Source organism: Sphingomonas sp. FG14 (assembly GCF_057809675.1).
The window spans coordinates 57,672-283,369 of the sequence record NZ_JBMDKK010000004.1; the positions used below are offsets into that span (position 1 = coordinate 57,672).

At 63.9% G+C, this 225,698-nt stretch carries 221 protein-coding genes, 2 tRNA genes and 3 pseudogenes (2 of these 226 cut by a window edge); 103 read left to right on the plus strand and 123 right to left on the minus strand.

Annotation, left to right across the window (positions count from 1 at the left end):
• On the plus strand, positions 1 to 660 hold the 3' portion of the coding sequence (locus ACODTA_RS15405; RefSeq protein ID WP_489066842.1) for a DODA-type extradiol aromatic ring-opening family dioxygenase. It extends 327 nt beyond the left edge of the window; 660 of the gene's 987 nt are visible here — the last part of the coding sequence; its start codon lies off the left edge, out of view; the stop codon is at positions 658 to 660.
• A 1-nt stretch (position 661) separates the two neighbouring features.
• Positions 662 to 1,438: an alpha/beta fold hydrolase gene (locus ACODTA_RS15410; RefSeq protein WP_489066843.1), complete on the plus strand. Its 777-nt coding sequence runs from the start codon at positions 662 to 664 to the stop codon at positions 1,436 to 1,438.
• Between the two features lie 35 nt (positions 1,439 to 1,473).
• Here ACODTA_RS15410 and ACODTA_RS15415 read toward each other — a convergent pair whose 3' ends face one another.
• The gene (locus ACODTA_RS15415; RefSeq protein ID WP_489066844.1) at positions 1,474 to 2,274 is read right to left on the minus strand and encodes an aspartate dehydrogenase; all 801 of its coding nucleotides are present in this window, start codon (positions 2,272 to 2,274) and stop codon (positions 1,474 to 1,476) included.
• 115 nt (positions 2,275 to 2,389) lie between these two features.
• Here ACODTA_RS15415 and ACODTA_RS15420 point away from each other — a divergent pair, with 115 nt between their 5' ends.
• Genes ACODTA_RS15420 through ACODTA_RS15430 form a run of 3 tightly spaced genes read left to right on the plus strand, consistent with a single transcriptional unit; the run spans position 2,390 to position 5,893 of the window.
• A complete protein-coding gene (locus ACODTA_RS15420) occupies positions 2,390 to 3,910 on the plus strand; it encodes an NAD-dependent succinate-semialdehyde dehydrogenase (protein ID WP_489066845.1) in 1,521 nt (506 codons plus the stop codon).
• Between the two features lies 1 nt (position 3,911).
• A complete protein-coding gene (locus ACODTA_RS15425; RefSeq protein WP_489066846.1) occupies positions 3,912 to 5,537 on the plus strand; it encodes a thiamine pyrophosphate-binding protein in 1,626 nt (541 codons plus the stop codon).
• A 35-nt stretch (positions 5,538 to 5,572) separates the two neighbouring features.
• Positions 5,573 to 5,893, plus strand: coding sequence for a non-heme iron oxygenase ferredoxin subunit (locus ACODTA_RS15430; protein WP_489066847.1), 321 nt, complete (start codon positions 5,573 to 5,575; stop codon positions 5,891 to 5,893).
• Between the two features lie 36 nt (positions 5,894 to 5,929).
• Here ACODTA_RS15430 and ACODTA_RS15435 read toward each other — a convergent pair whose 3' ends face one another.
• The 6 genes from ACODTA_RS15435 to ACODTA_RS15460 all read right to left on the minus strand — a co-directional run bounded on the left by ACODTA_RS15435 (position 5,930) and on the right by ACODTA_RS15460 (position 14,990).
• Complete coding sequence (locus tag ACODTA_RS15435) at positions 5,930 to 6,751, minus strand: SDR family NAD(P)-dependent oxidoreductase (RefSeq protein WP_489066848.1); 822 nt, start codon at positions 6,749 to 6,751, stop codon at positions 5,930 to 5,932.
• Between the two features lie 60 nt (positions 6,752 to 6,811).
• Entirely contained in the window at positions 6,812 to 8,062 is a 1,251-nt protein-coding gene (locus ACODTA_RS15440; protein WP_489066849.1) for an MFS transporter, read from the minus strand.
• Between the two features lie 49 nt (positions 8,063 to 8,111).
• On the minus strand, positions 8,112 to 9,689 hold the full coding sequence (locus ACODTA_RS15445; RefSeq protein WP_489066850.1) for a tannase/feruloyl esterase family alpha/beta hydrolase: 1,578 nt from the start codon (positions 9,687 to 9,689) through the stop codon (positions 8,112 to 8,114).
• Positions 9,690 to 9,782: 93 nt separating this feature from the next.
• Positions 9,783 to 12,143 (minus strand): TonB-dependent receptor, encoded by a 2,361-nt coding sequence (locus ACODTA_RS15450; RefSeq protein ID WP_489066851.1) that lies wholly within the window; start codon positions 12,141 to 12,143, stop codon positions 9,783 to 9,785.
• A 383-nt stretch (positions 12,144 to 12,526) separates the two neighbouring features.
• Entirely contained in the window at positions 12,527 to 13,867 is a 1,341-nt protein-coding gene (locus tag ACODTA_RS15455; RefSeq protein ID WP_489066852.1) for an MFS transporter, read from the minus strand.
• A gap of 25 nt (positions 13,868 to 13,892) precedes the next feature.
• Positions 13,893 to 14,990, minus strand: coding sequence for a DmpA family aminopeptidase (locus ACODTA_RS15460; RefSeq protein ID WP_489067118.1), 1,098 nt, complete (start codon positions 14,988 to 14,990; stop codon positions 13,893 to 13,895).
• A 135-nt stretch (positions 14,991 to 15,125) separates the two neighbouring features.
• On the opposite strand from ACODTA_RS15460, the gene ACODTA_RS15465 reads away from it, so the two are divergent.
• The 4 genes from ACODTA_RS15465 (at position 15,126) to alkB (ending at position 17,325) form a co-directional block, all read left to right on the plus strand.
• Positions 15,126 to 15,272 (plus strand): lmo0937 family membrane protein, encoded by a 147-nt coding sequence (locus tag ACODTA_RS15465; protein ID WP_222991311.1) that lies wholly within the window; start codon positions 15,126 to 15,128, stop codon positions 15,270 to 15,272.
• 166 nt (positions 15,273 to 15,438) lie between these two features.
• Positions 15,439 to 15,966: a methylated-DNA--[protein]-cysteine S-methyltransferase gene (locus tag ACODTA_RS15470; RefSeq protein WP_489066853.1), complete on the plus strand. Its 528-nt coding sequence runs from the start codon at positions 15,439 to 15,441 to the stop codon at positions 15,964 to 15,966.
• Positions 15,967 to 15,968: 2 nt separating this feature from the next.
• Positions 15,969 to 16,673, plus strand: coding sequence for a 2OG-Fe(II) oxygenase (locus ACODTA_RS15475; RefSeq protein ID WP_489067119.1), 705 nt, complete (start codon positions 15,969 to 15,971; stop codon positions 16,671 to 16,673).
• On the plus strand, positions 16,663 to 17,325 hold the full coding sequence (gene alkB / locus ACODTA_RS15480; RefSeq protein WP_489066854.1) for a DNA oxidative demethylase AlkB: 663 nt from the start codon (positions 16,663 to 16,665) through the stop codon (positions 17,323 to 17,325). The genes ACODTA_RS15475 and alkB overlap by 11 nt, the downstream gene beginning before the upstream one ends.
• Here the strand turns inward: alkB and ACODTA_RS15485 are convergent.
• Genes ACODTA_RS15485 through phhA form a run of 3 tightly spaced genes read right to left on the minus strand, consistent with a single transcriptional unit; the run spans position 17,276 to position 19,643 of the window.
• Positions 17,276 to 17,593, minus strand: coding sequence for a 4a-hydroxytetrahydrobiopterin dehydratase (locus ACODTA_RS15485; RefSeq protein ID WP_489066855.1), 318 nt, complete (start codon positions 17,591 to 17,593; stop codon positions 17,276 to 17,278). The genes alkB and ACODTA_RS15485 overlap by 50 nt on opposite strands.
• On the minus strand, positions 17,590 to 18,777 hold the full coding sequence (locus ACODTA_RS15490) for an amino acid aminotransferase (protein WP_489066856.1): 1,188 nt from the start codon (positions 18,775 to 18,777) through the stop codon (positions 17,590 to 17,592). The genes ACODTA_RS15485 and ACODTA_RS15490 overlap by 4 nt, the downstream gene beginning before the upstream one ends.
• Positions 18,774 to 19,643, minus strand: a complete 870-nt coding sequence (gene phhA / locus ACODTA_RS15495) for a phenylalanine 4-monooxygenase (RefSeq protein ID WP_489066857.1) — start codon at positions 19,641 to 19,643, stop codon at positions 18,774 to 18,776. The genes ACODTA_RS15490 and phhA overlap by 4 nt, the downstream gene beginning before the upstream one ends.
• Before the next feature lie 93 nt (positions 19,644 to 19,736).
• On the opposite strand from phhA, the gene ACODTA_RS15500 reads away from it, so the two are divergent.
• Positions 19,737 to 20,207, plus strand: coding sequence for an Lrp/AsnC family transcriptional regulator (locus ACODTA_RS15500; protein ID WP_489066858.1), 471 nt, complete (start codon positions 19,737 to 19,739; stop codon positions 20,205 to 20,207).
• A gap of 8 nt (positions 20,208 to 20,215) precedes the next feature.
• Here the strand turns inward: ACODTA_RS15500 and ACODTA_RS15505 are convergent, their stop codons facing one another.
• Genes ACODTA_RS15505 through ACODTA_RS15515 form a run of 3 tightly spaced genes read right to left on the minus strand, consistent with a single transcriptional unit; the run spans position 20,216 to position 22,037 of the window.
• Complete coding sequence (locus tag ACODTA_RS15505; protein ID WP_489066859.1) at positions 20,216 to 21,025, minus strand: hydroxyacylglutathione hydrolase C-terminal domain-containing protein; 810 nt, start codon at positions 21,023 to 21,025, stop codon at positions 20,216 to 20,218.
• A complete protein-coding gene (locus tag ACODTA_RS15510; protein WP_489066860.1) occupies positions 21,025 to 21,471 on the minus strand; it encodes an SRPBCC family protein in 447 nt (148 codons plus the stop codon). Before ACODTA_RS15510 ends, ACODTA_RS15505 begins: the two co-directional genes overlap by 1 nt.
• Positions 21,468 to 22,037, minus strand: coding sequence for an Lrp/AsnC family transcriptional regulator (locus tag ACODTA_RS15515; protein ID WP_489066861.1), 570 nt, complete (start codon positions 22,035 to 22,037; stop codon positions 21,468 to 21,470). The genes ACODTA_RS15510 and ACODTA_RS15515 overlap by 4 nt, the downstream gene beginning before the upstream one ends.
• A gap of 192 nt (positions 22,038 to 22,229) precedes the next feature.
• On the opposite strand from ACODTA_RS15515, the gene ACODTA_RS15520 reads away from it, so the two are divergent.
• From ACODTA_RS15520 to ACODTA_RS15545, 6 genes are read left to right on the plus strand one after another with little or no spacing between them, the layout of a single operon-like run.
• Complete coding sequence (locus ACODTA_RS15520) at positions 22,230 to 23,225, plus strand: aromatic ring-hydroxylating oxygenase subunit alpha (protein ID WP_489066862.1); 996 nt, start codon at positions 22,230 to 22,232, stop codon at positions 23,223 to 23,225.
• A gap of 23 nt (positions 23,226 to 23,248) precedes the next feature.
• Positions 23,249 to 23,689, plus strand: coding sequence for a hypothetical protein (locus ACODTA_RS15525; RefSeq protein WP_489066863.1), 441 nt, complete (start codon positions 23,249 to 23,251; stop codon positions 23,687 to 23,689).
• A gap of 41 nt (positions 23,690 to 23,730) precedes the next feature.
• The gene (locus tag ACODTA_RS15530; RefSeq protein WP_489066864.1) at positions 23,731 to 25,920 is read left to right on the plus strand and encodes a TonB-dependent receptor; all 2,190 of its coding nucleotides are present in this window, start codon (positions 23,731 to 23,733) and stop codon (positions 25,918 to 25,920) included.
• Positions 25,921 to 25,934: 14 nt separating this feature from the next.
• Positions 25,935 to 26,327 carry a RidA family protein gene (locus ACODTA_RS15535; RefSeq protein ID WP_489066865.1) on the plus strand — a complete coding sequence of 131 codons (393 nt, stop codon included), beginning with the start codon at positions 25,935 to 25,937 and terminating at the stop codon, positions 26,325 to 26,327.
• 14 nt (positions 26,328 to 26,341) lie between these two features.
• Entirely contained in the window at positions 26,342 to 26,809 is a 468-nt protein-coding gene (locus ACODTA_RS15540; RefSeq protein ID WP_489066867.1) for an SRPBCC family protein, read from the plus strand.
• On the plus strand, positions 26,806 to 28,062 hold the full coding sequence (locus ACODTA_RS15545) for an NAD(P)/FAD-dependent oxidoreductase (protein WP_489066868.1): 1,257 nt from the start codon (positions 26,806 to 26,808) through the stop codon (positions 28,060 to 28,062). Before ACODTA_RS15540 ends, ACODTA_RS15545 begins: the two co-directional genes overlap by 4 nt.
• Before the next feature lie 12 nt (positions 28,063 to 28,074).
• Here the strand turns inward: ACODTA_RS15545 and ACODTA_RS15550 are convergent, their stop codons facing one another.
• From ACODTA_RS15550 to ACODTA_RS15560, 3 genes are all read right to left on the minus strand, one after another.
• Positions 28,075 to 28,710, minus strand: a complete 636-nt coding sequence (locus ACODTA_RS15550) for a hypothetical protein (protein WP_489066869.1) — start codon at positions 28,708 to 28,710, stop codon at positions 28,075 to 28,077.
• 92 nt (positions 28,711 to 28,802) lie between these two features.
• Entirely contained in the window at positions 28,803 to 29,009 is a 207-nt protein-coding gene (locus ACODTA_RS15555) for a hypothetical protein (protein WP_489066870.1), read from the minus strand.
• 124 nt (positions 29,010 to 29,133) lie between these two features.
• Entirely contained in the window at positions 29,134 to 29,550 is a 417-nt protein-coding gene (locus ACODTA_RS15560; RefSeq protein WP_489066871.1) for a hypothetical protein, read from the minus strand.
• A 284-nt stretch (positions 29,551 to 29,834) separates the two neighbouring features.
• Here ACODTA_RS15560 and ggt point away from each other — a divergent pair, with 284 nt between their 5' ends.
• From ggt to ACODTA_RS15575, 3 genes are all read left to right on the plus strand, one after another.
• On the plus strand, positions 29,835 to 31,541 hold the full coding sequence (gene ggt / locus ACODTA_RS15565; protein WP_489066872.1) for a gamma-glutamyltransferase: 1,707 nt from the start codon (positions 29,835 to 29,837) through the stop codon (positions 31,539 to 31,541).
• The gene (locus ACODTA_RS15570; protein ID WP_489066873.1) at positions 31,538 to 31,960 is read left to right on the plus strand and encodes a VOC family protein; all 423 of its coding nucleotides are present in this window, start codon (positions 31,538 to 31,540) and stop codon (positions 31,958 to 31,960) included. The genes ggt and ACODTA_RS15570 overlap by 4 nt, the downstream gene beginning before the upstream one ends.
• A gap of 306 nt (positions 31,961 to 32,266) precedes the next feature.
• Complete coding sequence (locus ACODTA_RS15575; RefSeq protein ID WP_489066874.1) at positions 32,267 to 33,268, plus strand: serine hydrolase; 1,002 nt, start codon at positions 32,267 to 32,269, stop codon at positions 33,266 to 33,268.
• Positions 33,269 to 33,444: 176 nt separating this feature from the next.
• Here ACODTA_RS15575 and ACODTA_RS15580 read toward each other — a convergent pair whose 3' ends face one another.
• The 3 genes from ACODTA_RS15580 to ACODTA_RS15590 are packed head-to-tail and all read right to left on the minus strand — an operon-like array spanning position 33,445 to position 37,288.
• A complete protein-coding gene (locus tag ACODTA_RS15580; protein WP_489066875.1) occupies positions 33,445 to 34,677 on the minus strand; it encodes a dicarboxylate/amino acid:cation symporter in 1,233 nt (410 codons plus the stop codon).
• Between the two features lie 53 nt (positions 34,678 to 34,730).
• Positions 34,731 to 35,552, minus strand: coding sequence for an energy transducer TonB (locus ACODTA_RS15585; RefSeq protein WP_489066876.1), 822 nt, complete (start codon positions 35,550 to 35,552; stop codon positions 34,731 to 34,733).
• Between the two features lie 53 nt (positions 35,553 to 35,605).
• The gene (locus ACODTA_RS15590; protein WP_489066877.1) at positions 35,606 to 37,288 is read right to left on the minus strand and encodes an N-acyl-D-amino-acid deacylase family protein; all 1,683 of its coding nucleotides are present in this window, start codon (positions 37,286 to 37,288) and stop codon (positions 35,606 to 35,608) included.
• 190 nt (positions 37,289 to 37,478) lie between these two features.
• Between ACODTA_RS15590 and uvrA the strand changes: the two genes are divergently transcribed.
• Entirely contained in the window at positions 37,479 to 40,424 is a 2,946-nt protein-coding gene (gene uvrA, locus ACODTA_RS15595) for an excinuclease ABC subunit UvrA (RefSeq protein ID WP_489066878.1), read from the plus strand.
• A gap of 118 nt (positions 40,425 to 40,542) precedes the next feature.
• Here uvrA and ACODTA_RS15600 read toward each other — a convergent pair whose 3' ends face one another.
• On the minus strand, positions 40,543 to 41,241 hold the full coding sequence (locus ACODTA_RS15600; protein WP_489066879.1) for an SRPBCC family protein: 699 nt from the start codon (positions 41,239 to 41,241) through the stop codon (positions 40,543 to 40,545).
• A 207-nt stretch (positions 41,242 to 41,448) separates the two neighbouring features.
• On the opposite strand from ACODTA_RS15600, the gene ACODTA_RS15605 reads away from it, so the two are divergent.
• The 3 genes from ACODTA_RS15605 to ACODTA_RS15615 all read left to right on the plus strand — a co-directional run bounded on the left by ACODTA_RS15605 (position 41,449) and on the right by ACODTA_RS15615 (position 42,610).
• On the plus strand, positions 41,449 to 41,727 hold the full coding sequence (locus ACODTA_RS15605; RefSeq protein ID WP_489066880.1) for a zinc ribbon domain-containing protein: 279 nt from the start codon (positions 41,449 to 41,451) through the stop codon (positions 41,725 to 41,727).
• Positions 41,728 to 41,799: 72 nt separating this feature from the next.
• Positions 41,800 to 42,252, plus strand: coding sequence for a hypothetical protein (locus ACODTA_RS15610; RefSeq protein WP_489066881.1), 453 nt, complete (start codon positions 41,800 to 41,802; stop codon positions 42,250 to 42,252).
• Positions 42,253 to 42,289: 37 nt separating this feature from the next.
• Positions 42,290 to 42,610: a hypothetical protein gene (locus ACODTA_RS15615; RefSeq protein ID WP_489066882.1), complete on the plus strand. Its 321-nt coding sequence runs from the start codon at positions 42,290 to 42,292 to the stop codon at positions 42,608 to 42,610.
• A 281-nt stretch (positions 42,611 to 42,891) separates the two neighbouring features.
• Here the strand turns inward: ACODTA_RS15615 and ACODTA_RS15620 are convergent, their stop codons facing one another.
• From ACODTA_RS15620 to ACODTA_RS15630, 3 genes are read right to left on the minus strand one after another with little or no spacing between them, the layout of a single operon-like run.
• Positions 42,892 to 43,581, minus strand: coding sequence for an adenylate/guanylate cyclase domain-containing protein (locus tag ACODTA_RS15620; RefSeq protein ID WP_489066883.1), 690 nt, complete (start codon positions 43,579 to 43,581; stop codon positions 42,892 to 42,894).
• The gene (locus ACODTA_RS15625; RefSeq protein ID WP_489066884.1) at positions 43,547 to 44,704 is read right to left on the minus strand and encodes a tetratricopeptide repeat-containing protein; all 1,158 of its coding nucleotides are present in this window, start codon (positions 44,702 to 44,704) and stop codon (positions 43,547 to 43,549) included. Before ACODTA_RS15625 ends, ACODTA_RS15620 begins: the two co-directional genes overlap by 35 nt.
• Positions 44,705 to 44,708: 4 nt before the next feature.
• Positions 44,709 to 45,737, minus strand: coding sequence for a TIR domain-containing protein (locus ACODTA_RS15630; protein WP_489066885.1), 1,029 nt, complete (start codon positions 45,735 to 45,737; stop codon positions 44,709 to 44,711).
• A 255-nt stretch (positions 45,738 to 45,992) separates the two neighbouring features.
• Between ACODTA_RS15630 and ACODTA_RS15635 the strand changes: the two genes are divergently transcribed.
• The gene (locus tag ACODTA_RS15635) at positions 45,993 to 51,761 is read left to right on the plus strand and encodes a cadherin domain-containing protein (RefSeq protein ID WP_489066886.1); all 5,769 of its coding nucleotides are present in this window, start codon (positions 45,993 to 45,995) and stop codon (positions 51,759 to 51,761) included.
• 68 nt (positions 51,762 to 51,829) lie between these two features.
• Here the strand turns inward: ACODTA_RS15635 and ACODTA_RS15640 are convergent, their stop codons facing one another.
• Both ACODTA_RS15640 and ACODTA_RS15645 read right to left on the minus strand, forming a co-directional pair.
• On the minus strand, positions 51,830 to 53,137 hold the full coding sequence (locus tag ACODTA_RS15640; protein ID WP_489066887.1) for an amidohydrolase family protein: 1,308 nt from the start codon (positions 53,135 to 53,137) through the stop codon (positions 51,830 to 51,832).
• A gap of 25 nt (positions 53,138 to 53,162) precedes the next feature.
• On the minus strand, positions 53,163 to 55,247 hold the full coding sequence (locus ACODTA_RS15645) for a TonB-dependent receptor (RefSeq protein ID WP_489066888.1): 2,085 nt from the start codon (positions 55,245 to 55,247) through the stop codon (positions 53,163 to 53,165).
• 156 nt (positions 55,248 to 55,403) lie between these two features.
• Between ACODTA_RS15645 and ACODTA_RS15650 the strand changes: the two genes are divergently transcribed.
• Complete coding sequence (locus tag ACODTA_RS15650) at positions 55,404 to 55,997, plus strand: TetR/AcrR family transcriptional regulator (protein WP_489066889.1); 594 nt, start codon at positions 55,404 to 55,406, stop codon at positions 55,995 to 55,997.
• Positions 55,998 to 56,055: 58 nt separating this feature from the next.
• Here the strand turns inward: ACODTA_RS15650 and ACODTA_RS15655 are convergent.
• From ACODTA_RS15655 to ACODTA_RS15685, 7 genes are all read right to left on the minus strand, one after another.
• Positions 56,056 to 56,131: transfer RNA gene (locus tag ACODTA_RS15655), tRNA-Phe, on the minus strand.
• A 39-nt stretch (positions 56,132 to 56,170) separates the two neighbouring features.
• A complete protein-coding gene (locus ACODTA_RS15660; RefSeq protein WP_489066890.1) occupies positions 56,171 to 56,359 on the minus strand; it encodes a DNA gyrase inhibitor YacG in 189 nt (62 codons plus the stop codon).
• A gap of 27 nt (positions 56,360 to 56,386) precedes the next feature.
• A complete protein-coding gene (locus ACODTA_RS15665; RefSeq protein WP_489066891.1) occupies positions 56,387 to 57,343 on the minus strand; it encodes a ribonuclease in 957 nt (318 codons plus the stop codon).
• On the minus strand, positions 57,336 to 57,920 hold the full coding sequence (locus ACODTA_RS15670) for a Maf family protein (RefSeq protein ID WP_489066892.1): 585 nt from the start codon (positions 57,918 to 57,920) through the stop codon (positions 57,336 to 57,338). The genes ACODTA_RS15665 and ACODTA_RS15670 overlap by 8 nt, the downstream gene beginning before the upstream one ends.
• A gap of 10 nt (positions 57,921 to 57,930) precedes the next feature.
• Entirely contained in the window at positions 57,931 to 58,149 is a 219-nt protein-coding gene (infA, locus tag ACODTA_RS15675) for a translation initiation factor IF-1 (RefSeq protein WP_003049127.1), read from the minus strand.
• Positions 58,150 to 58,257: 108 nt separating this feature from the next.
• Positions 58,258 to 59,091 (minus strand): ATP-binding protein, encoded by an 834-nt coding sequence (locus ACODTA_RS15680; RefSeq protein WP_489066893.1) that lies wholly within the window; start codon positions 59,089 to 59,091, stop codon positions 58,258 to 58,260.
• Positions 59,092 to 59,117: 26 nt separating this feature from the next.
• Entirely contained in the window at positions 59,118 to 59,615 is a 498-nt protein-coding gene (locus ACODTA_RS15685; protein WP_222991347.1) for a MarR family winged helix-turn-helix transcriptional regulator, read from the minus strand.
• Between the two features lie 72 nt (positions 59,616 to 59,687).
• Here ACODTA_RS15685 and ACODTA_RS15690 point away from each other — a divergent pair, with 72 nt between their 5' ends.
• From ACODTA_RS15690 to ACODTA_RS15700, 3 genes are all read left to right on the plus strand, one after another.
• Complete coding sequence (locus tag ACODTA_RS15690; RefSeq protein WP_489066894.1) at positions 59,688 to 60,782, plus strand: branched-chain amino acid aminotransferase; 1,095 nt, start codon at positions 59,688 to 59,690, stop codon at positions 60,780 to 60,782.
• A gap of 84 nt (positions 60,783 to 60,866) precedes the next feature.
• Positions 60,867 to 60,941, plus strand: a tRNA-Gln gene (locus tag ACODTA_RS15695).
• Between the two features lie 159 nt (positions 60,942 to 61,100).
• Positions 61,101 to 62,459, plus strand: coding sequence for a tyrosine-type recombinase/integrase (locus ACODTA_RS15700; RefSeq protein ID WP_489066896.1), 1,359 nt, complete (start codon positions 61,101 to 61,103; stop codon positions 62,457 to 62,459).
• Positions 62,460 to 62,830: 371 nt separating this feature from the next.
• Here the strand turns inward: ACODTA_RS15700 and ACODTA_RS15705 are convergent, their stop codons facing one another.
• The gene (locus ACODTA_RS15705) at positions 62,831 to 63,250 is read right to left on the minus strand and encodes a CopG family transcriptional regulator (protein WP_489066897.1); all 420 of its coding nucleotides are present in this window, start codon (positions 63,248 to 63,250) and stop codon (positions 62,831 to 62,833) included.
• Positions 63,251 to 63,330: 80 nt separating this feature from the next.
• On the minus strand, positions 63,331 to 65,280 hold the full coding sequence (rlxS, locus tag ACODTA_RS15710) for a relaxase/mobilization nuclease RlxS (protein WP_489066898.1): 1,950 nt from the start codon (positions 65,278 to 65,280) through the stop codon (positions 63,331 to 63,333).
• Positions 65,281 to 65,386: 106 nt separating this feature from the next.
• On the opposite strand from rlxS, the gene ACODTA_RS15715 reads away from it, so the two are divergent.
• Positions 65,387 to 65,959 carry a hypothetical protein gene (locus tag ACODTA_RS15715; RefSeq protein ID WP_489066899.1) on the plus strand — a complete coding sequence of 191 codons (573 nt, stop codon included), beginning with the start codon at positions 65,387 to 65,389 and terminating at the stop codon, positions 65,957 to 65,959.
• 312 nt (positions 65,960 to 66,271) lie between these two features.
• Here ACODTA_RS15715 and ACODTA_RS15720 read toward each other — a convergent pair whose 3' ends face one another.
• Positions 66,272 to 66,571, minus strand: a complete 300-nt coding sequence (locus ACODTA_RS15720; protein ID WP_489066900.1) for a DUF736 domain-containing protein — start codon at positions 66,569 to 66,571, stop codon at positions 66,272 to 66,274.
• Positions 66,572 to 66,948: 377 nt separating this feature from the next.
• Between ACODTA_RS15720 and ACODTA_RS15725 the strand changes: the two genes are divergently transcribed.
• Positions 66,949 to 67,242: a hypothetical protein gene (locus tag ACODTA_RS15725; protein ID WP_489066901.1), complete on the plus strand. Its 294-nt coding sequence runs from the start codon at positions 66,949 to 66,951 to the stop codon at positions 67,240 to 67,242.
• Between the two features lie 54 nt (positions 67,243 to 67,296).
• Positions 67,297 to 67,932 carry a hypothetical protein gene (locus ACODTA_RS15730; protein WP_489066903.1) on the plus strand — a complete coding sequence of 212 codons (636 nt, stop codon included), beginning with the start codon at positions 67,297 to 67,299 and terminating at the stop codon, positions 67,930 to 67,932.
• Between the two features lie 605 nt (positions 67,933 to 68,537).
• Here ACODTA_RS15730 and ACODTA_RS15735 read toward each other — a convergent pair.
• The 6 genes from ACODTA_RS15735 to ACODTA_RS15760 all read right to left on the minus strand — a co-directional run bounded on the left by ACODTA_RS15735 (position 68,538) and on the right by ACODTA_RS15760 (position 72,721).
• Positions 68,538 to 69,068 (minus strand): hypothetical protein, encoded by a 531-nt coding sequence (locus tag ACODTA_RS15735; RefSeq protein ID WP_489066904.1) that lies wholly within the window; start codon positions 69,066 to 69,068, stop codon positions 68,538 to 68,540.
• Positions 69,046 to 70,176 (minus strand): helix-turn-helix transcriptional regulator, encoded by a 1,131-nt coding sequence (locus ACODTA_RS15740; protein WP_489066905.1) that lies wholly within the window; start codon positions 70,174 to 70,176, stop codon positions 69,046 to 69,048. Before ACODTA_RS15740 ends, ACODTA_RS15735 begins: the two co-directional genes overlap by 23 nt.
• Positions 70,173 to 70,475 carry a hypothetical protein gene (locus ACODTA_RS15745; RefSeq protein ID WP_489066906.1) on the minus strand — a complete coding sequence of 101 codons (303 nt, stop codon included), beginning with the start codon at positions 70,473 to 70,475 and terminating at the stop codon, positions 70,173 to 70,175. The genes ACODTA_RS15740 and ACODTA_RS15745 overlap by 4 nt, the downstream gene beginning before the upstream one ends.
• Before the next feature lie 78 nt (positions 70,476 to 70,553).
• On the minus strand, positions 70,554 to 71,480 hold the full coding sequence (locus ACODTA_RS15750; RefSeq protein ID WP_489066907.1) for a nucleotidyltransferase: 927 nt from the start codon (positions 71,478 to 71,480) through the stop codon (positions 70,554 to 70,556).
• Positions 71,481 to 71,585: 105 nt separating this feature from the next.
• The gene (locus tag ACODTA_RS15755; protein WP_489066908.1) at positions 71,586 to 71,816 is read right to left on the minus strand and encodes a sigma factor-like helix-turn-helix DNA-binding protein; all 231 of its coding nucleotides are present in this window, start codon (positions 71,814 to 71,816) and stop codon (positions 71,586 to 71,588) included.
• Positions 71,813 to 72,721 (minus strand): ArdC family protein, encoded by a 909-nt coding sequence (locus tag ACODTA_RS15760; protein ID WP_489066909.1) that lies wholly within the window; start codon positions 72,719 to 72,721, stop codon positions 71,813 to 71,815. Before ACODTA_RS15760 ends, ACODTA_RS15755 begins: the two co-directional genes overlap by 4 nt.
• 806 nt (positions 72,722 to 73,527) lie before the next feature.
• Here ACODTA_RS15760 and ACODTA_RS15765 point away from each other — a divergent pair.
• Positions 73,528 to 75,018 carry a class I adenylate-forming enzyme family protein gene (locus ACODTA_RS15765; RefSeq protein WP_489066910.1) on the plus strand — a complete coding sequence of 497 codons (1,491 nt, stop codon included), beginning with the start codon at positions 73,528 to 73,530 and terminating at the stop codon, positions 75,016 to 75,018.
• Positions 75,019 to 75,035: 17 nt separating this feature from the next.
• Here the strand turns inward: ACODTA_RS15765 and ACODTA_RS15770 are convergent, their stop codons facing one another.
• The 3 genes from ACODTA_RS15770 to ACODTA_RS15780 all read right to left on the minus strand — a co-directional run bounded on the left by ACODTA_RS15770 (position 75,036) and on the right by ACODTA_RS15780 (position 79,615).
• Positions 75,036 to 75,782: an SDR family NAD(P)-dependent oxidoreductase gene (locus tag ACODTA_RS15770; RefSeq protein WP_489066911.1), complete on the minus strand. Its 747-nt coding sequence runs from the start codon at positions 75,780 to 75,782 to the stop codon at positions 75,036 to 75,038.
• A 22-nt stretch (positions 75,783 to 75,804) separates the two neighbouring features.
• Positions 75,805 to 78,147 carry a TonB-dependent receptor gene (locus ACODTA_RS15775; protein ID WP_489066912.1) on the minus strand — a complete coding sequence of 781 codons (2,343 nt, stop codon included), beginning with the start codon at positions 78,145 to 78,147 and terminating at the stop codon, positions 75,805 to 75,807.
• Positions 78,148 to 78,268: 121 nt separating this feature from the next.
• Positions 78,269 to 79,615, minus strand: a complete 1,347-nt coding sequence (locus tag ACODTA_RS15780; RefSeq protein ID WP_489066913.1) for an MFS transporter — start codon at positions 79,613 to 79,615, stop codon at positions 78,269 to 78,271.
• 180 nt (positions 79,616 to 79,795) lie between these two features.
• Here ACODTA_RS15780 and ACODTA_RS15785 point away from each other — a divergent pair, with 180 nt between their 5' ends.
• Positions 79,796 to 81,328 carry an AMP-binding protein gene (locus tag ACODTA_RS15785; RefSeq protein WP_489066914.1) on the plus strand — a complete coding sequence of 511 codons (1,533 nt, stop codon included), beginning with the start codon at positions 79,796 to 79,798 and terminating at the stop codon, positions 81,326 to 81,328.
• Positions 81,329 to 81,401: 73 nt separating this feature from the next.
• Here the strand turns inward: ACODTA_RS15785 and ACODTA_RS15790 are convergent, their stop codons facing one another.
• Positions 81,402 to 82,583 (minus strand): thiolase family protein, encoded by a 1,182-nt coding sequence (locus tag ACODTA_RS15790; RefSeq protein ID WP_489066915.1) that lies wholly within the window; start codon positions 82,581 to 82,583, stop codon positions 81,402 to 81,404.
• A 333-nt stretch (positions 82,584 to 82,916) separates the two neighbouring features.
• On the opposite strand from ACODTA_RS15790, the gene ACODTA_RS15795 reads away from it, so the two are divergent.
• The 3 genes from ACODTA_RS15795 to ACODTA_RS15805 are packed head-to-tail and all read left to right on the plus strand — an operon-like array spanning position 82,917 to position 85,767.
• Entirely contained in the window at positions 82,917 to 84,152 is a 1,236-nt protein-coding gene (locus ACODTA_RS15795) for an MFS transporter (RefSeq protein ID WP_489066916.1), read from the plus strand.
• A 2-nt stretch (positions 84,153 to 84,154) separates the two neighbouring features.
• Positions 84,155 to 84,982: an SDR family oxidoreductase gene (locus ACODTA_RS15800; RefSeq protein ID WP_489066917.1), complete on the plus strand. Its 828-nt coding sequence runs from the start codon at positions 84,155 to 84,157 to the stop codon at positions 84,980 to 84,982.
• Positions 84,979 to 85,767 carry an enoyl-CoA hydratase gene (locus ACODTA_RS15805; protein WP_489066918.1) on the plus strand — a complete coding sequence of 263 codons (789 nt, stop codon included), beginning with the start codon at positions 84,979 to 84,981 and terminating at the stop codon, positions 85,765 to 85,767. The genes ACODTA_RS15800 and ACODTA_RS15805 overlap by 4 nt, the downstream gene beginning before the upstream one ends.
• Before the next feature lie 3 nt (positions 85,768 to 85,770).
• On the opposite strand, the gene ACODTA_RS15810 is transcribed toward ACODTA_RS15805, so the two are convergent.
• Entirely contained in the window at positions 85,771 to 86,436 is a 666-nt protein-coding gene (locus tag ACODTA_RS15810) for a TetR/AcrR family transcriptional regulator (RefSeq protein ID WP_489066919.1), read from the minus strand.
• 171 nt (positions 86,437 to 86,607) lie between these two features.
• Between ACODTA_RS15810 and ACODTA_RS15815 the strand changes: the two genes are divergently transcribed.
• Together ACODTA_RS15815 and ACODTA_RS15820 are read left to right on the plus strand one after the other, a co-directional pair.
• The gene (locus tag ACODTA_RS15815) at positions 86,608 to 86,892 is read left to right on the plus strand and encodes a hypothetical protein (protein WP_489066920.1); all 285 of its coding nucleotides are present in this window, start codon (positions 86,608 to 86,610) and stop codon (positions 86,890 to 86,892) included.
• 31 nt (positions 86,893 to 86,923) lie between these two features.
• Positions 86,924 to 87,670, plus strand: coding sequence for an SDR family NAD(P)-dependent oxidoreductase (locus ACODTA_RS15820; RefSeq protein ID WP_489067120.1), 747 nt, complete (start codon positions 86,924 to 86,926; stop codon positions 87,668 to 87,670).
• Here the strand turns inward: ACODTA_RS15820 and ACODTA_RS15825 are convergent.
• Both ACODTA_RS15825 and ACODTA_RS15830 read right to left on the minus strand, forming a co-directional pair.
• A complete protein-coding gene (locus ACODTA_RS15825; protein ID WP_489066921.1) occupies positions 87,667 to 88,284 on the minus strand; it encodes a TetR/AcrR family transcriptional regulator in 618 nt (205 codons plus the stop codon). The two genes, ACODTA_RS15820 and ACODTA_RS15825, sit on opposite strands and share 4 nt — an antisense overlap.
• On the minus strand, positions 88,281 to 89,054 hold the full coding sequence (locus ACODTA_RS15830; RefSeq protein ID WP_489066922.1) for a tyrosine-protein phosphatase: 774 nt from the start codon (positions 89,052 to 89,054) through the stop codon (positions 88,281 to 88,283). The genes ACODTA_RS15825 and ACODTA_RS15830 overlap by 4 nt, the downstream gene beginning before the upstream one ends.
• A 58-nt stretch (positions 89,055 to 89,112) precedes the next feature.
• Between ACODTA_RS15830 and ACODTA_RS15835 the strand changes: the two genes are divergently transcribed.
• From ACODTA_RS15835 to ACODTA_RS15855, 5 genes are read left to right on the plus strand one after another with little or no spacing between them, the layout of a single operon-like run.
• Positions 89,113 to 90,186 (plus strand): phosphotransferase family protein, encoded by a 1,074-nt coding sequence (locus tag ACODTA_RS15835; protein WP_489066923.1) that lies wholly within the window; start codon positions 89,113 to 89,115, stop codon positions 90,184 to 90,186.
• Positions 90,183 to 91,475, plus strand: coding sequence for an acyl-CoA dehydrogenase family protein (locus ACODTA_RS15840; protein WP_489066924.1), 1,293 nt, complete (start codon positions 90,183 to 90,185; stop codon positions 91,473 to 91,475). The genes ACODTA_RS15835 and ACODTA_RS15840 overlap by 4 nt, the downstream gene beginning before the upstream one ends.
• Before the next feature lie 2 nt (positions 91,476 to 91,477).
• On the plus strand, positions 91,478 to 92,230 hold the full coding sequence (locus ACODTA_RS15845; RefSeq protein ID WP_489066925.1) for an SDR family NAD(P)-dependent oxidoreductase: 753 nt from the start codon (positions 91,478 to 91,480) through the stop codon (positions 92,228 to 92,230).
• 12 nt (positions 92,231 to 92,242) lie between these two features.
• A complete protein-coding gene (locus ACODTA_RS15850) occupies positions 92,243 to 93,010 on the plus strand; it encodes an SDR family NAD(P)-dependent oxidoreductase (protein ID WP_489066926.1) in 768 nt (255 codons plus the stop codon).
• An 8-nt stretch (positions 93,011 to 93,018) separates the two neighbouring features.
• Positions 93,019 to 93,999 carry an NADPH:quinone oxidoreductase family protein gene (locus tag ACODTA_RS15855; protein ID WP_489066927.1) on the plus strand — a complete coding sequence of 327 codons (981 nt, stop codon included), beginning with the start codon at positions 93,019 to 93,021 and terminating at the stop codon, positions 93,997 to 93,999.
• A gap of 3 nt (positions 94,000 to 94,002) precedes the next feature.
• Here ACODTA_RS15855 and ACODTA_RS15860 read toward each other — a convergent pair whose 3' ends face one another.
• Genes ACODTA_RS15860 through ACODTA_RS15870 form a run of 3 tightly spaced genes read right to left on the minus strand, consistent with a single transcriptional unit; the run spans position 94,003 to position 96,855 of the window.
• On the minus strand, positions 94,003 to 94,674 hold the full coding sequence (locus ACODTA_RS15860) for an SDR family NAD(P)-dependent oxidoreductase (RefSeq protein WP_489066929.1): 672 nt from the start codon (positions 94,672 to 94,674) through the stop codon (positions 94,003 to 94,005).
• Positions 94,671 to 95,441, minus strand: a complete 771-nt coding sequence (locus tag ACODTA_RS15865; protein WP_489066930.1) for a hypothetical protein — start codon at positions 95,439 to 95,441, stop codon at positions 94,671 to 94,673. The genes ACODTA_RS15860 and ACODTA_RS15865 overlap by 4 nt, the downstream gene beginning before the upstream one ends.
• A gap of 10 nt (positions 95,442 to 95,451) precedes the next feature.
• On the minus strand, positions 95,452 to 96,855 hold the full coding sequence (locus tag ACODTA_RS15870) for an amidohydrolase family protein (RefSeq protein WP_489066931.1): 1,404 nt from the start codon (positions 96,853 to 96,855) through the stop codon (positions 95,452 to 95,454).
• Positions 96,856 to 96,869: 14 nt separating this feature from the next.
• On the opposite strand from ACODTA_RS15870, the gene ACODTA_RS15875 reads away from it, so the two are divergent.
• Entirely contained in the window at positions 96,870 to 99,080 is a 2,211-nt protein-coding gene (locus tag ACODTA_RS15875; RefSeq protein ID WP_489066932.1) for an acyl-CoA dehydrogenase family protein, read from the plus strand.
• On the opposite strand, the gene ACODTA_RS15880 is transcribed toward ACODTA_RS15875, so the two are convergent.
• From ACODTA_RS15880 to ACODTA_RS15895, 4 genes are read right to left on the minus strand one after another with little or no spacing between them, the layout of a single operon-like run.
• Positions 99,055 to 99,957, minus strand: coding sequence for an alpha/beta fold hydrolase (locus ACODTA_RS15880; RefSeq protein ID WP_489066933.1), 903 nt, complete (start codon positions 99,955 to 99,957; stop codon positions 99,055 to 99,057). The two genes, ACODTA_RS15875 and ACODTA_RS15880, sit on opposite strands and share 26 nt — an antisense overlap.
• Positions 99,954 to 100,700, minus strand: coding sequence for an SDR family oxidoreductase (locus ACODTA_RS15885; protein WP_489066934.1), 747 nt, complete (start codon positions 100,698 to 100,700; stop codon positions 99,954 to 99,956). The genes ACODTA_RS15880 and ACODTA_RS15885 overlap by 4 nt, the downstream gene beginning before the upstream one ends.
• Before the next feature lie 56 nt (positions 100,701 to 100,756).
• Positions 100,757 to 101,329 carry an amino acid synthesis family protein gene (locus ACODTA_RS15890; RefSeq protein ID WP_489066935.1) on the minus strand — a complete coding sequence of 191 codons (573 nt, stop codon included), beginning with the start codon at positions 101,327 to 101,329 and terminating at the stop codon, positions 100,757 to 100,759.
• A 10-nt stretch (positions 101,330 to 101,339) separates the two neighbouring features.
• Positions 101,340 to 102,308 carry a fumarylacetoacetate hydrolase family protein gene (locus ACODTA_RS15895; RefSeq protein ID WP_489066936.1) on the minus strand — a complete coding sequence of 323 codons (969 nt, stop codon included), beginning with the start codon at positions 102,306 to 102,308 and terminating at the stop codon, positions 101,340 to 101,342.
• Positions 102,309 to 102,365: 57 nt separating this feature from the next.
• Between ACODTA_RS15895 and ACODTA_RS15900 the strand changes: the two genes are divergently transcribed.
• On the plus strand, positions 102,366 to 102,911 hold the full coding sequence (locus ACODTA_RS15900) for a VOC family protein (RefSeq protein WP_489066937.1): 546 nt from the start codon (positions 102,366 to 102,368) through the stop codon (positions 102,909 to 102,911).
• Here ACODTA_RS15900 and ACODTA_RS15905 read toward each other — a convergent pair.
• Positions 102,901 to 104,949: a 3-hydroxyacyl-CoA dehydrogenase NAD-binding domain-containing protein gene (locus ACODTA_RS15905; protein WP_489066938.1), complete on the minus strand. Its 2,049-nt coding sequence runs from the start codon at positions 104,947 to 104,949 to the stop codon at positions 102,901 to 102,903. The two genes, ACODTA_RS15900 and ACODTA_RS15905, sit on opposite strands and share 11 nt — an antisense overlap.
• Before the next feature lie 75 nt (positions 104,950 to 105,024).
• Positions 105,025 to 105,591 carry a VOC family protein gene (locus ACODTA_RS15910; RefSeq protein WP_489066939.1) on the minus strand — a complete coding sequence of 189 codons (567 nt, stop codon included), beginning with the start codon at positions 105,589 to 105,591 and terminating at the stop codon, positions 105,025 to 105,027.
• A 131-nt stretch (positions 105,592 to 105,722) separates the two neighbouring features.
• Between ACODTA_RS15910 and ACODTA_RS15915 the strand changes: the two genes are divergently transcribed.
• From ACODTA_RS15915 to ACODTA_RS15935, 5 genes are all read left to right on the plus strand, one after another.
• Complete coding sequence (locus ACODTA_RS15915; RefSeq protein WP_489066940.1) at positions 105,723 to 106,586, plus strand: SDR family NAD(P)-dependent oxidoreductase; 864 nt, start codon at positions 105,723 to 105,725, stop codon at positions 106,584 to 106,586.
• Complete coding sequence (locus ACODTA_RS15920) at positions 106,583 to 107,002, plus strand: nuclear transport factor 2 family protein (RefSeq protein WP_489066941.1); 420 nt, start codon at positions 106,583 to 106,585, stop codon at positions 107,000 to 107,002. The genes ACODTA_RS15915 and ACODTA_RS15920 overlap by 4 nt, the downstream gene beginning before the upstream one ends.
• 89 nt (positions 107,003 to 107,091) lie before the next feature.
• A complete protein-coding gene (locus ACODTA_RS15925) occupies positions 107,092 to 107,514 on the plus strand; it encodes a PaaI family thioesterase (protein WP_489066942.1) in 423 nt (140 codons plus the stop codon).
• A 121-nt stretch (positions 107,515 to 107,635) separates the two neighbouring features.
• Positions 107,636 to 108,466, plus strand: a complete 831-nt coding sequence (locus ACODTA_RS15930) for an alpha/beta fold hydrolase (RefSeq protein WP_489067121.1) — start codon at positions 107,636 to 107,638, stop codon at positions 108,464 to 108,466.
• 11 nt (positions 108,467 to 108,477) lie between these two features.
• Entirely contained in the window at positions 108,478 to 109,392 is a 915-nt protein-coding gene (locus tag ACODTA_RS15935) for an NAD-dependent epimerase/dehydratase family protein (protein WP_489066943.1), read from the plus strand.
• A 3-nt stretch (positions 109,393 to 109,395) separates the two neighbouring features.
• Here ACODTA_RS15935 and ACODTA_RS15940 read toward each other — a convergent pair whose 3' ends face one another.
• Positions 109,396 to 110,202 carry an SDR family NAD(P)-dependent oxidoreductase gene (locus tag ACODTA_RS15940; protein WP_489066945.1) on the minus strand — a complete coding sequence of 269 codons (807 nt, stop codon included), beginning with the start codon at positions 110,200 to 110,202 and terminating at the stop codon, positions 109,396 to 109,398.
• 132 nt (positions 110,203 to 110,334) lie between these two features.
• Here ACODTA_RS15940 and ACODTA_RS15945 point away from each other — a divergent pair, with 132 nt between their 5' ends.
• Positions 110,335 to 111,162 (plus strand): IclR family transcriptional regulator, encoded by an 828-nt coding sequence (locus tag ACODTA_RS15945; RefSeq protein ID WP_489066946.1) that lies wholly within the window; start codon positions 110,335 to 110,337, stop codon positions 111,160 to 111,162.
• Between the two features lie 37 nt (positions 111,163 to 111,199).
• On the opposite strand, the gene ACODTA_RS15950 is transcribed toward ACODTA_RS15945, so the two are convergent.
• The 3 genes from ACODTA_RS15950 to ACODTA_RS15960 form a co-directional block, all read right to left on the minus strand.
• Positions 111,200 to 111,988, minus strand: a complete 789-nt coding sequence (locus tag ACODTA_RS15950) for an SDR family NAD(P)-dependent oxidoreductase (protein ID WP_489066947.1) — start codon at positions 111,986 to 111,988, stop codon at positions 111,200 to 111,202.
• Positions 111,981 to 112,820 carry an enoyl-CoA hydratase gene (locus tag ACODTA_RS15955; RefSeq protein ID WP_489066948.1) on the minus strand — a complete coding sequence of 280 codons (840 nt, stop codon included), beginning with the start codon at positions 112,818 to 112,820 and terminating at the stop codon, positions 111,981 to 111,983. The genes ACODTA_RS15950 and ACODTA_RS15955 overlap by 8 nt, the downstream gene beginning before the upstream one ends.
• Positions 112,821 to 113,029: 209 nt before the next feature.
• A complete protein-coding gene (locus ACODTA_RS15960; protein WP_489066949.1) occupies positions 113,030 to 113,809 on the minus strand; it encodes an SDR family NAD(P)-dependent oxidoreductase in 780 nt (259 codons plus the stop codon).
• Positions 113,810 to 114,097: 288 nt separating this feature from the next.
• Between ACODTA_RS15960 and ACODTA_RS15965 the strand changes: the two genes are divergently transcribed.
• The 4 genes from ACODTA_RS15965 to ACODTA_RS15980 are packed head-to-tail and all read left to right on the plus strand — an operon-like array spanning position 114,098 to position 117,846.
• A complete protein-coding gene (locus ACODTA_RS15965) occupies positions 114,098 to 114,784 on the plus strand; it encodes an NIPSNAP family protein (protein ID WP_489066950.1) in 687 nt (228 codons plus the stop codon).
• Between the two features lie 10 nt (positions 114,785 to 114,794).
• Positions 114,795 to 115,514, plus strand: coding sequence for a CoA transferase subunit A (locus ACODTA_RS15970; protein ID WP_489066951.1), 720 nt, complete (start codon positions 114,795 to 114,797; stop codon positions 115,512 to 115,514).
• On the plus strand, positions 115,511 to 116,611 hold the full coding sequence (locus ACODTA_RS15975) for an acyl-CoA dehydrogenase family protein (protein ID WP_489066952.1): 1,101 nt from the start codon (positions 115,511 to 115,513) through the stop codon (positions 116,609 to 116,611). The genes ACODTA_RS15970 and ACODTA_RS15975 overlap by 4 nt, the downstream gene beginning before the upstream one ends.
• Entirely contained in the window at positions 116,608 to 117,846 is a 1,239-nt protein-coding gene (locus ACODTA_RS15980) for an acyl-CoA dehydrogenase family protein (RefSeq protein WP_489066953.1), read from the plus strand. Before ACODTA_RS15975 ends, ACODTA_RS15980 begins: the two co-directional genes overlap by 4 nt.
• A 272-nt stretch (positions 117,847 to 118,118) precedes the next feature.
• Here the strand turns inward: ACODTA_RS15980 and ACODTA_RS15985 are convergent, their stop codons facing one another.
• Complete coding sequence (locus tag ACODTA_RS15985; protein ID WP_489067122.1) at positions 118,119 to 120,458, minus strand: TonB-dependent receptor; 2,340 nt, start codon at positions 120,456 to 120,458, stop codon at positions 118,119 to 118,121.
• A gap of 222 nt (positions 120,459 to 120,680) precedes the next feature.
• Here ACODTA_RS15985 and ACODTA_RS15990 point away from each other — a divergent pair.
• The 3 genes and pseudogenes from ACODTA_RS15990 to ACODTA_RS16000 all read left to right on the plus strand — a co-directional run.
• A pseudogene (locus ACODTA_RS15990) lies at positions 120,681 to 120,866 on the plus strand (TetR/AcrR family transcriptional regulator); the annotation flags it as partial.
• Between the two features lie 57 nt (positions 120,867 to 120,923).
• Complete coding sequence (locus ACODTA_RS15995; RefSeq protein ID WP_489067123.1) at positions 120,924 to 121,361, plus strand: hypothetical protein; 438 nt, start codon at positions 120,924 to 120,926, stop codon at positions 121,359 to 121,361.
• Between the two features lie 58 nt (positions 121,362 to 121,419).
• Positions 121,420 to 122,142, plus strand: a complete 723-nt coding sequence (locus ACODTA_RS16000) for a GntR family transcriptional regulator (protein WP_489066954.1) — start codon at positions 121,420 to 121,422, stop codon at positions 122,140 to 122,142.
• A gap of 185 nt (positions 122,143 to 122,327) precedes the next feature.
• On the opposite strand, the gene ACODTA_RS16005 is transcribed toward ACODTA_RS16000, so the two are convergent.
• Genes ACODTA_RS16005 through ACODTA_RS16035 form a run of 7 tightly spaced genes read right to left on the minus strand, consistent with a single transcriptional unit; the run spans position 122,328 to position 129,912 of the window.
• Complete coding sequence (locus ACODTA_RS16005; protein WP_489066955.1) at positions 122,328 to 123,029, minus strand: glutathione S-transferase family protein; 702 nt, start codon at positions 123,027 to 123,029, stop codon at positions 122,328 to 122,330.
• Complete coding sequence (locus ACODTA_RS16010; RefSeq protein ID WP_489066956.1) at positions 123,026 to 124,750, minus strand: FAD-dependent oxidoreductase; 1,725 nt, start codon at positions 124,748 to 124,750, stop codon at positions 123,026 to 123,028. Before ACODTA_RS16010 ends, ACODTA_RS16005 begins: the two co-directional genes overlap by 4 nt.
• Positions 124,747 to 125,247, minus strand: coding sequence for a nuclear transport factor 2 family protein (locus ACODTA_RS16015; protein WP_489066957.1), 501 nt, complete (start codon positions 125,245 to 125,247; stop codon positions 124,747 to 124,749). The genes ACODTA_RS16010 and ACODTA_RS16015 overlap by 4 nt, the downstream gene beginning before the upstream one ends.
• The gene (locus tag ACODTA_RS16020) at positions 125,244 to 125,657 is read right to left on the minus strand and encodes a Zn-ribbon domain-containing OB-fold protein (RefSeq protein ID WP_489066958.1); all 414 of its coding nucleotides are present in this window, start codon (positions 125,655 to 125,657) and stop codon (positions 125,244 to 125,246) included. Before ACODTA_RS16020 ends, ACODTA_RS16015 begins: the two co-directional genes overlap by 4 nt.
• 58 nt (positions 125,658 to 125,715) lie before the next feature.
• On the minus strand, positions 125,716 to 127,032 hold the full coding sequence (locus tag ACODTA_RS16025; protein WP_489066959.1) for an amidohydrolase family protein: 1,317 nt from the start codon (positions 127,030 to 127,032) through the stop codon (positions 125,716 to 125,718).
• 34 nt (positions 127,033 to 127,066) lie between these two features.
• A complete protein-coding gene (locus ACODTA_RS16030; protein ID WP_489066960.1) occupies positions 127,067 to 128,695 on the minus strand; it encodes an AMP-binding protein in 1,629 nt (542 codons plus the stop codon).
• A 41-nt stretch (positions 128,696 to 128,736) separates the two neighbouring features.
• Complete coding sequence (locus ACODTA_RS16035; protein WP_489066961.1) at positions 128,737 to 129,912, minus strand: thiolase family protein; 1,176 nt, start codon at positions 129,910 to 129,912, stop codon at positions 128,737 to 128,739.
• Between the two features lie 218 nt (positions 129,913 to 130,130).
• Between ACODTA_RS16035 and ACODTA_RS16040 the strand changes: the two genes are divergently transcribed.
• A complete protein-coding gene (locus ACODTA_RS16040) occupies positions 130,131 to 132,320 on the plus strand; it encodes a CoA transferase (RefSeq protein WP_489066963.1) in 2,190 nt (729 codons plus the stop codon).
• A gap of 262 nt (positions 132,321 to 132,582) precedes the next feature.
• Here the strand turns inward: ACODTA_RS16040 and ACODTA_RS16045 are convergent, their stop codons facing one another.
• Positions 132,583 to 134,232 (minus strand): FAD-dependent monooxygenase, encoded by a 1,650-nt coding sequence (locus ACODTA_RS16045; protein ID WP_489066964.1) that lies wholly within the window; start codon positions 134,230 to 134,232, stop codon positions 132,583 to 132,585.
• Positions 134,233 to 134,487: 255 nt separating this feature from the next.
• Between ACODTA_RS16045 and ACODTA_RS16050 the strand changes: the two genes are divergently transcribed.
• Complete coding sequence (locus ACODTA_RS16050; protein WP_489066965.1) at positions 134,488 to 135,306, plus strand: SDR family NAD(P)-dependent oxidoreductase; 819 nt, start codon at positions 134,488 to 134,490, stop codon at positions 135,304 to 135,306.
• Here the strand turns inward: ACODTA_RS16050 and ACODTA_RS16055 are convergent.
• Positions 135,295 to 135,642: a hypothetical protein gene (locus ACODTA_RS16055; protein WP_489066966.1), complete on the minus strand. Its 348-nt coding sequence runs from the start codon at positions 135,640 to 135,642 to the stop codon at positions 135,295 to 135,297. The genes ACODTA_RS16050 and ACODTA_RS16055 overlap by 12 nt on opposite strands.
• Positions 135,643 to 135,880: 238 nt before the next feature.
• On the opposite strand from ACODTA_RS16055, the gene ACODTA_RS16060 reads away from it, so the two are divergent.
• Positions 135,881 to 136,555 carry a hypothetical protein gene (locus ACODTA_RS16060; protein ID WP_489066967.1) on the plus strand — a complete coding sequence of 225 codons (675 nt, stop codon included), beginning with the start codon at positions 135,881 to 135,883 and terminating at the stop codon, positions 136,553 to 136,555.
• Between the two features lie 76 nt (positions 136,556 to 136,631).
• Here ACODTA_RS16060 and ACODTA_RS16065 read toward each other — a convergent pair whose 3' ends face one another.
• The 3 genes from ACODTA_RS16065 to ACODTA_RS16075 form a co-directional block, all read right to left on the minus strand.
• Positions 136,632 to 137,528 (minus strand): 3-keto-5-aminohexanoate cleavage protein, encoded by an 897-nt coding sequence (locus ACODTA_RS16065; protein WP_489066968.1) that lies wholly within the window; start codon positions 137,526 to 137,528, stop codon positions 136,632 to 136,634.
• Between the two features lie 32 nt (positions 137,529 to 137,560).
• Positions 137,561 to 140,080 carry a TonB-dependent receptor gene (locus ACODTA_RS16070; protein WP_489066969.1) on the minus strand — a complete coding sequence of 840 codons (2,520 nt, stop codon included), beginning with the start codon at positions 140,078 to 140,080 and terminating at the stop codon, positions 137,561 to 137,563.
• Positions 140,081 to 140,268: 188 nt separating this feature from the next.
• Positions 140,269 to 141,105, minus strand: coding sequence for a helix-turn-helix domain-containing protein (locus tag ACODTA_RS16075; protein WP_489066970.1), 837 nt, complete (start codon positions 141,103 to 141,105; stop codon positions 140,269 to 140,271).
• A 224-nt stretch (positions 141,106 to 141,329) separates the two neighbouring features.
• Here ACODTA_RS16075 and ACODTA_RS16080 point away from each other — a divergent pair, with 224 nt between their 5' ends.
• A complete protein-coding gene (locus tag ACODTA_RS16080) occupies positions 141,330 to 142,595 on the plus strand; it encodes an MFS transporter (protein ID WP_489066971.1) in 1,266 nt (421 codons plus the stop codon).
• Positions 142,596 to 142,850: 255 nt separating this feature from the next.
• Here ACODTA_RS16080 and ACODTA_RS16085 read toward each other — a convergent pair whose 3' ends face one another.
• Entirely contained in the window at positions 142,851 to 143,705 is an 855-nt protein-coding gene (locus tag ACODTA_RS16085) for a helix-turn-helix transcriptional regulator (RefSeq protein ID WP_489066972.1), read from the minus strand.
• 74 nt (positions 143,706 to 143,779) lie between these two features.
• Positions 143,780 to 146,155, minus strand: coding sequence for a TonB-dependent receptor (locus ACODTA_RS16090; RefSeq protein WP_489066973.1), 2,376 nt, complete (start codon positions 146,153 to 146,155; stop codon positions 143,780 to 143,782).
• Between the two features lie 215 nt (positions 146,156 to 146,370).
• On the opposite strand from ACODTA_RS16090, the gene ACODTA_RS16095 reads away from it, so the two are divergent.
• The 3 genes and pseudogenes from ACODTA_RS16095 to ACODTA_RS16105 form a co-directional block, all read left to right on the plus strand.
• The gene (locus ACODTA_RS16095; RefSeq protein ID WP_489066974.1) at positions 146,371 to 147,282 is read left to right on the plus strand and encodes a 3-keto-5-aminohexanoate cleavage protein; all 912 of its coding nucleotides are present in this window, start codon (positions 146,371 to 146,373) and stop codon (positions 147,280 to 147,282) included.
• A gap of 34 nt (positions 147,283 to 147,316) precedes the next feature.
• Positions 147,317 to 148,663: an MFS transporter gene (locus tag ACODTA_RS16100; RefSeq protein WP_489066975.1), complete on the plus strand. Its 1,347-nt coding sequence runs from the start codon at positions 147,317 to 147,319 to the stop codon at positions 148,661 to 148,663.
• A 128-nt stretch (positions 148,664 to 148,791) separates the two neighbouring features.
• A pseudogene (locus ACODTA_RS16105) lies at positions 148,792 to 148,973 on the plus strand (IS6 family transposase); the annotation flags it as partial.
• A 411-nt stretch (positions 148,974 to 149,384) separates the two neighbouring features.
• Here ACODTA_RS16105 and ACODTA_RS16110 read toward each other — a convergent pair.
• The 6 genes and pseudogenes from ACODTA_RS16110 to ACODTA_RS16135 all read right to left on the minus strand — a co-directional run bounded on the left by ACODTA_RS16110 (position 149,385) and on the right by ACODTA_RS16135 (position 155,856).
• Positions 149,385 to 150,773, minus strand: a complete 1,389-nt coding sequence (locus ACODTA_RS16110; protein WP_489066976.1) for a M20/M25/M40 family metallo-hydrolase — start codon at positions 150,771 to 150,773, stop codon at positions 149,385 to 149,387.
• Positions 150,774 to 150,960: 187 nt separating this feature from the next.
• Positions 150,961 to 151,098 (minus strand): annotated as a pseudogene (locus tag ACODTA_RS16115) (IS5 family transposase); the annotation flags it as partial.
• Between the two features lie 203 nt (positions 151,099 to 151,301).
• Positions 151,302 to 152,333 (minus strand): DNA polymerase III subunit delta, encoded by a 1,032-nt coding sequence (holA, locus tag ACODTA_RS16120; protein WP_489066977.1) that lies wholly within the window; start codon positions 152,331 to 152,333, stop codon positions 151,302 to 151,304.
• Positions 152,330 to 152,863, minus strand: a complete 534-nt coding sequence (gene lptE / locus ACODTA_RS16125) for an LPS assembly lipoprotein LptE (protein WP_489066978.1) — start codon at positions 152,861 to 152,863, stop codon at positions 152,330 to 152,332. Before lptE ends, holA begins: the two co-directional genes overlap by 4 nt.
• Positions 152,860 to 155,358, minus strand: a complete 2,499-nt coding sequence (gene leuS / locus ACODTA_RS16130) for a leucine--tRNA ligase (protein ID WP_489066979.1) — start codon at positions 155,356 to 155,358, stop codon at positions 152,860 to 152,862. Before leuS ends, lptE begins: the two co-directional genes overlap by 4 nt.
• A gap of 9 nt (positions 155,359 to 155,367) precedes the next feature.
• Positions 155,368 to 155,856, minus strand: a complete 489-nt coding sequence (locus ACODTA_RS16135; protein ID WP_489066980.1) for a DUF3576 domain-containing protein — start codon at positions 155,854 to 155,856, stop codon at positions 155,368 to 155,370.
• Positions 155,857 to 156,187: 331 nt separating this feature from the next.
• Between ACODTA_RS16135 and ACODTA_RS16140 the strand changes: the two genes are divergently transcribed.
• Positions 156,188 to 156,811, plus strand: a complete 624-nt coding sequence (locus ACODTA_RS16140) for a porin (RefSeq protein WP_489066981.1) — start codon at positions 156,188 to 156,190, stop codon at positions 156,809 to 156,811.
• A 300-nt stretch (positions 156,812 to 157,111) separates the two neighbouring features.
• On the opposite strand, the gene ACODTA_RS16145 is transcribed toward ACODTA_RS16140, so the two are convergent.
• Together ACODTA_RS16145 and ACODTA_RS16150 are read right to left on the minus strand one after the other, a co-directional pair.
• Positions 157,112 to 157,741 carry a LolA family protein gene (locus tag ACODTA_RS16145; protein WP_489066982.1) on the minus strand — a complete coding sequence of 210 codons (630 nt, stop codon included), beginning with the start codon at positions 157,739 to 157,741 and terminating at the stop codon, positions 157,112 to 157,114.
• Positions 157,742 to 157,833: 92 nt separating this feature from the next.
• Complete coding sequence (locus ACODTA_RS16150) at positions 157,834 to 160,158, minus strand: FtsK/SpoIIIE family DNA translocase (RefSeq protein ID WP_489066983.1); 2,325 nt, start codon at positions 160,156 to 160,158, stop codon at positions 157,834 to 157,836.
• Between the two features lie 139 nt (positions 160,159 to 160,297).
• Here ACODTA_RS16150 and ACODTA_RS16155 point away from each other — a divergent pair, with 139 nt between their 5' ends.
• Positions 160,298 to 161,545: an FAD-dependent monooxygenase gene (locus tag ACODTA_RS16155; protein WP_489066985.1), complete on the plus strand. Its 1,248-nt coding sequence runs from the start codon at positions 160,298 to 160,300 to the stop codon at positions 161,543 to 161,545.
• A gap of 920 nt (positions 161,546 to 162,465) precedes the next feature.
• On the opposite strand, the gene ACODTA_RS16160 is transcribed toward ACODTA_RS16155, so the two are convergent.
• Positions 162,466 to 162,846 carry a cupredoxin domain-containing protein gene (locus ACODTA_RS16160; protein WP_489066986.1) on the minus strand — a complete coding sequence of 127 codons (381 nt, stop codon included), beginning with the start codon at positions 162,844 to 162,846 and terminating at the stop codon, positions 162,466 to 162,468.
• Between the two features lie 60 nt (positions 162,847 to 162,906).
• Positions 162,907 to 163,368: a cupin domain-containing protein gene (locus ACODTA_RS16165; RefSeq protein ID WP_489066988.1), complete on the minus strand. Its 462-nt coding sequence runs from the start codon at positions 163,366 to 163,368 to the stop codon at positions 162,907 to 162,909.
• A gap of 99 nt (positions 163,369 to 163,467) precedes the next feature.
• On the opposite strand from ACODTA_RS16165, the gene ACODTA_RS16170 reads away from it, so the two are divergent.
• A complete protein-coding gene (locus tag ACODTA_RS16170) occupies positions 163,468 to 163,773 on the plus strand; it encodes a glycine zipper 2TM domain-containing protein (protein ID WP_489066989.1) in 306 nt (101 codons plus the stop codon).
• A 144-nt stretch (positions 163,774 to 163,917) separates the two neighbouring features.
• Positions 163,918 to 164,679: a thioesterase family protein gene (locus ACODTA_RS16175; protein ID WP_489066990.1), complete on the plus strand. Its 762-nt coding sequence runs from the start codon at positions 163,918 to 163,920 to the stop codon at positions 164,677 to 164,679.
• Positions 164,680 to 164,712: 33 nt separating this feature from the next.
• Here ACODTA_RS16175 and hutC read toward each other — a convergent pair whose 3' ends face one another.
• Positions 164,713 to 165,405 carry a histidine utilization transcriptional repressor HutC gene (gene hutC / locus ACODTA_RS16180; protein WP_489066991.1) on the minus strand — a complete coding sequence of 231 codons (693 nt, stop codon included), beginning with the start codon at positions 165,403 to 165,405 and terminating at the stop codon, positions 164,713 to 164,715.
• Entirely contained in the window at positions 165,402 to 166,751 is a 1,350-nt protein-coding gene (locus ACODTA_RS16185) for a formimidoylglutamate deiminase (RefSeq protein WP_489066992.1), read from the minus strand. Before ACODTA_RS16185 ends, hutC begins: the two co-directional genes overlap by 4 nt.
• Positions 166,752 to 166,803: 52 nt before the next feature.
• On the opposite strand from ACODTA_RS16185, the gene hutI reads away from it, so the two are divergent.
• Genes hutI through hutU form a run of 4 tightly spaced genes read left to right on the plus strand, consistent with a single transcriptional unit; the run spans position 166,804 to position 171,978 of the window.
• Positions 166,804 to 168,006 (plus strand): imidazolonepropionase, encoded by a 1,203-nt coding sequence (gene hutI, locus ACODTA_RS16190; protein WP_489067124.1) that lies wholly within the window; start codon positions 166,804 to 166,806, stop codon positions 168,004 to 168,006.
• Positions 168,006 to 169,514, plus strand: coding sequence for a histidine ammonia-lyase (gene hutH / locus ACODTA_RS16195; RefSeq protein ID WP_489066993.1), 1,509 nt, complete (start codon positions 168,006 to 168,008; stop codon positions 169,512 to 169,514). The genes hutI and hutH overlap by 1 nt, the downstream gene beginning before the upstream one ends.
• A complete protein-coding gene (gene hutG / locus ACODTA_RS16200; protein WP_489066994.1) occupies positions 169,511 to 170,314 on the plus strand; it encodes an N-formylglutamate deformylase in 804 nt (267 codons plus the stop codon). Before hutH ends, hutG begins: the two co-directional genes overlap by 4 nt.
• Complete coding sequence (gene hutU, locus ACODTA_RS16205; protein WP_489066995.1) at positions 170,311 to 171,978, plus strand: urocanate hydratase; 1,668 nt, start codon at positions 170,311 to 170,313, stop codon at positions 171,976 to 171,978. Before hutG ends, hutU begins: the two co-directional genes overlap by 4 nt.
• Before the next feature lie 141 nt (positions 171,979 to 172,119).
• On the opposite strand, the gene ACODTA_RS16210 is transcribed toward hutU, so the two are convergent.
• From ACODTA_RS16210 to ACODTA_RS16220, 3 genes are all read right to left on the minus strand, one after another.
• Positions 172,120 to 173,172 (minus strand): cupin domain-containing protein, encoded by a 1,053-nt coding sequence (locus tag ACODTA_RS16210; protein ID WP_489066996.1) that lies wholly within the window; start codon positions 173,170 to 173,172, stop codon positions 172,120 to 172,122.
• Positions 173,173 to 173,250: 78 nt separating this feature from the next.
• Complete coding sequence (locus tag ACODTA_RS16215) at positions 173,251 to 173,607, minus strand: hypothetical protein (protein ID WP_489066997.1); 357 nt, start codon at positions 173,605 to 173,607, stop codon at positions 173,251 to 173,253.
• Position 173,608: 1 nt separating this feature from the next.
• A complete protein-coding gene (locus ACODTA_RS16220; RefSeq protein WP_489066998.1) occupies positions 173,609 to 173,803 on the minus strand; it encodes a hypothetical protein in 195 nt (64 codons plus the stop codon).
• A gap of 102 nt (positions 173,804 to 173,905) precedes the next feature.
• Between ACODTA_RS16220 and ACODTA_RS16225 the strand changes: the two genes are divergently transcribed.
• A complete protein-coding gene (locus ACODTA_RS16225; RefSeq protein WP_489066999.1) occupies positions 173,906 to 174,391 on the plus strand; it encodes a VOC family protein in 486 nt (161 codons plus the stop codon).
• A gap of 97 nt (positions 174,392 to 174,488) precedes the next feature.
• Here the strand turns inward: ACODTA_RS16225 and ACODTA_RS16230 are convergent, their stop codons facing one another.
• The 3 genes from ACODTA_RS16230 to ACODTA_RS16240 form a co-directional block, all read right to left on the minus strand.
• Positions 174,489 to 176,759, minus strand: a complete 2,271-nt coding sequence (locus ACODTA_RS16230; protein WP_489067000.1) for a TonB-dependent receptor — start codon at positions 176,757 to 176,759, stop codon at positions 174,489 to 174,491.
• Between the two features lie 173 nt (positions 176,760 to 176,932).
• On the minus strand, positions 176,933 to 178,846 hold the full coding sequence (locus ACODTA_RS16235) for a M61 family metallopeptidase (RefSeq protein WP_489067001.1): 1,914 nt from the start codon (positions 178,844 to 178,846) through the stop codon (positions 176,933 to 176,935).
• 136 nt (positions 178,847 to 178,982) lie between these two features.
• Positions 178,983 to 179,354 (minus strand): hypothetical protein, encoded by a 372-nt coding sequence (locus tag ACODTA_RS16240; RefSeq protein ID WP_489067002.1) that lies wholly within the window; start codon positions 179,352 to 179,354, stop codon positions 178,983 to 178,985.
• A 58-nt stretch (positions 179,355 to 179,412) separates the two neighbouring features.
• Here ACODTA_RS16240 and ACODTA_RS16245 point away from each other — a divergent pair, with 58 nt between their 5' ends.
• The gene (locus ACODTA_RS16245; RefSeq protein ID WP_489067003.1) at positions 179,413 to 179,835 is read left to right on the plus strand and encodes a nuclear transport factor 2 family protein; all 423 of its coding nucleotides are present in this window, start codon (positions 179,413 to 179,415) and stop codon (positions 179,833 to 179,835) included.
• Between the two features lie 2 nt (positions 179,836 to 179,837).
• On the opposite strand, the gene ACODTA_RS16250 is transcribed toward ACODTA_RS16245, so the two are convergent.
• Entirely contained in the window at positions 179,838 to 180,143 is a 306-nt protein-coding gene (locus tag ACODTA_RS16250; RefSeq protein ID WP_489067004.1) for an alkylphosphonate utilization protein, read from the minus strand.
• A 70-nt stretch (positions 180,144 to 180,213) separates the two neighbouring features.
• A complete protein-coding gene (locus tag ACODTA_RS16255) occupies positions 180,214 to 181,653 on the minus strand; it encodes a S41 family peptidase (RefSeq protein ID WP_489067005.1) in 1,440 nt (479 codons plus the stop codon).
• Between the two features lie 400 nt (positions 181,654 to 182,053).
• On the opposite strand from ACODTA_RS16255, the gene ACODTA_RS16260 reads away from it, so the two are divergent.
• Positions 182,054 to 182,584, plus strand: coding sequence for a 2'-5' RNA ligase family protein (locus ACODTA_RS16260; protein WP_489067006.1), 531 nt, complete (start codon positions 182,054 to 182,056; stop codon positions 182,582 to 182,584).
• Between the two features lie 6 nt (positions 182,585 to 182,590).
• Here the strand turns inward: ACODTA_RS16260 and ACODTA_RS16265 are convergent, their stop codons facing one another.
• Positions 182,591 to 183,166: an endonuclease III domain-containing protein gene (locus ACODTA_RS16265; protein ID WP_489067007.1), complete on the minus strand. Its 576-nt coding sequence runs from the start codon at positions 183,164 to 183,166 to the stop codon at positions 182,591 to 182,593.
• 201 nt (positions 183,167 to 183,367) lie between these two features.
• On the opposite strand from ACODTA_RS16265, the gene ACODTA_RS16270 reads away from it, so the two are divergent.
• The 5 genes from ACODTA_RS16270 to ACODTA_RS16290 all read left to right on the plus strand — a co-directional run bounded on the left by ACODTA_RS16270 (position 183,368) and on the right by ACODTA_RS16290 (position 185,786).
• Entirely contained in the window at positions 183,368 to 183,886 is a 519-nt protein-coding gene (locus ACODTA_RS16270) for a hypothetical protein (protein WP_489067008.1), read from the plus strand.
• A gap of 16 nt (positions 183,887 to 183,902) precedes the next feature.
• Positions 183,903 to 184,649 carry a DUF72 domain-containing protein gene (locus ACODTA_RS16275; RefSeq protein ID WP_489067009.1) on the plus strand — a complete coding sequence of 249 codons (747 nt, stop codon included), beginning with the start codon at positions 183,903 to 183,905 and terminating at the stop codon, positions 184,647 to 184,649.
• On the plus strand, positions 184,649 to 184,978 hold the full coding sequence (locus ACODTA_RS16280; protein ID WP_489067010.1) for an antibiotic biosynthesis monooxygenase family protein: 330 nt from the start codon (positions 184,649 to 184,651) through the stop codon (positions 184,976 to 184,978). Before ACODTA_RS16275 ends, ACODTA_RS16280 begins: the two co-directional genes overlap by 1 nt.
• Positions 184,975 to 185,370, plus strand: coding sequence for a gamma-glutamylcyclotransferase family protein (locus ACODTA_RS16285; RefSeq protein ID WP_489067011.1), 396 nt, complete (start codon positions 184,975 to 184,977; stop codon positions 185,368 to 185,370). Before ACODTA_RS16280 ends, ACODTA_RS16285 begins: the two co-directional genes overlap by 4 nt.
• Before the next feature lie 68 nt (positions 185,371 to 185,438).
• Positions 185,439 to 185,786 carry a GFA family protein gene (locus ACODTA_RS16290; protein WP_489067012.1) on the plus strand — a complete coding sequence of 116 codons (348 nt, stop codon included), beginning with the start codon at positions 185,439 to 185,441 and terminating at the stop codon, positions 185,784 to 185,786.
• 126 nt (positions 185,787 to 185,912) lie between these two features.
• Here the strand turns inward: ACODTA_RS16290 and ACODTA_RS16295 are convergent, their stop codons facing one another.
• Positions 185,913 to 186,452: a peroxiredoxin gene (locus tag ACODTA_RS16295; RefSeq protein ID WP_489067013.1), complete on the minus strand. Its 540-nt coding sequence runs from the start codon at positions 186,450 to 186,452 to the stop codon at positions 185,913 to 185,915.
• A gap of 134 nt (positions 186,453 to 186,586) precedes the next feature.
• Between ACODTA_RS16295 and ACODTA_RS16300 the strand changes: the two genes are divergently transcribed.
• Positions 186,587 to 188,989 (plus strand): EAL domain-containing protein, encoded by a 2,403-nt coding sequence (locus tag ACODTA_RS16300; RefSeq protein WP_489067014.1) that lies wholly within the window; start codon positions 186,587 to 186,589, stop codon positions 188,987 to 188,989.
• Positions 188,990 to 188,993: 4 nt separating this feature from the next.
• On the opposite strand, the gene ACODTA_RS16305 is transcribed toward ACODTA_RS16300, so the two are convergent.
• From ACODTA_RS16305 to ACODTA_RS16315, 3 genes are all read right to left on the minus strand, one after another.
• Positions 188,994 to 189,179, minus strand: coding sequence for a PspC domain-containing protein (locus tag ACODTA_RS16305; protein WP_489067015.1), 186 nt, complete (start codon positions 189,177 to 189,179; stop codon positions 188,994 to 188,996).
• 59 nt (positions 189,180 to 189,238) lie between these two features.
• Entirely contained in the window at positions 189,239 to 189,373 is a 135-nt protein-coding gene (locus ACODTA_RS16310; RefSeq protein WP_281423029.1) for a hypothetical protein, read from the minus strand.
• Positions 189,374 to 189,556: 183 nt separating this feature from the next.
• Positions 189,557 to 189,775, minus strand: coding sequence for a hypothetical protein (locus tag ACODTA_RS16315; protein WP_489067016.1), 219 nt, complete (start codon positions 189,773 to 189,775; stop codon positions 189,557 to 189,559).
• Positions 189,776 to 189,895: 120 nt separating this feature from the next.
• Here ACODTA_RS16315 and ACODTA_RS16320 point away from each other — a divergent pair, with 120 nt between their 5' ends.
• Positions 189,896 to 190,846 (plus strand): isopenicillin N synthase family dioxygenase, encoded by a 951-nt coding sequence (locus tag ACODTA_RS16320; RefSeq protein WP_489067017.1) that lies wholly within the window; start codon positions 189,896 to 189,898, stop codon positions 190,844 to 190,846.
• 18 nt (positions 190,847 to 190,864) lie between these two features.
• On the opposite strand, the gene ACODTA_RS16325 is transcribed toward ACODTA_RS16320, so the two are convergent.
• From ACODTA_RS16325 to ACODTA_RS16335, 3 genes are read right to left on the minus strand one after another with little or no spacing between them, the layout of a single operon-like run.
• Complete coding sequence (locus ACODTA_RS16325) at positions 190,865 to 191,614, minus strand: sulfite exporter TauE/SafE family protein (protein ID WP_489067018.1); 750 nt, start codon at positions 191,612 to 191,614, stop codon at positions 190,865 to 190,867.
• Between the two features lie 19 nt (positions 191,615 to 191,633).
• On the minus strand, positions 191,634 to 192,341 hold the full coding sequence (locus tag ACODTA_RS16330) for an HAD family hydrolase (RefSeq protein WP_489067019.1): 708 nt from the start codon (positions 192,339 to 192,341) through the stop codon (positions 191,634 to 191,636).
• Complete coding sequence (locus ACODTA_RS16335; protein ID WP_489067020.1) at positions 192,338 to 193,018, minus strand: YggS family pyridoxal phosphate-dependent enzyme; 681 nt, start codon at positions 193,016 to 193,018, stop codon at positions 192,338 to 192,340. The genes ACODTA_RS16330 and ACODTA_RS16335 overlap by 4 nt, the downstream gene beginning before the upstream one ends.
• A 79-nt stretch (positions 193,019 to 193,097) precedes the next feature.
• On the opposite strand from ACODTA_RS16335, the gene ACODTA_RS16340 reads away from it, so the two are divergent.
• The 3 genes from ACODTA_RS16340 (at position 193,098) to ribA (ending at position 195,586) form a co-directional block, all read left to right on the plus strand.
• Positions 193,098 to 193,601 (plus strand): thiamine phosphate synthase, encoded by a 504-nt coding sequence (locus tag ACODTA_RS16340; RefSeq protein WP_489067021.1) that lies wholly within the window; start codon positions 193,098 to 193,100, stop codon positions 193,599 to 193,601.
• A gap of 135 nt (positions 193,602 to 193,736) precedes the next feature.
• Positions 193,737 to 194,531: an exodeoxyribonuclease III gene (locus ACODTA_RS16345; protein ID WP_489067022.1), complete on the plus strand. Its 795-nt coding sequence runs from the start codon at positions 193,737 to 193,739 to the stop codon at positions 194,529 to 194,531.
• Positions 194,528 to 195,586: a GTP cyclohydrolase II gene (gene ribA, locus ACODTA_RS16350; RefSeq protein WP_489067023.1), complete on the plus strand. Its 1,059-nt coding sequence runs from the start codon at positions 194,528 to 194,530 to the stop codon at positions 195,584 to 195,586. The genes ACODTA_RS16345 and ribA overlap by 4 nt, the downstream gene beginning before the upstream one ends.
• Before the next feature lie 58 nt (positions 195,587 to 195,644).
• Here ribA and ACODTA_RS16355 read toward each other — a convergent pair whose 3' ends face one another.
• The 6 genes from ACODTA_RS16355 to ACODTA_RS16380 are packed head-to-tail and all read right to left on the minus strand — an operon-like array spanning position 195,645 to position 201,434.
• Complete coding sequence (locus ACODTA_RS16355) at positions 195,645 to 196,577, minus strand: ParB/RepB/Spo0J family partition protein (protein ID WP_489067024.1); 933 nt, start codon at positions 196,575 to 196,577, stop codon at positions 195,645 to 195,647.
• Positions 196,574 to 197,356 (minus strand): ParA family protein, encoded by a 783-nt coding sequence (locus ACODTA_RS16360; protein ID WP_489067025.1) that lies wholly within the window; start codon positions 197,354 to 197,356, stop codon positions 196,574 to 196,576. Before ACODTA_RS16360 ends, ACODTA_RS16355 begins: the two co-directional genes overlap by 4 nt.
• Positions 197,353 to 197,988 (minus strand): 16S rRNA (guanine(527)-N(7))-methyltransferase RsmG, encoded by a 636-nt coding sequence (gene rsmG / locus ACODTA_RS16365; RefSeq protein WP_489067026.1) that lies wholly within the window; start codon positions 197,986 to 197,988, stop codon positions 197,353 to 197,355. Before rsmG ends, ACODTA_RS16360 begins: the two co-directional genes overlap by 4 nt.
• A complete protein-coding gene (mnmG, locus tag ACODTA_RS16370; RefSeq protein ID WP_489067027.1) occupies positions 197,985 to 199,841 on the minus strand; it encodes a tRNA uridine-5-carboxymethylaminomethyl(34) synthesis enzyme MnmG in 1,857 nt (618 codons plus the stop codon). The genes rsmG and mnmG overlap by 4 nt, the downstream gene beginning before the upstream one ends.
• A 59-nt stretch (positions 199,842 to 199,900) precedes the next feature.
• On the minus strand, positions 199,901 to 201,190 hold the full coding sequence (gene mnmE / locus ACODTA_RS16375; RefSeq protein ID WP_489067028.1) for a tRNA uridine-5-carboxymethylaminomethyl(34) synthesis GTPase MnmE: 1,290 nt from the start codon (positions 201,188 to 201,190) through the stop codon (positions 199,901 to 199,903).
• Positions 201,191 to 201,194: 4 nt separating this feature from the next.
• The gene (locus tag ACODTA_RS16380) at positions 201,195 to 201,434 is read right to left on the minus strand and encodes a DUF6489 family protein (RefSeq protein WP_489067029.1); all 240 of its coding nucleotides are present in this window, start codon (positions 201,432 to 201,434) and stop codon (positions 201,195 to 201,197) included.
• 108 nt (positions 201,435 to 201,542) lie between these two features.
• On the opposite strand from ACODTA_RS16380, the gene ACODTA_RS16385 reads away from it, so the two are divergent.
• From ACODTA_RS16385 to ACODTA_RS16395, 3 genes are read left to right on the plus strand one after another with little or no spacing between them, the layout of a single operon-like run.
• A complete protein-coding gene (locus ACODTA_RS16385; RefSeq protein WP_489067030.1) occupies positions 201,543 to 201,983 on the plus strand; it encodes a methylated-DNA--[protein]-cysteine S-methyltransferase in 441 nt (146 codons plus the stop codon).
• The gene (locus tag ACODTA_RS16390; protein WP_489067031.1) at positions 201,971 to 202,669 is read left to right on the plus strand and encodes a dienelactone hydrolase family protein; all 699 of its coding nucleotides are present in this window, start codon (positions 201,971 to 201,973) and stop codon (positions 202,667 to 202,669) included. The genes ACODTA_RS16385 and ACODTA_RS16390 overlap by 13 nt, the downstream gene beginning before the upstream one ends.
• Positions 202,666 to 203,643, plus strand: a complete 978-nt coding sequence (locus ACODTA_RS16395; RefSeq protein WP_489067032.1) for a quinone oxidoreductase family protein — start codon at positions 202,666 to 202,668, stop codon at positions 203,641 to 203,643. The genes ACODTA_RS16390 and ACODTA_RS16395 overlap by 4 nt, the downstream gene beginning before the upstream one ends.
• Here ACODTA_RS16395 and ACODTA_RS16400 read toward each other — a convergent pair.
• The 6 genes from ACODTA_RS16400 to hemE all read right to left on the minus strand — a co-directional run bounded on the left by ACODTA_RS16400 (position 203,562) and on the right by hemE (position 208,894).
• A complete protein-coding gene (locus ACODTA_RS16400; protein WP_489067033.1) occupies positions 203,562 to 204,068 on the minus strand; it encodes a DUF2147 domain-containing protein in 507 nt (168 codons plus the stop codon). The genes ACODTA_RS16395 and ACODTA_RS16400 overlap by 82 nt on opposite strands.
• Positions 204,065 to 205,120, minus strand: a complete 1,056-nt coding sequence (locus ACODTA_RS16405) for an AI-2E family transporter (RefSeq protein ID WP_489067034.1) — start codon at positions 205,118 to 205,120, stop codon at positions 204,065 to 204,067. The genes ACODTA_RS16400 and ACODTA_RS16405 overlap by 4 nt, the downstream gene beginning before the upstream one ends.
• 123 nt (positions 205,121 to 205,243) lie before the next feature.
• Positions 205,244 to 205,960 (minus strand): TerC family protein, encoded by a 717-nt coding sequence (locus ACODTA_RS16410; protein ID WP_489067035.1) that lies wholly within the window; start codon positions 205,958 to 205,960, stop codon positions 205,244 to 205,246.
• A 25-nt stretch (positions 205,961 to 205,985) separates the two neighbouring features.
• Positions 205,986 to 207,242 (minus strand): transcription termination factor Rho, encoded by a 1,257-nt coding sequence (gene rho / locus ACODTA_RS16415; RefSeq protein ID WP_489067036.1) that lies wholly within the window; start codon positions 207,240 to 207,242, stop codon positions 205,986 to 205,988.
• 159 nt (positions 207,243 to 207,401) lie between these two features.
• Positions 207,402 to 207,854 (minus strand): CopD family protein, encoded by a 453-nt coding sequence (locus tag ACODTA_RS16420; RefSeq protein ID WP_489067037.1) that lies wholly within the window; start codon positions 207,852 to 207,854, stop codon positions 207,402 to 207,404.
• Entirely contained in the window at positions 207,851 to 208,894 is a 1,044-nt protein-coding gene (gene hemE / locus ACODTA_RS16425; protein WP_489067125.1) for a uroporphyrinogen decarboxylase, read from the minus strand. Before hemE ends, ACODTA_RS16420 begins: the two co-directional genes overlap by 4 nt.
• 288 nt (positions 208,895 to 209,182) lie before the next feature.
• Here hemE and ACODTA_RS16430 point away from each other — a divergent pair, with 288 nt between their 5' ends.
• The 11 genes from ACODTA_RS16430 to ACODTA_RS16480 all read left to right on the plus strand — a co-directional run bounded on the left by ACODTA_RS16430 (position 209,183) and on the right by ACODTA_RS16480 (position 216,053).
• A complete protein-coding gene (locus ACODTA_RS16430; RefSeq protein ID WP_222991793.1) occupies positions 209,183 to 210,010 on the plus strand; it encodes a pyruvate, water dikinase regulatory protein in 828 nt (275 codons plus the stop codon).
• A complete protein-coding gene (locus ACODTA_RS16435) occupies positions 210,007 to 210,603 on the plus strand; it encodes a Maf family protein (RefSeq protein ID WP_489067038.1) in 597 nt (198 codons plus the stop codon). The genes ACODTA_RS16430 and ACODTA_RS16435 overlap by 4 nt, the downstream gene beginning before the upstream one ends.
• The gene (locus ACODTA_RS16440) at positions 210,600 to 211,412 is read left to right on the plus strand and encodes a shikimate dehydrogenase family protein (RefSeq protein ID WP_489067039.1); all 813 of its coding nucleotides are present in this window, start codon (positions 210,600 to 210,602) and stop codon (positions 211,410 to 211,412) included. Before ACODTA_RS16435 ends, ACODTA_RS16440 begins: the two co-directional genes overlap by 4 nt.
• On the plus strand, positions 211,409 to 211,999 hold the full coding sequence (coaE, locus tag ACODTA_RS16445; protein WP_489067040.1) for a dephospho-CoA kinase: 591 nt from the start codon (positions 211,409 to 211,411) through the stop codon (positions 211,997 to 211,999). The genes ACODTA_RS16440 and coaE overlap by 4 nt, the downstream gene beginning before the upstream one ends.
• Before the next feature lie 8 nt (positions 212,000 to 212,007).
• Positions 212,008 to 212,715 (plus strand): DNA polymerase III subunit epsilon, encoded by a 708-nt coding sequence (gene dnaQ, locus ACODTA_RS16450; RefSeq protein ID WP_489067041.1) that lies wholly within the window; start codon positions 212,008 to 212,010, stop codon positions 212,713 to 212,715.
• A gap of 55 nt (positions 212,716 to 212,770) precedes the next feature.
• Complete coding sequence (hpf, locus tag ACODTA_RS16455; protein WP_489067042.1) at positions 212,771 to 213,364, plus strand: ribosome hibernation-promoting factor, HPF/YfiA family; 594 nt, start codon at positions 212,771 to 212,773, stop codon at positions 213,362 to 213,364.
• An 82-nt stretch (positions 213,365 to 213,446) separates the two neighbouring features.
• Complete coding sequence (gene ptsN / locus ACODTA_RS16460; protein WP_489067043.1) at positions 213,447 to 213,914, plus strand: PTS IIA-like nitrogen regulatory protein PtsN; 468 nt, start codon at positions 213,447 to 213,449, stop codon at positions 213,912 to 213,914.
• Entirely contained in the window at positions 213,904 to 214,386 is a 483-nt protein-coding gene (locus tag ACODTA_RS16465) for a PaaI family thioesterase (RefSeq protein ID WP_489067044.1), read from the plus strand. Before ptsN ends, ACODTA_RS16465 begins: the two co-directional genes overlap by 11 nt.
• Positions 214,383 to 214,724, plus strand: a complete 342-nt coding sequence (locus tag ACODTA_RS16470) for a DUF1491 family protein (RefSeq protein ID WP_489067045.1) — start codon at positions 214,383 to 214,385, stop codon at positions 214,722 to 214,724. The genes ACODTA_RS16465 and ACODTA_RS16470 overlap by 4 nt, the downstream gene beginning before the upstream one ends.
• 161 nt (positions 214,725 to 214,885) lie before the next feature.
• A complete protein-coding gene (locus ACODTA_RS16475; protein WP_489067046.1) occupies positions 214,886 to 215,497 on the plus strand; it encodes a cell wall hydrolase in 612 nt (203 codons plus the stop codon).
• Between the two features lie 61 nt (positions 215,498 to 215,558).
• Positions 215,559 to 216,053 carry an MmcB family DNA repair protein gene (locus tag ACODTA_RS16480; RefSeq protein ID WP_489067047.1) on the plus strand — a complete coding sequence of 165 codons (495 nt, stop codon included), beginning with the start codon at positions 215,559 to 215,561 and terminating at the stop codon, positions 216,051 to 216,053.
• Between the two features lie 44 nt (positions 216,054 to 216,097).
• On the opposite strand, the gene ACODTA_RS16485 is transcribed toward ACODTA_RS16480, so the two are convergent.
• The 5 genes from ACODTA_RS16485 to ACODTA_RS16505 form a co-directional block, all read right to left on the minus strand.
• Positions 216,098 to 216,280, minus strand: a complete 183-nt coding sequence (locus ACODTA_RS16485; RefSeq protein ID WP_489067048.1) for a hypothetical protein — start codon at positions 216,278 to 216,280, stop codon at positions 216,098 to 216,100.
• Between the two features lie 152 nt (positions 216,281 to 216,432).
• Positions 216,433 to 217,002, minus strand: coding sequence for a GNAT family N-acetyltransferase (locus ACODTA_RS16490; protein WP_246623724.1), 570 nt, complete (start codon positions 217,000 to 217,002; stop codon positions 216,433 to 216,435).
• 93 nt (positions 217,003 to 217,095) lie between these two features.
• Entirely contained in the window at positions 217,096 to 218,694 is a 1,599-nt protein-coding gene (locus tag ACODTA_RS16495; protein WP_489067050.1) for an alkaline phosphatase D family protein, read from the minus strand.
• A gap of 84 nt (positions 218,695 to 218,778) precedes the next feature.
• Positions 218,779 to 220,869: a RelA/SpoT family protein gene (locus ACODTA_RS16500; RefSeq protein ID WP_489067126.1), complete on the minus strand. Its 2,091-nt coding sequence runs from the start codon at positions 220,867 to 220,869 to the stop codon at positions 218,779 to 218,781.
• A gap of 148 nt (positions 220,870 to 221,017) precedes the next feature.
• Positions 221,018 to 221,299, minus strand: a complete 282-nt coding sequence (locus tag ACODTA_RS16505) for a CC_3452 family protein (protein WP_489067051.1) — start codon at positions 221,297 to 221,299, stop codon at positions 221,018 to 221,020.
• 155 nt (positions 221,300 to 221,454) lie between these two features.
• Here ACODTA_RS16505 and ACODTA_RS16510 point away from each other — a divergent pair, with 155 nt between their 5' ends.
• A complete protein-coding gene (locus tag ACODTA_RS16510; protein ID WP_222991782.1) occupies positions 221,455 to 221,955 on the plus strand; it encodes a winged helix-turn-helix transcriptional regulator in 501 nt (166 codons plus the stop codon).
• A gap of 78 nt (positions 221,956 to 222,033) precedes the next feature.
• On the opposite strand, the gene rpoZ is transcribed toward ACODTA_RS16510, so the two are convergent.
• Positions 222,034 to 222,378, minus strand: coding sequence for a DNA-directed RNA polymerase subunit omega (rpoZ, locus tag ACODTA_RS16515; protein ID WP_222991781.1), 345 nt, complete (start codon positions 222,376 to 222,378; stop codon positions 222,034 to 222,036).
• A gap of 221 nt (positions 222,379 to 222,599) precedes the next feature.
• Between rpoZ and ACODTA_RS16520 the strand changes: the two genes are divergently transcribed.
• Positions 222,600 to 223,769, plus strand: coding sequence for a phospholipase D-like domain-containing protein (locus tag ACODTA_RS16520; RefSeq protein ID WP_489067052.1), 1,170 nt, complete (start codon positions 222,600 to 222,602; stop codon positions 223,767 to 223,769).
• A gap of 3 nt (positions 223,770 to 223,772) precedes the next feature.
• Here the strand turns inward: ACODTA_RS16520 and ACODTA_RS16525 are convergent, their stop codons facing one another.
• Entirely contained in the window at positions 223,773 to 224,399 is a 627-nt protein-coding gene (locus ACODTA_RS16525) for a class I SAM-dependent methyltransferase (RefSeq protein ID WP_489067053.1), read from the minus strand.
• 129 nt (positions 224,400 to 224,528) lie between these two features.
• Here ACODTA_RS16525 and ACODTA_RS16530 point away from each other — a divergent pair, with 129 nt between their 5' ends.
• Positions 224,529 to 225,698, plus strand: partial view of an MFS transporter gene (locus tag ACODTA_RS16530; protein ID WP_489067054.1) — the 5' portion only. Its footprint extends 153 nt past the window's final position; the window shows 1,170 of its 1,323 coding nt (coding positions 1-1,170); the start codon lies at positions 224,529 to 224,531; its stop codon lies beyond the right edge, outside the window.

Below are 225,698 nucleotides of genomic sequence, written 5' to 3' on the forward strand. Positions count from 1 at the left end.
CCGGCGCTGTCGGTCTATTGGGGCGAAACCGTGCCCTATCGCCCGCAAGGCATCATGAAGTGGAAATATGATCCGACGCTGAAACAGGAATTATGGTATGGACAGGAACCGGTCGACTATCCGGTCGCGTCCGGCCTCGCCAATCGCCTGATCGGGCAATTGATGGCCGCTGGCTTCGATCCGGCACATTCCAGATATATGCGCGACGATCAGGCGATGAGCCATTCGTTCGCTTATGTCTATCGGCGGATGATGCCCGAAAAACCGTTCGCGAGCATTCCCGTGAGCATCAATACCTATTATCCGCCCAACAATCTCCACCCCTTGCGCGCCTATCGCCTGGGCGAGGCGATCCGCGCCGCGATCGAGGCCTGGCCCGAAGACCTGCGCGTCGCGGTGGTGGCGACCGGCGGGCTCAGCCATTTCGTGGTCGACGAGGCATTCGACCGGGCCTTTATCGAGATCATGCGCAACGGCACCGCCGAAGACCATGCCAATCTTCCGCTCGAAAAGCTGCAATCGGGCAATTCTGAATTCCGCTGCTGGTCCGCGCTGGCCGGCGCGGTGCAGGGCATGGAGATGGCGTTGATCGACTATGTTCCCTGCTATCGCAGCCTTGCCGGCACCGGTTGCGGCATGACCTTCGCAGCCTGGCGCTGAGATGGCCTTTGTCGATCGCGGCGCCAGCCGGCTCTATTACGAAAGCGCGGGCACGGGCCCGGCATTGGTGCTGAGCCATGGCGTCGGCGGCAATCATGCGAGCTGGTTCCCGCAGATCGCGGCGCTGGCGGGCCGATTCCGCATCATAAGCTGGGATCATCGCGGCTTCGGCCTTTCATCCGATGCCGAAGGCCTGGGCCGCGCGGGCTTCATCGACGATCTGAAGGCCGTTCTCGACGCCGCCGAGGTCGATCGCTGCGTATTGATCGGCCAGTCGATGGGCGGCGGCACCAGCCTGGGCTTCGCGTGCACCTATCCAGACCGGGTTGCCGGGCTGGTGATGGCCGACAGCCTGTCCCAGGCGATATTGCCCGCCGAAATCGCTTCCAGGATGGCCGAGAATGCGGCGCTGACCGCCGATCTTCCGCAGATCGCGCGCGTGCTGGGTGCAACGATCCAGCGCGAAGCGCCGGCTGCGGCCACGCTCTATTCGCAGATCGCCGGCTTCAACGCGACCAATCTGCGGACGCTGCGAGGCAAGATGCCGTGCTTCGCGGCGGAAACGCTTTCCGCCACCGCCATTCCGACACTCTTCATCGTCGGCGAGGAGGATATCCTGTTTCCGCCCTGGGCCGTCCGCGCCTTTCAGCAGCAGGTCGCCGGATCGCGCTATGTCGAGCTTGCCCGCACCGGCCATTCCGCCTGTTTCGAACGCCCCGACGCCTTCAATGCGACGATCGAAGCCTGGCTGGCCGATATCGGTTACGTGCCCGGCTGATCGCGACGCCGCGGCGCGCGATCAGCCATGTCCGTTCATGTGCCGACGCGCAACGGAGAGCTCAGGCTGCGGAGGGCGGCGATCACCGACAGCGCGGTGACCTTGCCCGTTGCCGGCTTTTCGGGGGTCGGTATATTCTCGATCATCATCTCGAAACGGACGCTGTCGGCATCCACCTTGATCAGATGAGTATTCCGCTCGCGCGTGGGATCCGCCCAGATCTCGAGCTGCGTGCGATCCGGACCGATGCCCGCGAGCGCCAGCGAGGCCGCGACGTTGACGTTCGCCGGAAAGCCGGCCGCGCCTTCGCGCGCCGTTCCGGCGAACACCCGAAGCGGTTCGGAGAGCGCGTCGATATCGATGCCGTTTGCGGCCAGATAGGGCGCGCCGAGCAACGAACGCGGCGGCTTGCGCGTGATCATCGTGACCGAGAAGATCTCTCCTTCCGCCGCCGCCCGAACGGCATCCAGGCCGAGCAGCGCCCCCGTTGCGAGGATGATCCGCCCGCCCGATTCGCGCGCCAGATCGACGACGCCTATATTCTCGATCAGCGCGGCTGCGCTGACCGTCACCACCTGTCGGCCGGCGGCCAGGGCGGGGGTGACGATACCGAGGAACGCCGCGGTCGGCGCGCATTCGATGATGACGTCGCAGCGGGCCGCCAGCGCTTCCGCCGAGACGACGTCCACCGGCTCCGCAAAGGCGGCGAGCGCCGCGCGCGCCTTTATCGGGTCGCCGCTCGTCACCGCTTCCAGCCTGGCCCCCTCGATCCCCTGCCCCAATGCGCGCGCAACCGACTTCCCGATCACGCCAAAGCCCGCGATTCCAACCTTCAAGCAACCCTCCATCAAAAAGACCGCATCCCGGACGCTCCGGGCTGGACATATTTAATGGATGCGGTATACATTATTTCACGAGAGACAAAAGCCAATTATTCCAGAGGAAAAACCGATGTCCGCCCCCAGGCCGATCGACGCGCCGACACTTGCCGCGCCGCGAGACGACGCGATGCGACTGTTGTGCGAGCAGGCATATTCGAACGGCAGCTGGGTGACAGCGGCGGCACGGATCGCGGTCTCCAATCCCGCGACGGGCAGAATCATCGGCAGCGTGCCCAACCTGCCTGCCGCGCAGATGGATGCCGCCATCACGGGTGCGGCGGACGCCTTGCCCGCGTGGAAGGCACTGCTGCCGCGCGAGCGCGGCGCGCTGCTTCATGACTGGGCCGACGAGATTCTGGCGTCGAGAGACGCACTGGCCGCGCTGATGACCGCCGAACAGGGCAAGCCGCTCGCCGATGCCGCATCCGAGATCGACTATGGGATCGGCTTCATTCGCTGGTTCGCGGAGGAAGCGAGCCGCGTCTATGGCGAGATGATCCCAAGCCATCTGCCGAACCGAAAGCTGCTGGTGCAGCGCGAAGCGCTGGGGGTCGTCGGCCTCGTCACCCCATGGAACTTCCCTTCGGCAATGCTGGTGCGCAAGGCATCTGCCGCGCTCGCGGCGGGCTGCACGGTCGTCGCGGTTCCGTCCGACGAAACGCCGTTTTCGGCGCTTGCGCTCGCTAGGCTGGCCGATGATGCCGGCATCCCTCCGGGCGTCTTTTCCGTCCTGACCGGCGATCCGATCAACCTTGTCGGCGCCCTGTGCGGCGACTCCCGCGTTCGCGGCCTGTCCTTCACCGGATCGACGCATGTCGGGCGGATCCTTGCGGCGCAATGCGCACCGACGCTCAAGCGGTTGTCGATGGAACTGGGCGGGCACGCACCGTTTCTGGTTTTCCAAGACGCCGATGTCGTTGCGGCGGCGGAAGCGGCGGCGGCCGCGAAATTCCAGACCAGCGGGCAGGACTGCCTCGCCGCCAACCGCATCTTCGTGCATCGCGATATCTACGACGTCTTTGTCGCAGCTTTTGCCGCCGCCGCGGAGCGGATCACCGTCGGCGACGGCGCCGATCCGGGGGTGGAACTCGGCCCCCTCATCAACCGCCGAAGTTTCGACAAGGCGGCGGACCATGTCGCGGACGCCATCCGGAAAGGCGCGCGCCTGATCACGGGCGGCGGCCCGCATGCACGCGGCGGACTCTTCTTCGCGCCAACCGTGCTCGCCGATGTGACGCCGGCGATGAGGATCATGCACGAGGAGACCTTCGGCCCCGTCGCCGCGCTGCTTCCCTTCGACGAGGAAGCGGCAGTGATCGAAGCCGCCAATGCCAGCGAATATGGCCTGGCCGCCTATGTTTTCACCAACGATCTGGCGCGGGCGCACCGCCTGGCCGATGCGCTCGAATACGGCATGATCGCGGTGAACACCGTTTCGATGACGGGTGCGCCGATCCCGTTCGGCGGCATCAAGCAATCCGGACTCGGCCGCGAAGGCTCCCGCCACGGGATCAACGAATTCACCGAACTCAAATATGTGTGCGTGGGCGTGCCGCCCGCCACATCGTCCATGTCACAAAAGGGGGGATAATATGGCCAAGGTCGCGAAGAGAGTCGTCGAGGCTCTCAAGGAAATCGGCGTCACCCATGTCTTCGGCGTGCCGAGCGGCGGCTGGGTCGATTATATGGAGGAGCTGCGCAAGGCTGACGGCATCGAGTTCGTGCTGGCGACGCACGAGGGTGGCGCCGGCATGATGGCCGATGTCTACGGTCGCCTGACGGGAAAGCCCGGTGTCTGCTTCGGCACCTTCGGCCCTGGCGCGACCAATCTCGCGACCGGCGTGGGCGAGGCGTTGCTCGACCGTTCGCCGATGATCGCGCTCACCGACGAATTCGGCGCGAAGCTACGCGGCCGCACGGTGCAGATGGGGATCGACCATCAGGCGCTGTTCGCGCCACTCACCAAGAAGACGACCCGCCTGACGGCCGACGGCGTCAAGGCGACGCTGTTCGACGCCGCCTTCATCGCGATGGAGGGGCGGCCCGGCCCGGTTCATGTCGGCCTGCCGGTCGGCATGTCCGCGGAGGAAGCGGGCGAGGAAATCCTCCGTTTCGAGACACCAGTCGCACGTGCCGCCGCCGATCCCGATACGCTGGACGAGGCGGCTCGGCTGTTCGCCGATGCGCGCAAACCCGTGCTCGCGCTCGGGCTGGGCGCGGTGGCAGCAGGTGCCGGGCCAAGGGCGCAAGCACTTGCCGAGCGCTTCGGACTGCCTGTCATATTGACGCCGATGGCCAAAGGCCTGCTTGCCGAGGATCATCCCGGCTATGCCGGCATCCTGTTCCACGCACTGAGCGACCAGGTCGGCGTAACCCATGCCGAGGCCGATCTGGTGGTCGCGATCGGCTATGATCCCATCGAGTTCAATTACGAGAGCTGGATGGCCAAGATCCCGCTCGTCAGCCTCGACATCGAGCCCGCCGACATCGACCGCGCAGCCTATCCGGACGTCATTGATGTCGTCGGCGACATCGCGTCGAGCCTCGATACGCTGCTGGCGCTGCCCGCCGCCGCCAAGGACTGGGATCTGATGGCGCTGGCGGAACGGCGCACCGCGATGTTCGCCGCGCTGGAGCCTGGCAACGGCCCCTTCGGGCCGCGCGCGGCCCTTGCGATCCTGCGCGAGCTTTTGCCGACCGACGGCATCATGACGTGCGACGTCGGCGCGCACACCCATCTGATCGGGCAGCTCTGGCGCACGCCGGCGCCGGGAACGCAGATCATGACCAATGGCTGGTCGACCATGGGCTTCGGCGTTCCGGCCGCGATCGCCGCCAAGCTGGTCCATCCCGAACGGCCCGTCTGCGCCGTGGTCGGCGATGGCGGCTTCCTGATGACCGTCGGCGAACTCGCGACCGCGGTGCGCCACAATGCCAGGATCGTGGTCGTCGTGCTCACCGACAACGATCTGGCGCTGATCCGCATCAAGCAGGAGAAGAAGGGCAACCCGATCTACGGCACGCCCGTGCGCGCGAACGGCACCATCGGCGGCGACAATCTGTTCGGCGTGCCCGTCGAGAGCACCCGCACGCCGGAGGAATTCCGCGCGGCACTGGCAAAGGCCTTCGCCGCCGATGGGCCGATGATAGTCGAGGCGATCGTCGACAGCCGCGAATATGACGCCCTCGTCCTCAAGAAGGACAAGCCCGACGCCTGAGGCGCGGCGCATCACCCGAAAACTGGAGAGTCTGGATGAGCGACCTCATCTTTCTGTGCAAGGCTGACAATGTGCCGGAAAACGGCGTGGTACAGGTCACGCCGCCGGGCTTCGACGACGGCATCGCCGTCTACAGGCTGGGCGACGAATATTTCGCGACCGACGACATGTGCACGCATGCGCTGGTGTCGCTGTCGGGTGGAGACGTCGAAGACGGCATCATCCATTGCCCGCTGCATGGCGGCGCCTTCGATATCCGGACCGGCGCTCCCACCGAATATCCCTGTACCCGTCCGCTCAAGACCTATCGCGTCACGCTGAAAGACAACGAGCTTTACGCCGACATGGCGGCCTGATCCGGGCGGGGCTTCGGCCCCGCCCTTTTTCATTGCTCACACTGCGGTCGGCGAGAGCAGATTCACGCCGGCATCCACATCGAGCAAGGCGCCGTTGATATAAGCGGATGCGTCGGACGCGAGAAAAAGCGCGGCATTGGCAATATCCCAGGGCGTTCCGGCCTGACCGCCCGGAAGACTCGCATTCCGCTTCGCCCTGCGCGCCGCAGCGTCCTGCGGATCTCCTCTTTCATACACGCTGAGCCCGACTGGCGTATCGATAAAGCCCGGCAGCACCGCGTTGCACCGTATGCCATGACGGGCATATTCCAACGCCACCGCCTGGGTGAAACCGTTCACGGCGGCCTTGGACGTGCTGTAGGTGATGGCCGGGCCCAGGAAACGTTTCGAGGCCAGCGCCGAGATATTGACGATCGCGCCGCGCCCGCGCGCGATCATGTTCGGCAGCACGGCCCGCGTCGCAACGAACATGCTGCGGACATTGACGGCCATGATGCGATCCCATGTCGCGACATCGGTATCGACAACCGATCCGAAGGTCAGAACACCAACATTGTTGTGAAGCACGTCGATTCCGCCAAAGCGCTCCAGGGCTTCACCAACGATGGCATTGATCGCAGTTTCATCCGCTGCGTCACCGACCAGACCGAGACAATCCCGGCCCATTGCCTGGATCGCGGCGACCGTGCCGCCAACGGCCTCGTGCGAAAGATCGACCGCGACGACGTTCGCGCCTGCCCCCGCATAAGTGATTGCCGCTGCCCGGCCATTGCTGAGCTCATCGGGCTTGATCGAACCGGCCCCGACGACGAGCACCACCCGCCCGTCGAGACGAAAACTCTCGGATCCCAAGGTCATTTGACTTTCATCCCATATCGAGAAGCAGGGCGCGGTGCCCGCCCGGAGGCGCGCAAAATCTCAGTCCGCCGCGACGACCACCGCCGACGGCAAGGTCTCGGATCGTTTGAAACGTGGCAGGCTCGCCAGCATGAGCGCCGATACGAGCAGGCCCGCTGCCGACCAGGCAAGCGCGGTTCCATAATTGCCCGCCGCATCGAAGGCCTCGCCAACCATATAGGGTCCGACCGCGCTGCCGATCATGAAAGCGCCGAATACCCAGCCGTAGATCTGCGCGAACGCGCGTGTCCCGAAATAGCGACTGACGAGCAGGGCGAGCAGATCCGTCTCCGCACCTGTGCCGATGGCGAGAAGGATGACCGCCAGCATGACCTGCAACGCCGATGTGCCGGGAAGCAGCAGCATGGCGGCCCCCGCCGCCGAGAGCAGGAAGCAGAGCGCGCCCACGCGCGGCGCGAAATAGCGATCGAACAAATAGCCGCATGCGATGCGCGAGATCAGCGACACCACGAACATGCCGCTCATCGTCGCGACGGCGAGCTGGGGCGAAACGCCGCGATCGGACAGCAGCGACGGAAGGTGGATCTGGATGCCGTGCAACGCGATCGCGGCGACCAGGAAGACCAGGAACATGGTCATGAAGCTGCGCGTTTTCATGGCCTGCAACAGGCTGGAATCATCCTGCTGCCGCGCGGCCACAGGATCGGGCGAGACGATGCTGCGTGCCCGGCTGCCGACCGCCAGCACCATCGGGATGCCGATCAGGACCGGCAGCACGGCAAGTCCGTAGAATCCCGCCGCCCAACCATATCGTTCGACCAGCAGGATCGCGATCATCGGCGCGACCGCCGCACCGAGCGGCATCCCGCTCATCGCGAAACCGAGCGCCAGACCGCGCGACTTGTCGAATGCGGCAGAGAGAACCTTCACATAGACGACCGAGCTCGACGCCGAACCGACCACACCGATCCAGGCGGCGGCGAGATAGAGGCCCAAAAGTCCGAACTGAGCGATCAGCCCGGGCAGCGCCAGCAACCCGGCCGCATAGGCCAGAATCGAGACCAGGGCCGGGCGCACCACACCTAGACGATCGATCAGCATGCCCGCCACCGGCATGGCCGCCGCCATCGACAGCGCCATGATCGTGATGGCGAGCGAAATCTCGCCACGCCCCCAACCGAACTCTGCGTTCAAGGGCTTCAGGAACACCGAAAGCGGGATGAGAGCGACAGCGATGAGCGACACCGCAACGCCGAACACCGTCGACAGGATCAGGCCCCAGTCGCCGCGATGCAGATCATGTTGCTTCATTCATCGCCCCTGGGCATGGTCGGCCGGAGAACACCGGCCGCGACATGGTTCAATTCGCCGGCTTCCAGATCCAGTCGATATCGTCCTGCGGCGTCGCCTTGGGACGAGCCGAGCGCCACGACGCCGCATCGTCGGGTGATCCCTTGCCCGAATAGCGGGCATATTCGGGATAGGCGAAAAGCGGCCGGGTCCTCACGACGCTGCCGTCCGCACGGCGTTGCGTGGCGACGATGGCGTTCGGCGCCTCACCCTGCTCGACCCACTTCACCATCGGCGTCAGCATGTCGAACTCGTTGGGCGCCTCTCCGCCACGACAATGCAACATGCCCGGAACCATGAAGGCACGGAACCATTGCCGCGTCTTCTCGAACCCGTCCCGCCCCCAGATCTTGGCATAATAATCGAGCGAGCCGAGCGGCGACGAGCCTTCGTCGGACCAGCTGTGATAAAGGATCAGCTTGCCGCCCCGTGCGTGGAACGCATCCAGATCGGGCCGTCCGCGCGGGGGCACGGCATCGTATATCGCCGCCGATTTCTCGAACTTCGCGGCATCGGCGTCGAAATCGACATCCCAGACACCATAGGGCACGCCCGGATTCTTCTCGAACGCGAGATACGGCAGATAGCTGTTGGCGAGATTGGCCAGAAAGGGGCCATTCCAGCCGATCTCGCTACCGAACACCAGATGGCCCGGATACAGGCGCTCGCCCCGGCTGTTGCGAGCGCCATCATAGATATTGCGCGCGGACCGCACCTGCACGTCCGACAGGCAATCGGGCCGATCCTGCCCCGCAGGGCATGCGATCGAGGAGACATCGAAACTGCACTGGCGCGGATCGGTGAGAATACCGTCCTTCAACCCGTCCAGGCCGTCGCATTGCGCCAGCACCGCACGGTGCAGCAGCTTCAGCTTGTCCTCACTGAACACGGGCACATTGTCGCGCGTCAGCAACTGGCGTGCGTCCCATGTGTTGGCGAAGGAACCGAGCCGGCCGGCGAAGGACGGATTTCCGGCGATGATGCCGTCGAAATCGGCCGGATGATTTTGAGCCGACATCAGCCCCTCCCGGCCGCCCGTCGAACAGCCGCGGAGATAGGATCGAGCCGGCCGGGCTCCATAATAGATCGTGGTGATCGCCTTGGCCGCCAACGACGCAACATGGGTCGAACGCGCGCCATAATCGACGCGCAGTTCCGCAACGCCGCCCCAGACCGCGGGCCCGCCCCCGACATGCCCCATATTCTGGGCGGCGACCGCGAATTTACCGGCAAGTTCGGTGTTGCAGGATTCGATATATTTGAGGGTGCCGCAAAGGCCGCCACAGCCTTGCTGGAGATAACGCCCATTCCACCCTGTCGCGGGCAGGCGCAGTTGCACCTGGACTTGCGGCGCGACAACGGCAAGCACCTCGCAATATTCGCCGACCGTTGCCGTCGCCGGAACGGTCCGCGCCGAAACGATGCTGGTCGGCGCATCGGCAAGGCGTGTGAAATCATGCCTCGCCAGCGCCTCGCAGGCCGTTGCCGGCCTGACATCCGCATCCAGCGCCGCAGCCGCCTGCGGCTGCGCTGTCGACGGCGCAGCCGCGATCGCGGCTGATGCGAGGACGAACAGGGCGAATTTCATCAACAACTGGGAAAAGGTCGGTTTGGCAATGCCCATCTCGATCTCCGCGATCAGGCGCCGGATCGTGGCGCAGCTCAGGTCAGTCTGGAAAGATCAGAAACGAAATTGACCGCGCACGCCGATGGTCCGGGGCGTTACGGCATAGACGCGCGTCGCGTCGGGCTTGGCACTCAGGCCCGCCCGTTCCCCGTCATTGGTCAGATTCTCGGCGAAGATTCCGAGATCCGCCGGCCCGATGCGCCAGCCGATAGCCGCGCCAATCAATGTATATGCCGGCAGCTTGTCGTTGAAGATGTTCCGGTCATTGAAGCTGTAATGGGAACTGCCCCGATAGGCGATGTTCGACTGAAGATATCCCTCGCCATGGCCGAGCGGCATCCGATATTCCATCTGCGCCGACGCGTTCCAGCGCGGGACCCGCGGCATGCGGTCGCCCTTGAAGCCGATCGTTCCGCCGGCCACGACATCGGCCGGAAGATCGTGCACGAGCTTGGCATCGGTAAAGGCGACACCGCCGCCGATCGTCAACCTGTCCGTATTGTAGTTCAGCGAGAACTCGGCACCACGGATGCGGGTCTTGCCGGCATTGACGACATAATCGAAGGAACCCGTCTGATCGGATGCCCGGATCTGCTGGTCCGACCAGTCCATTTGATAGATCGTCAGTTCGGAATAGATCTTGCGGTCGAGCAGATACGCCTTTGCGCCGAACTCATAGCTCCACAGCGAGTCCGATCCATAGGATAGCGGGACGACGATGCCCTGCTCCTCGGCAAGTTCCACGCTGCCGTTTGCGCCGCCAAGCCGGAATCCCGAGGCCGCGCGCGCATAAAAGCTTATTGCCGGCGTCATCTCGTAGAGAAGCGAGAAGGCATAGCTTGGGCTATCATCCTTCGTCCTCGTCACTTCGGGCGGTGCAGGGGTATCGATGATATTGACGATCCCCGTCACGAAGCCCTGGACCGATTGGCGGCTGCGATAGGAGTCCGCCGAATAATAGCGCATCCCTGCCGTCATCGTCAGATTGTCGAGGATCTTCCAGTCCAGCTGGCCATAGACGGCCCATTGATCGACCGCCTGCCTGCCTGCGAACGCGTAGGGAATATTTCTGCGCTGGTTGATCGCAGAACATTCCTTGAGATCATAGCATGTGACCAGTCCGTTCGCCGGATCGGCACGCGGCGCCGTCGCCAGCGAATTGTTGACGTCTCGTTCGAAATAGCCGCCGGTCACAATCTGCAGCGGCCCATCGAATTTCGAGGCGAAGCGCAATTCCCCCGTGTAGTTCTTGAAATGCTGCGTATTCACATAGGATATCAGGCCGGGATCGACGGGGCAGCGCAGGCCAGGAAAGGCCGGCTTACCGCCGGCGCAGAAGATCCGGGTCGCCACCCCGGCCAGGATTTCGCCGGTAAAGGTGCTGTCGGCAACCATCCGGCCATATTGACTGGCATAGGAGCCGATCGCGGTGATCGTACCAACGCCCGTATCATATTCTCCGGTCAAGGAATAAAGCGTGTATCGATCGCGATACGGTTCCTGCGTCCGCGTGGTCGCGAGATAGGGGCTCTCCGACAATGTCCATGCCTGCGTCCCATCGGCCTTGATCGACTGATAGGTCGCGGAGGCCAGCAGCCGGAACGCATCGGTCGGCTCGAACAAGAGCTGGACGCGACCGCCGAGCACTTCGCGATCGTTCACATTGGACAGATAGATGTCGCGGTTGCGCCCGGTCTTCTGGTCGATATAGCCGCCGCCGAACTCGCCCCAGCCCGTCGCCCGCACCGCCAATGTGCTGCTCAACGGCAGGTTGAAATAGGCATCGGCTTTCTGGAGCGCATGGCCGCCATCGATGAAGCCGACCGACAAGCCGCCGCCACCTTCGATTCCCGATGTTTTCGGCTTGTTGGCGATGATGCGCAGCGTACCGGCAAGCGAGCCGGCGCCGAACAGCGTGCCCTGCGGCCCCTTGAGCACTTCGATCCGCTCGGCATCGTGCAGCCTGAGTCCGGGCTTGCCATCCCCGCTCTCTTCAAGCGCGCCGCCACCGACAAGCGGGACCTCGTCGACATAGAAGCCCGTCGTCGCGCCGATATCGGAAAGGACGCCGCGAATGATGAACTGGTTACCCGCTGTGCCCTGATTGTTGACGACCAGTGCGGGCTGGATCCTGGTCAGATCCTGGAAAGACGAGACATTCTCGCGCGAGAGCACTTCACCGCTCGTCACGCCGACAGCGACAGGAATGTCCTTCAGCGATTGCGCCCGCCGGGTGGCGGTGACGACGATTTCGGAGGAATCGGCGCCATCGCCCTGTCCGGCAACCTCGCCCCCCGTCTGATCCTGGGCGAGTACGGCTCCGCCTGAACACGCAAGCAGAACGGCAATGCCTGCCTTCGTCATCAATGCCTGGGGCGACACCGTGGCAGCGAGAATATTCCTGAGATTCGTCATTTTTAGCCTCCCTCCGTCGCGCCGTGTCGGCGCAACCGCCAATCTTCGTTCGGCTTCGAGCTGACGGCGGATAAACTCCCGCCCGCGCTTCGCGCCGAATCTGTCCATTCCTGCATCGACGACGCCGAGCTGCGCCGACTGCCGCTTCATCATTTAATGTATACCGTATTGTGCATACATTAAATGATGTGTCAATCGAACATGTGCGGAAGGCGATCGCAACGCCACTGTATATGCCGCGCCTGTTGCATCACGGCATCGGTGGCTGTGCTCGGGGATATCGGATCGAAAGCCACCACCACCTGCTGGCGGCGACGTGCATGTACCGCCAGGATCGCCTGGCAGAGCAAGGTCAGCGACGCGACGACAGCGTCTCCACCAGATTATCCCGCGCGCGCCATCCGGTCGCGATCCTCGGCGTCGACCGCCGCCAGCGACGCGCCACGGGTTTCGCGCATGTAGAGCGCGGCGCCCAGGCTGACCGCGCCGGCGAACAGGATGTAGATCGCGATCGGCGTCCAGTCCTCATAACCGCGCAGCAGCGCGGTGCCGATCAGCGGCGCCCAGGATCCGGCGACGATCGCGGTTGCCTGATAACCCAGCGACACCCCCGAATACCGCATCCGCGTCGGGAACATCTCCGCCATCACCGCGGGCTGCGCGGCATACATCAGGCCGTGCACCGCCAGGCCCAGGATGATCGCCGCCAGGATCTGTATGGTCTCGCCCGTGCCGAACATCGGAAAGGCGACGAAGGGCCAGACCATCGTCAGCGCCGCGCCCAGCATATAGACGGGCCGCCGCCCCCAGCGATCCGCCGCCGCGCCATAAAGCGGGATCAGCACGACATGCACGATATGCGCGAAGAACAGCAATGTCAGGATGCGGGTCGTATCGACCTTGAGATGATTGAGGTAAGTGATCGAGAAGGTGACCACCATATAATAGAGGATGTTCTCGCCGAAGCGCAGGCCCATCGCGGTGAACACGCCGCGTGGATAGCGGCGGAAGACCTCGGTCAGCCCATAGCCGGCATCGGCCTGCTGCTCGATCCGCGCCTTCGCCGCTTCGAAGATCGGCGAATCCGTCACCTGGGTGCGGATATAATAGCCGATGCCGACGATGATCACCGACAGCCAGAAACCGACGCGCCACCCCCATGAGAGGAACGCCTCTTCGGACAGCGTCGCCGAGAGGATGAGCAGCACGACGGTGGCGAGCAGATTGCCGAGCGGCACCCCGGCCTGGGGAAAACTGCCCCAGAAGGCGCGGCTCTTGTTCGGGCTATGCTCGGTCACCAGCAGCACCGCGCCGCCCCATTCGCCGCCGAGCGCGAAACCCTGGACGAAGCGCAACAGCACCAGCAGCGCCGGCGCCCAATAGCCGATCGAGCTGTAGACCGGCAGGCAGCCCATCAGGAAGGTCGAGACGCCGATCAGCACCAGGCTGAACTGGAGCAGCGACTTGCGCCCGATCCGATCGCCGATATGGCCGAAGACCACGCCGCCCAGCGGCCGGGCGATGAAGCCGACGGCATAGGTGGCGAAAGCGGCGATGATCCCGTCCAGCTCGTTGCCGCTATTGGGGAAGAACAGCTTGCCGAACACCAGGGTGGCGGCGGTGCCGTAGAGGAAGAATTCGTACCACTCGACGACGGTGCCGGCCATCGAGGCACCGACCACTTTCTTGAGATAGGGCAGGTCAGCGGTTTCTTCGTGCTTCATATGCCCCAATCCCCAAGCCGTCCCTTTAGCGCCGCTTCACCATCGGCAAAACGCGATCGAGCGGCAATGCCTCGATCGTGCCGTTATGGCCCGCGACCGTCTTCGCCGTGAAGAGCGAATTGAGCACCGCCTCCTCGGTGGCTTCGGCGACGGCCTGGAACAGCGGCGACATGGCGTCGTTGGGAATGGCCTCGACCGATGCCGTCGCCGAGCGGCGCTCGGACGTGCGGCGAACGGCCGCATTGGTCGAAAAGGCGATGGCATAGTCGCCCGACCCGTTGGAGAAGCTCGATCCGGTGCGCGCGATACCGGCAAAGGCGCGTTCGGCGATGCGGCGCAGATTGCGGTCGGACACCGGCGCGTCGGTGGCGATGACGATCACCACCGATCCGTCGGCCTTGCGCTGCTCGATCTCGGTCTTGAAATCATATTTGCCCAGCCGGACGCCGACGGGAACGCCGGCCACATTGAGCACGCCGCCATAATTGGACTGTACCAGCACGCCCACCGTCCAGCCGCCCAGCGATCCGGGCAGCTTGCGCGACGATGTGCCGATGCCGCCCTTAAAGCCAAAGGCAACCGTGCCAGTGCCGGCACCGACCGCGCCTTCCTCCACCTTGCCGGTCCTGGCGGTCTCGATCGCGCGGCGAGCATCGGCCTTGGTGACATGACGGCCGCGAATGTCGTTGAGATAACCGTCATTGGTTTCACCGACCACGGCGTTGACCGAGCGCACCTGCTCGTTGCCCGGCTGGGCAAGCGTCCATTCGATCGCGCCCGCCGCCCCCTCCGCGACGTTGAGCGTGTTGGTCAGCAGGATCGGCGTCTCGACCTCGCCCAGTTCGGCCACCTGCGTCGATCCCATGAACTTGCCGAAGGCATTCTCGGCGACGAAGCCGGCAGGCACCTTGTCCTGAAAGATGTTGCCGCCATGCGGCAGGATCGCGGTGACGCCGGTATGTATCTTCGTGCCCTCGACCAGGGTCACCTGCCCGACGCGCACGCCCTCGACATCGGTGATGCCGTTGAGCGGTCCGGGTTCGAGGATGCCGACGACTACCCCCGCATCGCGGGCGCGCGGCCCCGCGAGCGCGGCACCGCCGATCGTCATGGCCAGCACCATCACCGCCGCCGCCGTCGCGAAATTCTTCTTCACCACATTCCCCTTCATTGTCGTCCGTGGAACGCTTGGCTGCAGCACCACGTTTGATCCTTGCTCGCCCCTTAGCGGACGTAATCGATCCTTCGGAGTGGAAATATGCTTTGGACCATCGCCGTCATCCTCCTGGTGCTCTGGCTGCTGGGATTCGCCTTCCATGTCGCCGGCGGGCTGATCCATATCCTGCTGGTGATCGCGGTCATCGTGGGGCTTATCCAGCTCTTCACCGGCCGTCGCGTGGTTTAGCTTTTCGGGTGAGGCCGGTGCGCGCCGGTTCTCGATCAACGCCATTCTCGCTCCGGCCTGACCCGAAAAGGCCGCAGCGAATTTCGTTTTGACCGCAAGAAGCGGAGAGCACTCGGATCGGTCGGGTGCCATTGTGTCTTCAAGAGGACATTCCTGGAGATATGCGATGCGCACCGACGATCGCCCCTTCGTGGGCGAAACAATGAGCTATGGTTTCATCGAAGCGCCGATCGGGATCGCGCTGGTCGCGGCAAGCGAGCGTGGTGTCGCCGCGATCCTGATCGGCAGCGATCGCGCACGCTTGTTGCGCGACCTGCACGCCGCGCTCGGCGGTGCCACGCTGCATGAAGATGTCGCCGCAATGGCGCCGACGCTGGATGCGGTCGCGGCATTGCTGGCCTATCCGGAAAAGGGTGCGTCCTTTGCGCTGGACCTGCGCGGTTCGCCGCTCGAGCTCGCGGTATGGAAGGCTCTCCGCATGGTGCCGGGCGGGCAGACGATCGGCTATGGCGAGCTCGCCCGCTGGCTGAGCATTCCTGCAACCGCGCAGGAAGTCGGTGCGGCCTGCGCCGCCAATCGCGTCGCGGTCGCGGTGCCGTGCCACCGTGTGGTGAAGGCCGATGGCGGAATCTCGGGCTATCGCTGGGGCGTCGAACGCAAGCGGCGGCTGATCAATATGGAGGGCGTCGCTTGAGCATCGTCGCGGACCGCGCCGATGCGGTCGACTGGAACGGAATCGGGGCGGACCTCGATGCGCAAGGCTGGGCGATGCTGCCGGGATTGCTGAGCGAAGCCGAATGCGGCGCCATGGCCGCGCTCTACGCGCCGACCGACGCCTTTCGCAGCCATGTCGTCATGGCGCGCCACGGCTTCGGAAAGGGTGAATATCGCTATTTCGCCTATCCGCTACCGCCCTTGGTGCAGGGGTTGCGGACGGCGCTCTATCCGCATCTCGCGCCCATCGCCAATCGCTGGCACCAGCGCATGGGAATGGATGCGGGCTTTCCGGCCGATCACGTCGATTTCCTGCGCCGCTGCCATGATGCCGGGCAGAAGCGCCCGACGCCGTTGCTGCTGCGTTATGGCGCGGGCGACTATAATTGCCTGCATCAGGATCTGTACGGCGCGCATGTGTTTCCACTGCAAGCGGCGATCCTGCTCTCGCGGCCCGGCACGGATTTCACGGGCGGCGAATTCATACTGACCGAACAGCGCCCGCGCATGCAGTCACGCGCGGAAGTGGTGCCGCTGGGCAAGGGCGATGCCGTGATCTTCGCGGTCAATACCCGCCCCCGCGCGGGCACGCGTGGCGATTATCGCGCGACGCTTCGCCACGGGGTAAGCACGCTGCGGTCGGGGCATCGCCATACGCTGGGGATCATCTTCCACGATGCTGCATGACCTGTTCGCGCGCGATCGCCTGGCCATCGCCCCCGGCGCGGTGCTGCTCGGCGGCTTCGCATCGCATGACGCGCAAGACATGCTCGATCATATTGCCGCCATCGCCGTGCGCGCGCCGTTCCGCCATATGGAAACGCCCGGCGGTCGCCGCATGTCGGTGGCGACGACGAGTTGCGGCGCGCTCGGCTGGACGAGCAGCGCACGCGGCTATCGTTATGCCCCGCTTGATCCGGAAAGCGGCGTCGCATGGTCCCCGATGCCCGACATCTTCGCCAACCTGGCTGCACTGGCGGCGGCCGAGGCCGGCTATCCCGGCTATGCGCCGGATGCATGCCTGATCAATCGCTATGCGCCGGGCACGCGGCTGACGCTGCATCAGGATCGCAACGAAATCGACATGGCGGCGCCGATCGTCTCGATCTCGCTCGGCCTGTCCGCGACCTTTTTATGGGGTGGCGCGGAACGCAGCGACCGGCCACGGCGCATCCCGTTGCATCATGGCGACGTGATGATCTGGGGCGGCCCGGCGCGCCTCACCTTTCACGGCATCGACACACTGCCGCGCGGCGAACATCCGGCGACCGGACCGTATCGCTACAATCTCAGCTTCCGCCAGACCGGAATCCGGCCCGATCCGCCAGCGCCGCGTTGATCATGCCGGCGAGCGCGACATCGCGTTCGGACACGCCATCGGCATCGTGGGTGGTCAGCCAGATATCGACGCGGTCGTGCACGTTGGACCATTCGGGGTGATGGTCGGCGGCATCGGCCGCGATCGCGATCTGCGCCATGAAGCCGACGGCTTCGGTGCAGCTCGGGAAACGGAGCCGACGGTACAGCGCATTACGGGCATCATCGAAGGCCCAGCCGTCCAGCCCGGCAAGCGCCGCGTCGCGCGCCTCAGTCGAAAGCGGGGTCATGCGAACACCTTCAGCAGCGGGGTCGCCGCCTCCACGAACCGCTCGATGCTCTCCTCGGTCAGCCCGGCGATGTTGATGCGGCCATTGCCCGCCATGTAGATGCCGTACATCTCGCGCAGCTCCACCACCGCCTCGGGCGAGAAAGGCAACAGCGCGAACATGCCGGTCTGCCGCGCAGCGCCGGCGAACAGCGGATGGCTCTCGGCCAGTTTCTCGCGCAGCCGCGAGATGCGGTCGCGCATCTCGTCGAGCTCGGCATGCCAGAGCGCGACCAGTTCCGGACGCTCCAGGATGACACGGACGATCGCGGCGCCATGATCGGGCGGCATCGACCAGATGCCGCGCGCCACCACCAGCATGTTGTCGCGCGCGATCTGCGTCGCATCCGCCGTCCGGCACTGCACCCAGAGCGCGCCGACACGCTCGCGATACAGGCCGAAATTCTTGTCGCAGGAATAAGCGAGCAAAGCCTCGTCGCAGGCGGCGAGCAGACGGCGCGCGAGCCCCGCATCCTCCTCCAGCCCGCGGCCCAGGCCCTGATAGGCAAGGTCGATCAGCGGCACGAGGCCACGGCGCGCGCAGAGCTCCGCCAGCGCTTCCGCCTGTCCCTCATCCAGCTCGGCGCCGGTGGGATTGTGCGACGATCCATGCACCAGCACGACATCGCCGCGCTCCGCACCCTCCAGCGCGTTCATCATCGCGCCGAATTCGATCCGCTGCGTTTCCGCGTCGAAAAAGGGATGGACGAGGATCTCGAGCCCGGCGCCCGCGAAGATCGGCGCGTGATTGGGCCAGGTGGGCGTGCCCGTCCAGATGCGGGCGCCGGGGCGCGATTGCGCAACGAGTTCAGCGGCCAATCGCAGCGCGCCGGTTCCGCCCGGTGTCTGCACGCCGCTCAGCCGCGACGATCCCGCCATCTCCGCACCGAACACGATCGGTTCGAGCAACTGCACGAAGTCGACATCGCCCTCGGCACCCAGATAGGATTTGCTCTCCTGCGTCTCGAGCAGGATGCGCTCGGCCGCCTTGACCGCTTTCAACACCGGCGTGGCGCCGTCGTCGTCGCGATAGATGCCGACGCCCAGGTCGATCTTGCCGGGACGCGGATCGTCACGATGAAGCGCGATCAGCCGCAACAGGCCGTCGGCGGGTTGGGGCGAGAGCCCCGAAAACAATGTGGTCATGCAGCGGACTCCAGACGCGAATGCGCATAGGCTTGGCTGCCATGCGTAAAGACGACGTCGTCCGCAAGCACATCGTCGGTCTTCAGGTCGGTCGCGCCGGCGAGCGACGCATAGATCGGCGCGAAATCGGTCTCCAGCGTCTGGCGCAGCAGATCTTCGAAGCTATCGATGACGAAATAGGTCTGCTGATAGTCGTCGATGCGATAGTCGGTCCGCATCACGCGCTGCAGATCGAAGCCGATCCGGTTGGGCGAGGGGTCGTCGAGCGCGAAGCGCGATTCGCCGAAGGACGAGACGATGCCGGCGCCATAGAGCTTGAGCGCATCGCCATCGCGGATCAGCCCGAACTCCACCGTATACCAGTAGAGCCGCGCGAGCTGCTTGATCATGCCGAGCTTGGCGGCGCGCAAGCCGCCCTCGCCATAGGCCTGCATGTAATCGGCGAACACCGGATGCGCGAGCAGCGGCACATGGCCGAACACGTCGTGGAAGATATCGGGTTCCTGCAGATAGTCGATCTGCTCGGGCGTGCGGATGAAGCGGCCCGCGACGAACCGCCGATTGGCGAGATGATCGAAGAACACCTCGTCGGGCACCAGCCCGGGGACGGCCACGACCTGCCAGCCGGTGGCCTTCATCAACCGGTCCGACAATTCGTCGAAATCGGGAATGCCTGGGCGCGACATGCGCAATATGTCCAACCCATCCATGAAGGCGGGCACGACCCGCGACGGCAACATCTCCGCCTGGCGCGCGAAAAGCGTGTCCCACATCGCATGTTCGTCGGGCGTGTAGGACGCCCAATCCTGCGGAACGGTCCAATCCTCGGCGGAGCCGGGGGGGCGAATGATATCTGAGCCAGCCATGATACGATTATACGCCATTCGCGCGAAATATGATTCCTGATTCGTCGCCATCCGCGTAAGGATTGAAGAAGATTCGTTGGAAATAGTGATCCTATGAAAGAAACCCATCAACTCGATGCCGTCGACCGCCGTATCCTCGCGGCGCTGCAGGAAGACGCCTCGATCAGCCATGCCGCGCTCGCCGAACGTGTCGGCGCCTCGACGGCGTCCTGCTGGCGGCGGATCAAGGCCTTGGAAACCGCCGGCGTGCTCACCCGCACCGTCCGGCTGGTCGATGCCGGCAAGGTCGGGCGCGGGGTCAATGTGCTCTGCCATATCCGCATGCGCAGCCATACCGCCGAAGGTGTCGAGGCGTTCGAGAGCTTCGTGCGGTCACGCCCCGAGATCCTCGAATGCTATTCGATGTCGGGCGACTGGGATTATCTGCTGCGCATCTCGGTGTGCGACGTCGCCGACTATGAGCATTTCCTGATGCGCACGCTGTTGCGCCACCCCTCGGTCGCGACCGGCGCTTCGCATTTCGCGCTGGGGCAGGTGAAATACACCACCGCGATTCCGGTGTGACGACCGCCTTATCCTGCCGCCTCGGCCCAGCGATCGCGATAGGCGCGCAGCGCCACGAACACCGTGAGATCGTCGGCATTCGGATCGAGCGCGGGATCGAGTTCGGCAAGGCGCGTTCGCAAAGCCCGACTTGCGCAACGCAGGAACGGATTGATCCGGCGCTCCTCGTCCAATGTGGTGAAGCGCAGCCGATCGGTCGGTAGATCCGCGACTTCGGCGAAAAGTGCCGCAACATCATCATTGCCGGGCTCGACATGCGTCGCAAAGCTCAGGTTGCGCGCGAGATAGTCATGTCCCGGATAGACTATGGTCGCCCCATCCATCGGCACGATCTTGTCGGTCAGGCTCTCGAACAAGGTCGGCGCATGGCCGCCATAGCCGCAATTGCCCGCCCCGGCGGCGAACAGCGTATCGCCGGAAATCAGGAAGGGTTTGCCACCATCCTCCCCGCTGAGCGCGATATGCGCCATGGTGTGCCCTGGCGTCGCCAGCACCTTCAGCGTCACTGTCGCGCCGATCACGATCTCGTCGCCGTCGGACAGCATGCGGTCGATGGGGAGGATCGTGCCCGCTGCCGCCAGCGGCGCCAGGATCTGCAGATCGTCCTGCGCCTTCATCGCCGCGTTGCGCCCGGCATGATCCCAATGTTCGTGCGTGTTGACGATCGCGGTCAGGTGCAGGCCGTTGGCGGCCACGGCCGCGCGCACGGCTTCGTCGTCATAGGGATCGACCGAAACCGCTTCGCGGGTTTCGCGGCAGAAGACGATATAATGGAAATGATCGAAGCGGGTGCCCGGCCGAAGCGGCAGCACCGCCATCACCAGTCGCCCGAGGCCAGCGCGTCGCGCAGATTGTCGAAGAACAAAGTATAGTTCGCCTCCGACATGGCGCGCGCCGCGTCCTCCGTCATGTCGACCGGCACGAAGGTGGAACGCGCGAGCAGCACGGATGCGTTCGGGCCGGCGGGGATCACCTTGGCGAAACCCAGATAGCCAGCAAAGGGCACGATATCGCCGGTATCGACGATCTCGAAGGTCATCTCCATCGCCTGCGGATCGAAATGGACCAGCTTTTCCTTCACGGTGCCGCTGCCCAGATGCCCCTCGGTCCGCATGGTGCGAACCATGCCGAGCCCTTCGCCCTCGAACGCGATTTCCGAGACGAAACCGAGTTCGGCGCGGCGCTGGCCGTCCTCGGTGGCGAACAGCCGCCACAGGCGGTCGGCGGATGCCTCGAAGCGCGAGGCGCGTTCGATCGTGATCATTGCCCCTTCCCCCCCTTGGCGAGCACCGCACCGCGTGCGCCCTTGTCGAGTTCCCATTGCAGCCGCATCTTGTGCACCTTGAGCACCATCGCGGTCTCCACGGCGGCGATATCCGGCTGGCCGTAGCAATGGTCGATCAGGAAGGTGCGATAATCCTCGTGCGACCGATGATAGGTCGCCAGGCCGATATCGAAGCGGCCCAACGTCATGATCAGGTAGAAGACTTCGGGCACGTCGCTCAGCCGGGCGATCAGCGCCTCGATATCGGCGCCCGGCGCCGCGTTGATGAAGGTCTGGGCATTGAACGCGTAACCGAAGGCCTCGGGCAACGCCTCCGCCTGGATGGTGATCACATTGTCGTCGATCAACTGGCGGACGCGGTTGCGCACCGTTCCTTCGGACACGCCGACCGCGGCGGCGATGTTGGAATAAGGCATGCGCCCGTCCTGCTGGAGCAGGCGGATGATGCGGCTGTTGAGCTCATGTGTATCGTCCACGCCCGATCCAGTCGCGACCGGTGAAGCCTCACCCCCGCGCCGTGCGCCGCCTCGTCCTTTTTCAGCCATATTCCAATCTCCTGGCGCCTTCGGATCCATGATCGGCAACTAGCCCATTGCGATGCTTTCCGCAACATACTCGTTTGAAATATACGTATTCCTCATCAACATCCACCATACAATGATGAATCCTTATTGACTCGCTCGAAATCGAGGCATATCCACAATCCAACCCGACAAACGGGATTTCAGGAGAATGCCTTGACCCAGGTTGCGCCCAGATTCGCGGCCCGATCGCTCGCGCCCCAGCCGGAGGGAAGCGACGGCCTGTTCAGCCAGACCTGGTTCCCGGTGTGCCGCTCGGACGAGGTCGTGAAGGACCGTGTGCAGGGTTTCGATTTCCTCGGCGGACGCGTGATCGTCATCCGCGACGCCGATGGCCAGGCGCACGTGATGAGCGCCTATTGCCCGCATATGGGCGCCGATCTGTGCACCGGCGAGATGATCGAGGGCACGGTGCGCTGCCCATTCCATTTCTGGCGATACGATGCCGAGGGGCGCTGCGTGGCGACCGGATCGGGCGATCCGACACCGCCGACCGCCCGGCTCTTCGCCTTTCCCACCGTCGAACGCTATGGCTGCATCTTCGCCTTCAACGGCGAGACGCCGCTGTTCGACATTCCGGATTTTCCCGACGCGCCGAAAAACCTGATCTGGAAAACCGGCGAATATGACCGCGAGATGCCGGCCGATCCCTGGGTGATCTGCTGCAACACGCCCGACATGCAGCATATCCAGGTCGTGCACGGCATCAGCTTCGATAACGGCATGCCGCATGATCGGGTCGAATGGTCACCGCATTCGATGGTCTATGAATTCGCGGGCACGATGCGCGACGGTTCGGCGATCAAGTTCCGCGTCGGCATCTTTGGCGCCAATATCTATTGGCAGGACGGGTATATCGACGGCCGCTGGTTCGGCTTCATCGCGCCGATGGGTCTGCCGAGACCCGGTCATTCCCGCCTTTTCTTCACCGTTGGCGTCGAGGACGATGGCAGCGACCCTGCCGAAGCCAGCGCCTTTCTCGACGCGATGTACGCGCTCGAAGTACATGTCGCGACCGAAGATTTGCCGATCATCGAGCATGCCCGCTTCAAGCCCGGCACGCTGACGCGCAGCGACCAGACGCTCGCGCGCTTCCTGCAATATCTGCGCGACTATCCGCGCGCGCATCCGTCGGCGGCATTCATCAGCTGACGCTCAACCTAGGGGAAACGATCATGAGGGGCGGCATCACCGACAGCGACCTGACCGAAATCCTGGCCTTGTGTCCGCGCCTCTACGCGGCCGTGGGCTGGAACCCGGAGCAGGCGCCCGACTGGGAGAGTTTTCGCGCCTGCTGCCATCCGCAGGCGATCCTCGCGCCGTTGAGCGCGGGTGCGGCCGCGACGATCACGATTCCCGATTTCATCGGCGCGATGACCGCCCAGCGCGCCTCCGGCGAGCTGATCGATTTCAGCGAAGTCGAGCTCGGCCGCCATGTCGAGGCGTTCGGCAATGTCGCCAGCGTCCGCAGCAGCTTCACCGCGGTCATGAACGGTGCCGAACGGCGCGGCGTCACCTTCGCGCAAATCGTCCGCCATGAGGGCCGCTGGCTCATCCTGTCGGCGATCTGGGACAATGAGGCGGAAGGCCGCCCCGTCCCCGCCGATCTCGCCTGAGGCGAAACCACAGCAACGATAAAATGAGGGAGTGAGGGGACATGGGGAAGAGGTATCGCGCCAAGGGGACGACCGCGCTGATCGCCATCGTGATCGCGGGATTCTCTGGAACCGGGACCGCGCTGGCACAGCAGACGACCGAGGCGAGTGAAGGCGGCATCGCCGACATCGTCGTCACCGCGCGCCAGCGCGAGGAGAATCTGCAGGAGATTCCGGATTCGATCACGGCCTTCTCCGCCAGCACGATCGCCGAACGCCGGCTGGACCGGATCGACGATTTCCTGGCGCTGACATCCAATGTCCGCATCAACAACGATCAGGATACCGCGACCAACAACATCTCGATCCGCGGCCTGGGATCGAACCGCAACCAGGCGGCGGCCGTCGCCTTTTCGATCGACGGCGTCGTGCTGCCCGATTCCGACGCCTTCACCATGGACCTGTCCGACGTCGAGCGCGTCGAGGTCCTGAAAGGCCCGCAGGGCGCATTGTACGGCAAGGGCGCGATCGCCGGCGCGATCAACATCACCACCAAGAAGCCGACCAACGAGGTCGAAGGCGAGGTCAAGGCCGGCTATGCCAGCGGCGACGCCTGGCGCATGTTCGGTGCATTGAGCGGGCCGATCGTCGAAGACGTCGTGCTCGCGCGCGTCTCGATATCGCACCGCGACGGCAACGGCACGATCGTCAACCGCCTCGACGGGCGCGGGCTCGACCGCAATCGCCAGACCCGCGTCACCGGCCGGATGATCGTCAATCCCAGCCCGGATTTCAGCATCGACCTGCGCGCGTCGCATACCAGGGAACGCGGCGGCGCCACCTGGTTCAGCCTGGTCAATGTGCTGGGGACCACGGGGGGTGAGATCACCAGTGCGATGGCGCGCATCCGCCCGAACCTGGACGGGGAATCGATCACGCGGCGCAAGGTGACCGACCTGTCGATGACGCTCAGCTACGACACCGCGATCGGCACGCTCAGCGCGATCAGCGCCTATGACAAGATCGACGTCTACTTCAATCAGGACCTCGACATTTCACCCTTCCCGCTGGTGCCAACTGCCGCGCAGGATCGGGTGACCAAGAGCTTCAGCCAGGAAGTGCGGCTGACATCGCCCGGCGACCAGCCGCTGCGCTACATCTTCGGCGCCTATTACCAGCATTCGAAGCGCGACATCGACACCTTCGCCGAGCTCGATTTCTGCCTGTTCGTCGGCAGTTGCTTCAGCGGTCCCGCCGGCGGTTTCGTCTCGGGCGGCGTGATTCCGGCGGTGCTTGCCGACAACCGCATCACCTTCAAGCAATATGCGCTGTTCGGGCAGGTCAACTACGACATCATGGACACGCTCGAGCTGACCGCGGCGCTGCGCTACGACACCAACAAGGCGCGGATCGACGATTATCAGGCGTCATTGGTCAATCGCGACACCTTCTCCAAGCTGCAACCCAAAGTCTCGCTCGCCTACAAGCCGTCGGACGCGCTGATGCTCTACGCGACCTATTCGCAGGGCTTCAAAAGCGGCAGCTTCAATCCCGCATCCGCCGGCCCCGCTTTTCCGCGCGTGATCGGGCAGGAAAGCTCCCGCAACTACGAGATCGGTGCAAAGACGAGCTGGCTCGACCGGCGCCTGATCCTGAACGCCGCGGCCTTCTACACCGAGCATCTCAATCCGCAGATCTTCCAGCTCGACGCGGCGACGCTGACCCAGGGTTCGCTCAATGCCCGGCGATCGGAGATCAAGGGCTTCGAGCTGGAGCTGAACGCGCGTCCGGCGCGCGGCCTCGATCTCAACGCCTCGCTCGGCTATATCGACGCGAAGATCACCGATTTCAACGGCACCGCCGCCTATGTCGGCCAGCAGCTGCCCAATGCACCCAAATTCACGCTGAACATCGGCGCGCAATATCGCCATCCGCTGAGCGACGCGATCGAGGGTCGCGTGCGCCTCGATTTCGCGGCGGTCGGGCGGCAATCCTTCCAGGATTTCCAGCTTCCCTCCAGCCCCGATGTCTATCTCTATCAAAAGAGCTACGGCACGCTCGATGCGACATTGGGGCTGGACGGTGCCAACTGGAGCGCGTCGCTGTTCGTCAAGAACCTGACCAAACGGCATTACGCCACCTCCGCCTTCTCGCGCTACATCTTCGCGGCCGGCTTCGTCCCGCTCAACGCCGACGCCGTGCAGATCGACACCGGCCGGATCGTCGGCGGCGAACTCAGCTTCAGATTCTAATCGGGAGGCACATGATGACGATCGACAGAGAAGGCTTCCATCTCGTGCCCGATGCCGAAAAGGCGTTCGGCTATGCTCAGGCGGTTCGGATCGGCGACCGGCTTCATATTGCCGGGTCACTCAGCCTCGACGAACATTTCGCGCCGATCCACGCGGGCGACATGGCCGCGCAGATCGGGCAAGCCTATGACATCATCCGCCGCACGCTTGCGGCATTCGATGCGGGCTTCGCCAACATTGTTTCCGAACGGATCTTCGTGACCGACATGGATGCCTTTCTCGCGGCAAACCACGCTCGGATCGCAGTCTATGCGGGCTGCGACCTGCCCGCGACCACCGCCGTCGAGGTGCGCCGCCTCGCCTTTCCCGAATGCCTGATCGAAGTGGAGATCATGGCAGCGATCTGAGCACGGAGATTCCGATGAACAGCGATATCGCACAACCGCCCGCCCGCTCCATCCATGTCGAACGCTCCGTGACGCTGGCGGCAGATGCCGACACGGTCTGGGCCGTGGTCGGCGATCTTGCCGACACGACGATCACCGAAGGGCTGGCGGAACGCGTCGAGGTCGAGGGCAATGGACTGGGCGCCACCCGCCGCTTTTTCCTGCCTGGCGGAAGCGGTATCGCCGAACGGATCGAGGCATTCTCACCCATCGATCGCAGCTATGCCTATCGCATCTTCGATTTTGGCCCACTGCCCTTCAGCGATTATCTGGGGTCCGCGCGGGTCGTGTCCGCCGGGCCCAACAGCGCCGTACTGTCCTGGTCGGCGGCGGCGCAACCGGTCGATGGCGCCGAGGACACCGCCCGCGCGATGATCGCGGCCAATATCGATCATGCGCTGTCCGCGCTGTCGGGGCGCTTCGGCACGGCGGCATCACGTTGACCCCGGCGGTCTGGACCGTCGGCGCCGACCGATCCGAACATGGCCCGCTCCGTGGCGAAGCGACGGCGGATGTCGTGATCATCGGTGCGGGCTATTCCGGCCTTGTGGCGGCTCTGGAAACACGCTCGGCCGGACTGTCAGTGACGGTGCTGGACGCCGGACAACCCGGCGCCGGCGCTTCCGGCGTCAATGCCGGCCATTTCGCGCCGATGATCATGCCGGGCACCAATCCGGCAAAGATCCGCGCCATGCTGGGCGAGGCGCGCGCATACCGCTGGCTGGGCATGATCGCCGGGTCCGGACGCTGGCTGACCGACTATATCGAGCGCCATGCCATCGCCTGCGACCTGACCCGCGGCTATCTCTGCCTCGCACGGTCCGATCGCAGCGTCGATCGCATGCGGTCCGGTTTCGCCGCCTGGGTGGAACATGGGGGATCATTCGAGATGCGCGACCGGCCCGCCATCGCCGACCATATCCGATCGCAGCGCTATGCCGGCGGCGCCTGGCTGCCCGAAGGCGGCACGCTCAATCCGCTCGCGCTGGTCCGGGGGCTCGCCGGTGCGGCCAAGGCCGGGGGTGTGAGCATTTTCGGGAACAGTCGAGTGCTCTCCGCCACGCGCGATGGCGGGCATTGGATCGTCTCGACCGCGCGGGGAGAAGTGCGCGCGCGCCGCATGCTGGTGGCGACAGGGGCAGCGCACCTGCCATTCGCCTCCCTGCGTGGAACCAGCTATCGCATGGCGGCAGCCGTCGTCGCGACCGAGCCGCTCGCCGATCGCGGCGCGACGATGTTCCCGCTGTGCGGCGGCATCGTCGACCTTGACGACAAGGCGGTGTTCAGTCCGACGATCGACGCGCGCGGTCGCCTTGTCGGCAGCGTATTGTGCGGCGCCGGCGCACCCGGCCTGCCACATACCGCCAAGCCGCTGTCACGCCGGCTGGAACGGACCTTTCCAGACATCGAACCGCCCGCCTTCACCCGGATGTCGTGGGGAGAGATGACGATATCGCCCAGCGGCCTGCCGCGCATCCTGCGCTTCGGCGAGGATGCTTGGGCGATCTCCGGCTGCAACGGCTTCGGCCTGACTCACGGCGTCGCCGCCGCGCGTGAAGCAGCGAAGCTGCTGACCGGCCTGCCGTCCCACGCGCTGGCGCTGCCCGTCTTTCCACCCAAACCGCTCAAGGGGCACCGCTTCGTGGCGTTCACGCTGCGATCGATGGTCGCGCCAGCGCTCAACCGCTTCGGCTGAGCAGGCTGGAATCTATAGATGGACGGTGGGGGTTTCCCCTTTGCCGACCATGCAGAGCGACGGTTTCGCGCCGCGCGTATATTGCAGCCGGCCGATACGGATGATGCTGATATAGCCCAGTCGCCGCGATCCGAGTCGGCGGTGCGACAGGATGGACGGGATATTATAGTCGGCGATGCTGCTCATCGTGCAGTCGAGTCCTTCCTGCCGCAACCACGCCTTCATCCCGCCCCACACCGCCGAAAATGCGCGGCTCATCCTCTTGTCCTCGCGCAGCCACATGCCGGTATCCCAGGCGGCATTGGCGGGCAGGACATAGCGGACATTCATGTCGCCCTCGTCATGCACCGCCTTGCCCATCCACGTGACGCCGATCAGTTCGTCATGCTGGTCGAAGATACCGAGACACTTCAGCTCACGCGCGAAACGCTCGGCCTGCGCCACGGCGTCGATATCGATCGTGTGGCCGGCAAGCTCGGCCGGATCCAGATTACGGCAGGAATAACCGCGCGGCATGTCGGGAATCCGCTCGATCGGCACCGCGATCAGCTTGTAGCGATGATAGGAGACATGCGGCAGCCGCGTGCAAAAATAGGCAAGCGCATAGGAGGCCATCCCCGTCAGGCCGAGAACCTTCAAAGCCAACATGCTCGGCATCCGATCGCCCCCGCGCGGCCAAGTGATGGCCCAGCCTTATCGCCATCGCGCCGCGCCGTCCAATCGGGTCGGTCAGGCGGCGATCACGCCAGCCGATAAGGCGCCGGATCGCCGCGTTCTTCGATCAACTGCGCGCGCGCTTCGGCACGGCAGCTATCGAGCAGCGTGTGCAAGGCAGGAAGGTGGGCAGCAGGGCAGAGCAGGGGGACCTGGCCCGGAAGCGCTTCGTCGCCATGCTGCGCGACCAATGCGATCAAGGCCGCCGCCTCGACCTCCTGCTTCCTCAGCAATGCGCCGCGCAGATCCCAGACCAGACCAAGACTCCTCCAGGCTCGCCAGCCGGCAGATGCTATCAGGATCGCATGCGGCGGACCATCGAAATGCCCTGCCGTGTTCGGACCGCTTATTGGCCGATCAGTTGCTGGCGACCTTGGTATAAGGCACGAACTTGCCGAGCCCGACAAAGCCGGACTGGAACTGTGTTCCGCGATCGAGCAGCCGAACCGTATCGAGGCTGCAAAGCTGCGAGCTATAGGTCTTGGTTACCATGATATCGTCGCGATCCAGCGAGGAGCCGCCGATATCGGGCCGGTTGACATAGAGCTTGTTTCCGCTCGTCCGATACAGGATCGCCGTCCGGTCGATGATCTCGCTGGAGCGGATATCGCGCAGATTGATGCAATCCACGGGCTTGCCGGCGACACGGCCGTCGAGCGCCTTGGCCAAGCGCGCTTCCGCCTTCACGGTCAATGCCGAAGGCGGCGCCGCCTGTGCCGGGAGTGCCGCCGCGAGCAACGCCGCGCCGATCGAGAGGATGATGGGGGTACGCATATCGTTCACCTCTGCTGAGTCTGTCCATTTCCGTATCATATCGAAACTGAACCGGTGATGAGCGCCCCCAAAAGATACGGCATTTCCATGCCGCCGCCAATCCCGTCGTTCCGAATGCGGATGCGCCGCTTCATGACTCCGGCGCTTCCAGCACAAGGACGACGCCATAGCGTGCGAACCGCATCCGGACACGCCGTCGCTGGGAACGGATGTCGGCCGATTTCGCGCTTGGCGTGCGCGACAAGCCTCGACAGGGCGGCACTGACGGACCATGACTGCCCGCCATGAAATGGCCTGTCTCCCTGCTCGCACTGCTCGCGCTCGCCGGCTGTGCGGCATCCGAACCCAATCCCCCCGCCGCATCGGCTTCCCCCGCCACGACGAAGCCAGCCAACGGCCAGATCCTGGCGGCGACCGCGCATCCGATGGCGACCGAAGCGGCGCTCGTCGTGCTCAGGCGAGGGGGCAGCGCGGTCGACGCCGCGATCGCGGCACAGGCGATGTTGTCGCTGGTCGAACCGCAGAGCTCGGGCCTCGGCGGCGGCGCCTTCATGACCTATTTCTCGGCGAAGGACGGCCGCGTCACCGTCTATAATGGACGCGAGACCGCGCCGATGGGCGCTTCGCCGCGCATGTTCCTGGGCGCGGACGGCAAGCCGATCAATCGCGGCGCCGCGATGACCGGCGGGATCGCGACGGGCGTGCCCGGCGTCGTCCGCATGCTCAAGCTGGCGCATGACGAACAGGGCAAGCTGCCCTGGAACACGCTGTTCGCCGACGCCGAGCAGGCGGCCGCGAACGGCTTCCCGGTCTCGCCGCGCCTTGGCCGCTTTGCGCAGGGCGGGCGCTATGCCCAGGCGGCGCAGCCCGATGTCGTCGCCTATTTCACCAAGCCGGACGGCAGCCGCTACCAGACCGGCGACACGCTGAAGAACCCGGCCTATGCCGATTTCCTCCGTCGCCTGGCGGCGCAAGGCCCCGATGCGCTTTATACCGGCAAGACCGCGCAGGCGATCGTCGCGAAGACCACCAGCGGTTCGCTGCCCGGCACGATGACGCTGAAGGACATCGCCAATTATCGCGCGATCAAGCGCGAGCCGCTGTGCGGGCCCTATCGCATGATCCTGGTCTGCGTGCCGCCGCCGCCGTCGAGCGGCGTCGGCCTGCTCCAGCTTCTCGCCATCCTCGAACGCACCGACATAGCCGAGCGCGGCCCCGCCGATCCACAGTCCTGGTACCTTTTCGCGGAGGCGAGCCGCGTCATGTACGCCGATCGCGACGCCTGGGTGGGCGACGTGCCTGACGTGCCGGTGAAGGGTCTGCTCGATCCGGCCTATGTCGCGAGCCGCGCGGCGCTGATCGGCCCCAGGGCCGGCCCACCGCCCGCCGCCGGCACCCCGCCCGGCGCGACGGCGCCCAAACGCGACGCCACCGTCGAACCCGGCGGCACATCGCATTTCGTGATCGTCGACAAATGGGGCAATGCCGTCTCGATGACGACGACGGTGGAATCGATCTTCGGTTCGGGCCGGATGGTCGACGGCTTCTTCCTCAACAATCAGATGACCGATTTCTCGTTCATTCCCGAAGGCCCCAATGCAGTCGGCCCGGGCAAGCGCCCGCGTTCGTCGATGACGCCGGCGATCCTGCTCGACGGCAAGGGCCATCTGGCGGGCGCGATCGGATCGCCCGGCGGCAATTCGATCCTCGCTTATGTCGGCAAGGCGACACTGGGCGCACTGGGCTGGAAACTGCCGATGGCGGACGCGATCGCGCTGCCCAACATCGTCGCGCGCGGCCCGAACTTCAACGCAGAGGCGGACAAGTTCGCACCCGGCGTGGTCGACGGCCTGTTCGCGCGCGGTATCGACGTGCGCGGGGCGAGCGGTGAGGAATCGGGGCTTCACGGCTTCCTCGTCACCCCCAATGGCTATGTCGGCGGGGCCGATCCCCGCCGCGACGGCAATTCGGTTACGGAGCCTGTGCAATGACCGTCCTTACCCCTTTCCACCTCGCCTTTCCCGTCGACGATCTCGATGCCGCGCGCCATTTCTACGGCACCGTGCTCGGCTGCGCCGAAGGGCGCAGCAGCGATCGCTGGATCGATTTCGACCTGTTCGGCCATCAGATCGTCACGCACCTGACCGACGAGCCCCGCGCCAGGCCGACGGGCAATGGCGTCGATGGCCATCATGTGCCCGTTCCCCATTTCGGCGTGGTGCTGACGCCCGAGGCCTGGGACGCGCTGGCGGAGCGGATAAAGGCGCACGACATCAGCTTCGTGATCGAGCCCTATACCCGTTTCAAGGGCGAGACCGGCGAGCAATCGACGATGTTCTTCCTCGACCCGGCGGGCAATGCGCTCGAATTCAAGGCATTCGCGGATATGGATCAGCTCTTCGCGGCCTAACCGCCCGCCGCGTTCATGGCCCGGCCGGTCGTACGCTATACCCAATGATGGATTCCCAAGCGCGCGGCGATGGTGTTGATGGACGCGGGCAAAAGGAGTTTTTGGCTCTTGTATTCGCGTATCAAGGCGTTCGTTACCAGGTCGACCGGCATTATCGCGCTATTGGCGCTCGGTGCCTGCGCTTCGGCGATCGTTCCGCCGCCACGCAATCAGGCGCCCCGCGCTGAAGCCCCACGCGCGCAACCGCCCCGTTCGCAACCGCCCCGCTCACAATCGCCGCGCACCCAGCCGCGTCCGCCGGCACCAGTGCCGCGGTCGCCAACGCCGCTGCCGCCCGCGCCCACGCCGATCCAGCGCCCCACCGCACCGCCGGCCGAGCGCCCCGTCCAGGCCTCGCGCGCGCTGGAGAACGCGATCCGGTCATTAGGCTCGAATTTCTCCGGAAGCGTCGGCATCGCGGTGCGCGACGTCCATCAGGACTGGCTGATCGAATATAATGGCCGGCGGCCGATGCCGCAGCAGAGCGTCAGCAAGCTCTGGGTCGCGACCACCCTGCTCGACGGCGTCGACAAGGGCCGGATCTCGCTGTCTGACAGCGTCACCATCCGCGCGGAAGACCTGACGCTGTTCCACCAGCCGATCCGCGCGCTTGTCGGCAAGGACGGCTTTGCCACGACGATTTCGGACCTGCTCGATCGCGCGATGACGCAGAGCGACAATACCGCGAACGATGCGTTGCTCCGCCGCGCGGGCGGGCCGGACGCGGTGCGCGCCTTCCTCGCGCGCAACGGGCTTTCCGACATCCGCTTCGGCCCCGGCGAGCGGCTGCTCCAGGCGGGCACGGCCGGGCTCACCTGGCAGCAAAGCTATTCGCGCGGCATCGCGTTCCAGGAAGCGCGCAACAAGCTGAGCCGGCCGACGCGCGAAGCCGCGCTCGACCGCTATCTCGCCAATCCGCCCGACGGCGCGACCGCCGTTGGACTGGTCAATGGCCTCGCCCGGCTGAAGCGCGGCGAGATGCTGTCGAGCCGATCGACCGACTATCTGATCCAGGTGATGACCGAGTCCAAGACCGGCCCCAGACGACTGAAGGGCGGCCTCGCCCCAGGGTGGCGCTTCGCGCACAAGACCGGCACCGGCCAGGAACTGGGCGGCCGCGCGACCGGCTATAACGACATCGCACTGCTCACCGCGCCCGATGGCCGAACCTATGCCGTCGCGGTGTTGATCGGAGAGACGACACGGCCGATTCCGGAACGGATGAGCCTGATGCAGGCGGTAACGCGGGCCATCATCGCCAATCATTGACATTCGGGTGAGGCTGGGCTGCGAACGGCACCGCCCTGCGCTTCCGGTGCTCACGTACTGATGTACGCTGCGCGCCGGTTCTCGGTCGGTACCATTCTCGCTCCATCCTGACCCGAATGTCGGCTCAGCCTTCTGCGCCGAGGCGCCCTGTGTCGGGGAGGGAATACAGCCAGGCCTCAGGCCTCCGCCTTGCCTCCCCGCCGCACCGCCGCCGTTGTCGCGGCCACGTCCATGGTGACATTGCCGACGGTGCGGACCAGATCGGGGATCATCTCCACCGCCACCAGCAGCGCCAGCGGTTCCAGCGGCACGCCCATCGCGGCGGCGATGGGGGCGATCGAGGTGAAGAAGCTGATCTGCCCGGGCAGGCTGACCGATCCCATCGTCGTGACGGCCGCGACGACCAGGCCGGTGGCCAGCACGCTCGGCGTCAGCGGAATGCCGAACCAGTGCGCGATATAGATGGCGACGGCCAGGTTCATCGCCGGCCCGGTCGCACGGAAGATCGCAACCGCGATCGGCAGCGGCACACCCGCGGTCTCGGCCGGGATGCCCAGTTTCTCGCAGCTCTTGAGCATCGCGGGCAATGAGGCGAGCGAACTCTGGGTCGAGATCGCGACCGCCTGCGCCGGCGCCACCGCGCGAATGAAATCGCCCAGCCGCACCTTGCCGCCGAAGATGGCGAGCGGATAGGCCATGCCCCAGACCACGATGCCGGCCAGGCTGACGACGATGACGTAATGCGCCAGCGCGCCGATCGCGGAGGTGCCGGCGTTGACGCCGACGACAAAGGCGAGCGCGATCACGCCAATCGGCGCGATCAGCAGCACCCAGCCGACGATGACCAGCATCGCCTGCTCGATCGCGGAGAAAAAGCCGACCAGCCGCTCGCGCGCCTCGGCGCCCAGCCGCGTGACCGCGATCGCGAAGACGGTGACGAACAGGATCAGCGGCAGCATCGAATCGCTCGATGCAGCGGCGGCGATCGGATTGGTCGGCACGATCGTGCGCAGGAAATCGAGAACGCTCGGCGCCTGGCCGACAGCCTCGGTGCGCGAGCCCAGCGCCGCGCTCAGCGCCTTCGCGGATTCGCCGGGGATCGGCCAGAGCTGAAGCACCGCCGGCACCAGCAGCGCCGCGACCGTCGCGGAGATCCAGAGAACGATCGCGAAGAGGATGACCGATCGGAACGCCAACCGCCCGCCCCGCGCGCTGTCCGCGGTCCGGGCGATGCCGGTGATCATCAGCGCGACCACCAGCGGCACGATCGTCATGCGCAGGCCATCGAGCCACAATGTCCCGATCGGTTCGGCGACCTTGGCCAATTCGCCCCACCCCGTCTGCCCTGCGATGATGCCGAGCGTGAGGCCGGCGACAAGGGCGATCAGGATGCGCGTGGTATTCGACATGACTTCGGTTTAGCGCGAAGCCGCATCGCGGCAAGCGGGAACGGTCATGCAAGTCACGGAACCACCCACCTCACGATATGGCTGACCCAGGCGGCGGTCGGCACGCCATCGCCGTTGAGAGCGGGAAGATAGCGGCCACGCTTCGTCACGGCATCACACGCGGTCTGATCCAGAATGATATCCCCCGAACTCTGAACGGTCCTGCATTCGCCGATCCGGCCGTGTTGATCGACCTTCCACAGGATCGTCGTGTTGCCCCGCAGCCGCCGCCTGATCGCCAAGCTCGGATAGTCCTCGTTTCTCATCCATATGCCGCCTACATCCCGTGGAATCAGGGTGCGTACGGCGGGATCGACGCCCCAGCGCTTCAGCAGATCGATTTCACACAGATCGTTGGCCTTGAGCGCTGCCTCCATGGCATCCGCCTGCAGGATGGTCGGCGCCTGTCGCTCAAGATCGATTGAGATCGCCTTGGCCGACGCCACTGCCTTCAGCGCATCTGGACGTACGGCGAAGCGTACCACGCGCCTTCCCGTTCCGCCGGCACTGAGCGCGCTGTGATACTCGGACTCGATCACCCGCCCCCCGGGGGGCAGCACCAACTTCACCTTGCCCTCGTATATCGCGCCCTTCTCTCGATCCGGCATGAGCAGAGCCAGCCCCACCCTTTGCGCCAGCGGCAGGAAACGGATCGCGAAGGTGATCCGATCCTCGCCTTCGCCATAATCCCGGGAAAGAACGCATTGGCTGTCGGCATATTCGACAACCCATTTGCCCGAGGGCAAGCGGGGCGGCCCCACCGGTTGGGCCGCCGCACCGGACGGAAGCGCTATGCACGCCGCCCATCCCAGGCCGATCGAGGCAAGCTTTCTCATCAGGTGCAACTAGGCGCGATGGCAAGTCGGGACAATCCCGGCCGGATAGTCTCTCAGCCCTTGCACTGGCCATAGCCCGGCCCGCGCACCGCGCGGCCGGGGGTGGCGCCGGTATGCTCGCCGTCCCTCAGCACCTGCACGCCGTTGACGAAGACATGGCGCATGCCGGTGGCATAAACCTGTGGTTTCTCGAAGGTCGCGTGATCGGTGATCGTCGCCGGATCGAAGATCGCGATATCGGCGAACATGCCGGGCTTCAGCGAGCCGCGATCCTTGATGCCCAGGTTCGACGCCGGGAAAGCGCTCATCCGCCGGATCGCGTCGGGCAGCGTGATCACCTTCTCGTCGCGGACATATTTGCCGAGCAGCCGCGCGAAATTGCCATAGGCGCGCGGGTGCGTGCTCGATTTCAGGAACACACCCTCGGGCGCCTGCGACGAGGCGTCCGATCCGAAGCTCATGAAGGGCAGCGCGACCTGCTTTCGGACATTGTCCTCCGTCATCATGAAATAGGTGGTGTCGACGCGGCTGCCGTCCTCGATCACCAGGTCCATCGCCACTTCCTCGGGCGGCTTGCCACGCTCTGCCGCCACTTCCGCCAGCGACTTGCCGATATATTTGCGCAACTCCGGGTTCTTGAAGCCGGTGAACTTCATGTTCGCCGGGCCGACGCCGTAGAAATAATTCTCCCAGGTCGTTGCGGGCTTCTTCATCTCCTCGGCCATGCGCGCGCGCGTCGCCGGATCCTTCATCCGCCCGATCCACGCCTCCAGCCCGCCATCCTGCGCCCAGGTTGGCATCGCCGCGTCGAGCCCGGTGGCCCCCGCCGGATAGGTGTACATGTCCGTCGTGATGCGCAGTCCCTCGGCGCGCGCGGCTTCGATCTTCGCGATCGCCTGATCGTATTTCGCCCAGTTGGTGCGACCCGCCATCTTGAGGTGATAGACCTCTGCGGGCGTGTTCGACTTTCGCGAGATCTCGATCAGCTCGTCGATCGATTCGAGCAGCCGGTCCCCTTCGGACCGCATATGGCTGATATACATGCCGCCGCATTTGCCGGCCTCGGCGGTGATCGCGATCAGCTCGGGCGTCTCGGCATAAGTGCCGGGCGCGTAGATCAGCGAGCTACCGACCCCCATCGCGCCCTCGTCCATCGCCTGGCGGACGAGCGCGCGCATCCGGTCGAGCTGTTCGGGGGTAGGATCGACATCCTTCTCGCCCAGTTCGTGGACGCGCACCGTCTCCGCGCCGACGAAGCTGCCGAAATTGGTCGAGACGCCCTTTTTCTCGAGGAAGTCGAAATAGCCGCCCAGGGTGGTCCAGCTCACCGGGAATTTCACATCGCCCTGGCGGCGTTCGGCATCGGCCTTCATTTCCGGGCTCACCGGGCCCATCGAGGTGCCCTCGCCCATCACTTCCAGCGTCACGCCCTGGCGGATATCGCTCTGCGACTTGCCATCGACGATCAGCGAGACATTGGCCCAGCTCAGCATGTTGATGAAGCCCGGCGAGACCGCCAGGCCGCGCGCGTCGACCTCCGCCTTGCCCTTGCCCTCGACACGCGGCGCGACCGCGACGATCCTGTCGCCCTTCACCGCGACATCGCCGCGATAGCCCTCTCCGCCCGACCCGTCATAGATGGTGCCGCCGCGGATCACGACGTCATAGGCCGGCGGCGCGGCGAGCGCGGCGGTGGTGGAACACAGGGCGAGGAGGAGGAGCGTGGCGCGTTTCATGACCGCAGCCTAGCCGGGTTTTCAGGATTGGCAATTATCGAGCGCTAAACGGCCGATAATTTTCCATTCGGGCAATCATCCAGATCGGCGGAAGCGTCGATCTCCGTCTTGTCGCCAGTCGATCCACGCCCCATCTACCGCGTCTCGCGCCGGCTTGCGCGACCGGAACAAATCTGGAACAATTCACCCCATGCTGACTCATATTTCGGTGCGCGGCGCGCGCGAGCACAATCTCAAGGGCGTGGACGTCGAGATCCCGCGCGACACGCTGACGGTGATCACCGGCCTGTCGGGATCGGGCAAGTCGAGCCTCGCCTTCGACACCATCTATGCCGAGGGTCAGCGCCGCTACGTCGAATCGCTGTCGGCCTATGCGCGGCAATTCTTGGAACTGATGCAGAAGCCCGATGTCGATCATATCGAGGGGCTGAGCCCGGCGATCTCGATCGAGCAGAAGACCACCAGCCGCAATCCCCGCTCGACCGTCGCGACCGTCACCGAGATCTACGATTATATGCGCCTGCTCTGGGCGCGCGTCGGCATTCCCTACAGCCCGGCGACGGGGCTGCCGATCGCGGCGCAGACGGTCAGCCAGATGGTCGACCGGGTGATGCAGTTGCCGGAGGGCACGCGCTTCTACCTGCTCGCCCCCGTCGTGCGCGGCCGCAAGGGCGAGTATCGCAAGGAACTGGCCGAATGGCAGAAAGCGGGCTTCACCCGCGTGCGCATCGACGGCGAGTTCCACGACATCGAAAGCGCGCCCGCACTCGACAAGAAATACAAGCACGACATCGAGGTGGTGGTCGATCGCATCGCGGTACGCGAGGGGATCGAGACACGGCTGGCCGACAGTTTCGAAACCGCGCTGAAGCTGGCCGAGGGCCTCGCCTATGCCGACATGGCCGACGGCCCGGTGCCGGGGCGCGAGACGACGGGCGCCGATGGCGGCGCGATGAAGGGCGCGGGCGTGCCCGAGAACCGCATCGTCTTTTCCGAGAAATTCGCCTGCCCGGTTTCCGGCTTCACCATCGCCGAGATCGAGCCGCGCCTGTTCAGTTTCAACGCGCCGCAAGGCGCCTGCCCGGCGTGCGACGGGCTGGGCGAGAAATTGCTCTTCGACGAGGATCTCGTCGTCCCCAATCACGCGCTGAGCCTGAAAAAGGGCGCGATCGTGCCCTGGGCGAAATCCAACCCACCTTCGCCTTATTATATGCAGGTGCTCGACAGCCTGGCGCGAGAGTTCGGTTTCGCGCTGGACACGCCTTGGCAGGACCTGCCGGGCGAAGTGCGGCTGATCATCCTGCACGGCACCGGCGGAAAACCCGTCACACTGCGTTTCCAGGACGGGCGCAAATCCTATGAGGTGAAGAAGGCGTTCGAGGGCGTGATCGGCAATCTCAATCGCCGCATGCTTCAGACCGAGAGCGCCTGGATGCGCGAGGAGCTGGGCAAATACCAGTCAGCGGCGGCGTGCGAGGTGTGTGAGGGCGCGCGGCTGAAACCCGAGGCGCTGGCGGTGAAGGTCGCCATGGCCGATATCAGCAGCATCACGCGCATGTCGGTGGTCGATGCGCTGCCCTGGTTCACCGACCTGCCCAATCACCTGAGCGACCAGCAGCGCGCGATCGCCGAACGCATCCTGAAGGAGATCGTCGAGCGCATCGGCTTCCTCAACAATGTCGGGCTCGACTATCTCAATCTCGATCGCACCAGCGGCACGCTCTCGGGCGGTGAATCGCAGCGCATCCGCCTGGCCAGCCAGATCGGCAGCGGGCTTTCGGGCGTGCTCTACGTGCTCGACGAGCCGTCGATCGGCCTGCATCAGCGCGACAACGACATGCTGCTGGCGACGCTGCGCCGCCTGCGCGACCTGGGCAATACCGTGCTCGTCGTCGAACATGACGAGGATGCGATCCGCACCGCCGACCATGTCATCGACATGGGGCCGGGCGCGGGCGTGCATGGCGGCGAGATCGTCGCGCAGGGCAAGCTGGGGGATATCCTCGCCAACGAAAACAGCCTGACCGGCGATTATCTCGCCGGCCGCCGCGAAGTGCCGGTGCCGGCGAAGCGCCGCAAGGGCACGGGCAAGAAGCTGACGGTGCACAATGCCACCGCCAACAATCTGCGCGGCGTGACCGCGTCGATCCCGCTCGGCACCTTCACCTGCATCACCGGCGTGTCGGGATCGGGCAAGTCGAGCTTCACCGTCGACACGCTGTATGCGGCCTCGGCGCGCGCGCTCAACGGTGCGCGGGTGATCGCAGGCAAGCATGAGAAGATCACCGGGCTCGACCATCTCGACAAGGTGATCGACATCGATCAGTCGCCGATCGGCCGCACCCCGCGATCGAACCCGGCCACCTATACCGGCGCCTTCACCAATATCCGCGACTGGTTCGCCGGGCTGCCCGAGGCGGAAGCGCGCGGCTACAAGCCCGGCCGTTTCAGCTTCAACGTCAAGGGCGGCCGCTGCGAGGCCTGCACCGGCGACGGGCTGATCAAGATCGAGATGCACTTCCTGCCCGACGTCTATGTCACCTGCGATGTCTGCCACGGCGCGCGCTACAATCGCGAGACGCTGGAGGTGAAGTTCAAGGGCAAGTCGATCGCCGACGTGCTCGACATGACCGTCGAGGATGCGGTGGAGTTCTTCAAGGCGGTGCCGCCGATCCGCGACAAGATGGCGATGCTCGCCGAAGTCGGCCTGGGTTACGTCAAGGTCGGCCAGCAGGCGACGACGCTGTCGGGCGGCGAGGCGCAACGCGTGAAGCTCGCCAAGGAACTGAGCCGCCGGGCGACGGGCAACACGCTCTACATCCTCGACGAGCCGACCACCGGCCTGCATTTCGAGGATGTCCGCAAGCTGCTCGAAGTGCTCCATGCGCTGGTCGAGCAGGGCAACAGCGTGGTCGTGATCGAGCATAATCTCGACGTCATCAAGACCGCCGACTGGATCATCGATCTTGGCCCCGAGGGCGGCGTGAAGGGCGGCGAGATCGTCGCCGAAGGCACGCCCGAAAAGGTCGCTGAGAATCCGCGCAGCTTCACCGGCAGCTATCTGAAGCCGCTGCTCGTGCGGGGGAAGAAGGCACCGGCGAAGGAACTGGCGCTGGAGGGCGAAGCGGCGGAGTGAAGCCCTTGCCGCAAGACGGGTGACGGAAATCCTGATGCCCGCATGAAGGAGCCAGGATGGAATAGCGGCGACAGCCAAGCGATACACGTCGCGCCCCTGACCAAGGGACGCAGTGCCGTCAGGGCGTGTAGCGCATCCTCTCCCGGTCGGGGTCGACCTGTGGATAAGCACGGTCTCCGCGAACATTGACCATCGGCTTCGCGGCGTCGCGCATCGCCTGTTCGCGTTCTCGCCGCTGGATCTCCACGCCTCTGGACGGAGCATGCGGCGTGACGCCGCGTTGTTCGGCTTCGGCGCGCTCCATCATCCCCTTTATGCGGGGCAGGTCGAACTGAACGAAGCGCTTGATGTCGCCATGCTCCATCTCCTTCGCCATGGCATCCATCATCTGGCCGGATGCCAACTCCAGAAAGGCGAAATTGGGCTTCATCCCGACCGGTCCGCCATCAAGATCGAAGGTCGCGCCAAGCTTTGTCTTGCCATCGGCGGTTGGCTCCACGGTGAAGTCGATATCGGCGATCTCCTCGCCATCCGCCAACACTTCGATCGAGACCGACTTGTCTTCGCGCTTCTCGGTCTCGAAGGTGAGCGCCTTGCCCTTTCCGGCAAGGCCGTCCGGCCCGGCCACTGGCGCCTGCATGCCGGGCTGGAAGTCTTCGATACGCTGCGCTTCGACCAGGTCGGCGCTCGCTGCGAGCAATTCATATACCGTTTCCGGCGATTGATTCACGATTCGCTCGTGATGCACGCCGCCATCGCTTGTCGCATAGACGCCCGCCGCCGCGACACCCACCATGCCGATGATCGCACTTCGCATATGGCCCCACTCCCCCGGCCAGCGGGACAATGGAGGTGAGCGGTTAACGATCGATCTCCGTATCGCGCAATCTGATCCAATACGGATATAATTCCACCTTCGAGACCGTGCTTCAAAGAGCCGTAGATGCGAAGTACGGCGAACGCGCTCGACAGTCTTATCCGGCCGCATTAGCGGAAATCATGTTTTGGAGGGGGGACTATAACCATGGAAGTCTTGCTGATCCTCTGGCTCCTGTGTGGCGTGGCCGCGATGCTTGTCATGCAGAACAAGGGGCGGAGCGGATGCGGCGGATTCGCGCTTGGCTTCCTGGTGGGGCCGATCGGGTTGGTCATCGCGCTGATTCTTTCGTCGGATCATCGCGAACTTGAAAAGAAGGCGCTCAACGACGGTGCGATGCGCAAATGTCCGCAATGCGCCGAACTCGTGCGCGCGGAGGCCCGCAAATGCCGCTTCTGCGGCACCGACCTTCCCTCGATAGACTGACCGCGCGAGTTCGGGAACATCGCGACGCACCGGGTCGTTCTTCGGATATCAGGAACGATCAGGACACGGCCGATGAAACCGATTTTCCTCGCCGCGCCGGCGCTTCTTCTGTGCGCGGCGCACGTCAGCGCACAGACTCCACCGGCGACTGACCCAGGCCATCCGCGTACACCTCTGGAGCAGGATCGCGGTTACGACAAGCCGAGCGCCCGCACCGATGCGATCAACGCCCCCAATCAGGCCGAACGCGCCGCCGCCAATGCCGAAGTGGCGGCACGTCCGCCGAGCCGGACGGAGATGAGCCCCGAAGCGCAAGCGCAATATGACGCGGATCTGGCGGCCTATCTCTCCGCGCTGCGCACGCGTCGACAGATCGCCGCCGCGGACGAGCGGCTGTATGTACGCCAGCAGACGGCCTATGCAGATGCGATGTATGTCTGGCGCCTGCAGGTGGCCGACTGCCGCGCCGGCCGCAAGGAAGCGTGCAAGGCCCCCGCGCCCGATCCGGCCGATTTCTTTAAATAGGGCGAAAGACGCCACCTCACATACAAGGAGACGCCGCATGATCGTCGACAATAGCGAAATCGAAGAGGCCTTTGCCGAGGCACAGCGGCAAAGGGGGCAATCGGGCAGTCCCGGCGACGATGGCCGGATCGGTGCGGGGCCAGAGGATGATTTCGCCGACGAAGGCTATGACGACAGCCAGCGCGCCGAGATACTCGAAGCGGAAAGCCAGGGCCCGCGCGGTGCGCGTGGCGTCCTGCAGACTGACATCACCCCAGATCTGGGCGGCGGCGATGCCGATGATGACGAAATCGAGGACGATGCGGATCGCATCGACCGGATCGAAGACACGGACGAACCTTTCACGCGCGGCGATTGAAGCAGGAGCGTCCGGTCGGCGCCCATTCCATCACAGGCGGGCCGACGACCTCAGCCACCCCGGAAAACGCGGTTTGGCAGCGTCGCGCGCGGTTGCTGCGGCGGGATACAAGTGGCCAGCATGTCAGCGCGCACGATGGGCTGGGCGATATCCGACGCGGTGGGACGAAGCACACTCGATTTTTGTGTCGGCATCGTCATCACGCGTCCTCCATCCTGTGTTGGTGAAGGGCAAAATCGTGACCGGCCTTGTTGGTTCAAATCGCTGCGGCGCAGCAGAGATTATCCCTTGCACCCGGCATCTGAACGGATGAGCCGATACATCGGATAGGTTCCATAGCGTTTGGCGAGCGCGATCCGGCCAACATAGCGGCAGCGGTACGTATCCGGCGCCTCCAGCGCCAGGATCGCGGCGAAAGGTTCGGTGACGAAGACCGCGCCGGGCGGCGTCACCGGTTCGATCCGCGCGGCGCGCGACACTTCGGTGCCATAGAAATTGATGCGCCCGGTGATCCGATCGAGCGTCCGATAAGCGGGGCCGTAATGCGCGCCGATCCTCATGCCGCCGCCATGCGCCAGGCCGAGCGATCCATAATCGAAATCGGCCAGCCGGTACTGGAGCGCCAGCGCGATCTCGGCGGCGGCGGTCGCGCTCGACGCGACCGCATAAAGCGCGTCGCCCCAGCTGTTGCGGCACAGCACCTCGTCGCCGCGCTCGTCGAGCACATCGGCGACATGACGCATCACGCCATTCCAGAAGCTCGGCAACACGGTTTCGGCAAGCCCCGAGAAACCGGGAAAATCGGTGAACAGGATCGCAGCCAGCGCGCGATCGCTCTGGGCCTCAGCTTCGGCCGGCGGGCGCACCAATGCCCGGTCGATCCTTCCGGGATCGACGATATCGGTTTCGCCGCCACGCTCGCGCCAGACGGCGACGTCAGCGCCGGTGCCCGCCGATCCCGATACCGCCAACCCATCCCATATCGCGAACTGGCGCGGCGAAGTGCCAAGGTGGTGGGGGCGCCGCCCCCCCCCCCCCGCCCGCCCCCCCCCCCCCCCCCCCCCCCCCCCCCGCCAGCCCCATCGCGACACGGCTGCCATAGGCGAACTGATCGGGGTCGCCGACATAGGCCATCTCGCTGGCGAAGGTCCGGCTGGTCGCCGCCGCCAGGCAGCGTTCGAAACGCGGCACCCAGGCGTCACCGGCGGGGCGGATCGACTGGGCGATGAAATCCTCATGCGCGAAGGGCAAAACCACATGCAGCTCACCGCCACGCGCTAGCATCGCCTCCGCGATCAGGATGTCGGCGCCCGCCGCCAGCGCGCCATAGGCGAAGCCGACATCGTCCGCCGCCAGACGGGATGCGATCTCGGCCGCGAGCATGGCCTCGGCATCAGCGTCGGAAGCGAACATATGCCCGCAATAATGGATCACGCGCGGCGGCCGGATCGGCGCGAGCAACCGTTCGGTCGCGCCCTCCGTCAGCCCCATATGCGCGGCCAGCGCAACGAATTGCCGGCACGTGGTCGATCGCGCGCCATGATCGGCGCCGTCGAGCGTCACCGCGCGGCGCAGCATCGCCTCGCTCTCGGTGGCGTGCCCCAGGATCAACATGGCCTCGGCGCCGGTCGCCGCCGTATAATAATCGCGCGGATCATCGATCGCGGGATGGCGCAGGATCGCCTCCGCGATTTGCCGCGCATCTTCGCTCCGCCCGCACAAAGCCGCGAGGCTGGCGGCGTTGATGCCGGGATAGGGATCGCCGCTGCCGTCGAACAGCGCATCATATGCATCCGACGCGGCCGCCAGCGCATCCAGCCGGTGATCGCCCGGCGGCATCGCGAGCGCGCGATCCTTGAGCAGCCGCGCGCCGATCGCACGGTGGTGCGGATCACTGGATCGATCGAGGCCATATTCGCCGAACAGTTCCGCCGCGCGATCAACATCGCCCATCCGCGCCAGCGCCAGCACAAGCTGATGCCGGATCGCGGCGGATTCATCACCCTCGCCGACCGCCGACACCGCCTCGTCATAAGCCGCGATCAGGTCGCCGCGCGCGATCGCCCGGCGCGCGCGATCGAGCGCTTCGGTCATCGATTCAATCTGCCGCCTCGCCGATGGCTTCCGCGTCTTGGGCGGCTTCGCGCGCCACCGCAGCGCGCCGGCGCAGCAGTTTCGCGGTGACGATGATCGCCGGCACGAACAATGCGACGATGCCGAAGACCAGCGCGAAGATGTCACCCGGGCCGGCATAGCTGTCCAGCAGCTTCTTGAGCGGCGTCCAGCAGAACCAGACGGCGACGATCCAGAGCAATGCGCCGATATACAGCGCCAGCCGGTTCTCCAGCACGATGCCCAGCCCGGAAAGGCCGCCGTCCGACCTGCCGGCCTTGGCGCCGGAGGCAGCGCGGAAACGGGCGAGCTCCATCTCCGCCTGTTGCTGCCCCGTGCGCGCCTCTTCCAGTTCGCGACGCATCCGCACCATTTCGCGCGCGCCGGTCGCGACTTCGCCCGATTGCGCCTTGGCCGCATCCACCTGTTCGGCAAGCTCGGCCTCCAACGCCGCGCGCTTGGCGCGCTCGCCGGCGAGCTGCTGGCGCATGTCGGGCATGGCGCGTTCGACGATGGTGTCGATCACGTCGGACGCCAGCGGATCGGCCGCATTGCGCGCCAGCCAGCGCTTCCAGTCGTCGATGCTGCCGGTGCGGCTCAGCCGCGCATATTCCGCCAGGCCCGGACGGTCGAGCAATTCGCCGATCCGCGCGACGATGCCGATCCATACCGGATTGTCGCTGCCTTCCGCCCCCACCGGCAGTATCTCCGCCTGGACCGATCGGAATTCGAGCGGCAACTGGCACGGTTCAAGCTGGACCGCGATCAGCCCGCTGCGTTCCTTGCCGGTGCGCGCCTCGTTGCGGACCCAGTCGGATTCGGCGGAGGTCTGCGACCAGAGCACGAGCAGCGCCTTGGCCGCCTCGATCTCGCGTTCGATCTCCCGATCGAACGACGCGCCCGCGCCGATCCCGGCATCGAACCACACGCCGATCTTGAGCGCGGCGAGCGCGTCGCGGATCGCGATGCAGCGATCGCGATCGTTCCGGGAATAGCTGATGAAGATATCGGCCATGGCTGTTTCCTGCCCGTCCGGTTGGCGATGACAGGACTATAGACCAGGCTGGTGGAGCGGCAAGTGATCGCCGGCACAGCATGCGCGTCCTCGCAAGATTCGCTGTGAGTGGAAGGTCATGGCTCTGTCATGATCGCCGACTAGCGTTCGCCATCGGCATCCGCCGAGCAGAATATTCGAGCGCGGGCGGATCGCAGCGCGGGCTTCGAGCCCCGCAAGGACGCCGCCGGCGCGTCGTGTGAAAGGGACAGCACGATGACGGCCGACTATTTCTCTCTCGCAGGCGGCAAGTTCGAACAGAACTGGACCAATACCGGCCTGATCACCACCGATGACAACTGGTCCGCCGTCCCGAGCATCATCGGTTATCGCGGCGACGACATCACCACGGTCACCGCGACCGATCCACAGACCCTGCTGGGCAATGATACACCGGGCGTGGTCGACGTCATCGCCAATCAGACCAACCCCAATACGCAGGCCACGGGCGGCGTCGCCGAATTCGCGATCACCGATCCGACGATCGCACTACAGGGATCGGGCACCGCCGACGCGCCCTATATCGTGATCCATCTCGATTCGACCGGCCGCCAGAATATCCAGTTCAGCTTCAATGCCCGCGACATCGACGGATCTGCGGACAATTCCGTCCAGCAGATCGCAGTCCAATACCGGACCAGCCCAACGGGTAGCTGGACCAACCTGCCTGCCGGCTACATCGCCGATGCAAGCACCGGCCCCAACCTCGCGACCCTGGTCACGCCGGTTTCGGTGACGCTGCCCGCCGGCGCCAATAACCAGGCGACGCTCCAGATCCGCGTGATGACGACCAATGCGATCGGCAATGACGAATGGATCGGCATCGACGATATCGTCGTGACCAGCAGCGCGATCGCGCCGTCTGCTCCGGCCGTCTCGATCAACGATGTCAGCATGCTCGAAGGCGATACCGGCACCACCCAGTTCGTCTTCACGCTGACGCGCACCGAAGCCGGGCAGGCCGCATCGGGCAGCTTCACCGTCGCGCCCGGTGCCACCAATCCCGCCTCAGCCGGCGATTTCGCTGGCAACGCTTTTCCCAGCGGCACCTTCAGCTTCGCCGTCAACGACCTGACGACGACAGTCACGATCACCGTGGCGGGCGACAGCGGTTTCGAACTGGACGAGAGTTTCGCGGTCACGCTGGGCGATCTCGTCAATCTCTCGGCCGGCGACACCACCGGGCTGGGCACGATTCAGAACGACGATATCGCACCCAATAACGGCGTGCTGTCGGTGGGCGACGTCTCGGTCGCCGAAGGCAATAGCGGCACCACCCAGTTGATCTTCACCGTCAGCCGCGGCGGCAGCACCAGCGGCGCGGTGAGCGCGAGCTATGAACTCGCCTTCGGCACCGCCGGGGCCGGCGATATCGTCGCGCGGCCGATGACCGGCACCGTCGAATTCGCGGATGGAGAAGCCTCACGCACGGTGATCGTCGAGGTGACCGGCGATTATGCGACCGAAACCGACGAGACCATCTCGCTCACCATTTCCGCGCCAACGGGCGGCGCGGTCCTGGGCGACGCATCGGGTGTCGGCACGATCACCAACGACGACCTGCCCGGCGCCTTCGCGATCAGCGACGCGACGGTGATCGAGGGCGATTTCGGGATCACGACGATCAACTTCACCGTCACGCGCACGGGCGGCGCCGGGCCGGTGACGATCGATTATGCGCCGGTGCTGGGCGGCACCGCGACCACCGACGATTTCGCCACTGTGCCGACGGGCGGAACGCTGACCTTCGCGGGCGGCGTCACCAGCCAGACGATCAGCTATCAGGTGAAGGGCGATCTCGCGATCGAGCTCGATGAGACGTTCAGCGTGGTGCTGAGCAACGCCAGCGCCGGCACGATCGCCGACGCGACGGGCGTGGGCACCATTCGCGGCGACGATTTCGCCAATGTCTTCGTCAACGAGATCCATTACGACAATCAGGGCGATCCGGACACCGGATCGGGCTTCGAGGTCGCGGGTGCGGCGGGCACCAATCTCACGGGCTGGACGATCGTCCTTTACAATGGCTCGAACGGCCAGACCTATGGCAGCGCGATCGCGCTGTCCGGCATCATCCCCAACCAGGACGATGGCTATGGCACGATTTCCGTGCCCAGCCCGATCGCGATCCAGAATGGCGCGCCCGACGGCTTCGCTTTGGTCAATGCGTCGGGGCAGGTCGTCCAGTTCCTGTCGTACGAAGGCGCGATGACCGCCACCAACGGTCCGGCCCAGGGCATGACGAGCAGCGATATCGGCGTGCTCGAAAGCGGCGGCGACGCGCCCGGCCTGTCGCTGCAGCTCATCGGCACGGGCTCCGCCTATGCCGATTTCACCTGGACCAGCGCGCGCGACGACAATTTCGGCGCGGTCAATACCGGCCAGGATTTCCTGGGCGACGGCGCGACCGGCCAGATCCGCATCCAGGATGCCAGCATCCAGGAGGGCAATAGCGGCGAGACACTATTGGTACTGACCGTCACCCGCGCCGGCGGCGTCGGATCGGCGGCGAGCGTCGACTATGCGATCGCGCTCAACGGATCGTTCGACATCGACGACATCGGCGCGGGCCAACCGCTCAGCGGCACGCTCAGCTTCGATATCGGCCAGCGCGAACAGGCGGTGGTCATCCGCATCGCGGGCGACACGATGGGCGAACTCAACGAGAGCGCCACCGTCACCTTGTCCAATCCGGTCGGCCCGGTGACGATCGCCGATGGCAGCGCCACTGCGACGATCCTCAACGACGATCCGATCGAAGCGAGGATCTACGCGATCCAGGGCGAGGGCCATGTCTCCGCCTATGCCGGGCAGACGGTGATCACCCAGGGCATCGTCACCGCGGTCGACACCAACGGCTTCTACCTGCAGGACAAGACCGGCGACGGCAATGCGCGCACGTCCGACGCGATCTTCGTCTTCACCAGCACCGCGCCGACGGTCGCGGTGGGCGACGGCATCCACCTGACCGGCGTGGTCAGCGAAGTGCGCCCCGGCAATGTCGCCACCCGGCTGAGCGTCACGCAGATCACGCCGAGCGAAGTGGCGATCGACACCCACGCCAACAGCCTGCCCGCCGCTGTGCTGATCGGCACCGGCGGGCTGCTGCCGCCATCATCGGTGATCGATGACGACAGCTTCACCAGCTATGATCCGACCACCGACGGCATCGATTTCTACGAAGCACTCGAAGGCATGCGGGTGATCGTCGATACGCCGCAGGTGATTTCGAACACCGACGGCAACGAGACCTATGTCGTTGCCTCACTGGGCGCGGGCGCCACAGGGATGAGCGAGCGTGGCGGCATCGCGATCTCGCAGGGCGACTTCAACCCCGAACGGATCCTGCTCTACAAGGATTCGGGCCTGTCGGGCGATTTCAATCCCAATTACTCGATCGGCGACCAGCTGAGCAGCGTCACCGGCATCGTCACGTCGTTCGACAGCTATGAAGTGCAGGTGATCGGCGCGGTCACCGTGACCAAGGATGTCCAGCTCGCCCAGGAGACGACCGCCCTCGCCAAGGATGTCGATCACCTGACCATCGCCGACTATAATGTCGAGAATCTCGATCCGAGCGACGGCGCGCAGAAGTTCAACATCCTTGCCGGCAACATCGTCTATAATCTCGGCGCGCCGGACATCATCGCGCTGCAGGAGATCCAGGACAGCAACGGCGCGGTCAATGACGGCACGGTTTCGTCCGCGCTGACCGTGCAGATGCTGATCGACGCGATCGTCGCGGCCGGCGGCCCGACCTACAGCTATATCGAAGTCACCCCCACCGACGGTTCGAGCGGGGGCGAGCCGGGCGGCAATATCCGCAACGGCTATCTCTACAACGACGCGCGCGTCGATTATGTCGCGGGCAGCGCGGAAGCGGTGCCGGGCGCGGCGTTCAACGGATCGCGCAGCCCGCTCGCCGCGCAATTCACGTTCAACGACGAGACGATCACGCTCGTCAACGTCCACTTCACCTCGCGCATCGGCAGCGATCCGCTGTTCGGATCGGTCCAGCCGCCGGCGGACGCGGGCGACGGCGCGCGCACCAACCAGGCGCTGGCGGTGCGCGCCTATGTGAACGACATCCTCTCCGCCGACGCCGATGCCCATATCGGCGTGCTCGGCGACTTCAACGGTTTCTATTTCGAAGCGGCGTCGGCCGCGCTCGAAGCCGGCGGCGTGCTCACCAATCTCCACCGCACGCTCGATCCGTCCGAACGCTACACCTATCTGTTCGAGGGCAACCTCCAGGCGATCGACAATTTCCTCGTCTCGCCGGGCCTGTACGGGAATGCGCAGTTCGACGCGGTTCATCTCAACGCCGAACGTCTCGCATCGCCGACGCGCCCGACCGATCATGATCCGATCGTCGCGCGCTTCTACATCCCGCTCAACGACGCGCCCGAAAACCTGACGATCGACGATGCGACGGTGGACGAGAACGCACCTGCCGGAACGCTGGTCGGTACGATCTCCGCCGACGATCCCGACGCCGACGTGCTGACCTACGCGCTGACCGACAATGCCGGCGGCATATTCGCCATCGATTCGAAGACCGGCGCGGTCACGACGACGGCGCCGCTGAACTTCGAGAGCCAGTCGAACTACACCGTCACCGCGACGGCGACCGATCCCAAAGGCCTGTTCGTGACCAAACAGATCACGATCGGCCTCAACGACCTGAACGAGACGCCGACGACGCCGGGGATCAGCCCGGCAAGCGTGAACGAGAATGCGCCCGCCGGCACGATCGTCGGCACCGTTGCCGCGAGCGACCCCGATAGCGACACGCTCAGCTACGCGCTTCTTGGCGCGGACGCCGGTTTCTTTGCGATAGACGCGGCGACGGGCGTGGTCACCACCAGGCAGGCGTTCGATTTCGAGGGAGATGCCAGCTACACGCTCACGCTGCGCGCCACCGATCCCGATGGGCTGTTCAGCGAATCCACCGTCACCATCTCGATCGACGACCTCAATGAAACGCCGACCGGCCTGGCCGTCGACAAGAGCGCGTTCAACGAAGGCGTCGCCGCCGGCACATTGATCGCCACGGCAAGCGCGAGCGATCCCGACGGCGATGCGCTCACCTATTCCCTTTCGGGCACCGATGCCGCGCTGTTCGCGATCGATGCGGTGACCGGCGCGATCACGACCAAGAGCGGTGCGACCGCGGTGGCGGGCGGCGATTATATGCTGACCGTGCGTGCCACCGACGGCGACGGCGCATTCGACGAGGATGCGTTCGCCTTCACCGTCAACGACCGGCCCGCCGCAAATGCCGACGCGGTCGCGATCAACGAGAATGCGACCAGCGCGAACCTGGTGCCCATGCTGCTCGGCAACGATATCGATGACGGCGCGATCACGATCGTCGGTGTCGGCACCGGCAGCACATTGGGCAGCGTGATCTTCGACGCCGGCACGCAGACACTGCGCTACGTCGCGGACGATCCCTCGTTCGACACGCTGAGCCCCGGCCAGACCACCACCGACAGCTTCACCTACACCGTGATCGACGGTGGCGGGCTGCAAAGCAGCGCCACCGTCACCGTGACGATCACCGGGATCGGCGACGGTCAGGTGATGGTCGGCGGCGGACGCGGCGCCGGCGGCGCGGTGACGGGCGGCGCCAATGAAGACCGGCTCTACGGTTTCGCGGGTGCGCAAAGCCTGGACGGCAAGGGTGGTGACGACACGCTGATCGGCGGCGCCGGCAACGACACGCTGACCGGCGGGGCGGGCAACGACGTCTTCCAGATCGGCTATCAGGACGGCGCCGACGTCATCACCGACTATATGCCCGGCGAGGACCGGATCGCGCTGGCCGAAGGGCTCGACGTGATCGGGTCGAGCGTCGGCGACACCAATGACGACGGCATCGACGATCTGATCATCCAGCTCGAGTACCAAGGCAGCCTGACGCTGCTGGGCATTTCCGATATCGGCCAGGTGACCTTCGTCCCACCGCCGCCGATCGGCTAACGCCGGTCCATCTGCGCCCGTCGTCATTGTCTCGCTCCGCGAGCAATGACGACGGCAGAACAAGGCTGTTACCGCTTCATCACCCGCCCGTCCTTCATGACGAACGCCACTTTCTCAAGCACGGTGATGTCGGTCAGCGGATCGCCATCCACCGCGACGATGTCCGCGAACTTGCCCGGTGCGATCGAGCCGATCTTGTCGCTCATGTCGAGCGCCTTCGCGGCGTTGACCGTCGCCGCGCGGATCGCTTCGACCGGAGGCAGGCCGGCGCCGACCAGTTCGCGGAACTCGCCCGATTCCGACGTGGCGAGCGCGGGCATGAAATCGCTGCCGTAGAGAATGGGCACACCCAGCTTATAGGCCTTGAGCGTGCTCGCCCGCGCCTCAGCGTACAGGTCGCGCGTGATACCGCTCTTGCGGAGCACCGGCATCAGCCGCTGCACGACGATCAGCGTCGGCGTATAGGCCGCGCCCGTCTTTTTCATCATCGCGACGACGCTGTCGTCGATCGGACCATGCTCGATCGTGTCGGCCCCGGCCTCCAGCGCCTGCAATGTCGGTGCCGTCGCCGCCGAATGCACCGCGACCTTGCGGCCCAGCCGATGCGCGGTCTCGACGATCGCACGCACTTCCTCGGGATATTCAACGGCGGTGATGCGCGGATCGGAGATGGCGAGATCGGCGGTGCGCAGCTTGATGACGTCAGCACCGCGCTTGATCTCCTCGCGCACCGCGCGCCGGCAATCCTCGACCCCCGCGCACGATCCCCGATTCTTCATGATCGGCTCCAGCGTCTCGCGCAGCCCGAAGGCCGATGTGTCGAGATCACCGCCAGCGACCATGAACTGGGGCTCGCTCACGATCATGCGCGGGCCGTCGATCTCGCCCTTGGCGATCGCATCGCGCAGGTCGTAGGAAATGCTCGCAGGATCGAACAGGCCGCGGATCGTGGTGAAGCCGTTCGAGAGCACGGCACGCAGCACCGGCAGCGTTTCCAAAGTCGTGCGCGACTGGCGGGCCAGATGCCGCTTCGCCACCCAGAAGCCCGGATTCGAAGCCGCCACCTCCTCGGCATCGGGGCCGGTGACGTGCGCATGCATGTCGATGAAGCCCGGCAGCACGAAGCGGTTCGACAGGTCGATCACCACAGGGCCGTCGACGAACCCGTCGACCACTGCCTTGACGACCCCGCCCTCAACGATGATCGACTGACGGTGCCGGGGCGGCTTGCCGGGCTCGGCCATCAGCGTGCCGGCATGGATGATCGTCCGCTGCACCGGCGCAACCGCCTGTACGGGCACCGGATCACCGGTTTGCGCGATTGCAGCCCCGCAAAGCAGCAATGGGCCAAGAGCCAGCCCGTATCTCAATCGCATATCATCTGTCCTTCCTTTCGGGGGTTCAGTTGCCGCCGAAGCGGAAGCCTAGTTCGATACCGATCGTTCGCGGACGCAGGCGCGGCGCGTAGACGTCCTCCATCCCCGGCCCGAGCGGCGCGACGGTGCGCGGGCCAACCGCGCCGCGCTCATCGGTCAGATTTTCCGCGAACAGAGCCACGTTCCATCTGCCGGCCTCCACGCCCAGCCGCGCATCGACGCGCGTGATCGCGTCACCAGGGCGATAGGCGGCGAAGGATGGCGCAATGCGGCGGCTGCTGCGCTGAAAGCCGATCCGCGCATTGCCGGTGAGCGCATCCGAAAGCGGCCGGCGATAATCGATCGAGCCGTTGAGCGAGAGTTTCGGCACATTGTCGACACGCGTACCCTCGACGATCCCGGTTCCGGGCACCGCCTCGACATAGGTGGCATCGACCCAGGCGCCGCCGATCGCGATGGTCAGCCCTTTCGCGGGCCGAAGCAGCGCATTGGCTTCCACCCCGGTGGTGCGCGTGCCCGCCGAATTGATCAAGCCGTTGAATCCCGTCGCGCCGAGCGGATAGCGCACCGCGAAATCCTTCCAGCGCGCGTGATAGATCGCGCCCTCGACCATCATCAGCCCGTCGAGCAGATCGGCCTTGGCGCCGAGTTCGTAGCTCCACAGCGAATCCTGGCGGAGATTGACGGGCAGATCGATGCCCAGCGCATCGCCGATCGCGCTGGCGGTCAGCGGCTGGGTCTGTCCCGAACGGAATCCCTTAGCGACCGTGGCATAGACGGTCAGCGAGCGATCGGGACGCCAGGCGAGGCTGAAGCGCGGATTGAGACTTTCATAGCTTTTGCCGGGAACGGGCGTGACGACGCCGCCGCTCTCCTCGCGACCGTCGATGCGATCGTGGAAATAGCGGAGCCCGGCGGTCAGGTCGATCGCGTCGGCAAGGGTATAGGTCGCTTCGCCGAACACCGCATTGGCGGTCGAGCGCGCGGTCATCACCGTATCGAGCGCGAAGGGCGCATAGACCAGCGTATCCGCCCGGCGCGACCCCCGATGATAATAGCCGGCGGTCCATTTGAACGCACCGCTGCCGGTCGAGGCGATGCGCGCCTCATGCGCGGTCACGCGGATCGACGAGCCGAGTTCGAGCGGCGCGCCGAGCAGATCGCCGGTCTGCGGCAAGTCGAAACTGTTGTGCGAAAGGGCGTAGAAGAGTTCCGCGTCACCCAGGTCATAGCGCGCCGTGGCGCCGATCAGTTCGTAGCGCAGCGTGTTGGTGAGGCGGACCGAAAGCGGCTGCGTGCCATCGTCGGCCGCGTTGGCGCCGGCGTCGAAGCGGCCATCGTACAGCCAGTAGCTGGCGCCCAGCGACAGCCGCTCGACAGGATCCACGCGCAGCTTCGCGCGAAAGGTGTCGATGCGCTGATCGTTGACATTGCGCATGCCGGTCGACGGATCGTCGATCCAGCCGCCGAAATTCTCGTGCGTGCCCGCCACGCGCAACGCCACCTTGTCGGCGACGATCGGGATGTTGAGCGCGCCCTTGGCGCCATAATTGCCGCCGCCATCGCGCGTATCCGATCCGAAGAACAATCCCTTTACCGCCCAGTCGTCCAGATCGGGATCGCGCGTCAGGATGCGGATCGTGCCCCCCATCGATCCCTCGCCGAACAAGGTGCCCTGCGGGCCGCGCAACACTTCGATCCGGTCGAGATCCCAGGACCGCACATCGGGCGAGAGGGGCACGTTGACGCCGGTGAAGGGCAGTTCGTCGAGATAGTAGCCATTCTCGTTGGCGCCCAATGTCGTCGAGATGCCGCGCACCGTGATCTTGGTGATGCCGTCGCCGGTGTCGAAGATGCCAACGCCCGGCGCTTCCTGAAGCACATCGGCCAGACTGCGCGCACCGCGCTGGTCGAGCGTATCGCCGGTCATCGCGGTGATCGCGATCGGAACCTCGATCAGCCGCTCCTCACGCTTGCGCGCGGTGACGACAATATCCTCGACCGCCTCGACGCCCGTTTCCGATGTCTGCGCATGGCCGGCGTCGGCAACTGCGCCGGCTGAAAGCCCGAACGCGATCGCCCAGGCCGAAATTCCGTGAATCGGTTTCATGACATCCTCCCCTTTTCGTTCCGTCCGGCGATTATTCTAGCGATTAAACGAACGAACGATCGTTTTTTATTTTAGGGTCACATCGGGAGTCAATGAATAAAAGAATGATCGATCTTTTTTCTTGAATTCGACAGCGCCGCGCGCCACGCTGCCGCCATGCCGAAGAGAGATGCAGCCCATATGGAAGCGCAGCGCGTGCGCATCATGCAGGCCGCGCTCGGCTGCATCGCGGAGAAGGGGGTCGAGCGGACCTCGATCGGCGATATCCGCATCGCCGCCGGCCTCAGCACCGGCGCGATCTATGTACATTTCAAGGACAAGGATGAACTCGTCGCTGCAGTGTTGGCGCATTTCACGCCGGTGCCCGGTGGGCCGAGCCCAGCGACCTGGGCCGAATTCAAGGCCTATCTGTTCGACGAGGTCTCACCGACAAGCCTCGCGCAGGTCGATCAGATCAGGGCGCTGCTCAATCTGCAGGCCGATGCGATGAACCCCGGCCTGCTGCGGACGACGATGACCACGATGATGGCGCGAAGTGCCGCGAACCTGGCCGACAAACTGCAAGAGCTGGTCGAATCGGGTGAAATCGCGCTGCGCCATCCGGTCGAGGAAACTGCGCGCATCATCTCCGGCTTCGTCAACGGCGTGCTCTGGCAGGCGATCGTGGCGGATCGGCCACTGCAACCCGAAATCGCGATGATCAAGACCGCGCTCGACGATCTCGTACGGCTCCCAACCCACACGGCATAAAGCAGCACTGGCGGCCGGAAATGCGGCTATGCCGAGTGTCGATTGGCGAGGTTCAGAATGGTGCCCGGGGACGGAGTCGAACCGCCGACACTGCGATTTTCAGTCGCATGCTCTACCAACTGAGCTACCCGGGCATCTGTCCGCGAACGCGGAAGTGGCGCCTATAGAGAAGGCTAGTGCTCGCTGTCCAGCCCGTTTGACGGCTTTTCGTGCAAAGCCCCCTCGGCGGGGGGGCCGGGGATGCGATAACCTTCGCCCAGCCAGCGCAGCAGATCGCGATCCTTGCAGCCACGGCTACAAAAGGGCGCATGGTCGGCAGCGGTCTGGGCACCGCAAAGCGGGCAGGCATCGGTCTTGCTCATTTGGGATAGATAGACGCTCGTTGGCGCTTATTGAAGCGGCGCGAGCGTGATCGACCGCCCCGTCCGGCGAGCCAGTGCCTCGATCCAGTCGCCACGGGCACTTGCCAGCACATGCTCACCACGTGCGAGAGACAGCACGCCGTCCGTCGGCAGATCCCGCTCGGCACGGCGCAACGCCGCGCGCAGGCGCGCCGCGACCGGATCGGCGGCGAGCAGTTCGGGCAATGAGGCGCGCTGACGCCTGCGCACGACCTGCAGGAAACCGAAACCATTCACCGCCGTCCGTTCGAACGGCTGCGGCAATGCCGCATCGAGCGCCTCGGCGGCGAGGCGGCGGGCCTGACGACCGGGCAAGGTCGGCAGATCGATTCCGATCGATCCACCAATACCCATGCGGCGAATCGCCCTTCCCGCCGCCATGGCTCCAGCGATGGCGAGCGCCTCGACCGGCGGGCCGCCATCAACATCGAACAGGGTCATGGCGGGCGTCACCGACATGCGCAGCGCACCACCGACAAAGGCGATCTCACCGCTTTCCGCTTCCTCGATCAGTTCGGACCAGCCCGCCGCTTCCAGCAGATCGGGCTCGTACGGCTGAAGGATGCGGACGGGCGTTCCATTGGCACGGATGCGGTCGAGCAGACTGGCTCCCGACCGAACGTCTTCGTCAGGCAACGCGGCCACAGCCTTGGCGCGCTTCGGCCGGCCGGCTTCGGGTATGGCTTCACGAACGATGCGGATGCGGATCGGCGCGCCCTGCGTCGTGCCAGGCGGGATACCATCGAGGATCGCCTCACCGCCATCGTCCAGCAGGACCCGACCACTCAGGCGAGGAACGAGAATCTCGGAAAGCCGCGCATCCGCCACGGTGCCGACGCGCAGGGGGCCGCCCTCGGGCTCGATCGCGGCCTCCAAGATCTCGCCATCGGCCACGAGCGCGGCGCGCGCCTCGCCGATACCGTCCTCATAGAGCCATTCAGCCACGCGATTCGCCGACGGCATAGCCGGCCGATTCGAGCAACGCGCGCGTCTCGAACACGGGAAGGCCGATCACACCGGACGGGCTGCCGCCGACGAAGCGGATCAGTGCCCCCGCCTGACCCTGAAGCGCATAGCCACCCGCCTTGCCGCGCCATTCGCCGCTCGTGACATAAGCGTCGATCTCGGCGACGCTCAGCCGCTTGAAGGTGACGATGGTGGTCGACAGCCGGTGCCGCGCGCCACCGTCGGGATGCACCAGGGTCACAGCGCTCAGCACCCGATGGCGACGGCCGGAAAGCAACGCCAGGCACTGCCGTGCCTCCGCCTCGGTCTCGGCTTTGGGCAGAATGCGGCGCCCCACCGCGACAACCGTGTCGGCGGCGAGCACCAGCGCACCGGGTTGACGCGCCGCCACGAGCGCCGCCTTCGCCGCAGCCACACGGCGCGCATAGGCGGGTGGCTGTTCAGCGGTCAGCGGAGTTTCGTCGATATCCGCAGGATCGATCGCATCGGGCGTGACACCGATCTGCGCGAGCAGGTCCACCCGGCGCGGACTGGCCGATGCAAGGACGAGGCGCACGGCCCAGCCCTTATTTAAAGCGGTAGGTGATCCGACCCTTGGTCAGGTCGTAAGGCGTGAGTTCGACGAGCACCTCGTCGCCCACGAGCACGCGGATGCGGTTCTTGCGCATCTTGCCGGCGGTGTGGCCGAGAATCTCATGATCATTCTCGAGCCGGACGCGGAACATGGCATTGGGGAGAAGCTCCACCACCTGCCCGCGCATTTCCAGAAGTTCTTCCTTCGCCATGCACTCTCTTAGGTATAATCGGGAAAATTCGCGCCGCCTTAGCGCCAAAGCGCGCCAAAGGAAAGCGCGGTCATATCTTCGTCATTTTGACCACCGTGATGGCGGTTTTCAATCGCCGTTCAGCGACTTGCCTGCCCGCCCGGCAAGCTCGACCGCATATTGCCAGGCGATCCGGCCGGAGCGGCTGCCGCGCTGCTGCGCCCAGAGCAAGGCATCGGCGGCATCGAACACCAGCCCGTGGCGATCGGCATAGGCGCCGACCATGGAGAGATAGGTATCCTGGTCGCAATTGTGGAAGCCGAGATTGAGCCCAAACCGATCCGCCAGCGCCAGCCGGTCGTCCACCACGTCGCGCGGATTGATCGCGCTCTGCTGCTCTTCCATCGCGCGCGAGACGATATGGCGGCGGTTCGAAGTGACGTGGAGCCGGGCATTGGCCGGCCGTGCTTCCGCGCCGCCCTCCAGCAACGAGCGCAGCACGCGCGGGTCAGCACCGCCGGCATCCTCGAAACCCAGATCGTCGATGAAGATCGCGAAGGCGCGCGGCACATTCGCGATCGCGCCGAACAGGGCGGGCAAGGTGCCGATGCGATCGCCCGCCACCTCGATCAGCGCCAGATCGGCGCCCTCGTCGCGCAGCGCGCCGACCACGCTCTTGACCAAGGCGGACTTGCCCATGCCGCGCGATCCCCAGAGGAGTACGTCGTGCGCGGCATGACCGGATGCGAGACGGCGCGTATTTTCAAGCACCGCGCCCTTTTGCGCGTCGATGCCCGTGAGCAGCGCCAGCGGCAGCGGCGCGAAGGCCCGCGCGGCGGCCAAGGCCCCGTCGCGCCAGACATAGGCGGGATGCGCGGCGGGATCGGCGGACGCCGACGGGGGCGGAGCAAGCCGCTCAAGTGCTGCGGCGATGCGGGCAAGGTCGCTGGAGGATTCGGTCATGACAGTCTCGACAGGAAAGAAGGATCTTAGCGTTCGCGCTGGAGCGCAACGACGCGGCCGCGCTCGCTTTCGGGAATCAATCCCTCCAGCACCGTCCAGAAGCCGGCGACAGCCCCCTGCCCCGCCTGGGCATAAGCGGCCGAGACCTTCTCGCGCAGCGCCTCGAACAGCCGCGCTTCCAGTGCGGCGCCCTCGGCGGTCAGTCGCAGCAGGCGCTGGCGCCGGTCGCTGGTGCCCGTCCGCTGCTCGACGAGCCCGCGCGCCGAGAGCTCGTTGAGTACGCGCCCCAGCGACTGTTTAGTGATCGCCAGCAGCTTCAGCAATTCGCTGACCGTCAGGTCCGGCTGGCGCGCGATGAAATACAGCGCCCGATGATGCGCGCGGCCGAGCCCCTGAAGGCCGAGCTCATCATCGATCGCGCGGGTCATGTGGCTATAGCCGAAATACAGCAGTTCGACGCCCCGACGAATCTCGGGTTCGCGCAGAAAAAGCGGCGAAGCAGCAGTCGCGTTTGGGACAGCCATATTGACGTATTTATCCTTAGTCCCTAGTCCCCCGCAAGGCGAGCGCACCCGCCAAAACCGAGAGGAAATATCATGTCGTCAGCCTCCCTATCCACTTTCGCGTTCGAACCCAATCCCACCCCGCTCGCGATCGAAGATCGCGCGAAGCTGTTGGTCGATCCCGGATTCGGCAAGGTTTTCACGGATCACATGGCGATCGTGGAATATAATGAGGGCGAAGGCTGGCATTCGGCGCGAATCGCGCCGCGCGGATCGGTGACGATGGATCCGGCGTCTTCGGTGCTCCACTATGCGCAGGAAATTTTCGAAGGCCTGAAGGCCTATAGCCGCCCCGACGGCGGCGCCGCGCTGTTCCGGCCCGAAGCCAATGCGCGCCGCTTCAACGATTCGGCGCGCCGGCTGGCGATGCCGTCGATCCCGGAGGAACTCTTCCTCGAATCGATCGACGCACTGGTCCGCGCCGATTCGGGCTGGATCCCGCAGGGCGAGGACGGCGCGCTCTATCTGCGTCCCTTCATGATCGCGAGCGAAGTGTTCCTGGGCGTGAAGCCCTCTTCGCAATATCTCTACATGGTGCTCGCCTCGTCGGTCGGCGCCTATTTCAAGGGCAGCACCCCGGCGGTTTCGCTGTGGGTCACGCGCGAATATACGCGCGCCGCGCCTGGCGGCACCGGTGCGGCGAAGTGCGGCGGCAATTATGCGGCCAGCCTCGTCGCCCAGGCCGAGGCGATCCGCAACGGTTGCGACCAGGTGGTGTTCCTCGACGCGGTCGAGCGTCGCTGGATCGAGGAACTCGGCGGCATGAACGTGTTCTTCGTCTTCGATGACGGATCGATGCTCACCCCGCCACTGGGCACCATCCTGCCCGGCATCACTCGTGATTCGATCCTGACGCTCGCCCGCGCACAGGGCATCACGGTGCGCGAGGAACTCTACTCGATCGAGCAATGGGAGGCCGACGCCAAGAGCGGACGCCTGACCGAAGCCTTCGCCTGTGGCACCGCGGCGGTGGTGACGCCGATCGGCAGCGTCGCGAGCGCGGAGGGCAAGTTCACGATCGGCGGCCAGTCCGCCGGCCCGCTCACCCAGCGCATCCGCTCGATGCTGGTCGACATCCAGCGCGGCAAGGCGCCCGATCCCTATGGTTGGGTGAAGCAGGTTATCTGAGCCTGATAAAAAAGGGGGCGAGGCAAATGCCAAACCCCCTTTTCAGCCGCGGGGCAGCGCACTAAGGCAGCCGCTCGCTTCTGCTGGGGCGTCGCCAAGTGGTAAGGCACCGGTTTTTGGTACCGGCATTCGCAGGTTCGAATCCTGCCGCCCCAGCCAACCGAGTCCTCGAGATTCGGTTCCAGCGCAATGAGTTATGGCAAAATCCGACACGCCAACAGGTAGACCCGGCTAGCCTCAGCTAGACCGGGTTTGACGGCTATTCTGTCAGGATTTCTGTTATGATTTCATGCGCTCGGGAGCCGACCGGAGTCGGTTATGAGTGTGAAAAACAAGAAGGTTGTCCTGACGCCTGTGATCATCGACGCGATAAAATCTGTCAGGATTTGGGACCTGCTGACGCCAGGCCTGGCGATCGAAGCATTGGCGTCAGGAAAAAAGCGCTGGATGTATCGTCGGCAGGTCGCCGGCCAGAAAGTCGTCGCGACGCTATTCGGCAGTTCCTTCCCATCTCAAACCATTGCAGATGCGCGCGAATGGGCGCGTGGCCTCAACGAGATGGTCGAGGGCGGTATCGACCCGCGCGAAGCATTGCGAGCAGAGAAGGAACGGGCGGAGATGACGGTCGCTCGCGCACACGAGCTCTACATGGTCGCCGTGCAGCAAGGTCGCTCATCGCGCGCAAAACGACCGAACAAGCCCCGGACGATCCACGACAAGCTCGAAATTTATACACGCGATATCGCGCCCAAGCTTGGCAAGCGAAGCGTGTACGAGATCACCGAAGTCGATCTGATCAAACTCGTGGAGGCCAAAGGCAAGATCGCGCGGGTTCGGGCGAATCGCCTCGCCGCCGAGTTGAAGGTTTTCTTCGGATGGGCGGCATCGTTGCGGGGCCTTGAGGTCGGGCTAGAGACTGACCCGTCACGACGCCTAGGTGATCTGAAGTTCCCTGAAACGGCTAGGTCCCGAACGCTCGGCCTGAACGAACTGGAATGGTTCCTGAGGGCGCTTGTGGACGAAGAGCGGGACTTCCAGCGCGGAATGTTGCTGTGGCTGTTGACGGCAGCGCGCATCTCCGAAGTCGTTCGCGCCAAAAGCAGCGAGCTCGTGAACGGCGTGTGGACCATACCGAGCGCACGCGTAAAGAATTCCTCGGCACACAGCATTGCACTCGGCCCTTGGGGACGCGCGTTGATGATCAGCAACCATGAATGGGTCTTTCCAGCACCACGGGCTGACGGGCCGCGAAACAACTCGGTCTGGTACAAGGCCAGGGATCGGGTCCTGGCACGCATGGCCGAGATCGCCGGCTACCCGATAGAGCGTTTCACGCCGCACGATCTGCGCCGGACCGCACGCAGCAACACCAAGCGCCTCAAGGTCGATTTCGAGACAGCCGAAGCAATGATGAATCACCTGCGATCCGGCATGGAGCGCATTTACGATGGCTATGCGCTGGAAGAAGAGAAGGCGGCCTGGTTCCTGAAATGGGAACAGGAGATCATTGCCATAGCCGAGCGCGCAGGAGTGGCTGACCGGCTCGGCGTTCCAAACGCCCGAACCATTAAGAACGAGAAGAACTTTTCTTTCAGCTATTGCCCAACCCTGGGCACCGGAAGCCCGGGACGCATTAATTTCAGCATTTCCCATATGCGCGGAGGACATCGCGAATAGCCGCCCACTGCGCAGATTGAAGCCTTCGCGCTTTGCGAAGCCCGCGCGCGGCTATTACCCCGAGCTACAACGCAGGATCAAAATGCTCTTCCGCTGTGGCTACCATAGTGCGCGGGAATCCAGCCAAGCATCAACTTCACGGCGCTTGAAACGGGGACAGCTTCGAAACCTGCTTTTGCCACTGCCCAGCTCGTATTCACGCGGAAATCCAGGCGGTCGCCGCTTTCGCAAGCGATCGATCTGCCGCCTGGACAATCGCGCGAGCTGAGCAAACTCCTCGACAGTGACAAAGCCGGACGCTGCATGGGGCGAGATCCCAGGCTGTGCTCGGCTGATCCGAGACGCGATCGGTCGATCCTTTTCGTCCGTGCTCATGACGTGTCTCTTGGAATAGCCTTGCTGGTGACCCGCGCTATGCCCTCCCCTTTCGCGACCCGGCGCTCGACGATGGCGAGCAGCCGCTGGTAGCGCTCCTGCCCGAGCCTGCCGGTCTCTGCATCGAACTGCGGCTGGTGCGCTACCAGGGTCAACTGGTGCTGGACAAACACGCCGAGCAGCTCGGTCGCCATGTCGAGCTTACGCTCGATCCGCTCTGAGACGCGGCTCTGCCGGTCGAGCCGGGGCCCGAACCGCGTGTCGAGTTCGTGCTGACCACGCCGCTCGATCCATCCCTTGAGCGCATCGGTCAGGATCGATGTCTTGGAAGCGCCGGGTTTTGCCGCAAGCGCATCGAGCTTCGCCGAAAGCTCGGCGGGAAGGTAGAATTGATGCCGGATCTTGCTGGTCTTCATGGGGCCAGGATGTCACGTCACCGCTGAGGCCAACAGTACACGTCTAGTGCACCACGACGCGCCACCAAGCACAGTGAACGCTACATGCCGATGCTTGGGCCGCGGCTGCGCCCGATCGTCCAGTCGATGCCACTCTCACGCATCAGCCCGGAGACCTGCTTGCCGATCGCGCGCTCGAGCACCGGCCGCCAGGGCACGAGCGTGAACTCATGGGACTTCTCGACCAGCGCGAACTTGCGGTCTCCGACCTGCACCGCGCGCGTGAGCTGCCCCTCGATGTGATCGTCTGACTGGCTGGCAACGAAGTCTCGACCCAGCTCCTTCTGCAATGCAGCGGCAACCCGCCGCAGCTCGCGCTGCTGGAGCTGTGCGGTCATGGTGCCGCGGTAACGGATCATATCGCCATCGATCTCGGCGAGCTGCTGCTCGACCAGCCATTGCTGGCGCACGGCGAGCGCCTTGCGGACAGCGGCGCCAAAGCCCCGTCCCAACGGCTCCGGCCGATCAGCTATCAGTTCGCGATCGAGCCAGGTCGCGCCATCATACTTGGGAAGGGCTTGGAGTGGGCGGACAGAGAGCGTCTCGACCATCACTGGGTCGCGTGCCGCGAGCGCCTGTTCATAAGCTCCGGCCCGCTCGAGATGATCAGGGTCGATCACCCAGCTGCCATCCTGCTCGCGGACAACACCGCCGGTCATGCGCCGGATCGCTTCGAGCCGGTGCTGATGCTTCTCGGCAAAAGCCTCCGTCGCCTGTGGGTCGTGCATCAGATGCGCATCGACCGAATAGCGTCCGCCATTGGCGGCGGCGATCTCGGCGACGGTGCGGTCGAAGCTGTGCACCCTGACCGGTCGCGGTGAGACCCGAACGATACCGCCTGTGGGGATGTCGTCACCATGAGTGCCGATATCGACATAATGGCTCCGACCATCGAGCGCGTCGATGATGACGAACTGCCGGTCGGCATGTTCGTCAGACAGCCCCCGCGCCACGACGCGCCCGACGATCGGCGCCGCGGTTCCGTTTGCCGGATCATAGATCGCATGATCGACGGGTGCGCGCTCGGGCAGATGCTCGCGCATCGCCTGCTGCATGGTCCGGATGATATCACCGCGCGTGCCCATGCGGCGCAGGATCAACTCGATGTCCGGATCGAGCGCCCAGGCGCCCGGCGCGATCTCCTGCGCCAGCCCCATCTGTCCCAGCGTCTGTAGCCGCCCGGCGCGCAGGCTCTGCTCGATGCTGTCGCGGTGCGCAGCCCAGACGATACCCTCCGCATCGATCGAATGCATCAGTCTCCGGTCGAGGCCGGTGAAGCGTTTCTGGTCGATCTCGCGGGTGCGACTGCGCAGGATCTCGGCATCGCTGCGCGGGCCCAGGTCGAGATCGACCAGTTCGGTCGCGCGCTCGCGCAGGCCATGGGTCAGATAGTCACGGGCGACGACGAGATCCTTGCCGCGATCATCCTTTCCCCGGACGATGACGTGGCTGTGGGGATGGCCGGTGTTGAAGTGATCAACCGCCACCCAGTCGAGCCTGGTTCCCAGATCCTGTTCGGCCTGTTGCATCAGCCGGCGGACAAGGGGTTTGAGGTCCTCATATTCAGCGCCGTCCTCGGGTGCCACGATGAAGCGGAACTGATGGCGATCGCCCTGCCCGTGTTGGAGGAACACCTTGCCGTCGGCGACGTCGTGATCGGGCCCGTAAAGCGTGCCGCGCTCGCCATCGCGTGTAGTGCCGTCGCGCTGGAGATAGCGCAGGTGCGCACGGGCCGCGCCAAGCCCTTTGCCGCCGAGCCGGACGATGCGCGTCTTGACCACCACGCGGCGGCCACGAAAGCCGGCATGGCGATCGCGCGCGGAGAGCAACCGGCCGATGCCCGAACCGCGGCCGACCCGCGCGCCGGTAAAGCTGCTGCGCCTGCCCGAACGCGCACCGCCCGCGCGGTTGATGCCGGCGCGCAGGCGATGCGCCAGCGGCCGGTCGTGACCGATCCGGCCAAGCCACAGGTCGAACTCGTCATTGGCCATGATCCGCATCCAACAAGGCTGGTGATCAGGCCGATGAGGGCAGTTCCGGGCCCTGGTTCAAGGGCCTCCATCGCCGATCCTCTGCAAGCCCCGGCGAATCCTGGCTTTGCGCCACTTCACCAACATTGATGGAGGCAAGCGCCAAAACATGCCTCCCCCGCAAACGCTGTGCAGACCTTGCCTGCCGCCACATGTGGAGGCAGGCCTTTCAATCTTGCCATCCGATTTTCAGCGTCCTGACACCCTATCCCCCCGCCATTCTCTCTTCCCGCCTGACCACCGCGACCGAAGAAAGGGGAGCAGCGTCAACCGGCGCCGCTCCCCAATACAGGCACTTTCACCGGACCAGGATGAACGCCGCCAACGCCGCGTCCTGCGTCTTCATCCGTTCGAGGTGCTGCATCCAATGGACATCCCCGTCGCCGTCCACGATGCAGATTGCGGTGAACCAGGCGCCCCGGAACCGCCCGACAATCGCGATACAATCGAGCACCGGATCTTCGTCAAAATCGCTTTCAAATGCGCCGAGATGACGTTCGTCGATGCGGCTTTGCCAATTGAAATCGGCGGCTTCAGCATCGACAAAATGCACCGCAACCGCATCGATTTCGATACATTCGAACTGCGTTTTCGAGGCCTGCGACCAGCGCCGGATAGGCGTCCCACGAAGGGGTTTTGATCGTGCTGAACAGAGTCATGACATCCTCCAGATCCATGTCACCAGGATCGAGGACAGATGTCCGGAGATGGTCGCCGGGCGGGTTGTCAGGGCCGCAGCAAGCGCCGCGTGAGCGGCGGCGGAGGAACCGATTTGCGCCAGCAGATTGGAGGGGCCGCCGGCCTTGAGAACCGGCCCGGCGACCATCATGCTGGGCCTTGCCGTGACGTGCCCCCACCCGCGCCGGCCCATGGCGTGATCCGCCTGTCGGAGCGGCGACAGCTCGACGGTGAGTAAGGGCTGCGGTGCCTGGCAGGCGCCGCAGCCGAAGGTTCAGCGTGACCAGATGAGCCTGTTCTCGCCATCCTCGCCCTGCACCAGCGAGGCGTAGATCGGTGCGGGCAACGACGGATCGTCGAGCTTCATCGAGAGATATTCGGCGCCGGTCTCGCGTGCGGCCCGGCTCCAGCCCGCACCGATCTCGACGGCGCCGGCAAAGACGCGATAGTCGGGCGCCTTGTCATTGTCTCTGGCCGAAGGCCGGATCGTGGCCTTGACGTTGAGCGTAAGGGTCCGGATCGTACCGCTGAAGACGCCGGTCTCGTCGCGGGTGAAGGTGCCGATCTGTGCCATGTCATCATCTTCTTTGTGTGTCGCGAAGCCGCCCAGCGCGGCCTCGACAAGCGGTCGTGAGGAGACGGACGGACGGCCTGCATCCCAGCGAGACCGAAGCGCAGCGGAGGACGGCATGGGTCGGGCTTCTTGCCTCGCGAGGAAGGCGCGCAGCGCCGAGGAAGAAGGCCGGCACATGCCGTTGCAGGCACAGGAAGTAGGGCGCCAGACCCGCTGTCAGGAGAGGCCCGTGGGTGACTCGGACAGGCAAGGAGGGTCTCTGCCAGGCAGGGGCCGCACCTGGTGATTGCGCATCGCCGGAGGGATCGATAACGATGGCGTTGCGCCGGATATCGAGATCAAACGCCTCCCGGCGGATAACAGGGTGATGGGGAAGAATGAGCGCGCATTTCGTGTTCGAGCAGGGTTCGCTCGAGCCGTCTGAAATCGATCGGCTGACCGCCGAGATCTGGGCGGATCTCGCCTTTGATGACGCCGCCAAGGCAGCGCTCAGACGGGACGGACTGGCCGTGGACAGGCTCCGCCTGGGTGGTCCCAATCCGTTCACGGTGCATGCGCAGGACACTGCGAGCGTCACGATTGAGGCGGGAGCGGGTCCGCAGGCTGATGACCTGCTCGATCTGTGGCGGGTTCACTTTCTGCGCAGGATCCGCGACCACGCCAGCGGTTGAGCAGGTGACACTATTTCAAAGGCAAAGTACGCCGACCTACGATACGATCATGTCATGAATGATCGATCACTTACCCAGGGTTTCCTCAAAACACTCGTTGAAGATGTCGACCATGCATGGGGACGCGCCGAGCAGGACGACACGCCGAGGCATCGCCGTGAAGCGATCCGGACTACTTTTGCGGCGATCGAGGGACTTGTATGGCTATATCGCGAGCATGTTAGAAGTGCTGCTCGCCACCTGGACAGCCTCACACCGCTCGCAGACTTTGCCCTGCAAGAGAAGACCTACATGGTTGGAGAGAGCGGCGGTCTGGTCGAGCAGATCAAGTTCGTTCCCCTGACGACGATGATCCGCTTGACCACGAAGATCGCGCAAGAAGCGTGTCCGGGCTTCGATGTCGATTTTGGTCAGACAGGCTGGTCCGACCTGAAACAGGCGATCGTCATTCGCAATCGGCTGACCCATCCAAAATCGGCAAGCGATCTCGCGATTGAGACCGTCGATCTGGGTATAGCCAAATCTGGCTTCTTCTGGCTCTTCGGAACCGTAGTGGACGGCATGTCTGCCGCCAATGTCGAAATCGTGCGATGGAATCGGGCCGCCCGCGCGTTGGTCGACAAGTTAAAAGGTGGGGATGAAGAAGCGCTCAAACTTTATTACGACACGCTGCAAACTTTGGACGACTGATTCCGATTTGCTTCGTGTCGGGCCCGGATGGGCTTTCTACAACCTGTCGGCGGCCTGAATCAGCTCCGTCCTGACTTGATATGCAACGGCTCCCGTCACCACATCTCTGGATAGAATCAGTCAAGGTATGCGGGGCACTGTGGCGGAGAAAAAGGCCGACACCCGTCAGGGCGCCGGCCAGAATGTATTACTTCGAATGCTTGATCCGTTCGCGTTCGGTGGTCGCCGGATGCCGTTCCGCATAACGCTGCGTTACGAACCGGCGAGTTTCCGAATTCCGGTGCGAAATCTGCACCGGCGCTTTTTCCCTGGACATGAGTCCATGCTCCTTGATCGGGGCAACTGAGTCCCCGGTTGGTGCGGCCCATTCATTTGCGTCCAACCAAAGCCGTGCTATGCGCACGGTGCTTACCCTTGGGATGGATCGCATTCCCGCACGCGGGCCGCGAGACGTACGAGGAACCTTCAAAGGGCGCGGCCCGTCCGCGCCCTTTTTTCATTTCAGCTTCTTCCTATCGACGCATGAGCCGTCCGGGGACCAGCGTCGCGCAGGTCCGGTGTATCCCAGGTGGCCCCGGTCATACCGGCCTTGGCCATCGCATCGATCATGCCGCGTCTTCTTCGCCCGGATCGCGATTTGCGGCGGCTTCCATCTCGGCGACATCCTCGCTGAAATCGAGGATCATCTGGATGGGCTCTTCCTCCGGATGCTCGCTATTGAAGTGGTCGACATCCTGCTTGATCTGGAAACAGTCATCCACGATCGCCTTGCGACGCTGGCTGAACGATTTCTCAAGGAATGAGCGCGGGGCCGTGTCGATATCCGCCCACAGGCTGAATTGTTGCCCTCCCACCCAGCTGCGCACCGAATGCTTGGCGCGATATTTTCGTCCCGCCGCATCGACCCGCCGTTCCTGGCGAAGACTGTCGGCCAGAGCGTCACGGCAAATCTTGACGATATCACGCGGCGCGGGACGGTAGAGTCCCTGTTCGATCGCCCAAGCCGCCACCTCGTCCAGCGAGACGGGGTCGGTGCTCACCTCCTCGGTATAGCGATCGAAGATCGCCTGCATCTGTTCACTGTAGGTCGCCACTGCTGCAATCCCGCTTTCGTTAAAGTTGTGCGTCCGCCACATTGCCCCAACCGTCGGCGACAGCTTCCTTGAGGAGATATCGCCGGATCGGGACCTGATATTTGCGCAAGAAATCGAACCGCTTCATCCGCTTCTGGAGTTGACCCACCACGATGCCGGGGTGGACGGCCATCAGTGCCGCGAAGCCCAGCACGTCGCGCTCCGAGAAATACGGGTGCTTGCGGGCATAGAATGACGCCATCTTTGTTGCCGGTACGCAAAAATCGGCCGCCTCGGTGTCGGCGATATTCTCCTGTTCGGCGCTACCGTTCGCATCTTTGGTACCTTCGCCGGCGAGATGATCGATCATGCCGATCGAGTCCTTGCCATGTCCCTGGAGCACATGCTCGAGCTCGTGGCGAAGCACGAACCAGAAATTGTCCAGCCGGTCGTAAAGCGTCGACATGCCGATCACCGGCGTCTCGTCATCCAGCCAAGTGCAGACGCCACTGATTTTCGCATTGGGAAGGATCTCGACAACCACGAAGCGGACACCACACGCCGCGAGCAGCGCGGGGACCGAACTGATCGATTCGGGATCGACCATCAAGCTGCGCAACTTGGGCAGGAGCGCGCGCAGCTTCTCGGGGGAGAAGGGCGGGACCTCCATCTGCTTGGCGAGCTGGCGCACCCTATAGATCCAGGCGCGCTGGTTCGGGGGCGTCTCATGACAATGGGTGCGCTTGGCGGCGAATGCGACGTCGCCGGGCGTATCGTCATTGGCCGCTTCGAAGAAGCGGTTCATCTGGAGTTGAAGCAGCGAGGCCTCCCCGTCCTGTATCCAGCCGCGACGGATCATATCGCGCACCGGATATTGGGCCTGAAGCTCTGCGCGAGTTCTCACTGCAGGATCCGGATCCCTGGAATTTTGCAAGTCGTAGCTGCCTTGCAGGTTCAGGAAAAAGTGAGGCGAGACATCGAACGCCTCGCCCAGCAAGCGCGCCATATCGGGCGTGATGCCACGCTTGCCCGATAGGAGCGGGTTAAGCTGCTGCTCTGTCTGACCAAGGATGAACGCTAGGTCTCGTTGCGACCAGCCGCGTGCCTCAAGCTCCAATTTAATGAAGGTGCCGGGCGGCTCTACCGCCACCAGATTGCTTTTCCCAGTCATGCCGCCCCCCGCAGCTGCTCTTCCATGGCCGTTACGATCACCGTCATGATGCTGTTCTTTTCTGTGATTTTGATCGCCATCGCCCATTGGGGCGACAACGCTACGAAATGGTCCGTGGACTCGGGACGCGGCCTGAGTCCCAGGCTTTTCCAATTGTTCAGCGTACGCATGTCGGGCGCAGCGCGAATGATGCTGAGCCGCTGCCGAGCGGCTTGGATTACGGCCACCGGCAACCGCGCGTCGGCTGCGGCGTCGGTTTCGATCAGCGCCAAGCGCGCATCTGCGAATTCGATGTCCATCGCCATCATGCATAGTGGCTGTTGGAAATGAGTCAACATCACAACTTAACGCAAGTCGTTAAGTTCAATCGGCACGCTTCACTTCCGCTCCACCGCCTGCTCCAGTTCGGCTATCCGCTCGCTGCAAATGGTGTGGACGATTGCACCCAATTCCTCGACGCGCGCGCCGAGCCACGCCAGTTCCTCGTTCGCGATGCGATAGTGCTTGGAGTAGCGCGCCTTCACATAAGCATCCTTGAGCTTCTCGAACATGGCGCGCTCACGGCGCTGCTCGCGCGGCCAGGCATGCACAAGGCGCAGGTCGAGCCGCTCGGCCTGGGTGCGCAAGAAACCCAGATTATGCACATGGGGCGTGTAGAAGGTGCAGACCAGCAGGATACAGTGGTAGAGCCGCTCAGTGGCTTGATGGAGCGTAAAAGCAGCGTCTTTCAACCATCCTCGAGCAAGGTCATCCTGGAAATTAATGTGCGCGCGCAAGGCGCTCGGATGCCACTCCTCAAAATATTCCTTCGCCAGCGTCAGTGCCTGCTCGGGCGTCTTGGGCTTGGGCGTGTGCAGGTCGCTGTCGTCGCTCTCATAGAGCGCGATCCCGTCGCGGGCGATATCCATGAAGAAATAGCGGCCATGCGCCAGCCCGTCATTCACTTCCTGCAGGGTATGGACGATGAAATTGACCGGCGTCCTGATCGTCTTCGTGATCCCGAACTCGCGGGTCAGCCGCTCCTCGGCCTTCTCCCAGAACTTCACCGGATCGGTGAGGCGCTTGTCGGAGACGATGATCAGCAGGTCGAAATCCGACTGATAGCCCTTGGCGGTATGCGGCTCGTCGACCCAGCCGCCGCGGGCATAGCTGCCATAGAGGATGACCTTGAGGATCCGCCCCTTCTTCTTCCAGTCCTTGGTGCCCGCGCCAGTCGCGTCCTCGAATTCCTCGAACAGGATCGCGAGCACACGCTCGAGGTCGCGCTGCTTAGCCGCCGGCAGATGGGAAAGATCGCTACGCATCGGTGCTTCCGCTTCTCACGGACATGGGAGTCTTTGGCAAGACTGAGCGCATCCATAATGGCGCTGCCATCCCTAATGTTAGGGAGGGCGGCGCCGCCGCGATTTTCAGGGATCGCGCTGGAAAATCCGATCGATATGCGCAAGCGCCAGCGCAAAGCCGCGCTCGACTTCGTCGATGGTGATGCCAAGTTCGCTGGCAATCCGGGCATAATCCATGTCCTGAAACCGGATGCGCTCGAAGATCGCCCGGTGGTCCGGCTCCATCGCCTCGATGGCTCGACGCATGCGCTTGATCCGTTCGATCTCGGTGTACGAATGCTTGCCCCGCGCGGTCATGACATGCGCTCCGGCTCGTTTCCGGGTGCGAAAGCCAGCAGATAATCCGCCGCCTTGCTGGCAAGGCTGGCCGCACGGAAGATATGGCGCTCATCCTCGCGCAGGACATCGAGCCATGCGCCGATATAGTCGGCATGCCGCACGGTGGGCGTGATTGAGAGTGCAGCACACGCAAAGGCGCTCGCCATCTCCGCCACGAGTTCCTCACGCGCATAGGCAGGTGTGCCGAAGCCGCCCGACTGATCGCGGTCGAGCCGGTTGCGATGCCCGGTCCAGTGGCCCAGTTCGTGAAGCGCGGTGCGATGCCAGTTGATCGGCTCGGCAAAGGCCCGTTGCGGCGGCACCTGCACGAAATCGAGCGCCGGGGCGTAGAAGGCTTCGTTCCCGCCGATGCGGAAGTCCGCGCCGCTCTTATCGATCAACGCCTGCACCTGGGGCAGGATCTCGCATTCGGGCGGCGGGGCCGTCTCTCCGGTCAGCGCTTCGGGCAGGCCTTCGCACTGATCGACATTGAAGACCGTAAAGCGCTTGAGGAAAGCGACCTGCCGCGCTTCGCGATCCTCATCGCGGGCGCGTTCCTGTTCGGTCTTCGGCGTGAACCGGTCGGCATAGCAGACGGTCGCTCCCTTCTCGCCGCACCGGACATTGCCGCCCGCTGATTGGGCTTGGGCGTAGGTGAGCCAGCGCTGCGACGCGTGGCCCCTCTCCATCACCGCATGCCACAGGATCAGGATGTTGATCCCCGAATAGCGCCGGCCCGATACCGCATTGGCGGGCATGCCGCAGGCGCAAGCTGCATCATCCCATGGCTTCACCCAGGGCAGCCGCCCCGCTTCCAGCTCCGCGATCACGCGCGCGGTCACCTCGGCATAGATGCTCTGACGATTGTTGCGTTCGGTCTCCATGGCCCTTCACTCCTTCAACACCGCAACCGGCGCCGGAATGGCGGGTGGGCGGCAGGAGCGAACCGACGGGCCCGTCGAGGAAGGTGGGCCGCACCGGAACGGCCGGAACAGAGTGGAGGACCCCGGCAAAGCCGGGGTTGCGGCACGCCGCGACGGGCCTACAGGGCAGCGACGCCCACCCGCCAGACCGATGCCGGAGGCCAACGCCATCGCGCGCAGCGCGATGACCATCACCGCGAAATGTCGCGGCTTGCTCTATCTGTGGTGAAACTTGTGGCGACCGGTAGAAATCGGCGGACTAGAGATCGGGAGAACAACTCCAGCAATCGACAGATTTCCGCGGATTTCGGCTGCCGCTCACAAGCGACCGGGCGAGCCGAGATCGGTTTCCCAAACCGTCACTTAAGCATGCTGAGTCACGAAACCCCGCAACGTCCGCCAACAGCTCCGAAGAATGAGTCACGCGAGGTGGAAAGCATTTCGTGCAGACTGAAAGCGCCCCATAGAATGAAGCTTAGCCACTCCGGCTGCGTGGCTAACCTTCGCTAGCGAGATTGTCAGCACCAAACCGCACTCGCCGCGTTAAGAGCAGTTTGCGCCCAACTGGCAAAAACTGCTGCAGTTTTCCTTTATCTTTGAGATGTTAACCCGGAAATCCGCGCCGTGCAGGATATGAGGAATCAACGAATCTCAACAAGAATGTGAAAAGGACAATTTGATGGAGGCGCAGGCTGGCTCGGGCGCGGTGGGCGGGGCAGAAGCGCAGACACCATTCCTAACCAACGCACTGGCGACCAGGTCACATCATGTCAAATACCGCCACGAAGCCCTTCATCCACGAGTTGCGCGATAGGCTCGACGCCGATCCGGACGAGATCGTTCTCGATTATTTCGGCGCGACGATGAGCCGGGGTACGCTGGCAAAACTCGCCCGCGCGATCGTCGCGACACTCGATCAGGCTGGTGTACCGGTGGATGCGTCGGTCGGGCTCATCATGCGCAACCGGCCCCTGCATGTGGCGGCGGTACTGGGGCTGGTCGCTGCCGAACGGCCACTGACCAGCATCTATGCGATGCAATCGCCCAAACTGCTGGCGGCAGACATCGTTGAATCCAAGTTCGCGGCGGTCATCGCCGAGCGGGACGACTTGGTGGCAGAAGCTGCCGAGGCACTTGGGTCCAGCGGCACCGCCGGCATCGCGCTCGACACAGGCGCGATGACGATCGAACGGCTCGGCGCTTCCCCTGGTTTCACGCGGGGGGACGATTATCGCCGTTCAGCGTCCGAGCCGGGGCTCGAATTGCTTTCCAGCGGCACGACCGGCAAGCCGAAACGCATCCAGTTCCCCTTCCGCTTGCTTCAGCGCTCGGTCGAGACCATCCGGGCCGGACTGACCGAGGGCACGCCGCCGCCTGACATCGTCACCTGGTCATTCGCGGGCATCGCGATGGGCAATATCGTCGGCAATGTCATGGTCGGCCGCTACATGGCACTGATCGACCGGTTCAATGTGGAGAGCTGGCTGGAAGCCGTCCGACGGCTGCGCCCGGCCTATGTCACCGGGCCGCCCGCGGTGGCACAGATGATCGTCGACGCCCAGGTCGCCCCCGAAGATCTGGCGAGCATCGCCTTTTTTTACGGCGGCAGCGCTGCGATGCCGGTGGCGCTGCAGCAGACGCTGCTCGATCGTTATGGCATCGCAACGATATGGGCCTATGGCGCGACGGAATTTGCCGGGACCGTGATCAGCTGGTCGCTCGATCTTTATCGTCAATATGGTGCAGCCAAGATGGGCGCGATGGGCAAGCCGCTGCCCGGCATTCATATCCGCATCGTCGATACGATATCGGGCGCCGAATTGCCGACGGGCGAAACCGGCTATCTCGAAGCGATCGTGCCCACGCTCGGCCCCGATTGGATCCGTACCACCGATCTTGCACGGATCGATGAGGACGGATTCATCTTCCACGAGGGCCGGGGTGATGGCGCGATCGTGCGCGGGGGATTCAAGATCCTGCCGGAAACCGTAGCGGCGGCACTGGCCAAGCATCCGGCAGTTTTGGAGGCCGGCGTTGTGGGGATTCCAGACCAGCGTCTTGGCGAAGTGCCCGCTGCCGCCATCCAGCTACGACGAGGACAGGAACAGGGAGTTTCGCCCGAAGCGTTGCGGGATTTCGTGCGCGAACTGCTGCCTGCGACCTATGTTCCCGCTCACATCCGTATCGTCGACGAACTGCCGCGCACCGCATCGATGAAGGTCGATCTCGGCGCCCTGAAGCGCCTGTTTCCGGGATAGGCCGCAGCGATCAGAGCTTAGTGAAATGTGCGCCCGCCATCGGCCGCGAGAACCGTACCTGTGACATAGGAGGACTCTTCACTGGTCAGGAACAGCAGCGCTTGCGCCATTTCAATCGGCGCGGCAGGCCGGCGCATCGCATATTGCCGGATAAAAGCAGCATCACCCGTGTGGAGCAGACTGTGCACCATGGGCGTATCGACTACACCGGGACACAAGATATTGGCCCGAATGTTGGGCGCCAATTCGGCCGCGATCGCCTTGGTGAACGCAACGAGCCCCGCCTTCGACGCGGCATAGGCCGAACCGCCGGGAGCATTCGGCAACAGCGCTTGCCCCGACGCGACGTTGACGATGGTCGCGGCGGGCGCAGCGTGCAGGAATGGCAACGCTTCCCGGCAGATGCGAAAGGGTGCATCCAGATTGATCGCCATCACGCGGCGCCATGTTTCAGGATCGGTTTCGCTCAGGGCGGCGTTGAGCGCGACTCCCGCACAGTTCACGATTCCATCCAACGCGCCCAGCATCCCGGCCGCTGCGTGGACGGCCCTGGCCGCGGAGTCGCCCTCGATCAGATCACAAGCGAGCCGGGATATACCCGGCACGTCCAGTTCGCGGGCGAGGGCGACATCGTCGCGGTCGAGCGCCACGACTTTCGCCCCCTCGGCAACGAACAGGCGTGCCGTCGCAAGACCGATGCCCGACGCTGCGCCGGTGACCAATATGCTGCGACCCGCAAGCCGGCCGGAAGCCTTGTTCTTCATTTCGACCTCCGGCCGTCTCGCATCAGAAGCTGAACTTCGCCTCGACCCCATAGGTGCGCGGAGCACCGAGGATGACGCCGGCGTAACCGACGTTGAGAGTGATGTCGGTGCCGCCAACGATATATTTCTCATTGAGCAGGTTGCGTCCGAACAGGGCGAATGACAGCGGCTTGCCAAAGGCATTACGCCACTCGACCCGCCCGTTCACGACCGTATAGGGCGGTATGCGCGACGCAAGCGATGGTGCGCCGATCGACGCATCGTAGTTGGCGTCCGCGTAGTTGCTGGTCGTCTGGTGATAGACGTCACCACGCAGCAGCATTTCACCGGCATCTCCCGGGAGTGGGAGAGTGAGCGCAGCGAACCCTCCCATCGACCATTTTGGCGTTCCGGCAAAGGCTGATCCGCTGAGATCCGCTCCCGTCGCCTGATCGATGAAGCCCTTATATCGTGCGTCGATATAGGAGACGTTGCCGCCCATTTCGAAGTTGCGCACCGGCTCGAAAGTCAGGTCCGCTTCGATGCCACGAATCGTCGCCGCGGCCGCGTTGAGGATGCTGTTCACATATACCGGGGGGGTGGAGTTCGGCACGAAGAAGCCGATGGTGCGCTGGATGTCCTTATAGTCCTGCGAATACGCCGCCATGTTGAAGACGCCCCGGGCGTCGCCGAAGCCGAATTTGGATTTGAAGCCGAGCTCGAAATCCTTCACCTCTTCGGGCCGGAAGGGAAGAAGCTCCGAAGGGCGCCCGCCGCCAAAATTGAATCCGCCGGTCCGATATCCCTTACGATGGGAGAGATAGAGCAGAACGTCCGCCGCCACCTTCCAGTCGATGGTCGCGGTGTAGGTAATATTCTCGAACTTAGCCCGCAGTTGCTTCGCGCAGGGAGAAAGCGGGGTGCCGCCGACATCGGCCGTCACGAGGCGGCAGACGCCATTTGTCTGGCTTCGCGCGACCAGCGATCGCTCGTCCCAATTTTGCCGGACGCCACCGGTGACCGAGACCCCCTCCAGAAAAGGGAGCCTCCAGGTGGCCTGCGCGAAGACCGAATAGGCTTCGTTGGTGATCGGATCGGCGAAGCTCATCCGTACCGCCTTGAGCGGCGCGTAATTGGTGAACGTGTCGGAAATCTGGAGGTCCGATCCCCGCTCGTAAAACCAGAACGCCCCGGCGATATAGTCGAGCGCGCCATCAAAGGCGGTGCCCAGAAGCTGGAACTCGTTGCTGAATTGCCGCTCGCGCATGTCTTCGAACGATGGAAAGAAATCGTATCGCGACCCTTCAAGGTCGAAATTCGTGGTCGAGCGGACGGAACGGTAGCCAAAGATGTTCTTCAGCGTCACATCGCCTGCCAATTTGAGCTCGCTGACATTGGACAGGCTGAATGTCTTGATTCGCGTGCTCAATTCTTCGTTCGAAAGCGTCGTGTGAAACGGCAAGTCAGCTAGCAGCGCGAGTTCACGGTCGAGCCCGCCTGGATCCGTCGCATTGATGAATTGCTCGGTGATCGATCCTTTGCGGTATGCATAAAATTTGTAGCCCGTGCCGTTCTCCTTCGCTTCGAAGCCGGAGACGACCAGACGGTTTTCGAACATCTCATTCGGCGAGAAACGAGCCGAAACGCGCCAGCTGTTCTTGTGTTCGTCGTCGAGCCGCTGCCCTGTCGTCAGATTACGGGTAAAGCCGTCACGGCGCGCGATCGCGCCAGCGATACGGACGGACAGGGATTCGCTGATCGGTATGTTCAACGCGCCTTCGAGACGGACGGCCTCGTAATTGCCGTAGGATGCGAGCGCATATCCCTCGAACTGGTCGGTCGGCGCCTTTGGCGCGATGAGGACGGCGCCGCCGGTGGTGTTTCTACCGAAGAGCGTACCTTGCGGCCCCTTCAGCACCTGTATCGAATCCAGGTCATAGAGGGAGGCATTCAGTCCGTGCGGACGATTCTGGACAACGTCGGCGAAGTAGACCGCCACTGCCGGATCCTTGGTGATATAGGGGTCATATTGGCGTTGCCCGCGAATGGCGACCTGAAGGATGTTGGAACCGAAGGCAGACGGCGTCATCGTCATGCCCGGCACCTTGGTCTGAAGATCTCCCAGCTGCACGATATTCGCCGCAGCCAGCGTCTCTCCGGAAACCGCCGTCACGGCGACAGGGACGTCCTGGAGTCGTTCCGCGCGCCGGCGGGCCGTCACCACGATATCGCCATCGTCGACCGGCGCAGCATCCACACCCGCCGGATTCTCGGAACCGTGCGCCGCTCCGTCAGTCTGGGCGCTGGCGTTGCCGCCAGCAATCGCCAGAACAGCCGCTCCCGTCACGAGCACTGCGCGCACTCCAGCGGACCAACGAACAACCATCGCATCTCTCCCTATTTCATCCGGCCGTTTGAGTGGCCATGCTCGTATTATTCTAAAATTTTTATCCTTCGGACATAGTGCTGCTTGAGATCGGAGCCGCCTTTACAGAGATGTGAAAATGCTAATCCGCCGCCGCGTTCGCGATGGCATGACGTGAAGGGCGCAGTCCGAGGGCGAATATCACGGCACTCAGTGCAGCAATTCCGCCATAGCTGACGGCGAGCGAGACATGGACACGCGACGTATCCTGAAGGACCACATCTGTGATGAACGCCACAAGCGGCGGCCCGAGGCACATCCCCATCAGATTGAACACCATCACATACACCGCCGAAACCTGACCTCGAAGATGGGGTGGGGTCACCATCTGCAACTGTGCCGCCGAGGGGCCGGTGAAGGGCTGAAGAAGCGTTATGAAGCCCCAGCCGAGAACGACCAGCCCTGGCGTTGGAGCATAGAGAAAGGTGACGACTGCCGCTCCGGCAGCCGCCGTGTTGGCGATCATATAGTAGCGCTGGTGAGCATCTTGCCTGCCTGCGGCAAACCATCGATCGACGATCCATCCGCTCAGCAGGAACCCGGGAATGCCGGCGAACAGGCTGACAGCCCCCATCATCAATCCGACTTCGCCGATGCCGGTTCCGAAGCGGCGCACAAGCATTGTCGGAATCCAGGCAAGGCCGGCATAGGTTGCCACCGCCAGAAAGCCGAATCCGAGGAAATGGCAGGTCAGGAACTGCCAGCGCGAGCGCATGAATGCCAACAACCGCTGCCGCTCAAAACCAGGGGAAGCGGCTTCGTCAGGCAGCGGCGCTCGGAGCGCACGTCGGCGCGGCTCGCGGATCAGCAGCACGAGCAAGGCGATCAGAATGCCGGGCGCGCCGGTAACGAAAAACACCATCTGCCATGGCTGCGTCATGCCGATCAGCGGAAGTTCGCGCGGTCCGAGCGCCTGGAAATATTCGATTGCGGCACCGCCCCCGATGAAAGCGACCGCGCTTCCCAGCACAGAGCCGACACCAAACACGCCGAGTGCCAGCGCAAGCCTGCGCCGCGGAAAAAGATCGGCGATCATCGAATAGGCAGCCGGTGAAAGCGAGGCCTCCCCCACACCCACGGCCAGTCGGGCGATCAGCAACTGCTGGAAGTTTCCGGCCAATCCGCATGCGGAGGCTGCGATCGACCAGGCTGTCGCGCCCCAATAGACGATCCACCTGCGCGACAGACGATCGACCAGATATCCGATCGGCAGGCCGAATACCGCATAGAATATGCCGAAGCCAACGCCATGGATCAGCCCCATGCCAAGGTCGCTTATACCCAGGCTGGCGCGGATAGGCTCCATCATCAACGCGACGATGTTGCGGTCGAGATAGGAAAGGATCCCGATGATCAAAAGCACGACCACCGTTCCCCAGGCATGGCTGGCGGATACGGCCTCCGGATCGGCTTCGAGTGTTCGATTCATGAAGGCTCCTGAAAGAGCGTGTGCCGCACACGAGGCGCCGTCCTAGCGTGTCCAGGGCACGTCACCCATCGCTGGGACCTGGAAATCACGGTTGTGCAATCTGCGTGACGCAGCATGTTCTCCAAGGCGCGTCATGGCAGACTGGGACCGATACACGATAGCAGCCTGGGAACCTTCTCCATGACCACCGCGCGGCCACCCCATATCGACGATCATGCACAGGCCCGGCCGGATGGCGTTTCGCTCATCATGTCCGACGACGGCACTACGCTCACCTATGCCCAGTTGGATGCGCGTTCCGATGCGCTGGCCGGACAGATGCGCGCCGCGGGTGTCACGGAAGGCGACCATGTCGCACTGCTGCTGCAAAACTGTCCCGCTTTTCTGATCGCGGCCTGGGCATGCCATCGGTCAGGCTTACACTATACGCCGGTCAACTGGCACCTCAGCCCGGACGAGGTGCGTTACATCGTCAGGGACAGCGGAGCGAAACTGCTGCTGTCGAGCGCGGTATTCGACACGCTCGCCCATCAATCGATGAGCAAGGGCGATGACGTGTGGCTCTGCGACGCGTCGGGCCCGTCGGGCTTTGCGCCCCTTGGCAAGGAACCGCTCGAGCCGGTTGCCTACGAACCGCGCGAGGGCGCATCGATGCTTTATTCATCCGGAACTTCGGGCAGACCCAAGGGGATCAAACGGACGCTGAGCGGCGAACCGTTCGGCGCATGGTCGCAAAGCGATGAAATGATGCGGGCTCTTTACGGGTACGACTCGCGAACCGTCTTCCTCTGCACGGCGCCGCTCTACCATGCCGCGCCACTCAATTTCGCGATGGCGGCGCAACGCGCGGGCGCCAGAGTGGTGCTGATGCCGGCTTTCGACGCAGACGCGGCATTGTCGCTGATCGAACGCGAAAAAGTCACCGTCGCCTGGCTCGTCCCGACCATGATGATCCGCATGCTTCGGCTCGACGATGCAAGACGCGCGAGCGCCGATACCGGCAGCCTTACCCACGTCGTCCACGCCGGCGCGCCCTGCCCTGTTCCGGTGAAGCAGGCAATGATGGATTGGCTTGGACCGAAACTCTACGAATTCTATGGCGCGACGGAAGGTAACGGTTTCACCGCGATCGGCCCGCACGAGTGGTTGGCCCATCCGGGATCGGTCGGCCGCGCGGCGAGCGTGAGGATCGTCGGCGACAATGGCGAGGAGCTCCCCGCAATGAAGGACGGCCTGGTCTATTTCGCGACGACCTGGAATCCGTTCAGCTATCATAACGATCCGGAAAAAACCGCGAGTGCTTTCAACGAGCATGGGTGGTCGACGCTGGGAGATATCGGGCACCTGGACCGCGAAGGATATCTCTACCTCACCGATCGTCAGAGTCACATGATCATCTCCGGCGGCGTTAACATCTATCCCCAGGAGATCGAGAACCTGCTGGTCCAACATCACGATATCGAGGATGCGGCGGTAATCGGCATTCCCAATCCGGATTTCGGCGAGGAAGTGAAAGCCGTGGTACAGTTGGTTTCGGGAGTACCTGCAAATGCCAAAACCGAGCGGGAACTGATTGCGTGGTGCCGCGAACGGATCGCCCATTTCAAGGCCCCGCGTAGCATCGACTTTGTCGAAAGCCTCCCGCGCATGCCGACCGGGAAGCTGCTCAAGCGTGCATTGATCGAACGCTATCGTGACTCCTCCTTGCCGTGACACGTGCAGCTGTTGTGTGGCGGGAACATCTGCCGCTTTGGCGCCTGGGTCTGACGATACGCCGATGTCCTCGTCAGACCTCGATCATGAGTGAGCCCGCCTGCCCCCCGCCAGCGCACATTGCCGCCACGGCCAATCCGCCACCGCGGCGACGCAACTCATAAATCAGCGACGTCACCATGCGAGCGCCGCTTGCCGCGATCGGATGCCCTATGGAGCAACCGCTGCCGCTGACATTCACGATATCTTCGTCGATACCCAGCGCGCGACAGGTCGCCAGCGGGACCGAAGCGAACGCTTCATTGATCTCCCAGACGGCGACATCCGACTGTGCAACGCCGGTTCGCTCGAACAGCTTGGGCAGAACCCGGATCACCGAAATACCGGTATCGCGCGGCGGGACGCCCACAGAACTCCATCCGCGAACCCGTGCCATGATATCCAGCCCTTCCGACCGTGCGAATGCTTCATCAACGACCATCAATGCGGCCGCGGCGTCGTTGATTCCGCTCGAATTTCCCGCAGTGATCGAAAAACCGTCAATCTCGGGATGAATGACCTTCAGCGATGCCAAGCGCTCCAGGCTGGTATCGCGCCGGGGATGCTCGTCGATCGCGAAATCGAACTCGGTACCGTCGCGGCGACGAACCCGGAACGGTGCAATCTCTTCAACCAGACGACCCGCATCGATCGCATCGATCGCACGCTGGTGCGAACGGAACGCCCAGGCATCAAGCTCTTCACGCGTCAGGCCGGCCGCCTTGGCGGCACTCCAGCCGACAGTGATCGTCATGTCATTATTGGGTGCCTCCGGGTCGTCCGGATGCGTGGGCGGAAAGCGCACCTCCGAATAATCGTCACTCTGGGGTGATCGCCAGGAAAGCATCGGGCCGAACGAACTCGAATGGACGCCGCCCGCGACGATCGCGCGGTCCATGCCCGCAACGATCGATCCGGCGGCGACAGCGATGGAACTGAGGCTCCCGGCGCAATGCCGGTTGAGCGCCATGCCGCCCGCCTGGAGCAGGCCGGCCTCGACCGCCGCATGACGGGCAAGAGCCCCGCCCCCATAGAGAGATTCAGCGAAGATGACGTCATCCACCAGTTCCGATGAAAGTCCTGCCCGCATGACCGCGGCCTCGAGGATGTGCTTCGCCAGCGCTTCGGCCGGAACGTCGACGAGCGATCCCCGCCGTGATGTCGCGACCGCGGTTCGCACTGCGCTGACGATAACGGCTGTCATTCCACTCTCCATTCACCAGATCACGAGTCTTCACGCCGTTCCATGCGGGAATCGCTGCTACAATGCTAGAATTTCATAGCGCATCGACGACGTGACGGTGACTTTACGCATATGTGCAGTCATCCGGGTTGCCTGGCTGTCCGCTCGCGCATTTTGGGTGCGTGGTTGCAAGAGGTACGCACATGATCTTGCAACACCATCCAGAGCGCGTGTCGCGGTTCGGAACAGAAGATTTGCCATGGGTGCAAAAGCATGAAATATTCTAGTATGCTTCCGGTCCTGACGTTCGCCTCGATCGACGCCCAATAATAGACCCGCGAGCGGGCATCATGAGGATGTTTAAGAGTGACCGGAACCGTATCGATCACCGAATGGCGCAGGGGCTGGCCAATCCTGATTGCGGGCGCGGCGGGGATCGCGCTAACGACCATCCACATTTATGCGACCGGCCTGTTCTTCCAGCCGCTGGAGGCCGAGTTCGGCTGGCCGCGGGCGGAAGTCTCCAGCGCGCTTGTGCTGCCGTCAATCATCGCCTTCTTCCTTACCCCATTGTGCGGCCGTTTCATCGACCGATACGGTGCGCGCGGCGTGGCGCTGGCGGGTGCCGTGTTCTATTGCCTCGCGGTGATGGCGCTATCGTTCACGACCGGATGGATCGTAAGCTGGTGGCTCCTCTGGGCATTGATGGGATTTGCGCTGTCAGTGCTTTCTCCGGCAGTCTGGTCGACTGGAGTCGCATCCTGGTTCGACCGCAATCGCGCAATCGCGCTGGCCGTCGCATTCTGCGGAACCGGCATCGGTGCCAGCCTGGTCCCGATCCTGACCAACTGGCTGATCAACAACTATGGATGGCGAGGCGCGTTTATCGGCCTCGGTCTCGTCGGCATCGCGATCGTCCTGCCCCTACTTGCCTTCTTCTTCTTCGACGGGCGGCATGCGAAAATCAAACAGGGCTCGGATGTGGTCGCAACGCCGGTGGTTCCACTCACCGGCTACACGGTTCGAGATGGCCTGCGCTCGCGCTCCTTCTTCCGCCTCGCCGTCGCCGCCTTCGGCGGTACCGCCGCGATCGTCGGCGTGTTGGTCCATCTCGTACCGATTCTCGGCACTTATGGCGTCGACCGCACAACCGCGGCGTGGCTTGCCGGGCTGGTCGGTATTCCATCAATCATCGGCCGCCTGTCGGTCGGGTTCCTGCTCGATCGCTATTCAGGCCCTGTCGTCGGTGCGATCAGCATTTCGCTGCCGATCCTCTCGGTGGCCCTGCTTGTCCTCTTCCCGGGATCGGTGCCCGCGGCCGTCGCCGCCATCTTCATTCTCGGCCTGTCGATCGGCGGAGAATATGACGCGGTCATCTATCTCTCGACCCGATATCTGGGTCTCCGGAATTTCGGATCGCTGTTCAGCTACATCGCCGCGCTGATCACTCTCGGCCTCGGCCTCGGCCCAGCGCTCGGTGGATTCGTGTATGATCTCTCCGGATCCTACCAGCTCTATTTCGCGATCCTGATTCCGATCTGGGCGATCAGCGGGCTGATGCTCGCGACCCTCGGCCCAAATCCCCACGACGCTGGGGAATGATCATGAGACACGCCCCCCTGACCACATATCGTGCTGATCTCTTCACCGGCCGGAACGCTGTCGTCACGGGCGGCACCAGCGGCATCAACCTCGGAATCGCCAGGGCGATCGCCGCCTGCGGAGCGAAGGTCGCGGTGCTCGGCCGCGATGCCGAAAAGGCTGACGATGCCGCGCGGGAGCTTCGGACGATCGGACCCGAGGCATTGGCACTGACCGGGGATGTCCGCGACTTCGAGGCAATCGACGCAGCGATTGCACATGCGGCGGACGCATTCGGGCCACTCGATTTCGTCATCGCCGGTGCTGCGGGCAATTTCATCGCCCCCGCCGAGGCGTTGTCGCCGAACGGCTTCCGCGCGGTCACCGAGATAGACCTCGCCGGCACCTTCCACACATTCAAGGCGGCACGGCCGCGGCTTCGCGAGAACGGCGCCAGCCTGATCGCCATATCGTCGGGCCAGGCGTTTCAACCCATGTGGGGCCAGGCGCATGCCTCGGCCGCGAAGGCGGGAATCGAATCGCTGGTTCGAACACTCGCGCTGGAATGGGGACCGGCTGGAATCAGGGTCAACAGCCTCAGCCCTGGTCCCATTGAGGCGACCGAAGGCGTCAAACGGCTGGTTCCACAATCCCGCATCGATGCCATTGCCAGCCGATTGCCGATCCGCCGGTTCGGCAGTGCGGCCGAGGTCGGCAATGCCGCGATATTCCTGCTCAGCCCAGCCGCGAGCTTCGTCACCGGCACCACATTGTTCTGCGACGGCGGCATGATGCTGACGCCCTATGACGGCCAGCCCGAAGCCGGGCTCGCCCCGGAGACGGCACGATGAGCGCTTTGCTGCACATAGATCGGCGCGATGGCTATGTCCTGCTCAGTTTGAACCGTCCGGAGGCTCTGAACGCCCTGTCCCAGTCGCTGGTCGCAGCACTGGCGGAAGCGCTCGATACCCTCGAAGCGGATACCGCGGTTCGCGGCATGATCGTGACGGGCAACGGACGAGCCTTTTGCGCGGGCATGGACATCAAGGAACTTCAGGATCCCGACGGCCCACTCGGCCGGCCAGGTGGGTTGTGGGAGGACGGTGCGCTGAATCCGATCCTGCGCCTTCGCGCCTTTTCGAAGCCGACGATCGCCGCCGTCAACGGCGTTGCCATAACGGGCGGTTTCGAACTGGCGCTGGCATGCGATCTGATCGTCGCCTCCACAGACGCCCGCTTTGCCGACACGCATGCACGCGTGGGCATCATTCCAGGCGGCGGACTGAGCCAGCATCTCTCACGGGTCATCGGCATCCACCGCGCCAAGGAACTGCATCTCACCGGCAACTTCCTGTCCGCAGAGCAGGCCGATCGCTGGGGTCTGGTCAATCGCGTCGTCGAACCGGACGAACTGCTGCCCGCCAGCGAAGCACTGATGCGGGATATGCTGGGGATCGAGCAGGATATGCTCGTCGCCTACAGACAGTTGATCGACCGAGGCTTCGCGATCGGTTTCGGCGACGCGCTTGCTGAAGAGGCTCGTACGGCCAAGGCCGAAGCCAATCGTACGGAAGCCGACGACATCGCTCGCAGGAGAAGCGCGCTGCACGACCGGGGTCGAACCCAGTCCGCTTGATATTCAGCCGCGCGCCTCAAGCAGGCGGACCAGAATACGCGCCTGCGCCTCCATCAGATCGTCTGCGCTCAGACCATCCTCGGGATATTGATGCACCGCAGCGGCCAACCGCTCGAGCGCAACGAAGAAGACCACAGCCTCGGCATAGATCGCGCCGCGACGCGGGCGCGACGCTTCGGGATATGCATTGGCGATCCGGTCGCACAAAGCGTTCATCACCGGGATCGCCCCTTCGGTGCGCAATGCATTGAATCGCGGATTTCCCCGGTCCGCCTCCAGGTTGCGATACAGCAGGATATCGCTGTGCCGATCCCACACCGCGTTATAGGCCCGTACGAAGCGCATCGCGTCCTCGAAGAAGCGTTCCGGATCGCGCAACAACCGGTCATTTTCGAACAGATCGACGATCTCGGACGCGATCTCGGCGCTCATCGCATAGAGCACGTCCTGCACATCGTCGAAATAGACGTAGAATGTTGCCGCCGCCGCCTTGGCCTCGCGCGTGATCAGCAGCGCCGTCAACTCGAACGGCGAACGCATAGCCAGCAGGCGTCGTGCCGCATCCATCAACCGCTTGCGGGTCTCCATCCCCTTGCGGCCCAGCAGCTGACCGTTCTTGTTGGTGCTGCGCAGATCGCCGGCGGAGGCATGTTCCGGGGGTGCCGCCAAGGTTCGCTTCGATCGCGCCATCGGTTATGCAGTCTCCGCATTTTTCATAACTGAATTACCTTCAGAAACCTCTTGAGGTCGGTCACCAGAAACGCCAACACGCCAGGAACGGCAATCGATAGCCGTGTAACGAGAGGCTGTCCAAAGGCATGGATAAGACAGGAGACGCCCATGTCGTTACGCACGCTGATGCTTTTCACCGCCAGCTTCGCGCTGGCTCCAACTGCTGGGATCGCGCAGGAATCACCGGCCGCCGCGCCTATGGCAGCGCCGAAGAAAGGCTTCACGCTGAAGGATCGCGACGGCAAGAAACTCGGCACGATCGATCTGATCCGCGCGGACGGGATCGTCACCTTCATACGCGATATGCGCCTCTATCGCGTCCCGCTCTCCACCGTCACCACGAATGGACGAACCAGCACGACCAGCATGAGCTGGGACGAAATCCGCAAGTGACGCGCGACAGGGCGCGCGGCGGCGCTTGACGATGCTCACCGGCCGCCTTGCTGTGATCACCGGCGCAGCATCCGGCATCGGCCGCGCGACCGCCATCCGCTTGGCGCACGAGGGCGCACGGCTCGTCCTGGCGGACATTGACGAGACAGGACTTGGCGAAACCGCCGAACGGGTGCGCCGCGATGGCGGCGAAGCCTGTTGCCGCGTCGCCGACTGTGCCGATCGCTCGCAGATCGACGCACTTGCGGAATTCGCGGAAAGTGTCGCGCCGCTCGGAATCTGGTGCAATGTCGCAGGCATTGCCGCGCTCTGCCCGGCGGTGTCGACCGATCAGGCACTCTACGATCGCGTACTCGCCCTCAATCTGGGCGGGACCTTCTGGGCATGCGCCGCGGCGGCCCGACACATGATTCCGCACGGACGCGGCGCCATCGTCAATATATCATCCAATGCCGCGGACGAGCCAATCGAGGGCCTGTCACTCTATGCAATGTCGAAGTCGGCAGTGAATATGCTGACCCGCACGCTCGCCCAGGAACTTGGACCGCACGGCATACGCGTGAATGCGGTCGCGCCCGGCTTCACCGCGACCCGGATGACATTGGCCGGCAATTCCGATACGGACGCGCTCATCGCGCGCAATGCCGCGCGCTCGCCGCTCGGCCTCATCGGTACGCCGGAAGATATCGCGGCCGCGGTGCTGTATTTGTCGTCGGACGAGAGCCGGTTCGTCACCGGCCAGATCCTGCGGGTGAACGGCGGCGTGACCATGCCCTAAGGACGCTCGGCGGCCCCCACCAACAGCATCGCCGACAGTTCTTCCGCGACCAGATCCAGCGCAGCCGCGACCTCGAGCCGGGGAGACAGCTGCGCGGCCGCGTCCGCCACGAAATCGACCTTGACCACCATCAGCACCGCAGCTGCATGCCCGCGGCCCTTCTCCGGCGCGAACCCCGCAAAGCTTTCTCCCAGGCTGCGCACAACCGATTCACGGTAATCCTCGATCATGATCCGAACCGAATCGTCGGTGGCCATCGCGATCTGGAACAGGCGCATCGCCTGGCGGTGGCGAACCAGTGCCCGCACATAGCTTTCCAGCCATTTCCGGACACTCGCCACGTCATGGCTGCCGAGCGCGCGCAGCCGCTCGTAGATAAGCCGCACCTCTTCCAGATTGCGTGACAGGAGTTCGGCCAGGATCGCGCTCTTGTTCGCAAAATGGAGATAGACGGTCGCACGCCGCACGCCTGCGGCGGACGCGATGTCCTCGAACGAGGTATCTCCGACGCCCTTTTCGTAGAAGCATTGCCGGGCAGCTTCCGCAATGCGCGCACGGGTCATGTCCTTGTGCGCCTGGCGAATCGACGGCCTCGCGGCAGGGGCCGGCTTCATGCGGCCTCCAGCACGGCAGCGCGAAGACGGTCGATGCGCGACACGTCGAAGCCCAGCGCCTCGGAAAAATAGACCTCCGTCCCACCCCGATCATCCAGCACACCAAACATCGCGTCGAGATAGGCCGAGTCAGCGCGCAGAATCGGCTCCCATTCCGGACGCAGCAGCAATGCATCCGCGCCGTTGCCGGCGAAGCGCTTGCGATTGGCCTCGAAACATCGTTCGCTCATAAGGAAATCGTCGTAGATCGCCGGGCGCGCCACGCCAAGCGCCGAGAGCAGCAGCGCCGCCGCCACGCCGGTACGGTCCTTGCCCGCCGCGCAGTGGAACAGGATCGGCATTCGTCCCGTCTCCACCAGTTCGAAGAGCAACCGAAAGCCCGCCGCCTGCTCCCAGGGCAGCCGGCGATAGATGTCCACCATCATCGCGTGGACGTCGGCCCGCGTGACATCGGCCCTGGCGCGCAGCCTTTCCAGATCGGCGCCACGCGCTTCATGGTCGCGGAACGCCAAGCTGACGTCGGGAAGATACGCGTCCGCCAACGGCCGTTTTCCCCGCTCGCGGGTGGAACGGAGATCGAGGATCGTCGCGATGCCGTGCACCTCGCGCAACGCCCCCGCCCCCCGCTCCGTCAGCTTGTCGAGCTCGGCCGAACGGATCAGCGCGCCGCGCCGGATGCGCCTGCCGTCCTGTGTCGCGATGCCGCCCAGGTCGCGTGCGTTGATCGTGCCCTCGATCGTCAAGAGCGCTCCGGTCTGCTCATCATTCATACTGGACATTTATCATTTCACTATACATATGTCATGTGAAATTATCAGGGGACCGATGGTGAAACCCGATTCGAACATACTGACTTCCGGCGCGCTGGAGCCCTGGCTCGACCGCGCCCTGCCGGCGCTTGGCGACGGGCCCCTCAACGCTGAGATCCTGACCGGAGGCGCGACCAATATCGTGATGCGGATCGATCGCGGCGGCCCCGCAATGGTGCTTCGCCGTCCGCCGCTCGCCCCCAGGCCGGACAGCTTCAAGGTGTTGGCGCGCGAGGCGCGGGTGCTGGCCGCGCTCAACGGAACGGCCGTCCGCAAGCCAGAACTGATCGTCCATTGCGAGGACGAGTCGGTGCTGGGCGTCCCCTTCTATATCATGGAATATGTGCCGGGCTGGCTGGCGATGGATCCTGCAAATTTTCCGTCGGCCTTCGATCCACCCGAGATCCGCCGCCAACTCGCGTTCGAGCTCATCGGCGGGATCGCCGAGCTCGCCAAAGTGGATTATCGCGCGGTCGGCCTCGAAGGCTTCGGAAAACCCGAGGGTTTTCTCAACCGGCAGGTCGATCGCTGGCTGTTCCAGCACGCCTCCTATGCTGATAGCGAAGGCTATGGATATCGCCCGCTTCCCGGCAAGGATGCGGTGGTCGAGTGGCTGCGCGCGAACACGCCGGAAACGCCGCATGTCGGGATAATCCATGGCGATTATGGCTATCCCAACGCGCTGTTCGCGCCCGGAGCGCCGGCGCGGCTTGCGGCGATGATCGATTGGGAGCTGTCGACGATCGGCGACCCGCTGCTCGACCTCGGCTGGCTGATGTATGCGGTGCCATCGGAACGGAGTGCGGTCCGTCCGCCCGAGCTCTATCAGGACCCGTCCTACCCGCTGCGGGAGGAACTCGTCGATCATTATGCCGCGATCACCGGTCGTCCGGTGGTGAACCTCACTTACTATATGGTGCTCGCCCAGTTCAAACTCGCGATGCTGCTGGAGCGGCACTATGCGCGCGGGCTCAACGGACGCCTGGACCGCGAGATGGGCGAACAGATGGGAGCGCTGGTGCTGGACCTGCTGCGCGCCGCTTCCGAGATGACCCGAGAATTTGACGGCGCTTCCGAAAGGCAAATGGCATGATCGATTTCAAGCTCGAACCCGAATTCGAAAAGAAGCTCGAATGGGTGCGCGACTTCGTGCGCGACTATGTAGACCCGCTCGACGCGCTGTTCGACAGCTACAGCGCCCCTTATGATCAGAGCGATGCCGCCGCGATGGCGGCGCTCCGTCCGCTGCAGCAGGAGGTGCGCCGCCAGGGCCTGTGGGGCATGCATCTGCCACCCGAACTCGGCGGGCCGGGCTTCGGCCAGGTCGAACTGTGCTTCCTGAACGAGATCCTCGGCCGCACCCATTGGGGGCCCACCGTCTTCGGATGCCAGGCGCCCGACAGCGGCAATGCGGAGATCCTCGCACGCTTCGGAACCGAGGAGCATAGGGAACGCTATCTCAAGCCGCTGCTGGAAAACGAAATCGTTTCCTGCTTCTCGATGACCGAGGTCGAGGGCGGATCCGATCCCACACAGTTCACCTGCAGGGCGGAACTCGACGGTGACGAATGGGTCATCAGCGGCGAAAAATGGTTCTCCTCGAACGCGCGTTTCGCCGAATTCCTGATCGCGATGGTCGTCACCGATCCCGACGCACCGATCTATGAGCGGATGTCGACGATCATCGTTCCGCGCGATGCACCTGGCCTGGAGTTCGTCGCGGAGCCTGGCGTTGCCGGCGAACCGTTCGACGAGGGCAGCCATGCGCATCTGCGCTACAACAATGTTCGCGTGCCGCGCGAAAATCTGCTCGGCGAACGCGGCGGCGGCTTCAAGGTCGCCCAGTCGCGCCTGGGCGGCGGCCGTATCCATCATGCGATGCGTGTGATCGGGATGTGCGGACGCGCCATCGACATGATGTGCGAGCGCGCATTGTCGCGGCATACCAAGGGCGAGCTTCTGGCCGACAAGCAACTTGTGCAGGTCGATATCGGCCAGAGCTGGATCGAATTGGAGCAGTTCCGCCTGTTGGTGCTCCGCACCGCCTGGATGTTCGACAATCACATGGAAACCGAGGCACGCGCCTGGATCGCGGCATGCAAGGTCGCGTGCGCGAAGATCGCCCATGATATCGTGTTCCGCGCGATGCACCTGCTGGGGTCGCTGGGCGTTTCCAACTATACGCCGCTCGGGCGGATGTGGGCGAACGTGCTCGTGATGGGCATGGCCGATGGCCCCACCGAGATCCACCAGATGTATGCGGCCCGGCACCTGCTGCGCAAACACAAGCCGGCGCCGGGCCGTTTTCCCACCGACTATATTCCCGAGCTGCGCCGCCAGGCCCGGCAGAAATTCGGCATGGCCACCGACGCCGTCGAGTGACGATGACAACGCGCTTCGATCTCGAAGGGCGAACGGCGCTCATCACCGGCGGCAGCCGCGGGCTGGGCCGGGAAATGGCGCTTGCCTTCGCCCGGGCCGGCGCGGACGTCGCCGTATCGAGCCGCAAGGTCGAAGCATGCGAAGCGGTGGCGGAGGAGATTCGTGCGCTTGGGCGGCGATCGCTGGCCATCGCCGCGCATGCGGGGGATTGGGCACAGATCGATGCCCTGGTCGATCGGGTCCATGCGGCGTGGGGACGTATCGACATCCTCGTCAACAATGCGGGAATGTCGCCTGTGGAGCCAAGCAGCGCGGCGACCGGGGAAGCATTGTTCGACAAGGTTCTCGCCGTCAACTTCAAGGGACCGTTCCGCCTTGCCGCGCGGGTGGCGCATTGCATGGCAGAGGGGGATGGCGGCTCGATCATCAACATTTCGTCGTTGGGCGCGATCAGCCCGCAGCCGGGGATCATCCCCTATGCAGGGGCAAAGGCCGCACTCAACGCGATGACCGTGGGGATGGCCCGCGAGTTCGCGCCCAAGGTGCGCGTCAACACGATTTCACCCGGCATGTTCGCGACCGACATCGCGCGACACTGGAGCGATCCAGAGGCGCTGCTGCGGGGCATTCCGATGGGACGGTTTGGAGCGCCCGACGAGATCGTGGGCACGGCTTTGTATCTCGCTTCGGATGCGTCGAGCTATACGACCGGAGCCAACATCGCAGTCGGTGGCGGCATCGAATCGCCGCGTTGAGGGAGTAGGTGCATGTCGCTCGCGAACAAACGCTTCATCGTAACCGGGGCCGGCAGCGGCATGGGCAAGGCGACCGCGCTGGCCCTTGTGCATAGCGGCGCCTCAGTGGTCGCGATCGGCCGCTCGGCAAACATTATGGACATCGCCGAAGAAGCGGAAGCCGAGGCGCGGGCGCGGCTGTTCACGCTGGTCGCCGACATATCCGATCCGGCGACAGTCGGGCAGGTCATTCCGGAAGCGGCAGAACGGATGAACGGTCTTGACGGCCTGATCCATGCGGCGGGCGTCGCGCCGAACGCAGCAGCCGAAACGATGGACGTCGACGAGTTCGATATGGTCTTCGCCGTCAATATGCGGGGAACATTCCTGGTCAACCAGGCGGTCTTTCCCTTCCTCAAGGCACGCGGCGGCCGCATCATCAACTTCGCGTCCCCGGTCGGCGTCACGGGTATGGCCGGAAAGGCGCATTATGCCGCGAGCAAGGGTGCGGTACTGGCATGGACGCGATCGCTGGCCCGCGAATGGGGTTGCCACGGTATCACCGTCAACGCGATCGCGCCCGCGATCTGGACGCCGATGTTCGAACGAACGCGCGCGAGCATGAGCGCCGAGGCGGTCGCGCAACTCGATGCGACCTTGAAACAGAAAGTGCCGATCGGAGGCTCACTCGGCTCCATGGAGGATTTCCTGCCGCTGATGCTATTCCTGGCGGGCGACGGATCGCGGTTCCTGACCGGCCAGACCTATGTCATCGACGGCGGTGGCCTGATGCTCAGCTGATGACGCACATGTTCCGAGCCGTCATCGCCGAAGCTCCCGGGCCGCCCGCCGGCTATCGGCTGGGTGTGCGCCATGCGATAGCACCGCAATCGACGATGGTCCGCGTACGGATATGTGCTGTCGCGCTGAGCTATGCCGACATGCTCGCCGCGCGCGGCGGTCACCAGGTGAAGATCGCACCGCCCTTCACCCCCGGATCCGAATTCGCGGGCGTGGTCGACGCGGTTGGCGAAGATGCCGGCGGATTCGCATTGGGCGAAAGAGTGACAGGCATTTGCGCATCCGGTGCCTTGGCGGAGATGGTGACGGTCGAAGTGTCGGCACTGCGCCATATCCCAGCCGGACTCGGCTTCGAGGAAGCAGCCGCTCTGCGGGTGAACACGGCCACAGCGCTCCACGCCCTTGCCGATCGCGGTACCCTGTCGGCCGGAGAGACGCTGCTGGTGCTTGGCGGTGCGGGCGGCCTTGGCAGCGCCGCCATCCAGATCGGCAAGGCGATCGGCGCGCAGGTGATCGCCGCCGCATCGACTGCGGACAAGCGCGCTTTCGCCCTCTCACAGGGGGCCGACCACGCGATTGGATATGACGATATCGAGGGACGGGAAATCCTGCGCGCAATGACGGACGGACGCGGCCTGGATGTGGTGCTCGATCCCGTCGGCGGGCCTATGTTCGGCATGTCATTCCGCAGTCTGGCATGGCGCGGAAGATATCTTGCGGTTGGCTTCGCAAGCGGCGAAATTCCCTGTCTGCCGCTCAATATCGCTCTGGTGAAGGGCGCATCGCTGATCGGAGTTGAGATCGGGCGTTTCGCCGCGCTGGAACCAACCCGCGCGCGCGCGAATGAGGTGCAGATCGAGCAGTGGCACGCCGAAGGGAAAATACGCCCGGCGATCGCCCAGGTCTTTCCCCTCACTGCCTTCAGGGAAGCGATGGAGGCCGCATTCTCAGGTGCGGGTTGCGGCCGCGTTGTCGTGCGGATGCCATAGGCGTCAGACACGCCCCGTGACGGGCAGCAACGCACCCGTGATCGGCGCAGCCGCATCGGAAAGCAGGAACTCGATAACGCGCGCGAGCGCCGCAGGGCTGACCCAGCGGCCGAAATCGGCGTCAGGCATATCCGCCCGGTTGAGCGGCGTATCGATGATGCTGGGCAGCACCGCATTCACGCGAATTCCCGCATCCTTCAATTCTTCGGCCAGGCTTTCGGTCAGCTTCGCCACACCGGACTTGGAAGCGGCATAAGCGCCCATCCCCGTTCCGGCCTTCAACGCGCCCGCGGCACCGATGTTGACGATCGTGCCCCCCTCACCGAGCAACGGCAACGCGGCACGCACTGCGTTCAGCGCCGTCCGCACATTGATTCGGTAGAGGAAATCCCAGCTTTCCACTTCACCGTCGATGACGGTTTCCCAGCGGAAGCCACCCGCGACATTGACCAGCCCGTGCAGTGGCCCGAGCCCTGCCACCCGCGCAAACGCCGCGGCCACGCTCTCCGCGTCGGTAAGATCCACGCCCGGCAAGGTGAGAGCGAGATCCGAGGCTGCGAACGCGGCCAGGTCGAGACCCGCGACAGCATAACCCTTGGCCAGCAGCTCCGTGCATACCGCACGTCCGAGCACGCCCGCCGCACCGGTGACGACAACGAGTTTTTTAACAGTCAAACCGCTTCTCCCAAGGGCAATAGCTGCCGATCCGGACCGAACCACCGCGCCAACGGCCCGGATCGACTGGTGGTGAAATCGAGCTTGCTGCCGCGCATCGGCAGTGCATCGGCCGCCCGGATCGGCTGGAATGAAAAGCAGACCCCCGACTGCGCCGCCAATTCGGACGCATTGTTCCTGGCCTCATAATCGAACTGGCGGCCGGCGGAAATGAACACGACGCGCCGCAAAGCCAGCGCCGGTTCCTGCAAATGCACCGGGAGCTCCGACAGCCAGCGGCGCAACTGGCGCAGGTTTCGTCCCTCACCCGGGCCGGATGCAACCCCATCGCCATCGAGCAGCCAGTCGAGCAGGATCGAATCGTCACGCCACAACTGCGCCGTGCGCGGCCCCGCATCGGGGTCGGACACGAACATGGAATAGAGCATTGGGGCTCGGTCGTGCGCATGTGCAGCCGCGAGCAGCGCAAGGTCTAGCATGTGGGTACAATGTAAAAATGGCGAATCGAACCCGGCGACCGCGTCCAGCGGCACGCCAACCAGCCGGGCGGCAAGCAGGTCGCCTGCAGCCGGACAAGTCGTCCAGGGATGCCGCAATGCCGCCGTGGTGACGCGTGTGATCCTGCCCCCGTCGTGGAAGAGGGTGACGACGAAATGGTGGAAATCATCCTCGACTTCGCCGCGCACCGCGTCCGCCCCCGGTCGCAGGAGAATGCGCCGCCGCAACGCGGGTTTGCCGGGGTGAAGGTCTGGCGCGAAGAGGTTCATCGCGCCGCGCTTAGTCGCGCACGCCCTCCAGCAGGCCCTTCATATTGGAGTGGAAGATCCGCTTGATCGAGTCTTCGCTGAATCCGTCGAACTCCTTCAGATAGTCCAGCGGCTCGGCAAGGCCTTCCGGATGAGGGAAATCGCTGCCGAAAAGGATCCGTTCGATCGGCAGATCTTCCGCCAGCGCCTGCATGTTGTCCTCATAGAAAGGCGCGACGAAAATATGCTCGCGGAAGATATCGCGCGGGTGGCGCTTGAATGATTTGGGCATCTGGCCATAGGCCTTGTCGAGCCTGTGCAGCAGCGGCCGCACCCAATCCGCGCCATTCTCGACCGAGATCATGCGCAGCCGCGGAAACCGATCGAACACGCCGTGGCAGATGAAGGCGGACAGCGTATCGGAGATTGGACGGCCCAGCACATCGAGCGTGGCCTGGAACGGGTCGCGCTCGAAAGGCTGATACTCGCCCGAGCCGCCGGTCCACCAGCGATAGATGCGATCATACCCCGAATCCGAGGTGTGGAGGCAGGTGAAGATATTCGCCTCCTCGACCCGCGCCCAGAAGGGATCGAACTCGGGCAGGCCCGGCGATCGGCTGCCGCGGAAACCCGGCACCGGCGCGGGGCGGATGCCGATGCAGCGCGCGCCGGCCTTCAGCACCGTCTCAAGTTCCTCGATCGCCAGATCCTGATCTGCGAGGCTGATCATCGGCACCGAGAACAACCGGTTCTCCCGCGCAAAACCCCATTCCTCGTCGGTCCAGCGATTGAGCGAGTGGAACAGCGCAGCCATCGCCTCCGGCTTGTGGTTCAGCCGCTCCTCGATCACCGAGGCAAGCGTCGGGAACACCAGCGCGGCATGAACCGCCTGTTGATCCATCACCGCGATGCGGCCGTCACCCGAGCGCCATTCCGCAGGCGGGCGGATGGGCTTGCCGGTCATCTCGCGCATCGTCAGTCCCTCGGAGTTCTCGGCGCGATACCATTTCTCGTGCGTCCCCGGCCCGGCCACGACCTCGAAGGTAGGATTGGGAATGTAGTCGGACAGCTGCCCCCCGATCACCAGCTTGGCGCGCCCATTCAGCTCGACGAAGTAAAAGTCGTTGGCGAACTGCTTGGGCAGGTGCCGTAAAAAGGCGTCAGCCGGCTCGTAGAGATGGTGGTCGGCGTCGTAGACATCGAAAGGCAAGGAGGACATGCGAACTCTCCGGAGAAACTGCCGCCCAGCAGGAGGGCGCTGGAATTTTAATAATTGACACTTTATCAGTTTTTTGAACGGCGGCAAGCCTGTTCCGTCGATCGAGCGTCGCACGGAGCGTTGTTTCACATTCATGCAATGTTGCGCGGGCCGGTCGCAGTTCACCGCGAAACGGCTATGCAGCTGTGGAACGGATTTGCGGGCCGTAGCCCGCATAATGGAGCTTTCGCATGGCTGCGCTTTTGAACCTCGCCCTTTCGGATGACCAGACGATGCTGCAGGACGCAGTGGCGCGGCTGTTTCGCGAGCAATCGACTCCCGAACGCATCCGAGCGGCGGAAAGCGGTTTCGACCGCAACCTGTGGGCCCGCGTTTGCGAGCTCGGGCTGCCGCTGATGCGTGCATCCGAAGCGGCCGGCGGCCTGTCATTGAGTCTGTTGGAACTGGCGCTTTCTGCAGAGGAGGCCGGAAAGAACCTGGCTTCGATCCCCCTTGTCGAAACGATCGTCGCAACCCGGCTTGCCGGACAGTTCGGCGCGGAGACGCAATTGGCTGCGGTCGCCAATGGCGCCTCCGCCACGATCGCGCTGCACCCCCTTGTCGCGGGCGAAGCGCAGGTCGTTCCGGCGCTTGCGGGTTGCGCCTATGTGCTCGGGCTGAGCGGCGACCGCCTGATCGCCTATAGCGATCCGCAGATCGAGACCTCGGCCAATTGGACGTCGATGAGCGCCCTCGGCACCTGGTCTCCGCCAGCAGAGCCGCGCGACGGCGATGCCGTGCTCGCAGCGGGCCCCGATGCCGTTGCGGCATGGCAGTCCGCCGTCGAGGAGTGGAAACTGGGCAGCGCCGCGACTCTGGCGGGGATTTCGCTCCAGGCACTGCGCCTCGCCGCCGAATATGCGGGAGAGCGCGAACAGTTCGGACGCAAGATCGGCAGCTTTCAAGGCGTCGCGCATCCACTGGCCGACGCCGCTACCGATGCGGATGGCGCACGACTGATGGTGTGGCAGGCGATCAGCGCGATCGCCGCGGGCTCGGCGGATGCCCCCGCGCAGGTGTCCATGGCCTTCTGGTGGGCGACGCAAGTGGCGGGCCGGGCCACCGAAACCGCAATCCGGACATTCGGCGGCTATGGCGTCAGCCTGGAGAACGACATCCAACTCTATTACCGCCGCGCCAAGGCGCTGAGCCTGGTCGCGGGGGATCCGGAAATCGAACTGCAGCGCATTGGCGACCGGTTGTGGGCGGACGAGCAGGCGACGCTGCCCGCGGCAGGCGAGATCGGCATCGAATTCGGTTGGGGCAGCCAGGCGGAAGACTATGCGAACCGGCTGCGCGCCTTCATGGCTGAGAATCTTGACGATGATGTGCGCGCGAAGATCCACCACAGCACAAAGGCGCATAGCAAGCCGTTCGCGCAAAAACTCGCCAGGGCGGGACTGCTCTATCCCCATCTGCCCGCCGAGTTCGGCGGTGAGGGCCGCAGCCCGATCGAACTCGCCGCCGCGGATGCGGTATGGGAGGAGATGGACTGGAACCGGACCGCGAGCGGCGTCACCGAATTCGTCCTCCAGCTCGAGATGAAATTCGGCAGCGATGCGGCGAAAGCCGAGATCATTCCCCGCCTCGCTTCCGGTGAAGCAGTCGGCTGTCTGGGCTTCACCGAACCGGGAAGCGGATCCGACATTTTCGGCACCAGCTTCAAGGCGGTCCAGGATGGCGAAGACTGGCTGCTCAACGGCCAGAAGATGTTCACGACGGCCGGCCACATCGCGGACTATATCCTGCTCCTCACCCGTACCGATACGAGCGGAGCCAAGCACCAGGGGCTGACGGTCTTCATATTGCCGATGGATGTTCCAGGGATCGAGATCCAGCCGGTCCACACGCTTCAGGACGAGCGCACCAACATCACCTACTTCCAGGACGTGCGGATCCCCGACAGGTACCGACTGGGGGCAGTCGGTGGCGGCATGCAGGTGATGCACACCATGCTGGGACTGGAGCATGGCGGCATCGTCTATCACTATGCGATGCCGGTGATGCTGCGCCATGCGGTGAACTGGGCGAGCCGCGGTTCAGTGGGGCAGCGCCGGATCGACGAGCCGGGCGTGCGCCGCCGCCTGGCCCGAGCGGCGACGATCGTCGCCGTTTCGGAAGGGATTTCACGTCGTGACGTCTGGGCGCAGGCGGCAGGCCAGGGCGCGATTTCGGACGGGCCGATGTCCAAGCTGTTCGCGACAGAGGGGCTCCGCACCGCCGCGGCCGATCTCGTCGCTCTGGCCGCCCCGGAATCGCTGCTGTCGCGCGATGACGACCTGGCGCTGGTGGAAGTGGCGATGCGGCGCGCGATCGCCATGACCATCTATGGCGGGACCAGTGAGATTCAGCGCAGCCTGATCGCGGAGCAGTTCCTCAAGATGCCGAAATCCCGCACCTGACCGGCCCTGGCGCGGAAATGTGCCGATGAAGGAAGTCGATGAGCGTCGCGGCGAACGCATCGTTGCGATCTCCCACGATCATGTGCCCGGCCCCTTCGATCACGACCGTTTCCAGATGCGGGATGCAGGTCGCCAGCGCGGCTGCTCCCGCGGCATCCGTCACGTCGCTGCGCTCCCCACGCATCAGCAGAGCGGGCATCGCGACGCGACGGGCCGCCTCCTCGAGGCGCGCAAGGGCTGGCTTTATGCCTAGACCGTGCGAAGGATCGAAGAACCAAGAATCCCAATGCCAATGCCAGCGGCCCGCCTCGTCCAGCCGCATGTTGCGCCGGAGGCGTGCGATGGCATCGGGCGCCGGGACCGCACTGTCCGGCCCCGCGAGCACCCCGGCCGCAGCTTCCGGTGTTGCGAACCCTTCCGGCGGGGTCTGCAGGATGCTCGCCACGCGCGCGACGCCGTTTTCGACAGAGCGCGGTACCGCGTCGACCAGAACGAGCGCATCGATCATACCGGGTGGTAACGCGCCGGCGGCCGAAAGTGCGATCTTCCCACCCAATGATGCGCCGACCAGCACCGCCCTCCGGCCCGACGCCTCGATCAGCGTCACGACGTCATCGACCAGCCTGTCATAACCATAGTCACCGTCCAGAGCGGGATCGCTGTCGCCATGGCCACGCAGATCCGCAGCAATCGCATGCCATCCGTCCGCGCCCAGCCTCTCCCCGGTGCGCCGCCAGCTCTGGCGTCTCTGTCCGCCGCCGGGAAGCAGGATGACGACGGCACCATCGCGCGGACCGAACCTGTCGATCGCGATGCGATTGCCGCTGGCGCCCGCAACAAACTCGGGCGGCGCCTTCGGAGCCGGATCCGGCGTCATGCCGACCAGCCACCGTCGATGCTGATGACCTGCCCATTGACGAAAGCACCCGCGCGCGATGCAAGGTAGATCGCGAGCCCCCCTATGTCCTCCGCCCGGCCCAGCCGGCCCACGGGCGTGCGCTCGATCCACGCTGCGCGATAATCGTCGGGGATCGGGGCGTTCATGCGCGAGGGAAACCAGCCTGGCGCGATGCAATTGACCGTGATCCGGTCACGCGGCAACCATCGCGCCATCACGCGTGTCAGTTGCTCGACCGCGGCCTTCGACGGACCATAGGCTGCAGAGGGAGCATCATCGCTATGTCGCGCGGCCACCGAACTGACGTTGATTATGCTCGACCAGTCATCGTCGGTGGCGCTTCGCGCCAGCAGCGGAGTGAGTGCCTGGCTGAGCAGAAATGCGCCCCTCACGTTGAGGTCCATCACCCGGTCCCAGCCGGACAGCGGAAATTCGCCGAACGGCGCACCCCAGGTCGCGCCCGCATTGTTGACGAGAATGTCCAGCCGGTCGGTGCGCTCGCCCAGCGACGCAGCGAGCCGCTCGGCGCCTGCCGGGTCAGCAAGATCGGCCTGGACGCCCTGCACCAAGCCATGCGCCCCGATCCGCTCCAGCGCCTCGGCTAGGCGTTCGGGCTTGCGCGCCGCAATGAACACCGATGCACCGGCACGCACCAGCATGGTCGCGATCATCTCGCCGATCCCGCTGCTGCCGCCTGTCACAAGCGCGACCTTGCCGCTCACGTCGAATAACGATCGCATGCCCATCAAACGCTCCCGGTCGTCATTCGGGACGTTGCTCAGCGCAATCCGTCCTCACCCCTGATATCGGCCGCACCCAGCCCGCCTGCCCGCGCATGGACGCGGCCTCCCGTTGCGGCCGCCAGCCCATAGGCGATCTCACCCCGCCTCGGCCCATCCCACACCGTCATCTCCGCCGTGCCGAAATGACTGCGAACATACGCCGCATGGATATGGCCCAGCGGTACCATCAGCCTGGTGCCGAGCGTTCCCACCGTCTTGGCGGCGGGAACGATCGCCTTCGGCCCACCCAGCAGCTCGCGCAATGCCCAGCCGCCCGCTTCGTGCCACAGCGCGCCATGTTCCAGCTCACCATCCTCGCCGACGATCGCGCCCTTGCCATAGGATTGGATCGCATCGGCCTCGAGAGCATCGAGGAGCCTTTCTGACAGCATCCGCCCGAGCGTGCGCAGTTCGGCCTGGAAAGGGAGCAGGTCGGCTTCGTATCGGCCGGCGAATGGATTGTGGACGACTGCAAGCGCGGTCGCGACGCGCAGCGGAACCGCGGCACACGACCCGCCTTCGTGCCAGATCTCCTCGACACTGAGCTGGGTCTTGCGGATCTCGATCATGCGGAGAGCGCTATTCGCTCACGACCGGATTGCGCAAAATGCCGATCCCCTCGACCTCGCACTCGCAGATGTCACCCGGTTTCATGAAGATCGGCGGCTTGCGCGAGAAGCCCACACCACTCGGTGTGCCGGTGGCCAGCACGTCGCCGGGCTGCAGATCGAGGATGTCCGACACATATGAAATGAACGCGGGGATCTTGTGAATCTGGTAGCTGGTATTGCTGTCCTGATAGGTCTCACCGTTTACGCGGGCCTGAACGCGAAGATTGTGCGGATCGTCGATCTCGTCGGCGGTCACCATCCAAGGGCCGAGGCTACCCGTGGAGCGGAAGTTCTTGCCTGCGGTGATCTGCCGGGTCTGGAACTGCCAGTCGCGAATAGTGGCGTCGTTGAAGACCGAATATCCCACGACATGCGACATGGCATCCGCTTCGCTGATATGACGGCCGCCCTTGCCGATGATCACCGCCAGCTCGACTTCCCAATCGACTTCGTCGGAGAATGTCGGCTTCAGGATCGGCGCGTTGTGCCCCATCATCGTATCGGCGTAGCGGGCGAACAGCGCCGGCTTCTTCGGCGGATCGCGCTGGATCCCGACAGCCTTGATCTCCTCGATATGGTCCTGATAGTTGATCGCCAGACACCACAGATGCGCCGGATCGGGAATGACTGGCAGGAACTCGATTGCATCGAGCGAATGATCTGCAGGAAGATCGGCGAACTGCGCCGCTTCCCCCAGGCGATCTGCGGCGATGAGCGCCTTGAGTGTCGAAACACCGAGACGCGACGCAAGCTCGATCACGTCATTGTCGCGGACGAGGCCGAAGGATTCGACGCCGGAGGCCTTGAAAGAAACGAAGCGCATGGGGTTTCCCGTCTGAATTGCCGTTAGCGCTGGGCTAGGGTCGCCTCCGCAAGGAGGCAAGCGCGCACGCCGCCAAGCGACGCATCCTGCACGGATGTGAAATCCGCGCGACACGCTGCCCTGTATGTCCAGCCCGGCCTATGATCCGGCGACTTCACCCAGGGAGCGGTCATGGCACGTCCACATCTCAGCCATCTCGGCATCTTCGTCCGCGATATCGGGCTGATCGAACGATTCTACACCGGTGTCTTCGGATTGGTCGCCACCGATCGCGGCGTCGGCAAGACCTTCAGGAACGAACTGGTCTTCCTGACCGGCGATCCGCAGCAGCATCACCAGCTGGTGCTTTCGTCGGGGCGCAGCGTGGATGGCCCCAGCACCGTGATGCAATTGTCCTTCATGGTCGATACGCTGAACGACTTGCGCGCGACGCGGGACAAGGCGCTTGCTTCCGGTGCCTCCAGCCTTATCGGCTTGAACCATGGCAATGCCTGGTCGATCTATTTCGACGATCCCGAAGGCAACAAGGTCGAAGTCTATCTGGACACCCCGTTCCATGTTCCCCAGCCATGCGGCGAGCCGCTGAACCTGGATCAGAGCGACGAGGCATTGCTGGCCGAAACCCGCTTGCTGGTGGAGGGGTTGCCCGGCTTCATGCCGCGCTCAAAATTCGTCGCCGAGCTCGAACGGACACTCGGCCGACTCCTTACCCCGTGAGCTTGCGGCCGGCGGCAGCATACTCCACCAGCAAGGGGGCGGGTTCGAGGCCGATCGACCGAGCGGCGTCGATCACCGCGGACAGGCCGATGATATCGGCATGGTACATCGGGCCGCCACGATAAGCCGGCCAGCCATAACCGTGCACCCAGACCATATCGATGTCGGAGGCGCGCTGGGCGATACCTTCCTCCAGGATGCGGGCGCCTTCGTTGATCATCGGGATCAGCAGGCGATCGAGAATCTCGGCATCGGACAAAAGCCGGGGCGCGATCCCCGCGGCCGCTCCGCACTCCGCGATCAATCCGGCGGTTAGCGCCGACGGCGTCGGCTTGCCGGCGGCATCATAGTCGTAATAGCCCGCCCCCGTCTTACGCCCGCGACGACCCTCTTCGCAAAGCCGCTCGATCACGGTCCGGCCGGTCGAACGGTCCGCTCGCCAGCCGAGATCGAGTCCCGCCAGATCCCACATCGCAAACGGCCCCATGGCCATGCCAAACTGAGTCGCGGCCCGATCGACCGCCTCGGGCGCAACGCCCTGCAGGATCATTGCATCGGCGAATTTCTGTCGCGCAAGCATCATGCGGTTGCCGATGAATCCCGGACATACGCCGGACAGAACGCCAACCTTGCCCAACTTGCGCGCAAGCGCGAACGCAGTCGCCACCGCTTCATCCGATGTTGCCTTGCCGCGCGCGATCTCGAGCAGGCGCATCACATTGGCAGGCGAGAAGAAGTGCAACCCGAGCACGTTTTCCGGGCGGGCGGCGGCGGCGGCGATCGCATCGAGATCGAGAAAGGAAGTGTTGGTCGCCAACAACGCCGACGGCGCGATCCGCTCGATCTCGGCGAGGACCGTCTGCTTGACGCCGAGCTCTTCGACGACCGCCTCGATCACCAGATCGCAATCGGCGAACCCTTCCATCGCGTCCGACAGGGTCAGGCCGGACCGGCGCTTCGCGGCTTCCACAGCCGACAAGCGCCCCTGTGCTGCGGCAGCATCGTAATGGGACGCGATCAGAGTTCCGGCGCGAGCGAGCGAGTCTCCCGCCGTGTCGAACAGGACAGTCGCGATACCGGCATCGAGCAGCGCCATGGATATGCCGCACCCCATCGTTCCGGCGCCGGCCACACCAATGCGAGCTATCGGACGCGGCTGGACCTCCGGGCCAAGCCCGGCGATTTTGGAAGCCTGGCGTTCGGCAAAGAACGCATAGCGCAGCGCCGCCGATTGCGGGCCGTCGAGCAACGTCTGGAATTCCGCGCGCTCGACAGCAATCCCCGCCTCGAAATCGCCACGCACGGCCGCTTCGACGCAGCGGATGATCGCGCGTGGCGCTTCCTCGCCGCGCCGCCGTCGCTCCGCCCAGGTACGCGCATCATCAAAAGCCGAGGGCTCGGTGCAAGCGATCTTGTCGGTTAGATCGCGGACGCGTTTGGCAGGCCGCCCCTCGGCGAGCAACCGATGCATATAGGCCTTGGCGTCCGCAGTCAGGTCCTGGCCTTGGGCGATCGCATCGATCAAGCCGACCTCCAACGAGCGGAGCGCATCGACCTGCGCTCCGGACATGAGCAGATCCAGCCCCGCCGCAACGCCCACGATCCTGGGCAGCCGTTGAGTTCCGCCGCCGCCCGGCAACAGACCGAGATTCACTTCGGGCAGGCCCAGCCGCGTGCCGGGCGCAGCGATACGGTAATGACAGGTCAGCGCCACTTCGAGCCCGCCGCCCAGGCACGTGCCGTGCAGTGCGGCCATGACCGGTTTTGCCGAATCCTCGATCTTCGCCTGTAGTTCGAAGAAATCGACCTTGGGCGATTCGACGCCGAGCGCCTTGATATCCGCACCCGCGATGAAGGTGCGCCCCGCGCAGATCAGCAGGATCCCCCGAGCCGCCGGATCTTCGATCGCCTGGACGAAGGCATCGTACATGCCATCCATCAGCCTGGGCGACAGCGCATTGACCGGTGGGTTATCGAGCGTGATGAGGGCGACGCCGTCCTCCAGCGTCAGATCGACCAGCGCGTTGATCGCGGGCATTTGATAATCTCCGGTTTAAGCATCGGTGTCGCGAAGGCTGCGGCAGGCGCTGGTGCAATGCCGATAGTGTAACGATCAGGTCCGGGCGGGCTGGCCGGCGGACATCATTGCCTCCATCTCCGCATGCCAGGCGGCGATCGGCTTGTATCCCGCGCGCGTCTTGCAATAATCGCGCGTGAAGTTGCGGATATCCTCCTCTGGCAGAGTCAGATCCAGCGGTTCCTTGAATGGCTGGGAGATATACCAATCGGTGTCGGCGAACACCTCGATCCGATTGCCTTCGGGATCGTGGAAATAGATCGACCAGCTGTTGCCGTGAATCACCGGTTCCATCCCCTTGGCGTCCGCTTCGACGAGTTGAGCGTAGAACGCCTTGAGCTCGCCCAGCGAACGTACACGGAAGGAAATCTGGTTGATGTTGAGGTGGCTGCCGGGATCGCGTCCGGCGACCAACACGATCTGGTGATGCTCACGCGGATCGCGACTGAGAAAAGTGATCGCTTTTCCGTTCAGCTCGCCCTTGTCGGTGATGAAGAACCCCATCACGCGCGAATAGAAATCGGCCATCCTCGCCATATCGGTCACAAAGAACCCGACATGGCTGAAGGCCATCTGATAATCCCGGCTGGCGGTATCGATCACCCTACCCTCTCCCAAACACAATCAGGACGCCCGCAGGACTGTCCTTCTAGAATTTTAGATGATACTGAAACCGCACGTTCTTGTCTATCGCACGCGCCAGGCAACACGCTCGGATGACCATGGAGAGGCATATGGATCCCGCTGATATTCGACTTGACGGCCTCTGCGCCATCGTCACGGGCGGTGCCAACGGCATAGGCAGGGGTATCGCACTCAGCATGGCCGAATTCGGCGCGGACGTCGTGATCGTTGACCTCGATAACGAAACAGGCCGGCAAGTGGCCGACGAGATTGCCACCGCGGGACGTCGCAGTATCTTCGTCTCCGCCGATGTGATGGACCGTGGCGCGCTTCGCAGCGCGATCGACACGGCGGCACGCAGCTTCGGGCGGCTCGATATCCTGGTCAACAATGCCGGCGGCGGGCGCCCGGTCAAGTTCATGGACCAGAGCGAGCGCAGCCGTGACCGCCATGTCGAATTCAACCTTGGCAGCCTGATGACAGCCACCCATCATGCCGCGCAGCATATGATCGCGTTCGGCCATGGCGGATCAATTATCAATGTCTCCAGCATCGAAGGACTGCGCGCGGCACCGGGCTACGCCGTGTATGCCGCGTGCAAGGCCGCGATGCTCAACTTCACCCGTACGACCGCGGTCGAGTTGGCCGAATTCGGTATCCGGGTAAACGCGATCGCGCCCGATATCATCGTCACCGACGGCTTCGTGAACCAGGCCCCCGGCGCGATGGACCCGCCGCAGGTTGCCGCGCGCGGTCGCTATGTACCGCTGAAGCGCGACGGAACGCCTGATGATTGCGCCGGTCCCGCGATCTTCCTGGCATCCAGGATGAGCGCCTATGTGACAGGTGCGACGCTCAGCATCGATGGTGGAACCTGGGCATCAAGCGGTTGGGTGAGAACGCCGGAGAATGACTGGCGGCTGTTCCCGGATCTGCCGTCGACAGCGCAAGCCACGAAGGAGAGGCAGCAATGACCGTCGAAGAATTGCTCGCGCGCGAGGCGATCCGCCATACGATCGCCCTGTACAACAATGCAGGCGACCGTGGCGCGGTGGACGAGATGATGCGCTGCTTCACGGAGGACGCCGTACTCGAATTCGGGAAAGATCGCCCCGAAGGCTGGCAGGCAATCCGCGCCTATTATCAGGCCATTCTCGACAGCGGCCTGCTGGGCGGCGCCGAACGGCGCGTGGCGCGCCACTATGTCACCACGTCGCGCATAGAGATGGACGATGCCGAGAACGCACACGGCTGGAGCTATTTCCTGCTCGTTCGCGGCGACGTCATCCTACAAACCGGCATCTATATCGACCGGTTCCGTAAAGTGGGCGACGCATGGCTATTATGTTCGCGGCGCGTGAAGCTGGAGCATGACGGGCTGAACGTCTGACTTCGCACATATGCGATATCCGGGCTCCGGCGATTGACCCGCGCCGGCTGCTGCTCACATCGAAACATACCCCAATTCCGGAGCGCACCATGACGGACCAAAGCGACACTCCCGACGGTTATATCTACGAACCTTCGATCAGCGCGTTCATCAACCATATCGGTCGTGTCTATTCGCGGCGCGTGGCAACTGCCGAGGGCGACGAGGTCTGGGCGGCGCTGCGGATCGAGCCGCACCATGTCAACGCCTGGAATCTCTGCCACGGAGCGGTGATGGCAAGCATGGCCGAGGTCGGCACCGCTGGCCCGGGTTGGGATCCGGACGGACCTCCGGTCGTCGCGATCGAAATGTCGATGCAATTTATCGGAGCGCCGAAGCTGGGCGACCTGCTTGAAGTTCGCGGCATCCTGGTCAAGCGGACCCGCAGCCTGGTGTTCACGCGCGCCGAGGCGCAGGTGGACGGCAAGCCGATCTTCACGGCGACTTCGGTTCAGAAGGTCATCGGCAACTGACGCCGCAATCGCCATGACCCATAATCCCCTTTTGCCGCTCGGTCGGCTCGACGACATCCCGGATCCGCCTGCATGGTTCCTGGAAGCGCTCGCTGCGCCATACGAGGCGTTCGAGGTTGCCATGCCCGATGGGCGACGACTGGACGCGCGCGCATGGGGATCCAAGGACGCCCCCGGACTGGTGTTTGTGCATGGCAATGCAGCACATCTCGGTTGGTGGGCGTTTCTCGCGTCTTTCTTCGCGGATCGGTTCCGCGTGGTCTGCTTCTCGCTGGGAGGGATGGGCGGATCGGATTGGCATGATGAGTATTCCGTCTCGCGCTTTGCCGAGGAAATGTGGGCGGTTGCGGATGCGGCGGGCGTGACCTCGCATGCACTTCCACCGGTCGTCGTCGCGCATTCGATGGGCGGCCTGCCCGTGATCCATTCCGCCGCCAATATCGACCGGCCCATGCGCGCGGCCATCCTGGTCGATTCCGGCCTGCCGGGCGTCAGCAATTTCAAGATTCCCGATTATGCCGGCCACCGGCTCTATCCGACGAAAGAGGCGGCAATGGCCCGCTTCCGGCTTTCGCCGGTCCAGCCATGCGAGAACCGCTGGATCGCGGAATATCTCGGCCGCATGGCGATCCGGGAAACAACTGGCGAGGATGGAAGTAGCGGCTGGTCCTGGCGTTTTGACCCGAAACTGTGGGGCGGCGTCCCGGCCGAGCATATATGGGAGGAGCTCGCAGTGATGCGCTGCCCAGTGGCGCTGATCCGGGGCGCAAATTCGCAACTGACCGCCGGCGAAATGATCAGGCGCATGATCGCTGCTTTGCCGGAGGACACGCCTCTGATCGAGATCACCGACGCGAACCATCATGTGATGGTCGATCAACCAATTGCGCTGGTCGCGGCACTCAACGCCCTTTTGGCCGGCTGGGTGACCGGCTTTGACATCAAACCCTAGCGGAGCATGCGATGCGGATATTGATCTATGGCGCCAACGGCTATCTGGGATCGCATCTGGTGCGCCATTTCGTCACGGCGGGACATGATGTCACGGGCTTCGTGCGCAGCGACGACGCAGCATCGCGGCTGGAAGCCGTAGGCGCACGCGCCGCTTTGGGCGACCTCACCGATCTCGACGGCGCACTGGCGCCACTGAGCGAGGCAGATGCCACTATCTATGCCGCACAGCTTATGCTCGACACCGAACGCACGACGGTCGAGGCGATCGTCAATCGCCTGGCGGGCAGCGGCAAATCCTTCATTTTCACCTCCGGTACCGGCGTCCTCTCACAGCGCACCGACGGGGACTGGAGCGAAGACAGCTTTGCCGAGGAGGACGTGTTCGTCCCGTCCAAATATATTGGTGCGCGTAAGCAGACCGAAGATCTGGTCCGCGCCGCGGCAAGCCGCGATCTGCGCGCCTTTGTCGTCCGGCCGCCACTGATCTGGGGGAATGGCGGCTGCCCCGCAATCACCAATTTCTATCAATCCGCAGCACGCACGGGCGAGGTCTGTTATGTCGGGCGTGGCTTAAATCTCTATTCAAATGTACATGTCGAAGATCTGACACGACTGTACGAACTCGTCCTGGAAAGGGGCACGCCCGGCAAGCTCTATCATGCCGTATCGGGCGAAACGAACTTCCGCACGATCGCCGAAAGCGTGGCGCAGGCGTTGGGTGTGCCGGTACGCAGCGTGACGCTGGGTGAAGCGATGGAAATCTGGGACAAGTTCACTGCATTGATCGGGTTGAGCATCTGCAGCCGCTCGCGTTCGCCGCTGTCACGGCGCGAGCTTGGCTGGGCGCCCAGCCCCGACCGGCTCGATATCATCGAGGAGACCCGCCATCCCGCCTTCGCCGCGATCATGGCGAAGCGCTCCTGACCGTCAGCCCAGCGACGGCGTGATACCACCGTCGACATGGATGTTCGTGCCGTTGACGAAGTCGCTGCGCGGGCTGGCTATCATGGCCACGGCAAAGGCGATATCCTCGACTTCGCCGATCCGTGCGACGGTCTGGCCGCTGCCTTTGGCGACATAAGCCTCGGCACGCGCGAGATCGTCCCCCCATCCGCGCTTGGCGGAGAAGCTGGTGAGGAAACGCCGCAGTCCTTCAGTCCGTATCATGCCAGGCGACACCGCGTTGCTGGTCACGCCGCTTTGCGAAAGAGCCTTGGAGAGACTGAGGCTCAGATTGAGCATTGCCGCCTTGCCACCGGCATAGTCGGGCTGTGCCGATGTGGGGGTGATCGCGGCACCGGTCGCGATATTGATCACCCGCCCCCAGCCGCGCTCGCACATTGGCGGCACCAGCACCCGAATGAGTCGGACCGCCGCCACCACATTTGCCTGATAGGTGTTGATCCAGTCGTCCGGTTCGGTCGAGAACCAGGACGGGTCGGCCCGCTCGATGGCGCCTCCGGCGTTGTTCACCAAGATATCGATCCCGCCGAACGCCATCGCCTCTGTTGCAACGCCTGCGGCGCCGGCATCGGTTGCCAGGTCGCCCAATACCACCGCCGCCTTACCGCCGTCCGATCTGATCGCGGCCGCGATGCTTTCCGCTCGCGCCGCGTGCCGGCCATGGACGACCACCGAAGCGCCTTCCATGGCGAGGGCATGGGCGATCGCGGCACCGATTCCGGAACTGCTGCCCGTGACCAGCGCGCATTTTCCGTGAAGTTCGAGATCCATCCGCAAAGCCTCCAGTTCGCCACACCTATTTCATCCGCAAAATGCGGCCACTCATCGTTGACCTACTAGAATTTTAGTTGATAGTTGAAAAACGATCATCTATCACAAATGCGAAAACATAAGGAGGAGAGTATGGCTTCCGCCCCGCTGGCAGATGACCGCATTCGGGTACCCGCGCAGCGTGTTGAACAGCACGTGGTGAAATCGGCGGGCCGCGTCCTCCAGATCCTGGAATTCTTCGACGACATCCGGCGCACCGCCACCGCGACCGAAATCGCCAATACGTTCGGCTTCCCCCAATCGAGCACTTCGCAGTTGCTGCGCAGTATGCTGGCCGAAGGCTATGTGCAGTTCGATCGCGAGACACGACGCTATGGTCCCTCGATGCGGGTCAGCCTGCTCGGCAGCTGGTGCGACGACCGGTTCATCGGCGAAGGCGCGATGCTGCACATGATGAAACGCCTGAACGAGCGCACCGGGCGCGCCGTGTTCCTCGCATGCCAAGTCATGAGCCGGGCGAAATATATCCATGTATATCAATCGCTGATCCCGGAACGTCCGCATCTGACGCTCGGCACCAGCCGCCCGCTCAGCACGTCTGGCGCCGGAATCGCGCTGCTGTCCACGATGGACGATAGCGAGGCGACGCGGTTCGTGCTGCGCAACAATGCGGAGCGTCCCGATAGCGTCGCTACCGCGTCCGTTCGCGGCGTGCTGGCGATGCTCGCGGATGTGCGACGCGACGGATATGTCTGTTTCTTCGATCCGATCCTGTCAGGGGGTGTGCTTGCTGCGCCGCTTCGCCCACGCCCGGGACAACCACGCATCGCCATATGCCTGGGCGATCACATGGATTTCATGATGCGCGATCGAGAATTCCTGACGGAAATCTTCCTCGAGGAAGTGTCGCGGCTTCACAGCGAACAGGCACGCGAAGACGAGGATCGGCCGATCCAGTGAGCGCCGGCCCGCACAGCGTTCGGGCCGGCCACCCGCCTCAGTGTTCGATTTTTAGCGGAATGCCCAGCGCCTGGCCGCCATCGACAATCAGCGTTTGCCCGGTAACATAGCCGCCGTCATCCGATGCCAGGAAGAGCATGGCGTTCGCGATGTCGATCCCCTGCCCCACGCGGCGCAACGGCATCGTCTTTTCCCACTCTGCCAGATAGTCCGCCGGGATGCCCGCCGCGAACGATACGGACATGGTACCGCCCGGCGCGACCGCGTTTACAGTGATACCGTCCGGCCCGAAATCGACAGCTGCGCCGCGGACGAGCGAATTGATCGCGCCCTTGACCGCCGTATATGCCGAAAGGCCAGGGATGCTGTTGCGGTCGGCCATGATCGACGAGGTCAGGATCACCCGTCCTGCCTTGCTCGCCTTGAGCAGGGGGAAGGCGTCTTTCATCAGCCAGAATGCGGTGTTGGGGCCGACGTCCATCGCCCGGGACCATTCGGAATCCTCGGTTTCGTTGAGCGCGCCATGCGGTGCATAGGCCGCATTATGGACCAGGATATCAAGCCCGCCCCATAGTCGCCGGGCAAAATCGACGATCTTGGCTGCAGCGTGGCGATTGCCAAGATCGGCGACGATCAGATGCGCCTCGCCCCCCGCGTCACGCACCGCATCGACCGTCTCCTGGCCATAACCCGCCGTACGCGTGGCGATAAGCACCTTCGCGCCTTCCTGAGCGAAGCGCTTGACGATCGCTTCGCCGATACCCCGACCGCCACCCGTAACGATGGCCGTACGCCCGGCGAGCCTGCCCTGCGCAGCCTCAGCCATTGCTCTTACCCTGCGCGGTGCGATTTTCGGCGGTCATCTCGTCCAGACCCAGGGTTACGACATGCCCGCAGATCGTCCAGGCATTCGCATGGCCAAGTGAATGCGTATCATAAGCGGATTGAAGCGCGTTGTGCTGGCCCTGCGCGTCGAGCGTCAGATTGACCGCACGTTTGGCCATCAGCAGCGCATGGGGGTGCATCCGCGCGATCTCTCCCGCCAGCGCCAGCGCAGCCTCCTCAAGCTGATCGCGAGGAACGACGCGGTTCACCATGCCCAGTCGGTGGGCCTCCTGCGCGTCGATGAAGCCGCCCGTGAACAGCATCTCCTTGGCTTTGCGCGCGCCGAATTCCCATGTGTGGCCATGATATTCGACGCCGCCAATCCCCATCTTGATCACGGGATCGCTGAACCGCGCGTCTTCCGATGCGAGGATCAGGTCGCACGGCCAGGCGAGCATAAGGCCGGCGGCGATGCAAGCCCCCTGAACCGCCGCGATCGTCGGTTTAGGCAGGTCCCGCCATTTGCGCGAATAACCGAAATAATGCTTCAGTTCCCAATTATACATCCGCAGCATGCCGGTGTTCGGCACGTCGTCGAACATCGATTTCCATGGCTCGCTGTCATGCACCTCGGGTGCAATGTCGTGCCCGGCTGAGAAATGCTTTCCATTCGCCTTGAGCACGATCACACGCACGCCATCGTCGGCGACAGCCCGGTCGAACGCTTCGTCCAGTTCCTTGAGCAGCGCCGCATTCTGTGCGTTGCGCTGTTCGGGTCGATTGAGCGTCACCACCGCGACGCGATCGCGCACTTCATATTCGATCAAGCTCATAGCAACTCTCCTTTTCAGCCGGTCCGGTTCGGTGAACCGTACCGGCTCAGCGTTTTCATTTGTTCAGCGTGAACTCCGGGCCGGCGGGTAATTCCACCTGCATCGAAATCACTCCAGAGCGATTTCCAGTCAGATGGCTTCATTCGACGACTCGGAAATCGCGGTGAGCTTAGAGCGGCCGATCTGACTCGATCAGATCGGAAACCGCTCTAGCGCGGCGGCATTCGGATCGCGCCATCGAGACGGACGGTCTCACCATTGAAATAGCCGTTGCGGATCATTTCGAGTGCGAGCGAGGCATATTCGGGCGGCTCGCCGAACCGCTTCGGGAACGGCACCGTGGCGGCGAGCGCCTCCTTCACATTGTCGGGCGCGCCCATCATCAGCGGCGTATTGAAGATACCGGGCATGATGGTGTTGATCCGGATACCCTCGGACGAGAGATCGCGCGCGATCGGCAAGGTCATGCCCACGACCGCGGCCTTGGACGCCGAATAAGCTGCTTGGCCCATCTGGCCGTCCTGGGCCGCCGCGGATGCGGTGTTGACGATCACGCCGCGCTCGCCGTCGATGGGATCGAGCAGCATCATGCCTGCAGCCGCGCGCGAGACGCAGCGGAATGTGCCGACTGTGTTGAGCATCAGCACCCAAGCGAAGGCATCCGCCGGAAATATCTTCACCTCGCCGGTCTTGCGATCGCGGCTGACGGTCTTGATAGCATTGCCGCCGCCCGCGCAATTGACCAGGATGCGCTCCTGCCCGTTCGCGGCGCGCGCCTGCTCGAATGCGGCGGAGACGCTATCTTCCGACAAGACATCGACCCGGCAGAACGTGGCGCCGATTTCGCGCGCAACGGCATCTCCCGTCTCTGCATTCAGGTCGAAAATGCTCACCTTGGCGCCCTGGGCGCGCAGCGCCGTCGCAGTCGCTCGCCCCAACCCGGAGGCACCGCCAGTGACGATGGCCGCCACAGTCTCGTCGATCCGCATAGCACTCCCTCTTGTCCATGTTCACGCAAATCTCGGCGGTGGCGTGCAATGGCGGCGTGCTGAAGACTCATGCACCCCCTCCATTTACGGTGGCCCGACAGCCTCAATTATTATTCTAGAATTCTAGACGAAGGGAGCGATGGGCGCAAGCGGGTCCAATCCGTTTGACAGGTGTTAAATCCTAGAATATTTCACTCCTGTCACCCAGGGGCGACGCGCCCCTCCGTTCATGCGACTCCAGCCGTTGCGCGGCCGAAAGAGAGTTGGCAGCGTCGAGGAGGATGCAAAATGGCCGACAGCAAAGACAGAATTTACGAGCTGCGCTTCTATTCGGTCGAAGCCGGGCGCGATCGCGACATTCGCGGACGCGTTCAGAATGACCTGAAGTGGCTCTTCCCGCGGCACGGGATCCGGCCGGCCGGTGGCTGGAGCGCGCTTGCCGCGCCGGAGCTTCCACTGTTCGTATACATCACGCCCTTTGAAAATATGATCGAGCGCGACCGGTGCTGGGGCGGATTCTATTCGGACCCGGACTGGCAGGAGGTGCGCAACCGCACCAATGCCGGAAGCGAACTGGTAGAGGACTATCAGATCTGGTTCGTCCGCGAACTGACCCAATGGACTTCCGTGGCGGCGACGCCCGACAGCCTCGACGAACTGGTGTTCTTCAAGACGCTGGTCGGAAAGAGCGGTGCCGCAGGTCAGGCCTTGCGCGAAAGCGAATTGCCGGCGCTTGAACGCGCAGGCGCGGTTGTGCAGGGCGCGTTCGATGTCGTGAGCGGCGGCACCCTGCCCGGCTCGATCGCCTTTCTGCGCTGGCCCGACTGGGACACCCGTAACGCGGGCATGGCCGCGCTGATGGACGACACGGCGCTGGCAACGCGTCGTACCGCCGAACGGGGCGAATTCGGACGCCCCCTGATCGGAAGGACCGGGTCCTATCTGCTCGATCCGGTCGCTGTGGACTGGGCCTGAGACAACGATCATGGCATCCAAGCTATACAATGACCCCGCTGCCGCACTGACCGGCATCCTTTTTGACGGGATGACCATATTGTCCGGTGGCTTCGGTCTCTCCGGCAATCCGGAGAATCTGATCCCGGCGATTCGCGACGCCGGCGTGCGCAACCTGACCGTGATCTCCAACAATTGCGGCGCCGACGGATTCGGTCTCTGGATGCTGCTCAACAACGGGCAGATCCGCAAGATGATCTCGTCCTATGTCGGGGAGAATCGGTTGTTCGAGCAGCTTTATCTTTCCGGCGAGCTGGAGCTGGAGCTCAATCCCCAGGGAACCTTGGCCGAGCGCATCCGCGCGGGCGGCGCCGGCATTCCCGCATTCTATACCAAGACCGGAGTGGGGACCGTGGTTGCGGAGGGCAAGCCGATCGAAAGCTTCGAGGGGCAGGACTATGTCCGCGAGACCTGGCTCAAGGGCGACCTGGCGATCATAAAAGCCTGGCGCGCCGATCCAGCCGGCAACCTGATATTTCGCAAGACGGCTCGCAATTTCAACCCGGTCATGGCCACGGCGGGCAAGGTGACGGTGGCGGAAGTCGAAGAGATCGTGCCACTTGGCAGCCTCGATCCCGACCATATCCACACGCCGGGCATTTACGTCGATCGGATCATCCAAGGTGCCCATTATGAAAAGCGGATCGAGAAGTTGACCACACGGCCGCGGCCCGAGCGAGCAAAATCATGAGCGACCTGTCCGAAATGCTGCAAATGCTGGCCGAGCAGGCGGAGCGGCTGCTCGACGACCGCGCAACCGGCGAGCACCTCAAATCATTACTCGAAGCGCCCGGCAGCTTCGATCACGAGCTTTGGAAACAATGCGCGGAGCTGGGCTGGCCGGCGGCGGCCGTGGAAGAACGACAAAGCGGATTAGGCCTCGGCTTCGAGGCGCTGGCGCTGCTGAATGAAAAACTGGGCGCGCATACGGTGTCGTTGCCATTGATCCCTGCGGCGGTGATAGCCGATGCGCTCGCACAGGCCGGGACCGACGACCCGTCCGCCGCCGCGCTGGCTGCGGGCGAGAAGATCGGATGCCTGGCGTTCGGCGAAGTCGGCGAATCCGGCTTGCCCCGCTCGCCGACGCTGCGCCTCGACAACGGAAAACTGCGCGGCGTGAAGGCGCTTGCTCCTTTTGCCGCGATTGCAGATATCGCGCTGTGCCATGCCGCGACGGACGACGGCGTTGCGCTGGTGCTGGTTGCACTGGACCAGCCGGGCGTGACCCGCGAGATTATGGGAACGATCGACAATGCGCGTGCTGCCGCGACATTGCGGTTCGATCAGGCTGAAGCGGTACGGATCGACCAAGGCGAGGGCTTGAGCGCGAGCGTCCGGGCAGCCGCGCTCGCCGCGATCGCGACTGCTTTCGAGCAGGTGGGCGGCACCCAGAGCTGTCTGGCGATGGCGGTCGACTACGCCAAGGAGCGGATCGTATTCGGCCAGCCGATCGGCAAATTTCAGGCTGTGAAGCACAAGCTCTCCGATATCTATACCGATCTGGAGATCGCGCGTGGATGTGCAATTGACGCCTTGGCGTCGGTCGGACGCGATAGCGTCACGCTTCCCGCCATGGCGGCGATGGCCCGGCTGGGCGGCATTCGTGCCTATGAGTTCGCATCGCGCGAGACCATCCAGATCTATGGCGGCATCGGGGTCACCTGGGAGGCAGCACCGCAACACCATTATCGCCGCTCGCGCGCGCTGGCACTCGAGCTGGGCGCGGCGCCCTTCTGGCGAGAACTGCTGGTCGACGATGTTTTCACGCTGGCGGAGATGGGCGAATGAGCGACGTGGAGACACCGGGCGCGGACGAGACACTTGAAGAGTATCGCGCACGCGCGCGTCGCTGGCTTGCGCAGCATGCGCCCGCGTTCAGCGGATCTGCGCGCGAAGGCCTGAGCCCGGCGGAAGATCTGGAGCTGGGGCGGGCGTGGCAGCGACGCAAGGCGGAACATGGCTATGCCTGCATCACCTTGCCCCGCATCCATGGTGGCGGGGGCGGCACCGAACTCGAGAAGATCGTGTTCGCCGAGGAAGAGCTGAGATATGATCTTCCCACTCTCTATTTCAGCGTCAGCCTGGGCATGCCGGTGCCGATGATGCTGCGATATGCCAGCCCCGACGTCGTGGAGCGGCTGCTGCCCCCGGCGATCCGTGGGGACGACATCTGGTGCCAGCTTTTTTCCGAGCCTGCAGCCGGATCCGATTTGGCCGCGCTCCGGACCCGCGCAACGCCCGCAACGCGTGATGGCGTCGAAGGCTGGGTGCTCGACGGCCAGAAAGTTTGGACGAGTTGGGCTCAGCATGCGGCCTGGGGGATCATCGTCGCACGATCTGATCCGTCGGTGGCCAAGCACGCGGGGCTGACCTTCTTCTATCTCAACATGAAATCTCCGGGCATCGAAGTACGTCCGATTCGCAAGCTGGCGGGCGAAACCGAGATCAACGAAGTGTTCCTCAATGACGTGTTCGTCCCCGATGCCCAGCGCATGGGACCGGTCGGCGCAGGTTTCCGGGTCGCGATCGAGACACTGATGATCGAGCGCTATTCGGTTTCCGACGAGTCGCTGAGCGGACCGACGATCGAGAAGTTCGTCAGCTTCGCGGAAACTGCGCGCGTGAACGGTCGGGCTGCGCTGGAGGATGGCGAGGTTCGCGCGTTGATCGCGGATACGCTGGTCGAACGCCAGGGACTCCGTTCGATCCATCGCCGTGCGCTCGAAGCGATCGGGGCCGGACGCGAGCCGGGGCCGGAGGGCGCGATCCGCAAGCTTCTGCTCGGCCGCCGCCGCCAGCAGATCGGTGCCGTCGCGCTCGACCTGATGGGGCCGGCCGGGGCGGCGCTGGCGGACGGCTTGACCACCGTTCAGGATTTCGCCTGGTCGTGGATGGACTCACCGGGGCCGCGGATCGCCGGCGGCACCGACGAAATCCTTCGAAACACCATCGCAGAAAAAGTGCTGGGACTTCCCCAGGATTACCGGCCCGACAAGGGCGTTCCTTTTAATCAGTCACGCTGAACCCGGTCGCAGGTCCGCATTTCGGCGCAACTTGAGGGGTCAGTGCGCTCAGCGCAATCACTGCCCACCGGACGGTGGTGCCTGCTGTCCCTTCACCATGAAGAACGGCCGGCTCGCCATTGGCGAACCGGCCGTCGAATATCACATCTGGCGGAACGGCTGATACCAAAGGTGCAAGGATGCTGACACTTCGGCACCCTGGAACGCCCAAGCGCCGCGCGGGCTCGACCGAGATGCAATGAGTCAAACTCATCGCATCTCGGTATGAGACGCTAGTTGCCGAACCCGAACCGCGCCCGGACACCAAACATCCGCGGCGGACCGTAGCTGAAAGTGGTCGTACCCGGGCTGGGTCCGCTCAGGCTATTGTTGATGTAGTAAGCCTTGTTGAACAGGTTATCCACGAACAGCGTGACCGTGAGGTCCTGCTTGGCGATGTTGGCAAGTTCGAGCCTGAGATTAGCCAGATCGTAGCTCGGCACCGCCGCGACGATCCCCTTCCGGTAACCGTCGGTCCAATAATAGTCGCCCGAAAGCGTCAGGATCATACCGTCGATATTGGCAAGCTCCGCGCGTGCACCCAGGCTGAAGCTGGTCTTCGGCGTATTCAGGAAGATGCCGGAGCTGGTCGCAACGCCGTTCAGGATCGGAGGGTTGCTGAATTCCAGAAACTTCGCATCGATCAGCGAACCGCCGAAGGTGAGCTGAAACCCGCGCGCCGGCTGGATGAAGCCGTCGATTTCCAGACCCTGGACCTTCGCCTTCGCACCATTGATGATCAGCGCGGTACTCGCGGGATCGTTGGACGGATTATTGTCTCCGTCGAGGTTGGCGGGAATGCCCGAGATCTGCCGCTGCAGATCGTTGAAGATGCCGCGATACGCCGCGATGTTGACGCGACCGGAGAAGTCACCGCTGCGCCAGTTGGTCTTCAGGCCGATCTCAACATCGTCCACTGTTTGCGGCTGGTAGAATTGCAGGCCGGAAAGCAGGCCACCCAGTCGTGGCGGATTCGAGCCGCCCGAGCGATAGCCGCGACGTGCCACGGCATAGGTGAAGAGATTGTCGTTGATCTTGTAGTCGAGGCCGAACGTCCAAGTCAGTTTCTCGAACTTGGCGTCGATGTCATAGCGGTTGGCGTAAGTGCGGCACTCCGCGGTCGACTGAAGCGGCGTCGATGCGCCGCCCAGCGTCACGGAACAGACCCCCTGCGTATCCCAGGTGTAGCGCGCCGCCACAGTCGCACTCAGCCCCTCGAGCCCTCCGCCGAAGCTGTAGGTGAGGTTGCCGAAGATCGCCTTGCTTTCTTCGCGATACAGAGTGTTTCCAACGGTCGAAAGACGCCAGGAACCAACCGGGATCGAGGGCGGACGCAAGAAGTCCGAAAACAGGCTGATCGAACCGGTCGGACGTGTCTTCAGATAGAAGCCGCCCACCAGGAATTTGAGCCGATCGTCGAACGCGGAGCCGGAGAATTGCAGTTCGTCGGTGATCTGAGCATCATGGCGCGTAAGCGCCGTGTTGATCAACGGCACCGGCACACCGTCGGTATTGCCGCGCTGGTCAACGGAGGTCTTGCGCCAACCGAAGATGTTCTTGATCGTCACCGCACCCAGATCGATCGTGGTCGTATTCGAAATGCCCTGCAGCCGGGTCCGGTCGAACGCATCGACATCGGAATAGACCTTGCGCGGTCCGATCTGTTGCTGCCGCGCAACCATCAGATCGACATCGCAGGTCACCGAAACGCCGCAATTGAAGGTGTCGTTGATCAACTGCGCGTTGGCGGCTCCGACGATGCCGGCATAGTTCTGGCCGTTGCGATAGGGCGGGTTGGTACCCGCGACCTGGGTCGGGATCACGCCGATATAAGGTCCGCTGCGGTTGAAATAATCGTATACGAACGTATTTTCGATGAAGTCCGTCGGAGCCAGACGCAACGAAACGCGGAAAGCGTTGTTGTGAAGCACATCGAAATCCTTGCCGACGCCAAGATTTTCGGTGAAGCCGTCACGACGTTCGATATTGCCGGCAACGCGCAGCGCAACCCCCTCCGTGATCGGAATGTTCAAGGCGCCCTGAATGCCATGCCAGTCATATTCGCCGACGGTGACCTGCCCATAGCCCTCGAACCGGTCCGTTGGGGCCTGGGAGTAGATCAGCAAAGCACCGCCCGTCGTATTCCGACCGAACAGCGTGCCTTGCGGCCCCTTCAGAACCTGTACTGACGAGATATCATATGTCGGAATGGAGCTGCCGAAACCAGGCAATGGGACTTCGTTGAAATAGCTGATGACCGAAGGAAGCCCTGGTCCGATATTGTCCTTGCCCTGTCCACGGATTGTCAGTGTCGTGTTTGCTTCAGTTCCGGCGCCGGAGAAGACCACACCCGGAACGAGCTTCTGCAGATCGATCGTGGTCTGGATGTTGCGCTCGACCAGCGTATCCGCCGTCACCGCCGTAACGGCGACCGGAACCGTCTGCAGGCTTTCCTGGCGACGGCGGGCCGTCACGACGATGTCCTCGATGGCGTTGTCTGCTTCTGCGCTGTCCTTGGAAACGGCTGCCGGCGCCGCCTCTTGCGCGAAGGCGGGAAAGGCCCCGAAAAGCATCACGAATGCGCAGCTGGCTTTGAGTGCCGCACGGGAACGGGTGGACCGCATCTATTCCTCTCCTGGTCTTTTGTCGCGAACCCGGGAAGCCCGGATTCGATGGCATTAAACTACTAATATTTTAGCTTACGTCTAGTTGCTATTATGCCACACTGCTGATTTGACGGATTTCGGCGGTTTGCGATGAATGGACCGCAGGATGCCAAGCACTAGAGTCGTGTGATGGACACCAGAAACGAGACGGATGTTTCGGAAACGAACAAGAGCGGTCAGGCGCTGGGGCGGAAGGGATCGGATACCCGCCAGCGCCTCCTCGCGTCTGCCCGTGCGCTGCTCGGGCGCGGGGCGAAACTTACGGCTGCAGCGATTTCAAGGGAAGCCGGGGTATCGCCGCCGACCTTCTACCTCTATTTCGAGAATATTCCCGATATCCAGTTATGCCTGTCCGACGAGGCTGGGGAAGATATGGGCGAGATTCTGGATATCCTGGATCTGCCATGGAGCCCGACCATGGTCAGCGTGCGGAGCGAGCAGCTGGTGCGCGCATTTTACGATCACTGGGATCGCAATCGGCCGATCCTGAGCACCCGCAACCACCAATCCGACCTTGGCGATCCGGATTTCAACCAATCTCGCCGCCGCGCGGCGATGCCCGTCATCAACGCCCTGTCACAGCGCATTCGCGACGCCCATGGCGCGGAGCGCGTAAGCGATCGAGATGCGCTTGCACGCAGCATCATCGTCTATGCGGCGATGGAACGTCTTGCCGCCCGCGGGTCGGCACGCGCGCTGCAGCCCGGCGATCTGAACGACGAGGAGCTGATTCGCGCGGAAGCGCATATTCTCAGCCTGCTCTTCCAGACGGCGCCGGATCACAAAGCGGTCGCGCGTCTGGACATTTGACCCGCGCCACCAACACGATAACAGTGAGGGCAGAATCAAAAATGCTAGGCTGTCACAGATGAAATTATCCGAAGTCGCTTATTCGCATGTGAAGAACATGCTTATCGAGGGGCGTGTCGGCGCGAACGAATGGTTGCCGATCGACGGGATCGCGGCGGAACTGGGCTCCAGCCGCCAGCCAGTGCTGGAAGCGATGAAGCGGCTCGTACTCGAAGGTTTCGTCGAGATCATGCCGCAGGTGGGCTGCCGCGTGCGCAATCCCGATCCACAGGAGATCGACGATTTCTATCGGTTGTTCGCGGCAGGCGAGGCGCTGATCGCGGAGTTGTGCGCGGCGCGGGCGGAACCGTCCGATATCCTGAGCCTGCGCCTGATCTCCAGCCAGATCGGCACACTCAGCACGCTCGGTCAGGATCCGCAGGCGATCGGCGAGAACTACCGCGTGCTCAACCGCCGCCTTCACGCGGAAATGCGCCGCGTCAGTCGTTCCAAACCTCTCGCCGATGTCGTCGAAAGCCTGGGCGATCGCTCCGATTTCTACGTCGCGCTCACCAATCGTTCGATCTTCGCGCTCAATGTCGATCAGGCACACCGCGAACATGAAGCGATCATTACGGCGATCGCGAATGGCGACGAAGCCGGCGCGCGCGAGGCGATGGAGCGGCACATCTTCGCGACCGAGCACCGTGTTCTCGATCAACCCGAAGGTGTGAAGCAGCAAAGCGTCGCGGCCGTGAAACAACCGGCCAAACGGCGTACTGGCCGTCCGACGAAGAACTAGAGCGGACTGCGCGAAATCTGAATCGCGAAGTCCGCTCCAGATATTTGTGATCGCATCGTTTTTGGCGAAAAACCGGTTCCCACCTTTCCGCACGATGCTCTAGATACTTGCGACCGCATCGTTTTTTGCAGAAAACCGGTTCTCACTTTTCCGCACGATGCTCTAGAGGCCGCACCGAAACCTGTTCAAGCGGGCGCGGGCTCGCGACCGAAATATCGATCGAGCGTGGCTTGATCGGCGTCGCGCAATGCCCGGAAATCACGGCGGGTATGATCCATTGACCGTTCGATGGCCGCGGCGATCGCAGGCCGCTCGCCCAGCCGAGCCATCCAACCGCTCAGGTTGGGAAGCGCGACCATGTCGGGGAAAAACCGTTTGATCGTGAGGCACCAAGGAAGAAAGGCGATGTCGGCGAGCGAGAAATCGGCCCCCGCAACATGAGCATGCACGCCAAGCTGGGCATCGAGCAAGGCGATCAACCGCTTGAGTTCGTTGGTAAAACGATCGCGCGCATAGCTCGGCTCAGCCACCGCGCGGTTGAAATGGATCGTCTGTCCGCATGTCGGACCGAAACTCGCCATCTGGAGCATCAGCCATTTGAGCATTTCGTACCGGTCGCTCAACGCGACGGGCCAGAATTTGCCGTCCCTCTCGGCGAGATACATCAGAATCACGCCCGATTCGAACAACACCACCGGATCGCCCTCACCGCGTGCATCCACCAGCACGGGCACCTTCCGGTTCGGATTGAGCCGCATGAAATCCGGCTCGAACTGCTCGCCGTGGATCACGTCGATCCGCTCGAAAACATAGGGCAAGCCCAGTTCTTCCAGCAGGATCATCACCTTGACCACATTGGGGCTGCCCATCCCGTAAAGCGTGATCATACCACCTTGCCCTCCTCCCTGTCGTCCGTCGCATTGCCTGCGGCGTCACGCGCCGCGATGAAGCCGAATGTCATCGCCGGACCCAATGTGATGCCGCCGGCAGGATAGGTGCCGCCCATGATCGAGTTCATGTCGTTACCGCAGGCATAGAGGCCGCGAATGGGATCGCCGCGCGCGTCCAGCACGCGCGCGCGCGCATCGGTGCGGATACCGCGCGTCGATCCGATATCCCCCGGCCAGACCTTCACCGCATGAAATGGCGGCGTTTCTATCAGGCCAAGGCAAGGATTGGGCCGATGGGAAGGGTCACCAAGATAGCGGTTATATTCGGTGGCCCCCTTGCCGAACTCAGGATCGACACCTGCCAACGCCGCGCGGTTGGCAGCGGCGATCGTGGCCTCAAGTTGTGCCGGCGGGGCGCCGATCTTCGACGCAAGTTCGCCGATCGACCGCGCGGACACCAGATAGCCGGAGCGGACGAAACCATGCTTGGAAAAAGGCGCCGGCCGGACCAGCCCTATCCCATAGCGCCGCACAAAGCGCGAGTCGGCGATCAACCAGGCCGGAACGGCCGGGCCGTCGCCATGGTCTCGGTACATGCCTTCGACGAAGTCGTGATAGGAATCGGCCTCGTTGACGAAGCGCCGGCCGGCCGCATTCACCGCGATCAGGCCGGGCTTCTGGCGATCGAGGATCAGGTGAGGAAACAGAGTGCGTTTGTCGCCCGCCCCTTCGGCGACCGAGACCGGTGTGAGAAACACCGCGTTGACGTTGCTTTCCTCGATTGTGCCGCCTGCCGAGATTGCGAGCGTGAGCCCATCGCCCGCGCTGCCTGCGGGCGCCATCGACAAATGCACGGCAGCATATGGCACATGGTCGGCACGGATGCTCGCGTTCGCCGCGCCGCCGCCGGTCGCGAGAACCACCCCCCGACGCGCACGGATACGGAGCGCCTCGCCGCCGATCTTCACTTCGACCCCCATGACCCTGCCGCCATCGCACACGACCGACATCACATCCGCACCGCATTCGAAGCGCACTCCGGCATCGACTGCGGACCGCAGCAGCCGGGCAGCGAGCGCGTTGCCGGCCTGCAGCCGGGCACCACGTTTGAATCGCAGCCGGTCCCGTGCGTGGCCGAGAATGATCCGAGCGGCATGCCGAAAGGACGCCCAGTTCCGGAACGCGCGCTGGAGGTGCGCGATATCGACGCGGCTGACCATCATCCCTCCGAAAATGGTGGTCTGCGGAAGCGGCGCGCGCAGTTGCGCGAACCAGGCGCCCAGTTCGCGACCGTCATATTCCAGCGGGTCGAGCGCCCGCCCTCCAGGCGAGGCGCCGTCGAGTTCGGATTGATAGTCGGGCGCGTACATGCGCGGGACCAGTTGCACGGCCGTGTGAGCGCTGAACCAGTCGACCATTTCCGGACTGGTGTGCACATAGGCTTCGATCATGTCGCGGCGCATCGTGGGGCCGATCACCTGCTCCAGATAGCGCAGCGCCGCTCCTTGCGGATCGGGTGCGCCCATTTCCGCCATGCCGCGATTTCCCGGCACCCAAACAACTCCACCGGAAATCGCGGTGCTGCCGCCGATCCGGTCGGTCTTTTCGAGCACCAGTGCCTCAAGTCCGCTCGCAGCCGCCACGATCGCCGCCGACATGCCCGCGGCACCGGATCCGATCACGACGAGATCGGCCTCGCGTTGCCATCCTACGGTCATGCTTCCACTCCCTTAGTCGCCGCACAGGGCAAGGGAACGGTTTCAACATGCAGCCGATCGAGACGCAGCGCGGCGATCCGCCAGATACCGTCGCGCCTTTCGTAGCGATCGCGATAATGCCCGAAGCCATGCAGACGCGCGAGTGCGAACGGATTGGGGCGATCAGCCGGAAAGACGATAAGATCACTCATCGGCCAGATCGCCGACGCGGTGTCCCCCGCGACTTCGATTTCCGCTATCCCGCCGTTGTGGACGCTCACCACGCCTGGGACCAGGATTTTCGCAATCCGGGCGATTGCCGTATCAGCGGTTTCGGGTTCGTCGGTGCGATCGACGAAATGCAGCGTGCCCTCGGGCAAGAACAATGCGCGAAGGGCCGCCCACTGCTTGGAGTCGACAAAACGGAAATAGCGCGCCTTCAGTGCCTTGATCTCTTCGATCGCCGCAAGCGTCACAACGGACGCGCCACATTGCGCGACGGACATTCCGTCGCTCACGCCGGCAGCGGCTCGAACATCGGAAGCCAGACATCCTCGTCGCGCTCGAACACCACGCGCACGGGCATATCGATCGCCACACTCTCAGGATCGGTGCCGACGATGTTGGTCGTCAGGCGCAGGCCACGCTGTTCAGCCAACTCGACGATCGCGATGACATAGGGGACCTTCATGCCCGGCCCCCAGACCCGGTAGTTGACCGTGAAGGTCTCGACCGTCGCATGACCGGATACCGCTTCGACCGCGATATCGTCGCTGAGGCATTCCGGGCAAACGGGACTGGGCGGATGCAGCCAATAGCCGCAATCCTGACAGCGCAGCAGATGGAGCCGCCCATCCGATCCCCCTTGCCAGAAATGCCGGTTCTCGTCGTCAATCATCGGCAGGGTGCGTTGGTAATTCTCGCTCATCCACTGACCTTGCAAGCAGGGGCGGGAGGCCGCCTCGGCCTCCCGCGATTGGACCGGCTCAGGCCGCTTCGTTGAGCTTACGGAACATGTCGGTGATATCCTGCGACGTCACGACGCGACGCGCCTCACCCTCCGCCAGGGGGCTCGGCCCACCGAACGAGATCGGATCAAGGCTGACATCCTTGGCAAGCGCCCGCAACGCGCCCACCGTGCATTTGTCCCGGCCGCCCATCTTGCCGATCGCGTCGAAGTTCATGAAGCGCAACGCATTCTGATGCGTCACTTTCTCGATCTGAGCGGGGGTCAGATGCTTCACCGTTTCCAGCAGCCGTTCCGCCGAATGGGGCCAGAGCGTGTCAGAGTGCGGGTAATCGCACTCATAGGCGACGATGTCTTCGCCGATCGCATCCAGGTTAGCGAGGCCGAACTTGTCGTCGATGAAGCAGGTCAGGAAGTGCTCGCGAAACGTGTCGCTCGGCTTGCGTCCCTTGCCGCCGAAGTCGGTATAGGTCCAAGCGCTGTGATGATCGAAAGTGAAGTCGGCGCGTTCCAGGAAATAGGGAATCCAGCCGATGCCGCCTTCCGAAAGCGAAATCTTGAGGTTCGGATAGCGATTGAGCGCGCTGAGGTACAGCCAGTCGGCCGCCGAGTTGGCGATCGACATCGGCATGGTGATGATCCACGCGTCGATCGGCGTCAGCATGGACGCATGCGGGGCCTGCGCACCCGATCCGATATGGATGTTGATGCATACATTGTTGTCGGCGCACACCTTCCAGAACGGCTCCCAATAGGGATCGTGGATCGACGGCTGGCCCTTGAGCGACGGATTGTCGCTGAAGGTGACCGCGTGGCAGCCCTTGCGGACGACGCGCTTGACCTCCTCGACTGTCGCCGCAACGTCCCAATAGGGCAGGATCGCGCACGGGATGTTGCGGCCAGGATAGGATCCGCACCATTCGTCGATGTGCCAGTCGTTATACGCTCGTACCAGCGTAAGCGCGTTGGCCTTGTTCTCGAAGCTGAGGAACAGGCCGCCATCGAATGTGACCACGGTCGGGAAATTCAACGAGGCGAGGATGCCGTTGGCGTTCATGTCGCCGATCCGGGCATGGATATCATAAGCGCCGGGGCGCATTTCGGCGAGCGACGAGGGCTCGCAGCCATATTCCTCCTTTACGCGGCCAGCCACCGCGTTGAGGCCGATGCCGCCGGTCCGCCGTCCCTCGAAAACCCAGTAGTCCGCGCCATTCTCGTCCTGGCGCATCTCGGGCTTGATGGCCTTGTGCTGCACGGACAGATGCTGGTCCCACATGGTGGGCGGCTCGACGATATGGTCGTCGACGCTGACGATGACGAGATCTTCGGTGTTCATAGCAATTCTCCTGAGGCTAGAGAGGGTCGCCCTCTTATCGTTTCACCAACTCGAACTGAGACTTCTCCCGGTCCCAGGTGGCATTCGTGATCCCCTGCTCGCGAAGCTCGTATTTCAGCACGCGGCCGACCGGGTTCTTGGGAAGGGTGGCGCGGAATTCGATGAAGCGCGGCACCGCGAAATAGGGAAGATTGTCCACCGACCAGCGGCAGAGATCCTCCTCGGTCAGCGTCGCATTCTCGATCAGGGTGCAGGTCACCTTCACATCGTCTTCGGTCTCGGCCAGCACCGCATGGACGGCGACTTCATTGATCTGGGGATGCAACCGGAAGACGCCTTCCATCTCCATGCTCGAGATGTTCTCGCCGCGGCGGCGCAAATAATCCTTCTTGCGATCGACAAAATAGAACCACCCCTGTTCGTCGAACATGCCGATATCGCCGGTGTGGAACCAACAGTTGCGCAACAGTGCCGCGGTCGCCTCGGGCCTGCGCCAATAGCCCTCGAACATCACATGCGGGCGCTTCGGCCGGACGATGATCTCACCCGACTGGCCGGCGGGAACCTCATTGTCGTGTTCGTCGACGATGCGGACGTCGAAATCGTCATTGTGGGTGCCGGACGAATTGGCGGGGCGCTCGACGTCGATCGGCACGCTGGTGACGAGCGCGCACTCGGTCAGCCCGAAGCAGATCTGCGCGGTGTATTTAACGCCGAAGCGCTCCTTCCAGCGGTTCTGATACACTTCGGGGATTGGCGTCCCCGCGAGCAGCCGCAGCTTGCCCTTGTAGCGCAGGCCGGCAGGATCATCCGCAGCGTCGGCGATCAGCGTGATCATCGATGACAGGATCTGCACCACGGTGGCGCCGGTGCGCTCGATCTCACTCCAGAAGCGCGATACCGAGAAGCGGGGATAGACTGCCGCCTTGCATCCCGCCATCAGGGCCGGAAGGATCGTGGCAGTATACTGATTCATGTGAAAACCGGGCAAAGGCGTCCAGACGACATCGTCCTCAGTGTACAGCATCGCCTCAGCAATCTGCCGCGCCATGTTACACACATAGTTCTGGCTGATCATGCAGCCCTTGGACGGACCGGTGGTACCGGCGGTGTAGATCAGCATCGACAAGTCCGACGGTTTCACCGTGAAACCGGTCGACTCCGTGGTGTCGATGAAGGCGGACTCCAGTGGGCGCACATCAAGCCGATCGGCGGCCTTTGCGGGCATCTCGCCCTTGACCAACAAGACCCGCGCCTCGGGGATTCCGCCCTCGATCTGGATCATCCGCTCGACATATTCCTTCTCGGCGACGAGCACGACCGCACCACTATCGGCGACCTGATGGCGAAGATATTCGCCCTTGTAGGCAGTGTTGAGCGGTACGTGGATCGAACCGATCTTGGCGCAGGCGAGCAACAGCAGGATCTGCTCGATGCAATTGTCGAGTACCGAGGTCACGCATTGGCCTGGCAGCGCACCCGCCCCCCGCAGGCCATGCGCCAGCCGCGTGCTCTGGATGTCCAGCATGCCGAGCGTGTAAGTCGTCCCCGAAAAATCGAGAAATTCAAAGTCCGGCCCACGCCGGTCCAACGCGCTTTCGAACACATCGACGATCGTCGTCAGCTTGCCCGGCAGCCACGCGCCTTCCACACCCTGAGTCATTGCTTGCTCCAAACCCTTCCGTCTGAATTCGAGATTCATTCTCAGTGTCGCGCCAGCAGCAGGCAGCCGGCCATCGGCCCGCCGCCGGCGGCCGCTACCGACAGCCTCGGATCACCACCCACCTGCCGATCACCGCCCGCGCCTCGTAACTGGGTCACCGCCTCGTGCACGAAGCCGAAGCCGTGCGTCCGTCCCGCTGAAAGCTGCCCGCCATTGGTGTTGAGCGGCAGCTCCCCGTTAAGCGCGATCCGCGCACCGCCGTCGACGAAGGCACCGCTCTCGCCCTCGCCGCAAAAGCCGAGCGCCTCGAGCCAGGTCAGCGTCAGGAAGCTGAATCCGTCATACAGTTGCGCGATATCGACATCCTTGGGCGCATGGTCGGTGCGATCCCACAGCATCTTGCCGGCATCGAACGCCGCCATGCGCGGGGTATCGACCTGATCCCAGCTGGGTCGGGTGGTGATCGCGCTACCGACGCTGTCGATATGGATCGGCGTGCAATCGAGGTCTGCGGCAGCATCCTCGCTCGACAGGATTATGACCGTGGAGGCATCGGTCGGTGCGTCGCAATCGAAGAGGCAGAAAGGCGAGGACAGCAACGGAGACGATAGATAGTCGTCCAGGCTTAGCGGCGTATCGTACATGCGCTTGGGGTTGAGCATCGCATTGCGGCGGCCGTTGACGGCGATAGCGCCGAGATGCTCGCGCCGCGTTCCGTAAAGGTGGAAGTGCCGCTGGGCATAAGGCGCCAGCCATTGCATCGCGCTGATCGCGTTGAACGGCAACTGCCACTGATATTCGCCCCACACCCGGGATCGCTCGACCTTCGGTCGCGCCGATTCCTTCCAGCTCGCCCCGCCGGTTCCCTCCTTCACGGTACGGAAACAAAGCACGTGCCGCGCAAGACCTGCCTTGATCGCACAATAGCCATTGATGATCGCCGCAAGCTGAGCGCCGCCCTCCAGCCCACTGCTGTACCAGTTTACCTTCAGGCGCAGCGCGTCGATCAGTTGGTTCGCGCCGACGGGCCCGAAATAGGGCATGTCGGGCCGCGCACCCGGATAGCAAGATACGCCATCGATATCGTCGCGGGTCAGCCCGGCATTGGCCAGCGCGTCCTTCACGGCATCGATGGTCAGACCCAGGCCGCTGCGGTCGAGCCGCTTGCCGACCGCCGACTGGCCGATCCCCGAAATCACGACACCTGGATTCGCCATTCAACCTCTCACTTTGGATGTCCGCGCGGCCTTCCGCGTCGGCAAGGCGGCCGGAGCCGCGAATCATGTCTTAGCAACGCGCCATACCGCCTTCCAGCAGTAACTGACGATGCTTCAGTTATCTCCTAGACAGAATCATACTAGAATACTAGCGTATTCTTTTACAGCAGGCGCGTTAGCAGCGCCATCGCGCGAACCAGCGCAAGATGGAGAGAAACATGGCCCGGATCGCCCCCCTCGCGCATTTGTTCGTGGTCGATATGGGCCGGGGGCGCGCCGCTTCTCAAGCCGCACTCTTGCTCGCACAGGCAGGAGCTACGGTGCGCAAGATTGACGATGTCGGCTCGACGATGCCAGTGTCGGCAGTGGGAGACCAACTCTGGAATCGCGACAAGTCACGCACATCGTTCAGGCAGATGTCCGCGGATGACATCGATGCGTTGCTGGCCGGTGCAGACGTCCTGATCCACGACTGCCGTCCGTCGGTGGCGCGAACGCTGGGCCTGGACTCCGACTCGCTCGTCGCCCGTTTTCCCCGCTTGGTTCATGTCGCCATCGGGGCATGGCCAGTGGGCCATCCACGTGAGGAGACCCCAGTCGACGATGCACTTGCGCTGGCCGAGTGCGGACTTCTCGACGAACAGCCCGCGTTCGGGCGCGATGGCCCGGTGTGGCTGCGCTTCCCGCTCGGTAGTGCGCTCGCGGCCTACCTTGCCGCCAGCGGCGCACTCGCGCGCCTCCATGCGCGGCATCGCACCGGCAGGGGCGGTCCCGTCTTCACCAGCTTGGTGCAAGGCGCGATGCTGCCGATGATGATGTACTGGATGAAGGCAGAGCGCCCGACCCGTTCGGTGCAGTTCGGCATGCCAAAGAGCAGCGGCGCCACGCTGTTCGAATGTGCCGATGGGCGCTGGATCCACACCATGGGGGCGCCGCAGCAGGGCCCCACGGTGCGTGCCGCACTCGATGCGATGAGCACCGAGGAACGTAGCCGACACAATGCGAAATATGCCGATGCCATCGTCAAATATCCCGGACTCGGGGATGATTGGGGAGCGGTGGAGGTCATCATAAAGACGCACCCGTGCGACTATTGGCTGGAGGAATTCTGGGCATCCGACGTGCCCGCGCAACCGGTGCTGCCGATGGGCGCGCTGTATGACGACGAGCAATCGATCGCCGCCGGCTATGTCGAGACACGCGATGGGCCTGGCATGGCGCAAATGCGGGTGCCCGGCGCGCCGTTTCACATCGCTTCAGCCGCTACAGGCGATCCGCCCCCCGTCCCGGACGTCGCACCACTCTCCCGTCCGCTCGAAGGCGTCCGGGTTCTCGACATCGGCAATTTCCTCGCCGGGCCGCTGGGGCCGATGCTGCTCGGCGATCTGGGCGCGGATGTGGTCAAGCTCGAAGCGACGTCCGGCGATCCGCTGCGGCCCATCGAATGGGCGTTCAACGGATGCCAGCGCAGCAAGCGCGACATTGCTGTCCAGCTCAAGGACCCGCGGGGCCGGGCAGTCATGGAGCGACTCATTGGCTGGGCGGATATCGTCCACCACAACCAGCGGATGCCCGCCGCGATGAAGCTGGGCTTCGACGCCGATTCAGTTCACCGCATCAATCCGACGGCGATCTACAGTCATGTGAGTTCCTACGGCCAGACCGGGCCTCGCAAGGACTGGCCGGGTTATGACCAACTGTTCCAGGCCGCGTCTGGCTGGGAGCTGGAAGGTGCCGGCGAAGGCAATCCACCGATGTGGCATCGGTTCGGGATGATGGACCATCTTGGCGCGCTGGCGTCGGTCGTCGCAACACTGTCGGCGCTGGTCGCACGAGATCACAACGGCGCAGGCGCGAGAACCGCAGCATCGCTGCTCGGGGCGAGCATAGCCAGCCTCGACACGGTGTGGACGGACGGCGTCCTGACCGGGCCGGACGATGCGCTCGACAGCGCCCAGACCGGAGTGGGCGACATGCGCCGGCTGCTGCGGGCCAGAGACGGATGGGTTGCCGTCAGCGGCTCCGAGCATGAAGCGGGCTTACTCGGTCAACTCGCCGACGGTGGCGATGTCGATCGATGGGCTTCGGCCTTGCCGACTGCGGAACTTCTGGACCGACTCGCCGAACATTCGTTTCCGGCAACGCGCGTGATGCTGGATCAGCGCGATTCCTATCTCGCCGATGTCGACAATCGGGCCGCGAAGCTGGTAACCCGAGTGGTCCACCCGGTTTATGGGGCGTTCGACATGCTCGGTGCGGCATGGACATTCGGCGATCTGGACGTCACAATCGAGCGTGGACCGCCCCTCTTGGGCGAGCATAGCCGAGCAGTCCTTTCGGAACTCGGCATGCCCAAGGCTGAACAGGATATGCTGATCGCTGATGGCGTCGTAGTGGAAGCGGCGTAGCATATGTTGAACAAGCCGGCTTTGGTCCGCAACTTTGTCATCCCCGCCCTTCGACTGCCTGCCAGGGCAGGCGCTCAGGATAAACTGCGCCTCTCGGCGCAGGCGGGGATCCATAAATTCGAGCATTTCCGCTAAATAATTGGAGATTCGAGTCGATGGATTCCCGTCCGCGCGGGAATGACAGAGGGTTTTCAACAGCCTGTTAGATCGACCGATCCAAATCACCGGATCGACATTCTCTCCAGCGCAGCATTGGCACGTGTCACCTGGCGACGGATCGCTGTGCCTGATGGGCCGGCATGCCCCGTCCTGTTACGGTCGCAATGATCGCGAGCGCACCGGCCGCGTCCACTGGCGGCATACCTCGCCAAGCGACATGCTGATCGGGGCGCACCAGCAGCGCCGGTTCGGCGTAAAGATGTTCATGCCCCCGGATATCGACATTGCTGACCTTCAGCGGCACCCCGGCGGATCGCGCGGCATCCTCGAGCGCGGCGGTATCCAGCGGAGCGAAGGTGAGCAGTGTGAACCACGCACCGAGATGATCGTAGAGATTGCCGCCATCCGCAAGGTAAACGCTGGGCAGGCGCGCACCGGGCGTCGTACTGGGAACATAGTCGATAGGGTCGTCCGAAACACGATCCCCCTCTTCGTTCAGCACGATCGGCGATCCGACATAGGCATAGCCCAGTTCGATGCCGAAGCTCTCATTCTCGGCATTGCCATAGGCAGCAATGTTGGCGCTCGCAGCCGATCGTGCTTGCGCACCGGCCTGGTTCTCTTCGAACAATTCAGGAGTATAGAGTTCGGCGATCGCCATGCGCACATCATTGTGCCGCCCCGAACCGGCGCAATTGACCAGCGCGACCGGACGACGCTCCGTTTCGTAGGATGCGATCAGTTCCGGCCCGCCGAAGCCGGCGATCGTCGCCGCGAGCTTCCACCCGAGATCGAAGGCGTCGCCGATGCCGGTGTTCATGCCATATCCGCCCGTAGGGATATATTGATGGACCGCATCTCCGGCGAGCAGCACACGCCCGCGCCCGTAGCTGTCGGCCACCAGCAGATGGGGCGCCCAGTGGTTCGACACGATCACTTCATGCTCGATCGGCTCGCCGACAAAGGCCTCAAGCAGCGCGGACGGATCGACATCCTCCGGTTTCATGCCCTCGGGAAAGCGGGTCAGCAGCGTCCATATATCGTGATCGTTCTGCGCAACCAGCGTGCCGCGGCTCGACTGATAATGCCATGCCGCACCCCAGCGCTGCAGAAGGTCTCGTGCCTCTGAACGGAAATGAGTGATGAAGCGCTCATTGACGCGCGCGCGACCACTCAGATCGATGCCAAGCTGCGTCCGCACCCGGCTGCCGCCGCCATCACAGCCGATCAACCATTTGCTGCGGATGGTCCGCTCAATGCCGTCTGCGGTGATCACCGAGGTCACCACACTGTCGCCATCCTCCTCGAAACGGTCGAAGGCTGTGGCGAAACGCACGTCGACTCGCGGGTGCTCCTCGATCGCCTGCTTGAGCACCGGCTCGATGATGACCTGTGAAACGCGCATCGGCGGCTGCGATGGCTGGGTCCCATCGTTTATACGGCGAATTCGCTCGCGCACCTCCGCCACGCTGGGATAAACGAAGCGATGGAGCTCATGGCCGTTGAGCGTGGTGATCCACGACACGTCGAACGGCTGACTCTCCGGAACCGATACCGCACGGAGCCGCTCCGCGAGACCGACCTTCTCGAACAATTCCATGCTGCGCGCGTTGGTAATGTCCATTTTCGGATGAGTCGTGGTCGCAGGATTCCGCTCCAGCAGCACGACATCGACACCAAACTCCGCAAGCACATAGGCCAGAGTCATCCCGACAGGGCCACCACCCGCCACCACCACATCCACGCTTGTCATCGAGTTCCCGATCCACTCCCAAAGGCTTTGCGAGGCCTGAATATACTAGAATGTTAGTAGTTCTAGAGAAACTTTTCGAGGGAGTCGCGCCCTTTTTGCGGGCTTCGAGGCAAAGCGTGGCGGTCCGGGCTGTCGCGCCCGCATTAAACACAGGTGTGAAAGGCGATCGGCCGGGCAGAAATCCTCGCCTCGGAACCGCGTGTGCGTTCTATCGTCGCTCGGCCACATCAGCGCACAGGTGAAAGGATGACGCGAATGTCCGAAAATGCACAGCCATGGCCGGATCTTGCCGGCAAGACCGTCGTGATCACGGGAGCCGCCGGAGGCATCGGCGCAGCGCTGGCCGCTGCATTTCAGGCTGCGGGCGCGCACCTCGCTCTGCTGGATCGCGATGCGGAGCGATGCCACGCACTGGCTTCGTCGCTGGATGGATCACCAGCGCTGATTGCAGCGTGCGACATCTCCGATCCGGCCAGCGTCACCGCCGCAGCCGGCAAAGTGCAGCAGGTGCTGGGCGGAGCGGATGTCCTCGTCAACAACGCCGCCATCCTCGCACCCGGCGACCTGATGGATCTGGAACTGTCCGAATGGCGTCGCCTGTTGTCGATCAACCTGGATGGCAGCTTCCTGTGCGCACAGGCCTTTGGCCGCCAGATGCGCGCTCGCGGCGGCGGCGCGATCGTGCATATGGGTTCGGTCTCCGGTACATTTCCGCAACCGGCGAGCGGCGCCTATAGCGTAGCGAAGGCCGGCATAGCGATGCTGTCGAAGCTGATAGCGATCGAATGGAGCCAATGGGGGATCCGCAGCAATGTCGTCAGTCCCGCGATGGTACTGACACCGATGAGCGCCGGCTTCTATGCCGATCCGGATCTGCGAGCCCGGCGCGAGGCGATGGTCCCGCTGGGACGGATCGGCATGCCCGGGGACATCGCCAGGGCGGTCCTGTGGCTGGCGAGCCCGCACGCCGCTTATGTGAACGGAATCGAATTGCCCGTGGACGGTGCGCTACCCACAAATTTGCTGCGCTTCATTCCGCGTCCGGGATATGAATCCGAACATTCACCCGGCTGACGCGCCGCCGGATCCCATATCGATGGGAGCACGCGCTTCGAGTATCGTGATCTTGACGCTCGCCCGCTCAAGCGCATCGCTGCTGGGCATGATGCCGCTGCTCGATCTTTCCCGGATCTCCGCGAGAAGCGCGGGCAGATCGTCGGTTTCGTAGTCGACGATCATGAAGAATACGGGATCATCGCCAGCCGTGCCGACCACCTCGAACCGTTGCGCGCGCCGGGCGCCGGGCAATTGCAGCAAATCACGCGTGTGCCGCCCGTCATACCATTGATGATACTCGACCTCGCGACCGGGCACAGGCCTGCTTTCCACAAGGAAGCGATAATGGGTCATGGTGTCTCTCATTGACGGGTTCGCCGCTTCGATGCGTATCCGGCATCATGGTGATGGGGAAGGCGAACGCATCATAACGCCATCAATTCACATATCTGCCAAATACGCCTTTCGGCGGGTCGGCGATTGCCGCCCGGTGTGCGCTGCCTAGCTTGTCCGAAACAACAATGGAGAGGCCGCCTTGGACAAGCTGATATATCTGCTCGCACGAGCCCCTTCGGATACGCGTACGGCGTTCGTGTCGCGGCTGATGCAGGTTGGCGCGAAGATGGCGGCGCTTGGCCCGGCCGGGTTGAGAGTCAACGTACAGGACGCGGGGGTCGACTGGGGGGACGCACTCGAGCACCACCCTGCGCTCAAGCTCACAAGCATCTATGGCCCATTCGAAGCGGTCGTACAGGTCTGGCTGGAGGAAGCGGATGGCGCGGCGAGAACACCTTATGAGGCGGCGATCGCTCGCGTCACGCAGCATTACCACGGCTATCTGGTGGAGGAGCGGTTGCTGGTCCACAATCTGCGCCAGTCGGCAGCGCCCGGCGAGCGTAACGACGGCTATTCGCAGATGGCAATGCTACAGATTCCCGACCAGCTGGATAGCGGGGAATGGCTAAGGCGCTGGCAAGACAGACACACCTGGGTCGCGCTGTCTATCCATCCGCACCTGGAATATGTCCAGAACCGGATTTTGAATCCGGTGACGCCGGATGCGCCGCCGATTGCAGGCATCGGCGAGGAGGCTTTTCCGATCGAGGGGCTTCACGACGAACGCCCGCTATTCAAGGGCGGGGAATCCGATACGAAGTTCAACGAACTCTATCAGTTGATGTACGAGGACGCGTCGCGCTTCATCGATTTCCAGCGGCTGGACATGATGGTCTCTTCGCAATTCGATCTCGTGCGCCTGGTGCGCTAAGGGCGGATCGTCCTCGCTCAGTGAAGAATTACCGTGGCGACGCCCCACGCCAACAGGGCGTCGCCACGGCATAGCCCTAGGCGGTCTCCAGGGCATCTCCGATCAGCACGGCCTTGGCGTCAGCACCGCGCGCGATCGGTCGGCCGACCTCCGCCGCAAGTGCGATCGCCGCCTCCACGGTTTCGCGGTTGCTCATCTCTGTGCCGCCGGCGGTGTCCTCGATGCCGACGCGGAGATGCCCGCCGCGCTCGAGCGCATAGCGCGCCAACGGCGTATCGAGCAGCACGCCCCCCTGGCAACTGACGATGAAAGGCATGTCGATGCCATCGAGCATCGACAGATAGAGGTCGAGCGAGGCTTCGACCGGATCGAGACCGAAATTCACGGCCCGGACCATATGATATCCCATGCTGTAGGGACCGGCGAAGTAGAGCTTGATGATCGATCCCTTCGGGAACATCCCCGCTTGGGCATAAGCCCTAATCCAACGCAGATTGCCCGGCTCGTACACACCGATCGAGATCGGCGTGTCGTGTTTGCGCGCGAACTCGACCACCGAGTGCGCCTCTGCGAAGGTCGCTCCACCGGTTACTGAATCGGATGGAAGGCCTTGCTCGTCCATTCGCCCAAACAGGGTAAGGCCGGGATCGAGTGCTAGCATCCGCAATACTCCGGCATCCTGCATCGGCTGCAGATGCCCGTTCTTCTCCCAGATCTCGGTCCCGCGGATATAGTCGCCGTACAGCAGGGCTTCGGGATATGCGTCGAGCATCGCCGCTTCCATGTGGATCATTTCCTGAATCGCATCCTCACGCGATTTTCGAAAGTCGTGATGGTGGTGGATGATGCCGGCGCCCGCAGCCAGGCACTCCTTGGCCTCGTGAATATTTTCCGCCGCTTCCTTGATCGGCGCGCCCTTGCGCAAAGGGGTGATCGCTGCTTCGATGACCACGGGCTTCTTTGAAAGATCCATGACAATACCTCTCACGAATGAATGGAAAAGGGTCAGTTCCCGAAGCGGAACCTGAGCTGCGCGCCGAACATGCGCGGCTCATTGTAGAAGACGGTGTTGTAGCCGGAGGTCCGCGTGGTGGTCGCGCCGCTGACGATGAAGGTCGTGTTGAACACATTCCGCATGAACAGGCCCAGTGAGACACCCGTCCCGCCCAGATCTTCGAAATCCAGCCGCAAATTCACCAGCGTGTAGGGATCTTCCGACAAGGTCCGGTCGGATTTGAATGGAGAGTAATAGATCCGACTGGCATGATAGATGTCAGCATTGAGCACCATCGTCGTGAAATCGCCCAAGGGCTGCTCGAAGCGGGCATTGCCCCCGACCGTATATTCGGGCGCATAGGGAAACGCCGAATCCGCCACCGTCTGCGGGAAGGCGTTTGCCGCCACGAGTACAGTCGGGGTGGCGATCCGCGTGTAGCGCAGATCGGTGTACGACCCGAACACCGAGAGCCGCAATGGCCGCACCGGGCTGATGCTTGCCTCCAGGTCGAAACCCTGCGCACGCGCGGTTCCGGCGTTGATAATAATGGTGCCCGCGGACGGGTCAGTCGCGGCATTGCCGTCCGCGTCGAAATTGGACCCAAGACCGCCCACGCCACGTTGAGAATTCTTATAAACGCCACGGAACGCGCTGAGGTTGAACCGACCGCGTGCATCGCCGATCCGCCAGTCGGTTTTTACACCGACTTCAATGTCGGTGACCTTTTCAGGCGCATAGCTCTGGAAGGGGGCTAGCCGCCCGCCGAGTTGCGGCGTGTTTACCCCGCCCGCGCGATAGCCACGCCGAACCGTGGCGTAGAGAAACACGTCGTCATTGAGCCGATAATCAGCACCGAGGTTCCACGTCCAGGCACTCGATTGAGCGCTCGAACGGATACCCGTCGCCATCACCGTCTCGGCGACCCGCGGAACCGCATAAACGTCGAACGGCCCCGATCCGTTGACCGTCGCCGCCGCGCGGTAGACGACGACCGGTACGGGCGTCTGCGAATTGCATTGCTCGGGCGTGATCATCTGCGCATTCGTGTCGAGCAATGGATAGGGCGCGGCGAAGCTGGTCGCGCACGCATCGACTTTGTCCCAGGTGTGTCGGGCACCAAGATTAATCTTCAGCCCGCGGGTAACCTCGTAGGTGCCGGATGCGAACAGCGCCTTGCTGGTCAATGTCCGCGCGCTCTGCACGACATTGGGGCGCAGGGGCGGCGAGAAACCGGCGAGCGCGAAACCCTGCGGACCATCGGGCTGGTTGTGCAGGTAAAAAGCCCCGGCAATGGTTTCGATCGCCCCGTCTGCGAAACTGCCCTGCACCTGGAATTCGTCGCTCACCTGCCGCTGGTCGGTTCGGTTGAGCGTGGTGGTCAGCGCCAAGTTGCTACCATCCGGATTGTTCAGATTGGTGATGTTGACGTTGCGATAGCCGAAGATGTTTTTGAGCGTGATCGCGCCCAGTTCCCAAGTGGTCGTGTTCGTAAGGCCGGCGACGTTGATATATTGGGATGGAAGCACATCGCCCGTGTCGACAACTCGCGGCCCCCGTGCCTGCTGAGTAGCAAACGAGAGATCGATGTCACACATCACCGATGTCCCACAATCGTAGAAGGGCGCGCGTGCCGGGTTGGCGGCCGACACACCGGGGCCGCCGACCACGGTGCGCAGCGGATGGCCGTTGGGATAGTCCGAATTCGGATAGACATGGTTGATAACCGCGCCATCACCCGCGCGATCCCATTCGAACCAGTCATAGATCAGCGTATTGGTCAGCCCCTCGACCGGAGAGATCCGCAGCGAAACGCGAAACGCGGTATCCTTGCGGTTGTCGAGCGCCTGGCGCGAAACATTCCGCGGACTGATGTTACGGGTATAGCCATCGCGCGTGACGTGCTGGCCGGCGACCCGCAACGCGATACGATCGTCAAGGATAGGGATGTTGAGCGCGCCCTCGACCTGGCGCATCGAATAGTTGCCGATGCCGACATCCAGATAACCTTCGAGCCGGTCGGTCGGCGCGGCGGGGTTGATCAGCACCGCGCCGCTGGTCGAGTTGCGACCGAACAAAGTTCCCTGCGGCCCCTTGAGCACCTGGACCGATGCAAGATCGAAGGTTGGCGCGATACTGCCGTCGGTCTGCATCGGCACATCGGCAAAATAGGTGAGCACCGGCTGCGGTGCGTCGCCCAAATTCGCCCGACTCTGCCCACGGATGATGATTTGTGGATTGCTGCTGTTGCCCGCACGGCCATAAGTCAGCCCCGGCGTCGAATAAGTGAGTTGATCCATCGTCGTAACCGACCGCTCAGCCAGCATATCGCTGGAAAAGGCGGTGACGGAGATCGGAACGCTTTGGGCATTCTCCTCGCGTCGACGCGCCGTGATGACGATATCGTCCTGCCCGATGCCCGCCTCGGCTTGTGCAGGCGCGGCCTGCATCTCCGGATCGCTTTGCGCATGCGCCTGATTGGCCATCGCCACCGTCGCGATCGAACAGAACAGTGCGTATTTCTTCAGCATCCGCCTCTCCCTTGCGACATGCTGTTCCGGCGAGCGCGATCCGCACCCGCTTCTGCCTGTTCTACAGGCTCGTTCGTCGCCGGTCTTCGGTGAGCGGTCGCGCGTCCAGGGACAAGCGCGATCGATTACGAATTTGGGACCTCGACGTTAGCAGACGACATTATGTGATGTGGATCGGCCTACAATGCTCAGTGCGGCGAAACACCCAGCGTGCCGCGAAACTGGGTCGGGCGCATGCCGACTTCCCGCGCAAAGGCCACCGAAAAGCTTGCAGTCGAAGAAAATCCGAGGTCGGCCGCGATGCATTTTATCGGCGTCCGCTCGACCAGGCTGCGCTTCGCGCGCTCCACCATCACATGACGAACGACGTCACCGATGCTCTCTCCAGTATCAATACGGTAGGCACGCGCCAGATGCCGCGGAGTAATTCCGCAAAGCTCGGCCAATTCGGCCACGGACGGCACAGGCTCGTCCTGGGTCGCCAGACGACGGCGAATGCGGTCGTGTCGCCATGCAGTCAACCCGCCGGGACGGAGTACGCACTGTTGTTGCCGGACGGCCACCTCGCGCATGACTTCGAGCAGGATCAGCTTGGTTGCAGCATCTACAAACCCGCCCTCCTCCAGTGCTGGGTCGCGCAGCATTTCCAGAAGACGACGAAAATCAGCCTTGATCAACGGACTGTCGAGCTGGACGCCTCGCGCTTCGCGTGTGCCGTCCCACCCGGCCTTTTCCAGAATATCTCGCGGAAAGAAGCAAGTTAGTGTCTCGAAATCGCCGGCACCGACCTTGATGTCTACGTTTGTATCGGGAGGAATGAACAGGACGTCGCTGACCGCGCATCGCGCCTTGTTCCGCGGCAACGCGATCTTCAGCGCACCGAGCGGGCCCGCCTGCATTTTCACCCAGGCGGCCACCGGAAAATGATGGCGGCAGAGCGACAGGGTCACATGCTCGCGCGTGGTTATGCTGTGCAGCTCGGACTTACGATGGCCGAAACCTCCCATGGCTCCCTCCTCCAGCATCCCGATTTCTCAGGTTTGGCGAAGAAAGTCTGCAATTTGACAGTACAAATGTCCACCGAAAATCGCCGACGCGAACAGAACGGGGGGTTGGGCCGCACCAGTGAATGTCGGCTATTGCCGCGAATGTCCGCTTCTGACGCCAGATTTCCGTCGTCTATGATTCGTAGTTCACCCAAAAGTGAAAATACAATGGCAAGACATGCGCGAGGGCCGGGAGAGCGATGATGACGGACGCAGCAAGCATCCGGCAGGAATGGAAGGCCGGTTGGACCGTAGCGTTGGCATCGGGCTTCGGTTTCGTGGTCGCGGGCATCCACCTCTATTCGATCGGTCTATTCCTCGAGCCACTTGAGCGCGAATTTGGCTGGGCACGCAGTGAGATCACCGGCGCGATGATGATCCCGTCCATCTTCGCATTCTTTCTATCGCCCGTATTCGGCCATTTCGTCGATCGCTGGGGCGCCCGCCGGATCGGCCTTGCCGGCGCCGCGAGCTATTGCACCTCTTTTGCATTGTTGGCCTTCACGAGTGCGCAGATTTGGAGCTGGTGGCTCTTATGGGTACTGCTGGCACTCAGCCTGGTGCTTGTGAAACCCACAGTGTGGTCGGCGGCACTCTCATCGCGTTTCACTGCCGGGCGCGGATTTGCGCTAGCGGTCGCCCTGTGCGGCACCGGCGTCTGTTCGATGATTACGCCGCTGGCCGCGAATATCCTGATCGATCGTTTCGGATGGCGACTGGCCTTCGCCGGGCTCGGACTGGGATGGGCAGTGATCATCCTGCCGATCCTGTTCCTGTTCTTCTTCGACGCGCGCGATATCGGCCGGCGCGCCTCGATGACCGCACCGTCCCCCGTCGTACTGCCAGGATTGACCGTGCGACAGGGTCTTCATTCGCGGTCCTTCTACACGCTCGCCCTTGTCGCCTTGATCGCCACGACGATGATCGTGGGAACGGTCGTGCATCTGGTTCCGATGCTGAGCGACGCCGGCATCGGCCGGACGACCGCGGCAGGCATTGCCGGTATGCTGGGCATCGCATCGATCATCGGGCGCCTTGCGGTCGGCCTTCTACTGGACCGGACCACAGGGCCGCAAATCGCCGCGATCAGTTTGGGCCTGCCCGCTATCAGCGCCGCGCTACTCATCATCATGCCCGGGTCTGTCCCGGTCGCGATCATAGCAGCAGCGATCCTAGGCCTGTCGATCGGCGCGGAACTAGATTCTGTAATCTATCTGGCTACGCGATATTTCGGCCTGAGGAACTATGGCGCGCTTTTCGGGTTCATCGCCGCGCTTATCAGTACAGGGACTGGGCTGGGCCCGCTGATCGGCAGCGCATTGTTCGATCATTCAGGCTCGTACGACACATTCCTGCTGACGATCATTCCCTCAGCCATATTATGCAGCCTGCTGACCGCGACCATGGGCGCCTATCCGGATCACAAGTTGGAAGGCGAACGCGCGGAGGGTTCCGTCAAAGCCAGGTGACGCCGCAGGTGAGGGACTGTCGAGGCTGTGTGGCATCAGGATGCGATGAACATAACTCATCGCATCCTGGCGAACCCCGCGCGGCGCTTGAGCGTTCCAAGGTGCGGATGCGTCAGCGTCCCTGCACCTTGGCATGATGACGCGAGCTGAACGCTATTAGCTGTGGTGAATGCGTGATACCGATCCTGGTTCGCAATGAGCCCGCGGTTAGTTATTTGTAAGCATCTATCTTGAGGAGCCAGCCAGCCCCGTCGGTCAATGACGCGCAGACACACGATATTCGGACGGCAGGCACCCAACATCGCGGCGAAACGCGACCGCGAAGCTTGTGGTCGATGCGAAGCCCAATTGCGTCGCGATCTGGTAGATCGGTACGCCTCCGCCCGCCAGCAACGCCTTGGCGCGCCGCACATAACCGCGCCGGATTTCCTCGCCCAGCGTGTGGCCATATTCCTCCCGATACGCTCGCATCAGGTGGCGGCTACTCAGCTTGCACAGCCCCGCCAGTTCGTCGATCGACGGCAGAGGACTGAGTCCGCAATCCAGCCGCTCTGCGATAATGCGCTTGCGCCATTGCGACAGGCCGCCGCGAAGATGCCGCGATCGGTCCCCGCTTGTACATAGCGCATGCATCAATTCGTAGAAGATCACCCGACAGGCGCCTTCGACGAATATCCGCTGGCCGAACCGGGGTCTCCTGATCGCATCGGCCAGCCGGGTGAGGTCGTTACGCACCCCCGGATGCTCGACATTCAGTGAGGGGAGTGGACCGTCCCGATATTCTCGCGGCAGCTCGATCTCGTCCAACCATGATGGCTCGAAGCGCACGACCATCGTGTCGAACATTCCGCACGGCACCTGCATGTCGACCTGCACGCCGGGCGGGGCATAGACGATCGCACCTAGATTCTGCCAGCCGCGCGCGCAGCCCGGCAATCTGCCGCGGAGCGGCACCTTGCGTTGTGCCAATGCGAATTGCAGCATCGCATAGCCGTCATTGCCGAACATGCCGCTGCTGCCACCGGTCAGAGTGAAACGACTGGTCGAGATCGCCAATCCGCCCAGGCTGTCGAAGCGCGGCGCCAGGCTTTGCCGGAGAAAATCGCTCATCTCACTCTCCCTGGGCCAGCCCTTAAAACTGGCTCCTGGGAAAGATATATATTCTAGAATTTATGCTGTCAAAATCAGTCCCCGAAGCGATAACGCAACTGTACGCCGCCCATCCGCGGTGGGCCCTGCGTACCGGTGACAATGGACAGGGCGTTCGATCCCAGCAGCGCGCCCGATGTGTAATTCTCGTTGAATGCGTTGCGTACGAATACCGAGAGGCCGAACTTGCTGCCGAGCACCTCGTTCCAGTCGATCCGGGCGTTGACCACATTATAGCCGTTCTCGAGGATTGATGCGTAGAGCAGCGCGTCGCTGTGATAGGCGTCGACGTTGAACACCAGCGTGCCTGCATTCGACGGCAGCTCCGCTTCATACCGCACACCGCCGGTCAACGTCCATTTGGGTGTCGACAGAAACACCGGCACGCCCGCTGGCAACGCCGAGAAGAGCGGCGGCACGCTGAAGCTGGTGAATCTGGCATCGGTATAGGCCGCACCATAGCTGAAAGTCAGGCCGCTGATCGGGCTGATGAACCCGTCGAGTTCAAACCCCTGAATCGTTGCCGCGCCGCGGTTCACCACCAATGTGGAACTGGCCGGGTCAGTCGCGGGGTTGTTATCGCCATCGAAATTGGCGGGAAGCCCGCCGATCGATCCCTGGATGTTTTTGTATTTGCCGCGGTACAGCGCAAGGTTGGTCCGCCCGCGCACCGTCCCCACGTTCCAGTCGAGCTTGCTCCCGATCTCGAAGTCCTGGATCTCCTCGGGCCGATAGGTCTGGTAGGGGGTCAGAGTCCCGCCGAGGAGCGGTGAGTTGATCCCGCCGCCGCGATAGCCCTTCCGCGCGGTCGCGTAGAGGAAAATGTTGCGGCTGGCCTGATAGTCAATTCCAGTTGTCCAGGTCGATGCTTCGAATGCCGCCGTGGTCCGCAGCGCTGTAGTACCGGTCCGGCACCTGCGTTCGCTGATGCGCGCCTGGCCATAGGGATTGCTGACCGCACACAGTGACTGTTCGTCCCACGTCTTGCGATAGCCGCCACTGACCTTCAGCCCCTCGATCACGTTTGACAGATCGTAGATCAACTGCCCGAACAACGCGGTGCTGTAGTTGCGGTAATAGCTGTGGGTATAGGTGATATTGCCGATCGGCGTTGCCGGGGTACGAAAATTCTCGAGTGCACGACCGTTGATGCCGCTCGGCAGATTTTCGAGGTAGAAGCCACCGACCAGCCATTCTAGCCGATCGTTGAACAAACTGCCGGCCAGTTGAACCTCGTCCGTGAACTGCTCCTCATTCTGGTCGAAATAGGATGCATTGAGGACCATGTCGGTCGCGTCGGTGTTGGTCACCGCCTTGAATCTGACCGATCGATAGCCGAAATTATTCTTGAACGTCACCGGGCCCATGTCGAACGTCGTGACGTTGCTGACACCCATAATCGTGTAGTCGCTCAAGGGCGCGATGTCGCTATAGGCGGCGCGGTTTCCGATGCTCAGCTGCCGCTGATAGGCGAAGTCGACATCGTTCAGCGCGGTCGGCATCGCCGGATTGCAGACCGGCGTAACGGCGTTGAAGGCGCTGCAGTTGAAATATTGTGCATTGGCCGCGCTGCGCGCGCCGCCGGTGGCAAGCGCGGAGACGATGATGCCGCCAAGTCCCACGCTGTTTGCCTGCTGATGGTCGAACACGGTCAGGTTGCGGACGCCATCGACCGGCTCGATCAACAGCGACACGCGATAGGATTGCTCGTTCTTGTCGTCCCAATCGAGGCCTGGCGTGCTGAGGTTGCGGGTATAGCCGTCGCGGTCGATCGTGTTGAAAGCCGCGCGAATTGCGACCTTGTCCGCGATCAGCGGGATGTTGAGTGCCCCTTCGGTCTCGAACCAGTCGTAGCTACCGATCGTCGTCGATGCGTATCCGTTCCAGTCATGGCTGGGCGCCCTGGTCGCGACCAGCACGGCGCCGCCGGTGGTGTTGCGCCCAAAATAGGTTCCTTGCGGCCCCTTCAGCACCTGCACCGACGCGATATCGAATGTCGGCAGCGACGAGCCATAGCTCGGCAGCGGTACTTCGTTGAGATAGGTGATAACCGAGGGCAAGCCGGCACCGACCGCCGACTTGGTCTGTGCGCGCATGGTGATGTTGACGTTAGGGCCCGACCCCGAACTGGTGAAGACCAGCCCCGGGGTCGCAACGGTCAGGTCGCGCAATTCGGTGATCTGTCGCTCCGCGAGCGCTTCCGTAGTGAATGCCGTGACGGAAACCGGGACACTCTGCAGTCGCTCTTCGCGACGACGCGCGGTTACGACGATGTCCGCGTCACTGCCGGCTTCGTCGGCAGCACTCTCCTCAGCGGCTGCCGGTGCGGCCTGTTGCGCCACCGCGGGTCCGGCGATCGCCACCGCCGTCAGCAATGCCGTCGCACGCATCAGCGTTGATTTCAGCCGCATATCCATCTCCCTCTCCCTCGGCATCGGGCAATTCCGGCGCCCGTAACCGGGCCTGTAGAGGGACGTTGCGCCGACTGGGAATATCGCGCGCCGCAGGTTGGTCGTGTTGTGTCCGCGATTGTGGGCGATGTCCGGATTTCACGGTCGCAATGCGTATGGACAGCCGGATAACCGGCGCGAAGCATCGTTTCAAAAGACAGTTTCAGGAGACTATCATGGCGTCCACAGCCCCGGGTTGGACAACCCCGCTCGTCATCGAAGCGGCGATCTGCCCTTATCGTCCGGGTCAGCCGGTCCATGACGGCGCAGGAATGGCGGGGGAGAGCAAAGCCTGCCTCTCCGCCGGCGCCGCGATCGTACATCACCATCACGATATGCGTTTCGGCACGCAGGACGCAATCCGTGAAATGGTCGACATGGCGCGCGCGGTGAAACGGGACTATCCCGGCGCGCTGCTCTACCCCGACTTCCTGACGGGACCATCGGTGGCTGAATGGATCGAGCATATCGAGCCGCTGTCGCGCGAGAACCTGCTCGATCTTATTCCGATCGATCCCGGCGGAGCCTTTTCGGGCCAGCTCGACGATGCCGGTTTGCCGCACGGCACCAACACGGTGCGCTTTACCTTCGACGATGCCAATGTCGTGCTCAAGATCGCGAACGCACTGGGCCGCCCGACATCGATCGGCGTGTTCGAGCCATTCAACCTGCGCTGGGCTCTCGCGCAGCGCGCCGCTGGTGCACTGCCCGCTGGATCGATCGCGAAACTGTATCTGGCGGGCGACTACAGCCTGGTTCACATTGGGAAGCGCGCACTCAACTACGGGCTGCCGCCGACTCCGGAATCGGTCGATGCCTATGTCCGCATGCTTCAGGGCAGCAACATGCCGTGGCAAGTCGGCGTTCCCGGCGAGGCAATCCTGAACACGCCGGTGGCGCGCTATGCGATCGAGCGCGGCGGGCATGTCCGCGTCGGCACCGAGGATGCGGCGGGACGGACTGATCTCAGCAACGCTCAGACCGTGGAAGCGGTCGTCGAGCTGGCGCGCGAAATCGGACGTCCGGTCGCACAGGGCGACGCCGCGCGAGAAGCCCTGGGTTTCACCCGAACCGCCGTTCCGGCCTGACCGGCCTCTTTAGAGACAAGATCGGGAGACGATGATGACGAACACCAGTGGCCGCGCCCCCCTGGACCGGGTAACTCTTGCGGCGCTTGCAGGCGTGAGCGTGCCAATGGCGACACTCAGTACGCCGCTCGTCATCTATCTCCCCGAATTTTACAGCAGCACGATCGGTCTCGAACTTGCCGTCGTCGGTACGGTGTTCACGATCGTCCGGCTTTTGGACATCGCCGTCGATCCCATTCTTGGCGGGATCATGGACAAGACGAACACGCGATGGGGCCGCTACCGCCCGTGGCTCGCGGCCGGCGCACCGTTGATGATGATCGCGGTCTACATGCTCTACAACGCGCATGTCGGCGCCGGGGGAGCCTATCTCGCCATCTGGCTGATCGCCGCCTATCTCGCCTGGTCGATCCTGAGCTTGGCGCAATTGTCGATCAGCGCTGAACTCTCGCCCGACTATCATGAGCGTTCGCGGATCTATGGCTGGGTTCAGAGCGCATTCGTGCTCGGTGTATTACTCGTCATGACGCTGCCCATGGTCATCGGCAAGAATCCCGACGACCCGCATGCCCAGTTACGCATCATGGGCTGGGTCGGCATCGTGCTCGCGCCCGTGGCAGCGATCTTCGCCGTGTGGCACCTCCGGACGTCGACGACGCCGGGCGAGCGCAGCCGCAGCAGCTTGATCGAATATTTCAAACTGTTCCGCAATCCGCTGGTCCTGCGGCTGCTCAGCGTTGATCTGCTCCTCGGCCTGTCCGCCGGCATGACGTCGGCCGTGGCTTTGTTCTTCTACACGCGCTCACTCGACCTTTCGCGCGATATCGTCGCGGTCACCGTGATGATCCATATGCTCCCAGCCTTCATGACCGCGCCACTCTGGGCAAAGCTTGCGGCGCGGATCGACAAGCACAACGCGATCCTCGTCGCGATTTTTCTCTACGCCGCAGGGCAGGGCCTCTACGCCTTCATCCCCAGCAGCAACGTGCCGTGGGCCTTGACGGCCTCGTTCCTGAGCGGGTGCAGTTACTCGGCGTTCGTGATGCTGCCGCGCGCGATGATGGCCGACGTCGGCGACGAGGAGACACTGCGGACGGGCGCGAACCGAACAGGTCTGTTCTACGCGCTGTTGATCGGCACGTGGAAGATCGGACAGGCCGTGTCGGTCGGCATCGCATTCCTTCTGCTGTCGACGCTCGGTTTCGATGCTCGCGCCAGCGGCGATGCCGGCGAAACGGGACTGCTGCTGATCTATGTAATCGTGCCGGTGATCTTGGCGCTGATCGCGACCGTGACCGTTTTCCGCTATCCGCTCAATGCTGCTCGGCACGCGGAAATCAGGGCAGCGCTGGACGCCGGCGAGGCGCCCGGAGCAAGCTGACCGCGTTGGAATGATGCCGGCCGGATCCCGTCAGACCAACAAGGTAGCTGTTGACAGGCGGGATGACCCGAAAATCCAGGACGAAGCCAGCCAGTCCGTTTCGCTGCTTCAACTCATCCACGTAGGTAATCCGATGGGTGGTGTTGATGTACGTCCGGTTCCCGTGTCGCTGCGAAACGTCGAGAATCTCCTGTTCGAGCGCGGGATCGACCTTTGTCATGAGACGGTGCGCTTCTGGTGGAACAGGTTCGGATCGATGTTCGCCAGCGATATTCGCGGGCAGCGGGTGAGCCGGATTTTATCTGTCAGGATTTCTGTCAGGATTTTTCTTTCCACTCAAATGCACGTCTGCTAGATTCGGAAAATCCGCAGATTTCTGCAGCTCTCGGGAAAGCTGAGACGACGTCAAATGGTGACGTGCCGGTTTTTGGTACCGGCATTCGCAGGTTCGAATCCTGCCGCCCCAGCCAACCGAGTCCTCGAGATTCGATTTCGGCGCAGTGCGCCACGATAGTTTCAACGGATCCCGGGATAGACCCGGCTAACCTCAGTTAGCCGGGTTTGGCGGCTATTCTGCCGGGCTTTCCGTTATTATTTTACGCGCTCGGAAGCCGGCTGGAGTCGGCTATGAGTGTGAAAAATCAGACGGTAGCGCTGACGCCAGGGTTGGCCATCGAGACCCTGGCGCACGGAAAAAGGCGTTGGATGTATCGTCGAGCCCTTATTTGCGGGTGCCGCCCAGGTTCAGGGCCAAATCATGGACATGGTCGATCGCCTCGTAAAAGGCCTTTACCGGCAGCCGTTCGTTGAGGCCGTGGAAGAAGACGTCGCTGCTTTTCATGAACACGCCCGAGCTTGCGAAGGTCGGCATGCCTTTGGTGCGATAGATCATGCCGTCGGTGCCGCCCGCTTCCAGATACGGGGTAATCGGAATGCCGGGATAGCGGGCATGGATCGATTTGGTGATCGCGGCCATGACGTCGGGTCGCGGATCGGAAACCGGGCTGACGACCGGATTGCCGATCACTTCGATTTCCACGGTGTTGTTGCCGGCCGCCTCGGCCAGGCGCGCCTTGACGCCTTCGATCGTATCGCCCGGATAGATACGGCAATTGACGGTCGCTTTCGCGCGTTGCGGCAACGCATTTTCAGCATGGCCGGCATCCACCATGGTCGCGACGCATGTGGTGCTGATCTCATAGGCAACGCTAGGATCGGCCATCAGATACGCGGCTGCCTCCGTGTCCTTTGGATTCTCGGCGAAGCGGGACATCATCGCCCCCTTTTCGCCGGGCGCGGACTTGGCCGCGAGGCGTAATGTGGCCCGGGTCAACTCATTGGCCTGGGCCGGGAATTTCAGCGCGCGGATGCCGCTCAGGACGTCGGCGAGGTCATAGATCGCATTGTCCTTGCGCGGCCGGCTGCTGTGCCCACCGGGGTTGCGAAGGGTCAACGTATAGGTCGCATAGGTCTTCTCGGCGCCCTGGACGCCGTAGGAAATTGGCTTGCCCTGCTCGTCGAGCGTGCCGCCCCCGGCATCGGTGTTGATCACATATTCCGTGCCCTTCACCCATTCATGATCGGCGATCAGGCGGGTCGTCTCCATGCCGGTTTCCTCATCGCCGACAAAGGCGAAGACGAGCGCGCGGCCGGGCACGGCCTTGTCCGCCTTCAGGCGCAGGATGGTGGAGACGAGCGCGGCGACACCCTGTTTGTTGTCACCGGTTCCACGGCCGAAGAAATAGCCATTTTCCTCGATCAGCTTGAACGGGCTGCGCTCCCAATCCTCGGGCCGGGCATCGACCACGTCCATATGGGCGGAGAACATGATCTTGCGCATCGACCGGTCGCGGCCGGGTATGCGCACCAGCAAGGCCGCAGTCTCCTTGTGCGGAATGATCACGATGTCCTCGGCCGGAACTCCACCTGCCTTCAGCGTATCAGCGATATAGGCGGCCATCGCTGGAACTTGCCCATGGCCCTTGGCGGTGCGGTAGGAGATCAGCTTTTCGTAGATATCCCTTGCCTGACGCTGATAGGGCGCATCCTGCGCCACGGCCGGTGCAGCGAGCACGAGGAGCGAAGCGAAGCCGGCGAAAGTCTTGAGCATATATGGATCCCCTGATGCGGCTGTTGCAGAATGGAGGCCCGAATAGCCGAGCCGCAAGGAAGGATCAAAATGCTCCTTCGGTTATTGCCAACCCAGGCGCGCGGGCATCCGGCCGGCTATCAACTTCACAGCGCTTGAAACGGGGACAGCCGCGAAACCTGCTTGTGCCGCTGCCCAGGGTCAGGACTCATGACCATGGCCAGAAGATGAAGGTAGCTGCCAGCGTTACGGCTGTGAAGAAGACGACTGGGCATCGGTCATGGCGGGCGGCGACGCGCCGCCAGTCGTTGAGGCGCCCGAACATGATCTCGATTCCGCCACGGCGCAGGAACGTACGGCCGCAGACACGCCATCCGCTCATTCCTTCAGCCATTACTGGTCACTCATGCCAGTCTCTTCGAGGAGCCCGGACCAGATCACGCCTCTCACAGCAATGGCGCGTGGCCCTAAGGCCGGCTGCGCATCGGATGGGTGATTGCGGATCTGCAATTGCCGGCGGCTCGCGCACGGCGCTTTCCGCAATAATCGTCAGCGTGCCCGCTGCGCGGCGCGGCTGATCGCGACGAATTCAGCCTCGACGGCGGCAACGCCAAGCGTTCCCGATGATTTCATCGCGCGCTCCGCATCCAGCAACCGCGATTGCGCGGTGGTGAGGCGATCGATGCTCCAGCGCTGGAGTTGGCGCTGGATCGAGCCCTTTTCCTTCCAGAAGATCGATTTGCCCGCCGCCGCCATCACCGAATCGACACTGTTGCCCTGTTCGACATCGGCGCGGAGCTGGCAGAGCAGTTGCGCGCGTTTCATCACCGCGCGGATCAGCGGAATCCCTTCGATGCCGACGCTGCCGAGCCGCGCCATTTCCGCCGCGGCCGCCCCCGGATCACCGCCCATCACCGCATCGACGAGGCGAGACATGTCGCCTTCATCGGCGTCGGCCGACAGCGCATCGAGCGCGGCGTGATCGAGATCGGCGGGGCGATCGGGCGCTGCGTCGAGATAGATCGCAAGCTTTTCGATCTCACGCGCCAGCACCGCGCGATCATTGTTCGCGGCGCCGGCCAGCCGCCGCGCCACTTCCGCCGAGGCGAGCCGCAATCCGGCATCGCGCGCCATCGCCTGAGCCAGCCGATCAGCATCCTGCCCTTCCGGCGCATAGCTGGCGAACGCCATGATCGCTGGTTCGGCCAGCGCGCGCTTGAGCAGCGCACTCGTGCCCTTGAGCGCGCCGGCGATGGCGACGACGGGATTGCCGGCGACGGCTGCGGAAAGCAGCGCGTCGACTGCTGGGACGCAATCATCCGCATTGGAGACGGCGACACGGATGTGCCGCGCGCCGCCGAACAGGGAGATCGACGCGGCTTCGTCCGCCAGCCGCGCGGGATCGCCCTTCAACGCGGCCGAATCGAGATCGATGCGCTCGGCCTCCGGCCCCATGGCGCGCTCGATCCGCTCCGCCAGCGCACGCGAGCCCGCCTCGTCCGGACCGTGGAGCAGGAACAGTCGGATATCGGCGGGCGGCGCGTCGAGCGCCCGTTCGATCTGGCCCTTATTGGCCTTCACGGCTGCGGTGGAGGCGACGCCTCGCCGGTGCGCCGCGCATAGAGCGCGAGCCTGGCGACGATCTGATCGGCGATCACCTGCGACAGATTCTCCAGCGCGGTGTTTTCGGCCGCGATCGTCGCATATTCCGAACTGACGATGTCGATGCCCGCATCCGACCCCGCCGTCGCGTCGAGCACGACGGTGCCGCGCCCGGCCTCGACCAGTTGATAGCGCGCGCGCAGCGTCCGCCGCTCACGCGTCACCGAATCGTCGGCGCGGATGCCGAAGCCGGTGATCTGGTCGTCGAGTTCTATCTTCAGCCGATAGGTGGGCGCGCCCTTCGGCATCGCGGCCAGCCGATCGACGAGAGCGTTGCGGACCAGCCAGCCCGCCTTGCCCTCGATCGGCGCGACCTCGACCCCACCAAGCGCCTGCGCCACCGCGCCGCGCGAGCCGCTCGAATAAAGCGGCTTCAATCCGCAGCCCGCCAGCGTGAGCGAGGCCAGCAGCAGCGGCCCGATCAGCAGCGAGGCGCGCGCGCGTCTCATGCGACGAGATTGACCAGCCGGTCAGGCACGACGATCACCTTTTTCGGTACCGCGCCGTCGAGCTGACGGATCACATTGGGCGCCGCGAGCGCGAGCGTTTCCAGTGTCGCGCGATCGGTGCCCTTGGCGACGGTCAGCGTATCGCGCAGCTTGCCGTTGATCTGCACGGCGATGGTCACTTCGTCGTCGACGAGCAATGCGGGATCGACATCGGGCCAGGCTGCATCGGCGACCAGCCCGTCCTGCCCCAGCTTCGCCCAGCCCTCTTCCGCCAGATGCGGCACCATCGGGGCGACGAGCCGCACGATGGTGCGGATCGCGTTCGCACGCGAGGCCGAGGGCTTCGCTTTTTCGATCGCGCCGGTCAGCTCGTAAAGCTTGGCGACCGCCTTGTTGAAGCCCAGTGATTCCACGTCTTCGGCGACACCGGCGATCGTCTTGTGCAGCTTGCGGTCGAGTTCGCGATCCTCGCCCTCGGCATCCTCGATTCCGTCGATCTGGCGCCACAGCCGGTTCACGAAGCGCCACGCGCCCTCGATGCCCGATTCGCTCCACGGCAGGTCGCGCTCGGGTGGGCTGTCCGACAGCATGAACCAGCGCACCGCATCCGCGCCATATTGATCGACGATCGGGCCGGGATCGACAGTGTTCCGCTTCGATTTGGACATCTTCTCGACGCGACCGGGCGTCGCCGCCTCGCCCGTATCGACGATGACCAGGCGACCGTCGCGCTTCTCCACCTCATCGGGCGCGAGCCAGCGGCCATCGGGTGCCTTGTAGGTTTCGTGCGTCACCATGCCCTGAGTGAACAGGCCAGTGAATGGTTCCTTCACGTCGATCAGGCCAACGCGCTGGAGCGCGCGCGTCCAGAAGCGCGCATAGAGCAGGTGCAGGATCGCGTGTTCGACGCCGCCGATATATTGGCCCACCGGCAACCAGCTTTCGGCTGACGCCTTGTCGAAAGGCCGGTCGCCGGGCTGACTGGCGAAGCGGATGAAATACCAGCTCGAATCGACGAAGGTGTCGAGCGTGTCGGTCTCGCGCCGCGCCGGCTTGCCGCATTTGGGGCAGTCGACATGCTTCCAGGTCGGATGGCGGTCGAGCGGATTGCCTGGAATGTCGAAGCTGACATCCTCGGGCAAGGTCACCGGAAGCTGGCTCTTGGGCACCGGCACGACGCCGCAGCCCTCGCAATGGATGAAGGGGATCGGCGTGCCCCAATAACGCTGGCGCGAAACGCCCCAGTCACGCAGACGCCACACCGTGGTGCCCATACCCCAATGTTCGTGCTGCGCGCGCGCGATCACCGCCGCCTTGGCTTCCTCCACCTCCATGCCGTCCATGAAGTGCGAATTCACCATGCGGCCCGGGCCGGTATAGGCTTCGTTGCCGATATCCGAATTGTCGCCTTCAGGGGCGACGACGCGGATGACGGGCAGATCATATTTGCGCGCGAAATCCAGATCGCGCTGGTCGTGCGCCGGCACGCCCATCACCGCGCCGGTGCCATATTCCATCAGCACGAAATTCGCGACGTAGAGCGGCAGGTGCAGGTTCGGATCGAGCGGATGGGCGACGCGCAGGCCGGTATCGAAACCTTTCTTCTCGGCGGTCTCGATATCGGCGGCTGCGGTGCCGGTGCGCTTACACTCCTCGATGAACGCCTGGAGTTGCGGGCTGTGCGTTGCCAACTCCTGCGCGATCGGATGATCGGCGGCGATCGCGGTGAAGCTGGCGCCATAGATGGTGTCCGGCCGCGTCGAGAACACCTCGAATCCGCCGGGCCGGCCGACGAAATGGAAGGTGATCCGCACGCCGCGGCTCTTGCCGATCCAGTTCTCCTGCATCAGCCGGACCTTGTCAGGCCATTGGTCGAGCGTGCCGAGCCCGGCGAGCAGATCGTCCGCGAAATCGGTGATCTTCAGGAACCATTGGCTGAGCTTGCGCTTCTCGACGAGCGCGCCCGATCGCCAGCCCCGGCCGTCGATCACCTGCTCGTTGGCGAGCACTGTCTGATCGACCGGATCCCAGTTGACCGCCGATTCCTTGCGATAGACGAGGCCGGCCTCGTACAGATCGACGAACAGCGCTTGCTCATGCCCGTAATAATCGGGCTCGCACGTCGCCAGTTCGCGGCTCCAGTCGAGCGCGAAGCCCAGCCGTTTCAACTGCGCCTTCATCGCCTCGATATTGGCGCGCGTCCAACTGCCGGGATGGACCTTCCGCTCCATCGCGGCGTTTTCGGCCGGCATGCCGAAGGCGTCCCAACCCATCGGATGGAGCACTTCCATGCCGCGCATCCGCCGGAAGCGCGCGAGCACGTCACCCATCGTATAGTTGCGGACATGGCCCATATGGATGCGCCCCGAGGGATAGGGGAACATCTCGAGCACATAGGATTTCGGTTTCGGCGAAGCGTCGTCGGCGCGGAAGGTCTGCCGTTCGTCCCAGACCTGTTGCCAGCGCGCATCCGCGGCGAGCGGGTTGAAGCGCATGGAGCTGGCTTATCCCTGGATCGCGCTGCGCCTCAGGTCGCGCGCCTTGGTGAGGATGATCTCCTCCAGCTTCTGAACGGTGGCGGCCTGGGTGGGAGCATCGACCCAGCCACCGCCCTGGCTCACCTGGCGCGCGGCCGAGACGCGCAGCGCATCAGCGCGCAGATCCTGATCGAGGATGGTGACGGTCACCTTCATCCGTTCCGTCGGATTCTGCGGATTGGCATACCAGTCGGTCACGATCACGCCGCCGTTCGAATCGGTCTGCAGCAGCGGCATGAAAGACAGCGTATCCAGGCTGGCGCGCCACAGATAGCTGTTGACGCCGATCGTCGTGACCTTCGACGCAGCCAGGTCGGCGCGCTTGATGTCCGACATCGAATCCTCGGAGGCGCCGATGCCGAACAGGCCCTTGCTGAGATCCTTCTTGATCGCAGTGCAGGCGGAAAGCGAAGCGGCAAGGGCGATCGCGATCGCGATGCGGGACAGGCGGGCCATGTGAAAATCCTGATATACGCTGGTATTTGAACCGGGCCGTTATAGATGCTCCGGCGTTACCCGCAAGCGCGCGTTTGACGGCCCGATTCGGCGGTTTCGAGACCCGATTGGGCCTATGCTGTGTGCGATGTGCAACAGATGACCGAAAAAGGACGCGAAGCGCTGGAAAATTCCGGCGAGAGCATGATATGGGCGAAGGCAAGCAGAGGTTTGCCCATCAATGGTCGCGAGTCGCACAGTCTTGGGAGGAATAGGCGCAGCTATCGCTGTCGCCGGCCTCGTGCTGTCGCCCGCGATCGTCGCCGCCCGCGAAACCGCAGAAAATGGCTCAATGCCGCGGGTTTCGTTGAGCGCGCGTGGCGGCGTCGGCTCCTTCACGCCGGCTGCCGCAGACCCCAAACTGGCCGCCTTGCTCGCCCGGACCTCGCTGTCGGGCGCGAGCTTCCGATTCACGCCCTCGGGCGAATCGGGCAAGACGCGTCAGGTCACCGTCGCCGTTCGCGCCCGCAGCGTGACGCTGGGAATGAGCTCCGCGCTCACCCTGCGCACCGACGAGCCGACCGTCGCCTCGCTGGGCGTGACGCCGTCCGCCTATAATCTCGGCGCCTCGATCGGCTGGAAGCGTTTCGCGCTTTCGGGCGATGTCGCGCGGATCGATACCGGACTGGTGCCGGGTGGCCGCGAGTTCATCAGCGCCGGCGCCAGCTATGTCGCACCCAAATGGGTCGGCCGGGTGCAGGTCGACGCCGATCGCAGCATCGGCGTTCAGCCGCGCATGATCACGCCCGAGAAGAGCTATTCGCTCGACGTCGGCGGCAGCTATCGCCTAACCCGCAACCTGGATGTCACCGCGGGCGTGCGTTACCGGATGGAAGAGCGTGATCGGCTTCAGCCGCTCGCCGACAATCGCCGCGACAGCCAGGCTGTCTATCTCGGTACCGCCTTCCGCTTCTGACGCCGGGCCCGATTCGGCCAAAAAACATCGTGATCTTGGATATTCGCGCCGACTGATGGCAGTCGTTCGCTTTACCGAAATGTCATGGGCTTGGTCGGGCGATCAGGTATGTCGCTGGCTCCAGAACGCCAAAGGCCCCCGCTCCGGGGGCGTGGAGCAGGGGCCGACCTGGCGTTCGTCACGCGAGGCTGGATGAGGGCTGCCAACCAGGCAACAGGGGGGAAATCCCGATCGGGTCTGCCCACATCCGCAGCATCATCAATAGCGGCGCGTACCTGTCGCCAGCATGAATGATTTTGTTCAGGGACGGCCGACAGGACGCCGCGGATCGCTCCATTTGAACGCACTGTCGGATACCGGCACGTTGAAACGCTGATCGCTGAGGCGAACCGAGGTGCGATTATTCTGCGAATCCAGCGCCACCCAGCCCTGAAGCATCAATCCGCCGGGCGCCGAGGCGTTGCGCGCGAAGGCCAGGGTCAGCGTGCCGAATTCGGGGCGCTTGGGATCGCGTGCCTCGACCAGCACGATGCGATCGTCGGCGGTCTGCACGATCTTGGCGACGCTGGCGATGTCCTTCTTGGGATTGAGCAGCACGCCCAGCGGCGAATTGCCGACCGGCCAGCGCTGTACCTGGCGGACCTGATAGTCGATCATGGTCAGCGACTTGCCGTCGCCGACAATCAGCAGCGGCACGCCCTTCTCATACTGGAAACGAACCTTGCCTGGCCGCTTCATGGTGAGTTGCCCGGTCAACGCCTTGCCGGCACGATCGGTCTGAACGAAATTGGCGGTCATGCTCTCGACCGCCTGCAGATGCGCGGAGACCTTGTCGAGATCGCCCGGCGCCGCGACGACGGCGGGTGCGGCCAGAGCGGTGACGACCACGGGTGATGCGGCCAGGGCAAAAGCAAGACGACGGCGAAACATCAAATACTCCCGATCGATTCCGGCCCGTGGTGCCCAACCGGCCTTGAATGCGGCGTGAACCCGCCAGGTTCCCTATCCTGGGGTGCAGCCGCCTAAAGGGGACGCCCGTCGGTGTCCATCAGCACGTCGCGACGGCCGACATGATCCGGACGCGAGACGAGGCTTTCCTTCTCCATCCGCTCGATGTGACGGGCGGCGCGGTTGTAGCCGATGCGAAGCTGACGCTGCAGCCAACTCGTCGAGGCCTTCTGGCTTTCGGCGACGAGCTGGACCGCCTTTCGATATTCCTGGTCCTCCGGGCTGTCGTCGCCAGTCGGTGCGCCGTCGAGGGCATAGCCGCCATCTTCGGGTTCTTCGGTGACGGCCTGGATATATTCGGGCGATCCCTGCGCACGCCAGTGATCGGCGACGCGCATCACCTCCTCGTCGGAGACGAAGGGACCGTGGACGCGCGCGATCTGCTTGCCGCCCGGCATATAGAGCATGTCACCCTTGCCCAGCAGTTGCTCTGCGCCCTGTTCACCCAGAATGGTGCGCGAATCGATCTTGGAAGTGACGGCAAAGCTGATCCGGGTCGGCAGGTTGGCCTTGATCACGCCGGTGATGACGTCGACCGACGGGCGCTGCGTCGCCATGATCAGGTGGATGCCGGCTGCGCGTGCCTTCTGCGCCAGCCGCTGGATGAGGAATTCGACTTCCTTGCCCGCGGTGATCATCAGGTCGGCCAACTCGTCGACGATGACGACGATCTGAGGCAGCGGCTGATAGTCGAGCTGCTCTTCCTCGTAGATCGGCTGGCCGGTTTCCGAATCATATCCGGTCTGGACGCGCCGGCCGAGCCTTTGCCCTTTCGACCGCGCGGTACGCACCTTGTCGTTGAAGCCGGCAAGGCCGCGCACGCCGACCGACGCCATCATCCGATAGCGTTCCTCCATCTGTTCGACCGCCCATTTGAGCGCGCGCACCGCCTTGGCCGGATCGGTGACGACAGGGGACAACAGATGCGGGATCCCCTCATAAGTCGACAATTCCAGATGCTTGGGATCGATCATGATCATCCGGCACTGATCCGGGCTCAACCGGTAAAGCAGCGACAGGATCATGCAGTTGAGGCCGACCGACTTGCCCGATCCGGTGGTGCCCGCGACCAGCAGGTGCGGCATCGGCGCGAGATCGGCGACGACGGGGTCACCCGCGATGTTCTTGCCCAGGATCAGCGAAAGCTGCGCCGTCTGGTCCTGGAAGCTGGACGAGGTGATCAGCTCGTGCAGCGAAACCGATTCGCGATTCTTGTTGGGCAGTTCGATGCCGATCACGTTGCGACCCGGAATGGTCGCGACGCGCGCCGACAGCGCGGACATGTTGCGCGCGATGTCGTCGGCGAGCTGGATGACGCGGCTCGCCTTGATGCCGGCGGCGGGCTCCAGTTCGTACATGGTCACGACCGGACCGGGCCGAACCTCGACGATCTGGCCCTTGACGTGGAAATCGTCCAGCACGGTCTCGAGCAAGCGCGCATTGCGCTCCAGCGCGGCCTTGTCGAGCACGATGCCGGTCGAGGGCGGCGCCGGCGTCAACAGGTCTCCGCTCGGCAGCTTGTAGCGGTCGCGCAGGTCGAACGAGGCCTGGACAGGCGGTTGCGGCGCTTTTTCGGGTTCGGGCGGCGGGCGCTTGCCGGGCAGCGAGATGATCGGCGGACGACGCTCCTCGGCGGTCTGCACCTTGCGCGGTTCCGGCTTGCGGACGGGCTCGCGGACAAGCACCTCGGCATCGCCGTCATCTTCGGCATAACCCTCTTCGCCGGGATCGCGACGACGGAACAACCAGGCACGCTCCTCATCGTCCAGCCCCAGGCTGCGCGCCCAGATGACGATGCCGGCCAGCGCGAAGGCAAGGCCGGCCGCGAAACGCACCCAGCCCTGCGCGGTCTCGTCGGGAATGAAGCCCAATGCCCATTCGGTGGCATTGGCGCCGGCAAGACCGAGCGCGCCGCCGAAGCTGCCGGGCAGATAGGGAACCGCGTCGGCCCGGAAAAGCGCGAGCGCGACGGCGGCAAGGACAACACCGAAAAGCGCGCGCAGCAGCATCGACCGCCACTCACCAACCGGAACGCCACGCCATAGACGCGTCGCGAGGATCACGGGCAGGGGCACGACGAGAACCACGGCGGGGCCGAAGATCCACAGCAGCAGGTCAGACGTCCAGGCACCGACGCCGCCGACCAGGTTGCGTGCCGGCCCGCCAGCGGCGGTCATCATCGAGGGATCGCTGGGCCGATAGCTCGCCAGCGCCAGCACGAGCAGCAGCGCGAGCAGCCCGAGCGCCAGCGCGCCCGCCAGCGCGCTGCTGCGCACGGCGCCACGCTTCATCGTCTCCCGCCAAATCGGCACGGACTTGGTCCCGCCTCGGCTCGCCATGCGACCCCCTACGCCGCGGAACGGTCTTGTCCCGCGACGGCACAATGCCTTTTTGCGGGACTCTGCGTCAAGAGTCCCGCAATTTCGCCGAATCTTCGACGGGCTTTTGCGCAATCGGCGAAGGGGGTAGGAGAGCGGCATGGACACCCAAATTCTCCGCAGCGCGCCCCTCCGCAGCGACGTGATCATCCTGGGCGGCGGGCTGGTCGGCCTGACGCTCGCCATCGCGCTCGACGCCCATGGCCTGACCAGCGCGGTGATCGATCCACTCGATCCGTCCACGCAGCTCGCACCTGGCTTCGACGGGCGCGCCTCCGCGGTTTCGAGCGCGAGCTGGCGTCTGCTCGAAGCGATCGGCGTGGGCGAGAAGTTGACGGGTCAAGGCTGCCCGATCCGGGAAATCCGCGTCGCTGACGGCCTGGCCCCTGGCGGCCTCGATTTCGTGCCCGGCGAGGATGACGAGCCGCTGGGCGTCATGTTCGAGAATCGCGGGCTGCGCCGCGCGCTTCACCAATGCGCGGCGGACGCAGCCGGCGTAACGCTTCATGCGCCATCGCGGGCGGCGCATGTCGAACGCGGCCCGCATGGCGTGACCGTCCGGCTCGAAGACGGGCGGCTGCTCGCGGCGCCGCTGCTGGTGGCGGCCGAAGGCCGCAATTCGCCGACGCGCGAGGCGGCAGGAATCAATGTCGCGCGCTGGCAATATGATCATGTCGCGATCGTCTCCGCCTTCGACCACGAACGGCCGCACGACAATGTCGCCTATGAGATCTTCTATCCCGCCGGCCCCTTCGCGCTGCTGCCGATGCTGTCGGCCACGGAAGGTTTGGGGCGTTCGGCGATCGTCTGGTCGGTCACGCGCAAGGACGCGGCAGGCATGCTCAAACTGTCCGACCGCGCCTTCCTGGCCGAAGCGGAAAAGAAGATGGGTGGGCTACTCGGCAAACTCTCCCCCGCCGCGCCGCGCTCAAGCTATCCGCTGGGCTTCCACCACGCCGCGCATATCGTCGGCGATCGGCTGGCGCTGATCGGCGACGCGGCACACGGCATCCACCCGATCGCCGGCCAGGGCCTCAATCTGGGTTTTCGCGACGCGGCGGCACTGGCGGAGGTGATCGTCACCGGCGCGCGGCTGGGCCTCGACCTGGGCGATGCGCAATTGCTCGCCCGCTACGAACGCTGGCGCAGCCTCGACACATTCATGGTCGCGGCATCGACCGACGGCCTGACCCGGCTGTTCGGCGTGAACGGCCGCACGGCTTCGGCGATCCGCCGCTTCGGGCTGGGCGCGGTTCAGCGGATTCCTCCGCTCAAGGCGCGCTTCATGGCCGAAGCGCGCGGCGAATCCGGCGATCTGCCGAAGCTGCTGCAGGGGATGATGGTCTAGCTTTGCACCCGGAGATCGACCGAAGCACCGATCCCCGAACGTAAATGGGGGCTGGCATCGCTGCCAGCCCCCACTGCGCCGAGCTTTACGAATATCTCAGCCTTGCGGCGATCCATTCTCGCTCAGGCGTCGGTGCTTTCCACCCCTTGGCCGAAGCCTCCGGGTCGTTCACCGGCTCCTTCTTGGGGTGTCGCGCCGCCTCCACTTGCGTTTCGGCTCGTTTACACCGCTTCCGGCGCCTGCCATCTGCTTCCGTCCAGCCATTTTCCGAAGAAAATCCTGTTCTTTCACAGCGGCTTGCGGTTGATCGAGGCTTCCTTGGTTTCCCGCGGAACTCTCTCTTCCACGTCACAAAGCTGTCACGAAAACCGAGTCGCACCAAGCGCAAAATCGGCCATTCCGCCTGTGGATAACGGGGAAAACGGGGATAAGCTGGCGACATGCCGAAAGCCGGATCGGCACATGGCGATTCGCATCACAACGCAGCGCGATTAGCCGATTCCATGACCGGCGCAACCGGGTGATTTCGCAAACGGGGCACAGACGAAATGGGGGCCGGCATCGCTGCCAGCCCCCACGCTGCCGAAACCGACATCTCCGGCCCGACGACCGATCGTCCGCGTCTCGGCGATGTGGCGCCCCTGCCCGAAAGCGGAGATCGCCGTTTGGCTCCATCCTCAAATCGCGTTCCGCACGCACTCTCGTGCTTGCATCCCGACGCCTGATCCGTCGCCCGACCGCTGTTTCCAGCCTCAGATCCCTAAGGAAAATCAGCATCCACAGCGCCCTGCGGGTGAGGAGGCTCCGTCCGTTGCCGTCCGAACTCTCTCGTCCGCAGACACAAGCTTTCATGGTTCAGTGAGTCGCGCAAAGCGTTTCCCGCTGTGGATAACGGGGAAATCGGGGAGAAATAATGCGCGTCAATCGACACTGATATCGCCCTTCATCCCGAAGCCGCTGTGCAACAGATGCGAGCAATGGACATGATAGCCACCTTTTCCGGGTACCAGCGTCACATCGGCGCTGGCCCCCTTTGCCAGTTCAACCCTACCGCGCGTCACCGCTCCGGCGCTCGTGGGATCGATCCGTGCCGCGGCGAAAAATTCGGGCGCATCGAAATTATGCCCGCCAGAGCCCCGATTGACGAAATGGAGCGTCACCGGCTGGCCGGCCTTCAGGTGCAGCGATGCCGGCGTGAAGCTGAAGTCAGCGAGGATGATCTCCGTACGGGCCGGCGTTTGAGCCGAAAGCGATACGGGGGCGATCAGGGCGGCGAGGACGAGAGTGCGAATCGAACGCATGACAGGTCTCCTTGCCGGCGCGATTCAGCACCTGCGCGGATGTACATGCGCTGAAGGCGATCAGGCCTGCCCAGGCGACCAACCCGGAGCCGCAAGATCGAAGCCCGAAAATTCGAAACCCGGCGTCACCGTACAACTCACCAGCGCCCAGCCCCGGTCCGCCTCGGCCGCCTGCCACGCATGGGCGGGCACAATCCCCTGGGGCTGCTCCCCGTCAAGCACATCGCCGCCCAGCCTGATCTCTCGAACGGGACCGGTCTCGTCCTCCGCGATCGACAGGATCAGCGGGCTTCCGGCATGCCATAGCCAGATTTCGGTGGCATCCACGCGATGCCAATGCGATCTCTGGCCCGCTTCCAGCAGGAAATGGATTGCCGTGCCCGCCGCACGCACGCCAGCCGGCGCGCCGGCGCGCCAGGTTTCACGAAACCAGCCGCCTTCGGGGTGCGGCTCCAGCGCGAGCCGTTCGATGATCCGGCGAGCGACATCGTCCATGTCATGATCCTCAAAAAAGAACTGCATCGATTCAACGCGTTACGTTGTTGTATGAGGTTCATGCAACCGGCGCGATACTCTCCACGTTTTCAATGCGTCATTGATCGAAATCAAAGGGAAATTGTCATGCGTACTCTCATGCTCGCCATTGGTGCCGCCTCGCTTGCGGTTCCCGCCAGCTTTGTCGTGCCGACCGACGGCGCGTCCGCGAAGAAGCGTCACTACAGCTATCGCGAATGGCGTGGTCGCGACGGCCGCATGTATTGCCGCAAGTCCAACGGCACGACCGGCCTGATCGTCGGCGGCGTCGGCGGCGCCCTGGTCGGCCGTGCAATCGACACGCGCGGCGATCGCGCGACGGGCACGATCCTCGGCGCCGCCGCTGGCGCGCTGATCGGAAAGGAAGTCGACAGCAAGCGTCGCTGCCGCTGAGCTGGATCACCAGCGCAACAAGAAGGCGCGCTTCGGCGCGCCTTTTTTGCGGGCCGAGTGCCGATCGTCCAGAAATCGGGTGCACGACACCATCGCATGCGCGCACCGGTTCCATCGCCGCGCCATTCGCTCTAACGCGAAGCCATGTCACTGCCCGCCATATTGAACGCCGTAGTCCAAACGCCCGACGGACTGTCCTTCGAGATCCCGACGCCCTGGCTGCAGGGCCGCACCAGTTATGGCGGCCTTTCGAGCGCGCTCGCTCTGCAAGCGGCACAGCGACTGGTGCCGGATCTGCCGCCGCTCCGCACCGCACAGATCTCGTTCGTCGGGCCACTGTCGGGTGACGTGACGGCAAAGGCGACATTGTTGCGCCGCGGCCGGACCGCCGCGTTCGTCCGCGCCGATGTGATCAGCGAGGCCGGGCTGGGGCTGGCCGCGACCTTCGTGTTCACGCATGATCAATTCTCGCATATCGATCATGTCGACCTGCCGGCGCCGGTGACGCTGCCTGCACAACCCACGCCCGCCGTCCTTTCAGCGGGCGTCCCCAGCTTCATCGGCAATTTCGACGTCATCGAAATATCCGGCGCACCGAACGAATGGACGCGCTGGGTGCGATTGAAGGATCGCCAGGGGCTGGACGCTATGACCGAGATCATCGCTGTGGGCGACGCGCTTCCGCCCGCCGCGCTCAGGCTGGCGAAGACGTTCGGGCCACTCAGTTCGATGACCTGGCTGGTCAACCTGCTGACTCCCGAACCAAAGACGCGCGATGGCTGGTGGCTCATGCGTTCAACCACCGAATTTGCGCGCAACGGCTGTTCCAGCCAGGGCATGGCGATCTGGAACGCCGATGGCGTACCGATCGCGAGCGGCATGCAGAGCGTGGCGCTGTTCATGTGATCCGCCGTGCCGCAGCGGCGGCACCCACTCTGTTCAGCGGCTCTGCGGCGTGAATTCAGCGACCAGATCGTAGCGGTCGCCGGGGAAAGTCTGGCGCACCCAGGTGATCGCGGCGCCCATCCGCCAGGTCCAGCGCTCGAGCTGGAGGCATGCGGTGCCCGGCGCGATGCCGAGCAAATCCGCGATATGCGGTTCGGCGGGTACGGCTGCGATGCGATGACGCGCGTCACTCCATGCGACATGATCAAGCAGCCATGATCCCGGGGCGATCGCGGAGAAATCGACGTCGCGCGCATCGGGCACCGCCGCCAGTGCGATCAGGCGCGATTCATGACCGAACGGTTCCCCGGCGGCGTGATGCACACCTTCAAGCGCGATCACCTCGCCAACGCTGTCGAGCGGATCGGCGGCCTGACGCTTGCGAACGCGGCGCCCCGCCAGCGCGAAACGATACACGTCGCCACGCGCCGCGATCACCTGACCGATATCGGGCACGTCGAGCACAGGCGACTGGATGTGCGGATGCGCAACGAACGATCCGGCGCGACGGCGGCGCTCGATCAGGCCGGCCCGGCTGAGCGCGGTCAGCGCCTTGCTGACGGTCGCGCGCGCGCAGCCGTAGTCGGCGACCAGTTCATGCTCGAAGGGAATGCGATCACCCGGCTTCAATTCGCCTGACCGGATCCTGTCCTCGATATCGCTTCTGATCCGCTGGTCGAGCGTCACGACAATATCCGCGCCAGTGTTTTCCGATAGCGCGCCGCGATCGCACCCGACGCGACATGGCGACCGCCAACGACCTGGCGCTGCCCCGCGCGCCAGACACAATCGATCGCGCCGGCCCGGCCCGAGAAGATCCAACTGTCGAGCAACGCGTCCCCCTTGCGATCAGCCAGCGACACATGACCGGCGGATAGCGAGACGATATCGGCGGATGCACCCGGGCGAATGCCGCCAACGACGCCGAGCGCCCTGGCGCCGCCCTCCAGCGTCGCGTCGAACAGTCGCCGGCCGGTCGAACGATCCGTCTCGGCAAGCATGTTGCGGCCGCGATGGGCAAGGCGCTGGCTATATTCAATCGCGCGCAATTCTTCGGCCGCGCCGATCAGGATGTTCGAATCGGTGCCCGTCCCGATCCGCCCGCCCGCCGCCAGATAGCGCAGCGCGGGGAAGATGCCGTCGCCCAGATTGGCCTCGGTCACCGGGCAGAGCCCCGCCACCGCGCCGCTCGCCGCGAGGCCATCCGCCTCGGCATCGGTCAAATGCGTGGCATGGACCAGGCACCAGCGAGAATCGACATCGGCATTGGCGAGCAGCCATTCGACCGGACGCGCGCCGGAAAAGGCGATGCTCGCTTCCACCTCGCCCGTCTGTTCGGCGGCATGGATATGGACGGGGCCGGCGGGAGACATGGCGAGTAGAGCCGCCAATTCCTCGCCCGTTACGGCGCGCAGGCTGTGCGGCGCGATTCCGCACAGCGCATCGCCGCCGATCAGCTTCGCCGAGGCGTCGAGCAGGGTCGCGAAACCGTCGAGGTCGCTCAGGAAGCGCCGCTGGCCGGGTTTTGGCGGCAGGCCGCCGAAATCGCTGTGCGCGTAGAAGACGGGCAGCAAGGTCAGTCCAATCCCCGTCGCATCCGACGCGGCGACGATACGCGCCGCCATCTCGGCGGGATCGGCATAACGCGCACCGTTGGGATCATTGTGGAGATAATGGAACTCACCGACACGCGTATATCCGCCCTCCAGCATCTCGGCAAAGGCCAGCGCGGTGATCGCCTCCACATCGTCGGGCGAAAGCCGGTCGAGGAAGCGGTACATCACCTCGCGCCAGCTCCAGAAATTATCGTCGGCGCGGCCCGTGCCGCGATGCTCGGACAGGCCCGCCATGCCGCGCTGAAAGCCGTGGCTGTGGACGTTGCACAAGCCGGGAACGCCGATCGCGTGACGCTCGTCACTGGGCTTCGGATCGGCCTGCACGACAGTGGCGATCACCCCACCCGCCATGGTGACGCGGACACGCTCCATCCAGCCGGTGGGAAGCAGGGCGGTTTCGAACCAGAGTGTCTTCATACGAATATGACTAGACATATTCATCGGATTGATCAAGTTTAAGCGCATGGTGATTCAAGCGGACCGTGTCTGGACCAATGCCCGGCTGGCGACGATGGTGGCGTCGGAGGCCGGCGGCGCGCTGGGCGCCGTCCCAGCGGGCATGATCGCATGCCGCGACGGGCGGATCGTCCATGCCGGCCCGCCGGTGGCGGTCGAGGCGGCGGAGACGATCGATTGCGCCGGTCGCTGGATCACGCCGGGGCTGATCGATTGCCACACCCATCTCGTTCATGGCGGGGACCGCGCGCACGAATTCGAGTTGCGGCTGGCCGGCGCATCCTATGAAGAGATCGCGCGCAGCGGCGGCGGCATCGTCTCGACCATGGCGGCGACGCGCGCCGCCGGGCGCGACGGGCTGGTCGCCCAGGCGCTGCCGCGGCTCGACGCGCTGATCGCCGAAGGGGCAACCACGATCGAGATCAAGTCGGGCTATGGCCTGTCGCTCGACGCCGAACTCGACATGCTCCACGCGGCCCGCGCATTGGGCCGGGAGCGCGACGTGCGCGTCGTCACCAGCTTCCTGGGCGCGCACGCCCTGCCCCCTGAATTCGCCGGCGACGCCGATGGCTATATCGATCTTATCGCCGACGAGATGATCCCCGCCGTCGCGGCGCGGGGGCTGGCCGACGCGGTCGACGGCTTCTGCGAGACGATCGGCTTCACGCCCGAACAGATAAGCCGCGTGTTCGAAGCGGCGCGCGATCACGACCTGCCGGTCAAGCTCCATGCCGAGCAATTGTCGAACAGCCATGGCGCGGCGCTGGCGGCCGGATTTGGTGCTCTGTCCGCCGATCACCTCGAGCATCTCGACGAGGCCGGCATCGCGGCGATGGCACAGGCAGGCACGGTCGCGGTGCTGTTGCCCGGCGCTTATTATTTCACGCGCGAGACGCGGCTTCCCCCGATCGCTGCCCTGCGCGCTGCGGGCGTGCCAATGGCGATCGCGACAGACTGCAATCCCGGCACGTCGCCGATGACCTCGCTGCTGCTGGCGATGAACATGGCGGCGACGCTGTTCCGCCTGACCGTCGACGAATGCCTCGCCGGCGTCACCCGCGAAGCCGCGCGCGCGTTGGGCCTGCAGGCGGAGATCGGCACGCTCGAGCCCGGCAAGTCCTGCGATCTGGCGATCTGGGACATCGGGCGCCCGGCGGAGCTTGTCTACCGTATGGGTGCCAACCCCCTTCATGACCGTGTGAGAAAAGGCGAATGATGCTGACCGTTGTTCCTGGCCAGGTGCCGCTTTCCGACTGGCGCGCGATCTATCGCGGCGCGATGCCGTCGATCGATCCCGGTGCCCATGAAGCGATCGCGGCGAGTGCCGCCGCGGTTGAGCGCATCCTGGCGCGGCACGAGCCCGTCTATGGCATCAACACCGGCTTCGGAAAACTCGCCAGCGTCAAGATCGGCGACGCCGATCTCGAAACGCTCCAGCGCAATATCGTGCTCAGCCATGCCGCCGGCGTGGGCGCGCCGATGCCGAAGCCCGTTGCCCGATTGATGATGGCGCTGAAGCTCGCGAGTCTCGCGCAGGGCGCATCCGGCGTGCGGCCGGCGACGATCGCCCTCCTAGAAGCGATGCTGGCGAAGGATCTGGTGCCTGTCATCCCGGCCCAGGGATCGGTGGGTGCATCGGGCGACCTCGCACCGCTCGCGCATCTGGCGGCGGCGATGATCGGCGTCGGTGAGATCGACGGCAAACCCGCCGCGCAGGCGCTGAAGGATGCCGGGCTGGCGCCGCTGGTGCTTGGCCCCAAGGAAGGGCTGGCGCTGCTCAACGGCACGCAATTCTCGTGCGCCTATGCGCTGGCGGGACTGTTCGAGGCCGAACGCCTGTTCCAGACGGCATTGGTGACCGGCGCGTTGTCGACGGAAGCCGCGAAAGGATCGGACACGCCGTTCGATCCGCGCATCCACGCGGTGCGCCGCCATCGCGGCCAGATCGAGACGGCGGCGGCGCTGCGCACGCTGATGGCGGGCTCCGCGATCCGCGCCAGCCATGCCGAAGGCGACGAGCGCGTGCAGGATCCCTATTGCCTGCGCTGCCAGCCCCAGGTGATGGGTGCGGTGCTCGACCTGCTGCGTCAGGCGGCGGCGACGCTGGGCACCGAAGCCAATGGTGTTTCGGACAATCCCTTGATCTTCGCAGAGAATGACGAGGCGTTGTCTGGCGGCAATTTCCACGCCGAGCCCGTGGCCTTCGCCGCCGACATGATCGCGCTGGCACTGTGCGAGATCGGATCGATCGCCGAGCGCCGGATCGCGATGCTCGTCGATCCGGCATTGTCGGGCCTGCCCGCTTTCCTGACCCCGCGCCCCGGCCTCAATTCGGGCTTCATGATCCCGCAGGTGACAGCGGCTGCGCTCGTTTCGGAAAACAAGCAGCGCGCCTATCCCGCCAGCGTCGATTCGATCCCGACCTCCGCCAATCAGGAAGATCATGTCTCGATGGCCGCGCATGGCGGCCGCCGCCTGATGGGAATGGCGGAGAATCTCGCGAACATCCTGGGCATCGAATATCTGGCGGCGGCACAGGGCTGTGACTTCCATGCGCCGCTGGCATCGAGCGGCACGCTCGAATCGGCGCGGACCCTGCTGCGCGCGGAAGTGCCGACGCTCGACCAGGATCGGCATTTCCACCCCGACATGGTCGCCGCCACCACGCTGGTGACACATGGCGAGGTCGCGGCGCTGGCCGCGTTGCCGACGCTCTGCGCATGACCGACTGGCTCAGCGTCGATCGCGGCAGCGCGCCGCTGATCGTCAGCATGCCGCACATCGGCACCTGGATTCCGGATGAGATCGCGACCGATCTTGCTTCGGCCGAACTCGCGGTGCGCGATGCCGACTTCCATGTCGATCGGCTCTACGGCTTCGCGACGTCAATCGGCGCAACGGTGGTCCGCACATCGGTCTCGCGCACCGTGATCGACGTCAATCGCGACCCTTCGGGTGCGTCGCTCTATCCGGGCCAGGCGACGACAGGGCTTTGCCCGGTCGAGACGTTCGACGGCGAACCGCTTTATCGCGATGGCGAAGCGCCCGGCGATGCCGAGATCGCGCGCCGCCGCGCCGCCTATTTCGATCCCTATCACGCCGCGCTCGCCACCGAGATCGATCGCCTGCGCGGCCTGCACCCCCGCATCGTCCTGTACGACGCGCATTCGATCCGCAGCCATGTGCCGCGCCTGTTCGAGGGTGAGCTGCCCCAGTTCAATATCGGCACCGATGGCGGCGCGACCTGCGATAGCGCGCTCACGGCGGCGGTCGAAACGGCGTGCGACGCGAGTGGGCTCAGCCGCGTCACCAACGGGCGGTTTCGCGGCGGCTGGATCACCCGCCATTATGGCGATCCGGCGCGCGGCGTCCACGCGATCCAGATGGAACTCGCGATGCGCGGCTATCTCGACGAGCGCGGGACTTGGCCGCCGCTCTGGGACGAGAGCGCCGCCGAGCCGCTGCAAGCGACGCTTCGCCATATCATCAATTCATGCCTCGACTTTGCCAGGGAAGACCAATGACCCGTATCGACAACAGCCGTACGATCGAATCGCCGCGCGGCACCGCGCTCAACGCGAAAAGCTGGCTCACCGAAGCCCCGCTTCGCATGCTGATGAACAATCTTGATCCCGAAGTGGCAGAGAATCCGCATGAACTGGTCGTCTATGGCGGCATCGGCCGCGCCGCGCGCGACTGGGAAAGCTTCGACCGGATCGTCGAGACGCTGAAGCGGCTCGACGACGACCAGACGCTGCTCGTCCAGTCCGGCAAGCCGGTCGGCGTGTTCCGCACCCACGCGGATGCGCCGCGCGTGCTGATCGCCAATTCCAACCTTGTTCCCGCCTGGGCAAACTGGGAGCATTTCAACGCGCTCGATCGCAAGGGGCTGGCGATGTACGGCCAGATGACCGCGGGCTCGTGGATCTATATCGGGTCGCAGGGCATCGTTCAGGGCACCTACGAAACCTTCGTTGAAATGGGTCGCCAGCATTTCGGCGGCGACCTGTCGGGCCGCTGGCTGCTGACCGCCGGGCTTGGCGGCATGGGCGGCGCGCAGCCGCTGGCGGCGGTGATGGCGGGCGCATCATGCCTGGCGATCGAGTGCCAGCCGAGCCGGATCGAGATGCGGCTGAAGACGCGCTATCTCGACCATGCGGCGGATACGATTGACGAAGCGCTGGCGCTGATCGAGAAAGCCTGTGCCGAGAAGCGCGCGATCTCGGTCGGCCTGCTCGGCAATGCCGCCGAGATCCTGCCCGAACTTTATCGCCGCGGCGTGCGGCCCGACATGCTGACCGACCAGACCTCGGCCCATGATCCCGTCAACGGCTATCTGCCGGCGGGCTGGACGCTCGATCGCTGGTTCGAGACGCGCGAGCGCGATCCCCAGGCGGTGACCGCCGCCGCCAGCGCATCGATGGCGGTTCATGTCCAGGCGATGCTCGATTTCCAGGCGGCGGGCGTGCCCACGGTCGACTACGGCAACAATATCCGCCAGGTCGCCAAGGATCAGGGCGTCACGAACGCCTTCGACTTCCCAGGCTTCGTGCCCGCCTATATCCGCCCGCTCTTCTGCCGTGGCATCGGCCCGTTCCGCTGGGCGGCGCTGTCGGGCGATCCCGAGGACATCTATCGCACCGATGCCAAGGTGAAGGAGTTGCTGCCGGACAACACGCATCTCCACCGCTGGCTCGACATGGCGCGCGAGCGCATCCAGTTCCAGGGGCTGCCGGCGCGTATCTGCTGGGTCGGGCTGGGCGACCGGCACAAGCTGGCGCTGGCATTCAACGAGATGGTCCGCACGGGCGAACTCAAGGCACCGATCGTGATCGGGCGCGACCATCTCGATTCGGGTTCGGTCGCGAGCCCTAATCGCGAAACCGAAGCGATGCGCGACGGATCGGACGCGGTGTCCGACTGGCCATTGCTCAACGCGCTGCTCAACACGGCGAGCGGCGCGACCTGGGTGTCGCTGCACCATGGCGGCGGCGTCGGCATGGGCTACTCGCAGCATTCGGGCATGGTGATCGTGTGCGACGGATCGGAGGATGCCGATCGCCGGCTGGCGCGTGTGCTTTGGAATGATCCGGCGACCGGCGTGATGCGCCACGCGGATGCCGGCTATGACATCGCGCTCGATTGCGCGCGCGAACATGGGCTCGACCTGCCCGGTATCCTGGGGTGACTTTGCGTGCCGTTCGGGCTGGAGTCCGAACGGCATCGATCGGGATCCGCGCGACGGCGCATGGATTGTCAGACGTCTTAAGCGTTGGCGGCGGACGTCCTTATAGTGTCGCCCGCCACCGATCGTCCGCGAAGTCGCAGCCTAGTAGTTGATGCCCGGATTGTCGCCGGGATGGATCAGCCCGACCACGTCCATCCCGTCGGGATGCGTGCATTGCAGCGAGTGGCGGTGCTTGCGCGGGAAGAAGATGACGTCACCGGTGCGGACGCGCGCGCGGACGCTCTCGTTCCAGATCACCCCCTCGCCCGACAGGATGATCAACGCCTCTTCATAAAGATGGCGATGCATTTCCGCGCGGGATTGGGGAATATGGCCGATGAACTGCGTCGCTGTGGTCGATCCGACCCTTTTGTCGACGAGCATCTGGAAATAGCGCGGCCCCATGGCATGGCGCTGGCTCTCGTCGACGCCGACGGTGCGATCGGGCCAGCTTACGTCGAAATCGGCGGGCATCGCCGCCAATTCGTTCAGTGCGTCACTGGCGGGGCAGGCATGGATATGCACGCCGAGCGGATCGGCGCCCTGCTGGGTGAAGCGGAATGCTTCGCCGCCGCGAACATAGACGCCCATATCCTTCGCCAGCGCGAAGCTGCGGCCCGAGATCTCGACGGTGCCCTGTCCGGCCATCGTCCAGAGCACGATATCGCCGGCGGGAGACGCAAGCACGGGCGACTGGCCCTGACGGAGTTCGCCATAGAATTGCGCCTGATGCTGCGCACCCATCGCGCTCGACACGATCGTGCGGCACCACCAGTCGCCGGGCGCATCGGGGCGCGTCGCTTCGGCGGCGATCACATAGCAATGGCCGTCGAGCGAGCGGATGCCCTCCGCATTGCTTTCTGCCCAGGGCAAGTCCTCGGCCAGTTCGGCCTCTTCGGCATAGCCACCGGGAAGGTTGCTGTGCGCGCCGTCGCAGAACGGGCCGGTCGCGGTCTGCTTGCAGCCGCAGAACAGCACTTCCTCGCCATCGACGGTGCAGTCGTAGCGGATGGGTTCGATACCGGTGCCTTCATGCGAGCGCCCGTCGCAGAATGGCTGCCGCTTCGATCGCCCGCAGGCGCACCAGAGATAGGAACGCCCGGCCTTCAATTCCTTGTAGAACGGCTTACGGCTCGCCACGACGGCTTCGCCCATCGATACTCTCCCTGAACCCACAATCTTGCCGTCGCCGCCCTATCGGGTCGGCGACGGCGTTCGGTCTCTATCCGGCGATCATTCGAGCCAGAGCGGCCGATCATTCTCGTACCAGATCTCAACTTCCATGTTGCGGTGATCCATCACGCCCAGATGATAGGGATCGTTCTTCTTATATTCGGCATAGGGCCCCGGATAATCGCCGCGCCGCTTCTTGTAAGCCTCGAAGCTCGCCAGATCCTCATATTCCCAGACGATGAAATGGCGGCCGCTATTGGGGCCCGCGATTTCCTTCACATAATAGCGCAAGCTCTTCCATTCCTTGAACAGGTGGCGATTGGCGCCCACCCATTTGAGGAAATTGGTCATCGCGGCCTTGTGTTCGGCTTCCTTGCCCTGGATCGGAAACCAGCTTTCGGCTTCGAAGATCGCCATGTCAGCGTGCCCCCCTGCCGCCGCCGAGCTCGCCGGCGTAAAGGCGCGAAACGCGCTCCAGTTCGGCATCGCTGGGCCGGCGCGGATCGACCGCAGTCGCCGCCACGGCGGCCGGTGCTCCCACCGCGACGCCCGCCACCGCGAGTGAGGCGAGCCCCAGCGCCTGACGGCGGCTGGTGACCAGTTTCTCGTCCATCTCCTGTCCTTTCTTGGGGTGTTCCAATGCCCGGAAGTCTAGAATGTGCTGGATTTAAGTCAATTCATTTCATATGAAAAAGCATATTTATGGGAGATCGAAATGCGGACACTCGGCCTGGCCCTCACGCTTCTGGGAAGCGCCTGCGCATTGCCCCCGGCCAACGCTGAACGACCGGCGCCGCCGGCTGCGGCACCGGTCAAAGGGCAGATGACCTTTCTCTATTATAACGACCTGCCGCGCGCCGCCGCCTTCTACGAAAGGCTGCTCGGCACGCCGCCGCAGGACACGCCGGCATGGGTAAGGCTGTTCGACCTGACCGACACCGCCACCCTGGGATTGGTCAATGCAAAGGACGGAACGCTGCGCCCGTCGGACACCAAACCGGTGATGGTGACGGTGGTGGTCGACGGCATCCCCGCAGTCGATAGCTGGTACGATCGTGTCCGCGCACAGGGGATCGCGATCAGCGAAGAGCGCAAGACCACAAGGCTCGACGACAGACGGTCGATCCACGCCTTCATCTTCAAGGATCCCGAGGGCTATGCGATCGAGATCCTGACCTGGACGGCGAGCCAGCCGCGCTGACCGGCCACGAACCAGCAAAAAACCCCCGCCGGCATGGGACCGGCGGGGGTTTTTCTTGGCTTTTAGATGGCAGCCGGGACGGCCGCCATCCATGTGATCAGAATTTCACGCTGCCGCGCAGGCCCCAACGACGCAGGCCCGGCACCACGGCTGCGCCGTTGGCGAAACCGAAGTCGAACGACGCGCTGTAATATTTCTTGTCGAAGAGATTCTCGACATAGGCGGCAACGCGGAACCGCTCGTTTTCCAGACCAAGGCGCAGATTGACCTTGCCATAGCCCTTGACGAGATAGGGGAAGGTCGGCTGGCCCGCCATCACCGCGGCGATGTTGTTGACCGTGGTATAGGCATCGTCGGTGTAGAAATATTCGCCGCGCACGAACGCATCGAGGCTGTCGGTCAGCGGCGCGGTGTATTGCGCGAAGGTCGACAGCGTCCATTCGGGCGCCTTGGGTAGCGGCTTGCCAGACAGGTCGAGCGTGCCGAAATTGGTGCGCGCATCGGTGAACTTGTCGAAACGCGCCTTGAGATAGCCGACGTTCAGCCCGAGTTCGAGCCGCTCGGTGGGGGCTGCGAGCAGTTCGAGCTCGACGCCCTTGCTGGTAGCGCTCGCAGCGTTCGAGATACCGGCATAGTTGATGATGTTGCCGTTGGCGTCGCGCCCGACGACACCCGAACTCACCTGCACATCGCTCCAGTCGATATAGAAGAAAGCGAGATTCGCGCGCAGGTGATTGTCGAGCAGGGTGCTCTTCACGCCCACTTCGTAGTTCCACAGCGTCTCCGCGCCGAAATCGCTGCGCGCGCGCTGCGGATCGAGCTCGAAGCCACCCGATTTCCAGCCTTTCGAGACGCTTCCGTAGATATTGACGTCATCCGATGCGGCATATTTGATCGCGAAGCGCGGCGAGATGTCGCTGAAGCTGCGGCTCCCCCGAACATTCTGCAGCGGACCGCCGAATTCGATCTGGTCCTCGAACCGGTCGAGCTTGTCGTGCGAATAACGCGCACCGGCGGTGAGCGAGAGCGCGTCGGTGACGTCGAAGGTCGCCTCCGCGAACACCGCCTTCGACGTGATCTTCTGGTTGAAGTGCGACAGCTCGATCGGGAAATCCTCGGGCAGGCCGATATCGTTCTGCTTGCCCGCCGCGATGAACTCGCCCTCGCGATGCTTGTCGCGCGCATAGACCGCGCCGACGATCCAGTTCAGCCGCTTGTCGCCAACCGACTGGATGCGCAGCTCCTGCGAGAAGCTCTTGCGGCTGTCGTAGTTGAAGCCCTCGCGCAGGAAATCGACGCTCGAAAAGTCGAGCTCGCCGCTGCGGTTGAACTTGGCCGAGCCATAGCCGGTGATGCTGGTGACGCCGACATTCTCGCCCGTCCAGGCGATGCGCCCGACCGCAATATGATATTCGTTGTTCACCACCAGCGGCGCGTCATGCGCATAGTTGCGGCGGTTGTTCGGGTAGAAGCCGAGATTGGAATCGACCGGGCACGAGAAGGTGCCCCCCGGGCAGATCGACTTGATGAAGTCGCTCAGCACGCCAGTGTGGATCAGGCCGAAATCGTCGTCATGTTCCTTGGCGTAGTTGTACGACAGGTCGATCGTCAGCGATTCGGTGGGGGTGGCGCGCGCCGACAGCCGGGCCGCCTTGTAATCGCGGCCATTGCCGCCGCCGACGGGATGCTTGTTGTTGAACTCGCCGTCGGAGGTTTCCCACTTGCCCGCAGCGCGGATCGCGATCGTGTCGCTCAGCGGCACATTGACCATGCCGCCCAGTTCATAGGTGCCGAAGCGACCGATCATCGCATTGGCTTCGCCCGCGAAACGCGACGCATCGGGCTTCTGCGTGTTGAGGCTCATCACGCCGCCCGACGCGTTGCGACCGAAATAGGTGCCCTGCGGACCGCGCAGCACCTCGATCCGCTCCATGTCGATCAGGTGCGGGTTGAGCGCGATGTGCGAGATGTTGAAATCGTCGAGATAGATGCCGAACGACGACGCATTGCCGCCGACGTTCGAGATGCCGCGCAGCGCCAGGCCGAGCGCGCTGCTCGAGACGTTGTTGCCGCTGCGCACCGGGCTGTCGGTGATGAAGACGTTCGGCGTATTCTGGAAATAGGCGCCGACATCCTGGATGTTCGCGCGCTGCAATTCCTGCGCGCTGAATGCGGTCACCGCGACGGGCACGTCCTGGATGCTTTCACTGCGGCGCTGGGCGGTGACGACAATGTCTTCCAGCCCCTGATCCTCCGCACCGGTGGTCGTATCCTGCGCCGATGCCTGGCCGGCCATCGCCAGCAGCGCCGCGATCGCGGCCGTGCTGCAACCCGCCATGCGCCACATGTGATTGGTGATCGATGTCATTGATTTGCCTCCCTCTCATCGCCGTATCCCGGCATCCATGGGTCGAGCTCTCGCGGCCCCTCGACGCCGGTATAATTAGTTTATGCCTAAAATAAAATAGAAAAGCGCATATGAAAATGAATGGATATGCTTTTCCCGCGAAGAAGACCGCGCTGGCAGCCGGCGAAGCGGCGCTACCGGCGCGGCGCCAGGATCGCGTCGAGGCGTGCAGGCGTGGCGGGATCGCGTTCGAGCCGTGGGTAGCGCAGGCCCATGGCGCAGGCGATCCGGACATCGCGTACCGCATCACCGCGCCGGACCGTCAGCGTCAGCGGCTCCGAACGCCCCTTGCAGGCCGCGACCGCGTTTCCGATGCGCGCTCCGTCATAGACCTGACCCTCCACCGCGACGATCTGCGTGCCGATCGTCAGTTCGGCGGCGAAAGCAGGGCCGTCCCACACCACATCGGTGACGATGCCGCCCCTATCCGCCGTCAGCCCGATCGACCAGCTCAGATCGGTCACGCCGCGCTGCGCCTCCCCGCTGCGGAAAAAGCCGGTGGGCGTATCGGTATAGATCAGGCGGTAGCCGCCGCGCGCCAACCCGTCGAGCGGTGCATCGGGCGCGACTTTCTCTACCCGGTCGCGAAAGAACGAGGCCCAATCCCACGGAGCGATCACGTTCAATGCCGTCACGACGTCATCGAAGACATAGGGCACCGGCCGATAGGATCCGTCCTCGATCGAGAAGAAGGCGCGCACGAAATCGTCGAGGCTCCGCTTGCCGCCAGAGAGCGCGCGAATGCGCGTGTCGACATCGAGCCAGATAAGCTGGCCTTCCAGATAATAGTCGGAACCACGCTGCCAGTTCGGCCAGGGCTGCGCGCCCTCCGCATAGATCGAATGATTGGTGGTATCGAGCAGCGGACGCCATTGCCGGCCCGCGCGATTCTGCATCGTCGCGGCAGTCAGCGCGAAATTGTCGAGCCCGTCCTGCACACTGTGCAGCCCCGACCGCACGGCGAGCACCGCGCCCAGATAACGCGTCAGTCCTTCATAGACCCAGAGCAGGCTGTTCTGCATGGGCGTGTCGAGCGTGGGCGTCAGCAAGTCGGCGCCGCGGCGGAACTTGCCGTTCCAGCTATGGACAAATTCGTGCGGCAGCAGCTCGCGGCTCGGCGCGGTTCCGGCCCAGTCGGTGAAATAGTCAGGCACCGTGAAATTCTCGCTCGACCGGCCATGTTCGGCCCCCAGGCCGCCGATCTTCGCGGTCAGGCCAACAAGGAAGTCGTAGCGATCATAATGGCGGGACGCGAAGAGCTTGAGGCTCTGGTCGACCAGCCGGCGATGGGCCTCGATCTGCGCCGGACTGGCCACCAGCAGTTCGGGCCGATCGGCGAAGACCGCGAGCGTGACCGGCGCGTCCGACGATTCATCGAGGCTGTGGCGCACTGAATATCGACCGGCAAGGATCGGCGAGTCGACAAAGGTCTCGTAATCGACGGGCTTGAAGCGGATCACGCCGTCGGTGACGCTATCGGTCGCTAACGCGGTCGCGAATTGCCAGCCCTGGGGCAATTGCACGGACGCCTGCACCGTCATCCGGCGCGACGCGTAACCCGCCGGATAGGGCGCCAGCGACGTCCATTGCAGGTCGATCATCTCCGGACTGACCTCCATCCGACCCATCTTCGGATCGGTGGGGGAAAGATACTGGAACGCGACCTCGATCGTGTCCGCCCCCGGCGGCACGTCAACATGGATCGCATGCATCATCACCGGATCGCGCTTCCAGCCGATCTCCGCCCCCTTCGCGCGCACCGCCAGGCCGGCGATCCGCGCGATCGGCCCTGAAGGCGCATGATGCCCTGGCACCCAGCGCGGGAAATAGATCGTCATCGGCCCCGCCTTGGCGACCGGCAGGGTCATCGTGCCGCGCAGGATCGCGCGCGCGACGTCGCGCGCGTCGATCGACAGCCCGATGACGCCCGGATAATCGGCAGCGCGCAGCGCGCCCCGCCCCTCCTGCGCGTCCACGCCCTGCCCCTGTGCCATTTGCGGCGTCAGAACGAGAAACGCGGCGAACGCAGTCGCAACCTTGCCGATCATAGATATTCCTCCCCTTCGCACCGGGCTTCGCCGGCGGATATGAATATTATATCATATGATATTGCATGATTATCAAGTCAGTTCATCCGGAGTGCGTTCAGCCGGCGGGCGAGCGCGCCTGTGTTCTGGAGCCGCTCTAAGCCGGCGTTCGCCGCCATCCCATCAGGCAGAAAGCCAGCATCACGGCATTGCCGACCGCATCGAGCAGCCCGACCCAGGTGAAGACGGGATCGATGAAGGTGAACCACGCATTGAAAGCGAAGAAGGGAATAAGCGCGATGCCATAGGCAAGGAAGGTCGTGCGCGTGAAGCGGCTGAACGCCGCGAACAGCCCGGAGATCATCGCCTGCGCCCCGAAACAGGCGACAACGAAGGACAGGATCGGCGCTCCCGCCCGATATTCGGGCAGAAAGCAGAGATCGATCACACTCTGCGGCGCCAGCAGCGCCCATCCGCCGAGGATGAAGAACACCGATGCGATGCCCAATTGTATCCGTTTTGGCGTCATGGCCGCGCTCCCCGTCTGTCGCCATGCTATAAAGGCGCGATCGGCCGAGGGCGACTCGATGGACGGAGACCTTTCCCCCGCAGACAGGATTCGCGCCACCTATGCGCGCTGGCAGGAAACGCGCGGCGCGTCGGCCGAGGATTATCTGGCGCTGATGGCGCCCGATATCGAGATGCGATCGGTGCTGGGTCCGGACGTTCCCGATACCATCGCCGGCCCTGCGGTCGGGCTGAACGCCGCGCGCGCCTATTTCGACGCGCTGCACCGGGACTGGGAGATGATCGCCTTTCCCACCGAAGAGATCGTCGCCCAGGGCGATACCGTGGTCTGGATCGGCCGCTGCCATTGGCGCAGCCGCACGAGCCTGTCGGAAGTGGACAGCCCCAAGGTCGATATCTGGCATTTCCGCGACGGCAAGGCGGTGCGCGTGCTCGAGATGTTCGACTCGCTGGGTTTCGCGCGCGCCATCCGCCTCGTCTAACCCTATCGCTTGCGCACGAACTCCGCGCGCAGCACCAGTCCCTTGATCCCTTCGTAGCGGCAATCGATTTCCTGCGGATCGCCGGTCAGGCGGATCGACTTGATCAGCGTGCCGCGCTTGAGCGTCTGGCCCGCCCCCTTCACCTTCAAATCCTTGATCAACGTCACCTGATCGCCGTCGGCGAGCAAATTGCCGACGGCGTCGCGCACCTCGACGCCATCCGCCGGCGCACGTGCCGCCGCGTCGCCGGCACTGATCCATTCGCCCGTCGCTTCGTCATAGACGAACGCGTCCTCGTCTTCAGTCATCGTCATTCCTCGGCCATATGGGTATCGCAAACGCCCATAGCGCATGATGGCCGCCTGGCCATGACCTGCGTCAAAACGAACCGGGTACTTCCCTCTGCGCGGTGCTCGGCCGCTCCGGCGTCAGCAACTCGAAACGCGCCGGACCACCGCGAAACGCCTGTGCGCCCGCGCCCGGCGCGATCGGGGTGCAGCTTCGCCCGGCAAGGAAATCGAGCGCGCGCGCGACCGACTGTTCCTGCGGATCGCCGAGCGGCCGGGTGAGATCGTCAGCCGCCTGGCAGCTCGCCTCTACCTTGCCCGCCAGCCCATCATAATAATCGCCCTGGCGCGCGCTGTTCTGCGTGGCGAAGGCAATCACGCGCAATCGATCGTCGCAGGCCGCGCGATCGATCGCGATCTGCCCAACCGGCTTGCCATAGCTATTGGTACCGATCAGCGCGGCGCGTGCGTGCAAATATGGGATGAAGGCATTGATGACGAGTTCGCTCGCCGATGCCGTGCCGCTGGTGCCGATAAAGGCGATGCGCGACGGTGCGATCGATTGCGGCTGCGAGCGAAAATTGCGCGTTTCGTTCTCGGCCGATTTTTCGGGGCGATAGACGGTGTAGGAGAAGACCTCCGACGTGAACCGGTCGCGCCCGAGCAGATCGCCGAACAGTTCCGCGATCGAGACAAGCCCGCCACCATTATAGCGCAGGTCGACGATGACGTCGGTCACGCCCTGTGCGCGGAAGGTGGCGAAGGCGTTGCGCAGAGCCGGATCGGCGGTGGTGATGAAGCTGCGCAGATTGACATAGCCGACCTTGCGGCCGCCATCGTCGATCACCCTGGCGCCGTAGCGCGACGAGACTGGCGTCAGATCATAATCGGCCTTGGTGACCGTCACGGTCCGGGTCGCCGCCCCATCGGACACGCGGAAGGTGCGGCTGACGCCCGCGGTCGACGCTCCCAACGCGTTGGTGACGCCTTCGCTTCCCTCCGATGCGATGATGTCGCTGACGGTGCGCAACGACGCCGCGCTGGCGCCGACCGCGAGGATCTCCGTCCCCCGATCGATCCCGGCCGCCAGTGCCGGTGCGCCTTCAAAAGCTTCGGAGACGATCACGCGGCGCTGCACGGTATCGGTCGAGAGCCTGAAACCGAATCCCGCACTCGATCCCGACGCGTAATAGGCATCCTCTTCCGCGATCGAGGTGAGATAGGTGAAGAAACGATCGCGACGCTGCGACCGTGCGGTCGCGGTCAGCGCGTCGATATAGGCCTCCACCGTCGAATAGGGCGCGGGATCGAGCGTGACCGGCAATGTTTCGGGAAAGAGATACCATTCCCGAAGCTGAGTCGCCGCCCAGGTCTGCCGGTCGCGCAAGCTGCAGGCGGTCGGGGTCGGGGTTGGCGTCGGAGTGGGTGTAGGTGTCGGCGTGAATCCCCCGCTCGATCCGTCGCCGCCCCCGCCACAGGCGGATAGCATCGCGATCACGCCCAACGCCGCTCCCAGCCGCCGCTGAATCATCGTCCTACTCCACGCGATTCCAATTGGATGCTAAACCAGCTTCGGCGGCTGGGCCAGCAGGATCAGATCCAGCCTGGAGCATGGACGACCTCCAGCTTCATCCCATTCGCATCCGTCGGGCTCATCCCTCACCATCCGATAACCTAGTTATTCCAGCATCGGGCCGCAGAAACGGCGCTAAGCTGCGAGGTCGCTTACATTCAGGTCGATATGATGGAATGCACCCGGGTGATCGCATTCATCGCGCGCCCCTCATCTGTTTCCACTTTAAATGTTCCGCATATGTTCTATAAGGGCAGACCGCGCCCGACTCGCCGGACGCGGGCGGCGAATCCCATGACGATTCGCCGGCTCGCCGGGGACATCCACCCGGCCCGAAATCTTTTCAGGGGGGTTCGCAATGAATCGGCAGCGCCGTCATCATATGTATTTCTTCCTGCCGCCGCCGACCGAGATTCGGCGCGAGATCGCGCAATTTTGTTCGCCGACCCTGGTTGGAACGCCCGTACGTGAGGACAGGCTCCATGTCACGATCGGCACCGCGGGTGGATATGACGAGACGCCGCGCGGCGTGATCGCGCTGATCGTGGAAGCACTGGCAGATCTGACGCTGCCGTCTTGCGGACTGGTGTTCGACACTGTCATCGGCGGTCCCAGATCGGCGCTGCTGAAGCCGAGCGAGCACCTGCGCGGCTTCGATGCGCTGCAGATACGGATCGCGACCGCGATCGGCCTGCACCCGGCGCTCTGGTCGCATTTCCGGCCGCACATCACGCTTGGCTATGATGGCAGGTCGATGCCCGCCCGGCCGATCGATCCGATCAGCTGGACCGCCGACCGACTATGCCTTGTCGAAAGCCTGCATGGCGAGACCCGGCATATCGTTCACGGCAGTTGGCCATTGACGGCTTGTACGCAGAAAGCGGCCTGAGCTCTTTCATGCGCCCGGACAATCCCGCCGCAACGGGCATGCCCGGCAATCGGGCGCATGTTCATGGCAGTGACGCTGGCCGAGCCGCTTCATCGCGATATGGAGCAGCAACAGATCCTCGCCCGGCCAGTCGCGAAGATCGGCGGTGACCGCCTCGCTCGCCTCGCAATAGTCGGCGTTGCGGCGAACATAGCGAAGGCGCCGCAGCACGCGGCGCACATGTGTGTCGACGATGAAGACGGGGCGGCGCAGCGTGCTGGCGTTGAGCACCGATGCCGCCACCTTGCGCCCCACGCCAGGCAGATATTCAAGATAGGCGAGCGCGTCGGCAAGCGGCACGCCACCCAGAAATTCCAGGCGATAATCGGGCCTGTCACGACCGATGATCCGCAGCGCGCGCGCCATCCACTCCGCCTTGATCGACGCATGATTGACTCCGGCGATCACTGCCTCGATCTCATCGGGCGTCGCATGCGCCAGCCGCCGCACCGAGACGAACCTGCGCCCGATGGCGTCAAAGGCGGCCAGCGAGTCGGCATCGAGCGTCCGTCCGCTGATCATCGCCTTGATCAGCTCGCTCATCGGACGGCGCGGCGGGCGCAAACGGACATCCGCAAGCAGCGGTGCGAGCATTCCCCGCCAGCGGCCCAGATCGGAAATGGCGAAATCGAATCGCGCCTGCATCGGATGCATATCGAACAAAACAAGAACATGTGCCAGATGATTTCCTCCGGCCGGGAATCGCTCTAAGAGCATGCCCCTTCGCGTATCGGGAGATGAGACTTGCGAAAGGGTGGAATGATCGCACGCATATTGGGCGCCCTGGTGCTGACCCTGGCAACCATGGGAACAGCGATGGCGTGCGGCGCCACCTACACGATCGACGCCAGGGAACTGGCGCGGACGGTGAACAAGCAGGGCAAGGTGAAGAGCGTCACCTGGGCGCTCAGGGCCACGCATCCCTTCGGCCAGTCGCAGCGCACGCGCATGGTCGGCGGCACGCCGGAGGGAAGCTGGGTCCGCTTTTCGAGCGACGGGCGCTGGACCGCGCGGATCGGGCTGGAGAACGACCTGCGCATCCGGCCGGTGGAGATGAAGGTGGCGTTCGGTTTTTCGCTTGGTGACGCCAGTCATTCTGAACTTATCCCGACAGTGTGGTCGGATGCGATCACCGTGCCCAAGCGCGGTGCCCGCTGGACCGATGCGGGCGGCAAGCGCGGCCCCAAGGGCGTGACCTGGGACATGCTGCTGCAGGGCAATGTCGCGCCGCTCTGGACGGTGAGCTGCGCTGTGCAGGGTTGAATGAAGGAGATGGATGATGAGCGCCGGACGCATCAGGGTTGGCATCGGTGGATGGACCTACGAGCCGTGGCGCGGCACATTCTATCCCGACAAGCTGCCGCATGCGCGCGAGCTGGAACATGCCGCCTCGCGCATGGGGGCGATCGAGATCAACGGCACCTATTACAGCAGCTTCAAGCCCGAGAGCTTCCGAAAATGGGCCGATGCCGCCCCTCAGGATTTCGTCTTCACCGTCAAGGCCTCGCGCTTCTGCACCAATCGGAAGGTGCTGGCCGACGCGGGTGAGTCCATTGGAAAGTTCATCAATCAGGGGATCGCGGAACTCGGCGACAAGCTTGGCCCGATCCTGTGGCAGTTCATGCCGACCAAGAAATTCGACCGGGATGATTTCGGCGCCTTCCTGAAACTGCTGCCGGAGAAGGTGGACGGCGTGACACTGCGCCATGCGCTGGAAGTGCGGCATGGGAGCTTCGAGGACGAGACGTTCGTGGCGCTCGCGCGCGATGCCGGCGCAGCGATCGTCTTCGCCGACAAGGCCGGTTATCCGACCATCGACGAAACCACCGCCGATTTCGCCTATGCCCGGCTGCAAAGCGCCGAGGAGGAGATCGAGACCGGCTATACCACCGCCGCGCTCGACGATTGGGCGGAAAGGGCGAAGGGCTGGGCCAAGGGCAATCGCGACACATTCGTCTTCATGATCAACGGCGCCAAGGTCCGTGCGCCCGCCGCCGCGGAAGCGCTGACCGCGCGACTGGGCTGATGTTCGTCGCCGTCTATTGGTGGCGGGTCCATCCCGGCAAGGAAGAGCAGTTCCGCGAGGCCTGGCGGCGCGGCACGCGCGCGATCACGCGCATCTATGGCAGCTACGGATCGCGGCTGCACCAGGAACGCGACGGCCGGTTCGTCGGCTATGCGATGTGGCCCGACGAGGCGGCCTGGCAGGCGGCGATCGACGTGAAGATGGTTTATGATGATCCGGAGGCGCGCGCGATGTTCGTCGATGCCGTCGCCGAAACCCCGCCGGGGCATGCACCGATCCTGACCATGACCGTGACCGACGACCTGATCGTCGATACGCCGGGCGGATGACCGACGATGCGCTGATCTTCGTCTATGGCACGTTGCGGCCGGGCGGATCGGCTGAAGCGCGGATGATCGGTCAGGGCCACTGGCTTGGCCCAGCGACGGCATCGGGGCGACTTTACCGAATTTCGCATTATCCCGGCTTCGTCGCCGATACGGCAGGCGACGTCATCAAGGGTGCGCTGTTCGAGGCGGCCGATCCGGATGCCCTGCTCGCCGCGCTCGATATCTATGAAGGATGCGGCCCCGACGACCAGCCTCCACATGAATATGAGCGCATCCGCATCACGGTCGTCCATCAAGGCCGGTCACGTACAGCCTGGACCTACGTCTATGGCTGGCCGGTAAGCGAGGTGCATCGCATCTCAAGTGGCGATTTTCTCGGCGACAGCGCCTGATGTTCCTTATTTGTTCTTGATGAGGCATGCCACCTGGGCTAAAGGACCATCGAAGCTGGAGGTGAACCATGGCCAAGCGTGGAAGCTGTCACTGCGGAAATGTCGCGTTCGATGTCGATGCGTCACTCGACGAAGCGATGGAGTGCAATTGCTCGCATTGTTCGCGAAAGGGCTATCTGCTCGCCTTCGTGCCGCGTGGCGTGCTGACCCTCGATCCTGTCGAGGGCGAACTCCACACCTATCGGTTCAACAAGCACAGCATCGCGCATCATTTCTGCGGCACATGCGGCTGCGCGCCCTTCGCCGAAGGCACCGGCCCTGACGGTTCCGAGATGGCGGCGGTCAACCTGCGCTGCATTGAGGGGATCGATTTGAGTTCCATCAAAATCACCCAAGTCGACGGCCGCAGCTTTTAGCAATCGGCCATGCTGGCCTGCAAATGGCGTTTCCCTGCGCTTCCAGTGCTCACGTACTGAAGTACGCTGCGCGCCGGTTCTCGGAGATCACCATTTTCGAATCAGGCTGAGCCGATTGCAGGGCTTTTAACTCCTGTGCTTGGCGCGCCAGTCGCGGACGGCGGCCAGGGTGTTCTTCACATGATCGGCCGGATTGAGCTCGGAATGGACGTAAATGACCTTGCCGTTGGGCGCGATCACATAGGATGTGCGGTCGGACAGGTTGGGCGACTTGGCGAAGACGACGTCATAGGCCTTGATCATAGCCGGAGTCGCTGACGCGACCGCGAATTTGTCGCGGCATTCCTTGCGCGAGAATTCGTTGAGCACGCCGATCTCGTCGGCGGAAACGCCGATCACCGTGGCGCCCGCCTTGGCGAAATCGGGGGTCGCCTCCGCGAACATGTTCGCCTCGATCGTGCAGCCCTTGGTGAACGCCTTGGGATAGAAATAGAGAACGACCGGCCCCTTCTTCAGCGCGCGAGACAAGGTGAAGCTGAACGGCTTGCCCGCCAGCGATGCCTGGGTCGTGAAATCGGGCGCCTTGGCGCCGGGCGCGAGCGCAGCCTGGACGGGCGTCAGCGCAAGCAGCGAAGCGGCGGCGATGGCGTAGCGAAGCGTCTTCATGGAGTGGCACCCTCTCTCGGCGGCGGATAGCTCAACCTACGCGCAAACCGCGCGCCTTTGAAGCGGCTTGCGCGATTGTCGCTTCCTTAACTCTCCTCCCTTTAAGCGCGGTCGATACAGTCGCCTTCGGGGGAGTGAAGTTGCTCAAAGTCTATGCCTGTATCGCGGAACAGCACGATCACCGGCTGGTCCTGCTGGCGGGCATCATCTGCATCCTCGCGTCCGTGCTCGCGGTTCTCGTCGCGAGGCGTGCATCGGCGCTTCGCCGCGAACAGCGGCCGCAATGGATCGCACTGGCGGGCGTCGCCAGCGGCCTTGGGATCTGGTCGACCCATTTCATCGCGATGATCGCCTACGAGCCCCAATTGCCCGTGGGCTACGATGTTCCGCTGACATTGCTGTCGATCGCTGCCGCCGTGGCGATGAGCGGCCTCGCCTGGTGGCTGGAGCTTCGCACGCGGCGGCGCTCATTGTCACCGCTGCCAGCGCTCGTGCTCGCGGCCGGAATCGCGACCATGCATTATATCGGCATGGCGGCCCTGCGCGTGCAGGGCCATGTGCTATGGGACGGGCAATTGGTGTCCGCCTCGCTTGTCACAAGCGCGGTGCTCGCCTGGACCGCGCTGATCGCACGCCGGCGGCTTCGGCGCGGATCGGTCGCCGCCGCCGCCCTGCTGTTCGCGCTCGCCATCTGCGGCCTCCACTTCATCGCGATGGCGGCGGCGAGCATCCTGCCCGATCCGCGCATCGCCATGCCCGCCGATGCCATCCGTTCGGACACGCTGGCGATCCTGGTCGGCGCAGGCGCCTTCATGCTGATCCTGGTCGGCGGCATGTATCTGTGGTTCGACCATCGCCTGGCGCTGCGCCGCATCGCCGAACAACAGCGCGTCACCGATTTCGCCAATGCCGCGATCGAGGGACTGGCCGTGATCGAGGGGAGCCGGATCGTCGACGTCAACGCGGCGCTCCGCGCGCTGGCCGGCTGGTCGCACGCCGCCGTCGCGCCGCTCGCCGTCACCCTCCCCGCCCTCGCCGACAGGCTGTCGCTGACGCAATTGATCGAATCAGGGCAGACCCGCGAGATGATCCTGCGCGCAAGCGATGGCGACATGATCGATGTCGAAGTGACGGCGCGACCGATCGCATGGCGCGGCAGGCCGCACACCGTGCTCGTGGTCACCGATATCCGCGCGCGCAAGGAAGCCGAGCAGCGCATCCACCACCTTGCCTATCACGATCCGCTGACCGGCATCGCCAACCGTTCGCTGTTCAACACCCGTGTCGCCGAAGCGGCGGCCACGCGCGGCCCGGACGACGAGATCGCGGTGTTCTGCTTCGACCTCGACCGGTTCAAGTCGATCAACGATCTCTACGGTCATTCGGTGGGCGACGAGTTGCTGCGCCATGTCGCGAACGAGCTCAGGCAGGTCTCGACCGCCGGAATGCTGCCCGCGCGGCTTGGCGGCGACGAGTTCGCGATGATGTGCCGGATGCGCGAGCTCGAAATGGACGCGGCCTCGATCGCGCGCCGGATCCTCGCACGGCTCAATCGGCCCGTCACGATCGGGAACCAGATGTTGCGCATCTCCGCCAGCCTGGGGATCGCGATGATCCCCGGCGACGCGACCGAGGCGGACGTGGCGCTTCGCCATGCCGATCTGGCACTCTATCGCGCCAAGGCAGATGGGCGCGGCATATTCCGCTTCTTCGAACCGGCGATGGATGCCATGGCCAGGGACCGGGCCGCGCTGGAAGCCGATCTGCGCCGCGCGATCACCGAGGACGGCCTGCATATAGACTATCAGCCGCTGGTCGGCATCGAAGCTGGGCGTGTTGAGGGATTCGAGGCGCTCGTGCGCTGGAACCATCCCGAGCGCGGCCTGATGATGCCCGACGATTTCATTCCGATCGCCGAGGATAGCGGCCTGATCATCGAACTCGGCGAATGGGTGTTGCGCAAGGCCTGCACCGACGCGGCATGCTGGGATCCGCCGCTCAAATTGTCGGTGAACCTGTCGCCCGCTCAGTTCGCCTATGCCGATATCTGCGAAACCGTGGCGTGCGCGCTGGCCGATGCCGGACTGCCGCCCAAGCGGCTGGAACTCGAGATCACCGAAGGTGTGTTCGTGCAGGATGCCGAACGCGGCATCGCGATCCTCAGCCGCCTGCGTGAGACCGGCGTGCAGATCGCGATGGACGATTTCGGGACGGGCTATTCGAGCCTGAGCTATTTCCGGCAATTCCCGTTCGACAAGGTGAAGATCGACCGGTCGTTCATCGCCGACATGCTTCACAACGGCCAGGCCCGCTCGATCGTCGAGGCGATCATCTCGCTGGGACGCGGCCTCAATCTCGAGGTGGTCGCGGAAGGCGTGGAGACCGAGGAGCAACTCGATCAGTTGCGGCAGCAGGGTTGCACGCAGGTCCAGGGCTATCTGATCAGCGAACCCCGCCCGATCGGTCAGTTCGCGGGGTCCGTTCTTTCCGATCCGGCCTGGACGGCGGAACAGCGGGCGCAGTCGCGCCAGGCCTGAAACCTCAGGCGGCGGGTGCGATCAGGCCGATCAGCAGATAAAGGATGATCGTCGATCCAACGCCGAGCAAGGTGAGCGCGACAGCCGCGATGCGGATGATCGTGGGATCGATGCCCGTCCAGCGCGCAAAGCCGGCGCAGACGCCCATCACCTTGGCATTGGTCTTGTCGAGAGCGAAACGGGCGGTCATGTCTGCGGTTTCCTGTGAAAAGCGGGTGCGTTGAATTTGAGAAGGTCGGACGCCGGTCCTCAACGGACCGGCGCGACGACTGCGGCCTGGGCTTCGGACGGCGCAACAGCGGTGCCGACGAAAACGGTCGCGAGGAAAAGGGCGCCGACCAGCGAAACCGCCGCGCGCTGAACGTTGGAAAGGTCGATGGACATTTGATCACTCCCTGAATTTGAACCGCTCCACCCGACCATCGGGCGGAGATGCCAATCAGATTGCAGGGACCGTGCCAATTTTATGGAATCCCGGATTTTCGGCGATTTTATCCTTTAAAGTGTGCTGACGCCGTCCGTTACCTATCCAACATGTGGGATAATTCACCACTATATGGTGCAACCCTAGGTGGCGGGACGCATCGTCGCTTGCCGAGACGCCTTGCGACAGACGATGCGCAGCATGGGATAGTCGAGATCGGTGTTCGCAAGCAGCACCTCACCGGCAGCGGCCCGGCAGGCCGTCGGGCTTGCATAGAGCGTCGGCGCCGTCCGGACTGTCTCGCAACCGGTGCCGGCATCGCCACAGCCCAATATCGCCATCACATAGAAGACCGGTTGCATCGCGACTCTCCCCTTCGCGCGATGGTTTGCCCGTTGCGCAAGCGGTCCGCTGTGGCGCAGGTCACAGCCCCTGTTCGCCCGCGCCACAAGCCGCTAGATTGGCGCGCAAAGGATTTCAGCATGCTCGATACCCCCTCCTCATCCGTGCCCCCGCTGTCACTTGCCGACGAGGAGCGCGATCCCGACGCTTTCGCGCACGATTTCGGCGCATCGTTCGAACGCTATGGTTTCGCGGTGATCGCCGATCACGGCATCGATCAGGGGTTGATCGAACGCGCCTGGGCGCTGACCAAGGCGTTTTTCGAAGAGCCGACAGCCTACAAGATGCAATATCATCTGCCCGGCAAGGCCGGTGCGCGCGGCTATACCGCCTTCGGCACGGAGATCGCCAAGGATGCGAGCGAGCATGACCTGAAGGAATTCTGGCATGTCGGCCGCGATCTGCCGGCCGGCCACCCCTATCGCGCGACCATGCCCGATAATCTCTGGCCGGATCGTCCCGAAGGGTTCCGCGAGACCTTTTCGGCGCTGTATGCCGAGTTCGACCGGGTCGGTGCACGGTTGCTGTCCGCGATCGCCCGACATCTGGGACTGGCGCCCGACTGGTTCGTCGATCCCGTCCATAACGGCAACAGCGTATTGCGCTTGCTCCATTACCCCCCGGTCTCGGCTGATGCACCCGGCGTGCGCGCGGGTGCACACGAAGACATCAATCTGATCACATTGCTGCTGGGGGCGGAGGAATCAGGCCTGCAGTTGCTCGACCGCGACGGGCACTGGCTGCCGATCAAGCCGCCCGAGGGTGCGCTGGTGGTCAATGTGGGAGACATGCTGCAGCGGCTGACCAACCATGTGCTGCCCTCGACCACGCATCGCGTCGTCAATCCGCCGCCGGAGCGGCGCGGCGTGGCGCGCTACTCGATGCCGTTCTTCCTGCACCTGCGTTCCGATTTCGAGATCAGGACCTTGCCTGGCTGCGTCAGTGCCGAGAATCCGGATCGCTATCCCGATCCGATCACCGCCGACGACTATCTGTTCCAGCGCCTGCGCGAGATCGGTCTGCTCAAATAGCATCCCACGCGCAGGTGTTCAGGTCAGGCCGTCCCAGAGCAGCTTGAGCCCGACAAGGATCATCAGCGCATAGAGCGCATGATAGAAGCGCTCGGGCGACACCCGGCGGACCAGCCATACGCCAGCGATCGTCGACAGGATGGCGATGGGCATCAGGATCGCAGCGGTGGCCAGCGTCTCCCGGGTGAACTGGCCCAGCGCCCAATAGACCGGCACCTTGATCCAGTTGACCGTGGCGAAGAAGACCGCGGTGGTTCCCGCGAGCGTAAGATGATCCAGGCGCTTGGGGATCACCCACATCTGAAACGGCGGCACGCCCGCATGCGCGATCTGGCTGGTGAAGCCGCAGGCCAGACCAAAGATCGAGCCCAGCCATGCCGGTGCGTTCGGTGCGGCGGCGATCGCGCCACGCCGTTCGACCCAGATACGCTGCGCCGCGAAGACGACGGTGATCGCCCCGAGTGCCGCCATCACCGCATCCACCGATACCCATGCGGCAAGCAGCCAGCCCAGGCCGATGCCGACCACCGTGCCCGGCAGCAGTTCAACGATGACCCGAGCATTCCATTCGCGGCGGAACGACCACACGCCGACCACATCCTGCACGATCAGGATCGGCAGCAGGATCGCGGCGGCCTGGATCGGCGAGATCGCCATCGCAAGCATCGGCAGCGAGATCGCACCGAGGCCGGCAAAACCGCCCTTGCTCAATCCCACCAGGATCACGGCGGGAATGGCCAGCATGTAGAAAGCGGGATCGGTCAGCACCGATCAGGCCGCCATGACGTCATCTTATGGCGCTTCCCAGCATAGGCGCGGGAAAGTGCGCGACACCGGCAAGCAACGGCGCGATTTCATCGAAGCTTTTCGCGATGATGTCGACGCCCAACGCGCGCAGCCGGACATCATGGTCGCGCGCGCAATGCTGCCCCACGCACAAGCCGATGACATGGGCGCCTGAAGCGAGCGCGCCGGTCACGCCAACGGGTGAATCCTCGATGATGAGCGTGTTGCGGATATCCGCGCCGATCGCCTGGGCTGCATGCAGATAGAGATCCGGGGCCGGCTTGCCACGCTCGACATGTTCCCGCCCGCTATAGATATGCCCCCGAAACGTATCACCGATGCCGAGATGATCGAGATGCGCCGCGATCCAACGCGTCGAGCTAGACGAGGCAATGGCGCGCGGCAGCGTCGGTGGCAGGCCGCGGACGAAGCCGACGGCACCGGCGACCGCGGCGATCCCTTCACGGATCATACGAGCGTCTTCCTCTTCCCGGATCGCGTGAAAAGCCGGCGGCACCGGCCCACCGATCCAGGCGGAAATCGCATCCAGGAAATCCCTGCCGGCCAGCCCCATGAAATTGGCCATCGAATCCTCGACGCTCGTCGGATGGCCCAATACGGTCAGCGTCTCCGCAAGATGGCGATTGCCGGCATATTCGCTTTCGAGCAGCACGCCGTCGAAATCGAAGATGATCGCCTCGATCGTCACCCGCGACCGCCGAACAGTGCAGTGCCAACACGGACATGGGTCGCGCCGATCATGATCGCTGTCTCGTAATCTCCCGACATGCCCATGCTAAGCCCGCTCAGCCCGTTGTCGCGCGCGATCTTGGCAAGCAGCGCGAAATAGGGTGCGGGTTCGACATTGGCGGGCGGCACGCACATCAGCCCGCGCACCGGCAGGTCGGCAACGCGTGCTTCGGCCAGCAGCGCCGGCAGATCGCCGACGACGCACCCGCCCTTCTGTTCTTCCGCGCCGATATTCACTTGGACGAAGCAATCGGGCCGCCGCCCCTGCTTGTCCATTGCCCGCGCCAGTGCCGCGACCACCGAACCTCGATCGACCGAATGGATCGCGTCGAACAAGGCGACAGCGGCGTCGGCCTTGTTCGACTGGAGCTGTCCGATCAGGTGCAGCGCCAGATCGGTATTCTCTTCGCGAAGCGCAGGCCATTTGGCTTCGGCTTCCTGCACGCGATTTTCGCCGAACACGCGCTGGCCGGCATCAATCAACGGTCGGATGGCATCGACACCGTGGGTCTTGGAGACCGCGATCAGCGTGACAGCGTTAGCCGGGCGCTTTGCAAGCGCCGCGGCCTTCGCCATGGCGGAGCGAACCGCGGCCAGACGAGCGCCTGCATCATCAGGGCTTTCATGGAAGGTCATGCCGGCTGCTATAGAAAGCGCGATGCCCCGCCGCCACCCCCGATCCCGAACTTCATGCTCACTGCCACACATCTGGCTGATGACCGACGAGCGCCAGGGGGACTCGCTCTGGCGCGCGCTCAAGGCGATGCCGCGAGATGGCGGCGTCGTCTTCCGGCATTACAGCCTCGATCCGGCCGCCAGGCGCGCATTGTTCGAACGGGTGAAACGCATTGCGCGGCGACGTGGCCTGACGTTGCTGCTCGCAGGACGACCGTCGCAGGCCCACATATGGGGCGCCGATGGCGCGCATGGCCGCTTCTCACGGATCGGCGCCGCCACGATGATCCTGAGCGCGCCGGTGCACGACACGGCCGAACTGCGCGATGCTCACCACGCCGATCTGATCTTCGTCTCGCCGGTCTTCGCGACGCGCTCGCATCCTGGCGCCAAGGGACTGGGAATGGCCGGTTTTCGGACACTGCTTGCACAGACCAACAAGCCCGTCATCGCATTGGGCGGCATGGATGCCCGACGCGCCAGGAGACTGATGACATCGGGGGCTCATGGCTGGGCCGCGATCGATGGATTGACGCCCCGATGATCGGGCGATTTACATGGACGAGTCAGCCGCGTTCGGCCTTGCGGCGCAGACAGCGCGAGCACTGGGTTTGTTTGCCGCGATTTTCGAGTCGTTCGATGATTCCATCGAACTTCAAATCGCTCTAATGCCGACGATATGGCTGACACACTCAAGATCGCATCCTGGAACATCAATTCGGTCCGGTTTCGGATCGAGATCGTCGAGCGCTTCCTGACGGAAGAAGCACCGGACGTATTGTGCCTCCAGGAAACCAAGACCGTCGACGAAACCTTCCCCGCCGATGCATTTCGCCGCCTGGGCTATTCCTATCAGATGCTCAACGGCCAACGCATGCACCATGGTGTCGCGATCCTCAGCCGCGTGCCGATGGTGGAAGACAATCGCCTTGACTGGCAGGCCAATGGCGAGGCCCGCCATGTCGGTGTCCGGCTGGAAAACGGTATGCGGCTGGAGAATGTCTATGTGCCGGCCGGCGGCGACATTCCCGATCGCACGGTCAATCCGAAATTCGGCCAGAAGCTCGATTTCCTCGAACGGATGATCGCCTGGTCCGAAACCCTGTCGGTGCCTACCTTGCTGGTCGGCGATTTCAATGTCGCGCCCCTCGAAAGCGATGTCTGGAACCACAAGCAGCTTCTCGACGTGGTCAGCCACACCCCGATCGAGGTCGAGACGCTCGGCCGTTTGCAGGCGGCCCATGACTGGGTCGATCTCGGCCGGCATTTCGTGCCGCCGCCCGAACGGCTGTACACTTGGTGGAGCTATCGCGCGAAAGACTGGGCCGCATCCGATCGCGGCCGCCGGCTTGATCATATGTGGGCCTCCAGGGAGGTCGCAGCACTCGCCGTCGGGCACAAGGTTCATGAATCGTGCCGGAGCTGGCTCAAGCCGTCCGATCACATCCCGATCGTCACGGAGTTCCGCCTTTGAGCGACCCGCGCGCTGCGGCCCGCGCCATCGATGCGCTGAAGCGCGGCTGGCCGATCGCCATCGCTGGCGCGGACGGCATCGTGCATCTGCTCGCAATCGAGACCGCCGATGCCGTACGGCTCGCCGACTTCGATCCTGAGGAAACGGCCGATATCCTGATCTCCTCGACGCGCGCGGTCACCCTCAAGCTCGCCAACCAGCTTGCCGCGGCGGATCCCGCACGACCCGTGCGAGTGGAACGGGCGCCGTGGATCGACCTGGCCGGTGCGGTCGCGCTCGCCGATCCCGCCTTCGATCTCGCGACACCTCTCAAGGGCCCTTATCGAGCGGTTCCTGTCACAGCCGGAGATGCGACCTCCGCCGCGCTGGAACTGGCGCGGCTTGCGGGACTGCTGCCCGCCTTCTTCATTGCCAGCGCCGGTGCACCGGAAGTCACCATCACCCCCGCCGATATCGCCGCCTATGACGATTCGAACGCGCTGGTGATCGCAGCGCGCGCGCGCTTGCCGGTCGAGGCATCTGAAAATGCCGAGATCATCGCCTTTCGCAGCCGCGACGCCGGCACCGAGCATGTCGCGTTGATCCTGGGCGAACCCGACGGAAAGCCGCCATTGGTGCGCCTGCACAGCGAATGCCTGACCGGGGACGTATTGGGATCGCTCAAGTGCGATTGCGGACCACAGCTCCACGCCGCACTCCACGCCATCGCGTCGCGCTGGGGAATCCTGCTCTATCTGCGTCAGGAAGGGCGCGGCATCGGCCTGATCAACAAGCTGCGCGCCTACAGCCTGCAGGATCAGGGCCACGACACGGTCGACGCCAATCTGCGCCTCGGCTTCGCGATCGATGCAAGGGATTTCGGCGTGGCGGCGCGGATGCTCGCGCTGATCGGGCAGACGCGGATCCGGCTGCTCACCAACAATCCTGAAAAGGTCGCCCAGCTCGCAGCCCATGGCATCGACGTCGTCGAGCGCGTGCCGCACAAGCTGCCGTCCAATCCGCACAATGCGAAGTATCTCGATACCAAGCGCGATCGCACCGGGCATCAGCTTTGAATCAGGCTTGAAAGAAGACCGCCGAACCTCGAGGTTCAGCGGCTATGCGCTTGAGCCTTCAGATCTTCTCGCCGCTCAGCCGCTGGCAGATCATGTCGAGCTGATCGAGCGAGTGATAGGCGAGCGTCACCGTTCCGCTCTTGAGCTGGTGCTGGATGCGCACCTTAAGACCGAGCAGGTCGCCGAGCTGGCGCTCAAGCGCTTCGATATCGGCATCCCCGCCCTTCTGCCCACTTGAAGATTGGTGGCGGACACCGCCACCGCCCGGCTTTGCCTGGCGCGCCAGTCCCTCAGTCTCGCGCACCGACAATCCGCGCCGGATCACCTGCTCGGCCAGGCTTTCGGGATCGGGCGCGGTGATAAGCGCACGGGCATGGCCCATCTGCAACTGGCCGTCAGCAACCCAGTCGCGCACGCGCGCCGGCAGGTCGAGCAGGCGCAGCAGGTTGGCGATATGACTACGCGATTTGCTGACGAGCTTGCCCAGTGCTTCCTGGCTATGGCCGAACTCGGTGGCGAGCTTGCGATACGCCTCCGCCTCTTCGATCGCGTTGAGATCCTCGCGCTGAATATTCTCGATCAGCGCAATTTCGAGTGCCTCTGAATCGTCGAAATCCCGAACGATTACTGGTACTTGGTGGATATGCGCACGTTGCGCGGCACGCCAGCGGCGTTCGCCGGCGACAATCTGATATCCGGCACCATTGGGACGCACGACGATGGGCTGGATCACGCCACGCTTGGCGATCGATCCGGCAAGTTCGTCAAGGGCGGCATCGTCGAAATGCCGACGAGGCTGCTCGGGGTGTGGCGCGAGATCGGATACCGCGACCATCTGAATGCCCGCGCGCGGCCCGCTGCTCGGCGATGCGGTGACGGGCTCCTCACGCGCGACTTCACCGAGCAACGCGCTCAATCCACGGCCAAGACCGCTTGGGCGACGCTTGGGCGACGCGGCGGCGGCGCTGTTCTCCGGCTGGTCCTCGCTCATGCTGCCTTCGCCGCGCGCGGCAACCGTCCGATCAGTTCGCGAGCGAGCGCGATATAGGCTTCCGACCCCGCGCAGCGCATATCGTAGATCAACGCCGGCATGCCGTGGCTAGGCGCTTCGGACAGACGCACGTTGCGTGGGATCACGGTTTCGAAGACCACCTTGCCCAAACAAGCGCGCACATCCTGAGCCACCTGCTCGGTCAGCTTGTTGCGGCGATCGTACATGGTGAGTGCCACACCCAGGATCGACAGATCGGGGTTGAAGCGCGCACGAATGCGTTCGACCGTACTCAAAAGCTGGCTGAGCCCCTCGAGCGCGAAGAATTCGCATTGAAGCGGGACGATCAGCGATCGCGCCGCGACCATGGCATTGATGGTAAGCAAACCGAGCGAGGGCGGGCAATCGATCAGACAGATGTCCCAGCGACCTGGCGTTGCACCATCGAGCGACTGCTTCAAGCGATCGGTGCGCTCTTCATAGTCGACAAGCTCGATCTCCGCGCCCGACAGATCGACGGTGGAAGCGATGATATCGAGCTTGGGCACCTTGGTATGGATGACTGCATCGTCAAGCGTGCAATCGCCGGTGAGCAATTCATAAGAAGAATTGACGCGCTGCGACTGATGAACCCCGAGGCCGGTCGAAGCATTGCCCTGTGGATCAAGGTCGATCAGGAGCACGCGCCATCCGGTCGCGGCGAGCGCGGTGGCGAGATTGATCGCCGAGGTAGTCTTGCCGACCCCGCCCTTCTGGTTAGCAACCGCAATCCGGATCATCGATTTCCCCGCCGCACGTTGCGCGCCACGATGATCGCTGAATCCGGATCGGTGACGCTCTGTTTCACGTGGAACACACCTTGCCATGTCCCGCGCACGACTTCCAGTTCGGACTGTGCGCTTCGGCCTTTTGGCAGCAGCCAGACGGTCCCGGAACGGGAAAAGCGATGAGCGACGGGGAAAAGACGATCGAGCGGGGCGAAGGCCCGCGCGCTGATTACGCCAGCCGCGAGGCCATCGGGCAAAACTTCCACACGGCGGCCCTCCACAACGACGCGTGACGCAAGCCCCATTGCTTCAATCGCCATTTCCAGAAACTCGACGCGCTTGCGTCGGGATTCGACAAGGATGGTCGACCGGTCCGAAAGCGCCGCGATCACAAGTCCCGGAAGGCCCGGTCCCGATCCCAGATCGACCCATGGGCCTGCTGCCGCCCCTTCGGCCAAACGCAATAGCTGGGCGGAATCGACGATATGTCTCGCCCAGACATGATCGCGCGTCGAGTCCGCGATCAGATTCTGCCGCGTCGCCTCGTCGAGTAGTAGCGCCACATAGCGCTCCAGCACGGCGATTGTTTCACGTGGAACACCGAGCATCGATGTCAACCACTGGCGCGCCTCATCCTCCGTCATGCAGCCTGACGTTTCGCCTGGACCAGGATTGCCGAAAGCGCCGCCGGAGTGATGCCCCGGATGCGCGATGCGGCGGCGAGCGTTGCGGGGCGCGCCGCCTCCAGCCGCTCGGTCATCTCGTTCGACAAGCCGGCGATTGCACGATAGTCGAAGCCCGGATCGATCCCGATATCTTCATTGGCGCGCAGCGCACGGATCTCCGCATCCTGCCGTGCGAGATAGGGCGCGTAGCGCGCATCTTCCACGATCTCATCAACCAGGGCCTGCTCGATACCTTGAAACGCAGGGGAAATCCGCGAGACCTCGTTCGCACCAATGTGCGGGAAGCGGAGCCATTCGATCAACGGGCGCCGTGCGCCATCCGCCGCGATGGGAACTCCAACCTCCGCGAGCAAGTTGGCTGAGACGACTTCGCCAAGAGCTTCCAGAAGCTTTGCACGCTCGCGCTCGCGCGTCTCGAACCATTCACACCGCATGGTACCCACACAGCCCGCGTTCATTGCGACAGGCGTCAACCGCGTCGGCGCATTGTCCGCGCGCAGGCGCAGGCGATATTCGGCTCGAGCGGTCAGCATGCGATAGGGTTCTGTCACGCCCTGAAGGACGAGATCGTCGATCATCACGCCGATGTAACTGGTCGCGCGATCGAGCGTCAGCCCAGGCCTGCCGCCGACAAATGCCGCCGCATTCAGCCCGGCGACGAGCCCCTGCGCCGCCGCTTCCTCATATCCCGTGGTACCATTGATTTGGCCCGCGCAATAGAGCCCCGGAACCCCGCGTACCGCCAGAGTCGCCTCCAGTGCACGCGGATCGATATGATCATATTCCACGGCATAGCCCGGCCGGACAATCTCGGCGCGCTCGAGCCCAACCATGCTGCGGATCATCGCATGCTGCACATCCACCGGAAGCGAGGTCGAGATTCCATTCGGATAAACGAGAGGATCGTCGAGCCCTTCGGGTTCAAGGAAAATCTGGTGACCATCGCGGTCGCCGAAGCGGACCACCTTGTCTTCGATGGACGGGCAATAACGCGGCCCCAGCGCATCGATCGCCCCAGTGTAGAGCGGTGACCGATCCAATCCTCCACGGATGATCGCATGCGTTTCAGCGTTTGTTCGGGTGATCGCACAAAAAAGCTGCGGCGCCGGCCGACGTGTTCCCAGTGCGGACATCGTCCAGTCGCCATCGTCCGACGGCTGCTCCTCAAGCACCGCCCAATCGATAGTGCGGCCATCAATCCGGGGCGGCGTGCCGGTCTTCAATCGCGCGATCGGCAAATCGAGCGCGCGGAGCTGATCGCCCAGACGCTGAGCCGACGCTTCCCCCACGCGACCGCCGGTGCTGATTTCGGGGCCGCAGAACATCCGACCGTTGAGGAACGTGCCCGTCGCCAGAACCACGGCGCCGGCGCGCAATATTTCGCCATCGCCAAGTTCGAGCCCAGTGACCCGCCGCGATGTACCGGCGAAGACCAACGCAATGGCTTCGCCCTCCACGATCTGGAGATCGGCCTGGTCGGCGAGCAAAGCGTGGACCGCCTGCTTGTAGCGGCGCCGGTCCGCCTGGATGCGGGGGCCCTGCACCGCCGTGCCCTTGCTCGCATTGAGCATGCGATAATGGATGGCGGCATGATCCGCCGCACGCGCCATCAAACCATCAAAAGCGTCGACCTCACGGACCAGATGCCCCTTTCCCAATCCGCCGATCGCCGGGTTGCACGACATCGCCCCAATCGTCTCGCTGGAGAAACTGACAAGCGCGGTGCGAGCACCGGTGCGCGCCGCTGCCGCTGCCGCTTCGCAGCCGGCATGTCCGCCCCCTACAACGATGATGTCGAAATTGCGCGCCATGGCCCGCATGCGCTAGGGTATGGCCAGTCCCAAGTCAAAATGTTCCACGTGGAACAGCCTCACTTGCCGATGCAGAACCGGCCGAACAACGCGTCGAGCATCTGTTCGGTACCAGCCCTCCCCGTCAGCCGATCCAGCGCCATCCGCGACAGGCGAAGCGATTCCGCCAGCAAAAGAAGATCGGTGAAAAACACGCTGCCCAACGCCGATCGGCATTCGGCCAACATTTCGCGCTGCCGCTGGTTGAGCGCAATCTCTCCCGGCCGCGGCAGCATCATATCAGCCCGCGCAACCAACGCATCGATCAATGTTGAAAGGCCGGTGCCCCGGATAGCCGAAACCGGAATGGCACCGCCTAGCTCCATATCGCGTCCCGGCAGATCCGCGCGCGCATGAACGCGGATGGTCCGCGCGGAATCGAACGTCGGGTCCGCTGCTTCGTCTCCGAGCCAAAGAATGATATCGCTCTCGGCGACAACCTCCCTTGCGCGTTCGATGCCCACCGCCTCGATCTCGTCACCGGTGCCCTCGTGAAGGCCCGCCATGTCGATCAACACGAACGGACGCCCCGCCAGGGCCAGCGGCACCTCGATCACATCCCGCGTCGTCCCAGCGCGTGGCGAAACGATCGCCGCCTCCCGCCCTGCTAACGCGTTGAGCAAAGTCGACTTGCCTGCATTGGGCGGGCCAGCCAGCGCCACCCGCACACCGTCGCGCAATCGTTCGCCGCTGGGCCGTGCAAGCCAGTCGTCGATTTCACGGGCCAGCACCGCTACGTCATTCTGGAGCCGACCGTCTTCCGGGCCAGTTACGTCGTCTTCATCCGAAAAATCGAGCAATGCCTCGACCTGTGCGGAGATCACCAACAGCCGATCCTGCCAATCGCCCACCTGTGCACTCAGCGCACCGCCCGCGACCGCGAGCGCGCTTCGGCGCTGCAACTCAGTTTCCGCAAACAACAGATCGGACAGACCTTCTGCTTCCGCGAGATCGATCCGACCATTCTCAAAGGCTCGCCGCGTAAAGTCGCCGGGCCCGGCCGGCACCAGTCCGTCGATCTCCCCGAGCACCGACAGCACGCGCGCCACCACCGCCCTGCCCCCGTGGAGATGAAGCTCCGCGAGATCCTCACCCGTGGCGCTCGCCGGTCCCGGAAACCACAGGATCAAAGCCCGATCGAGCGCTTCTCCATTGGCCGGGTCGCGCAGCGTCGCCAGCCCCGCTCGCCGGGGCACCGGCAAATGACCCGCCAAGGCGCGCAGGGCCGGGCCCGCATTGGCGCCGCTGATACGGACGACAGCGAGCGCTGCCGGCGGCGCGCCGCTCGAAAGCGCATAGATGGTGGTCATCGGATCAGGACGAGGACGAGCCGCCCCCGACCTGGTCGAACATCTTCCGCCAGATGTTCATCCCGGCCTCGCCCATCGGCATCCAGCTCCGCATCAGCGTTTCCATCATCTCCGGGCTGACGCCCTTCTCCATCGACTCCAGGATGTTGGACACATATTTCTCATGGACCGGCGTGAAGTCCGGCAAGCCCATGAAGCGCCTCGCCTCTTCCGGCGTGCAATCGACCTCGACATTGATCTTCATGAGTGCGTCTCCCCTTGAGCAGTCCCAAGCGGCGCTGCTAGGCTCTGGTCAATGACTTATGCGCCCGACCATGCCCTGATCGCAACGCCCATCGGCATGATCAGATTGGTGGCCGATGGCGATACACTCGCACACACCGCGATCGAACCCGATAACAGCGATCCCGAACGTCCCGGCCCCACACCCGTCCTCCGTGAAGCCGAAGCGCAGATCCTCGCCTATTCCACGGGAAGCCTGCGCTATTTTGATCTTCCACTGACGCCCGCCGCCAGTCCTCGGGGCGAAGCACTGCGCGCCGGCATCGCCGGCATCGGCTTTAGCGACATGCTGAGCTATGGCGCGCTTGCCCGCAAGCTCGATTCCGGTCCTCGCGCGGTCGGCCAGGCCTGCGCGCGCAATCCCTTCCCCATCATCATCCCTTGCCACCGCGTACTGGCATCCGGCGACAAGCTCGGCGCCTATTCCGGTGGCCGGGGCCCAACGACCAAATTGTGGTTGCTCGACCACGAATCCCGTCACTCAGGAAAGGTACTCCCATGGCCGGCATGATCGCGATAGAAACTTTGGAAAAGGACGGCAGCTTCCAGGGCTATTGCGCCGAACCCGCCGGTGAAGCGCGCGGCGCGATCATCGTGATCCAGGAGATTTTCGGCGTGAACCCTGGTATCCGCAAGAAATGTGACGACTGGGCGGAGGCGGGGTATCTCGCCATCGCCCCCGATCTCTTCTGGCGGCTGAAGCCCGGCATCGAACTCGATCCCGATGTGCCCGCCGAATTTCAGGAAGCACTCGGCTGGATGGGCAAGTTCGACCAGACCCAGGGCATCGCCGACATCGAAGCGACGATCCATCTCACTCGCGCGAAGAGCGGCGGCAAGAAGGTCGGTTGTGTCGGCTATTGCCTCGGCGGGCGCCTTGCTTTCATGACCGCGGCGCGCACCGACATCGACGCATCCGTCGGCTATTATGGTGTCGGCATCGACGGGCTGCTGGGTGAGAAGCACGCGATCGCGCATCCCGTGCTGCTTCACGTTCCCACCGCCGATCATTTCGTCGGCCCCGATGCGCAGAAGGCGATGCATGACGGGCTCGACGATCATCCCAAGGTGACGATCCACGATTATCAGGGTCTCGATCATGGCTTCGCGGCGGAGATGAGCAAACGGCGCGACGAAACCGGTGCCGAGCTGGCTGACGCGCGCACCGCCGCCTTCTTCGCGGAGACGCTGGCATGAGCGACGCCTGGAGGCTGATCGTCCGCGAGCCAGGCGGTGTCGATGCCATCGAACGCGAGGATATCGAACTTCCCACCCCAGGCGTGGGCGAGTTGAGCATCCGCAACCAGGCCGTCGGCGTCAATTTCATCGATATCTATTATCGCACCGGTCTTTATCCGGCCCCCTCCCCAATCCTGATGGGGACCGAGGGTGCGGGAATCGTCGAGGCGGTGGGTGAAGGCGTCACCGATTTCGCACCGGGCGACCGGATCGCATATTTCGCCAAGCGCGGCAGCTATGCCACCCATGTCGTCGCCGATGCAGTCCGCAGCTTTCTCCTGCCGGACACGCTCGATTCCGAAACCGCCGCGGCAGCACTGCTCAAGGGCCTGACCGCCTGGTCGCTCGTCGAGCGCTGCGCCCGTGTCGAGCCCGGCCAATCGGTGCTGGTCCATGCCGCCGCCGGCGGCGTCGGATCAATCCTTGTCCAATGGCTCAAGGCCATCGGCGCCCATGTGATCGCGCATAGCGGATCGCCGGAAAAAGCGGCGGTCGCGACCCGGCTGGGCGCCGATGTCTCCCTGCATGGCAGCTTTGACGCGCTTGCGGCGGCCGTGCGCGCCGCGACCGATGGCCGTGGCGTTCATGCCGTGCTCGACGGCGTCGGGAAGGATAGCTGGGATGCCTCGCTCGCCTCGGTCGCCAAGCGCGGTATCATCGTCAGCTACGGCAATGCCAGCGGCCCCGTACCGCCGATCGCACCGCTGGTGCTCGCGCGCGCCGGATCGATCTTCCTCAACCGCCCGACCGTCTATGACTGGATCGAGTTGCCTAGCGATCGGGCGCAAGGATGGAACAGGCTTACCGAGATGCTCGCTTCAGGAGCGGTGAAGATCGAGATCGGTCAGCGCTATCCGCTCGCCGACGCCGCCGAGGCCCATAGGGCGCTCGAATCGCGCAAGACAGTGGGTGCGACGGTCCTCTTGCCCTGATCCCCTATCCGGCCCGGATCGTCGACGCGCGTCCAGATCTGGGACTTGCAGCCGATCCGGCCAATCAAGCAGCCCGCTCCCTTGAGCGTGCGCGCATTCATCACCGTGATCGTGCCTGAAAAGGTCTTGCCGATATCGGGCACGAACACCTTGCCGCGCCAGACCCCATTCCTCTCCTGAACGAATCCGCTGAAAAGCTGCGCGCCGATCAGTTCCTCGGTTCCGCCCCTCCGTGCATCCGCCTTGGCCTTGTCACTCGCCCAGATCACAGTGCCACACATGGTCTGGCCACAGGGATGAGCGCGAATATGGACGCTGTTGCTCGGGTTGCGCCAGATTCCCCGCGATCGGTCAGCCGGGGCCGCTTGCGCCAGCGCCGGCAGCATCGCGACGATGATCAACGGCAGGCGAAGCATGCCGATCATGCCGCATTCGCCACTCTTCGCGATTCCGTCAGAATATCCCATGCGGCGATGAACAATGCCGCAATGACGGGTCCGATCACGAATCCGCTGAATCCGAACACCTCGAGCCCGCCAAGCGTCGAGATCAACACGATATAATCAGGCATACGCGCATCTCGGCCGACAAGGATCGGGCGCAGGATATTGTCGACCATGCCGATGACGAACAGACCGCAGAAGACCAGCAATATACCCTGCCAGATCGCGCCCGTCGCCAGCAGGTAGATCGCGACCGGCACCCAGACCAGTCCCGTGCCGATCGCGGGCAACAGCGACAGGAATCCCATCATCACGCCCCAGATCAGCGCCCCCTGGATCCCGAGCAAGCCAAATACGATGCCGCCGATCGTCCCCTGCAGGATCGCCACGATCACGCTGCCCTTGATGGTTGCCCGGATCACCGCGACGAAGCGGTCGGCAAGCGCCCCGCTCTGCTCCGGCCGCAGCGGCACCGCCGCATGGAACCGTGCGACCAGCCCGTCGCCGTCACGCAGCAGGAAGAACAGCAGATAGAGCATCACGCCAAGCGCGACGAGGAAACCGAACGCGCTTTGCCCGATCAGGAAAGCCTGAGCGGCGAGCGAACGGAAACTGCTGGTGATGCCCGCCGCGATCAGTTCGCGCACCGCGCCGATATTGGTGAGCCCCATCCGCCGCAGCATGCTGCGCGCCCAGCCCGGCAGAATCTGCTGCACTTCCTGGAAATAGAGCGCGAAATCGATCTGCCCGGTGCGGATCTTCACATAGATTGCCGATATCTCCTGCAGCAGGAAAATGCCGAGCAGGATCGCTGGCACGATCACCATCGCCACGATCACGAGCAGCGTCATCAGCGCCGCGATATTGCGCCGCCCACCCAATCGGCGTGCGAAGCGGTGATTGAGCGGCGCGAACAGGATCGCCGCGACCAGCCCCCACAGGATCGCGCCGAAGAACGGCTCGACCACCCATGCGAGCGCCAGCGAGATGACGACGACCAGCGCCAGGAAAGTCCGATCCTCGAGCTTCGTCATCATCCCCCCAAAAGACGCACCGACCTTACGCGTCGACCGGATTCAACCGGAAGGCGTTCAATACAACAAAGCGCGCGATCCGTGAATCACGCGCCTTGTGTCAGGTCTCAGGAAACCGTGCCTTCAGAACAGGCTGATCAGTCCCACGCCGGGATCCACGATGCCGTCATAGATCATCTTGCCTGCGACATAGAGGATCACCAGCAAGCCGACATAGGCAATCCATCGATAACGCTCGATATATTTCGCGATGATGTTCGCGGCGATACCCATCAGCACAACCGAGAGCAGCAGACCGATGATCAGGATACCGGGATGCTCGCGCGCGGCACCCGCTACCGCGAGCACATTGTCCAGGCTCATCGACACGTCGGCGAGCGCGACCGCCCAGGCGGCGGCGGCGAAGCTCTTGGCCGGGCGAACGCCGGAGAACTGGTCGCCGTGGATTTCGGGGGAATCGCCGCTGCCCGCAGGATGGAGCTCGCGATACATCTTCCACGCCACCCAGAGCAGCAGCACACCACCAGCGAAGATCAGCCCGATGATGCCAAGCAGCCAGCTCACCACCAGGGCGAAGGCGATGCGCAGCACCAGCGCGGCGATGATGCCGATCATGATGACGCGCTTGCGCTGATCGGCCGGCAAGCCGGCCGCCAGAGCGCCCACGACGATCGCATTATCGCCCGCCAGGACGATATCGATCATGAGCACCTGGACGAACGCCGACATCTGCGCCGGATGCCCGATGTTCGAGAAATCGCTGACGATATGATGCCAGATGTCGAGCGGCGAACCGATCGAGCCGGCCGCAGCTGCGGAAAGTGCGAGAAGATCGATCATCGTGCCCCCGAACGCCCAGCCAGTCTTACTGGTTCATCGAATCGAAGAAGTCTTCGTTGGTCTTCGAATCCTTCATCTTGTCGAGCAGGAACTCCATCGCGTCGATGGTGCCCATCTGCATGAGAATGCGGCGCAGTACCCACATCTTCGAAAGCTTGCTCTTGTCGACCAGCAGCTCTTCCTTGCGGGTGCCGGACTTGCCGACATCCAGCGCCGGGAAGATGCGCTTGTCCGCCACCTTGCGGTCGAGCACGATTTCCGAATTGCCGGTGCCCTTGAATTCCTCGAAGATCACTTCGTCCATGCGGCTGCCGGTATCGATCAGCGCGGTGGCGATGATCGAGAGCGAGCCGCCTTCCTCGATATTGCGCGCCGCGCCGAAGAAGCGCTTCGGGCGCTGCAGCGCGTTGGCGTCGACGCCGCCCGTCAGCACCTTGCCCGAACTGGGCACGACGGTGTTGTAGGCGCGGCCGAGGCGCGTGATCGAATCGAGCAGGATCACGACGTCCTTCTTGTGCTCGACCAGGCGCTTGGCCTTCTCGATCACCATCTCGGCGACCTGGACGTGGCGCTGCGCGGGTTCGTCGAAGGTGGAGGAGATGACCTCACCCTTCACCGAACGCTGCATGTCGGTCACTTCCTCCGGCCGTTCGTCAATGAGCAGCACGATCAGGAAGACTTCGGGATGATTGTCGGTGATCGCCTTGGCGATGTTCTGCAGCAACACGGTCTTGCCGACGCGTGGCGGCGCCACGATCAGCGCGCGCTGGCCCTTGCCCTGCGGCGAGACGATGTCGATCACGCGGGCCGACTTGTCCTTGACCGTGGGATCGAGCGTGTCGAGGTTGAGCTTCTGCTCGGGATAGAGCGGCGTGAGATTGTCGAAATTGACACGGTGGCGCACCGCATCCGGATCGTCGAAATTGACCGAGATCAGACGGGTCAGCGCGAAATAGCGCTCACCATCCTTGGGGCCGCGGATCTCGCCTTCGACGGTATCGCCGGTGCGCAGGCCGAATTTGCGGACCTGGTTGGGCGAGATGTAGATGTCGTCGGGGCCCGCCAGGTAATTGGCTTCGGGGCTGCGCAGGAAACCGAAGCCGTCCTGGAGCACCTCGATCGTGCCCATGCCCATGATCTGAGTGCCGTTCTCGGCCTCGACTTTGAGGATGGCGAAGAGCAGGTCCTGCTTGCGCAGTGTCGACGCGCCCTCGACGCCCAGTTCCTCGGCCATTTCGACGAGTTCGGCGGGGGATTTCTTTTTGAGTTCTTTAAGATGCATTGATGGAGTCCGATTGGTATTCGGGTGATGATTGGGATGTCCGTGTTGGCGGATCGGCTTTGAAGGGAAGTCGCTCGCGCACGGACGGCCGAGGACGGAATTCGCCGAAAGGGTTAAGCGGCGCTTCCGCGCAAGTCAACCGCGATCAGATCGCCGGATTCAGAACGGGCGGACGACGGCGAGGATGACGATCACCGCCGCGGCGATGCCGGGCACCTCGTTGAGCAGCCGCAGGGTTCGCTCGGGCAGCGGTCGTTCGCCTCTGGCGAGCTTCTTCGCATAGCCGACCATCCAGCCATGGTAACCGCTCAGCGCGAAGACCACGGCGAATTTCAGATGAAACCAGCCCTGAGAGAACGCGTCGGCATTCAGCGCCAGCGTCAGGCCCAGCACCCAGACGACGATCATCGACGGGGTGATGATGATCCGCCGCAGCCGGGTTTCGCGTTCCACCCAGCGGGCGTCCTCGGGCGACCCCGGCGGGCTTTCCTGATGATAGACGAAGAAGCGCGGAAGCATGAACATGCCCGCCATCCAGAAGATGACGAAGATGATATGCGCCGCCTTCACCCACAGCGTGGCTGCACCCAGGAAGCCGGCCATTTCGCTCATCGCGCCCCGCCCCTCACGATCGCCAGCAACTGCTCGACATGCGCGATGGGCGCATCGGGCAGGATGCCATGGCCGAGATTGAAGATATGGGGGCGGTCGGCGAAAGCCGCAAGGACCCGCTTCACCCCACGCTCGAGCGCTTCGCCTCCGGTGATCAGCGCCAGCGGATCGAGATTGCCCTGCACCGGCAGATCGGCGGGCAGCGTCGCCGCCGCCCATTGGGGATCGACCGTCTCGTCCAGCCCGATCGCGTCGACCCGGGTCTCGCGTGCATAGGCGGCAAGCTTGCCCCCGGCGCCCTTTGGAAAGCCGATGATCGGGGTGTCGGGATGACGCGCACGCAATCCGTCGACGATCCGTGCTGTCGGTGCGATCACCCAGCGTTCGAACTGATCGGGCGACAGGCTGCCGGCCCAGCTGTCGAACAGCTGCACCGCGTCCACGCCCGCTTCGATCTGACCGGACAGGTAATCGATCGTCATCGCCGAGATCGCTTCGACGATCGCATCGAAGGCCTGCGGATCGCGATAGGCGTAGCGCCGCGTCTCTCCCTGTTCGCGGCTTCCCTGGCCCGCGACCATATAGGTGGCGACCGTCCAGGGCGAACCCGCGAAGCCGAGAAAGGTCGTCGCCGCCGGCAGCCCGGCGCGCACCATGCGCACCGTTTCGTATACAGGATCGAGCCGCGAGGGCACCGTGCTCAGCGATTCAAGCGCATGATCGACCAATGGGGGTGAAAGCCGCGGTCCCTCCCCCGCTTCGAAGCGCAGATCCTGACCCAGCGCATGGGGCACGATCAAAATGTCGGAAAACAGGATCGCGCCGTCGAATCCGAAGCGGCGGATCGGCTGCAACGTCACTTCGGCTGCCGCCTCGCTGTCGTTCACCAGTTCCAGGAATCCACCCTTATCGGCACGAAGCGCGCGATATTCGGGCAGATAACGCCCGGCCTGGCGCATGAGCCAGACGGGGGGCACCGGGCGGCGCTCACCCTTGAGCACGGAGAGCAAGGGTCGCGTTTCGGTCGGTCGGTCGCTCAGAACGGCTCTCTTCTTCTATCTAGAGTCTTTGGAAATAAGGATGATGAATGATGTTGGGCAGGGAAGAGCGGGACTTATCGCCTGTCCGCATCTTTGCCAACAGCTTGACTCCGACAGGACCGCGATTCAGCGCATGAGTCGTATCGCTCATCCCCGTTATCCACAGACTCGTCCGCGGGGATGATTGGCTGTTGAAAACCCGTGGATTGAATCCGGATCTGCGTGGATGAAAAGGGCCATCGCGGCTTTCACTGGAAAAATCCCCACTTTATCCACAAAGATATGTCGATGACCCGCTTGCACCTCCATCTCCTGTCCGATTCAACCGGCGAAACGCTGGAGAATATCGCCAAGGCGGCGCTGGCCCAATTCGACGGGGTCGAGACGATCAAGCATTTCTGGCCGATGGTCCGATCTGAAGGTCATCTCGATCGTATCCTGATCGATATCGCCCAGAATCCCGGCCTTGTCCTGTTCACGCTGGTCAATGTCGAAACCCGTCGAAAGCTCGAGGCGCGTTGTCGCGCGCTGGGATTGCCGATGGTGGCGGCGCTCGATCCAGTGACCGATGCGCTATCGAACCTGCTCGGTCAGGAAGCCAAGGCGCGGCCCGGGCGCCAGCACACGCTGGACGCCGCTTATTTCGCGCGCGTCGACGCGATCCAGTTCACCATCGCGCATGACGACGGCGTCGGTTGGGAGAATTGGGAGGAAGCGGACATCGTTCTCGCCGGTGTTTCGCGCACGTCCAAGACGCCGACATCTATCTATCTCGCCAATCGCGGCTACAAGACGTCGAACATTCCGATCGTGCCGGAATCGCCGCCGCCCGACACGCTCTACCGGCTGCGTCATCCACTCGTCGTCGGCCTCACCACCAGCGCCGACCGGCTGATCCAGGTACGGCGCAACCGGCTGCTCTCGCTCAATCAGGCGCCCGAGACCGATTATGTCGATCAGGATGCGGTGACGCGCGAGGTCGCCTATGCCCGGCGTATCTTCGCCGACAATGGCTGGCCGGTGATCGACGTCACGCGTCGCTCGATCGAGGAGACCGCGGCTGCGATCATCAATCTCTACAATGAGCGCGCGGCCGGTCAGGATCCCGACGCATGACGTTGCTTCTCGCTTCGCAAAGCGCGGCACGGCGCGCCATGCTGGATGCTGCCGGGATCGCACACGACGCCATGGCGTCAGGTGTGGACGAAGAGGCCGCGAAGGCGGCGCTCCGGGCCGATGGCCTGTCGCCACGCGACCTGGCCGACGCACTCGCCGAACTGAAGGCGCTGCGCGTTTCAAACCGCGTGCCCGGCGCGATGGTGCTTGGCGGTGATCAGACGCTGGCGCTCGACGACGGCGCCATGCTCGACAAGCCTGTGAACCGGGAAGCGGCGGCGGAGCAGCTTCGTCTGTTGTCGGGGCGGACGCACATGCTCCACAGCGCGGCGGTGATCGCAGAAGCCGGTCGCCCGGTCTGGCGCCATGTCGATCGTGCCAGGATGACGGTGCGGCCTTTGTCCGAGGCGTTCATCCAATCCTATCTCGACCTGGAATATGAAGAGATCGCGGGCTGCGTCGGCGGCTATCGGATCGAAGGTCCCGGCGCGCAGCTTTTCGCGCGCATCGAGGGCAGCCATTTCACCATATTGGGCCTGCCGTTGCTGCCGTTGCTCGATTATCTGCGGATCAGGGGAGTATTGACGACATGAGCGCGCCTTATGCTGAAGTGATCGGCGATCCGATTTCGCATTCTAAATCGCCGCTGATTCACGGCTTCTGGCTGGAAAAGCTCGGGATCCAGGGCGCGTATCGCGCCGCGCATGTGACCGCCGACGCGCTGCCCGCCTATTTCGAGAGCCGCCGCGCCGACCCCTTGTGGCGTGGCTGCAACGTCACCGTTCCCCACAAATTGGCGGTGATGGAATTCGTCGGCGACCCCGGTGGCGTCCGTGACGGCATCGGCGCCATGAACACCGTGCTGCGGGCGCCTGATGGCGCGCTCACCGGCACGAACACCGATGCCGGCGGCTTCTTCACGCCCTTGTCCGATATTCCGCTCGCGGGCGCGCCAGTGACGGTGATCGGCGCTGGTGGCGCCGCGCGCGCGGTGCTGTTCGCCTTGTCGCGGATCGGCGTTGGCCCAGTCGCCATCCTCAATCGCAATGTGCTGAAGGGCGCGGGCCTGCTTGCCGCGTTCGGGCTCAAGGGCCAGGCCTTGCCGCTTGATGCGGCGCTGCCGCCATCGGCGCTTATCGTCAACGCCAGCACATTGGGCATGGCCGGCATGCCGCCGCTCGCGCCCGATCTTTCGGCCCAGCCCGAGGACTGCGTCGTCTACGACATCGTCTATGCGCCCTTGCAGACGGACCTTCTCGCCGCCGCTGAGGCGCGGGGACTGGAGACGATCGACGGGCTGGAGATGCTTGTCGGCCAGGCGGCGCTCGCTTTCGAACTGTTCTTCGGCGTGGCGTCGCCACGCGAACATGATGCGGAGCTGCGCGAGCGGCTGCTCGCGTGATCGTCGGCCTCACCGGATCGATCGGCATGGGCAAGTCCGCGGTGGCCGGCATGTTCCGGTCGCTGGGCGTGCCGGTCTTCGACGCGGATGCCGCGGTGCATCGGTTGCAAGGCCCTGGCGGCAGGCTGTTGCCCGCGATCGAGACGCTGTTCCCGGGGGCGACGAGCGCCGCCGGCATCGATCGGGCGGCGATCGGAAAAGCAGTGTTCGGCAATGCGCCCGCGCTCGCCGCGCTCGAACGCATCGTCCATCCGGCGGTCGCCGAGGAACGCCGCGGTTTTCTGCGCCGTCATCGGTCCCGGCCGATCGTGGTGCTCGATATCCCGCTGCTCTTCGAAAAGGGCGGCGCGGACCTGGTCGATCTCGTCGTCGTGGTGTCCGCACCCGCCTGGATGCAGCGGCGGCGCGTGCTGAAACGGCCCGGCATGACTGTCGAGAAGTTCCGCCGGATCCTGAAACTGCAGACTCCCGACGCGGTGAAGCGCCGCCGGGCGGACGTGGTGATCGAAACCGGTACGACCCGACAGCGAACGCGTGCCGAAGTGGCGCATCTCGTCACTTGCATGCGCGCGAAACTGCGCCGATAATCCCGGGAATGCGCGAAATCGTCTTCGACACCGAGACCACCGGCCTGAGCCCCCAGAATGGCGACCGACTGGTCGAGATCGGTTGTATCGAGCTGATCAATCGGGTCGAAACCGGCCGCGTCTTCCACGCCTATTTCAACCCTGAGCGATCGATGCCGAGCGAGGCGCACGCCGTCCACGGACTGTCCGAAACCTTCCTGTCCGATAAGCCGCTCTTTGCCGACAAGGTGGAGGAACTGCTCGAATTCATCGCCGACAGCCCGATGGTCGCGCACAATGCGCAGTTCGACTTTTCCTTCCTGAATCACGAGCTTGGCCTGTGCGCGCGGCCGATCGTGCTCACCGATCGCATGATCGACACGCTGGCGATCGCGCGGTCCCGCCATCCCGGCGCCAAGCACAGTCTGGATGCGCTTTGCTCGCGTTACGGCATCGATCGCAGCCACCGTGTCCTGCACGGCGCGCTTCTCGACGCCCAATTGCTTTCGCAACTCTATGTCGAGCTGACCGGCGGGCGGCAGATCGGCCTTATGCTCGCCACCGAGGAAAGCGCGCCGGTGAGCCGAATCGCCGAGTCGCGCGTTACTATCCAAGCGAACCGTCCGGTTCGTCCACCCCGTCCCCATTGCGCCAGCGCGGAGGAACTGGCGCGGCACGCCGAATTCGTGGCCCGGCTTACCGACCCGCTGTGGGTACAGGTCGGCCAGGCAGGTTGATCATCGCAGGGCGGCGCACCAGATGCGCCGACGCGAACAGCAAATGGAGAATGCCATGGATATCCGTGTTTCCGGTCATCAAGTCGACACCGGCGATGCGCTGCGCGCGCACGTTCAGGACCGTCTCGAGGGGATCGCGGACAAATATTTCTCACGTGCGCTGTCTGCCACCGTCACCTTCGGCAAGGGGCCGCACGATTACGGATTCCGCTGCGATATCGTCGCTCATGTGATGCAGGGCGTGATCCTGAAGGGCAGCGGTACGGGGCAGGAAGCGCATCCCTCCTTCGACGCGGCCGCCGAACGGATCGAAACCCAGCTTCGCCGCTACATGCGCCGGCTGAAGGATCGCCACGGCGTCCAGCAGGCGGCGGCGAGCGCGGCGCTCAACGGTCTCAACGGTTTTGACGCTGGCTATACCGTGTTCGATGCGGCCGAGGAGGTCGAGGAGCCGAGCGACAATCCGCCGATCATCGCGGAAACCCGGGTCGACGTACCCGATGCCAGCGTTTCCGACGCGGTGATGATGCTTGATCTGCGCAACACCAACGCGCTGCTGTTCAAAAACAGTGGCACTGGCGCTTATAATATGGTCTATCGCCGCGGCGATGGGACCATCGGCTGGGTCGAACCGCAGCGCGCCGCCTGACGGCGACGCCTTAACGCCGTGATATGCAACGACTTTACCGGGGGCTAAAGGCGGGAGCGATTCCCGCCGAATCGGAACTGATATGAACGATTTCAGCGACATTCTTACCCCCGGCACTGTCGTTGCCGGCCTTTCGGTCTCGGCCAAGAAGCAATTGTTCCAGCAACTCGCGGCGCTGGCGGAAAAAAACGGCGGCATCGACGCGCGTGTCGTGATCGAACGTCTGTCCGAACGCGAACGGCTGGGATCGACCGGCTTTGGCGGTGGCGTCGCGATTCCACATGGCAAGATCGAGGGGCTCGAACGCGTCGTCGGCGTATTTGCGCGTCTCGATCAGCCGATCGATTTTCAGGCGATCGACGATATGCCAGTCGATATCGTCTTCATGCTCCTGTCCCCGCCCGATGCAGGGGCGGAGCATCTCAAGGCGCTGGCGCGCGTCAGCCGCGCGCTGCGCGATCGTCCCTTCCTCGCCAAGCTGCGTGGTGCTGGCTCGGACGACGCGCTTTATGCGCTGCTCGTCAGCGCCGAAGCACGCGATGCCGCCTGAGGGCACGGGCGAAACCGCACGGGGCGAGGACGCCCATTTCCGGGCGCTTGAATCACTTTATCGCAGCGCGCCGATCAACCGGCTGTTCGAATCCGAACTCGAGATTCCCGAAGCCGGCTTTGCCCGAATCCGTTTCCAGGTGGACGACCGCGTTCATCATGCGGCGGGCGCCGCGCATGGCACCAGCTATTTCAAGATGCTCGACGATGCTGCTTTTTATGCGGCGAACAGCCTGGTCACCGATCATTTCCTGCTGACAACCGCTTTCAACCTGCTCTTCACTCGCCCGATCCACAATGGGCCGGTGATTGCGGAGGGGCGCTGGATCAGTGGTAAAAGGCGGGTCTATCTCGCCGACGCGCGGCTGATCGACGCCGATGGCGAGGAAGCCGCGCGCGGCACCGGCACTTTCATGCGATCGCGGATCCCGCTCGCCAGCTTGCCCGGATATCGGGACGCGCAGCGCGCATGACGCCGCGCCTGTCCAGCGCGATGCTGGTCGGTGCCCTGATCCGCAGGGTGCAAGCGGAGGGTGGATATGCGACGGTGCTGGCCAAGGGTGACGCCGGCGGCGGCGCGATCATCCTCATCTGCGCCGAAAGGGGCCAGGTCTCCGGGCTGTTCGAACGGATTCTGGATATGGGCGGGGCATATGCCTGGGCACCATGTGGGCCACGCGATACCACCGACGCGCCAGAAATATCACAATATCTGGAGCGTCGGCGCACACGCGACCCCGATATATGGATCGTCGAACTGGATATCGCAGACGCTGAACGGTTCGCCGCTGAAACGATCGGTCCAGCTTGACTCCATTGCGCTGCAATAACAGAGCCGCACGACTTCAATGCGCCAGACCGTCTTGCGGGATGTATCGGCAAGGACGGTAGCGCAGTCGGGGGACAAATCGGGGGTGCGGTGTTTGGAGTATGCGCCCCGCCAGATGCGTCAACCGCACTAACGATTGTCTGATGAGTCCTGTTCTGCGCGCCGCAAGCTATGCGGCGATCATCTTTTGTGCCGCATCGGCCGCCGTCCAGGCGGTTCCCTCGTTCGCGACCGGCACCACAACGACTCCGGCGTCCGCCGTCGAGATCGTCAAGAACGACCCCCTGATCATAGACGCCAACGTCGAAACCACGGCTGAGGTTCCCGAAGTCGAGGCAGAGCCCCGCACGCTGAGCGCGCTGGTGGCTGCCGAACAGACCCGTGAAGACCTGACCGCCGAGCTGGAATGCCTGGCTGGCGCCGTTTACTTCGAAGCACGCAGCGAATCGCTCGACGGCCAGCTCGCCGTCGCCGATGTGATCCTCAACCGCGCCGATTCCGGCCGTTTCGCCAGCACAGTTTGCGGTGTCGTTCACCAGCCCGGCCAGTTTTCGTTCGTGCGCGGCGGCCGTATGCCCGCGATCAATCGCAACAGCCAGGATTGGCGGGAAGCAGTTGCGATCGCGCGGATCGCTGAAAAGGATCGCTGGGAAAGCGCGGCATCGGACGCGCTCTTCTTCCATGCCACGCACGTCTCGCCGCGCTGGAAGCTTCGCCGGATCGCGACCGTCGGAAACCACGTCTTCTATCGCTGATCGGTTTGGAGGGGCTTCGCCCCTCCTTCCATTCGTTCACGTCTTGTTCTAGACTGGCGGCATGACCGCTGTCCGCCTGACTTGCGCATCCAATCCTCTGCCCGTGACCGCCGCCGATGTGGCGCGCGGAGTCGCGCGGCTGTTCCTGGCACATGACATGGTCGCGCTGGTGGAAGTGCCGCTGGGCAATGGCAGGCGCGCCGACATCATGGCTCTCGACGCAACCGGCCGGCTTACCATCGTCGAGATCAAGGTCGCGCGCGGCGATCTGCTGGGCGACATGAAATGGCCGGACTATCTCGATTATTGCGATCGCTTCTTCTGGGCGGTGCCGCCGGGATTCGACGCATCGCCGCTCGACGGCGAATTCTTCATGCCCGATCGCACCGGCGTGATCATCGCTGATCGCTATGACGGTGCCATCATCCGCGAAGCGCGTTCGACGCCCCTAGCCGGAGCCCGGCGCAAGGCGGAGACGCTGCGCTTCGCCAGGCGCGCTGCCGGGCGGCTGCTGGGCACCCTCGATCCGGATATCGTGCTTCCCGACGGCGCCTGAAACAGCCGGGCAACCTCGTTCGAGATCGCCCGGCGTGACGGGACTCAATCCTCGTCGTCGGACTCGTCTTCGTCCCCTTCCTCACCGTCGTCTTCCTCGTCACCGGCCTCGGCCTCATCATCCTGATCGTCGTCTTCGGCGACTTCGGCTTCATGTCCGGCGTCGACCTGGGTTTCGTCGATCGTGTCGAGGATTTCGTCGTCCTGCTGGGTTTCGATGTTGGACATGATGGTCTCCGCTGGCGAATCGGCCGCATCGGTGCGGCCCGCCAGAGACTGTCATCGCAATGCGTCAGGCTGTTTGCGGAACGGCGACAGCTTTGCGTCGGCCACCAGGAAAGGAATCGTGGTGTAGCAGGAAAGGCCCCGCTGCCTCCGTCTTATTCAGCGTCACGCGCCGGAAGCCGTGCCGCGATCTTGGCGACGTCGTGGCTGAAGATCGCGAGATCATGTACCTTGCCGTCGCGGCGCATGACATGGTCCTTGAGCAGCGCTTCCGCGCGAAAGCCGAGATTCTGGAACAGCGCGATCGCGCCGGTCTGGTCTGGCGTCATCCGCGCGGTCAACTTCTTGAGGTCGCGATCGACGGCGATTCGAAAGCTCTCCTGCAGCATGGTGCGGCCAAGCCCGCGTCCGCGCATCTCGATCGAGACCAGCAGCCGCACTTCGCCGACATGCGGCGACCAGCCCAAAGGATCGCGCATGATCGCCGATGTGGCGACGATACCCTGCGGGCCAACCGCGACCAGACTGTCGATATGGCCATCGTCGATCCGCGCGAGCCAGGCCTCCACCACCTTGCGATTCTTGAGGTCACGGCCGACGAAGAGCAGGTCATGTTCGGGCAGCGCGCGCGCGAAGCGCAGCATCGCTTCCTGATCTTCGGGATGGAAGCGGCGAATCTCCAGCGTCATGTCGCCGTAATCGATCGTCCGGACGGGCTCGGTCATCGTCAACGCTCCTGAAGCTCGTGAATGAAGCAGCCGGGGCGCAAGAGTCTCTGGCCAGTCATGCAGCCATGATTGGCGCGCCGTCCGGCCGCGTCAAGCGGCGAACGCGCGCTCTCCGTGCCGCACCGACATTCGATGACTGCCCGAGACCACCTGGCTGCGCTGCCGCACGGTTTCCATGAATACCCATTCGCCGTTCACGCGGTCCGGCGTGATCTCGATCGCCATATAGCCGCGATGGCTGGTGTCCGCCCATTTCAGTTCCGGGCTGGAGCCGCGCACCATGCGCGCGACGGTGTCCGGCGTTGCGGTGAGATAGGCCTCGTATCCGGGCGAGGAGACACTATGGCCGCCGAACTCGACGCCGGCACGGCCATGTGTACCGGGCAACTCGAACGCCCAGCCATTATGGCTGTCGCCTGAAAGCACGACCAGATTCGCGTCGGCGGCTTCGGCGGCGTCCAGCATGCGCGCGCGCGATGCCGGGAAGCCACCCCAATCGTCGAGGTTGCCGGCGATGCCCGCCTTGGTCGCGGCGATTCCGCCCTTTGTATAGGCGACAAGATAGTCGGGTGCGTCCGCCGCGAGCAGGCTCAGCGCGTCGGGTGGGGTGAACAGCCGCCCCATATTCGTTTGCTGCGCCAGGATCTGCCAGCGCGCGCCGCGCTTGACCGACGCGGCTAGCGTATCGGTCACCCATTTTTCCTGCACCAAGCCCATCATCGTCCGCGCAGGATCCTCGAGCACCGATCGATCCCTGAGCGCTTCAGTCATCTTCAGTTCGCGCGACCGGCCCGTGACGCGGGTTTCCGGGCGCAGCAGCGTCGCGAGATCGCCGATCTCGTACCCGCTCCAGGCAGCGTCGGACACGGGCAGCCATTCATGCCAGGCTTGAAGCGCCGCCGCCTTGCGCGCCGCGAAATCGCCTTCTTCACTCTGGTGATTCTCGGCGCCGTCAGTCCAGGTGTTGTTGGCGACTTCATGATCGTCGATCTGGGCGATCATCGGGAACAGCTGATGGATGCGTTGAAGATCGGGATCGCTGCGATAGCCCGCATAACGCAGCCGATAGTCGGCGAGATGGAGGAGTTCGCCCGGCGGATCGATGATGCGTCCCTTCACCGCCTCCGGAAGCTTTGGATAGGTGCCGCGCGGATATTCGTAGAGATAATCGCCGAGGTGGACCATCAGGTCCAGATCGTCGCGCGCCGCCGCATGGCCATAGGCATTGAACCAGCCAAAGGGCAGGTTCGAACAGGAAAAGACGCCTAGGCCGAAGCGTGCGCAGGGGCCGGCGGGCAGCGTCCTCGTCCGCCCGATCGGTGACACTGTGCCGTCGGGGGTCGCGAAGCGATAATAATACCAGCGTCCCGGCTCCAGCCCGCTGACGACCGTTCGCGCGGTGAAGTCGGCATCGGCGCGCGCGACGGCCTTGCCGCCGGCGACGATGCGCTCGAATCGGGGTGTTTCGGAAAGCTCGACGGCCAGCGCCGTTTCGGCGCCGCTCGTGGGTACGTAGCGGGTCCAGAGCAATATCGAATCGGGTCCGGGCTCGCCGCTCGCGACATTGTGGGTGAAGCCGCGCGCGCCGAACAGGCTGGCCGCGGCATGCGCACCGCCGGGAAGGAGCAACGCCCCGAGCCCCATGCTGCCGCCCAGAATCAGGCTGCGACGATCGATCCGTATTGTCATGCCATCTCCAATCCGGTGTTCGTCTGCACGCGGTTCATGATGGCTGTGTGACGCCGTGCGCGCGGCTTCGCAATGCGTCCGTGATCAAACGCGCTCGGCTCGGCTCACCGCATCGGCCGCCCGGAGCGCGGCCAGGATACGCATCAGGTGATGGAGGTCGTTCACTTCAAGATCGACCGTGAAATGGTGGAAGCTGGTATCGCGATTCTCCATCCTCAGATTGAGGATGTTGGCTTTGTGCGTGCCGAATATGCCCGCCATCACCGCGAGCGCGCCGGGCTCGTTCTTCAGCACGACGCTCAGCCGCGCCGTTCCGCTTTCGGATGCTTCACCCCAGGCCAGGTCGATCCAGTCGGCATCGATGCCGTCGCTCAGCCTTTCGCAGTCGATCGTATGGACCTCGATCTCCTCGCCCGGCCGGCGCAGGCCGACGATCCGGTCACCGGGCACGGGATGGCAGCATTCGGCGAGGCGGTAGGCGACGCCGGGGGTGAGGCCGCGGATCGAGATCGCCTCGCGTTGCTTGGGTGGAGACTTGCCGGCGATATCGGTGCCCGTCGACCCCGGCATCAGGGCTTCCATCAGCTCGGTATCGGAGATGAGCTGCTTGGCGATCGCCTCCATCAGGGTCGGCTCGTCCTGCTTCTTCAGGCGCTTCAATGCCTGCGCCAACGCTTCCTGGCCGAGCTGGGTGGGCAGGCGCTTGACGATCTCGTCATAGATCTTGCGGCCAAGCGAAATGCTTTCGTCGCGTTCCTTATGGCGCACGAAACGCCGGATCGCGGCGCGCGCCTTGCCCGTCGCCACGAAATTGAGCCAGCCGGGCTGCGGTTCCTGCCCCTTGGACTTCAGGATCTGCACCTGATCGCCATTTTCGAGCTGGGTGCGCAGCGGCACGACACGGCCATTGACCTTCGCGCCGACGGTCTGGTCGCCGAGATCGGTGTGCACGGCATAGGCGAAATCGACGGGCGTCGCGCCCTTTGGAAGCTGGTAGAGCTCACCCTTGGGCGTGAAGGCGAAGATGCGATCCTGGTACATCGCCATGCGCGTATGTTCGAGCAGCTCCTCGGCGCTGTCAGCATTTTCGAGGATCTCGATCAGGTCGCGGATCCAGCCGGCCTGGACGTCCGATGTGCCGTTCTGCTTGTACGCCCAATGCGCCGCCAGACCATATTCGGCCTGGGCATGCATCGCCCGGCTGCGGATCTGGATTTCGATCCGCGTGTCGCCGGCATGCATCACCGTGGTGTGGAGTGATTTGTAGCCGTTGCGCTTGGGGGTGGAGATATAGTCCTTGAACCGGCCCGGAACCATCGGCCAGCGCTGATGGATCACGCCGAGAGCGCGGTAGCATGCCTCGGCATCGGGCGTGATCACGCGGAACGCCATGATGTCCGAAAGCTGCTCGAAGCTGATGTGCCGTTCGGCCATCTTGCGCCAGATCGAATAGGGATGCTTCTCGCGGCCCGATACGTCCACTTCGACGCCGGCGCGCGACAGCAACAGCTTCAGGCCCGACGCGATCTTGGCGATGCGGTCGCCGCCTTCGCCCTGCAATTGCTCCAGCCGCTTGCTGATCGAGACATAGGCCTCCGGCTCCAACTCGCGAAAGGCGAGCGTCTGCATCTCCTTCATGAACTCGTACATGCCGATCCGCTCGGCGAGCGGGGCATAGATGTCCATGGTCTCCTTGGCGATGCGGCGGCGCTTCTCCTCGGACTTGATGAAATGCAGCGTGCGCATGTTGTGCAGCCGGTCGGCCAGCTTCACCAGCAGCACGCGGATATCGTCGGACATGGCGAGCAGGAACTTGCGGAGATTCTCCGCCGCACGCTCATTCTCGGTCTGCGCTTCGATCTTCGACAATTTGGTCACGCCATCGACGAGTCGCGCGACGTTTGTTCCGAACAGCCGCTCGATCTCTTCGTGCGTCGTCAGCGTGTCCTCGATCGTGTCGTGCAGGATCGCGGTCACGATCGTCTCGTCGTCAAGGTGCAGGTCGGTCAGGATGCCAGCCACCTCGATCGGATGGCTGTAATATGGGTCGCCGGAAGCGCGTTTCTGGCTGCCATGCGCCTTCATCGAAAACACATAGGCGCGATTGATCAGCGCTTCGTCCGCATCGGGGTCATAGCTCAGGACCCGGTCGACCAGTTCATATTGCCGCAGCACAACGCCCATCTGGGGTGTCGCGCCCCGATCATGCAAGCTTTTTGGCGGAAGAAAGCGACATTTGCGCAACTAGGGTTGCAAAAAAGCGGCACGCGATCGGGGGATCGCGTGCCGCATCATCGCAACAGCTTGGGAAGAGGGGTTCTGCTCAAGCCTTGGCGTTGCACTTGGCGAGCGCGTCGGTGTCGAACTGTTCGGCGCCGGCGCGGAAGGATTCGATCTGCCCGACTTCCTTGACGAGCGATTCGCAGACAAAGGCGGCGCGGCTCTTGCCCTTGGTGTTGGACGTGCAGCCATCGGCGCCGCATTTCCAGACGGTGTCGCGAACGACAAGCTTCGCCGCGCTCGATGCGGCCACCGGCTTGGCCGAATAAAAGGCGCCGGCGGGCTGCGCGCTGGCCGCCGTGGCGGACAGCAACAGGACGGACATGACCGCCGAGGCGGCCAGGGAAGCGGTGCGGAGCATGGGGAGGCCCTTTCGAAGGAATTTAAGTTGCGAATCACTACTTACCAAGGTAGATTTTTAGTTGCAACTGAAAACGTATATTTTTTGCGCGACCGATTTTTTTGAGTTAGGCTGTGAACATGGGATTGAGAGAACCGCTCAAGCTGATCGCCGAGGATTGCGGATTGCCGGTGGCGCTGGAGGCAATGGGCGAGCGCTGGTCGTTCATGATCCTGCGCGCCGCCTTCAACCGCATCTATCATTTCGAGGAGTTTCAGTCGGAACTCGGAATTGCGCGCAATATCCTGGCGAACCGGCTGTCGCGGCTGGTCGATCACGGCATTTTGATGCGCAACCCCTGCCCCGACGATCGCCGCAAGATCGAATATCGGCTGACCGAAAAGGGCCTGGCGCTGTTGCCGGCGATGATCGCGCTCCGTCAATGGGGCGAGCAATGGGGATCAGGCATCCCGTCGACGCCGGTGCTTGTCGACGAGCGGGATCATCAGCCGATCCGGCCCGTCACCATCCGCGCGCATGACGACCGTGTGCTGGGCGCGCAGGATCTGTGCTGGCGACAGGCCGAGGAGATTCGGCCGCTCAGCATGTCACGCGAAGAGGAAGCGCAGGCCGCCGAATAAGCGCACCGCGCAGACTATTTTCACCAAAAACGATGGATATAGGGCGTCGGCCACAACGGCAGACGCCCGGATATCGAATCAGCCGTCGTAATCGGCGCCCAGATTCTGGTTGCGCGGCGGCGCGGCGGCGGTCAGGCGAAGCGCCTCGGCCGACTGGCTCAGCGAGCCGATCTCGTCCGCGACATCGTCGTCGTCGATCTGGACGCGCTGCAGGTTGGAAACCACTGCTTCGCTGAGATCTTCGGGGTGAACGGTCTCGTCGGCGATCTCACGCAGGGCGACGACCGGATTTTTGTCACGGTCGCGATCGATGGTCAGCTCCGCGCCGCCCGAGATCTGGCGCGCGCGCTGTGCCGCGAGCAGAACCAGATCGAAGCGGTTCGGAATCTTGTCGACGCAATCTTCGACAGTAACGCGCGCCATAGTCGCTCCACCAATCCTCTAGGCGATTTCACGTCGGATATCATCCGATGAGTCGGAAATCACGGAAAACAAGCCATAAGCATAGTCTGTCTCGCTGTCATCCAGGCAAGCCAGGCTCTGCTGATATCGGAAAGGCGGCGAGGTAGCGACGACGGCGCCGGATGTCAAGGAAATGCGGCTTTTCCCTTGCTCTCCGCGCCTTGCACACCCATGAATCGGATATGGCTTTGGCGGCTCCGATCGTGATCGACGACGTTCCCACGCTGGACGGCAACCGGCTGGAGCTGGTCGTCGACGGTCCCGCGAGCTGGGCGGCGCTGATCACGCTGATCGAAGGCGCCAGGACCAGCCTCAAACTCTATTATTACATCTTCGAGGGCGACGAATCCGGCCGCGCGGTGCGCGAGGCGCTGCTCGACGCGATCAATCGCGGCGTTTCCGTGTCGCTGATCGTCGATGGTTTCGGCAGCAGCAACACGCCGCCGGCCTTCTTCGCGCCGCTTGTCGAGGCTGGATGCGACACCTGTCGCTTCCTGCCGCGTTTCGGGCGGCGCTATCTGCTGCGCAACCATCAAAAGATGGCGATCGCCGATGGCCGTGTCGCGATCATCGGCGGATTCAACATCGCCGATGATTATTTCCGGCCGCCCTCGGCGGGCGGCTGGCACGATCTCGGGCTGGAGATCGAGGGACCGGCCGTCCATTGGCTGTCGCGCTATTTCGATGCGCTGATGATCTGGGCGCGACTGGAGCGCCCGAGCCTGCGCCGGCTGCGCAAGCTGCTGCGCACGATGCAGCATCATGCGCGCGGGCGGCTGCAATGGCTGCTGGGCGGGCCGACGCGCCGGCTGAGCGCCTGGGCGCGATCGGTGAAGCACGATCTGGAACATGCCCGTTCGGCGGACATGATCGAGGCCTATTTCTCGCCGGGCCGTTCGATGCTCAAGCGCATCAAGCGCGTGGTGAAGCGCGGCGGGCGATCGCGGATCGTGACCGCGCGCCTGTCGGACAATGGCGCGACGGTCGGCGCCGCGCGCTTCCTTTATGGCGGGCTATTGCGGCGGAATGTCGAGGTTCACGAATATGTGCCGGCCAAGCTGCACATGAAGCTGATCGTGATCGACGACGTCACCTATATCGGATCCGCCAATTTCGACATGCGCAGTCTGTTCCTCAACCTGGAGTTGATGCTCCGCATCGACGACGCGGCATTCGCCGCCCGGATGCGGGCCTTTTTCGAAGCCGAACTCGCCGATTGCGAGCGGATCACGCCGGAGATCCACAAGGCGAATGCCGGCTTCGTCAATCGCCTGAAATGGGCGCTGTCCTATCTGGTGGTCGGCGTGGCCGACTATACGGTGACGCGCCGGCTCAATTTCGGGCTGGACTGACGCCTAATCCTTCCAGGCCCAGTAGAGCTGGGCCGGGGGCACGTTCCACCATTCGATCGCGTGATCGATGCGCTCGAAATTGGGCGCCAGGAAGTCGTAGACCTTGGGGGAGAATTGATAGACGAGGAACGCGCCGCCCGGGCGGATCGCCGCGGCGGTCTCCTCGGCGATCTTCGGGCCGATGCCGGCGGGCAGGGTGGAGAAGGGCAGGCCGGACAGGACATAATCGGCATGTTCAGCGCCATGTTCGGCGATGATGCGGCGAACGTCCGCCGCCGATCCCAGCACCGGCACGAAGCGCGGATCGGGAATCTCCTCGCTCAGATAGGCGATGAAATCGGGATTGGTGTCGATCGCGATCAGCTTCGCGTCGTTGGGAAGCTTCTTGAGAACCGGTCGGCAAAAGGTACCGACGCCCGGGCCATATTCGACAAAGATCTTGGTATTGGCCCAGTCGACCGGGCCGAGCATCTTCGCGATGGTCGCGTCGGATGACGGGATGATGGATCCCACCATCACCGGGTGCTTTAGAAAACCTTTGAAAAACATCGCCAAGGGGCCGGTTCGCCGCGTCATACGCCGCATCCAGGCGGGAAGCTTGCGCCCGGTCTTCGCGGATGATGCGGTCATGTAATCCCCTTTGGGCGTTTATCGAAACACTGGCAGTCGCAAATAAACCGGCCTTGTTCAAGCATCTCTAAACGCTTCCGTCGTCAAGCCTATCCTTCCTTGCGCCAGCCCGGCGCACTATCAGGCCGCATGGACGCGAATCGGACAGGGGAGGACGCGCTCGCGATCGTGGCCGATCGCGAGCGCAGACGCGATTTCGGCCTGCTTTTCGTCGTGATGCTGACGGTGGCGGCGGGCAACACGGCGATGCAGTCGGTCCTGCCCGCGCTTGGCCGATCTCTGGGCGTGATGGACAGCGCGGTCGCGGCGGCTTTTTCGGTCTCGGCCGCGATCTGGGTGTTCGCGGCACCCTTTTGGGCGAAGCGGCTCGATCACTACGGCCAGCGACGGCTGGTCATCACCGGCATGGTCGGCTTCACCGTCTCGACCCTGGCATGTGGATTGTTCCTGGCGGCCGGTATTCTCGGCTGGATCACGCCAGCCGCGGCATTCCTGTTGTTCATCCTCGGCCGGCTGATCTACGGTGCGTTCGGATCGGCGACGCCGCCCGCGGCGCAGGCGATGGTCGCGGTGCGCACCACGCGCGCCGAACGGACCAAGGCGCTGACCCTGCTCGCCTCCGCTTTCGGTCTCGGCACGATCCTTGGTCCCGCGCTTTCGCCCTATCTGCTATTGCCGGTGGTGACGATGGCGGGGCCCGCCTTCGTCTTCACGGTCGTCGGGATCGCGGTCGTGATCGCGGCGGCGAAGCTGCTGCCCGACGATCGCCCGGCGATCGACGAGGATGCGCGGGGCGCCGCGGTCGCCTATCCCACGATCGGCGGACAGTCCTCGGGCGCGAGCGTGACCGCGGCGACGGCGGGGCCGTCGCGCGATGTGCGGCTGCGCGATGCACGGATCTGGCCCTGGATGCTCGCAGGACTGGTGATGGGCCATGCCCAGGCGATGACCGGGCAGACGATCGGCTTTCTGCTGATCGATCGGCTGGGCGGAGAGCTGAGCGACGCGCTCCAGTCGACCGGCCTGGTGCTGATGATGGGGGCGGGGGCGGCACTGCTTGCACAATGGGGCCTGATTCCCATCCTCAACCTTGCCCCGCGCGCGCTGATCCTGATCGGCCTCGGCCTGTCGGCGGCGGGATGCGTACTCCTCGGCATCGCCGATTCGCTCCACGGCATCGCCACCGCCTATGCGCTCGCCTCGCTCGGCTTCGGTTTCGTCCGGCCGGGATTCACCGCTGGCTCGTCACTGGCGGTGGAGGCGAACGAACAGGGATCGGTCGCCGGCAAGACGACGGCG

Coding starts and splice junctions, on each gene's coding strand:
- ACODTA_RS15410 (WP_489066843.1), top strand. CDS start 662: ATGGCCTTTGTCGATCGCGGCGCCAGCCGGCTCTATTACGAAAGCGCG.
- ACODTA_RS15420 (WP_489066845.1), top strand. CDS start 2,390: ATGTCCGCCCCCAGGCCGATCGACGCGCCGACACTTGCCGCGCCGCGA.
- ACODTA_RS15425 (WP_489066846.1), top strand. CDS start 3,912: ATGGCCAAGGTCGCGAAGAGAGTCGTCGAGGCTCTCAAGGAAATCGGC.
- ACODTA_RS15430 (WP_489066847.1), top strand. CDS start 5,573: ATGAGCGACCTCATCTTTCTGTGCAAGGCTGACAATGTGCCGGAAAAC.
- ACODTA_RS15435 (WP_489066848.1), bottom strand. CDS start 6,751: ATGACCTTGGGATCCGAGAGTTTTCGTCTCGACGGGCGGGTGGTGCTC.
- ACODTA_RS15440 (WP_489066849.1), bottom strand. CDS start 8,062: ATGAAGCAACATGATCTGCATCGCGGCGACTGGGGCCTGATCCTGTCG.
- ACODTA_RS15445 (WP_489066850.1), bottom strand. CDS start 9,689: ATGAAATTCGCCCTGTTCGTCCTCGCATCAGCCGCGATCGCGGCTGCG.
- ACODTA_RS15450 (WP_489066851.1), bottom strand. CDS start 12,143: ATGACGAATCTCAGGAATATTCTCGCTGCCACGGTGTCGCCCCAGGCA.
- ACODTA_RS15455 (WP_489066852.1), bottom strand. CDS start 13,867: ATGAAGCACGAAGAAACCGCTGACCTGCCCTATCTCAAGAAAGTGGTC.
- ACODTA_RS15460 (WP_489067118.1), bottom strand. CDS start 14,990: ATGGTGCTGGCCATGACGATCGGCGGTGCCGCGCTCGCGGGGCCGCGC.
- ACODTA_RS15465 (WP_222991311.1), top strand. CDS start 15,126: ATGCTTTGGACCATCGCCGTCATCCTCCTGGTGCTCTGGCTGCTGGGA.
- ACODTA_RS15470 (WP_489066853.1), top strand. CDS start 15,439: ATGCGCACCGACGATCGCCCCTTCGTGGGCGAAACAATGAGCTATGGT.
- alkB (WP_489066854.1), top strand. CDS start 16,663: ATGCTGCATGACCTGTTCGCGCGCGATCGCCTGGCCATCGCCCCCGGC.
- ACODTA_RS15485 (WP_489066855.1), bottom strand. CDS start 17,593: ATGACCCCGCTTTCGACTGAGGCGCGCGACGCGGCGCTTGCCGGGCTG.
- ACODTA_RS15490 (WP_489066856.1), bottom strand. CDS start 18,777: ATGACCACATTGTTTTCGGGGCTCTCGCCCCAACCCGCCGACGGCCTG.
- phhA (WP_489066857.1), bottom strand. CDS start 19,643: ATGGCTGGCTCAGATATCATTCGCCCCCCCGGCTCCGCCGAGGATTGG.
- ACODTA_RS15500 (WP_489066858.1), top strand. CDS start 19,737: ATGAAAGAAACCCATCAACTCGATGCCGTCGACCGCCGTATCCTCGCG.
- ACODTA_RS15505 (WP_489066859.1), bottom strand. CDS start 21,025: ATGGCGGTGCTGCCGCTTCGGCCGGGCACCCGCTTCGATCATTTCCAT.
- ACODTA_RS15510 (WP_489066860.1), bottom strand. CDS start 21,471: ATGATCACGATCGAACGCGCCTCGCGCTTCGAGGCATCCGCCGACCGC.
- ACODTA_RS15515 (WP_489066861.1), bottom strand. CDS start 22,037: ATGGCTGAAAAAGGACGAGGCGGCGCACGGCGCGGGGGTGAGGCTTCA.
- ACODTA_RS15525 (WP_489066863.1), top strand. CDS start 23,249: ATGAGGGGCGGCATCACCGACAGCGACCTGACCGAAATCCTGGCCTTG.
- ACODTA_RS15530 (WP_489066864.1), top strand. CDS start 23,731: ATGGGGAAGAGGTATCGCGCCAAGGGGACGACCGCGCTGATCGCCATC.
- ACODTA_RS15535 (WP_489066865.1), top strand. CDS start 25,935: ATGACGATCGACAGAGAAGGCTTCCATCTCGTGCCCGATGCCGAAAAG.
- ACODTA_RS15540 (WP_489066867.1), top strand. CDS start 26,342: ATGAACAGCGATATCGCACAACCGCCCGCCCGCTCCATCCATGTCGAA.
- ACODTA_RS15550 (WP_489066869.1), bottom strand. CDS start 28,710: ATGTTGGCTTTGAAGGTTCTCGGCCTGACGGGGATGGCCTCCTATGCG.
- ACODTA_RS15560 (WP_489066871.1), bottom strand. CDS start 29,550: ATGCGTACCCCCATCATCCTCTCGATCGGCGCGGCGTTGCTCGCGGCG.
- ggt (WP_489066872.1), top strand. CDS start 29,835: ATGAAATGGCCTGTCTCCCTGCTCGCACTGCTCGCGCTCGCCGGCTGT.
- ACODTA_RS15570 (WP_489066873.1), top strand. CDS start 31,538: ATGACCGTCCTTACCCCTTTCCACCTCGCCTTTCCCGTCGACGATCTC.
- ACODTA_RS15580 (WP_489066875.1), bottom strand. CDS start 34,677: ATGTCGAATACCACGCGCATCCTGATCGCCCTTGTCGCCGGCCTCACG.
- ACODTA_RS15585 (WP_489066876.1), bottom strand. CDS start 35,552: ATGAGAAAGCTTGCCTCGATCGGCCTGGGATGGGCGGCGTGCATAGCG.
- ACODTA_RS15590 (WP_489066877.1), bottom strand. CDS start 37,288: ATGAAACGCGCCACGCTCCTCCTCCTCGCCCTGTGTTCCACCACCGCC.
- uvrA (WP_489066878.1), top strand. CDS start 37,479: ATGCTGACTCATATTTCGGTGCGCGGCGCGCGCGAGCACAATCTCAAG.
- ACODTA_RS15600 (WP_489066879.1), bottom strand. CDS start 41,241: ATGCGAAGTGCGATCATCGGCATGGTGGGTGTCGCGGCGGCGGGCGTC.
- ACODTA_RS15605 (WP_489066880.1), top strand. CDS start 41,449: ATGGAAGTCTTGCTGATCCTCTGGCTCCTGTGTGGCGTGGCCGCGATG.
- ACODTA_RS15610 (WP_489066881.1), top strand. CDS start 41,800: ATGAAACCGATTTTCCTCGCCGCGCCGGCGCTTCTTCTGTGCGCGGCG.
- ACODTA_RS15615 (WP_489066882.1), top strand. CDS start 42,290: ATGATCGTCGACAATAGCGAAATCGAAGAGGCCTTTGCCGAGGCACAG.
- ACODTA_RS15625 (WP_489066884.1), bottom strand. CDS start 44,704: ATGACCGAAGCGCTCGATCGCGCGCGCCGGGCGATCGCGCGCGGCGAC.
- ACODTA_RS15630 (WP_489066885.1), bottom strand. CDS start 45,737: ATGGCCGATATCTTCATCAGCTATTCCCGGAACGATCGCGATCGCTGC.
- ACODTA_RS15635 (WP_489066886.1), top strand. CDS start 45,993: ATGACGGCCGACTATTTCTCTCTCGCAGGCGGCAAGTTCGAACAGAAC.
- ACODTA_RS15640 (WP_489066887.1), bottom strand. CDS start 53,137: ATGCGATTGAGATACGGGCTGGCTCTTGGCCCATTGCTGCTTTGCGGG.
- ACODTA_RS15645 (WP_489066888.1), bottom strand. CDS start 55,247: ATGAAACCGATTCACGGAATTTCGGCCTGGGCGATCGCGTTCGGGCTT.
- ACODTA_RS15650 (WP_489066889.1), top strand. CDS start 55,404: ATGCCGAAGAGAGATGCAGCCCATATGGAAGCGCAGCGCGTGCGCATC.
- ACODTA_RS15660 (WP_489066890.1), bottom strand. CDS start 56,359: ATGAGCAAGACCGATGCCTGCCCGCTTTGCGGTGCCCAGACCGCTGCC.
- infA (WP_003049127.1), bottom strand. CDS start 58,149: ATGGCGAAGGAAGAACTTCTGGAAATGCGCGGGCAGGTGGTGGAGCTT.
- ACODTA_RS15680 (WP_489066893.1), bottom strand. CDS start 59,091: ATGACCGAATCCTCCAGCGACCTTGCCCGCATCGCCGCAGCACTTGAG.
- ACODTA_RS15685 (WP_222991347.1), bottom strand. CDS start 59,615: ATGGCTGTCCCAAACGCGACTGCTGCTTCGCCGCTTTTTCTGCGCGAA.
- ACODTA_RS15690 (WP_489066894.1), top strand. CDS start 59,688: ATGTCGTCAGCCTCCCTATCCACTTTCGCGTTCGAACCCAATCCCACC.
- ACODTA_RS15700 (WP_489066896.1), top strand. CDS start 61,101: ATGAGTGTGAAAAACAAGAAGGTTGTCCTGACGCCTGTGATCATCGAC.
- ACODTA_RS15705 (WP_489066897.1), bottom strand. CDS start 63,250: ATGAAGACCAGCAAGATCCGGCATCAATTCTACCTTCCCGCCGAGCTT.
- rlxS (WP_489066898.1), bottom strand. CDS start 65,280: ATGGCCAATGACGAGTTCGACCTGTGGCTTGGCCGGATCGGTCACGAC.
- ACODTA_RS15720 (WP_489066900.1), bottom strand. CDS start 66,571: ATGGCACAGATCGGCACCTTCACCCGCGACGAGACCGGCGTCTTCAGC.
- ACODTA_RS15725 (WP_489066901.1), top strand. CDS start 66,949: ATGAGCGCGCATTTCGTGTTCGAGCAGGGTTCGCTCGAGCCGTCTGAA.
- ACODTA_RS15730 (WP_489066903.1), top strand. CDS start 67,297: ATGAATGATCGATCACTTACCCAGGGTTTCCTCAAAACACTCGTTGAA.
- ACODTA_RS15735 (WP_489066904.1), bottom strand. CDS start 69,068: ATGTGGCGGACGCACAACTTTAACGAAAGCGGGATTGCAGCAGTGGCG.
- ACODTA_RS15740 (WP_489066905.1), bottom strand. CDS start 70,176: ATGACTGGGAAAAGCAATCTGGTGGCGGTAGAGCCGCCCGGCACCTTC.
- ACODTA_RS15745 (WP_489066906.1), bottom strand. CDS start 70,475: ATGGACATCGAATTCGCAGATGCGCGCTTGGCGCTGATCGAAACCGAC.
- ACODTA_RS15750 (WP_489066907.1), bottom strand. CDS start 71,480: ATGCGTAGCGATCTTTCCCATCTGCCGGCGGCTAAGCAGCGCGACCTC.
- ACODTA_RS15755 (WP_489066908.1), bottom strand. CDS start 71,816: ATGACCGCGCGGGGCAAGCATTCGTACACCGAGATCGAACGGATCAAG.
- ACODTA_RS15760 (WP_489066909.1), bottom strand. CDS start 72,721: ATGGAGACCGAACGCAACAATCGTCAGAGCATCTATGCCGAGGTGACC.
- ACODTA_RS15765 (WP_489066910.1), top strand. CDS start 73,528: ATGTCAAATACCGCCACGAAGCCCTTCATCCACGAGTTGCGCGATAGG.
- ACODTA_RS15770 (WP_489066911.1), bottom strand. CDS start 75,782: ATGAAGAACAAGGCTTCCGGCCGGCTTGCGGGTCGCAGCATATTGGTC.
- ACODTA_RS15775 (WP_489066912.1), bottom strand. CDS start 78,147: ATGGTTGTTCGTTGGTCCGCTGGAGTGCGCGCAGTGCTCGTGACGGGA.
- ACODTA_RS15780 (WP_489066913.1), bottom strand. CDS start 79,615: ATGAATCGAACACTCGAAGCCGATCCGGAGGCCGTATCCGCCAGCCAT.
- ACODTA_RS15785 (WP_489066914.1), top strand. CDS start 79,796: ATGACCACCGCGCGGCCACCCCATATCGACGATCATGCACAGGCCCGG.
- ACODTA_RS15790 (WP_489066915.1), bottom strand. CDS start 82,583: ATGGAGAGTGGAATGACAGCCGTTATCGTCAGCGCAGTGCGAACCGCG.
- ACODTA_RS15800 (WP_489066917.1), top strand. CDS start 84,155: ATGAGACACGCCCCCCTGACCACATATCGTGCTGATCTCTTCACCGGC.
- ACODTA_RS15805 (WP_489066918.1), top strand. CDS start 84,979: ATGAGCGCTTTGCTGCACATAGATCGGCGCGATGGCTATGTCCTGCTC.
- ACODTA_RS15815 (WP_489066920.1), top strand. CDS start 86,608: ATGTCGTTACGCACGCTGATGCTTTTCACCGCCAGCTTCGCGCTGGCT.
- ACODTA_RS15820 (WP_489067120.1), top strand. CDS start 86,924: ATGCTCACCGGCCGCCTTGCTGTGATCACCGGCGCAGCATCCGGCATC.
- ACODTA_RS15825 (WP_489066921.1), bottom strand. CDS start 88,284: ATGAAGCCGGCCCCTGCCGCGAGGCCGTCGATTCGCCAGGCGCACAAG.
- ACODTA_RS15830 (WP_489066922.1), bottom strand. CDS start 89,054: ATGAATGATGAGCAGACCGGAGCGCTCTTGACGATCGAGGGCACGATC.
- ACODTA_RS15840 (WP_489066924.1), top strand. CDS start 90,183: ATGATCGATTTCAAGCTCGAACCCGAATTCGAAAAGAAGCTCGAATGG.
- ACODTA_RS15845 (WP_489066925.1), top strand. CDS start 91,478: ATGACAACGCGCTTCGATCTCGAAGGGCGAACGGCGCTCATCACCGGC.
- ACODTA_RS15850 (WP_489066926.1), top strand. CDS start 92,243: ATGTCGCTCGCGAACAAACGCTTCATCGTAACCGGGGCCGGCAGCGGC.
- ACODTA_RS15855 (WP_489066927.1), top strand. CDS start 93,019: ATGTTCCGAGCCGTCATCGCCGAAGCTCCCGGGCCGCCCGCCGGCTAT.
- ACODTA_RS15865 (WP_489066930.1), bottom strand. CDS start 95,441: ATGAACCTCTTCGCGCCAGACCTTCACCCCGGCAAACCCGCGTTGCGG.
- ACODTA_RS15870 (WP_489066931.1), bottom strand. CDS start 96,855: ATGCGGGCTACGGCCCGCAAATCCGTTCCACAGCTGCATAGCCGTTTC.
- ACODTA_RS15875 (WP_489066932.1), top strand. CDS start 96,870: ATGGCTGCGCTTTTGAACCTCGCCCTTTCGGATGACCAGACGATGCTG.
- ACODTA_RS15880 (WP_489066933.1), bottom strand. CDS start 99,957: ATGACGCCGGATCCGGCTCCGAAGGCGCCGCCCGAGTTTGTTGCGGGC.
- ACODTA_RS15890 (WP_489066935.1), bottom strand. CDS start 101,329: ATGATCGAGATCCGCAAGACCCAGCTCAGTGTCGAGGAGATCTGGCAC.
- ACODTA_RS15900 (WP_489066937.1), top strand. CDS start 102,366: ATGGCACGTCCACATCTCAGCCATCTCGGCATCTTCGTCCGCGATATC.
- ACODTA_RS15905 (WP_489066938.1), bottom strand. CDS start 104,949: ATGCCCGCGATCAACGCGCTGGTCGATCTGACGCTGGAGGACGGCGTC.
- ACODTA_RS15915 (WP_489066940.1), top strand. CDS start 105,723: ATGGATCCCGCTGATATTCGACTTGACGGCCTCTGCGCCATCGTCACG.
- ACODTA_RS15920 (WP_489066941.1), top strand. CDS start 106,583: ATGACCGTCGAAGAATTGCTCGCGCGCGAGGCGATCCGCCATACGATC.
- ACODTA_RS15925 (WP_489066942.1), top strand. CDS start 107,092: ATGACGGACCAAAGCGACACTCCCGACGGTTATATCTACGAACCTTCG.
- ACODTA_RS15930 (WP_489067121.1), top strand. CDS start 107,636: ATGCCCGATGGGCGACGACTGGACGCGCGCGCATGGGGATCCAAGGAC.
- ACODTA_RS15935 (WP_489066943.1), top strand. CDS start 108,478: ATGCGGATATTGATCTATGGCGCCAACGGCTATCTGGGATCGCATCTG.
- ACODTA_RS15940 (WP_489066945.1), bottom strand. CDS start 110,202: ATGGATCTCGAACTTCACGGAAAATGCGCGCTGGTCACGGGCAGCAGT.
- ACODTA_RS15945 (WP_489066946.1), top strand. CDS start 110,335: ATGGCTTCCGCCCCGCTGGCAGATGACCGCATTCGGGTACCCGCGCAG.
- ACODTA_RS15950 (WP_489066947.1), bottom strand. CDS start 111,988: ATGGCTGAGGCTGCGCAGGGCAGGCTCGCCGGGCGTACGGCCATCGTT.
- ACODTA_RS15955 (WP_489066948.1), bottom strand. CDS start 112,820: ATGAGCTTGATCGAATATGAAGTGCGCGATCGCGTCGCGGTGGTGACG.
- ACODTA_RS15960 (WP_489066949.1), bottom strand. CDS start 113,809: ATGCGGATCGACGAGACTGTGGCGGCCATCGTCACTGGCGGTGCCTCC.
- ACODTA_RS15965 (WP_489066950.1), top strand. CDS start 114,098: ATGGCCGACAGCAAAGACAGAATTTACGAGCTGCGCTTCTATTCGGTC.
- ACODTA_RS15970 (WP_489066951.1), top strand. CDS start 114,795: ATGGCATCCAAGCTATACAATGACCCCGCTGCCGCACTGACCGGCATC.
- ACODTA_RS15975 (WP_489066952.1), top strand. CDS start 115,511: ATGAGCGACCTGTCCGAAATGCTGCAAATGCTGGCCGAGCAGGCGGAG.
- ACODTA_RS15980 (WP_489066953.1), top strand. CDS start 116,608: ATGAGCGACGTGGAGACACCGGGCGCGGACGAGACACTTGAAGAGTAT.
- ACODTA_RS15985 (WP_489067122.1), bottom strand. CDS start 120,458: ATGCTTTTCGGGGCCTTTCCCGCCTTCGCGCAAGAGGCGGCGCCGGCA.
- ACODTA_RS15995 (WP_489067123.1), top strand. CDS start 120,924: ATGGGCGAGATTCTGGATATCCTGGATCTGCCATGGAGCCCGACCATG.
- ACODTA_RS16000 (WP_489066954.1), top strand. CDS start 121,420: ATGAAATTATCCGAAGTCGCTTATTCGCATGTGAAGAACATGCTTATC.
- ACODTA_RS16005 (WP_489066955.1), bottom strand. CDS start 123,029: ATGATCACGCTTTACGGGATGGGCAGCCCCAATGTGGTCAAGGTGATG.
- ACODTA_RS16010 (WP_489066956.1), bottom strand. CDS start 124,750: ATGACCGTAGGATGGCAACGCGAGGCCGATCTCGTCGTGATCGGATCC.
- ACODTA_RS16020 (WP_489066958.1), bottom strand. CDS start 125,657: ATGAGCGAGAATTACCAACGCACCCTGCCGATGATTGACGACGAGAAC.
- ACODTA_RS16025 (WP_489066959.1), bottom strand. CDS start 127,032: ATGAACACCGAAGATCTCGTCATCGTCAGCGTCGACGACCATATCGTC.
- ACODTA_RS16030 (WP_489066960.1), bottom strand. CDS start 128,695: ATGACTCAGGGTGTGGAAGGCGCGTGGCTGCCGGGCAAGCTGACGACG.
- ACODTA_RS16035 (WP_489066961.1), bottom strand. CDS start 129,912: ATGGCGAATCCAGGTGTCGTGATTTCGGGGATCGGCCAGTCGGCGGTC.
- ACODTA_RS16040 (WP_489066963.1), top strand. CDS start 130,131: ATGGCCCGGATCGCCCCCCTCGCGCATTTGTTCGTGGTCGATATGGGC.
- ACODTA_RS16045 (WP_489066964.1), bottom strand. CDS start 134,232: ATGACAAGCGTGGATGTGGTGGTGGCGGGTGGTGGCCCTGTCGGGATG.
- ACODTA_RS16050 (WP_489066965.1), top strand. CDS start 134,488: ATGTCCGAAAATGCACAGCCATGGCCGGATCTTGCCGGCAAGACCGTC.
- ACODTA_RS16055 (WP_489066966.1), bottom strand. CDS start 135,642: ATGACCCATTATCGCTTCCTTGTGGAAAGCAGGCCTGTGCCCGGTCGC.
- ACODTA_RS16065 (WP_489066968.1), bottom strand. CDS start 137,528: ATGGATCTTTCAAAGAAGCCCGTGGTCATCGAAGCAGCGATCACCCCT.
- ACODTA_RS16070 (WP_489066969.1), bottom strand. CDS start 140,080: ATGCTGAAGAAATACGCACTGTTCTGTTCGATCGCGACGGTGGCGATG.
- ACODTA_RS16075 (WP_489066970.1), bottom strand. CDS start 141,105: ATGCTGGAGGAGGGAGCCATGGGAGGTTTCGGCCATCGTAAGTCCGAG.
- ACODTA_RS16080 (WP_489066971.1), top strand. CDS start 141,330: ATGACGGACGCAGCAAGCATCCGGCAGGAATGGAAGGCCGGTTGGACC.
- ACODTA_RS16085 (WP_489066972.1), bottom strand. CDS start 143,705: ATGAGCGATTTTCTCCGGCAAAGCCTGGCGCCGCGCTTCGACAGCCTG.
- ACODTA_RS16090 (WP_489066973.1), bottom strand. CDS start 146,155: ATGCGGCTGAAATCAACGCTGATGCGTGCGACGGCATTGCTGACGGCG.
- ACODTA_RS16095 (WP_489066974.1), top strand. CDS start 146,371: ATGGCGTCCACAGCCCCGGGTTGGACAACCCCGCTCGTCATCGAAGCG.
- ACODTA_RS16100 (WP_489066975.1), top strand. CDS start 147,317: ATGACGAACACCAGTGGCCGCGCCCCCCTGGACCGGGTAACTCTTGCG.
- ACODTA_RS16110 (WP_489066976.1), bottom strand. CDS start 150,773: ATGCTCAAGACTTTCGCCGGCTTCGCTTCGCTCCTCGTGCTCGCTGCA.
- lptE (WP_489066978.1), bottom strand. CDS start 152,863: ATGAGACGCGCGCGCGCCTCGCTGCTGATCGGGCCGCTGCTGCTGGCC.
- leuS (WP_489066979.1), bottom strand. CDS start 155,358: ATGCGCTTCAACCCGCTCGCCGCGGATGCGCGCTGGCAACAGGTCTGG.
- ACODTA_RS16135 (WP_489066980.1), bottom strand. CDS start 155,856: ATGGCCCGCCTGTCCCGCATCGCGATCGCGATCGCCCTTGCCGCTTCG.
- ACODTA_RS16140 (WP_489066981.1), top strand. CDS start 156,188: ATGCCGCGGGTTTCGTTGAGCGCGCGTGGCGGCGTCGGCTCCTTCACG.
- ACODTA_RS16145 (WP_489066982.1), bottom strand. CDS start 157,741: ATGTTTCGCCGTCGTCTTGCTTTTGCCCTGGCCGCATCACCCGTGGTC.
- ACODTA_RS16150 (WP_489066983.1), bottom strand. CDS start 160,158: ATGGCGAGCCGAGGCGGGACCAAGTCCGTGCCGATTTGGCGGGAGACG.
- ACODTA_RS16155 (WP_489066985.1), top strand. CDS start 160,298: ATGGACACCCAAATTCTCCGCAGCGCGCCCCTCCGCAGCGACGTGATC.
- ACODTA_RS16160 (WP_489066986.1), bottom strand. CDS start 162,846: ATGCGTTCGATTCGCACTCTCGTCCTCGCCGCCCTGATCGCCCCCGTA.
- ACODTA_RS16165 (WP_489066988.1), bottom strand. CDS start 163,368: ATGCAGTTCTTTTTTGAGGATCATGACATGGACGATGTCGCTCGCCGG.
- ACODTA_RS16170 (WP_489066989.1), top strand. CDS start 163,468: ATGCGTACTCTCATGCTCGCCATTGGTGCCGCCTCGCTTGCGGTTCCC.
- ACODTA_RS16175 (WP_489066990.1), top strand. CDS start 163,918: ATGTCACTGCCCGCCATATTGAACGCCGTAGTCCAAACGCCCGACGGA.
- ACODTA_RS16185 (WP_489066992.1), bottom strand. CDS start 166,751: ATGAAGACACTCTGGTTCGAAACCGCCCTGCTTCCCACCGGCTGGATG.
- hutH (WP_489066993.1), top strand. CDS start 168,006: ATGCTGACCGTTGTTCCTGGCCAGGTGCCGCTTTCCGACTGGCGCGCG.
- hutG (WP_489066994.1), top strand. CDS start 169,511: ATGACCGACTGGCTCAGCGTCGATCGCGGCAGCGCGCCGCTGATCGTC.
- hutU (WP_489066995.1), top strand. CDS start 170,311: ATGACCCGTATCGACAACAGCCGTACGATCGAATCGCCGCGCGGCACC.
- ACODTA_RS16210 (WP_489066996.1), bottom strand. CDS start 173,172: ATGGGCGAAGCCGTCGTGGCGAGCCGTAAGCCGTTCTACAAGGAATTG.
- ACODTA_RS16215 (WP_489066997.1), bottom strand. CDS start 173,607: ATGGCGATCTTCGAAGCCGAAAGCTGGTTTCCGATCCAGGGCAAGGAA.
- ACODTA_RS16220 (WP_489066998.1), bottom strand. CDS start 173,803: ATGGACGAGAAACTGGTCACCAGCCGCCGTCAGGCGCTGGGGCTCGCC.
- ACODTA_RS16225 (WP_489066999.1), top strand. CDS start 173,906: ATGCGGACACTCGGCCTGGCCCTCACGCTTCTGGGAAGCGCCTGCGCA.
- ACODTA_RS16230 (WP_489067000.1), bottom strand. CDS start 176,759: ATGACATCGATCACCAATCACATGTGGCGCATGGCGGGTTGCAGCACG.
- ACODTA_RS16235 (WP_489067001.1), bottom strand. CDS start 178,846: ATGATCGGCAAGGTTGCGACTGCGTTCGCCGCGTTTCTCGTTCTGACG.
- ACODTA_RS16240 (WP_489067002.1), bottom strand. CDS start 179,354: ATGACGCCAAAACGGATACAATTGGGCATCGCATCGGTGTTCTTCATC.
- ACODTA_RS16245 (WP_489067003.1), top strand. CDS start 179,413: ATGGACGGAGACCTTTCCCCCGCAGACAGGATTCGCGCCACCTATGCG.
- ACODTA_RS16250 (WP_489067004.1), bottom strand. CDS start 180,143: ATGACTGAAGACGAGGACGCGTTCGTCTATGACGAAGCGACGGGCGAA.
- ACODTA_RS16255 (WP_489067005.1), bottom strand. CDS start 181,653: ATGATTCAGCGGCGGCTGGGAGCGGCGTTGGGCGTGATCGCGATGCTA.
- ACODTA_RS16260 (WP_489067006.1), top strand. CDS start 182,054: ATGAATCGGCAGCGCCGTCATCATATGTATTTCTTCCTGCCGCCGCCG.
- ACODTA_RS16265 (WP_489067007.1), bottom strand. CDS start 183,166: ATGAGCGAGCTGATCAAGGCGATGATCAGCGGACGGACGCTCGATGCC.
- ACODTA_RS16275 (WP_489067009.1), top strand. CDS start 183,903: ATGAGCGCCGGACGCATCAGGGTTGGCATCGGTGGATGGACCTACGAG.
- ACODTA_RS16280 (WP_489067010.1), top strand. CDS start 184,649: ATGTTCGTCGCCGTCTATTGGTGGCGGGTCCATCCCGGCAAGGAAGAG.
- ACODTA_RS16285 (WP_489067011.1), top strand. CDS start 184,975: ATGACCGACGATGCGCTGATCTTCGTCTATGGCACGTTGCGGCCGGGC.
- ACODTA_RS16290 (WP_489067012.1), top strand. CDS start 185,439: ATGGCCAAGCGTGGAAGCTGTCACTGCGGAAATGTCGCGTTCGATGTC.
- ACODTA_RS16295 (WP_489067013.1), bottom strand. CDS start 186,452: ATGAAGACGCTTCGCTACGCCATCGCCGCCGCTTCGCTGCTTGCGCTG.
- ACODTA_RS16305 (WP_489067015.1), bottom strand. CDS start 189,179: ATGACCGCCCGTTTCGCTCTCGACAAGACCAATGCCAAGGTGATGGGC.
- ACODTA_RS16310 (WP_281423029.1), bottom strand. CDS start 189,373: ATGTCCATCGACCTTTCCAACGTTCAGCGCGCGGCGGTTTCGCTGGTC.
- ACODTA_RS16315 (WP_489067016.1), bottom strand. CDS start 189,775: ATGCAACCGGTCTTCTATGTGATGGCGATATTGGGCTGTGGCGATGCC.
- ACODTA_RS16320 (WP_489067017.1), top strand. CDS start 189,896: ATGCTCGATACCCCCTCCTCATCCGTGCCCCCGCTGTCACTTGCCGAC.
- ACODTA_RS16335 (WP_489067020.1), bottom strand. CDS start 193,018: ATGACCTTCCATGAAAGCCCTGATGATGCAGGCGCTCGTCTGGCCGCG.
- ACODTA_RS16340 (WP_489067021.1), top strand. CDS start 193,098: ATGACCGACGAGCGCCAGGGGGACTCGCTCTGGCGCGCGCTCAAGGCG.
- ACODTA_RS16345 (WP_489067022.1), top strand. CDS start 193,737: ATGGCTGACACACTCAAGATCGCATCCTGGAACATCAATTCGGTCCGG.
- ACODTA_RS16355 (WP_489067024.1), bottom strand. CDS start 196,577: ATGAGCGAGGACCAGCCGGAGAACAGCGCCGCCGCCGCGTCGCCCAAG.
- ACODTA_RS16360 (WP_489067025.1), bottom strand. CDS start 197,356: ATGATCCGGATTGCGGTTGCTAACCAGAAGGGCGGGGTCGGCAAGACT.
- rsmG (WP_489067026.1), bottom strand. CDS start 197,988: ATGACGGAGGATGAGGCGCGCCAGTGGTTGACATCGATGCTCGGTGTT.
- mnmG (WP_489067027.1), bottom strand. CDS start 199,841: ATGGCGCGCAATTTCGACATCATCGTTGTAGGGGGCGGACATGCCGGC.
- mnmE (WP_489067028.1), bottom strand. CDS start 201,190: ATGACCACCATCTATGCGCTTTCGAGCGGCGCGCCGCCGGCAGCGCTC.
- ACODTA_RS16380 (WP_489067029.1), bottom strand. CDS start 201,434: ATGAAGATCAATGTCGAGGTCGATTGCACGCCGGAAGAGGCGAGGCGC.
- ACODTA_RS16390 (WP_489067031.1), top strand. CDS start 201,971: ATGGCCGGCATGATCGCGATAGAAACTTTGGAAAAGGACGGCAGCTTC.
- ACODTA_RS16395 (WP_489067032.1), top strand. CDS start 202,666: ATGAGCGACGCCTGGAGGCTGATCGTCCGCGAGCCAGGCGGTGTCGAT.
- ACODTA_RS16400 (WP_489067033.1), bottom strand. CDS start 204,068: ATGATCGGCATGCTTCGCCTGCCGTTGATCATCGTCGCGATGCTGCCG.
- ACODTA_RS16405 (WP_489067034.1), bottom strand. CDS start 205,120: ATGACGAAGCTCGAGGATCGGACTTTCCTGGCGCTGGTCGTCGTCATC.
- ACODTA_RS16410 (WP_489067035.1), bottom strand. CDS start 205,960: ATGATCGATCTTCTCGCACTTTCCGCAGCTGCGGCCGGCTCGATCGGT.
- rho (WP_489067036.1), bottom strand. CDS start 207,242: ATGCATCTTAAAGAACTCAAAAAGAAATCCCCCGCCGAACTCGTCGAA.
- ACODTA_RS16420 (WP_489067037.1), bottom strand. CDS start 207,854: ATGAGCGAAATGGCCGGCTTCCTGGGTGCAGCCACGCTGTGGGTGAAG.
- ACODTA_RS16430 (WP_222991793.1), top strand. CDS start 209,183: ATGACCCGCTTGCACCTCCATCTCCTGTCCGATTCAACCGGCGAAACG.
- ACODTA_RS16435 (WP_489067038.1), top strand. CDS start 210,007: ATGACGTTGCTTCTCGCTTCGCAAAGCGCGGCACGGCGCGCCATGCTG.
- ACODTA_RS16440 (WP_489067039.1), top strand. CDS start 210,600: ATGAGCGCGCCTTATGCTGAAGTGATCGGCGATCCGATTTCGCATTCT.
- dnaQ (WP_489067041.1), top strand. CDS start 212,008: ATGCGCGAAATCGTCTTCGACACCGAGACCACCGGCCTGAGCCCCCAG.
- hpf (WP_489067042.1), top strand. CDS start 212,771: ATGGATATCCGTGTTTCCGGTCATCAAGTCGACACCGGCGATGCGCTG.
- ptsN (WP_489067043.1), top strand. CDS start 213,447: ATGAACGATTTCAGCGACATTCTTACCCCCGGCACTGTCGTTGCCGGC.
- ACODTA_RS16465 (WP_489067044.1), top strand. CDS start 213,904: ATGCCGCCTGAGGGCACGGGCGAAACCGCACGGGGCGAGGACGCCCAT.
- ACODTA_RS16470 (WP_489067045.1), top strand. CDS start 214,383: ATGACGCCGCGCCTGTCCAGCGCGATGCTGGTCGGTGCCCTGATCCGC.
- ACODTA_RS16475 (WP_489067046.1), top strand. CDS start 214,886: ATGAGTCCTGTTCTGCGCGCCGCAAGCTATGCGGCGATCATCTTTTGT.
- ACODTA_RS16480 (WP_489067047.1), top strand. CDS start 215,559: ATGACCGCTGTCCGCCTGACTTGCGCATCCAATCCTCTGCCCGTGACC.
- ACODTA_RS16485 (WP_489067048.1), bottom strand. CDS start 216,280: ATGTCCAACATCGAAACCCAGCAGGACGACGAAATCCTCGACACGATC.
- ACODTA_RS16490 (WP_246623724.1), bottom strand. CDS start 217,002: ATGACCGAGCCCGTCCGGACGATCGATTACGGCGACATGACGCTGGAG.
- ACODTA_RS16495 (WP_489067050.1), bottom strand. CDS start 218,694: ATGACAATACGGATCGATCGTCGCAGCCTGATTCTGGGCGGCAGCATG.
- ACODTA_RS16505 (WP_489067051.1), bottom strand. CDS start 221,299: ATGTCCGTCCTGTTGCTGTCCGCCACGGCGGCCAGCGCGCAGCCCGCC.
- ACODTA_RS16510 (WP_222991782.1), top strand. CDS start 221,455: ATGGGATTGAGAGAACCGCTCAAGCTGATCGCCGAGGATTGCGGATTG.
- rpoZ (WP_222991781.1), bottom strand. CDS start 222,378: ATGGCGCGCGTTACTGTCGAAGATTGCGTCGACAAGATTCCGAACCGC.
- ACODTA_RS16520 (WP_489067052.1), top strand. CDS start 222,600: ATGGCTTTGGCGGCTCCGATCGTGATCGACGACGTTCCCACGCTGGAC.
- ACODTA_RS16525 (WP_489067053.1), bottom strand. CDS start 224,399: ATGACCGCATCATCCGCGAAGACCGGGCGCAAGCTTCCCGCCTGGATG.